Below are 230686 nucleotides of genomic sequence, written 5' to 3' on the forward strand. Positions count from 1 at the left end.
CCCGGGTCAGGCGATGACCGAAGGCGTACGCCAGGAAGGGATCGTCGCCCGGTCGAGGTCGTGGCGGACCGAGGCGATGCGGCGGACGGCCTCGGTGAGCTGGTCGGACGGCAGGGCGAAGGGCAGGCGCAGGTAGCGCTCGAGGGTGCCGTCCAGACCGAAGCGGGGGCCGGGAGCCAGCCGTACGCCCACGTCCTCGGCCGCCCTCGCCAGCGCGCTCGAGATGGGGCCGTCGAGTTCGGCCCAGATCGTCGCCCCGCCCGGCGGCAGCACGAAACGCCACTCGGGCAGCAGTTCGATCACCGCCGCGGCCAGCACATCGCGTTGCTGCCGGAGTTCGGCCCGGCGGTCGCTGAGGATCTTGGGCGCGTGTTCCAGCAGCCGCACGGCGACGAGCTGCTCGAGCACCGGGCTGGCCATGTCGACCCCGACCCGGATGGCCGCCAGGCGCTGCACCAGCGGGGCCGAGGCGCGCACCCAGCCGATCCGCAGGCCGCCCCAGTAGCCCTTGCTCAGGCCGCCGATCGACACCACCCGCGAGTGCCGGTCGAACACGGCCACCGGCGGCGGCATCCCGTCCCCGTCCAGCTGCAGGTCGACCCAGGACTCGTCGACGACCAGGTCGGTGCCGGTGCTGTGAGCCGTGGCGACCATGCGCTCGCGCAGTTCGGCCGGCATCAGGTGCCCGGTCGGGTTGTGGAACTCGGGGATCACGTACGACAGCCGCGGCCGGGTCTGCCGCAGCGCCCCCAGCAGCATCTCGCCGTCCCAGCCGGTCGCCGTGTCCAGCCCGTGCGTGCTTATCCGGGCCCGGCGCGCGGACAGGGCGGCCAGCGCGTTCGGATAGGTCGGGGCTTCCACCAGTACGGGTGATCCGGGCGGCGCCAGCAGCCGGAGCACGAGGTCGAGGGCCTGCTGAGTGCCGCCGGTGATCAGGATCTGCTCGGCCGAGGTGGCCACCCCGCGCGCCTGGTAGCCGGCCGCGACCGCCTCGCGCAGCTCGATCAGGCCGGTCGGGTGGTAGCCGGCGCTGCCCAGGTAGCGGGGCAGGTCGTCGGCGGCGGCGCGGGCGGCCGGCACCAGCTCGGGCGGGGCGGCGGAGGCGGCCACCCCGAGGTCGATCACGTTGCGGTCGTCGTCGGGCGTCCACAGGCCGGAGGTGGCGACGCGGTGGCCGTTGGGCAGCGTGGTCCAGCTGCCGGCGCCGCGGCGGCTGGTCAGGTGGCCGGTCTCGCGCAGGGTGCGGTACGCCGCGCTGACGGTCGTGCGGCTCACGGCGAGGGCCTCGGCCAGCTCCCGCTCGGCCGGAAGACGTACGCCCAAAGGAAGCCGGCCGTCAGACAGCAGGCCCCGTACGGCGGCCGCGAGCGCGGCGTAGTCGGGGCTGCGGTGACGACCCGGAAGCGAATGCCACTGACCGAGCAGCCGGGCCAATTGGCCCCCGCGTATCGTCGTCGTCACATCCACCTCCGGCGAATTGGCTCTTCAGCTTCGCACAATTGGCCTTCAGAGTGGCATTCATGGACCCCAGTGACAACAGAGATCGTCGTCTCGTCCGGCGCACCGTCCAGCTCTTCGCCGGGCTGGTGCTGTACGGCGTGAGCATGGCGTTCATGGTCGAGTCGGCGCTGGGCCTCAACCCGTGGGACGTGTTCCACCAGGGTCTGTCCAAGGTCACCGGGATCAGCTTCGGCCTGGTGGTGATCCTGCTCGGCATCCCGATCCTGCTGCTGTGGATCCCGCTGCGCCAGCGCCCGGGCTTCGGGACGCTGGCCAACATCGTCGTGGTCGGCTTCGCGGTCGACGCCGCCCTGAGCGTGCTGCCGGCGGGCGGGACGATCCCGGCCCGGATCGGCTATCTGGTCGGCGGCATTCTGCTGAACGGACTGGCCACGGGCCTGTACATCGGCAGCCGGTTCGGTCCCGGCCCGCGCGACGGGCTGATGACCGGGATCGTCGGGCGCTTCCCCCGGCTGTCCATCCGGCTGGTCCGCACCACGATCGAGGTGCTGGTCCTGGGAGTGGGATTCCTGCTCGGCGGCACGGTCGGCATCGGCACCGTCGCGTACGCTCTGGCCATCGGCCCGCTCGTGCATCTGTTCCTGCCCTGGTGCACCGTGGGCGGCGCCGCGCGGCCCGGGCTCACGTTCACTCACGCCGCGCCCGCGTCCACAAAGGACTGAGGGATTCGCCCGGCGATCCGCCTACTGATTCGGTTTAGCACACAAGATCCTCGGTCACAGCTTTGTGATCATCACGACACATTCGCTTCCCGGGACCCCGGCGGCACGGCATCATTGCCGCATGGGGGCTGGTGACTGGCAGTGGAACGACGCTTGGATCTTCGTGTCCGCGGTCATCGCCGAGCGCCTCGAGCGGGACAGGGCCCAGCACGCCGCCCTGCCCATGGTCGGGGCCAGCCTGGCCGACCTGCTCGCCGCGGCCGACTTCCTGCACCACAGCGTGCCCAGCCGGGCCGAACTCGAAGAGTCGGTGCGCCGCCTGGCCGGCGCGGGCCTGCTCCTCGTCGAGGACGACCTGGTCGAGGTGGCGCCGGCCGGTGAGCAGCTGTGGCGGGGGCGCCCGTTCAGCGGCCTCTCCTCGGCCGTCATGACGCTGCAGACCCAGCTCAACCGCGGCGCCGGCGAACCGGGCGACGCCGACTGGACCCTCGACGAGCAGACGTACGCCCTGGCCATGCGCGAGTACCGCCACCGGCTGGCCGACGACCGTTGAGCCGTCCCCGGCGGCATGCCGGTCAGGGGGTGATCGACTCGATGGGCTTCATGTCACGGATCGCCGGGGCGACGGAAGCGGTCAGCGCCGACACCGAGACGGTCGCCGCGAAGAGCGCGATGCTGATCGGTGCGCCCCAGGCCGTGACGAAGACGCCGGCCAGCAGCGGCGCCACGGTGGCGGCCGACATGGCGGCCAGGAAGATGACGCTCAGCACCCGGCCCTGCAGGTGGTCCGGAGTGATGGCGGCCTGATACCCGAAGAGCGCGGCGTTGCAGGCCGGCCCCACGAAGATGGCGAGCGCGATCGGGGCGGCCGCGGCCACGCTGGAGGTGAGGAAGGCGCTGACCGCCAGGAACAGCGTCGCCGCCCAGCACAAGCCGCGGATCAGCACGGCGAACGACAACCAGCGTTGCAGCGTGGGCGCGACCAGGGCGCCCATCAGCCCGCCCGCCCCGACGATGGTCTCGGTCAGGCCGATCACCCCCGGCTGCACCTCATGCCGTTGCAACGTGACGATGATCGTGAACATCGAGCCGTACAGCGCGAGGTTCAGGGGTGCGGCGACGACCAGGACGGTCCGCAGGAACGGGTTGCGGAAGACGAAGCTCAACCCCTGCAGCAGGGCCGCGCGGTGCCCCGCGTGCTCGCGCGGCCGGTCCGCCTGCAACGGCTTGCGGATCAGGGCGATGCCGATGAGCGAGGCCAGATAGGACAGCGCGTTCCCCACGAAAGGCAGCGCCGGCGTGAGACCGAACAGGACACCGCCGAGCGGCGGCCCGGCCAGCGAGGTGCCGTAACTGCGGGCCTCGTTACGGGCCACGGCGGCGGGCAGTTGAGTGGCCGGCACGATGCTGCGCAGGGCCGCATGCTCCGTCGTATTGAAAAGTGACCCGCAGACGGCGTCGATCAGGGCCACCACGACGATCTCGGTCAGCCCCGCCCGCCCGGTGGCGACGGCCAGGGCCAGGGCCGCGAACGCCACCAGCCGGATGACGTCGCAGGTGAGCATGGCCCGGCGCCGGTTCAGCTGATCGGCCAGCACCCCCGACGGCAGCCGGCAGACAAGCTTGGCCACCTGCGCCGCCGTACCGACCGCGCCCGCCTTGACGGCCGAATCGGTCACGTCGAGAACCAAAAGCGGTATCGCCAGCGTGGCGATCGCCCCGCCCAGATCCGACAAACTCTGACTCGTCCACAGCAGAGTGAATTCACGATTGCGCCACAACGTGCTCACGGCGCCACCCCGGACCAGAACACGTTCCGCAATCTCATGGTCACGCCATGGAGGATATGTACTGCATCCGATGTCCGCCGACTTCAGGCATCAACGAACCTCGCTTCCCGCCCTGTTCCCCCACACTTCGGGCCAGCATCGATGCCCTCCGGCCGGGCCTTGGCGAGGTTCACTGACTTTGTCCACAGGTCTGGCCGGCCGCTCGATGCGGGACGCCCTCGCCTGTGGACAACGCGGCCCTCGTTCTTCGATAGCGGCGTACCCTCAACGCCATCGCTCCAAGAAGGCTGCCGACGGTTTTTCGAGAGGCCGCCCACTAGTGCGGCGTTGCCGGTTCGGCTCACGCCAGTGCCGTCAGGCGGTGGCCCGGGCTTGGGCTCGGCGGGCGGCGCGTCGGCCTGCCGGTCGCTGCCACGGTTGAGCTTGCGACTTCGAGCGGGGCGGTGTTGCCGGTTGCGGGGCGACGCCTCAGAGCATGGCGAACGCCGTTTCGGAGGCGAGCCGCTGGTGATCTCCGCCGGTCGTGACCAGCGGTTGCCCGGCGACGTCGTCGCGTTCGTCGGGACGCTGGGCCGTTTGTGGCTCGCCGGGCGGGGGCGATAGCGGTGACCGAGGGTCCGAGCAGGTCGGCGAGGTGGCTGATGTCGGTGCTGAGCTGCTGGCGGCGGCGGACCACTTAGCGCGCGGTCGCGGTCGCGGTGGCCGGGCCGCTCGCAAATTGCCGTGCGTCATTGCTCACTCGGGTGTGCGGTCGACGCTTTGGCGGCGTCAACGCGTTCGGCCCTGCTGCACGCGGAACGGGATCCGCGCCTCCCGGATCTCCTCGACACCCGGACAATCCGCTTCGGCACCGCCAGCCGTGGTGGTTGCGTCGGGCTGCGCTGCGATCTGCCGGGTCGGATGAGCGGAGGGCTGGTTGAGGGCCGTGCTGCATCGTGCCGGGTCGGGCTGGTTGAGGCTGCGCGCGACTTGGGTGTTGGGCTTGGGCGCAACCACTCACGCACGTCGCCGTGGTGGGGTGAGCGTTTTGGACGCGCCAGCGGCCAGCTCGGCCCGCCGCGGTCCTCGGCGGGAGCGACGGTCTGTACCCACCACCCCGCTACGACATCCTGAATTTGACCTTGTGGTTCTGCTGGCGAAGCTCGGGAAGTCAGCCCGGGTGGAAGCCGCGATGCGAGGGGAAGATCGGCGTCCAGCTTTGCGTGCGCGGAACCATGCGCGAAGAGTGCGAGGCCAGGGGAAAGACGATGCCCGGCCCCGGGAAGAAGCCGGAGCCGGGCATCGAAGCGCTACTGGACTACGAAGAGCAGGCGGTTGGGGGAGTTGGTTCCCGGGTTTGTGACTACGCCGGTGGTGGCGTTGTTGACCAGGCTGTCGCGGACCTGGGTGGGGGTGTAGCTGGGGTCGCGCGAAAGGACCAGGGCGGCCGCGCCGGCTACGTGGGGGCTGGCCATTGAGGTGCCGCTGATGGAGTTGGTGGCGGTGTTCGAGTTGTACCAGGCCGAGGTGATGGAGCTGCCGGGGGCGAAGATGTCCAGGCAGGTGCCGTAGTTCGAGTAGCTGGCCCGGGCGTCGGTGCTGGTGGTGGCGCCGACGGTGATGGCTGCGGCCACGCGGGACGGGGAGGAGTTGCAGGCGTTGGCCGACGAGTTGCCGGCGGCCAGGGCGAACGTGATGCCGCGGGAGATCGCGTTGTTGACCGCGTTGTCCAAGGTGGTGCTGACGCCGCCGCCGAGGCTCATGTTGGCTACCGCGGGGCGGGCCGTCTGCTGGCCGACCCAGTTGACGCCGGCGATGACGCCCGCCGTGGTGCCGCTGCCGGAGCAGTTCAGGACGCGCACGCCGACCAGGCGGACCTGCTTGGCCACGCCGTACGTCGTGCCGCCGACCGTGCCCGCCACGTGGGTGCCGTGGCCGTTGCAGTCGACGGCGCCCGTGCCGACCGCGTCGTAGCCGGCCGTGGCCCGGCCGCCGCTGAACTCGTTGTGCGTGTAGCGGATGCCGGTGTCGATGATGTACGCGGTGACGTTCGACGCCGTCGTCGGGTACGTGTACGTGGTGCTCAGCGGCCGGTTGCGCTGGTCGATGCGGTCGATGCCCCACGTCGCGTTGTTCTGCGTCGCGTTCAGGGAGATCGTCTGGTTCTGCTCGACGTAGGCGACGCCGGGGCTGGCCGCGAGCCGCTTGGCCTGGGCCTGGCTCATCTTCGCCTCGTAGCCGTTGATGATGCCCAGCTGCTGCCGTACCTGCCCGCCCACGCTCGCGGCCTGGGTCTTGGCGCCGGGCTGGAGAACGACGATGTAGCTGTCGGGAATCGCCGTAGCGGCGCCTGCCAGTCGCAGGTCGCCCGTGGGGGCGGCCGCGGCGGGGGTGCCCACCGCGACGGCCGCGGTGACCGCGGCGAGCAGGCCGGCGGCCAGGGTGCGTCGAGTCGCCATACTGATCCTCTCCCGGAGCTCTTGAATTGACGTTTGTCACTTCAATACGGAGAGCCTAGGCGCGCCGGTCCTCGATCGCCGCCATACCGGTTGGGCCATAGTGCGGAGAATGACCTGGTGGACCTGATCATTCGGCTGGACGGGACGGACGGCAAGACCGCCGCCGTCTACCGGGCCCTGCGCGCGGCGATCGTCGACGGGCGGCTGCCGCCGGGCGAGCGGCTGCCCGCGACCCGCGCCCTGGCCACCGATCTGGGCGTGGCCCGGGGGAGTGTCGCCGCCGCCTACGAGCGGTTGACCGCCGAGGGCTATCTGTCGTCGCGTGTCGGCGCCGGCACCTTTGTGGCCGCGGTTCCGCAGAAAAAGTCGCGCCGCCGGACGCCGACCGATCCGCTGCGGCCGCGCGCCGACTGGGCCTGGCAGCCTCTGGAGACGAGCGGCGCCGTACGCCGTCCGCGCTTCGACTTCCGGACCGGCATCCCCGACGCCGGGCTTTTCCCGTTCGACTCGTGGCGGCGCCTGGTGACCGCCGAGTTGCGGTTGAGGGCCAACAATCCCGGTACGTACGGTGATCCGGCGGGCCACCCGGGCCTGCGTGAGGCGATAGCGCGTTACCTCGGCGTCTCCCGGGGTGTGCGGACGACCCCGGCCGACGTGGTGGTGACCAACGGCGCCCAGCACGCGTTCGACCTGATCGCCCGGGTGCTCGTGAAACCCGGTGACATCGTGGCGGTCGAGGAGCCGGGCTATCCGCCGGCCCGCCGGATCCTGGCCGCGCTCGGCGCCCGCGTGACCTACGTGCCGGTCGACGACCAGGGGCTCGTGGTGGCCGGCCTGCCCGCGAACTGCCGTTTGGTCTACACGACCCCGTCGCATCAGTTCCCGCTCGGCCGCGCGATGAGCCTGGCCCGCCGCCGCGAGTTGCTGGAGTGGGCCCGCTGCCGGCCGGCCGCGATCGTGGAGGACGACTACGACAGCGAGTTCCGCTTCTCGGCGCGCCCGCTCGAGCCGCTGCACAGCCTGGACACGGCCGGGCGGGTGCTTTATGTGGGCACGTTCTCGAAGAGCATGCTGCCGGCCGTGCGTACGGGGTTCGTGCTGGCGCCGCCCGGTCTGCGCGACGCCCTGATCGCGGCCCGCCAGCTCGGCGACGGCTACGGGCAGCCGGCCGTGCAGGCGGCACTGGCCCGTTTTCTCGACGAGGGGCTGCTCGCCCGGCATGTGCGGCGGGCCGGGAAGGCGTACGGGGAAAGGCACGCGGCGATTCTGAGATCTTTGGCGGAAATGTCCGAACTGGACGTTGTCCCGTCCGCGGCCGGCCTGCATGTCGCCGCGACGACCGGGGTCAACTCGACCGCGGTCGTCGCGGCGGCGGCGAAGCAGGGGCTGGCGCTCGACGATCTGCGGGCCTATTCCGACTCACCGACCAGGCAGGGCTTCGTGTTCGGGTTCGGCGCCACCGACCCGGCGTTGATCGACGAGGGGATGGCGCTCTTCGCCACCCTTCTGGCCCGCCACGCCTGATACGCCAGCGAGGCCGCGACAATCACGAGGCTGAGCAGTGCCGGCGCCCCGTTGAGCCAGAGCAGCCCGACCACCGACACCAGCCCGACCATGGCCACGACCCGCGAGCCGCCGCGCGGCAGCAGCCGCAGCGCCGCCGCCGTGCCGATCACGTAGACGAGCGTGAAGCACCCGGTGACCAGCAGCAGCATGGTGTGCAGGTCGATCGGCAGGGCGGCCGAGACCACGCTGCCCCCGAAGATCACGAGCAGGGCCTTGCGAGGTGTGCCGGCCAGCCGGGCCGGCAGCGCGCCGTCGCGGGCCAGTGCCGCCCCGAGCTGCGAGGCTCCGGCCAGGTACGCGTTGACCGCCCCGACGGTGAGCAGCACCGCCACCACGGCGGTGATCACCCGGACCGGGCCGCCGAAGCCGGACGCCAGCAGGTCGGCCAGCGGCGCCTTGCTGCCGCCGAGCGCCGGGCCCAGCACGAGCACGCTGACGGCGGCGACTGCGAGATAGAGGGCGCCGACCACCACGACGGCGATCGCGGTGGCCCGGGGCACGTCCCGGCGCGGGTTGCGGTAGGAGCCGGCCAGCGACGAGACCGCTTCCCACCCGGCGAACCCCCAGACCAGCACGGCCGACGCCGGACCGACGGCCGACCAGCCGTGCGGCGCGAACGGGGTCAGGTTGTCCCACCGGACGTGCGGCAGCGCGGCCACGACGGTGACCAGCAGCAGCGCGGCCAGCACGCCGGTCAGCACGAGCTGGACGCGCCCCGTGACGCGCAGCCCGAACCAGTTCATGACGAAAACCGTGCCGACGATGGCCAGGAAGACCAGGAGCACCGTGGTGCGGCCCCCACCCACCACGTCGGCCACGTACCCGCCGGCGAAGGCGGTCGCGGCCGGCGCCCCGAGCGGCACCGCGAAGAAGAAGCACCAGCCCACGGCCGCGCCCAGGCGCGGGCCGAAGGCCAGCCGGACGTACGTGGACACGCCGCCGCCGTCCGGGTGCCGGGCCCCGAGCGCCGCGAACGTCCAGGCCAGCGGGGCCGACAGCACGATCAGGGCGATCCAGGCGACCAGCGAGGCCGGGCCGGCGACCTCGGCCGCCAGCGCCGGCATCGAGATCACGCCGGTGCCGAGGACGGCGCCCACGCAGAGTGCGGCGCCCTGGGCGAGGGACAGTCCGGAGGTCTGAGCCATGGGGCCAAGATTAGGGGCCTATTGGCTCGCCGTTTGGTCCAATCAAGGCGCGATCAATTGGGCCAATCACAGACCCAGCTTAGCCTCGCGCAAGGCGTCGCCGACCACTGTCACACGGGCGTGAGCCTGGCGGCCGGTGAGGAACAACGCCAGTTCGCCCGGTGGGCCCTCGAGGGTGTTGTCCGGCTCGTCGCCGACGGTGAACGACCCGTACCCGGGGGAACTGACCGTGACCGCCAAGCCGGACCGGCGCAGGACCAGCTTGCCGGTGAGCCTGACGTTGCGCCACAGCGCCGCCTCGAAGGCCGGATCGAGCGGACGCGGCTCCCAGTCCGGCTGGCCGCGCCGCGCGTCCTCGTGGTGCACGAAGAATTCGATGGTGTTGGCCATCTCGTCCAGCAGAGGATTGCTCACGGGGCTCCACCAGGGCGGGGTCCGGACCTCGTGCACGATCTCGGCGTACGGGCGGGAAGCAGTTCGCGACCGCACGCGTTCCCCATGGTCGTGCAGCCGCGGGATCATCGCCCCGGCCGCCGCGTCGGGCCGGCGGTCCCGGACGACCAGATGAGCGGCGAGATCGCGAGTGGTCCATCCCTCGCACAGCGTCGGCTGGTCCGGGCCGAGGCGAAGCAGCAGGTCGGCGAGCAGGCGGCGTTCGCGCTGAGCATAGGCGGTCACAAACGTGATCGTAGACACATGTTACGAAGGTGAACGAGGCCGACCGGTTCGGCAGGATGGGTATGTAAGGCCGGAACCGCCGGCGAACACTTACCAGTCAGGTAGGAATTTTGAGCACCAGGTCCAGCCGCGACGTGCTGGTACGGGGACTGCGGGTGCTGGGCCAGGCGATTCGCACCGAACCACGCCTGTTCACCATCGGTGTGGCCGGCAGCAGCCTCTTCGGCCTGCTCGTGATCGCGAACTCGTACGTCGTGGGCGCCGTCATCGGCCGCGTCGTGGTGCCCGCGTTCGGCTCCGGCGACACCAGTTCCGGCACGCTCGCCCTGATCGCCGCCGTCTTCCTCGGCCTCAGCGCGCTGCGCGTCCTGACCATCTTCGGCCGCCGCCTCGGCGCGGGTTACATGCAGTTCCGCCTGCAGGCCCGCTACCGCCGCGCGGTCACCCGGCGCTACCTGTCGCTGCCGCCGTCCTGGCATCAGCAGCACGCCACCGGCAGCCTGCTGTCCAACGCGAACTCCGACGTCGAGGCGTCCTTCGTGCCGATCGCGCCGCTGCCGTTCGCAGTCGGCACGATCGTGATGATCCTGGCCGCGGTGGTGGCGCTGTTCCTCACCGACTGGGTGCTCGCGATGGTCGGCGTGGTGCTGTTCCCGGCCCTGTTCGCGCTGAACACCTTCTACGCGAGGCGCATGTCCCCGCGCCAGATCAAGGCGCAGCAGATGCGGGCCAAGGTCAGCGCGGTCGCCCACGAGAGCTTCGACGGCGCGCTGGTGGTCAAGACCATGGGCCGCGAGGAGGACGAGTCCCGCCGGTTCAAGGTGTTCGTCGACGAGCTGCGCGACTCGCTGATCTCGGTCGGTCGTCTGCGCGGGCTGTTCGACCCGGTCATGGACGCGCTGCCCAGTGTCGGCACGCTCGCGGTGCTGCTGCTCGGCGCGTGGCGGCTGCAGAACGGCGCGATCACCGTGGCCGAGCTGGTCACCGTCGCTTTCCTGTTCACCGTGCTGGCCTTCCCGGTCCGCGCGATCGGCTGGGTGCTCGGCGAGCTGCCGCGCAGCGTCGCCGGGTGGGATCGCGTGCAGGCGGTGCTGGCGGCGGAGGGTGATCTCGTCTACGGCTCGGGCACGGCGGGTGGCAGCGGTCCGGCCACGCTCCGTTTCGACAAGGTCGATTTCGCGTACGGCGACGGGCCCCTGGTTCTGCGGGACGTCAGCTTCGAGGTGCCCCCGGGCAGGACGGTGGCCCTCGTGGGTGCGACCGGCTCCGGCAAGTCGACCATCGCGTCGCTCGCCGTGCGGCTGGTCGACCCCGGGGCCGGTACGGTGCGGCTCGACGGCACGCCCCTGCCGGAGCTCAGTGAGGCCGGCCTGACCAGCGCGTCTGCTCTCGTACCGCAATTGCCGTTCGTCTTCGACGACACCGTGCGGGGCAACATCACGCTCGAACGGGACGGCGTCGACGACGAGGCCGTCTGGGCGGCGTTGCGCCTGGCCGAGGCCGACGGGTTCGTGGCCAAGCTGCCCGACGCCCTCGACACCGCGGTCGGCGAGCGCGGCACCTCGCTCTCCGGCGGGCAGCGGCAGCGCCTCACGCTGGCCCGCGCACTGGCCGGCCGCCCGCGCCTGCTGGTGCTGGACGACGCCACCAGCGCCGTCGACCCCCGGGTGGAGGCGGCCATCCTGGCCTCCCTGCGTGGCAACGACGCGGGCGCGTCCATCCTGGTCGTCGCCTACCGGCGGGCCACTATCGCGCTGGCCGACGAGGTCGTCTACCTCGAGCAGGGCAAGGTCGTCGCCACCGGCACCCACACCGAGCTGCTGGCCGCCCACGAGGGCTACGCCGAGCTCGTCACCGCCTACGAGAAGGCGGAGGCCGAGAAGGCCGAGGCCGAAAGGGTCGAGGCATGAGCGTCGGCACGTACGCCACCATCAAGCGCGGGCTGGCGCTCTCGCCCGAGCTGCGGCCCGGGCTGGGCGGCACGATCGCCCTGGCCGTGGTGCAGATGTCGGGCCGGGTGGCCGTGCCGATCGCCGTGCAGCAGGGCATCGACCACGGCATCCGCGGCGCCGGCGGCCCCGACCTGACTTTCGTGATCGAGGTCGTGGCGTTCACGTTCGTGGCGCTGATGATCTCGACGCTGGCCGGCTACCTGATGACCCGGCGCCTGTTCACGGTCAGTGAGACGGCGCTCGGTGCGCTGCGTTCGCGCACGTTCCGGCACATCCACGACCTGTCGATGCTGCACCAGCAGTCCGAGCGGCGGGGCACGATGGTGTCCCGGGTGACCAGCGACGTCGACCAGATCTCGCTGTTCCTGCAGACCGGCGGCGTGCAGTTGCTGCTGGCCAGCGGGCAGCTGCTGGTCTCGACGATCGTGATGTTCATCTACTCGTGGCAGCTCACGATCGTCGTGCTGCTGGCCTTCGGCCCGGCCGTGGCGGTGATCCGGCTCTTCCAGAAGCGGCTGGCCGCCGTCTACGGCGCGGTCCGCGAGCGGACCGGCGTCATGCTGGGTGCGATCGCCGAGAGCGTCGTCGGGGCCATGGTCATTCGCGCGTACGGCGTGGCCGGGCGCACCGAGAAGCGGCTCGACACGTCGATCGGGCGGCTCGAGGTGGCCCAGAAGAAGGCCCTGCGCACAAGCGTGACCAGCTTCTCGAGCGGCGAGATCGGGGCCGGCCTGGCGCTGGCCGGTGTCGTCGTCGTGGGCGTGCTGATCGGGGTCGACGGCGGGCTGACTGTGGGCCGGCTGACCGCGTTCCTGTTCCTGGTAACGCTGTTCATCCAGCCGGTACAGATCGCCACCGACATGCTCAACGAGGCGCAGAACGCGGTGGCCGGGTGGCGGCGCGTGCTCGACGTGCTCGACCTGGAACCCGACGTGAAGGACCCGGACGAGGTGGGCGTCGACCTGCCCGCCGGCCCGCTGTCGGTGCGCTTCGACGACGTGTCGTTCCGCTATCCGGGCGGCCCGATCGTGCTGGCCGACGTCGACCTCTCCTTGCGGGCGCGTACGAAGGTGGCCGTGGTCGGCGAGACCGGCTCCGGCAAGACCACGTTCGCGAAGCTGCTCACCCGTCTGATGGACCCCGTGGAGGGTGAAGTTCTGCTTTCCGGTACGCCCCTGCGGAACGTGAAGTTCGCCGCCCTGCGCTCGCGGGTGGTCATGGTGCCGCAGGACGGCTTCCTGTTCGACGCCACGATCGCCGAGAACATCCGCTTCGCTAAGCCGACCCTCACGGACGAGCAGCTGACCACGGCCTTCACCGAACTGGGCCTCTCGGACTGGCTGACCGGCCTGCCCAACGGCCTGGAAACCCCGGTCGGCGAACGCGGCGAGGCCCTGAGTGTAGGCGAGCGGCAGCTGGTAGCCCTGGTCCGAGCCTACGTAGCCGACCCCGACTTGCTCGTCCTCGACGAAGCCACCAGCGCAGTCGACCCCGCCACCGAGGTCCGCCTGCAACGAGCCCTGGACACGGTGACCCGAGGCCGCACCACGGTAGCCATCGCCCACCGCCTATCGACCGCCCAGTCCGCCGACGAGGTCATAGTCGTAGACGCCGGCCGAGTAGTACAACGAGGCCCCCACGCCGAGTTGGTCACCCAGGAGGACTCGATCTACGCCAAGCTCTACGCCTCCTGGCTGGAACAAACCCGCTAGCAACCTAGTGCGCCCCAGCCCCGTGAGCCTCCCGCACTTATTTATATGAGTGCGCCCCAGGTCTGTGGGCCACCGGCGATCGCCCCGCTGATGAGGAGGCAGTCGGTTTTCCGACGTCGCGGGGTTTGCGACGGCGGAAAACCGACTGCCTCCTCATCAGCTACCCAGGGGCGATCGCCCGCGAAGCGAAGCGGAGCCAGAAATTCAGCTCCGGCGCGTGCCCCCTACCCAGTCGACCTATCGGGCGTAGAACTCAACAACAAGCTGCTCGTCGCACATCACGCGGATCTCGGAGCGCTGCGGGAGGCGGATGACCGTAGTGCGCAGCTCTTCGAGCACCGTGGACAGATAAGGAGCCGTCGGCCCATCAATGTGCGCCCCGGTCGCCGCGATCTGGAACGGCGGCTTCTGCCGGCTGCTCTCGCGCACCTCGACGACCTGTCCCGGCTTGAGCCGGTAGGCCGGCCGGTCCACCTTCTTGCCGTCGACGGTGAAGTGGCCGTGCACGACGAGCTGGCGGGCCTGGTAGATCGTGCGGGCCAGCCCGGCCCGCATCACGGTGGCGTCGAGGCGGCGCTCGAGCAGGCTGACCATCGTCTCGCCGGTCTTGCCTTCGGCGCGGTGGGCGTCGTCGTACGCCTTGCGCATCTGGGCTTCGCTGATGTTGTACTGGTGCCGCAGCCGCTGCTTCTCGAGCAGCCGGACCTGGTAGTCGGAGGCCTTGCGGCGGGAGCGCCCGTGCACGCCCGGGGGGAACGGCCGCTTCTCGAAATACTTCACGCACTTCGGCGTCAGGGGGATGCCGAGCGCCCGCGAGAGCTTGGCCTTGGGTCGGGAGTTGTTCATCAGGTCTCCGAGTCACTTGCGCTTGAGGCTGGTGTTACGGTTAGCCTCACCTTACTAAGGCAAGCCTAACGTGTGCCCGGAGGTCCTGACCATGCAGCCCACCCACGCCGAGATCGCGCGTACGCTCGCCGCCGGCCACCTCCCCGGCGTCGCGCACGTCGCTTGCCGTCCGGGGCCCTTGCCCGTACGGCATGTCACCGACGCGAACGGCCGGGTGCTCCTGCTCTCGCCCACCGACGGCGCCTTCGCCGCTGCCCTCCGCCCGCAGGAGGGCACCGACGACACCGCGATGGTGCTCGACATCTCGGACGTGCCGCCGATGGCCGGCTCGCCCGCGCTGGGCCGGGTGTGGATCTCGGGCTGGGCCACCGCGCTGGAGGGCGACGAGGCCCGGGCCGCGGCGATCGACTACGCCGAGGTGGACGCCTCGGGCGACCTGCTCGACGTCGGCCAGGGCCAGGTGCTGCACCGCATGGACGTGGCCGAGGTGCGCTACGAACGCAACGAGAACCTGCACGACGTCGACGTCGACGAGTTCGCCGAGGCCACCCCGGACCCGCTCTGCCGGATCGAGTTCGACCTGATCGCTGACCTGGCCGACCACCACGAGGCGGAGATGAGCGCGTACGTCCGCCGCCAGCTCGGCAGGACGTTCCAGCCGGTCGCCGATCCCCGCGTGGTGCGCATGGACCGTTACGGTTTCATGGTCCGGCTCGACGACAAGCTGGCCCGCCTGGCCTTCCCCCGCCCGGTGACCGACCGCCACGACCTGGCCCATCTGCTGCACCCGGTGCTCTGCCACCGCTGCACCGACTGACCCCGGCCGGATTCAGAGCGCGGTGCCGCCCGAGGCGTCGATGACCTGGCCCGTCACCCAGCCTCCCTCGTCCGAGGCGAGGAAGGCGATGATGCCGGCCACGTCGTCGGCCTCGCCGAGCCGGCCGAGGGCGACCCGGGCCACCTGCTGCTCCGCGAGTTCCGGATTGTCCCTCAGGTATTGGCTGTTCCGGGTCATGACGATGCCGGGGGCCACCGAGTTGACGGTGATCCGGCGCCGGCCCAGATCGGCCGCCAGGTCGAGGGTGAACGTGTTCAGCGCCGCCTTGCTGATGCCGTAGGCCAGCAGGTCGGGGCTGGCCACGGTCGCCGCCAGGCTGGCCAGGTTGATGATCCGGCCGCCGTCGCGCAGGCGCGGCAGCGCGAGCTTCGTGATGAACAGCGGCGCCTTCACGTTCACGGCCATGACCTTGTCGAACTCGTCCTCGCCGAGGTCGGCCAGCCGGGCGAAGCTGCCCTTGGCCGCGTTGTGGACCAGAATGTCGATCTTCCCGTCGGGCACGAGATCCCGGCCGGCCTCGTCGAACGCCGCCCAGAAGCGGGCCGCGTCGCCCGGTGTGCCGAGTTCGGTGTGTACGGCGAAGGCCCGTCCGCCGTCCTTGCGGATGCGTTCGACCGTGTCGCCGGCCGCCGCCTCGTCGTGGCCGTAGCCGACGGCAACGACGGCCCCTTCGCGGGCGAACCGTTCGACGGTGGCCCGGCCGATCCCGTGACTGCCACCGGTGACGACTGCCACTTTGTCCTGCAGTGCTGCTGACATGTCCCGCTCCTTTGTTGAATGATCGCTCACGAACACCGTAACGCCTTCTTGAGTGATCGTCCAACAAATCTTTTGAGCGATCGTTCTAAAATGACGGAGTGACCACACCGGAAGTGCGGCGAGGACGGCCGCCGACCTTCGACCGGGCGGCCGCGCTGGCCGCCGCCACCCGCCTGTTCTGGCAGAACGGGTACGAGGCGACCTCGATCCACGACCTGACCGACGCCATGGGCATCCGGCCGGGCAGCCTCTACGCGGCCTTCGGCGACAAGAAGGCCCTGTTCAACGAGGTCATCGAGGCGTACGGGCGCTCCCCGGCGGGCGAGTTCGTCTGGGCCGCCATGAAGCGCGAGCCCACGGCTCACGACGCCTTCCACCGCATCCTGCTCGACGCGGCGGCGATGTACACCGACCCCGAGACCCCGGCCGGCAACCTGCTCTGCAGCGCCGCCGCGGCCGACGTCGAAGTCGCCGTCTACATGCGTGACCTGCGCAACGCCAGCGTCGACACGTTCGAGAAGCGCCTGACGACCGCCCGGGACGAGGGGGAGATCCCGGCCACGGCCGACCCCCGGAAGCTGGCCGCCTACTTCACCGCCGTCATGCACGGCATGTCCCAGCGGGCCCGCGACGGCGCCACGGCGGCCGAGCTCACCGACACCGCGGAGCTGGCCATGGCCGCCTGGCCTAAGGCTGCTTGAACACCTCGGGCAGGGGTTCGGTCAGGAAGCGCTGGATGTTGGGGCCGATCGCGGCGACCAGCACCTCCGGCTCGGCGCTGGCCAGCGGCTCGACCCGCAGGACGTAGCGAGCCACCATCGTGCCCGCGATCTGGGTGGCGACCAGGGCGGTGCGCATCGGGGCCTCGGCCGGGTCGTCGATGATCTCGCCGGCCGCGCGTCGCAGGATCTGGGTGACCACGAACTCGCGGAGCAGCCGCGCCGTCCACTCGTTGCTCAGCGCGGAGCGGAAGACGGCCAGCGCGGCCGCGCCGGCGGGGGAGTCCCACACGGTGAGGGCCAGCCTGATCAGGCGCTCACCGGCCTGGTCGCGGGGACCGGACAGGGCCTGCGGGATCAGCTCGCCCGGGTTGATCGGGGCGTTCATGACGGCCAGGAACAGCTTCTCTTTGTTGCCGAAGTAGTGATGCACCAGGGCCGGATCGACGCCGGCGTCGCCCGCGATGCCCCGGATCGACGCCTTGTCGTAGCCCTTCTCGGCGAAGCTCGCCCGGGCGGCCTCCAGGATGGACGTACGAGTGTCCTGGTTGCCGGGACGCCGCCCGCTGCGCCTAACCAATCCACTGCTCCTCAGGGGGTCCGGCGTCGCAGGGTCGCGGCGGCGAGCACCAACGCTATGACGGCCGCGCCGGCCACGACCACCAGGTCGCGCCACATCGTGCTGGTCGGGTCGGCCGAGATGCCCACCTGCGCCAGCGCCTCGACCGCGTACGTGAGCGGCAGCGCGTTGCTGATGCCCTCGAGCCAGCCGACCATCTGCTCGCGCGGCACGAACAAACCGCAGAGCAGGATCTGCGGCACGACGACCACCGGGAGAAACTGTACGGCCTGGAATTCCGTACGCGCGAAAGCGCTGCAGAACAGGCCGAGCGCAACCCCGAGGACGGCATTGACGACCGCGATGAGCACGACCAAGCCGGCGCTCCCGGTCGTCTGCAGACCCAGCAGCCAGTACGCGGCACCGGTGGCCAGAGCTCCTTGCAGGGCCGCCGCCAGACCGAACGCGAGGCCGTAGCCGAACAGCAGGTCGAGCTTGCCGAGCGGCGTGGTGAGCAGCCGTTCCAGGGTGCCGGTGGTGCGCTCGCGCAGCATGGCGATGCTGGTCACCAGGAACATGATCACGAACGGGAAGATGCCGAGCATGATCAGGGCGACCCGGTCGAATGTCGCGCCCGACCCGTCGTACATGAAATAGAGCAACGCCAGCAGCAGCGCCGGAACAACCAGCAGCAGAGCAACTGTGCGCCGGTCATGGCGCAGCTGCCGCAGAATGCGCCCCGCGGTGGCAAGGGTGATGTGCAGGCTCATGCGGCCACCTCATCGAGTTGACGGATCAACCTCAGGAAGGCCTCCTCGAGGTCGTCGGTGCCGGATCGCGCGCGGATCGCGGCCGGTGTGTCGTCGCCGATCAAACGCCCTTCCCGTACGAGCAACAGGCGGTCGCAGCGGCCGGCCTCATCCATCACGTGGCTCGAGACGAGCAGCGTGGTTCCGCCGGCGGCCAGCTCATGGAAGCGGGCCCACAGGTCGGCCCGCAGCACCGGGTCCTGCCCGACGGTCGGCTCGTCGAGCACCAGCAGCTTCGGGTGGCCGATCAAGGCGCAGGCCAGCGACGCCCGGCTGCGCTGACCCCCGGAGAGATTTCCCACCAGTTGGTTGCATGCCTGGGCCAGGCCCACATCGGTGATCGCGCGGTCGGCTTCGGTGGCGCCGAGGCCGCGCAAGGCAGCGAAGTAGCGGGCGTTCTCGCGTACCGACAAATCGGCGTACACGCTGGGGGCTTGGGTGACATAGCCCAGCTCACGCCGCAGCGGGGCGCTGCCGGCCGGGCGACCCAGCACCATGACCGTGCCCGACCGGACGATCTGGACGCCCACTACGGCCCGGATCAGGGTGGTCTTCCCGCTGCCGCTGGGGCCGAGCAGGCCGGTCACCTGGCCGGCCGGGATGTCGCACGAGATGCCGTGCAGCACTGTTCGCTTGCCGCGTTCCACGACGAGGTCTCGCACCTCGACCGCGTTGTCCATCTTGGCCTCCGCACAACTCATCAGAACTCATCAGACGATGAATTCAACGGTAGATGAATTCTGAGATCGAAAAAAGACCCCGGTCGCACGGACCGGGGTCTTATCTCAGAGGGCCAGGATGCGATCCAGGAACTCGCGGTAACCGCGCATCGCCATCCGCATGCTCTCGGTGTCCGGGCTGCCGCTACCGCGCAACGGGTCGAGCTCGTCGCGCTCGGCCAGCAGCGCCTCGGTCAGCTCGTTGACCGCGTCCGTGAGCAGGTCGTGGGCGCGGGTCAGGGCCGTCTCGGGGTCGTCGACGAACTCGGCCTTCACCTCGTGCCAGGCGGCCCGGAAGTGACGGACGGCGTCGTCGTCCCAGAACGCGATGTGCCCGGCCGCAACGTCACCCGGACGCAGCGGCGCCTCGTCCGGGGCGGGCGCCTGCTCCGGCTCCTCCGGCGCGGCACGACGACCGCGGCGGGCCGGCTCGGCGTCTTCCAGGCTGGCCGACCGGCGCGGGGTCTGGTCCTCGGTCGGTTGCTCGCCGAAGCCCGCGGCCTGCGGCTTCTCGGCGGCCGCCGCCGGCTTCGGCTGCGGCTTGGCCACCGGCACCGGGATGCTGGCGGCGGCCCGCGGCGCCGGGACGCCGGAGACGGGACCGGCGGTCGGGTCGGGCAGGGCCGGAGTGTACGCCGGAGGCTGACCGTAGGCGGGGCCCGAAGCCGAAGCCGGGGCCGGCGTGACCGGCGGCTTCGAGGTCGGTGGCGTGCTCGACGTGTCCGACGTGTCCACCTTGGGCGGTGTGCTCGACGTGGGTGGCGCGGACACCGGCGACGCCGAGCTGGGCGGCGCGGAGACCGGCGGGGCCGAGGTCGGGCTGACGATCGGATGCGTCGAGGTCGGCACGGACGCCCAGCCGGCCGCGGCCCGGCGAGGGTCGTCCTCCGGGGCGCCGCGGCGGCCCGACGGGTCGTCGAACTCGGGGAAGGCGCGGCGGCTCGGGGTGTCGTCGTCACCCGGGAAAGCGCGGCGGCTCGGGCTGTCGTCGTCGCCCGGGAAGGCGCGGCGGCCGGTCGCGTCGCCGGCGTCCGGGGCGGCCCGGCGGCCGGTCGGCTCGTCGAGCTCCCGGTCCAGAGTCAGGTCCAAGTCCCGGTCCCGGTCGTGGGCGGCACGGCGGCCGGGCGTGTCGTCGTCCAGCCCGGCGCCCGGCCCGGAGATCGGCGCGGCCGGCCCGGCGCCGGAGGTCGGAACACCGGGGAAACCGGCCCGTCCGTTCATGTCATCACGCCCGTTCTCGTCTCGCGGCTCCCGCAGATCGGAAGCCTCCCCGTGCCCGATGCCCGGCCGGTCCGCGGACCGGCCGTTGGTCTCGCCCGGCCCGTGCCCATGGCCGTTGAGCCCCGGCCGGCGTTCGCTGGTGTTGCGCCCGCCGAACAGGAAGCGGCTGCTGCGCCCGCCCAGCCCGAAGCCCCCGAACTCGCGTTCCCAAGGATTGCCCCGCCCGGACTCTACGACCGCCCCACCGCCCCCGCCGTTCGCCGAAGCGGGCGAGTGATCAGGATCGCGTCCCTCAGCCTCCCGCTGCGCAGGCGGCCCACTGACCTGCCCCGGAGTGCCACTCACCGACGCCGGCGGCCCGCTCACAGAACCCGAAGGTCCACCAACCGAGCCGACAGGCCCGCCGACCGAGCCAGGAGGCCCGCTGACCGAGCCGGCGGGCCCGCCGAGCGAGCCGGCGGTTCCCCTGAGCGAGCTGGCGGGTTCGCTGGCCGTGCTGGAAGGCCCGCTGACCGAGCTGGTAGGTCCGCCGAGCGAACTGGCGGTTTCCCCGAGCGAGCTGGTGGGTTCGCTGGCCGCGCTGGGTGGGCCGCTGACCGAGCCGGCGGGTCCGCCGAGCGAGCTGGTGGGTTCGCTGGCCGCGCTGGGTGGGCCGCTGACCGAGTTGGTGGGTCCGCCGAACGAGTTGGCGGTTCCGCCGAGCGAGCTGGTGGGTTCGCTGGCCGCGCTGGGTGGGCCGCTGACCGAGCCGGCGGGTCCGCCGAGCGAGCTGGTGGGTCGGCTGACCGTGCTGGGAGGGCCGCTGACCGAGTTGGTGGGTCCGCTCAGCGAGCTGGGTGCACCGCTGACCGAGTTGGTCGGTCCGCTGAGCGAGCTTGGTGGCCCGCCGAACGAGCTGGGAGGGCCGCTGACCGAGCGGGAGGGGCCGCTGACGGAATCGGCAGGGCCGCTTATGGGCCGGGCAGGGCCGCCGGCCGATGCGGGCGGGCCGCTCATCGGCTTCGTCGGGCGCAGGGCGCCGTGCGCCCCGGAGGCCTCGGAGCGGGTGCCACCGCTGCTCACATTGTTGGCGGCGCCGGGTCCACCAGGGGCAGAGGCCGGCCGGTCACCGTCGAAGGTGCGGTTTCCGCCGGCCGGGCCGTTGCTGCCGAACGGATCGTCGAGGCCGCGCGCAACGCTGGCACCGTTCGGTCCACTTCCGCCGCTGCGCTTCCCGCTCGCACCGAACCCGTCCCACGGACCCAGCCCACCCGAGCCGTCCGCACCGAGCGACTCCCTGCCATTGCGCAGGCCGTTGCCGCCAAGCGCGTTGTCGCTACGCGTAGAGCCGTTGCCGCCGAGCGGGTCGGCGTTCCGTGCCGGACCGTTGCTGCTGAGCGGGTCGCCGCTACGGGTCAGGCCGTCCCTGCCGAGCGGGTCGCCGCTACGGGTCGGGCCGTTGCTGCTGAGCGGGTCGCCGCCGTGGGTCGAGCGGTTGCCGCTGAGCGGGTCGCCGCTACGGGTCGGGCGGTATTCATCGAGTGGGTCGCCGCTGCGGGCCGGGCGGTTGCCGTCGAGCGCGTCGGCGTTGCGGGCCGGGCTGTTGCTGCCGAGGGGGTCGCCGGCGTGGGCCGATCCGTTGCCGCCAAATCGGTCATCGCCGCGGGCCGGGCCGTTGCTGTTGGCTGGGTTCTGCTTCGAGTCCGCGCCGGGGACATCGAACGCGCTGCTGCGTCCGTGCGTTCCGCTGGCACCGGCTGATCCGGAGCCACCGGCCGAGTTGCTGTTGCCGAGTGGCCTCGGCCGACCGCCGACGCCGAACGCGTCGTCGTCGCCGGTGGATCCTTCGCCACCGAAGAGGCGGTCGAAGCCGGACGGTCCGCCGGCGCGAAGTGCGTCGTCACGCTCCGGATGGTTGCCGACCCCCCGGTTGGAGTCGTCGGCACGAAGGAGGTCGCCGCCGCGAGCCGGGTCGCTGTCACTGAGGTGGCCTTTCGGGCCGTTCGCTCCCGCCGAGTTGCCGTCGCGAGCCGGTTGGTCGCCGCCGAGCGAGCCGTCCGCGTCGAGAGGTGTGCGGCCGCGGGTCGGCTCGTTGCCGCTGGGCCAGCCGGTGCCGAGCAAGCTGTCGGGCCGGTGCTGGCGATCCTCGCCGATCCGGCCGTCGCCGCCGCGGGAGCCGGCAGTGCCCGGCGCGCCGCTGATTCCGAACGGGCCGTCACCGCTGCGGGAGCCGTCGGGGCCGGATGGGCCGTCCGAGTGGCGTGATTCGTTCGCGGCGAACGGGCCGCCGCTGACGGGGTCGTTCGGGCCGAGCGCGTCGTTGCCGCGGCGGGGGTCAGGGCCGCTCGCGCCACGTGGGCCGAGCGGGTCGCCCGTACGGGCCGGGTCGTTTCCGCCGGAGGGTCCGGCCGCACCGTTGCCGCCGAAAGGGCCGGAGCCAGTGCCGGCGAAGCCGCCGGTGGGTTGGCCGAGTGGCCCGGCGCCGGTCGGGTCGGAGGAGGCCGCCGGCTCGGGGTGACCGTGTGCGGCCGCTGGGCGGCCGAAGTCGTACGCAGGAGTGGGGCCGTGCGGGCCATAGGTTCCGGCCGCGAAAGGCAGTCTCGGCCCGACGGGCCCGTTGTCGCTCGACGGCGGCTGGCCGGTTCCGGGCGGTCCGCTGACCGATCCCTCCGCGCCGAGCCCTTCCGACGGGCGTCGCGAGCCCAGCGCCACCATCTCGGTTTCACCCGAAAGAGTCCCCGGCATCTCGGACGATTCGGACGTCGGCGCCTCGCCCTCGGTGTCGCGGTGCACGGGCCAGAATCGGGCCAGTCCCCGCGGCGGCCGAGCGTTGTCGGGGTTGGACGTCGGCTCCATCGGTTTGAGACTCCCGTCGCTACGGCTCCGCCACCCGCTCGTGTGAGCTGCGGTAACCCTCTCGGGAGGCGGCCTCGAGCACCCTTGACTGGGTGCAACGCACGACGACGGTACCTAAGACCCGGTCCGACGGCACTATCCGTGCCCGGATCGTGAGCCGGGCCTGCCTTCGTCGGGAACGAGGATCGGCCACCGTGCTTCTGACCTGCTGGCGGAGCCGACGCGGCGGGCCGGAAGGGTGAGGCGGCACCGGCCCGACCGGCGTCACTGTCGGGTTGTTGACCGCCCTGTGGACAACGCGATCCACCCGTCAGCGAAAAGTCGTAGAGTCCGGCACCCCGGGCGGGTGGGCTGGATAGGGGATGTGACCGGCGGCAAGGGTGCGGCCCGGATCCGGGAGCGCGTCGGGAGAACTCGGGCAGCGGCGGGCGAAGGCAGCGGCGGGCGAAGGCAGCGGCGGGCGAAGGCAGCGGCGGGCGAAGGCAGCGGCGGGCGATGGGGGAGAATCGTTCGCGTGGCAGTCAAGACCGAACTGGACCCGGCCGTCGCGGCCCGGCTCAAGCGCACGCCGGACGGGCTCGTCGCGGCGATCGTGCAGGAGCACGGCACCCGTGACGTGCTCATGCTGGCCTGGATGGACGACGAGGCGTTGCACCGCACCCTGACCACCGGCCGGGCGACGTACTGGTCGCGCAGCCGGCAGGAGTACTGGGTGAAGGGCGCGACCTCCGGCCACCACCAGCACGTGCGCGGCGTCGCCCTCGACTGTGACGGCGACGCCCTGCTGATCACGGTCGACCAGACGGGCGCGGCCTGCCACACCGGCGAGCACACCTGCTTCTTCGACGATCTGCCTCTGGCGTCGAACGGCGAAGGGGAGCAGTCGTGACGAGCGGTGCCGTTTTCCCCAGTGAGGCCGAGTTCCTGCGGCAGCAGCGGCGTGTCGTACCGGTCACGCGCAAGCTGCTGGCCGACGGCGAGACCCCGGTCGGCGTCTACACCAAGCTGGCCGGCGGCCCCGGCACCTTCCTGCTCGAGTCGGCCGAGCAGGGCGCGGGCCCGTCCGGCGCGGCCTGGTCGCGGTACTCGTTCGTGGGTGTACGCAGTGCTGCCACCCTGGTCGAGCGGGACGGCGAGGCGCACTGGCTCGGCGCGCCCCCGGCCGGCGTACCTCTCGATGGCGACCCTGTGGTGGCTCTCCGCGAAACCGTGGCCGCCCTGGCCGACGGTCCGGCGCCGGACGACCTGCCTCCGCTGACCGGCGGCATGGTCGGCTATCTGAGCTACGACCTCGTACGCCGTTTCGAGCGCCTGCCCGCGTCGGCGAGCGACGACCTGGCGCTGCCCGAGCTGGGCATGATGCTCGCCACCGATCTGGTTGTGCTCGACCACTACGACGGCTCGGCCATCCTGGTCGCCAACGCGGTGCTCGCGGCCGACGCCGACGACCGCGAGAAGCTGGCCGCGTACCACAACGCCGTCGGCCGGCTGGACGCCATGACCACGGCGTTGTCCCGTCCCACGCCGCCGATGATCTCCATGGTGGAGCGCCGGAAGGCCGGCGAGCCGGTCAGCCGTACGGCGCCCGGGGAATATCAGAAGGCGGTGGACGAGGCCAAGGAGGCGATCCGGGCCGGCGAGTGCTTCCAGATCGTCGTGGCCCAGCGTTTCGAGCGCCCCACCACGGCCGACCCGCTCGACGTCTACCGGGTGCTGCGCGCGACGAACCCCAGCCCGTACATGTATCTCCTGCGGTTCGACGACTTCGACATCGTCGGCTCGTCGCCCGAGGCGCATCTGAAGGTCAGCGCCGACGAGGAGGGCACCCGCCGCGCGCTGCTGCACCCGATCGCCGGCACCCGCTGGCGCGGCGCCACCCCGGAGCAGGACAACGCCCTGGCGGCCGAGCTGCTGGCCGACCCGAAGGAGCGTTCCGAGCACGTCATGCTGGTCGATCTGGGCCGCAACGACCTGGGCCGGGTGTGCCGGGCCGGCACGGTCGAGGTGCCCGAGTTCGCGCGCATCGAGCGCTACAGCCACGTCATGCACATCGTCTCGACGGTGACCGGCGAGCTGCGCGACGACCGGTCGGCGTTCGACGCGCTGGCGGCGACGTTCCCGGCGGGCACTTTGTCGGGCGCTCCCAAGGTACGGGCCATGGAGATCATCGAGGCTCTGGAGCCGACCCGGCGCGGCCTGTACGGCGGCACGGTGGGCTACTTCGGGTTCGCGGGCGACATGGACATGGCCATCGCGATCCGCACCGCCCTGCTCAAGGACGGCGTCGCCTATGTGGGCGCCGGCGCGGGCATCGTGGCCGATTCCGACCCGGCCGCCGAGGAGCAGGAGTCCCGGAACAAGGCGGCGGCGGTGCTGGCCGCGATCGCCTCCGCGGAGACCCTGCGCGCTGCCCGATGAAAAACCGCCCGATGAAGACCGCCCGAGAAACGACCGCCCGATGAACCGCCGCTCGTACCTCTTGTCTCTGCTGGCCTGCCTGGCCGGTGCGGGCTTGGCCGCGTACGGCGCCACCCGCACCTGGTCCGTGCAGGTGACCCAGCGCCCGGGCCTGTCCGATCTGCGGACGGCCGAGACCGGCACCGACGTCGCGCCCTGGCTGCTTGGCCTGGCCCTGGTCGGCCTGGCCGGCACGGGCGCGCTGCTGGCCACGCACGGCGGGCTCCGGCGGGGTCTGGGTGGCCTGCTGACTCTGGCCGGCCTCGGGGTGGCCGCGGCTGCGATCGCCGGCCGGGCCGGTCTGGACACCGGTGACGCCGGCGCGGGTGGCACGTTCTGGCCGGTGGCCTGCGCCTTGGGCGGCGCCGTCATCGCGCTGGGCGGGCTGACCGCGGCGCGTCACGGTCACCGGTGGCCGCGCATGTCGGCCCGGTACGACCGGAAACCCGCAGCCCCGTCCGGGGAGCCGGCGCCGGCCGGTCTCAACACCAAGCCGGTCGACAACCGCGCGGCCTGGGACTCCCTCGACCGCGGGGACGACCCGACCGACTAGCGGGCCGACACCAGCCGGCGGCGCGCGACCAGGGCCGCCACCTCGCGGGTGAGTTCGGCCTGGGCCTCGTGCTGGGCTCGGTTCTCGAGAGTGGCCGCCCAGGCGTTGTCCCGGGCGGTGCGCATGTTGGCGTCGCCCACCACCCGGCGCTGCACGCCGACGACGAGGTCGGCGGCGGCGGAGACGAGGGCGCGGGAGACGTTCGCGAATCCGACGGGCTCGGTCGGAGCGGTCCGGATGGCGGTCACGGCAAACTCCACATCGATCGCTCTGGGCTGGCCGGCGTGCGGGACGCCGGGACCAGTCTGCCTGGGACTCATCATGAACGGCCCCTATTTCCGGTGAGTGACGGTCGTGTCAACGCGCCGTGGGGATCCACCGATCAGATGAGGTGCCCCTGCACAACGCCCCGAAGGGCCCGTGACCGCTGTGACGGAGGAGACAGCGCGTGACGAGGCAGGCGGCATTATGCAACAGGCCCCCTGGTGAGGCGCGCCATACCCCGGGAGGTCTTGCGCGACCCCGACCTCCTAGCATCGGTCGGAGGACACCCGGAGAGGGGAGTCGTTTCGTGACATCCGAACAGCAGGCGGAAGCGGGTTCTGGCGGACCGCAGAACGTGCTGGAGGAGATCCTCGCCGGTGTGCGCGAGGACGTGGCGGCCCGGCAGGAGCAGGTGCCGTTGGAGCAGGTCCGGGAGCTGGCGGCGGCGGCGCCACCGGCGATCGACGCCTACGCGGCGTTGCGCAAGCCCGGTGTGGCGGTGATCGCCGAGGTGAAGCGGTCGTCGCCGTCCAAGGGCGCGCTGGCCGACATTCCCGACCCGGCCGAGCTGGCCGGGGAGTACGCGGCAGGCGGCGCCCGCTGCATCAGCGTGCTCACCGAGGGCCGATGGTTCGGCGGGTCGCTGGACGACCTGAAGGCCGTGCGCGCCTCGGTGCGGATCCCCGTGCTCCGCAAGGACTTCGTTGTCTCCAGCTATCAGGTGCACGAGGCCCGCGCCCACGGCGCCGACCTGGTGCTGCTGATCGTGGCCGCGCTCGAGCAGAACGTGCTCGTCGGCCTGCTCGAGCGGATCGAGTCGCTCGGCATGACGGCGCTGGTCGAGGTGCACAACGAGGAGGAGGCCGACCGCGCCCTCGAGGCGAACGCCAAGGTCATCGGGGTCAACGCCCGCGACCTGCGCACGCTCGAGGTCGACCGGTCGGTGTTCGAGCGGATCGCGCCCGGCCTGCCCGGCAACGTCGTGAAGATCGCCGAGTCGGGGGTGCGCGGGCCGCACGACCTGATCCGGTACGCGTCGGCCGGCGCCGACGCCGTGCTGGTCGGCGAGGGCCTGGTGACCCAGAAGTCGCCCCGCGACGCGGTGGCCGAACTGGTCAACGCCGGGAACCACCCCGCAACGCCGAGGCCGGTGCGATGAGCGCGCCTGCTCTGCCCGACCTGTCCGGGCATTTCGGTCGGTACGGCGGTCGATTCGTCCCGGAAGCGCTGGTCCGGGCGCTCGACGAGCTCGACGCGGCGTACCGGTCGGCCAAGACCGACCCGCAGTTCCAGGCGCAGTTCGCCGGGTTGTTGAAGAACTACGCCGGCACGCCGTCGCTGCTGTACCGGGCCGAGCGGCTGTCCGAGCGGCTCGGCGCCGAGATCCTGCTCAAGCGGGAGGACCTGAACCACACGGGCGCCCACAAGGTGCGCAACGTGCTGGGCCAGGCCCTGCTGGCCAAGCGGATGGGCAAGCCCCGGGTGATCGCCGAGACCGGCGCCGGCCAGCACGGGGTGGCCAGCGCGACCGCGGCCGCCCTGCTCGACCTCGAGTGCGTCGTCTACATGGGCGAGACCGACACCGAGCGCCAGGCGCTGAACGTGGCCCGCATGCGCATGCTCGGCGCCACGGTCGTGCCGGTCACCAACGGCTCCCGCACGCTGAAGGACGCGCTGAACGAGGCGCTGCGCGACTGGGTGGCCAGCGTCGACACCACGCACTACCTGCTCGGCACGGCGGCCGGCCCACACCCGTTCCCCGAGATCGTTCGGGACTTCGTTGGCGGCATCGGCGTCGAGGCCCGGGCCCAGTGCCTCGAGCAGCTGGGCCGCCTGCCCGACGCGGTCGCCGCGTGTGTCGGCGGCGGGTCCAACGCGATCGGCATCTTCCACGCGTTCGTTCCCGACGAGTCAGTCCAGCTGTACGGGTTCGAGGCGGGCGGCGACGGCGTGGCCACCGGGCGGCACGCGGCCTCGATCACCGGCGGCTCGTCCGGGGTGCTGCACGGCGCCCGCACGTACGTGCTTCAGGACGAGGACGGCCAGACCGTCGAGTCGCACTCGATCTCGGCCGGCCTGGACTACCCGGGTGTCGGGCCCGAGCACGCCTGGCTGCACGACACCGGCCGGGCCGAGTACGAGCCGGTGACCGACGACGAGGCGATGGCCGCGTTCCACCTGCTCTGCCGCACCGAGGGCATCATCCCGGCCATCGAGAGCGCGCACGCCCTGGCCGGCGCCGCCCGGATCGCGCCTTTGCTGAAAGCGGAGCTCGGCCGCACGCCGACGATCGTGGTCAACCTGTCCGGCCGCGGTGACAAGGACGTCCACACCGCCGGCGCCTACTTCGGCATCCTCGACCAGGTCGAGGCGCTTGTCCCGGGGGAGAACGCGTGAGCATCGCCGAGGTCTTCCACAAGGCGAGGACCGAGGATCGGGCGCTGCTGGTCGGCTGCATGCCGGCCGGCTTCCCGACCGTCGACGACAGCATCGCCTCGATGATCGCGATGCACGAGGCCGGCTGTGACGTCATCGAGGTCGAGCTGCCCTACTCCGACCCGGTGATGGACGGCCCGGTCATCCAGAAGGCCAGCGACATCGCGCTCAGCCGGGGCGTGCGCAGCCGGGACACGCTGCGGATCATCGAGGCGGTCGCGGGCGCCGGGGCCACGGTCGTGCTCATGACCTACTGGAACCCGATCGAGAAGTACGGCGTCAACGCTTTCGCCCGTGACCTGGCCGCGGCCGGCGCCACCGGCATGATCACGCCCGACCTGATCCCGGACGAGGCGGCCGAGTGGATCGCCGCCGCCGACGAGCACCGGCTCGACCGTACGTTCCTGGTCTCGCCGTCCTCGACCGACGAGCGCATCGCGATGACCGTCGCCCAGTGCCGCGGTTTCGTCTACGCCACCGCGCTGATGGGTGTCACCGGCGCCCGCACGTCGGTCTCGTCGCAGGCGCCCGAGCTGGTCGACCGGGTGCGCCACGCCAACCCGGACATGCCGGTGGGCGTCGGTCTCGGCGTGGGCACCGGGGCGCAGGCGGCCGAGGTGGCCGGCTTCGCCGACGGGGTGATCGTGGGCAGCGCGCTCATCCGGTGCGTGCTGGAGGCGCCCGACCGCGCGACCGGCCTGTCCCGGCTGCGGACGTTGAGTGCCGAACTGGCCGAGGGCGTGCGCAACCCGGCGAAGTAAAACCGGTAGCCTGCACCCGTGGACCTCGCCGCAATCCCCAGCCCGACCACGTCGGTCTGGCACCTGCTCGGCCTGCCCGTGCGGGCGTATGCGATCTGCATCGTCCTGGGCATCGTCGCCGCCTGCCTGATCATGGAGTATCGGCTGCGCAGCCGGGGTGTGGCCCGCTGGGCCTCGCTCGACATCGCGGTGTGGGCGGTGCCGTTCGGCATCGTCGGCGCCCGGCTCTACCACCTGGCCACCTCGCCGCAGGACTACTTCGGCGCCGGCGGTGACCCGATCCGCGCCTTCTACATCTGGGAGGGCGGCCTCGGCATCTGGGGCGCGGTGCTCGGCGGCGCGGTCGGCGCCTGGCTGGGCGCCCGCCAGCTGGGCCTGCCGCTGGGTGTGGTGGCCGATTCGCTCGCCCCCGGCCTCGCGGTGGGTCAGGCTCTGGGCCGGATCGGCAACTGGTTCAACAACGAGCTGTACGGCAAGGTCACCACGCTGCCGTGGGGCCTCGAGGTGCACGACATGGACAGGTCGAACCCGGGCCACGCCACCCGCATCGACGGCCAGGCGGTGACGCTGCCCGACCTCTACCACCCCACGTTCCTGTACGAGCTGCTGTGGAACCTCGGCGTCGCGCTGCTGGTGTGGCTGGCCGACCGCAAGTACAAGTTCGGCCGGGGCCGGGCGTTCGCGCTCTACGTGATGGCCTACACCCTGGGCCGGGTGTGGATCGAGATGCTGCGCGTCGACGAGGCGAACCACCTGTTCGGCATCCGGCTCAACGTGTTCACCTCGATCGTCGTATTCATCGGCGCGCTGATCTACTTCCTGGTCGTCCGGGGCCCACGGGCGTACGTGGTGCCCGACGACGCCCCCGAGACCGCGCCCGAGCCGTCCGCCGCGAGCGACGTCTCGCAGGTCGACGTCACCGCGCCCGAGCCGTCGCCGAACGCCACCCCCAAGGGCTATCAGGTGGTCAGCGAGGCCAGGTTCCAGGCCTATCGGCGTACGGGGATCCTGCCCCCCGACACCCCGGCCGACATGGCCGAGGAGATCGCGGCCGGCGGTCACCCGGCCGAGCGTGACCCGGCCGGTCCCGCCGGCAACGGCGCCGCCCTGCTCGCCACGGGCAAGGCCGCCGGCGCGGGCAAGGAAGGCGGCGACGCCGAGCCGGAGTCCCGCAGCGACGAACGCTGACCGGGGTGCGCACCGCGGTCGTCGTCGGAGCGGGACTGGCCGGGCTGGCCACCGCGGGCGCCCTGTCGCGCTGCGGCTGGCACGTCGTACTGCTGGAAAGCGGCGAACGGGTGGCCGCCCCGCCCACGGCTCTGGTGTTGTGGCCCAACGGCCGCCGCGCGCTCGAGACGCTGGACCCGGACGGCGGCTGGTCGGCCATCGCGTCGCCGCTGCCCGACGGCGGGGTGCGCCGCCCGGACGGCCAGTGGCTGGTCACTCCGCGCGCCGGCGGCGCCGGGCCCGCCCCGGGCGCCGTTCACCTGGAAGATCTTTACGACGCGCTGGTGGCCGGCCTCGGCGACCTGGTCGAGATCCGTACGGGCTTCTCCGTCACGACCATCCGCACCGGCCCCGGCCTGCGCCCGGTGGTCGGCGACGGCCGCACCGAGATCGAGGCCGACCTGGTGGTGGCGGCCGACGGCATCGACAGCACGATCCGCCGCGTCCTGGCTCCCGAGTCGGCCGCGGTCGGTTCCGGCTTCGCCGCCTGGCAGGCCGTCATCCCCGGCTACCGCGTGCCCGCCCTGCCCCGCGAGCAGGTGGCCGGCGGCGAGACGCTGGGCGCCGGCTACCGGTTCGTCTCCATCCCGCTGGGTGAGCGGGCGGCCGGCCAGGGCGGCGTCTACTGGGTCGCCACGGCGGCCGGCGCACCCCGCCCCGAGCCGCCGGCCACCCAGCTCGAGTTGTTGCGGCGCTGGTTCGCCGGCTGGCATCCGCCGGTGGGAGAGCTGCTGGCCGCGACCCACGCCGACGAGCTGGTTCCGCAAGAGGTCCGCGAGCTGCGGCCGTTGCCCCGGGCGTACGGCTTCCCGTCCGGCCCGGGCGGGGTGGTGCTGCTCGGCGACGCCGCCCACGCCATGCCGCATCACCTCGGCCAGGGCGCCTGCCTCGCGTTCGAGGACGCGGCCACCCTGCGCGCGCTGGCCGGCGAGGCCGCTCCGGGCGCCGCGCTGACCGCCGCCATCGAGGCCTACAGCCGCCTGCGGCAGCCCCGCGCCACCACTGTCGTCCGCCAGACCCGCCGCATGTCGGCCGTGGTGCAGGCCCGCGGCCGCCTGGCCCTGCGCGCCCGCGACGCCGCCCTGAACCACATGCGCCCCCGCATCCTCAGCGCCCCGTTTGCGGAGTGGCAGCCACCAGATTGATTGAGGGGGTCGCGACGGAGCCGTGACGTCGTTACGATCCGGCCGTGCTCGCCAATCTCGCGGCCGTGCTGGCCATGATTCCGGCGCCGGTGGCTCTCGCCCCCACCGAGCCCGCGCCCACCGACGTGACCCTCGCCTGGACCTCCGCCGCTCGGACCGAGGCCGTCATCACCTGGAACGAGACGGGCGACGTACGGAACAAGCTCGTGCTCGTCGGCGCCAACGGGCCGGCCGCCGTCGAGCCCAAGTTCGTCGAGGCCGGGCAGCCCAACCGGACCCCGATGTGGGGCGGCCTGCTCGACGAGAGCTTCCACGTCGAGGTGACAGTGGTCGACGCGGACGGCAACGAGCTGAGCGAGCCGGCCGAGTCGCCCGAGTTCGACACCAACCGCGACCCGGCCGCGGTGATCACCTCGGTGGTGCCGCGCCCCGACGGCACGATCCGGATGACCTGGAAGCCGGGCGTGCAGACCGACCCGAACCCGGGCGACCCGCTGGACACCCCCGACATTCCGTTCCGCTACATCCCGGTCGCTTCGCAGGCCACCTTCCCCGAGTACGACGAACTGGCCCCGGCCACGACGGCCACCTCGTTCGTCGTCCCCAAGCGCGAGACCCCGGTGCAGGTCGGCCTGAAGACCGCCGAGAACGGCTGGTACGGCTGGACCGGCGTGACGGTGCAGGTGCTCGCGGGCAGCCTGACCGCGTCGGTCAAGACCGGCGACAAGCTCACGGTCAGTGGCAAGGCCACCAAGTACACCCGGGTCTGTGACCTGGCCGCGTGCGAGCGGTTCACCTGGGACGACGAGTTCCGCAAGCTCCAGCTGCAGAAGCGTGACGGCGCGGACTGGAAGACCGTGGCCAACACCACCGCCCGCAAGGACGGCGCCTACACATTCTCGGCCGCGTTCACCGGCGCCGGCGCCTACCGGGTGGTCGCGCCGGCCACGAACGGCAAGCAGGGCCAGGACGCCCGCGAGTACGTCTTCTCCAAGGTCCTGTCCGTGGCCGGCGGCGGCAACAACGCCGGCGGCGGCAACAACAGCGGAGGTGGCGACAACAGCGGCGGCGGCGAGGGTGGCGGCGGGGGCCTTCCCATCACCGGCACGCCGGTGATGTGGATCGCTCTGGCCGGTGGCCTGCTGGTGGTGCTGGGTGTTGCGTTCGCCACCCTCGGACGGGTCCGCCGGCGCAAGTCCTAGCGGCGCCGCCGGCGCAAGTCCTAGCGGCGCCGCCGGCGCAGGTCATAGCGGCGCCGCGGCCGGCTCCCCGATGCAGGCGGTGCCGATCCGCCGGAACCCCACCTTGGTGTAGAGCCGGGCGACGTCGTCGTCCCCGGCCGACAGGAACACCAGGCTCACGCCGTCGGCCAGCGAGCGCCGGGCCAGCGCCGCCGTCAGCTGGGAGGCGTAGCCGCGCCGCCGGGCCGAGGGCAGGGTCGCCACGCCGGCCACCTCGGCCACGTCGTCCGAGCGCATCACGGCGCCGGTGGCCAGGATGCCCTCGGGGGAGTCGACCACGGCCGTGTAGTAGTCGCCGGACGCGCTGCGTTCCTGCTGGCTGCGGACCAGGGCCTCGCTGAGCGCCCCGGTCGCGGCGTCGCGCTCGGCCGGCCCGGCGGGCAGGGTGAGCAACGCCCCTTCCAGCGGCGACACGGGCGCGGCGGGCGCCCCGAAGCCCAGCTGGGCGACCGCGCGCGAGGCGGCCAGGTCGGCGGCGAACTCCGGGGCGGACGGGTCGAGGAACCGGATGGCGCCGCCCTGCACCGGAAGGTCGGGCACCAGCGCGGCCGGGTCGAGCGTCAGCAGCGGCGCGAGCAGCACGTCGAGCCCGGCCGAGCGGGCCACGGCGAGCAGGTCGGGGGTGGTCTCGTGCACCCATTCGAACGCCTCGGGCAGGCCCAGCTCTCGTTGCCGCTGCCGCACGGCAGTAATATCGGCGGCAGAGGGAGTGTCTGCCCCGATGCGGGGGCGGGCGTAATACGGCCAGCCTTCGCCCTCGCGGACGAAGAGCACCAGCCCGCCGAAATCCTCGGCCCGTGCGTAGGGCCGGGGCAAGGCGTCGTAAAACCGCTCGAGCCTGACGAAGACGTCGGTATCCTGTTGCGCCACCGCGCGAGACTACCCAACCTGTACGGTCGGTCGGCTACCCCATTATGCCGTGAAGGTCGATGAGCGCCCGATTCAAGTGTGATCCATCTGAACTGGCGGAGATCGGCATCTACTAACGTAGACTTCAGAGACTTTGCAGGGCCGACGTCGTCCCGACCTTGAAGTGAAACACCAGTGACGACAGGAGGCCCGGTGGCTTTTCCGCACCCCCAGGGGCTTTACGACCCCACTCAGGAGCGCGACGCCTGCGGTGTGGCTTTCGTAGCCGACCTCCACGGCCGCCGTTCCCACGATGTGGTCGCCAAGGGTCTTTCGGCGCTCATCCGCCTCGACCACCGGGGCGCGCGTGGCGCCGAGTACAACACCGGCGACGGCGCCGGCATCATGATCCAGGTTCCGGACGAGTTCTACCGCGAGGTGGCCGGCTTCGAGCTGCCGCCCGCCGGTCACTACGCCACCGGCCTGGTCTTCCTGCCGCTCGACGCCGACGAGCGCGCCCGCGCCATCAAGATCGTCGAGAAGTACGCCCTCGTCGAGGGGGGCGACGTGCTCGGCTGGCGCGAGATGCCCGTACGCCCGGAGGGCCTCGGCCAGACCGCCGAGGACGCCCGTCCCGCGATCATGCAGGTCTTCCTGGCCGCGCACCGGCTCACCGGCACCGCCGCCGGCCCGGCCGGCGAGCAGCTGAGCGGCCTCGAGCTCGACCGGGTGGCATTCACCATCCGCAAGCAGGCCGAGCGCGAGACGTCCCAGCGCGACGTGGCGGCGTACTTCCCGTCGCTGTCGTCGCGGACGGTCACCTACAAGGGCATGCTCACCCCCGACCAGCTGCCCGCGTTCTTCCCCGACCTGGTCGACGAGCGCGTGTCGAGCGCCATCGCCCTGGTCCACTCGCGGTTCGCGACGAACACGTTCCCGGCCTGGAAGCTGGCCCACCCGTACCGTTTCATCGCGCACAACGGCGAGATCAACACGATCCGCGGCAACAAGAACTGGATGGCCGCCCGCGAGGCGCTGCTGCAGTCGAAGAACCTGCCCGGCAGCATCAAGCGGCTGTTCCCGATCAACACGCCGGACGCGTCCGACTCGGCCGGCTTCGACGAGGTGCTCGAGCTGCTGCACCTGGCCGGGCGCAGCCTGCCCCACGCCATGCTGATGATGATCCCCGAGGCGTGGGAGAACGACCCCGGCATGGAGCCGAAGCGGCGCGCGTTCTACCGCTTCCACGCCAGTCTGATGGAGCCGTGGGACGGCCCGGCCAGCGTGGCGTTCACCGACGGCTCGATGATCGGCGCCGTGCTCGACCGCAACGGCCTGCGCCCCGGCCGCTGGTGGCACACCTCCGACGGCCTGGTCGTGCTGGGCTCCGAGGCGGGCGTGCTCGACCTCGACCCGGCCAAGGTGGTCGCCAAGGGCCGCCTCCAGCCCGGCAAGATGTTCCTGGTCGACACCGCGGCCGGCCGGATCGTGCACGACGACGAGATCAAGGCCGAGCTGGCCGCGGCCGAGCCGTACGACGAGTGGCTGCACGCCGGGCTGATCCAGCTCGACGACCTGCCGCCGCGTGAGCACACCGTCTACACGCACGACTCGGTCACCCGCCGTCAGCAGGTCTTCGGCTACACCGAGGAAGAGCTGAAGATCCTCATCGGGCCGATGGCGCGCACCGGCGCCGAGCCGCTGGGCTCGATGGGCACCGACACGCCCATCTCGCCGCTGTCGAAGCGCCCGCGGCTGCTGTTCGACTACTTCCACCAGCTGTTCGCCCAGGTCACCAACCCGCCGCTGGACGCGATCCGGGAAGAGCTGGTGACCAGCCTGTCCGGCACCATCGGCCCCGAGGGCAACCTGCTCGACCCGGGCCCGGCCTCCTGCCGGCAGGTCGTGCTGCCGTACCCGGTGATCGACAACGACGAGCTGGCCAAGCTGCTGTCGATCGACGAGGACGGCGACCTGCCCGGCTTCAAGGCGGTCCGCGTCTCCGGGCTGTACCCGCTGCGCGACGGGGCGGCCGGCATCAAGGCCCGGCTCACCCAGATCTGCCGGCACGTGTCCGAGGCGATCGAGGACGGCGTGCGCATCCTCGTGCTCAGCGACCGGGACTCCAATGCCGACCTGGCGCCCATCCCGTCGCTGCTGCTCACCGCGGCGGTACACCAGCATCTGGTCCGCGAGCAGACCCGTACGCAGGTCGCGCTCGTCGTCGAGTCGGGCGACTGCCGTGAGGTGCACCACGCCGCCGTGCTCATCGGCTACGGCGCCGCGGCGGTGAACCCGTACCTGGCCTTCGAATCGGTCGACGACCTGATCGCCACCGGACCCCTCGCGGGGCTCGACCCGAAGACGGCGGTGCGCAACTACGTCAAGGCGCTCGGCAAGGGCGTCCTGAAGATCATGTCCAAGATGGGCATCTCGACGGTGTCGTCGTACTGCGGGGCCCAGGTGTTCGAGGCGGTCGGCCTCGACAACCGGCTGCTGCAGCGCTACTTCGCCGGCACGAACGGGCGCATCGGCGGCTCGGGCCTGGCCGACATCCACGCCGAGGTGAAGGCGCGCCACGAGAAGGCGTACCCGGCGAACCCGGCCGAACGCACCCACCGCCGCCTCGAGGTCGGCGGCGAGTACCAGTGGCGCCGCGAGGGCGAGATCCACCTGTTCAACCCCGAGACGGTGTTCCTGCTGCAGCACGCCACCCGCTCCAAGCAGTACGACGTCTTCCGCAAGTACACCGAGAAGGTGGACGGTCTGGCCGCCGAGGCCGGTTCGCTGCGCGGGCTGTTCTCGTTCAAGTCGACCCGCGAGCCGATCGACATCAGTGAGGTCGAGCCCGCGTCGGAAATCGTGAAGCGCTTCGCCACGGGCGCCATGTCGTACGGGTCCATCTCGGCCGAGTCGCACGAGACCCTGGCCATCGCCATGAACAACCTCGGCGGCAAGTCGAACACGGGCGAGGGCGGCGAGGACGTCGACCGCCTGTACGACCCGCGGCGCCGCTCGGCGGTCAAGCAGATCGCCTCCGGCCGCTTCGGCGTCACCAGTGAATACCTGGTCAACGCGGACGACCTGCAGATCAAAATGGCGCAGGGGGCCAAGCCCGGCGAGGGCGGCCAGCTGCCCGGCAACAAGGTGTGGCCGTGGATCGCCAAGACCCGGCACGCCACTCCGGGCGTCGGCCTGATCTCGCCGCCGCCGCACCACGACATCTACTCGATCGAAGACCTGGCCCAGCTGGTCCACGACCTGAAGAACGTCAACCCGATGTCGCGGGTGCACGTGAAGCTGGTCAGCGAGATCGGCGTGGGCACGGTCGCGGCCGGCGTGGCCAAGCTCAAGGCCGACGTCATCCTGATCTCCGGTCACGACGGCGGCACCGGCGCGTCCCCGCTCAACTCGCTCAAGCACGCCGGCTCCCCGTGGGAGCTGGGCCTGGCCGAGGCGCAGCAGACGCTGCTGCTCAACAAGCTCCGCGACCGGGTCACCGTGCAGGTCGACGGCCAGCTCAAGACCGGCCGCGACGTGGTCGTGGCGGCCCTGCTGGGCGCCGAGGAGTTCGGCTTCGCCACCGCGCCGCTGATCGTCAGCGGCTGCATCATGATGCGCGTCTGCCACCTCGACACCTGCCCGGTCGGCATCGCCACCCAGAACCCGGTGCTGCGCGAGCGGTACACGGGCAAGCCCGAGTTCGTCGAGAACTTCTTCCTGTTCCTGGCCGAAGAGGTCCGCGAATACCTGGCCGAGCTGGGCTTCCGCAGCATCGACGAGGCCATCGGGCACGCCGAGGTGCTCGACGTGCGGCCCGCGGTCGACCACTGGAAGGCCCACGGCCTCGACCTTTCGCCGATCCTCTACGTGCCCGAGCTGGCCGAGGGCACGGCCCGCCGCGGCATCGTGGCCCAGGACCACGAGCTGCACAAGGCGCTCGACAACAAGCTGATCGAGCTGGCCGCGCCCGCCCTGACCGAGGGCAGCCCGGTGCACGCCGAGGTGGCGATCCGCAACGACAACCGCAGTGTGGGCGCCATGCTGGGCGGCGAGGTGACCCGTCGCTACGGCGGCGCCGGCCTGCCCGACGACACCATCTCGTTCACGCTGCGCGGCACCGGCGGGCAGTCGTTCGGCGCCTTCCTGCCGCACGGCGTCACGCTGCGGCTGATCGGCGACACGAACGACTACGTGGCCAAGGGTCTGTCCGGTGGCCGGGTGGTCGTGCGGCCCGACGACGAGGCGCCGTTCGTGGCCGAGGACAACATCATCGCCGGCAACACCATCCTGTACGGGGCGACCGCGGGCGAGCTGTTCCTGCGCGGCCGGGCCGGCGAGCGGTTCGCCGTACGCAACTCGGGCGGCCAGGCCGTCGTCGAGGGCGTCGGCGACCACGGCTGCGAGTACATGACCGGCGGCACCGTGGTCGTGCTCGGCCCGACCGGCCGCAACTTCGCCGCGGGCATGAGCGGCGGCACCGCCTTCGTTCTCGACCTGTCGCCGACCCGGGTCAACCCCGAACTGGTCGACCTGACCCCGCTGACCGACGAGGAGCAGGACAAGCTGCGCGGCCTCGTCGAGAAGCACGTCACCGAGACCGGCTCGGCGGTGGCCGAGCGGCTGCTCAAGGACTGGCCCGCGGCCGTGGAACGGTTCACCGCCGTCGTGCCGCGCGACTACAAGCGCGTGATGGAACTGATCAGGACCGCCGAAGCCGCCGGTCGCAACGTCGACGAGGCGGTCATGGGGGTTCAAAGTGCCTGACCCTAACGGTTTCCTGCGGTACGAGCGGCAGCTGCCCAAGCGGCGCCCGGTGCCCGTCCGCATCCAGGACTGGCGCGAGGTCTACCCGCCGGCCGGCGAGGAACTGATCCGCGACCAGGCCACCCGCTGCATGGACTGCGGCATCCCGTTCTGTCACGAGGGCTGCCCGCTGGGCAACCGCATCCCCGACTGGAACGACCTGGTGCGCACCGGGGCGTGGGAGGCGGCGGCCGAGGCGCTGCACGCCACCAACAACTTCCCGGAGTTCACCGGCCGGCTGTGCCCCGCCCCGTGCGAGGCGGCCTGCGTGCTCGGCATCGCCGACGACCCGGTGACCATCAAGCAGGTCGAGGTCGAGATCGCCAACCACGCGTTCGACCTGGGTTACGTGCGCCCGCAGCCGGCCCCGGTCGCGACCGGCAAGAAGGTCGCGGTCGTCGGGTCGGGCCCGGCCGGCCTGGCCGCGGCCCAGCAGCTGGCCCGGGCCGGGCACGCGGTGACGGTGTACGAGCGCGACGATCGCATCGGCGGCCTGCTGCGCTACGGCATCCCCGACTTCAAGATCGAGAAGGACGTGGTGGACGCCCGACTGGCCCAGATGGCTGCCGAGGGCGTCGTGTTCGAGACGGGGGTGGAGGTCGGAGCCGACGTCACCGCCGACGACCTGCGCGACCGGTTCGACGCCGTCCTGCTGGCGGCCGGCGCCCTGGCCGGCCGCGACGCCACCGACACTCCGGGCCGCCACCTGAACGGCGTCCACCTGGCCATGGAGCACCTGGTGCCGGCCAACCGGGTCGTGGCCGGCCTGCAGGAGGGCACCCCGATCGACGCCGCCGGCAAGAACGTGGTCATCATCGGCGGCGGCGACACCGGCGCCGACTGCCTGGGCGTGGCCCACCGCCAGGGCGCGGCCAACGTCATCCAGCTCGACCAGTACCCGCTGCCGCCTTCGGCCCGCGCGGCCGAGCAGCACCCGTGGCCCACCTGGCCGGTCATCCTGCGCAACTACCCGGCCCACGAGGAGGGCGGCGAGCGCGTCTTCGGCGTGGCCGTGCAGGAGTTCGTCGACAACGGCGAAGGACAGGTCAAGGCCGTCCGGGTGGCCGACGTGACGGTCGAGCGGATCAACGGCGTCCGCACGGTCACCGTGGCTCCCGGTTCGGAGCGCGACCTCCCCGCCGACCTGGTGCTGCTGGCCATCGGCTTCGAGGGCACCGAGAAGCAGCCGCTGCTCGAGCAGTTCGGCATCGAGCGCAACCGCCGGGGCGTCCTGGACGCCGACCACACCTGGCAGACGTCGGCCCCCGGCGTCTTCGTGGCCGGCGACATGCACCGGGGAGCGTCCCTGATCGTCTGGGCGATCGCCGAGGGCCGTTCCGCGGCGTCAGCCATCCACGACTACCTGGGCGCGTCGGGCGAACTGCCGTCGCCCGTCGAGTCGTCGGCCCAGCCGATCGGCGTCTGAGCCACACCAGTCGAAAGGGCCTGCCCGCCGGGGCGGGCCCTTTCGTCATGACGCGGGCGCCGGGCCGATAGGCTGTTCGTCGCGGTCGTCGAAGCCCGCGGGTCGCAGTGCAGCGCACCGGTCGTACAGATCGGAAGACGTCGCCCGACAGACGCAGTTCATCCCCACGACGGGGGTCGGCCGCCAGGCCGATGAAGAAGAGAGACTAGCCTGATGGCCGTGACACGCCGCGTAAAGATCGTCTGCACGATGGGGCCCGCGACCGCCTCCCCCGAGCGCATGCTCGGGCTTGTCGAGGCCGGCATGGACGTGGCCCGCATGAACTTCAGCCACGGCAGCCACGAGGACCACGAGAAGATGTACCACCTCGTGCGGTCCACCAGTGAGCAGGCCGATCGGGCCGTCGCCATCCTGGCCGACCTGCAGGGCCCGAAGATCCGGCTCGGCAAGTTCGCCGACGGGCCGCACATCTGGAACACCGGCGACCTGGTCACCATCACCAGCGAGGACATTCTCGGCACGGCCGACCGGGTGTCCTGCACCTACACCAAGTTGCCGCAAGAGGTGAAGCCGGGCGACCGCCTGCTCATCGACGACGGCAAGGTCGCCGTCGAGGTCACCGCGGTCGACAACCACACCGACATCCGCTGCCTGGTCGTCGAGGGCGGGCCGGTCAGCAACAACAAGGGCGTCTCGCTGCCCAACGTCGCCGTCAGCGTTCCCGCGCTCAGCGACAAGGACGCCGAAGACCTGCGGTTCGCGCTCGGCCTCGGCGTCGACGTGGTGGCCCTGTCGTTCGTGCGCTCGCCCGACGACATCAAGCTCGTCCACGAGATCATGGCCGAAGAGGGCCGCATCGTCCCGGTCATCGCCAAGGTCGAGAAGCCCGAGGCGGTCGAGCACCTCGAGGCCATCGTCCTCGCCTTCGACGGCGTCATGGTGGCCCGCGGCGACCTCGGCGTCGAGCTCCCGCTCGACCAGGTGCCGCTGGTGCAGAAGCGTGCCGTCCAGCTGTGCCGCGAGAACGCCAAGCCGGTCATCGTGGCCACCCAGATGCTCGACTCGATGATCGAGAACTCCCGCCCGACCCGCGCCGAGGCGTCCGACGTCGCCAACGCCGTCCTCGACGGCACCGACGCGGTGATGCTCTCCGGCGAGACCTCGGTCGGCAAGTACCCGGTCCTCACGGTCAGCACCATGGCCAAGATCGTCAGCACCACCGAGGGCGGCTCGATCCCGGTCCCGCGCCTGCAGCACGACCCGCGCACCCACGGCGGCGCGCTCACCGTGGCCGCTTCGCAGATCGCCCGCAACATCGGGGCCAAGGCGCTCGTCGCGTTCTCCCAGACCGGCGACACCGTGCGGCGGCTGTCCCGCCTGCACTGCGAGCTCCCGCTCTACGCGTTCACCCCGGTCGCCGAGGTGCGCAACCAGCTGGCCGTTGCCTGGGGCGTCGAGACGTTCCTGACCGACTTCGTGCAGCACACCGACGACATGTTCCGCCAGGTCGACGCGAAGATGCTGGGCCTCGGCCTGGCCAAGCCGGGCGACTACGTCGTCGTCGTGGCCGGCTCCCCGCCGAACGCGCCCGGCTCCACCAACACCCTGCGCGTGCACCGCCTCGGCGACCTCGTCGACCCCGCCACGCTGTGACCGAACCGCTGAGCGGGCAGGCCGCCGTCGACCAGCTGCTCGAGGTCCTCGACCTCAAGCAGCTGGACGCGGCCACCTTCGTCGGGGAGAGCCCGCAGACCGGCGCCCAGCGCGTGTTCGGCGGCCAGGTCGCCGGGCAGGCGCTCGTCGCCGCCGGCCGCACCGTCGACCCGGAACGGTTCGTCCACTCCCTGCACGGCTACTTCGTGCGCCCCGGCGACCCGACCGAGCCGATCCAGTTCGGCGTCGAGACCATCCGCGACGGCCGGTCGTTCTCGGTGCGGCGCTCCACCGCTCAGCAGCACGGCAAGACCATCTTCTTCATGTCGGCCTCCTTCCAGGTCCGCGAGGAAGGCCTCGACCACCACACCCCGGCCCCCGACGGCGTCCCCGGGCCGGCCGACGTGCAGACCATGGCCGACTGGGTGCGCAAATACCCCAGCCGGCGGGCCGCCTTCAACGCCGCGCCCCGCGCCGTCGACGTCCGCTACGTCAACGACCCCGGCTGGGTGCCGCCCGGCGACCGCAACGCCAGCGACCAGCAACGCGTCTGGATGCGCATCAACGGCAAACTGCCCGACGACCCGCTCATCCACGCCTGCGCCCTCACCTACGCGAGCGACCTGTCCCTGCTCGACTCGGTGCTCTCCGTCCACGGCGAGAGCTGGGGGCCCGGCGGCGTCATCGGGGCCAGCCTCGACCACGCCCTCTGGTTCCACCGGCCGTTCCGCGCCGACGACTGGTTCCTCTACGACTGCACCAGCCCGTCCGCCAGCGGCAGCCGCGGCCTGGCCAGCGGCCGCATGTACACCGAGGACGGCGTGCACATCGCCAGCGCCGTACAGGAAGGCCTGCTGCGCCGGGTCGGCGAACGCAAATAACAGGGCGCCCCGCCCGGCGGGATCCCGGCCCGGCGACTGACCGACGCGGATCCCGGCCCGGCGGGGCAGGGGAGACCAAAGCCCTAATGGCGCTGCTCGGCGCCCTCCTCCACCATCTGGTCGGCGCGGTGCCGCGGATGCGCCTCGAAATCCGAGATCCCGGCCGCGTAGCCGGTCATCCCCGCCTCCCGCTCCGGTGACAACCGCAACACGTCCGGCCGGGCCGTGGCCACCTCCCGCAACCGCAGACCGGTCACCAGATCGGCCACCGCGCGCAACAACCCCAGCGCGCCCAACGTCAAGATCACCGGGTCGGCCGCCCGGGCCAGCGGACCAGCGGCATAAAAGCCCAGCCCGGCCTGCAGAACGCCCAAGGTCACCACCAGGCCCCACGTACGGTCGGTGCCCCGGTTCATCGTCGAGACCGCGATGTCGACGGCTCCCCGCACCATCAGGAACCACCCCACCAGCGCGGCCGTCGTCGCGTACGTCGAATCCCGATCCACCACGATCACGACCCCGGTCGCCACGAACAGGGCTGCCATCGACGCGTTCACCCACCACGTCCGCATCCCGGCCAGCGCCCGCACCGCCTCACACAACGCGGCGAAGAAAATCATCGGCCCCGCCACCGCCACCACGTCGGCCGGCTCCAGCCGCAGCACACTCCACCCGATCGCCAGCCACGCCACCCCGGCGAACAGCAGAAACCCCCACATGCTCCGCCGCATCACCGACAGGGGAGAAGAACCCGACCACAACATGAGGCCTCCAGGAAACTGTCCCTGCCATGACAACATCCAGCCGACCGGCGAAACCGAGGTTCACGCAGATTCACAGCCGGGTACCAGCAGACCGCCCCCACCCCCGGAGCGGACGTGCCCGAAGACGAACTGACCGACGCCCTGCGCGCCGCCCAGCGAGGCGACGCCGCCGGCTTCGCCACGCTCTGGCGCAGCCACCACCCCGGCGTCCTGCGCTACCTGCGCGTCATCGCGGGCGACCACGCCGAGGACGCCGCCAGCGAAACCTGGCTGCACGTCATCCGCGACCTGCAGAACTTCCAAGGCGACCACAACGGCTTCCGGGGCTGGCTGTTCCGCATCGCCCGCAACCGCGGCCTCGACGAACAAAGACGCCGGGCCCGTACGCGCGAAACCCCCGCCCCGCCCGACCGGACAGCACCCGACGCGGCCACCGAAGCCGCCGAAGGCGCCGCCACCACCTGGGCCCTGAACGTCATCGCCGGCCTCCCCGCCGACCAGGCCGAAGCCGTCATGCTGCGCGTCGTCCTCGGCCTCGACGTCGCCACCACCGCCGGCATCCTCGGCAAGAAACCCGGCGCCGTCCGCATCGCCACCATGCGCGGGCTCCGCCGCCTCGCCGGCCACCCCCAGATCCGCACCCGGCAGGGGGTGTAACAGAATGCGCTCCCTCCACGCTCTCCTCCGTGCGCTGCGCACGCGACGGAACAGGCACCACGAGACCGACCCGATCGCCACCACCGATCACCCCGGCCTCGCCGACCTGCTCGACGCCGCCCGAGCCCCCGCCACCCAGGCGGAACTGGCCGGCGAGAAAGAAACGGTCGCCGCCTTCGTCGCCCACCGCAGACGTGCTGCCCGAAGCAGCCGGCGACACCGCACGAAGGCGAGAATCCGGGCTGTGCTCGTGCCCGTCACGGCCGGTCTGGCTCTCCTTATTCTCACCGCCACCGGCGTCGCCGCCCGCACCGGCAACCTCCCCCAGGGAGCCCAGCAGCACGCGCACCGCCTGTTCTCGGCGCTGGGCGTACCTGCGCCGAGAACAGGCAACCCCGTCACACCGTCCCCGGCGCCCAGCCGGTCCGGCCCCCGCCCCACGCTCGACGTCGCCGCCCTCGGCTGGTGCCAGGCATGGAGCGGGGGACCGAGCCGCACCCTCAGCCGCGAGGACAAACGCAAGCTCAGCGCGGCCGCCGGGGGAGAGAAGGGCATCGAGAAGTACTGCCGCGACCTGCACCGGTCCGCGTCGGCCCAGCCGTCGGCGCCCACCACGCCGCCATCGACGTCGCCGGCGCCGTCACCCTCGACCTCGGTCGAGCCGCTGCCGTCGGTGTCAGCCGAACCGACCGGCACGCCGCAGCCGGGACGGCCGGCCCAACCCGGGCGGCCGGACCAACCCGGGCGCGCGCCCACCGCGCCGCCCTCGACGAAACCCCCCAAGCCCACCCACACCGGCAAACCCAGCACCAAGCCCTCGAAGGCCGCCTCACCCAGCAAAAGCCGTGGACAAGGAACGAGCACGAAGCAGAACAGCTCGCCCTCACCAGCCGTGACCACACCGCAGAACGCAGCGCGCAGCGTGCCCGCCGAAGATGACTGAGAAGCCCAACGGAACCCGGGCGGTCACCGCCCGTGCCCGATCATCACCCCGGCGAGTGGGCGAACGGTCACCACTTCGGCCCGACGAACTCATCCAGCCGAGCCACCGCCTCCCGCCGCGCCACCGACAACACGTTGCGGCGGGCCATGCGCCAGTCGATTTCCACCCGGTCCAGGTAGTGAGCGCAGAGCCGCATGATGTCGGCCGACTCATTTACGAAGTTGTAACGCGGATAGCTGTAGGTGCGACCATTCCGCACGACACGATTCGTGAAGCGACTGCCGTCTGAGTGGAAAAGCCCGCGCAGAAATCTTTCCGGACAGCGGTCGACCACTTCACGCTGCCAATTCGACAATTCGATAGCGCGCAGGTGCTTCGGGCCGGCGCCGTGCTGCGGTATGAGGCACGGCCAGTGCGTCCAATGCGCACGGACGCTCACACAGCCGACCCGCTCCTGGAAGCCCACCGTCCTCGCTCCGCACGCCTCCATCGCGTAGGACACCTCGTGCATGAGGCCGGGGTAACGCGCGTCACAGGCGACAGTCAGGAGGGGAACGCGTTGGGTCATCAGCAAGTGGCCGTCCCCGAGGTATTGCCCCAGCAGGTAGGCATACGACCGCGGGTCGTCGATCGCACGCGCCGGCCGCTCGCAAAGAGGACATCGATCGTCGATCTTGATGGCGAGCCGACGGCGGTTGTAGAGCCAGGAGGCGACGGTGTTGCGCGGCAGGCCGAGCCGCTGCCAGATATCGCTGAATGGCACACCGGCGGCGTGCATGCTGAGCGCTTCTTTGCGCAGTCGCGGTGGATGCACGCGGGAATTATCGCGGCCGGGTATGACAGTTTTGGTGCCCCCGGTGGGATTCGAACCCACACTGTATGGTGTTTGAGACCATCTTCTCTGCCGGTTGGAATACAGGGGCCGGCTCGCCCGTCCGCCGCGAGTTCGTCCCGCCAAGATGAGCTGGGGACAGCGTACCCACTACGCTTAGGGCGGCGACACCCGCATACCGGGGTGTCGCGACTTCGGGAACGTTGGGGGTAGGGGTTCCGTGGCCGACTCGCAGGCTGGTGCCGAGCGCAAGCGGGTGTTGATCGCCGAGGACGAGGCGCTCATCCGTCTGGACCTGGCCGAAATGCTCGTCGAGGAGGGCTACGACGTCGTCGGTGAGGCGGGCGACGGGGAGACCGCCGTGCGCCTGGCCGAGGAGCTGCGCCCCGACCTCGTCATTCTGGACATCAAGATGCCGATCATGGATGGTCTGGCCGCGGCCGAGCGGATCGCCGGGGGGCGGATCGCGCCGGTCGTCATTCTGACCGCGTTCAGCCAGCGCGACCTCGTCGAGCGCGCGCGGGCTGCCGGCGCCATGGCTTATCTGGTGAAGCCGTTCCAGAAGTCGGATCTGGTGCCCGCGGTCGAGATCGCCTTGTCGCGTTATTCCGAGATCGCCGTGCTGGAGTCCGAGGTCGCCGGTCTGACCGACCGTCTGGAGACGCGGAAGTCGGTCGAGCGGGCCAAGGGCGAGCTGATGACCAAGTATCAGATGACCGAGCCGCAGGCGTTCAAGTGGATTCAGCGGACGGCGATGGATCACCGGATGACGATGCGTGAGGTGGCGGACCGGATCCTGGCTGAGGGTCAGGAGGCGGACGGCACGCAACCCGCCTCTAGTTGATCTTGGGGTAGTCCTCTTGTAACACCGAACCTGGCCATCAGGTCACCGGACGTAACGGTTCGGTGAAAGCCGAGGTGAAGTCTTTTGGCAGGCCGGGAACCTGGGATAACGTCCCGCCCCATAACGGGGCGCTTGTGGTCGCCGGCACAGCAAGTGCCAATCGGCCAGCAGTGGCTCGGTGGGTTCGGTATGGAGGAGGGTTCCAACCTTGAGGCAGGTTCTCGCACGAGCCATCGGCGGAGTGGCCATCATCGGGCTCATCGCCGGTGCCGCTGCTTGTAATAGCGGTTCGAGCAGCGACGACACCGCGAGCGAGGGGAACTGCGGCTACAAGCTGGCGTTCTTCGGCGCTCTGACCGGCTCGGCCGCCAACCTCGGTGTGAACATCGAGCAGGGCTTCGAGCTGGCTATCGACCAGTACAACAAGGCCAAGGGTTCCACGTGTATCGAGGTGGCGAAGTTCGACTCGCAGGGTGAGGCTTCGGTCGCCCCCGGTGTCGCGCGCAGCCTCGTGGCGGACAAGAAGATCCTCGGCATCGTCGGCCCGCCGTTCTCCGGTGAGTCCGAGGCCGCCGACCCGATCTTCGAGTCGGCCGGCATCCCGACGATCACGCCGTCGGCGACCCGTGTGTCGCTGTCGTCGAAGGGCTGGAAGGTCTTCCACCGCGCGGTCGCCAACGACGACGCGCAGGGCCCGGCGGCCGCCGCGTACATCAAGGACAACCTGAAGGCGACGAAGGTCTTCGTGGCCGACGACCAGTCGGCGTACGGCGCCGGTCTGGCCGAGGTGGTCAAGAGCAAGCTGGGTTCGCTGGTCGTGTCGACCGACAAGACCGAGGGTGACGGCAAGCAGGCCGACTTCTCGGCTCTGGTGCAGAAGGTGCAGTCGAGCGGCGCCACGGCGCTGTTCTACGGCGGCTACTACACGAACGCCGGCATCATCCGCAAGCAGCTGACGGCGGCCGGTTGGAAGGGCACGCTGCTGGGCGGCGACGGCATGAAGGACCCGGGCCTGTCGAAGGCGTCGGGTGTCCAGGCCGCGGTCGGCACGGTCGTGACCTGCCCCTGTTCTCCGCCGGAGGCCGCGGGTGGCACCTTCGTCAACGACTACAAGGCGAAGTGGAACCAGGACGCGGGTACGTACTCGGACGTCGCCTACGACGCCGCGAACGTCTTCCTTCAGGGCATCGACGCGGGCAACAACACCACGGCGAAGCTGAACGACTACCTGAAGACCGTCAACTACAAGGGCATCGCGAACACCTACAAGTTCACCGAGACCGGTGAGCTGGACCCGAACTTCATCAAGGTCTGGGCGTTCAAGTTCGACAGCTCTGGCGACGCGAAGGCCGACGTGGAGATCAAGACCTCCTGATCGCCTGAGCACTATCTTTCTGGTGGGCGGTGCGGCCGGATGATCTCCGGCCGCACCGGCCTCGTCGTTTTGGAGCCCCTCTGTGGATTTTTCCGGTCTGATCGATAATTTCGGGCCGCTCACCGTCACGGGTCTGGCTCAGGGCGCGATCATCGCGTTGTTCGCCCTGGGCTACACGCTGGTCTACGGTGTGCTGCGGCTCATCAACTTCGCGCACTCCGAGGTGTTCCTCCTCGGCACGTACGCCTGTCTGTTCGCCTGGGGCCTGTTCGGCCTGGACCAGAACTCGGCCGCCCCCGCGGTCGGCCCGATGCTGCTGTACATGCTGGTCGGTCTGATCGCCGCGATCATCGTTTCCGGTGCCGCCGCGCTGACGGTCGAGTTCGTGGCCTACCGGCCGCTGCGCCGGCGCAACGCGCCGCCGCTGGCCTTCCTGATCACCGCGATCGGCGCGTCGCTGTTCATCTCCGAGGTCGTGGGTGTGGCGACGCACCGCAACCAGACGGGTGTGCCGCCGATCATCCAGGCGCGGCCGGTCTTCACGATCGGCGACACCACGGTGACGAACCTGCAGATCCTCATCATCCTGCTGGCGCTGGTGATGATGTTCGCGCTGGATCGTTTCATCAACGGGTCGCGGCTGGGCCGGGGTGTCCGCGCGGTGGCGCAGAACCCGGATTCGGCGGCGCTTATGGGTGTCAACAAGTCGCGCGTGATCGCGCTGGTGTTCCTGCTGGGCGGTCTGATGGCCGGCATCGCCGCGGTGATGTACGACCTGAAGATCGGCGTGACGCGGTACGACGCGGGCTTCCTGCTCGGCATCGACGCGTTCACGGCGGCCGTGCTGGGTGGTATCGGCAACCTGCGCGGCGCCCTGCTGGGTGGTCTGCTGCTGGGTGTGCTGCAGAACTACGCGGCGGGCGTGTTCGGTTCGCAGTGGCTGCACGCGGCTTCGTTCGTGCTGCTGGTGGTCATTCTGCTGTTCCGGCCGACGGGTCTGCTGGGTGAGTCGCTGGGAAGGGCTCGAGCATGAGCGAGAAGGCGTCTTTCCGTTCGAGTGGTGGTGTGCGCGGCTGGTTCGGCCGGCAGCCCTGGTACATCCGGGGCGTGGTGGTCCTGCTGGCCGCCGTGGCGGCTTACCTGCTGCCGTACGTGGGTGATGTGCCGCTGATCGGGCCGCAGATCGTCACCGAGGGCATCGACTGGCCGAGCGCGCTGTTCAACATGTCCTACTACGTGTTGCTGGCGCTGGGCCTGAACGTGGTGGTCGGGTACGCGGGTCTGCTCGACCTGGGTTATGTCGGCTTCTTCGCGGTCGGCGCGTACGGCACGGCCCTACTGACCTCGCCGGACTCGATCCTGTACGAGGACACGGGCTGGAAGTGGCTGATGGCGGTGCCGGCGGCGCTGGTGCTGACCATGATCGCCGGTGTGATCCTGGGCTGGCCGACGCTGCGGCTGCGCGGTGACTACCTGGCCATCGTGACGCTGGGCTTCGCCGAGATCATCCGGATCGTGGCCACGTCGACGACGACGCTGCGCGGTGACCGCGGTTTCGCGAGCATCCCGCACCCGCCGGGCAGCTGGGGCGGGGAGCCGATCTTCGGAGTGACCGACGCTATCCCGTACTTCTGGCTCGGCCTGACCGTCATCATCCTGGTCATCCTGGGTGTGCGGAACCTGGACCGCAGCCGGGTCGGCCGGTCGTGGCTGGCGATCCGTGAGGACGAGGAAGCCGCCGAGGTCATGGGCGTGCGCACGTTCAAGTACAAGCTGTGGGCGTTCGCGATCGGCGCGTTCATCGGTGGTCTGGGCGGTGTGCTGTTCGCCGGTGAGCAGAGCTTCATCAACTCGCAGACGTTCGTGCTGCAGTTCTCGATCCTGGTGCTGGCCGGTGTGGTCATGGGTGGTTCCGGCAACATGGCCGGGGCGATCCTGGGTGGTGTGCTCATCTCGTACATCCCGGACCGGCTGCGGGGTCTGTCGTTCGGCGACACCGACCTGTACGAGTACCGGTTCGCGATCTTCGGCGCCGCGATCATCCTGATCATGGTGCTGCGGCCGCAGGGTCTGATCCCGAGCCGGCGTCGCGCGATGGAGCTGAAGGACCGCGAGAAGGAGGTGGCTCCCCAGTGACTGAGCGAAGCGAAGGCACCATCGGGCTCAGTGTCACGCGAATGCTCGCCCGGAGCGAAGCGGAGGGCCGGTCATGACTGAGCCGCATCAGGAGACTCCGGAGGAATGGGACCGGGAGAACGCGCGTCCGGTCGATGAGGCCGCTCCCACGGGCAAGCCGGCGTCGGCGCCCGCGCGGAACGACGTACGCGGGGACGTTCTTCTCGAAGTTGACCACGTGACCCTGCGCTTCGGCGGTGTGGTGGCGCTCAACGACGTCAGCTTCTCGCTGCGCAAGGGTGAGATCTTCGGGCTCATCGGGCCCAACGGCGCCGGCAAGACCACCTGCTTCAACGCGATGACGGGGGTCTACCGGCCGACCGAGGGCGCGATCCGCTTCCAGGGCGAGTCGATCGTCGGGAAGAAGAAGCACCAGATCACCCGGGGCGGCATCGCCCGCACGTTCCAGAACGTGCGGTTGTTCCCCGAGATGACGGCGCTGGAGAACGTCATGGTGGGCGCGGACGCGCACCACAAGACGAGCGTGATCAGCGCGCTGTTCCGCCTGCCGCGGTTCTGGCGGGAGGAGAAGTCGGGCCGTCAGCGTTCGCTGGAGCTGCTGCGTTTCGTCGGGATCGCGCACCGGGCGGGCGATGTGAGCCGTAATCTCTCGTACGGCGAGCAGCGCCGGCTGGAGATCGCCCGCGCGCTGGCCACGAACCCGACCCTGCTCTGCCTGGACGAGCCGGCCGCCGGCTTCAACCCGGCCGAGAAGGAGGATCTGCTGCAGCTGATCCGCCGGATCCGTGACACCGGGGTGACCGTGCTGCTCATCGAGCACGACATGCGCCTGGTCATGGGGGTCACCGACCGGATCGTGGTGCTGGAGTTCGGCAAGAAGATCGCCGAGGGCACGCCGGCCGAGGTGCGGGACAATCCGGCGGTCATCGCCGCGTATCTGGGGGTGCCCACCGATGCTGCTTGAGATCGACAACGTGACGCTGGCCTACGGGCGCATCCAGGCCCTGCACGGCATCAGCCTGACCGTCGGCCAGGGTGAGGTGGTGGCTCTGATCGGCGCCAACGGCGCCGGCAAGTCGACCACGATGCGGGCCATCTCGGGTCTGCGGCCGGTGTCGCAGGGCACGATCCGCTTCGACGGCGACGACATCACCAAGATGCGGGCCGACCTGCGGGTGGTCCGCGGGGTGTCGCAGTCGCCCGAGGGCCGGGGCATCTTCCCGGGCATGACGGTGCGCGAGAACCTGGAGATGGGCGCCTACACCCGCAAGGTGCGCGCCGAGATCGACGAGGACCTGCAGCGCGCCTTCACCCTGTTCCCGCGGCTCAAGGAGCGCGAGAAGCAGGCCGGCGGCACGCTCTCCGGCGGTGAGCAGCAGATGCTGGCGGTGGGCCGGGCGCTGATGAGCCGGCCCAAGCTGCTGCTGCTCGACGAGCCGTCGATGGGTCTGGCCCCGATGCTGATCCAGCAGATCTTCGACATCATCGTGGAGATCAACCAGCAGGGCACGACAGTGCTGCTCGTGGAACAGAACGCCCAACAGGCCCTGTCCCGGGCACATCGCGCGTACGTTCTGGAGACGGGCCGGATCGTGAAGGAAGGCACCGGCGCCGAGCTCCTGAACGACCCGGCCGTCAAGGACGCCTACCTCGGCGTCGCGTAACACGCTTCACGACTACTAGGAGTCATCATGTTCCGCACCACCCCCGGCCGCCGGGCGATCCTCGGCCTGGCCGCCGCGGCGGCGCTGACGCTGTCGCTGGGCGCCTGCGGCTCGGAGTCGGACGACTCGGGCTCGAGCGGCGCCCCGGCGCCGAGCGCGTCCGCCGACACCGCTCTGGCCGACAAGGTGCCCGCCGACATCAAGAGCGCGGGCAAGCTCACCATCGGCACCGACTCGTCGTACGCGCCGAACGAGTACCTCGACAGCGACGGCAAGACGGTCATCGGTTTCGACGTCGACCTGTTCAACGCGGTCGCGCAGAAGCTCAACCTGACCACCGAGTGGACCTCGGCCACGTTCGACAGCATCATCCCGGGCGTGACCACCAAGAAGTACTCGGTCGGGGTCTCCTCCTTCACGATCAACCCGGACCGGCTGAAGGAGGTCAACATGGTCTCCTACTTCTCGGCGGGCACCCAGTGGGCCGCCAAGACCGGCGTGACGATCAACCCGGACGACGTGTGCGGCAAGAAGGTCGCCGTGCAGACCGCGACCGTACAGGTGGACGACCTGAAGGCCCGGTCGAAGAAGTGCACCGACGGCGGCAAGGCCGCGATCACGATCGACCAGTACCAGAAGCAGTCGGACGCCACCAACGCCGTGGTGACCGGCAAGGACGAGGCCATGCTGGCCGACTCGCCGATCGTGGCGTACGCGGTGAAGCAGACCAACGGGCAGTTGGCCCTGGTCGGCGACATCTACGACGCGGCGCCGTACGGCTACGCGATCGCCAAGGACCAGAAGGAGTTCGCCGACGTGATCGGCGAGGCGGTGCAGACCCTGATCGCCGACGGCACGTACAAGCAGATCCTCGACAAGTGGGGTGTGGCCGCGGGTGCCATCACCACCCCCGAAGTGAACCCGTCGGTCTGACCCTCGCATGAGCGACGAATCCACATCCGTACGGGCACGGCCTGAAGCGATCAAGGCTGTGCCCGTCCGGCACCCCGCCCGCTGGGTGGGGCTCGGTGTCATCGCGATCCTGGTCGCGATGTTCGTGCACCTGCTGGTGACCAACGACCGGTTCCGCTGGTCGTTCATCTTCCTGGAGTACCAGGACGGCAAGCGCGGTGTGATGTTCACCGAGCCCGTCCTGGAGGGTCTGCGCGGCACGATCCTGCTGACGATCTCGTCGATGGCGATCGGCATCCTGCTCGGCATCGTCATCGCGATCATGCGGCTGTCCGAGAACAAGATCCTGTCGTCGGTGGCCTTCGTCTACACCTGGTTCTTCCGGGCGGTGCCGCGGCTCGTGCTGGCGGTGCTGTTCGGCAACCTGAACATCCTGTGGGAGCGGATCGGCTTCGGCCTGCCGTTCGGCACGCAGATCGGCCAGCTGTTCGGGCTGGACAACTTCGACGGGCAGTTCTACAGCATCAAGGCCAGCGACCTGCTCGCCGGTTTCGTGGCCGGCATGCTGGCGCTGGGCCTGTCCGAGGCGGCCTACATGGCCGAGATCGTGCGGGCCGGCATCCAGTCGATCGACGAGGGGCAGTCCGAGGCGGCGGTGGCGCTGGGCATGTCCCGCGGCCAGGTGCTGCGCCGGGTCGTCCTGCCGCAGGCGATGCGGGTGATCGTGCCGCCCACCGGCAACGAGATCATCGCCATGGTCAAGGACACGTCGCTGGTCGCGTTCGTGCCGGTGACCTTCGAGTTGTGGTTCCAGCTGCAGCAGGTCTCGGCGCGTACGTTTGTCGTGCTGCCCGTGATCGTCGCGGCGCTCATCTGGTACCTGATCCTGTGCACCGTGCTGATGGTCGCCCAGTTCTTCGTGGAGCGGCACTTCAGCAAGGGGTACGGAGCGGCCGCCAAGGCGAAGCAGCGGTTGCGCGACATCCAGGTCGAGCAGGGCGGCCGGATCACCGGGGAGGCGCCATGACCAACGCTTCATCGTCAGACGCGATGGTGCGGGCCGACAACGTGCACAAGTCGTTCGGTTCGCTCGAAGTGCTCAAGGGCGTCGACCTCGTGGTGAGGCCGGGCGAGGTGTGCTGTGTGCTGGGCCCGTCCGGCTCCGGCAAGTCGACGTTCCTGCGCTGCATCAACCACCTCGAGAAGGTCAACGCCGGCCGGATCTTCGTCGACGGCGACCTGATGGGCTACCGCGAGCGCGGCGGCAAGCTGCACGAGCTGGGCGAGAAGGACGTGGCGAAGCAGCGCCGCGAGATCGGCATGGTCTTCCAGCGGTTCAACCTGTTCCCGCACATGACGGTGCTGCAGAACGTCATGGAAGCGCCGTGCCGGGTCAAGCGGGAGAGCAAGGCCGAGGTGCGCGACCGCGCGGCCGGCCTGCTCGAACGGGTCGGCCTGGGCGCGAAGATGGACAACTATCCGGGGCAGCTCTCCGGCGGCCAGCAGCAGCGGGTGGCGATCGCCCGGGCCCTGGCCATGCGGCCCAAGCTGATGCTGTTCGACGAGCCGACCAGCGCGCTCGACCCCGAGCTGGTGGGCGAGGTCCTCGACGTCATGAAGGGCCTGGCCTCCGACGGCATGACCATGATCGTGGTGACCCACGAGATCGGCTTCGCCCGTGAGGTGGGCGACAACCTGATCTTCATGGACGGCGGCGTCGTGGTCGAGCAGGGGCCGCCGCGCGACGTCATCGGCAACCCGCAGCATGAGCGAACCAGGGCATTCCTGAGCAAGGTGCTTTAAGCAGGCGGGGTGGTCCCGTTTTTTGTCGGACCTCACGACTAGAGTTCCTGGACGTGAGCGACGACGCCGAGACCCCCCGTTTGCTGCTGCTCGACGGCCACTCCCTGGCCTACCGCGCGTTCCACGCGCTGCCCAAGGAGAACTTCAGCACGCAGACCGGTCAGCACACGAACGCCGTGTTCGGCTTCACCTCGATGCTGATCAACATGCTGCGCGACGAGAAGCCCACGCACATCGTGGTCGCGTTCGACGTCTCCCGCGTCTCCTTCCGCACCGAGAAATACCCGGAGTACAAGGCCGGCCGGTCGGCCACCCCGCCGGAATTCCAGGGTCAGGTCAGCCTGGTCAAAGAAATCCTGGACGCGCTGCGCATCCCGTACGTCGAGAAGCCCGGCTTCGAGGCCGACGACGTCATCGCCACCCTGGCCACCCAGGCCCGCGCGGCCGGCATGGAGGTGCTGATCTCCTCCGGCGACCGGGACGCCCTGCAGCTGGTCGACGAGCACACCACCGTGCTCTACCCCAGCCGCGGCGTCTCCGAGGTCTGGCGGATGACCCCCGCCCTGGTCGAGGAGAAGCAGCTCGTCCCGCCCCACCTCTACCGCGACAAGGCGGCCCTGGTCGGCGAGACCAGCGACAACCTGATCGGCGTGCCCGGCGTCGGCCCCAAGACGGCGGCCAAGTGGATCACCGAGTACGGCGGCATCGAGGGCGTCGTCGCCAACGCCGACAAGGTCAAGGGCAAGGCGGGCGACAACCTGCGGGCCCACCTGTCCTCGGTGATGCTCAACTACGAGCTCAACGCCCTGCGCACCGACCTCGAGCTGCCGCTGCGCCCCGAGGACGTGCGCTGGCACGGCTGGGACCGCGAGGCCGTGCACCAGGTGTTCGACGCGCTCGAGTTCCGGGTGCTGCGCGAGCGGCTCTACTCCTACCTCGAGGCGGTCGAGCCCGAGGCCGAGTCCGGGTTCGACCTCGAGGGCCGGGTGCTGGCCGCGGGCGAGGTGGCCGGCTGGCTGACCGCCCACGCCGCCCAGGCGCCGGTCGGGGTGGCCGTCACCGGCACGTTCGGCCGCGGCACGGGCACCCTCACCGGCGTCGCGGTGGCCACCGGCGACGGCCCGGCCGCCTGGTTCGACCCGGCCGCCCTCGACGAGGCCGACGAGCAGGCCGTGGCCTCCTGGCTGCTCGACCCCGACCGGCCCAAGGTGCTGCACGACGCCAAGCCGGCCTCGCTGGCCATGCGCGCCCACGGCTGGCACCTCGGCGGCCTGCGCGTCGACACGGCGCTCGCGGCCTACCTGGCCAAGCCCGACCAGCGCGCCTACGACCTGACCGACCTCGCCCTGCGCTACCTCAAGCGCGAGCTGCGGGTCGAGGAACCGGCCGGCGGCCAGCTCGACCTGCTGCAGGGCCTCGACGGCAACGACGGCGCGGCCGAGCAGAACGTCATGCTGCGGGCCCGGGCCACCCTCGACCTGGCCGACGTGCTCACCGAGGAGCTGTCGCGCGACGGCGGCGAGTCCCAGACCCTGCTGGTCGAGGTCGAGCAGCCGCTGTCCGAGGTGCTGGGCGAGATGGAACACCTCGGCATCGCGGCCGACACGGTCTACCTCTCCGAGCTCGAGGCGCACTTCGCGGCCGAGGTCAAGGCGGCCCAGCAGGCCGCGCACGCCGAGGTGGGCCGCGAGTTCAACCTCGGCTCGCCCAAGCAGCTGCAAGAGATCCTGTTCGTCGAGAAGAACCTGCCCAAGACCAAGAAGATCAAGTCGGGCTACACCACCGACGCCGACGCGCTGCAGAGCCTGTTCGCGCAGACCGGCGACCCGCTGCTCGAGCACCTGCTGCGCCACCGCGACGTGGCCAAGCTCAAGTCGACGGTCGACGGTCTGCTCAAGTCGGTCTCCGACGACGGGCGCATCCACACCACGTTCAACCAGACCGTCGCCGCCACCGGCCGGCTCTCCTCGACCGACCCCAACCTGCAGAACATCCCGATCCGCACCGAAGAGGGCCGCCGCATCCGCCGGGCGTTCGTCGTCGGCGAGGGCTTCGAGCAGCTCATGACGGCCGACTACAGCCAGATCGAGATGCGCATCATGGCCCACCTCTCCGAGGACGTGGCCCTGATCGAGGCGTTCAACTCGGACTTCGACTTCCACGCGGCCACCGCCTCCTCGGTCTTCCACGTGCCCGTCGAAGAGGTCGTGCCCGACCAGCGCCGCAAGATCAAGGCCATGAACTACGGCCTGGCCTACGGTCTGAGCGCCTTCGGCCTGTCCAACCAGCTCACCATCTCGGTCGACGAGGCCAAGGAGCTCATGGACGAGTACTTCAAGCGCTTCGGCGGCGTCCGGGCCTACCTGGAAGAGGTCGTGCGGCAGGCCGGCCGGGACGGCTACACGGCCACGATCCTGGGCCGCCGGCGGTACCTGCCCGACCTGTCCAGCGACAACCGCCAGCGGCGCGAGATGGCCGGCCGCATGGCGCTGAACGCGCCCATCCAGGGCTCGGCGGCCGACATCATCAAGGTCGCGATGCTGCGGGTCGACCGGGCGCTCAAAGAGACCGGGCTCAACTCCCGCATGCTGCTGCAGGTCCACGACGAACTGGTCTTCGACGTGGCCCCCGGCGAACGCGAGCCGCTGGAAGAGCTCGTCCGCCGCGAGATGAGCGCCGCCTACCCGCTCTCGGTGCCCCTGGACGTCTCGGTCGGTCACGGCAGCGACTGGAACGGCGCCGACCACTGAGCTAGCGGCGCGGCGAGACCGCTCCGAAGAAGGTGGCGGCCGCCAGTGCACCGGCCGACAGGGCGCTGAACCACGCCCAGAAGCCGGTGCCGGGCACCATCGTCAGCACGGCGACGATGACCAGTCCGCCCGCCGGCACGGCCGCGGCCAGCGTCCACAGGCTGGCCGCCGGGCGCCGGGCCACGGCGATCGCCAGCGGCACGAAGAGCGGCAGATAAGGGGCGGGCCAGTCGACCGGCACCGGCTGGTCCTTGACGAGGGCGTAGACGAGGGCCGCCGTCGCGCCCAGCGCCACCGCGGCCGCCGTCTGCACGAACATGTAGGCCGCGCGTTGCTCGGGCGGGGTCCGCCTGCCGTCCGTCCCCGGCTCGCCCAGGCCGAACCACATCGCCGTGACCTGCAGCAGCTCGCGCACCGCCGATCGCACTCCGTTGCCCGCCATGCCTCCACCCTAGAACTGGCGCCGGCGGCGTAGGCTCTGCGCGGTTGCGTCCTCGCGGGCGCGCAGAGCCAGCGTGTCGTGACCGGTCGGGGTTGCGGTGCTTTGCAAAGGTGACGCCATGGGGAGCCAGACGATGGAAAACGCCACCGGGGGACCGCTCACCCGCGAGCCGCTCGACCCGGCCCGGGCCGACGCGTTCGCGCCGATGTTCAAGGCGCTCGGCGATCCGGTGCGCCTGCGCCTGCTGTCGATGATCGCCTCGGCCCGCGGCGGCGAGGTCTGCGTGTGCGACCTGACCGGCGAGTTCCACCTGACCGGTCCGACCATCTCGCACCACCTGAAGGTGCTGCGCGAGGCCGGCCTGGTCGACAGCGACCGCCGCGGCACCTGGGTCTACTACCGCATGATCCCGGCGGCGCTGGCCGTCATGGGCACCCTGCTCGAGACGGGGCTGCCGCTCTGACGCTCACTTCTTGAGCGGGTCGTGGCCCCAGTTCATCAGCGAGTAGCGCCACTTGGTGTCCTCGACGTCGCCCTTCGGGTGCTGGGCGAGGTGGCGGTGCACGTAGCCGACGACCTTGCGCATGTGCGCCTCGTCGTCGTCGGTCAGGTCGGCCTTCTTCTTGCCGAGGATCTTGATGATCTTGCGGCCGGAGTCGTGGCCGACCGACTCGGCGCCCGACGACGACTTCTGGCCGACGTCCTTCGACTCGTCGGTCTTGAGCCACTTCTCCAGTTCGGTCGCGGTCATGTTGACCGCGTCCTTGAACTCGGCGTACGTGTCGGTGTCAGCCATTCTTCTTCAGCGCTCCCGGCTTGTGGACCGCCTCGCGCCCGGTCTTGTCGCTCTTGACCTTGTACTGCGGGTCGTCCTTGGACGCGTCGACCGTGCGGCCGGCCGCCTCGGTCCGCTTCGTGATCTTCTGCTCGACCTCGCCGTGGACGTTCTGCCCGTGGCTCTTCCAGGTCACGTCGTCGCCCTTTTTCAGGTTCTCGTCACTCGCCATGACAGCCGGGTACCCCCGGGCGGCCTGCGGAAACGGTCAGCCGGGCAGATCGGACACGAAGATCGCCGTACCGGGGAACAGCCGCCCCCGCAGCGGGCTCCACTGACCCCAGATCTGCTCGTGCCCGTCGGGCCACTCCGGTTCGACCAGGTCGCGCAACACGAACCCGGCGGCCACCAGCTCGCGCACCCGGTCGCCCAGCGTGCGGTGCTGCTCGACGTAGACCGGCACCCCGCCCTCGTCCGTCTCGACGTACGGGGTGCGGTCGAAGTACGAGTTGCGGGCGATCAACCCGGACTCGTCCGGCTCGTCCCAGAAGATCCAGCGCATCGGGTGGGTGACCGAGAAGACCCAGGACCCGCCCGTACGCAGCACCCGCGCCACCTCGCGCATGGCCGCGCCCGAATCGGCCACGAACGGGATCGCCCCGAAGGCCGTGCACACGATGTCGAATACGCTGTCCGCGAACGGCAGGGCCAGCGCGTCGGCTTGTACGAGCGGAACCCGTACGCCCGTACGGGCCTCGGCCGCCCGCGCGTGCCGCAGCATGCCCGCCGAGAGATCGAGCGCAGTCACCTCGGCCCCTTGCCCGTCGAGCCACCGCGCGCCCGCCGCGGCGCCCGCCCCGAGCTCCAGTACCCGCTTCCCGCGCACGTCGCCGAGCAGGTGCGCGTCGGCCTCGCGCAGCCCCTCGGGGCACCAGACAAAATCGAGATCGCCCAGGAAGGCGCCGTGTTCGGCCTGATACTCGTCGGCGTCGGCGTCCCACCAGCCGCGGCTGGCGACCCGGCTCTCGGCGTCGGTGATCGGCGAGCGCGGGTCCGGCGGGTTGATCTCGGTCACGCCGACACGGTACGGCAGCGCGTGGCGGCGTCCCGATTCCGTACATTACGGGCATGCTGCGGGGTTTCGGCCGAACATTGTGCCTGGGTCGTCAGGAGGGCTTGCAACCTGTGGTAATGCGCACGGTAAGCTAGTCGATGCGCTCGCGGATCGTGTGCCTCGGCAGGGAGCAGGTTCCGTGGTCGTCGGTCTCGACATGATCGACTGCAAGGATTCTGGTCCGTTTCGGTCGCCCGATCCTGATTTGCTCGTTCGTGCCGTGCCCGCCGGCAGTTCCGCGGGGCGCGAGAGACACCACGAATCCATCCGTTCGGAGCAACAGTCCACATGACGAGCAGCATCGAGGCCACCTCGAGCGCCAACAAGGTCACCGTCGACGATCTCGGATCCGAGGAAGCATTCCTCGCCGCCATCGACGAGACCATCAAGTACTTCAACGACGGCGACATTGTCGAAGGCACCGTCGTCAAGGTCGATCGGGACGAGGTCCTGCTCGACATCGGCTACAAGACCGAGGGTGTCATCCCCTCGCGCGAGTTGTCGATCAAGCATGACGTGGACCCCGCGGAAGTGGTGTCGGTCGGTGACCACATCGAAGCCCTCGTCCTCACCAAGGAGGACAAGGAAGGCCGTCTGATCCTCTCGAAGAAGCGTGCGCAGTACGAGCGCGCGTGGGGCACCATCGAGAAGATCAAGGAGGACGACGGCGTCGTTCGCGGCTCCGTCATCGAGGTCGTCAAGGGTGGTCTCATCCTCGACATCGGCCTCCGCGGCTTCCTGCCGGCCTCCCTGGTCGAGATGCGCCGGGTCCGCGACCTCCAGCCCTACGTGGGCCGCGAGCTCGAGGCCAAGATCATCGAGCTGGACAAGAACCGCAACAACGTGGTCCTGTCCCGCCGCGCCTGGCTCGAGCAGACGCAGTCCGAGGTTCGCACCGAGTTCCTCAACAAGCTGCAGAAGGGCCAGGTCCGCAAGGGCGTCGTGTCCTCGATCGTCAACTTCGGCGCGTTCGTCGACCTCGGCGGCGTCGACGGTCTGGTGCACGTCTCCGAGCTCTCCTGGAAGCACATCGACCACCCGTCCGAGGTTGTCGAGGTCGGCCAGGAGGTCGAGGTTGAGGTGCTCGACGTCGACCTGGACCGCGAGCGCGTCTCGCTGTCGCTGAAGGCGACCCAGGAAGACCCGTGGCGCCAGTTCGCCCGCACCCACGCGATCAACCAGATCGTCCCGGGCAAGGTCACCAAGCTGGTCCCGTTCGGCGCCTTCGTCCGCGTGGACGACGGCATCGAGGGTCTGGTGCACATTTCCGAGCTGGCCGAGCGGCACGTCGAGCTGCCCGAGCAGGTCGTCCAGGTGGGCTCCGACGTCCTGGTCAAGGTCATCGACATCGACCTCGAGCGGCGCCGGATCAGCCTGTCGCTCAAGCAGGCCAACGAGGGCTTCGTCGAGGGCGAGGAGCACTTCGACCCGACCCTCTACGGCATGGCCGCGACGTACGACAACGAGGGCAACTACATCTACCCCGAGGGCTTCGACCCCGAGACGGGTGAGTGGCTCGAGGGCTTCGACAAGCAGCGCGAGGCGTGGGAGAAGCAGTACGCCGACGCCCGCGAGCGCTGGGAGGCCCACACCAAGCAGGTGCAGGCGTCCCGCGACGCCGACGCCGAGGCTGCGCTCAACCCGGCCCCGGCCGGCGCGGCGACCAGCTCGTCGTCGTCCACCTCGTCCTCGACCTCGTCGAGCTCGCCGGCCCCGGCGCGCGCCAACGAGGAGCCGTCCGGCACCCTGGCCACCGACGAGGCTCTCGCCGCTCTGCGCGAGAAGCTGGCCGGCGGCAAGAACTGACCCAGCCTGTGCGCTGAGCGTTCTTCGAAAGGCCGCTCCGACTTCGGTCGGGGCGGCCTTTCGCCTTTCCCGCCGGCCGGTCCTCCTCGGCCTGGCGCCTTTTGTTCCGCTGAGGCGGGCTGTCCTGTTGGTCGCGAGCCGGGAATACTGGGCGAGTGCTGATGGTGGGTCTGACCGGCGGGATCGGTGCGGGGAAGAGCGCGGTGGCGCGGCGGCTGGCCCGCAACGGCGCGGTGATCATCGATGCTGACGTGCTGGCCCGCGAGGTTGTCGCCCCCGGCACCGACGGCCTGGCCGAGGTCGTGGCCGCCTTCGGCCCCGGCGTGCTCACGGCCGGCGGCGAACTCGACCGTCCGGCGCTGGGCGCCCGGGTCTTCGGCGACGACGACGCCCGCCGCACGCTGGAGAAGATCCTGCACCCCCGCATCCGGGCCCGGACGGCCGAGCTGGCCGCCGCCGCGCCCGGCGAGGCGGTGGTCGTCAACGACGTGCCGCTGCTGGTCGAGACCGGGCTGGCCCCCAGCTACCACCTGGTGATCGTGGTCGAGGCCGACCGGGCCCAGCGGATCCGGCGGCTCATCGAGACCCGGGGCATGACCGCCGAGCAGGCCGAGGCCCGCATCGCCGCCCAGGCCGGCGACGCCGACCGCCGTCGTGCCGCCGACGTGCTGCTGGTCAACGACGGCAGCCTCGACGAGCTCAACGAGCGGGTCGACCGGCTGTTCAAGACCAGGCTCAAGCCGTACGAGGAAAATCTGCGCCTGCGTGTGTCGGCCCGGCCCGACCGCCGGCTGCACATCGCCGAGCCCGACCCCACCTGGCCCGACCAGGCCGGGCGGCTGATCGCCCGGATCCGGCACGCCCTGCCCGGCCGCCCGGCGGTGTCGCACATCGGCTCGACAGCGGTTCCCGGGCTGCCCGCCAAAGACATCATCGACCTGATGCTGGCCGTGCGCACCCTCGACGAGGCCGACGCGCTGGCCGACCGGCTGGGCGGCGCGGGCTTCCCGCGGCGGCCGGGGGAGTGGGTCGACAACGCGCGCGGCCTGCCCGGGCAGACGTGGCCGAAGCGCCTGCACGGCGGCACCGACCCCGGCCGTACGGTGAATCTGCACGTCCGGGTGACGGGCTCGCCCGGCTGGCGGTTCGCCCTGCTCATGCGCGACCACCTGCGCACCGTCCCCGAGGCGCGCGACGGCTACGCCGAGGCCAAGGTGCGGTGGTCGGCCGAGCACCAGGACCGCTACGCGTACGCCGACGCCAAGGAACCCTGGTTCGACGAGGAGGCCCGGGCCGCCGACGACTGGGCCGAGGCGACCGGCTGGTGCCCGTCGGACTGACGGGCGGGCGTGAGGCGTACGGAAGAAAGCAGTTGACCCCGAGGTTGAGATAAGGGCGCTCGCGGCGGCCGGTCTGCGCTGGGCGCGACCACCTGCGGGTGCGCTCGCCGTCAACCGGGGCGCAACAACCACGGGCCGGCTGAGGGGACCGTTTTGGTGGCCCCGCTCAGTGCCGGGCGGCCGCCGCGAGCGGCCTACCCGAACAGGTTAGGCGTGCCGCGCAACAAGCATCAATGCCGCCGGGCAGGGCCGAATGTGCACCCTGCGCACGCCGGTCCCGCACGGGTGAACGCCCGGCCCCGGCGACACCGAAAACTTGTCATACCCCCGACGTACGGTAGGTCCCATGGCGCTCGACTTTCCACGACTCGACGGCCGCTTCGAGGTCGTCAGCGAATTCCAGCCGGCCGGTGACCAGCCGACGGCCATCGCCGAGCTCGATCGGCGGGTCCGGCGCGGCGACCGCAACACGGTGCTGCTCGGCGCCACCGGCACGGGCAAGAGTGCCACCACCGCCTGGCTGATCGAGAAGCTGCAGCGGCCGGCCCTCGTGCTGGCCCCCAACAAGACGCTGTGCGCCCAGCTCGCCAAAGAGTTCCGCGAGCTGCTGCCCAACAACGCCGTCGAATACTTCGTCAGCTACTACGACTACTACCAGCCCGAGGCCTACATCGCGCAGACCGACACGTACATCGAGAAGGACTCGTCGGTCAACGAAGAGGTCGAACGGCTGCGCCACTCCGCCACCATGTCGCTGCTCACCCGGCGCGACACGATCGTGGTGGCCACCGTCAGCGCCATCTACGGCCTGGGCACCCCGCAGGAATACCTCGACCGCTCGGTCGCCCTCAAGGTGGGCGAAGAGGTCGACCGTGACAACCTGCTGCGCCGCCTGGTCGACATCCAGTACTCGCGCAACGACATGGCCTTCCAGCGCGGCACGTTCCGCGTGCGGGGTGACACGCTCGAGATCATCCCCGCCTACGAAGAGCTGGCCGTCCGCATCGAGCTGTTCGGCGACGAGATCGAGAAGCTGTACTACCTGCACCCGCTGACCGGCGAGGTCGTGCGCGAGGTCGACCACCTGGTGATCTTCCCGGCGTCGCACTACGTGGCCGGCCCCGAGCGCATGGAACGCGCGATCAACCAGATCGAGGCCGAGCTGGAGGAGCGACTGGCCGAGCTCGAGCGCCAGGGCAAGCTGCTCGAGGCCCAGCGGCTGCGCATGCGCACGACGTACGACGTCGAGATGATGCGCCAGGTCGGCTTCTGCAACGGCATCGAGAACTACTCGATGCACATGGACGGGCGCTCGCCCGGCGAGCCGTCGTACACCCTGCTCGACTACTTCCCCGACGACTACATCACCGTCATCGACGAGTCGCACGTGACGATCCCGCAGATCGGCGGCATGTACGAGGGCGACGCCTCCCGCAAGCGCATCCTCATCGAGCACGGCTTCCGCCTGCCCAGCGCGGCCGACAACCGCCCGCTGCGCTTCGACGAGTTCCTCGAGCGGGTCGGCCAGATGGTGTTCCTGTCGGCCACCCCCGGCCCGTGGGAGATGCAGGAGGCCCAGGGCGAGTACGTCGAGCAGGTGATCCGCCCGACCGGCCTGGTCGACCCCCAAGTGGTCGTGAAGCCCACCAAGGGCCAGATCGACGACCTCATGCACGAGATCAAGCTCCGCACCGAACGCGACGAGCGGGTCCTGGTCACCACGCTGACCAAGAAGATGGCCGAAGACCTCACCGACTACCTGCTCGAGAACGGCATCCGGGTGCGCTACCTGCACTCCGAGGTGGACACTTTGCGCCGCGTCGAGCTGCTGAAAGAGCTGCGCAAGGGCGACTACGACGTGCTCGTCGGCATCAACCTGCTGCGCGAGGGTCTCGACCTGCCCGAGGTGTCGCTGGTGGCCATCCTCGACGCCGACAAGGAGGGCTTCCTGCGTTCCGGCCGGTCGCTGATCCAGACCATCGGCCGGGCCGCCCGTAACGTGTCGGGCGAGGTCCACATGTACGCCGACAAGATGACCCCGTCGATGCGCGACGCCATCGACGAGACGAACCGCCGGCGCGACAAGCAGATCGCCCACAACGAGGCCAACGGCATCGTGCCGCAGGCGCTCCGCAAGAAGATCCACGACATCCTGGACGACATCTACCGCGAGGCCGAGGACACCGAGGCCCAGGTCAACCCGATGGTCGGCGGGGGCGGCCGGCAGATCTCGCGCGGCAAGGCCCCCGTGCCCGAGACCAGGTCGAAGGGCCGCAGCCCGGCCCCGGCCGGTCCCGCCCGCGAGGGCATGGCCCGCACCGAGCTGGCCCAGCTCATCCAGGACCTCAACGAGCAGATGCTGGGGGCGGCCCGCGAGCTCCAGTTCGAGCTGGCGGCCCGCATCCGCGACGAGATGGGCGAGCTCAAGAAAGAGCTGCGGGGCATGGACGCCGCCGGGGTGAAGTAGGTCGGGGGCCCTGACTAGTCTGGCCGGATGACTGCCCCCGGCCAGACTGTGTGGACCGAGCTGACCGGCTTGCCGGACGAGCTTCTCGCGCTCGCCGAGCGGTGCCTCGCGGCCGACGGCGGCATGCCGCTGGCGACCGATCCCGGCTTTCTGGGGCGGCGCTGGGCGGCGCCGGGCGTGTCGGCTTTCGGGCTGGTCGCGGCTGACGGCAGTCTCGCCGCGGCCGGGGCGGCCCGGCTCACCCCGAGCGGGCCGTTCTTCACCGGCCTGGTCGATCCGGCGGCCCGCGGTCACGGGCTGGGCGCCGCCCTGCTCGACCATGGCCTGTCGCTGGCGGCCGGTGCCCGCGCCGTCGCTGGGCCGGGGAAGCATGCGGCCGTCGACGACTCCGCTGCCGCCGGCGGGTCGTCCGCTGAGGACGGCCCGCTGAGTGCGCCGGGCGTCACGGTCGAGACCGAGTCGTTGACGGAGGACGCGGCGGCGCTGTTCGAGTCCCGCGGGCTGCGGCAGGTGTTCGCCGAGGACGTCATGCGGATCGAGCTCGGCGACTCGCTGCCGGCCCCGGTGGAATGGCCGCCGGACGTGACCGTCGTCAGCTGGGACGGGGCGGTCGTCCAGCGGTTCCATGCCACCTACCACGCGTCGTTCCGGGATCGGCCGGGCTTCCCCGGCGACCCGGCCGACGAGTGGATCGCCGAGAACGAGGACGACGACGACTTCCGGCCGGACAGCTCGCTGTTGGTCACGGTGCCCGGGCTGGGCGACGCCGGCTTCATCACCACCGCCCGCGACTGGGTGGTCCAGGTCGGCGTGGTGCCCGCCGCCCGCCGGCACGGCCTGGCCGCGGCCCTGCTCCTCGAGGCGCTGTCCCGCCTGCGAGCGGCCGGCAGCACCCACGCCTGGCTGACCGTCAACGTCAACAACCCGGGCGCGGCCACCCTCTACCGCCGTCTCGGCTTCACCGACCGCGGCCGCCGAGCCCGCTACCAACCCTGACCCAGCTCACGGCCACCAGAGCGGCAGCCGGCGGCTCGCCGGCCGGGCGATCGGCATGGCGGGCGGTTGGCGGCGGCTCGCTGGCCGGGCGATCGGCGTGGCGGGCGGCTGGCGGCGGTTCGCTGGGCTGGGCGATCGGCGTGGCGGGCGGCTCGGCGGCGGTTCGCTGGGCTGGGCGACCGGCGTGACGGGTTGCGCGACCGGCGATCGGCGGGGCGGGTTGGCGGTGGTGCGGCTGGGCAGGCATCAGGCGCGGGTGGTGGGGTAAACGGACTTCTCCGGCGATCGGCTGACGGGTGGAGTGGCGATGATTCGGTGGGTGGACGCGTTCCTTGATCGGCCGATGGACCGGCTCGACGCGGCCGTCGCGTTCTGGGCCACGGTCACGGGGTCGGATCCGGAGCCGCAGAAGGATCCGGGGTTCGTGCGGCTGCGCACCGCCGCGGGGGACGAGTGGATCGAGATTCAGGGCGTCCGGGAGGGGCCGGGCGGCCACCACCCCGACATCTGGGTCGACGACCTGGCCGGCTTCAACGGCCGCGCCCTCACCGCCGGCGCCACGGTGGTCAGCGACCACGGGAGCTGGCAGACCCTGCGGTCGCCCGCGGGGCTGGAGTTCTGCACGGCCGAGTGGCGGGGTCAACGCGTACGCCCCCGGCCGGCCAACGGCCCGGACGGGGTGACCCTGCGGCCGCATCAGCTCTGCTTCGACCTGGCGCCTTCGGTGTACGACGACGAGGTGCGCTTCTGGCAGACACTCACCGAGTGGCGCCTCGACGAGGGCGTGCGGGCCGACGAGTTCGTCCGGCTGCAGCCCGAGCCGCCCGTCCCCGTCCGCTTCCTGCTGCAACGCCTGGGCGAGGAGCGCGCCGCCTCGGTGCACCTGGATGTCTCGTGCTCGGACATCCCGGCCGCCCGCCCGTGGCACGAATCCCTGGGCGCGACCTTCGTCGGCGAGTGGCCCAACTGGACCACCTTCCGCGACCCGGCCGGCGGCCTCTACTGCCTCACCAAGGGCGACCCCGCCACGGACTGATCCAAGACCCGCAGCAGCCTCGGCGGCCTCACCTGGTGCGACCCGGGCGCGGACTGAGCGAGGGCCTAGCCGGCGGCCGGCACGTCGAGGAAGTGCTCGACCAGCGGCGGGTTGGCGAAGTAGGGGCCGATGAGGCCGCGCCACTGGGTGAAGCGCTCGCTGTCCCGGAAGTTCTGCAGGTGGGCCTCGACGCTGTCCCACTCGACCAGCAGCACGAAGCGGGACGGCGACTCCACGCCACGGGTCATGCGCACCGAGCGGCAGCCCGGGGTGGTGGCCAGGATCGGGTGGGCGGTCTTGTACGCGGCGGCGAAAGCCTCTTCCGAGCCGGGGGTGATGTCGATCAGCGCGACCTCGAGAACCATGGCCGCAGCCTGCCACATGGGCCGACGAGCTAGGTTCCTAGGACGCCCTGAGCAGGAGTGAACTGGAGTGGCCGGGGAGGAATCGGTTAGGGACAGGTAACGTGAAGGTGGCCTTCCCGAGGCTTACCGTCGGATGAGACTCGACACGGTTTGCCGGGGGGCCCTGCCGTTGTGCCGTTCGATGAGACACAATGGCTGCCGTAGGAGGGGAGTATTCCCCCGTGCCGGTCTCGTCAACACGGAGCGTCCGACCCCCAACAGGGCGCGCCCGGGGCCGGCGGTCGCCGATGAGGCGGCGGAAGAGACCTCCGACAGTCGCACGACGCTGTTCCCGCCGCTCCCGGTGCGGGCGCAGCGCCGGACCGTGTCTGCCGGAGGCCTCAGTTGAACATCTCCGCCTGGGTTTGGATCGTCACCCTGGTTGCCGTGCTCGCCGTCCTAGCCGTCGATCTGCTGATCATCGGGCGCCGGCCGCACGAGCCCTCGATGAAAGAGTCGAGCGCCTGGGTCGCCTTCTACGTCGCCCTCGCCCTGGTCTTCGGCGGTGGCATCTGGTTCTTCGCCGGCGGCCAGTACGCCGGCGAGTTCTACACCGGATGGCTCACCGAATACTCGCTCAGCGTCGACAACCTCTTCATCTTCATGATCATCATGGCGCGGTTCGCCGTGCCGCGCCGGCTGCAGCAGAAGGTGCTGCTCATCGGCATCGTGCTGGCCCTGATCATGCGCGGCGCGTTCATCGCCGCCGGCGCCGCTCTGATCTCGCAGTTCTCGTGGGTCTTCTACATCTTCGGCGCGTTCCTCGTCTACACCGCGATCACCCTGCTCAAAGAGGGTGAGAACGACGAGGACGACTTCAAAGAGAACGTGCTGATCCGCTGGGCCAAGCGCGCCCTGCCGGTCTCGTCGTCGTTCGGCGACGGCAAGATGATGGTGCTGACCGAGACGGGCAAGCGCCTGTTCACGCCCATGCTCATCGTGATGATCGCGATCGGCACGACCGACCTGCTGTTCGCGCTCGACTCGATCCCCGCCATCTTCGGCATCACCAAAGAGCCGTACCTGGTCTTCACGGCCAACGTGTTCGCGCTGATGGGCCTGCGCCAGCTGTTCTTCCTGCTCGGTGGCCTGCTCGAGCGGCTGGTCTACCTCAACTACGGCCTGGCCGCGGTGCTCGCCTTCATCGGCGTGAAGCTCTTCCTCGAGGCCCTGCACACCAACAACCTGTCGTTCATCAATGGCGGCCACGGCGTCCACTGGGCCCCCGAGATCCCGATCTGGCTGAGCCTGCTGGTGATCATCGGCACCCTGGGCATAGCCACAGCCGCGAGCCTCATCAAGTCCTCGCGTGACGCCAAGAAAGAGCTGGTCGACACAAAGTCATAGGAATCAAGGTCAAGATCTTGATGTCGTAGCGGGGTGGTGGGTGGCAGACCGTCGCTCCCGCCGGGACCGCGGCGCGGTGAGCTGGCCGCTGGCGCGTCCAGGACGCTCACCGCACCACGGCGACGTGCGTGAGTGGTCGCGCCCAACGGCAAAGACAACGGCAAACAGCAACCCCCTCGGGCTGAGCGGCCCAAGGGGGTTGTTTGTTGTCTGCTTTTCGAGCGCAACCACTCACGCACGCGTCTGGGTGGGGTGAGCGCTCTGGACGCGCCAGCGGCCAGCTCAGCCCGCCCAGACACCTCGGCGGGAGCGACGGTCTGTACCCACCACCCCGCTACGACAGCGGTCTTATGCCTTTGAAGTTGTGGTTTCGCCAGGGGCAGTTGCTGACGGTTACTGCTGGTGCTTGCGGCGGGCGGCGGCGCGGCCACGCGTCTGCTGGTCCAGGACCACCTTGCGGATGCGGACGGCGGCCGGGGTCACCTCGACGCACTCGTCCTCGCGGCAGAACTCGAGGGCCTGCTCCAGCGAGAGCTTGCGCGGCGGGATCACCTTTTCGGTGTTGTCGGCGCTGGCCGCGCGCATGTTGGTGAGCTTCTTCTCCTTGGTGATGTTGACGTCCATGTCGTCCTCGCGGGAGTTCTCACCGATGATCATGCCTTCGTAGACCTCGGTGGTCGGCTCGACGAACAGCGAGCCGCGCTCCTGGATGTTGATCATGGCGAACGGGGTGACCACGCCGGCCCGGTCGGCCACCAGCGAGCCGTTGTTGCGGGTGCGCAGCTCGCCGAACCAGGGCTCGTAGTCCTCGAACAGGTGGTGCATGATGCCGGTGCCGCGGGTCTCGGTGAGGAATTCCGTACGGAAACCGATGAGGCCACGCGCCGGGACCAGCCACTCCATGCGGAGCCAGCCGGTGCCGTGGTTGATCAGCTCTTCCATCCGGCCCTTGCGGGTGGACAGCAGCGTGGTGATGGCGCCCATGTACTCGTCGGGGGCGTCGATGGTCAGGCGCTCGACCGGCTCGTGCAGCTTGCCGTCGATGGTCCGGGTGACCACCTGGGGCTTGCCCACGGTGAGCTCGTAGTTCTCGCGGCGCATCTGCTCGACCAGGATGGCCAGCGCGAGCTCGCCACGACCCTGGACCTCCCACGCGTCGGGCCGCTCGGTGTTGAGCACCCGCAGCGAGACGTTACCGATCAGCTCGCGGTCGAGGCGGTCCTTGACCATGCGGGCCGTGACCTTGGCCCCCTTGACCTTGCCGACCAGCGGCGACGTGTTGGTGCCGAGGACCATCGAGATGGCCGGCTCGTCGACCGTGATCAGGGGGAGCGGCTTCGGGTTCTCGGCGTCGGCCAGGGTCTCGCCGATCATGATCTCGGGGATGCCCGCGACGGCCATGATGTCGCCCGGGCCCGCGCTCTCGGCCGGCTTGCGGTCGAGGCCCTCGGTGATCAGCAGCTCGGAGATGCGGACGTTGCTGATCGTGCCGTCGGTCTTGCACCAGGCGACGGTCTGACCCTTGCGGATCGTGCCCTCGTGCACCCGGCACAGCGCGAGGCGGCCGAGGAAGTTCGAGGCGTCGAGGTTGACGACGTGGGCCTGGAGCGGCGCGCCCTCGGTGTAGGTGGGAGCGGGGATGGTCTCGAGGATCGTGTTGAACAGGACCTCGAGGTCGGTGCTGTCTTCCGGGACGGTGCCGTCCTTGGGCTGGGTCAGCGAGGCGATGCCGTCGCGCGCGCACGCGTAGACGATCGGGAACTCGATCTGGTGCTCGTCGGCGTCGAGGTCGAGGAAGAGCTCGTACGTCTCGTCGACGACCTCTTTGATGCGGGCGTCGGGCCGGTCGACCTTGTTGATGATCAGGATGATGGGCAGCTTGGCCGCCAGAGCCTTGCGGAGCACGAAGCGCGTCTGCGGCAGCGGGCCCTCGGAGGCGTCGACGAGCAGGGCGACGCCGTCGACCATGGTGAGGCCGCGCTCGACCTCACCGCCGAAGTCGGCGTGGCCGGGGGTGTCGATGATGTTGATGGTGACCGGGTCACCTTCGGCGGGCTGGTAGCTGATCGCCGTGTTCTTGGCGAGAATGGTGATGCCCTTTTCCCGCTCCAGGTCCATGGAGTCCATGACGCGGTCGGCCATCTCGCCCCGCGCGTGGGACTGGCTCCCCTGGCGCAGCATGGCGTCGACCAGTGTGGTTTTGCCATGGTCGACGTGGGCGATGATGGCGACGTTGCGTAGGTCGGTGCGGGTCTGCATACACCCATTGTCCCCGGAGAAAGTTGCGGTCGCGGTCCGGGGTCGATCGACGTTTCAGTCCTCGTTTAAGGGTGCTGCGCGGAATCGGGACGAAGGGCTAGCGTCCGCCAGCGACATGGTGCCCACGGGGAGGAACGAGATGGCGCGAGGAGTCAAGATAGGCGCGGCGCTGGCCGCTCTGGTCATCGCCGGCGGGTGCGGGCTGGTCCGCGGGGGCGACGACGACGTGGCCGCCCCGGCCCCGGCGACGACCGAGGCCAGCGTGGCGCCGACGGAGGAGCCGGAGCCGATCGCCGAGGTGACCGAGTCGCCGACGCCCGCGCCGACCACGAAGAAGCCGTCGAAGAAGCCCACGACCAAGGCGGCCGAACCCACGCAGCCCGCCTTCTGGAGCGAGCTGCCCGCCTGCGCCCGGCGCGACAAGACCAAGGCGGTGCCGAAGAAGACGGTCAAGAAGGCGCTCAAGGCCGCCTCGACGCGCATCTACTGGCGTACCGAGGCGCCGACCCTGAAGCTGAACTACCCGCTGGTCAAGGCCATCGCCTGGCAGGAGAGCGGGTGGCAGACCAACATCCACAACTGCGACGGCGGCACTGGCGTCATGCAGGTGATGCCGGACACCGTGTCAATGATCAACAATCGGTTCGGGCTGAACTACGACGCCAAGAACTACAAGGACAACGCTTTCGTCGGCGCCAACTACATCGCGTGGTTCACGCGGTGGGCCGGGCAGAACTACTTCGGCGAGAACTACAACCTGAGCCCGAGCAAGTGCAAGTCGCACACGTCATGGTGCCTGCTCAACGTCGTCATCTCGGGCTACAACGCCGGTCAGGGCAGCATCGAGGCCGCGGCGGAGAGCAAGACCCTGCCCAATCCCGAGTACGTGGCGGCGGTCCGTTCCCTGATGAACCGGTGCGAGTGCGACCAGTTCTGAGCGCCGAGATACACTAGGTGACAGTACCCGAGACCTGTTTTGACCCGCTTCCAGCGGCGAGTGTAAGGTCTCGGGGTTGTCGTGTGTCGAAGAAGCTGGCGAGCTGCGTTTAAACAAGACGGCCCGTGCAGCTCACCTTAAGGAGCCCTACGCAATGCCGCCCAAGAAAAAGACCCATGAGGTAACCCTCGCGCTTGAGGCGGGTAACGCCGCGATGGTCGACCTCGGCAAGATGCTTGGTCCGACCGGGGCCAACATGCGTGCGGTCAAGGTCGAGTACGACGAGGCGACGGCGAAGAACCGCGGCGAGATCATCCCGGTCATCGTCAGCGTCTACGAGGACCGCAGCCACACGCTGGCCTACAAGACGCCGCCGACCAGCTTCCTGATCCGCAAGGCTCTGGGCATCCAGTCGGGCGCTTCCAACCCGCTGACCCAGACCGTGGGCACGCTGAGCCAGGCCCAGATCAAAGAGATCGCCGAGCGCAAGATCGTCGACCTCAACGCGAACGACCTCGACGCCGCGATCAAGGTTGTCGCCGGCACCGCCCGTTCCATGGGCGTGAAGGTCGCTTCCTGATCTGACGTACTAGAAACCGGCCCCGGGAATCCCGGGGCCGGTTTTTTCATGCCTTGCCGATGATCTCGTCGATCAGCCCGTACTCCAGAGCTTCCTGAGCGGTGAGGCTGCGCCCGGCCGACAAGTCGTCCTCGATCCGGCTGCGGGACTGGCCGGTCACCTCGACCAGCTTCAGGGTGATTTCCTCGAGTTCGCGCAGGTGCTGCCCGGCGGCCCGGGCGACCTCGTCGGCGGTGCCGGTGACACCGGTCGAGCGGGGCTCGTTGAGCTTGAACCGGGCGTGCCGGTAGGCGGCCCGCCGTTCGGCCGCGGCGAGCAGGGCGACCACGGCCCCGCCGGCCTGCGAGGTGACCACCGCGTGCACGGGCGAGGCCATGGCGTCGATGACGTCGATGACCGACAGCACGGCCCCGAGCTCCCCACCCTGGCTGGCCAGGTGCAGCTGCACGGGCGCCGGGCCGGCCGAGTCGAGGGTGAGCAGCGCGGCCGCGATGCCGGTGGCCGCCTCGGACGTGAGCTGACCGCGGACCAGGACGATGCGCTGGTCGAACAGCTTCTCCTCCAGCCAGCCGGGCATGGCCGGCTGCGGCCAGGGTTCCGGCTGCTGAGGCTGGCCCCAGCGCCCCGGATCGTGTCGCATCTGCATCGCGCACCTCCCGCCACTCGTGCTTCAGCCTATCCACCCCCGCTGATCCCGACGCCCCCTTCCGCTGAGGGCAGAGGGGTGCTTGCGTGGAGGGGGTGACCCGAACCACGACGAGGAGGACGGGATGACGGAGACGCTGCGGCTGGACCCTGCCAAGACGGCGGTGGTGCTGATCGAGTACCAGAACGAGTTCACATCCGAGGGCGGCGTGCTGCATCCGGCGGTCTCAGCGGTGATGGACAAGACCGGGATGCTGGGCAAGACGGTGGCGTTCGTCGAGGCCGCGCGGGCCGCCGGCGTGACGATCATGCACGCGCCGATCACCTTCGCGGCCGGGTACGGCGAGCTGTCGCGACACCCGTACGGGATTCTGAAAGGGGTTGTCGACGGGAACGCCTTCGTGAAGGGCACCTGGGGCGCGGCGATCGTCGACGAGCTGACCCCGGCCGACGGTGACATCGTCATCGAGGGCAAGCGTGGCCTCGACACCTTCGCGAGCACCAACCTCGACTTCATCCTGCGCAGCAAGGGGATCGAGACGGTGGTCCTGGCCGGGTTCCTGACCAACTGCTGTGTCGAGTCGACCATGCGCAGCGCGTACGAGAACGGCTACCGGGTCATCACGCTGACCGACTGCACGGCGGCCACCTCGCCCGAGGAGCACGACAACGCCATCGCCTACGACTTCCCGATGTTCTCGCTGCCGATGGAGTCGGGCGAGGTCGTCAAGGGGTTCTGATCACGCCCGCCACCGCCAGTTGACCTCGGCCTCGGCCGGCGGTGGGCCGGGCAGCTCGCCGCCGGCGCGCAGGCCGTCGAGCAGGAAGGTCACGTAGCGGCGGCGCAGCTCGGTCGTGCGGGCCGGGTCGCCGGGCACGCGGACGGCCGCGCACATCTCGAGCAGCATCGTCACATCGGCCGGCACGACGCCGGCCCGCATGCGTCCCCGGGCCCGGTCGAACAGTGCGTCCCCGAGCTCCGAGGCCCGTACGGCGTCGGTGTTCATCTCGGCCGTCGGGGTGAACGTGCCGGCCAGATGCACGGTCAGCGAGTGCACGTCGGCCTCGACCACGCCGCGCAGGAAAGCCTCGAACGCCGCCCAGTCGTCGGGTTCGGCCGCGGCCTGCTCGGCCTCGGCGATGAACCGGCGCAGCCCGTCGTGGCACAGCGTGCGCAGCAGATCTTCCTTGCCCGGGTAGCGGCGGTAGAGCGCGCTGATGCCGACGCCGGCCCGTTCGGCCACGGCGGAGATCGGCGCCCGGGCGTCGGCCAGGAACACCTCGCGCGCCGCGGCCAGGATCGCCTCGCTGTTGCGGGCCGCCTCACGTGTCCTCATCGGCACAGATTACCCCTGGAACGGAACGTTCCCCTCTGGTACGTTGAAACGGAACGAAGTGTTCCGTTCCGTAACACCAAAGGGGAGCCGAGATGACCGAGATCCGCCCCTTCCGCATCGCCATCGACCAGAAGGACGTCGACGATCTCCGCGACCGCCTGGCCCGCACCCGCTGGGGCGGCGAGATCCCCGGCCAGGGCTGGCAGCGCGGCGTCCCGGTCGACTACCTGCGCGACCTCGCCCGCTACTGGCAGGAGGAATTCGATTGGCGCGCCGCCGAGGCCTGGCTCAACGAGATGCCCCAGTTCGTCACCGAGGTCGACGGTCAGACGCTGCACTTCGCGCACATCCGCTCGGCCAACCCCGCGGCCACCCCGCTGCTGATCAGCCATGACTGGCCCGGCTCGTTCGCCCTGTACCAGCCGGTCGTCGAGGATCTGACCGCCGACTTCCACCTGGTGCTGGCCAGCAACCCCGGCGTCGGCTTCTCGGGTCCGTTGACGAGTGCGGGCTGGAACACGTCCCGCAGCGCGGCCGCGCTCAACGAGGTCATGCACCGGCTCGGCTACGAGCGGTACGGCGTACAGGGCAACGGCGGCGGAGCCGCGATCGCGGTCGAGATGGGCCGGCAGCAGCCCGGACGGGTGATCGGCGTGCACGTCAACGGCCACATCACGTTCCCGTCGGGTGACCCGGCCGAGTTCGAGGGGCTGACCGAGGCCGAGCAGGGCCGGCTGGGCCGCCTGCAGGAGTTCCGGGACGACAAGATGGGCTTCAACGCCATCCAGTCGACCCGGCCCCAGACGCTCGCTTTCGGCCTGCACGACTCGCCAGTCGGTCAGCTGGCCTGGATCGTCGAGAAGTTCCAGGAGTGGACCGACCCGGCGGCGAACCTGCCCGAGGACGCGGTCGATCGCGATCTGCTGCTGACCAATGTGAGCCTGTACTGGTTCACCGGCACGGCGGGTTCGTCGGCCAATCTGTACTGGGAGATGGCGCACGACCCGTCGGCGTGGGCGCCGAAAGAGAAGTCGACCGTGCCGTTGGGCGTGGCGCTGGGAGTCACCGACATCACGGTGCGCCGGTTCGCCGAACGCGACACCCCGGTCGTCCACTGGACCGAGCTGCCGGCCGGCGGCAACTTCCTCTCGGCCGAGCAGCCCAAGATGTTCGCCGACGACGTGCGAGCGTTCTTCCACACACTTGCGGGATGAGCTCCTACTCTCCTCTCACGGAAGAGTAGGGTTCCGCCTCGTGCCCATGAGATTCACCGTGCTCCGCACCGAAGTCCTGGCCGGCCTGGTGGTCGCGCTCGCGCTGATCCCCGAGGCGATCTCGTTCTCGATCCTCGCGGGCGTCGACCCCAAGGTGGGCTTGTTCGCCTCGTTCACCATGGCCGTCACGATCGCTTTCACCGGCGGCCGCCCGGCCATGATCTCGGCCGCGACCGGCGCCATCGCCCTGGTGGTGGCGCCGCTGGCCAAGGAGCACGGGCTCAACTACCTGATCGCCGCGGTGATCCTGGGCGGGCTGCTGCAGATCGTGCTGGCCCTGGCCGGGGTGGCCAAGCTGATGCGGTTCATCCCGCGCAGCGTCATGGTCGGGTTCGTCAACGCGCTGGCCATCCTGATCTTCAGCGCCCAGGTGCCGCACCTGATCGGCGTCCCGTGGCTGGTCTATCCGCTGGTGGCGGTCGCGCTGGCCGTCATCGTGCTGCTGCCCCGGCTGACCACGGCCGTGCCCGCCCCGCTGGTGGCGATCGTGCTGCTCACCGGGTTCACGCTGATCGCGCACGTCGTGGTGCCCACTGTGGGCGACGAGGGTGAGCTGCCCAGCAGCCTGCCCGCGTTCGGGCTCCCGGACGTGCCGTTCAGCCTGGAAACCCTGAAGGTCATTGCGCCGTACGCGTTGGGAATCGCACTGGTCGGGCTGATGGAATCGCTGATGACGGCCAAGCTGGTCGACGACGTCACCGACACGCGCTCCGACAAGACCCGAGAGTCGTGGGGCCAGGGCGTGGCCAACATCGTCACCGGGCTCTTCGGCGGCATGGGCGGCTGCGCCATGATCGGCCAGACGATGATCAACGTGAAGGTCTCGGGCGCCCGCACCCGGCTGTCGACCTTCCTAGCCGGCACGTTCCTGCTGATCCTGGTGGTGGTGCTGGGCGACGTGGTCGCGCTGATCCCGATGGCCGCGCTGGTGGCCGTGATGATCATCGTTTCCGTGGGTACGTTCGACTGGCACAGCATCGCGCCGGCCACACTCAAGCGGATGCCCGCCGGCGAGATCATCGTGATGGTGGTGACCGTGGCGGGCACGCTGGCCACGCACAACCTGGCCGTCGGCGTGGTGCTGGGCGTGCTGGCGGCGATGGTCGTCTTCGCGCGCCGGGTCGCCCACTTCACCGAGGTCAGCAAGAACGGGAACACCTACTCCGTACGCGGGGAACTGTTCTTCGCCTCGAGCAACGACCTCGTGCACCAGTTCGACTATGCGGGCGACCCCGACCACGTCGTCATCGACATGAGCGGCGCGCACATCTGGGACGCGTCGTCGGTGGCCGCCCTCGACGCCATCAACACCAAGTACGCCGCGCACGGCAAGAACGTCGAGATCGTCGGGCTCAACGAGGCCAGCGCGAACTTCCACGGGAACCTCGCGGGCAGACTGAACGCATGACCGGACGGCACATGCAGATCGGCGAGGCGGCGGAACGGGTCGGCCTGAGCATCCGCACGATCCGCCACTACGAGGAGGCCGGCCTGATCGTGCCGTCCGCCCGCAGCGACGGCGGCTTCCGGCTCTACACCGAGCCCGACCTCGACCGGCTGCGCGTGGTCAAGCGGATGAAACCGCTCGGCTTCACCCTCGACGAGATGCGCGACCTGCTGCAGATACTCGACGAGCTGACCGCGGGCACGGGCGACCGCGCGGCCCTGCTCGACCGGCTGGCCGCCTTCCACCACGCGGCCGAGGCCCGCGTGCAGGCGCTGCGTGACCAGCTGGCCTTCGCCGAGGGCTTCGCCCAGCAGATGCGCGACCACCTCGACCAGCACGGAAAAGGCTCTGTAACGCCGGCGGTCTAGAGTCCGGGCATGCCAGGTCCCCGCCGCCGGTCGATCCTGGTCTCGCGGCTGACCGACCGGCCCCTCGGCAGCCCGCAGGACGAGCTTCGCAGCATCATCCTGGACGGGCAGGTGCCGCCCGGCTCGGCCATCCCCGTCGACGCGGTGGCGGCCGCGTTCGGGGTGAGCCGGATCCCCGTGCGGGAAGCTCTGATGACGTTGATCGGGGAGGGGCTGGTGGATCACCGGCCCAACGGCGGCTACCGCGTGGCCATGATGACCGCGCGCGAGTTCGCCGAGATCTACCTGGTGCGCGAGGCGCTCGAGACGGCGGGACTGCGCGTGGCGGTCGAGCTGGCCTGTGCGGACGACGACGAGCAGGCCCGGGCTGCGCACGCGGCCCTCGACGGGGCGATCCGGGCGTACGACGGAAGGCTCTACCACCGCGAGAGCCGGCGCTTCCATCTCGCCCTCATCCGGCCCTGCCGCATGCGGCGGCTGCTGCACATGCTCGACCTGGCCTGGAACCAGACCGAACCGCTGCAGCCCATGTCGCATCTGGACAGTGCCGAGCGCGAGCTGCTGCACGCCGACCACGCGGGCATGCTGGCCGCGTTCCGCGCCCGGGACGCCGACGCGCTGATCGCGGTGTTCGAGACCCACCACCACCGGTTGCAGGCCGCGATCGAGGCCCTGCCGCGGGACACCGGGCTGTTCGAGCCGGAAGATATACAGTTCCGCTCATCCAGGTGAAACAGCCGATACTTAGCGTCACGGCATGGCCGACATCACAACGAGCAAGCCCCAGGACGTGGTCGAAGCCGCCGGCATGCCGGTCGGCAGCGGCGTCATCAAACCCACCTACGACCCGCGACTGACCAACGAGGACCTGGCGCCGCTGAAAAAGCAGCACTGGGGCTCGTACAACATCTTCGCCTTCTGGATGTCCGACGTGCACAGCGTCGGCGGCTACGTGACCGCGGGCAGCCTGTTCGCGCTGGGCCTGTCCAGCTGGCAGGTGCTGGTGTCGCTGGTCGCCGGCATCACGATCGTCTACTTCTTCTGCAACCTGGTGGCCAAGCCGAGCCAGGTCACCGGCGTGCCCTATCCGGTGATCAACCGGGTCGCGTTCGGGGTGCTCGGCGCGAACGTGCCGGCCATCATCCGGGGTGCGATCGCTGTCGCCTGGTACGGCATCCAGACGTACCTGGCCTCGGCCGCCCTCGACGTCGTGGTGCTCAAGTTCTGGCCCGGGCTGGCCCCGTACGCCGATGTGGATCAGTACGGGTTCCTCGGCCTCCCGCTGCTCGGGTGGTGCACGTACGCGGTCCTCTGGGTCCTGCAGGCGGCGGTCTTCTGGCGGGGCATGGAGACGATCCGCAAGTTCATCGACTTCTGCGGCCCGGCCGTCTACGTCGTCATGATCCTGCTCTGCGGCTACCTGATCTCCCGGGCGGGCTGGAGCGAGATCGACCTCAACCTGGGCGACGTGCGGTACCACGGCTGGGACGCGGTGCCGGTGATGCTGGGCGCCATCGCGCTCGTGGTCTCGTACTTCTCGGGCCCGATGCTCAACTTCGGTGACTTCTCCCGCTACGGCAAGTCGTTCGGCGCGGTGAAGCGGGGCAACCTGCTCGGCCTGCCGCTGAACTTCCTGTTCTTCGCGATCCTGGTCGTCGTCACCGCCTCGCTGACCCTGCCGGTGTTCGGCGAGCTGATCACCGACCCGGTCGAGACGGTGTCGCGCATCGACAGCACGTTCGCGATCGCCCTGGGCGCGCTGACCTTCACGATCGCCACCATCGGCATCAACATCGTCGCCAACTTCATCTCGCCCGCGTTCGACTTCTCCAACGTCAGCCCGCAGAAGATCAGCTGGCGGATGGGCGGCATGATCGCCGCGGTCGGCTCGGTGCTGCTCACGCCGTGGAACCTCTACAACAACCCGGACGTCATCCACTACACGCTCGAGACGCTGGGCGCCTTCATCGGCCCGCTGTTCGGCGTGCTGATCGCCGACTACTACCTGATCCGCCGGCAGAAGGTGGACGTCGACGCGATGTTCACGATGTCGCCCGAGGGTCGCTACCACTACAAGAAGGGCTACAACCCGCCGGCGATCATCGCCACCGCCGTCGGCGCGGTCGTCGCCATGATCCCGGTGCTGTGGACCGGCGGACCGGGCATGCACACCACCGCCCAGTACAGCTGGTTCATCGGCATGGGCCTCGGCTTCCTCGTCCACCTGGCGCTGACCCGCCGGAGTTCGCCGGTCAGGGAGCTGAAGGGGGTATGAGGATCCGGGTCATCAACCCCAACACCACGGAGTCGATGACCGCGCTGATCGAGGCGAGCGCCCGGGCCGTGGCCGGTCCGGGCGTCGTCGTCGAGGCGGTCACGTCGAGCATGGGACCGGCCTCGATCGAGAGCCACTACGACGAGGCCCTCGCGGTGCCCGGCATCCTGGCCGTCCTGCGCGACGCCGACGGCTATGTGCTGGCCTGCTTCGGCGATCCCGGGCTCGACGCCGCCCGCGAGGTGGCGAACGGTCCGGTGGTCGGCATCGCGGAGGCCGCGATGCACGCGGCGACGCTGGTCGGTCGCGGTTTCAGCGTGGTCACCACCCTTTCCCGTACGCGGGGGAGAGCGCACGACCTGGCCGGGCGTTACGCCGCCGCGGGCGCCTGCCGGGGCGTGCACGCCTGCGACATCCCCGTCCTGGAGCTGGAGTCCGACCCGGCCGCGCGCAAGGAGGTCGTCGCGCTGGCCCGGCACGCCCTGGAGCACGACGACTCGGACGCGATCGTGCTGGGGTGCGCGGGGATGGCCGGCTTCGCCGCGGTCGCCTCGGCCGAGCTCGGGGTGCCGGTGATCGACGGGGTCGCCGCGGCCACGCTGCTGGTGCAATCGCTGATCACGCTCGGCGTGCGCACCTCGGCCCGCGGCGAGTACGCCCCGCCCCCGCCCAAGCCCTACACCGGAATGCTGGGGGACTTCGCTCGCGAGTGAGAGGTCTTCTCGGCGTACATCCGGCCGTCGGCCGCGGCGAGCAGCGTGTCGGCGTCGGGGTGGGGGACGTGGGCGGCGGCGGCCACGCCGATGCTGACACCGACCTCGTAGGCCTCGTCACCCCGGCGTACGGGCTCGGCGGCCAGTTCGCGCAGGCGGAGGGCCAGGGCCGCGGCCGCCTCCTCGCCGTCCACGTCCTCGGCCAGCACCACGAACTCGTCGCCGCCGAGGCGGGCCGCCATGTCGCCCGGGCGGACCTCGGCGACCAGGCGGCGGGCGAACTCGACCAGCACGAAGTCGCCTGCCGCGTGCCCGTACCGGTCGTTGACCTGCTTGAAGCCGTTGAGGTCGAGGTAGAACAGCACCGGGCCGAAGCCGTCGCCGCGCGGACCGGCCAGCACCGCCTCCAGCCGGGAACGCAGCGCCGGCCGGTTGGCCAGCCCGGTCAGCTGGTCGTGCTCGGCCTGATAGGCCAGCGCGGCCCGGATGCGTTCCTGCTCCCGCACCACGAAGACGAAGCGGACCAGGATCAGCGTCGTCATCAGCACCACCGAGACGACCAGCGATACGCGGCTGAGCGCGCCCTCGAAGCTGTGCAGGCCGGCCATCGTCGGCAGCACCAGCAGGGCGATGCCCAGGAAGACCACCCGGGCCGGGTGCAGCCGCTGCTCGCGGGGCGCCCGGTCGGCGATCCGCTCGGCGTCGCGGTGCACGATGGCCGCCACGAGCAGGCTGTTGGCCAGCAGCAGCACGCCGTCCAGACGCTCGGCCTGCACGGCCCGGGAGAGGCTGGGCAACAGCTCCGGCAGCGTCGAGATGCCGATGTCGCCGACCAGGGTGAGGGCGAGCGCCCCGGCCAGGTACGGCGTCGGGCCGCGCCGGGTGCCCGGCACCAGCACGAGCACCGCGATGGCGGCGAACAGCAGCACGTCGCCGAACGGGTAGAAGGCGGCCACCGCCACCTGCAGCGACAGGCGCTGGTTCTCCGCGGCCGGCAGGATGATGAACTGCCAGCACAGCCAGGCCACCACGGTCGCCATGACCAGGCCGTCGAGCAGGCCCTCACGCAGCCGGCCGGGCGCGCGCAACTGGGTCAGGCGGATCAGCCCGGCCGCCAGCAGCGGATAGCCGGCGATCCAGAGCGCGTCGGACGGGGTCACCTCGCCCATGCCGCCGGTGATCCCGGTCAGCGCGTCGTAGAGCAGGTCACCCGCGAGCCAGACCGACAGCGCGGCCACGATCAGGACGTACCCGGACCTGGTCGGGCCCCGCAGGCTGCGCAACCGCACCCAGGCCAGGGCGACCATGCCGGCGAAGGCGATCAGGTACGACCAGTGAGCCGCCGCCGTGCCCGGCGCGACCGCCGAGACCGAACCGGCCAGCAGGGCGAACGTCGGCACCAGGAGAGCCGGCACACGTCTCATACCCACTACATCGGCATCAACGAGCCCCGCTCAAGATAACTACCAGCCGCGGTCGCGCCATTCGGCCAGGTGCGGACGCTCCTTGCCCAGGGTGGAGTCGTTGCCGTGGCCCGGGTAGAACCAGGTCTCGTCGGGCAGCCGGTTGAACAGCTTGAGCTCGACGTCATTCAGCAGCGACTCGAAGTTCTCTTTGTTGCCGCGGGTGTTGCCCACGCCGCCCGGGAACAGGCTGTCGCCGGTGAACAAGTGGCCGATGCCTTCCGGGTCGTGGAAGAGCAGGGCGATCGAGCCGGGCGTGTGGCCGACCAGGTGGATCACCTCGAGGGCGTGCTCGCCCACCGCGATCAGGTCGCCCTCGCGGACCGTGCCGGTGACGACCGGAATGCCGTCGGCGTCGGCCGCGTGGGCCAGCGACGCGGCCCCGGTGGCCTCGACCACCTCGGCCAGGGCCTGCCAGTGGTCGCCGTGGCGGTGGGTGGTGACCACCGTCTCGAGCCCGGCCTCGCCGACCAGGTCGAGCAGCGTACGGGCGTCGTCGGCGGCGTCGATCAGGATCTGCTCGTCGCCGCTGCGCAGCAGGTAGGCGTTGTTGTCCATCTCGCCCACCGAGACCTTGGTGATGGTCAGGCGGCCCAGGTCGCGGACGGCCGGCCGCCCGCCGCGCTTGACTTCTCCGGTGTACGCCATCACTTCCACCTCGCTGGTTTCGGGAGCTCACCGTCGGGCGAGACGGTCAGGTCGGCGCCGTCCCCGCGGCCGGTGAGCCAGGCCGCTATCGACTTGGTCGGACCGCCCACGACCGGCGGGTCGGGCTGATCGCCGATGGTCAGCACGTGCTCGATGCCGTACGGCCGCAGCTGCAGGGCCGGCCAGTCCTCACCGGCGCCGGCCACGATCTCGCGCAGCAGCCGCAGCGCGAACGCGTCCGACCAGTCGGCCGGCGTGTAGCCCAGCCCGAGGTCGACGTGGTGCACCGTCACCTCGCGCAGCCGGGCCCACGGCACCGCCGCCGCCGACTGCCCCAGCCAGGGCAGGAAGAACGCCCACCCCTCGATCGGCAGGGCCGCCCCGGCGTCGGCGAACCGCTCGTGCGAGGCGCGGATGTCCTCCAGCTGGTCGCGCAGCGGCCGCCCGGCCCCCTCGGCGATGCCGGCGTCGCGGGCCTCGGCCGACGCGTACGGCGGTGTCTCGACCCCGGTGCGGGCGGTGGTCAGCAGGTTGGTCATGGCGTCGGCGTTGCGGGCCACGTGGGTCAGCACGTGGCCGACCGTCCAGCCCGGCAGCCGCGAGGGCGAGCCCACCGCGGCCGGGTCGAGGTCGGCCGCGGTGCGCAGGAGGTCGTCGGTGGCTCGGTCTACGTCCGTGAGCAGGACGAGCGGATCCATAGTCACCTTGAGAACCCTAGTGGGTCGGAAATCGCTTTCGCTGAAGTAGTGGCGACCGTACCGTCGGTGCAGACGCGTCGATCAGATCCCGCGGAGGAGGTGGGGAGCGTGCTGTTCGTCCTGGCGTCCCTTCACCCGGAGGCCCTCGCCTGACCCGAGCGGTCAGGCCTGCCTCCCGTCTGCGAAACGGGTTCCCATGTCGCACGTTCTGTCCCAGCTGGGCTGGGACGAGTTCCTCGCATCCGCGTACCGTCCCTTCGACCGTTCCGACGCCACCGCCGGCCGCGTGCTGCGGGCCGACCGGGGTGTCTGCACCGTTCTCGACGAGAGCGGCGTCACCCGGGCCAGCCTGGGCGGCAACGTGCTGCTCAAAGCGGCCAAAGACCCGGCTCTGCTGCCCTGCGCCGGCGACTGGGTGGTGCTGCGGCACTGGCCCGACCGGCGGACCACGGCCGAGGCTGTTCTTCCCCGGCGTACCTGTCTGATCCGCCGCACCTCCGACAAGGACAGCACCGGCCAGGTGCTCGCCGCGAACATGGACACCGTGGCGGTTGTCGAGCCGATCCATCCCGAACCGGACGACGCCCGCATCGAGCGCCTGCTCGCCCTGGCCTGGGAGTCCGGCGCCCGGCCGCTGCTGGTGCTGACCAAGGCCGACACGACCGCCGATCCCGAGGCGATCACCCGTCAGGTCGCCGAGATCGCGCCGGGTGTGCCGGTGGTCGCGGTCAGCGCGCGGCTGGCGCTGGGCGTCGAGCAAATTCGGTCGTACGCGGGGGAGGGGCACACGTTGGCCTTGCTCGGACGTTCCGGGGCCGGCAAGTCGACGCTGGTCAACGCGCTCGCCGGCACGGCGGTCATGCCGGTGCAGCAGATCCGCGACGTCGACGGCAAGGGCCGGCACACCACGGCGTACCGGAATCTGGTGCTGCTGGCCGGGGGCGGTGCCGTGCTGGACACGCCGGGCATCCGAGGCGTCGGCCTGCTCGACACGGCCGAGGGCCTGAGCCGCGCCTTCGCCGACCTCACCGGCCTGGCTCAGGACTGCCGCTTCGACGACTGCCGGCACGAATCCGAACCTGGTTGCGCGGTGACGGCGGCGGTGGCCGACGGCACGCTCGCGGCCCGGCGGCTGGCCAGCTGGCGCAAGTTGCGGCACGAGATCGAGGTGGAGTCGGCGCGGCAGTCGGCCCGTCTGGCCGGGGCGGCCGGACACCGCCGCAGGCGTTCCTGACGTACCCCTCTGTCACAATGCACCGGTGCGTGCGGTGGAGGAAGTCGTCGAGGACAAGGCCGATCCCCGGCCCGTGACGCCTGCTCCCCGGCGCAACCGGGCCGATCTCTGGGCCGGCCTGAACTACCTGGCGCTGGCCCTTCTCGTCATGATCCAGTTGTGGCGCGACCCGAACGGCCGGGTGCTGGCCAGCAACGACGACGACCACGGCGTCTTCCTGTTCTTCCTGGCCCACGGCGAGCGGGTGCTGTTCCACGGCGACAACCCGTTCTTCAGCGACCGCATCAACGTGCCCGACGGCGTGAACATGATGGCCAACACCTCGGTGCTGGCCCTGAGCCTGCCGCTGGCCCCGGTCACCCACTGGTTCGGCGCCGGCGTCTCGGTGGCTCTGCTGCTCACGCTGGGCCTGGCCGGCACGGCCTTCGCCTGGTACTGGGTGCTGTCGCGGCATTTGGTGACCAGCCGGGTCGCGGCCTGGATCGGCGGGCTGTGGTGCGGCTTCGCGCCGACGATGGTGTCGCACGCCAACGGCCACGTGAACTTCGTCAGCCAGTGGGTGCTGCCGTTCATCGTCTGGCAGGTGCTACGGCTGCGCGAGCCGGGGCGGCACTGGCGCGGTGGGGTGATCCTCGCGCTGCTGGTCGTCGTCCAAGTGTTCATCAACGAGGAAAGCCTGCTGTTCACCGCGCTCGCCCTGGGCGTCTTCGTCCTTGCGTACGCGGTGATGGCCCCGGCCCGGGCCAGGCGCGACGCCCGGCCCCTGCTGGCCGGTCTCGGCGTCGCGATCGCGGTCGCCGGCGCCCTGCTGGCCTACCCGCTGTGGCTGCAGTTCCTGGGCAAGGGCAACTACCACGGTCAGCCCTTCGCGCCGGACATGTACGCGACCGACCTGGCTTCGCTGGCCGGGTTCGCGCGGCAGTCGCTGGCCGGCAACGCCGAACTGACCCGGCGGATGAGCGTCAGCGGCACGGAGGACAACATGTTCTTCGGCCCGGTCGGCCTGATCATGATCGTCGCTTCGGTGGTGGTGCTGTGGCGCTCGGTGGCCGCCCGGGCCGCCGCGATCTCCGCCCTCGTGCTGCTCATCGCCTCGATGGGCCCCACGCTGGTCGTCTTCGGCCACCGCACGTCGGTCCCGCTGCCGTTCGGCCTGATCAGCCACGTGCCGGTCATCGACCTGGTCAGCGTGACCCGGTTCGCCATGGTGCCGGCGACGATCGCCGGGGTGCTGCTCGCGCTGGCCACCGACCGCCTGCGCACCTTCACCCCGCGCGGGCGCCGGCTGTGGCAGGTGGGCCTGGTGCTCGCGCTCGTGCCGCTGTTCCCGAAGCCGTTGCCGGTCGTCGAGGCCGACCCGCTGCCGCCGTTCCTGACCCAGGGCGCCTGGCGGCAGTACGTGCCGGCCGACCGCAGCCTGGTGACCGTGCCGCTGCCCGAGGTCACCACCGGGCGTACGGGGGTGCGCTGGTCGGCGTTGTCGGGGCTCGAATACCGCTCGCCCCGGGGCTACTTCATGGGCCCGGTCAACCCGCCGTCCGACCGCACCGGCTCGTGGAACGCGCCCCGCCGGTTCACCTCCGACCTGCTGTGGTCCGTCCGCGAGTACGGCCGGCGGCCCGCGCTTTCCGCGGGCGACAAGGCGCGCATCACGGAGGACCTGATCTTCTGGCGGGCCGCGGTGGTGGTGCTGATCCCCGGCAGCCGCAACGAGGGCCCGCTGCTCGACACGCTCACGTCGGCGTTGGGCGAGCCGCAGCAGGTGGGCGGCGTACGGCTCTGGGACGTACGATCGTTGCCGGTTCCTCCGAACGAGTGAGCCCCATCCAACCACCCCGGCCGCCACCCCTTAGAAGGACTAGAAGGCCGATTACCTGGCCTGGAGTGCGGGAATTAGCGCGATGTGACAAGCGCTGCACTCTCCTGGTGCCGGCGGCGGCAAAACTTGTCGTACCCCATGGCTAGAGTGGCCGCGGCTCTGCTCTTTTCAAACACCTGTACGGAGAGGCTGGCTGGTGGCCGACCGTTTGACTATTAGAGGCGCGCGCGAGCACAACCTGCGCGACGTCAACCTGGACCTGCCGCGCGACGCCATGATCGTGTTCACCGGTCTGTCCGGTTCCGGCAAGTCCAGCCTCGCGTTCGACACGATCTTCGCCGAGGGGCAGCGGCGCTACGTCGAGTCCCTGTCGTCGTACGCGCGGCAGTTCCTCGGGCAGATGGACAAGCCCGACGTCGACTTCATCGAGGGTCTGAGCCCGGCGGTGTCGATCGACCAGAAGTCGACCTCGCGCAACCCGCGCTCGACGGTCGGCACCATCACCGAGGTCTACGACTACCTGCGTCTGCTGTTCGCGCGTACCGGCATCCCGCACTGCCCGGTCTGCGGCGAGCGGATCAGCAAGCAGACCCCGCAGCAGATCGTCGACCGCGTGCTCGCCATGGAGGAAGGCACCCGTTTCATGGTGCTGGCCCCGGTCATCCGCGGCCGCAAGGGCGAGTACGTCGACCTGTTCGCCGAGCTGCAGGCCAAGGGCTACGCGCGGGCGCGGGTCGATGGCGTCGTCTATCCGCTGACCGAGCCGCCGAAGCTGAAGAAGCAGGAGAAGCACACCATCGAGGTGGTGGTCGACCGGCTCAGCGTCAAGGCGGGCAGCAAGCAGCGACTCACCGACTCGATCGAGTCCGCGCTCGGCCTGGCCGGCGGCATCGTCCTGCTCGACTTCGTCGACCTGCCGGAGGACGACCCGCAGCGCGAGCGCCGCTTCAGCGAGCACCTGGCCTGCCCGAACGACCACCCGCTGGCCATCGAGGACCTCGAGCCCCGGGTCTTCTCGTTCAACGCCCCGTACGGCGCCTGTCCCGAGTGCACCGGCCTGGGCACCAAGAAAGAGGTCGACCCCGAGCTGATCATCCCGGACGAGGAGCGCAGCATCCGCGAGGGCGCGATCCAGCCCTGGTCCGGCGGCCAGACCCAGGAATACTTCCTGCGCCTGCTCGAGGCCCTGGCCAAGTCCGAGAAGTTCAGCATCGACACCCCGTGGCGCTCGCTCTCCAGCCGGGTCCAGAAGATGGTGCTGCACGGCGCGGAGGACCAGGTCCACGTCCGCTACCGCAACAAGTACGGCCGTGAGCGCTCCTACTACACCGGCTTCGAGGGCGTGGTGCAGTGGATCGAGCGCCGGCACAACGACACCGAGAGCGACTGGTCGCGCGACAAGTACGAGGGCTACATGCGCGACGTGCCCTGCCCGGTCTGCGGCGGCACCCGGCTCAAGCCCGAGGTGCTGGCGGTGACGATCGCCGGCAAGAGCATCGCCGAGGTCTGCAACCTGTCCATCGGTGACTGCGCCGAGCTGCTGGCGAGCATCGAGCTCGACGACCGGCAGAAGATGATCGCCGAGCGGGTCCTCAAAGAGATCAACGCCCGGCTGCAGTTCCTGGTCGACGTCGGCCTCGACTACCTGTCGCTCGACCGCGGCGCCGGCACCCTGTCGGGCGGCGAGGCGCAGCGCATCCGGCTCGCCACCCAGATCGGCTCCGGCCTGGTCGGCGTGCTCTACGTGCTCGACGAGCCGTCGATCGGCCTGCACCAGCGCGACAACCACCGGCTCATCGAGACCCTGGTGCGGTTGAAGAACCTGGGCAACACGCTGATCGTGGTCGAGCACGACGAGGACACGATCCGCACCGCCGACTGGATCGTCGACATCGGCCCCGGCGCCGGTGAGCACGGCGGTCACATCGTGCACAGCGGCTCGGTCGAGGGCCTGCTCAAGAACCAGAAGTCGCCCACCGGCGCCTACCTGTCGGGCCGCAAGTCGATCCCGACCCCGGCCGGCCGGCGCCCGCAGATGCCGGGCCGCGAACTGGTGGTGCAGGGCGCCCGCGAGCACAACCTGCGCGGCCTCACCGTCGGGTTCCCGCTGGGGCAGTTCATCGCGGTCACCGGGGTGAGCGGTTCCGGCAAGTCGACGCTGGTCAACGACATCCTGTACACCGTGCTGGCCAACCAGATCAACGGCGCCCGCATGGTGCCGGGCCGGCACACCCGCATCACCGGGCTCGAGAACGTCGACAAGGTGGTCGGCGTCGACCAGTCGCCGATCGGCCGCACGCCGCGGTCCAACCCGGCCACGTACACGGGTGTCTTCGACAACATCCGCAAGCTGTTCGCCGAGACGACCGAGGCCAAGGTGCGCGGCTACGGCCCGGGCCGGTTCTCGTTCAACGTCAAGGGCGGCCGCTGCGAGAACTGCGCGGGCGACGGCACGATCAAGATCGAGATGAACTTCCTGCCCGACGTCTACGTCCCGTGCGAGGTCTGCAAGGGCGCCCGGTACAACCGCGAGACGCTCGAGGTGCACTACAAGGGCAAGACCATCTCCGAGGTTCTCGAGATGCCGATCGAGGAGGCGGCCGGCTTCTTCGAGCCGATCACCTCGATCCACCGGCACCTCAAGACCCTGGTCGACGTGGGCCTGGGCTACGTCCGGCTGGGCCAGCCCGCGCCGACGCTGTCCGGCGGCGAGGCGCAGCGCGTCAAGCTGGCCTCCGAGCTGCAGAAGCGGTCGACCGGCAAGACGGTCTACGTGCTCGACGAGCCGACCACCGGCCTGCACTTCGAGGACATCCGCAAGCTGCTGCTGGTGCTCAACGGCCTGGTCGACAAGGGCAACACCGTGATCACCATCGAGCACAACCTCGATGTGATCAAGAACGCCGACTGGCTGATCGACATGGGCCCCGAGGGCGGCAGCAAGGGCGGGCTGGTGCTGGCCACCGGCACGCCGGAAGAGCTGGCCGAGGTGCCCGAGAGCCACACCGGTCAGTTCCTGCGGCACATGCTGGGCCTCAAGGGCACCGGCAAGGGATCAGCCGCGGCGACGGCTCGCGCCGCCAAGGCGAACGGGGCCGCGGGCAAGACCGCCGCGGCCAAGGCGGCACCGGTCAAGGCGGCGCCCGCGAAGGCAGCCGGCGCCGCTGTCAAGCCTCGCACCACGCGGTCGCGCGCCAAGGCCGCGTCTCAGGCCTGACTCTTCAGCAAGGTCACAGGTGACACATAGCTACGACGCCCGGTCGGGGACATAGCCTCGACCGGGCATCGCTTTGTGCGGGGCAAAAGCTGTCGAACCCCATCAGAAAGCCGCACCCGGCGGCGGATAATTTCGCGGTACGCCTGAACTCGGCGAGCCGCGGCAGCGTATGTAGAGGCGACGCCGCGTGACGACTCACGCGGACCAGGCACTGGAGGACAAACCGATGACTGACGTGCAGACCACGACCGACGCCGAGCTCCACGAGGAGCAGCCCGCGACCCCGCGTCCGGGCAACACGCGCCGTGTGGTCCTGCTCGGCGCCGGTGCGGCGGGCGCCACCGCCGTCCTGGCCGCTTGTGGCACGGGCTCCTCGACCACCAACTCGAACGGCACCGACTTCAGCGACAACCCCGGCCCGGCCGGCAGCGCGGGCCCCGGCGGCGGCAACAACGGCGGCTCGGGCAACAACGGCGGCTCCGGCGGCGCCACGCTCGCGGCCACGGCCGACGTGCCCGAGGGCGGCGGCATCATCGCCGGCGACTACGTGATCACCCAGCCCGTGGCCGGCCAGTTCAAGGCGTTCAGCAAGGTCTGCACGCACGCCGGCTGCGACGTCAACAAGATCGACGGCGGCCAGATCTCGTGCCCCTGCCACAACAGCAAGTTCTCGATCGAGACGGGCGAGCCGACCTCCGGCCCGGCCACCAAGGCGCTGCCCGCGACCGAGGTCAAGGTGGACGGCGACAACATCGTCGCCGCTTAGTAGATGCCTGCCTTACCGGCCGGAGGTCCGCCCCGTGGCGGCGGGAACGGACCTCCGGTCGGGTAATCATGTCAGTCCCCCGCACTAGTGTTGAGTCTGTGCCAGACTCCTCCAGCTATCGCCCCGCGCCGGGCACCATTCCCGAGTCGCCCGGCGTCTACCGTTTCCGCGACCCGGGCGGCCGCGTCATCTACGTGGGCAAGGCCAAGAATCTGCGGAACCGGCTGAATTCCTACTTCGCCGACACGTGGTCGCTGCACGCGCGCACGCAGCAGATGGTCACCACGGCGGCCAGTGTGGACTGGGTGACCGTCGGCACCGAGGTCGAGGCGCTGCAGCTCGAGTTCTCCTGGATCAAAGAGTTCGACCCGCGCTTCAACGTCAAATACCGCGACGACAAGTCGTATCCGTTCCTCGCGGTGACGCTGAACGAAGAGTTCCCCCGGCTGCAGGTCATGCGGGGCGCCAAGCGCAAGGGCGTCCGCTATTTCGGGCCCTACTCACACGCCTGGGCCATCCGCGAGACGCTCGACCTGCTGCTTCGCGTGTTCCCGGCCCGCACCTGCTCGGCCGGCGTGTTCAAACGCTCCGGCCAGATCGGCCGGCCCTGCCTGCTCGGCTACATCGGCAAGTGCTCGGCCCCGTGCGTCGGCACGGTGACGGCCGAACAGCACCGCGCGATCGTCGACGACTTCTGCGACTTCATGGCGGGCAAGACCGACACGTTCGTCAAGCGGCTCGAGCGCGACATGATGCAGGCCTCCGAAGAGCTCAACTTCGAGCACGCGGCCCGCCTGCGCGACGACATCGCCGCCCTGCGCCGGGCGATGGAGAAGCAGACCGTCGTGCTCGGCGACGGCACCGACGCCGACGTGGTCGCCTTCGCCGAAGACCCGCTCGAGGCGGCCGTCCAGGTGTTCCACGTGCGTGACGGGCGGGTCCGCGGTCAGCGCGGCTGGGTCGTCGAAAAGGTGGAAGACCTGACCACGGGCGACCTCGTCCACCACTTCTGCAGCCAGGTCTACGGCGGGGAAGAGGGCGAGGGCGACGTGCCACGCGAGGTGCTGGTGCCCGCCCTGCCCGACGACGCCGCGGCCCTGGCCGACTGGCTCTCCGGGCGCCGCGGCAGCCAGGTCTCGCTGCGGGTGCCCCAGCGCGGTGACAAGCGCGCGCTGATGGAGACGGTGTCCCGCAACGCCGGCGAGGTGCTGCAGCGGCACAAGCTGCGCCGCGCGGGCGACCTGACCACCCGCAGCAAGGCGCTGGACGAGATCGCCGAGGCGCTCGGGCTCGACTCGGCGCCCCTGCGCATCGAGTGTTTCGACGTCTCCCAGATCCAGGGCACCGACGTGGTCGCCTCGATGGTCGTCTTCGAGGACGGTCTGGCCCGCAAGAGCGAATACCGCCGGTTCGCCATCCGCGGCAACCCCGACGGCAGCGGCACCGACGACCTGGCCGCGATGAGCGAGGTGATGCGGCGGCGGTTCGCCCGCTTCCGCGCCCAGCCCGGCGCCGACGCCCCGCAGGACAAGCCCGACCCCGACGAGCTCGGCTTGGCCGTCTTCGCCGACGACGATGCTTCTCCCTCGGGCGCGGCTCCCGGCGCGGTCGGCCCGCGGGCAGCCGGCGTGGGCTGGGCCGAGGCGGCCGCGGCGGCCGAGTCGGCCGAGGAAGCCGGTGAACCGGCGGCTGACGTGGCCGCCGCCGGGGGAACCGTGCCGGCCGCCGGCACGGAGGTCGCCACCAACGACCTGCCCGGCATCGATCCCCTGACCGGCCGCCCACGCCGTTTCGCGTACCCGCCGCAGCTGGTCGTCGTCGACGGCGGCCAGCCCCAGGTCAACGCGGTGGCCGCCGTCCTGTCCGACCTGGGCATCACCGACGTGGCCCTGTGCGGCCTGGCCAAGCGCCTGGAAGAGGTGTGGCTGCCGGGCGAGGACTTCCCGGTGATCCTGCCCCGCACCTCAGAGGCCCTGTACCTGCTGCAACGCGTCCGCGACGAGGCCCACCGCTTCGCCATCACGTTCCACCGCCAGCGCCGCTCCAAGCGAATGACCACCTCGGCCCTCGACAACGTGCCCGGCCTGGGCGAAACCCGGCGCAAGGCCCTGCTACGCCACTTCGGCTCCCTCAAACGCGTGGCCGCCGCCACCCCCGAAGAGATCACCGAAATCCCCGGCATCGGCCGCCGAACCGCCGAGGCTCTGCTGGCGGCCCTCAACCCGCCCGACGCCACCAAACAGTCCGGCAACGACCCAGCCCTTTCCGACGCGCCGGCCGATCCCGACGCCGTCGAGCCGGGCGTGGTGCCGACCGGGGGAGCGGGCCGCACCAAGGCCGGCGCAAACCGCTCCAAGGCCCCGCGCCCCAGCGCGCCGACCCACCAATAGCGTTCGCGCTCGTACGGGCCGGCACCGCCCTCTTGTGGAAACGCAGTGGCTCGGCGCCGGCCCGCAGACAAACGCGGCGAGATGGTTTGGCTGGTGATGGACGGGCGGTGCCTCCGCAGAAGTACTGGCGTTTCGTTGCTGCCGCGCTGCCAAAGGTGAGTGGGGGCGCAGAAGTAGGCCGGCATGCCGGTGATGAGGTGATGCGATGGTGATGGGTCGTGGCCGGTGTTGCTCGATCCGCTCCCGGCCTGCCTACGTCTGGTAGCCGCCGCTGGGCTGGCTTGGCGGTGGATCTGGCGGCTGCCCGTGCACCCGGGCCGGCTCAGCTCGACGGCGACAGCGTTCTGGGCGGCCCTTCGCGGAGCCGGTCAGCGACCACGGCCCGCTCGGCCGGACTCAGATACCGGGTCGAGGTCGGCCGGGGCGGCCGGGCTGACTGGGCCTATTTCCAGCGGTGCGCCACGTCCAGCGGTGCACGGTCGATCCCGACGCCGCCGACCCGGGCGTAGTGCCGGCCGGAGGGGCGGGCCGCTCCAAGGCCCCCGCTCCAGCGCGCCGGCCCCCCAATAGCGTTTCGCGTTCTTAACGGCGGCTCCGTCCCTGGAAGCCCAGTGGCTCGACGCCGGCCCGCGGACAAACGCGGCGAGATGTTTTTGGCTGTTGATGGACTGGCTGCCAAAGGTCAGCGCAGCGCGCAGAAGTGGACCGGTATGCCGGTGGCGAGGTGAACTGGTGGTGCAACGCCAATTCCGGCTCCGCTGCACATCCAGCGGTTTCAGGCCAAACCGCCGCGCATATTGCAACGGCTGCTGGACCTCGGGTGGGAGGGGGGTTCGGGATGGCGCGGGATGAGCGGGCAAGATCAAAAGGGGTGGGCTGCGGAACGCGGAGCGGTGCGCTGGTGTTGTGAGAGTGGAAGTCGGTGCACCGATCGGATGGACGACACCGTCCGAGCGGAAGTCGGCGCCGGCTTCGGCCTAGGATGTTGTGTCCGCCGGGGGCGCGGGCGAAGCGACGCTGGGAGGCGTACGTGACGGAGTCGATGCCGGAGTTCGTGTCCGACGCGACCGATCCGGATGAGGTGGCCACCGACCTGGTGGTCGTGACCGGGGTCTCCGGCGGTGGGCGCAGCACGGTCGCCCGCGCGCTCGAGAACGTCGGTTTCTACGTGGTCGACAACCTGCCCCAGGCGCTCATGCTCGACATGGCCCAGCTCGCCTTCCAGGCGGGCGGCGCGGCCCGGCGTACGGCCATGGTCCTCGACGTCCGTAGCCGGGCCTTCTCGACCGACCTGGCCGGCGCCATCCACGCCTTGCGCGAGCGGGGCTTCTCGCCGCGGGTCGTCTTCGTCGACGCCGAGGACGACGTGCTGATCCGCCGGTTCGAGTCGGTGCGCCGCTCGCACCCGCTGCAGGGCGACGGGCGGCTGGCCGACGGCATCGCGGCCGAGCGCAAGCTGCTGGCCGAGGCGCGGGAGCAGTCCGATGTGATCATCGACACCAGCCACCTCAACGTCAACCAGCTGCGCCGCCGCGTCGAGGAGCTGTTCGGCGGCGAGGACGTGCGGCGGCTGCGCATCACCGTGCTCTCGTTCGGCTTCAAGTACGGCCTGCCGCCCGACGCCGACTACGTGATGGACGCCCGGTTCCTGCCCAACCCGTTCTGGGTGCCCGACCTGCGTGATCACACGGGTCTGGAGGAGGCGGTCAGCACGTACGTGCTCGATCAGGAAGGCGCGAGCGACTTCGTGAAGACGTACGCCGGTCTGATCGCCGCCACCGCGGCCGGCTTCGAACGCGAGGGCAAGCGCTACCTGACCGTCGCGGTCGGCTGCACCGGCGGCAAGCACCGCAGCGTGGCCATCACCGAAGAGCTCACCGCCCAGCTGCGCGACATGCGGCTGTCGGCCCACTCCTCCCACCGCGACCTGGGGCGGGAGTGACCACGCGGCCCGTACGGGTGGTGGCCTTCGGCGGCGGCCACGGGCTGAGCGCCTCGCTGCGCGCCCTGCGCCGCAGCGCCGCCCAGCTCAAACTGGACATCACCGCCGTGGTCACGGTCGGCGACGACGGCGGCTCCAGCGGCCGGCTGCTGGCCGAGCGGGACGCGTTGCTGCCGCCGGGTGATCTGCGCCAGGCCCTGGCCGCGCTGGCCGACGACCAGCCGACCACCCAGCGCACCGCTCAGCTGCTGCAATACCGCTTCGCGGAAATTCCCGCCGTACGCGGTGAGGGCCCGGACCCGCTCGTCGGGCACGCCGTGGGCAACCTGCTGCTGCTCGGGCTCATGGAGATGCTGGGCGACCCGGTGCAGGCGCTCGACCAGGCGGCCGCCATGGTGGGCGCCCGCGGCCGGGTGCTGCCGATGGCCCGGCACGCGATCGGCATCGAGGCCGACGTGCGCGGCGCCGATCCCGACCGTCCGCACGAGGTGGTCACCGTACGGGGTCAGCACGCGGTCGCGGTTGCGCACGGTCACGTCGAAGCGGTCCGCATCGAGCCCGCCGATCCGCCGGTGTGCGCCCAGGCCATCGCCGCGATCGACGAGGCCGACTGGCTCATCTTCGGGCCGGGCAGCTGGTTCACCAGCGTCCTGCCGCACCTGATGGTGCCCGGCCTGGCCGAGGCGATCATGAAGAGCCCGGCCCGGCGGCTGGTGACGCTCAACCTGGCCACCGAGAACGAGACGCTGGGCCTCTCGGCGGCCGACCACCTGGCCGCCCTGCACTGGTATCTGCCCGGTCTGCGGGTCGACGTGGTGCTGGCCGACGGAAAATGGGTCGGCGAGCCCGAACCGGTGCGGCGGGCCGCCGAAGCTTTGGGCGCCCGCCTGGTGTTGGCACCTGTGGCCGTTGCGGACGGCAGCCCGAGGCATGATCCTGGATCGTTGGGCGTTGCCCTGGTGCCTGTCCTCGGTGCCGATCGTTAAAGCAAAAGCGTAATGCGGCACTCACTGTTCAAGATCCGGCGCATGAGGTGACAACACGATGGCTATGACGGCAGCGGTCAAGGATGAGCTGAGCCGGGTCGACGTGCCCAAGCCGTGCTGCCGGCGGGCCGAGATGGCGGCCCTGCTCCGGTTCGCGGGCGGACTGCACATCGTCTCGGGGCGGGTGGTGGTCGAGGCGGAACTCGACACCGGCGCGGTGGCCCGGCGGCTGCGGCGTGAGATCGCCGACGTCTATGGCTACCCCAGCGAGGTGCACGTGCTCGCCTCGGGCGGGCTGCGCAAGGGCAGCCACTACATCGTGCGCATCGTCAAGGACGGCGAGGCGCTGGCCCGGCAGACCGGGCTTCTGGACGTGCGGGGCCGGCCCGTCCGGGGCCTGCCGCCGCACGTGGTCTCGGCCAACGTGTGCTGCGCGGTCGCGGCGTGGCGGGGCGCGTTCATGGCGCACGGCTCGCTGACCGAGCCCGGCCGCTCGAGCGCTCTCGAGATCACCTGCCCGGGGCCGGAGGCGGCGCTGGCGCTGCGCGGGGCGGCCCGGCGTATCGGCATCACCGCCAAGGACCGCGAGGTGCGCGGCGTCGACCGGGTCGTCATCAAGGACGGCGACGCGATCGCCGCGCTGCTGACCCGGATCGGGGCGCATTCCAGCGTGCTGGCTTGGGAAGAGCGCCGCGTACGCCGTGAGGTGCGCGCCACGGCCAACCGGCTGGCCAACTTCGACGACGCCAACCTGCGCCGCTCGGCCCGCGCCGCCGTGGCCGCGGCGGCCCGGGTCACCCGCGCCCTCGAGATCCTGGCCGACGAGGCCCCCAACCACCTCACCTCTGCCGGGCAGCTGCGGCTGGAGCACCGCCAGGCGTCGCTCGAGGAACTGGGCGCGCTGGCCGACCCGCCGCTGACGAAGGATGCGATCGCCGGCCGTATAAGGCGTCTGCTCGCCCTCGCCGACAAGCGCGCCCGTGACCTGGGCATCCCCGACACCGAGGCCGCCGTCACCCCGGAGATGATGGCCTGCTGAGGGTTGCTGCCCGACAAGGCGACGCGTGCCAAGATGTCCCTTGTTCAGTTAGTGCCGATTCGACCGGGCAAAAGCCTCTTACCGCTCCGCTCAAAAACCCGGAAGACTCCTCGCCATGTCCAGCATGAAGGAACTCGAGAAGCGGGTCGCGGCGACGGAGGATGAGCTGGTGAGGTTGCGGCGAGAGGTCGGGGAGGTGCGGACCTTGGCAGCAGGAGCAAGTGAGGATGCCGGCGACTATCAGGCGGCTCTGCGGGGGCACAAGATGTCGCTGGAAGCGTTGCGGAAGACGCAGCTTCAGCAGTCGGAGGTGCTCGAACGTCTGGCGGAGACGCTCGACGCGCGTTTCGCAGAGTTGGGCGTCACGCAGCTTGAGCAGTGGACGCAGATGCAAGCGCTGGTCGGGAGTGTCACAACCTCGCTGGACGCGATGCGCGTGACGCAGCTCGAACAACAGGCCGACATCGAGAAGGTCCGAGAATCGAACATGCAGCACTGGACCGAACTGCAAGACGTCCGGCGGACTCAGCTCAAGCACCACGCCGAGGTGAAGGCGGGCTTGACGGGCATCGTGCAGTTGCTGGAGGCGCGGGGCGGGGACGCCGGGAAGGGCAAGTCCTGACCCCGGGTCGGTGAGCAACACTTCCGGCCCCGGCGGGTGACCTCCGGGGCCGGGCCGGAAGCTGATCCCGTTGCGGTTCGTGATGGGTGTGTTGCGTACGGGGAAGGGTCTTTCTCTGAGAAGAAGCGCAGGTTAACGGCTGGGCTGAGTAACGCTCAGGTTGCGACCCCGCGCAAAAGCAGCGTGAGCTCTCGGATAGGGTCGGTCTCGACGGCGACGGTGCCGGCACCACGACCGACCGCGCTGTGCGCCGCCAGTCTGACGCGGCGCCTCCTCAGCTCGGGCGCGGCGGCCGGACACCCCTGTGCCGGCCCTCGAACGGTCGGCAACGCAGACCCTCCGCCGGTCGCATAATCCGGCGGACCGAAACGAGGAGATCCACCTGTGACCATCCGGGTTGGCATCAACGGCTTCGGCCGTATCGGCCGCAACTTCTTCCGGGCGGCTCTCGCCTCGGGTGCGGACATCGAGATCGTCGGCGTGAACGACCTCACCGACAACGCCACGCTGGCTCACCTGCTCAAGTACGACTCGATCCTGGGCCGCCTGCCGCACGAGGTGAAGGCGACCGCCGACGAGATCACCGTCGGTGGCAAGACCTTCAAGGCGTTCGCCGAGCGTGACCCGAACAACCTGCCCTGGGGCGACCTGGGCGCCGACGTCGTCATCGAGTCGACCGGCTTCTTCACCGACGCCTCGAAGGCCAAGGCGCACGTCGACAAGGGCGCCAAGAAGGTCATCATCTCGGCCCCGGCCAAGAACGAGGACATCACCGTCGTCATGGGTGTCAACGACAACCTGTACGACGGCGCGAAGCACACGATCATCTCGAACGCTTCCTGCACCACCAACTGCCTCGCCCCGATGGCGAAGGTCCTGAACGACACGATCGGCATCGAGCGTGGCCTCATGACCACGATCCACGCCTACACCCAGGACCAGAACCTGCAGGACGGCCCGCACAAGGACCTGCGCCGCGCCCGCGCCGCCGCCCTCAACGTGGTGCCGACCTCGACCGGCGCCGCCAAGGCCGTCAGCCTGGTGCTGCCCGAGCTCAAGGGCAAGCTCGACGGCTTCGCGATGCGCGTGCCGATCCCGACCGGCTCCGCCACCGACCTGACCTTCCAGGCCGCCAAGGAGACGTCGGTCGAAGAGGTCAACGCCGCGATCAAGGCCGCCGCCGAGGGCGCGCTGCGGGGCATCCTCACCTACACCGAGGACGAGATCGTCTCGTCGGACATCGTCACCGACCCGGCGTCCTGCATCTTCGACGCCGGCCTGACCAAGGTGATCGGCAACCAGGTCAAGGTCGTCGGCTGGTACGACAACGAGTGGGGCTACTCGAACCGCCTCGTCGACCTGGTCAAGCTCGTCGGAGCCTGATCTTGAAGACTCTCGACGACCTGCTCGGCGAGGGTGTCTCGGGTCGGCGCGTGCTCGTGCGCGCCGACCTGAACGTCCCGTTCGACAAGAGCAACCCCGGCGTCATCAGCGACGACGGCCGCGCCCGGGCGGTGCTGCCGACGCTGATCGCGCTGCGTGACGCGGGCGCCCGCGTCATCGTCATGTCGCACCTGGGCCGCCCCAAGGGCGCGCCCGACCCCAAGTACACCCTCGAGCCCGTCGCCACCCGCCTGGGTGAGCTGCTGGGTTCGCCGGTGGTCTTCGCGACCGACACCGTCGGTTCGGATGCGACGGCCAAGGCCGGTGCTCTCGAGGACGGCCAGGTGCTGCTGCTCGAGAACCTGCGGTTCAACGAGGGCGAGACCTCGAAGGACGACGCGGCCCGGTCCGCCTTCGCGGGCGAGCTGGCCGCGCTGGCCGACTTCTATGTGGACGACGCGTTCGGCGCCGTGCACCGCAAGCACGCCTCGGTGTACGACGTGCCGGCGATCCTGCCGCACTACGCGGGCGGCCTGGTCATCAAAGAGGTCGACGTCCTGAAGAAGGTCACCGAGAACCCCGATCAGCCGTACGTGGTCGTGCTCGGCGGCTCGAAGGTGTCCGACAAGCTCGCGGTGATCAAGGCCCTGCTGCCCAAGGTCGACAAGCTTCTCGTCGGCGGCGGCATGTGCTTCACCTTCCTCAAGGCCCAGGGGCACGAGGTCGGCAAGTCCCTGCTCGAGGACGAGATGGTCGGCACCTGCCGCGACCTGCTGTCCGAGGCGCAGGGCCGGATCGTGCTGCCGGTCGACGTGGTCGCGGCGACCGAGTTCTCGGCCGACGCCGACTCGGTGACCGTGCCGGCGTCCGGGATCCCGGCCGACCGGCTGGGGCTCGACATCGGCCCGGAGTCGGTCGCGCTGTTCGCCGAGGCCGTCGGCGGCGCCAAGACCGTGTTCTGGAACGGCCCGATGGGCGTGTTCGAGCTGGCCCCGTTCGCGGCCGGCACCCGGGGCGTGGCCGAGGCGATCACCAAGATCGACGGCTTCTCCGTGGTCGGCGGGGGCGACTCGGCCGCGGCCGTGCGCACGCTCGGCCTCGACGAGAGCGCCTTCGGGCACATCTCGACCGGTGGCGGCGCCTCCCTGGAATACCTCGAGGGCAAGACCCTCCCCGGCATCGAAGCTCTGGAGAAGTAAATGGCTGAAGCTCGCCGGCCCCTCATGGCTGGCAACTGGAAGATGAACCTCAACCACTTCGAGGCCAACCTTCTGGTGCAGAAGCTCGCGGCCGGTCTCACCGAGCAGCAGCTGACCGACGTCGAGGTGGCCGTCCTGCCGCCGTTCACCGACCTGCGCACCGTGCAGACCGCGGTCGACGGCGACAAGCTCCAGATCGTGTACGGGGCGCAGGACGTCTCGCAGCACAAGTCGGGCGCGTACACCGGTGAGATCGCGGGCTCCATGCTCGAGAAGCTGGGCTGCACCTACGTGCTGGCCGGCCACTCGGAGCGGCGCGAGTACCACCACGAGGGCGACGACGTGGTCAACGCGAAGGTGAAGGCGGCCTTCGCGAGCAACCTGACGCCGATCCTGTGCGTGGGCGAGGGCCTGTCCATCCGCGAGGAGAACGGCCACTGCGCGCACTGCACCTCGCAGCTCGAGGCCGGCCTGGCCGGGCTGAAGCCCGAGCAGGTCAAGCAGGTCGTGGTCGCGTACGAGCCGGTCTGGGCGATCGGCACCGGCAAGACCGCCACGCCGGAGGACGCGCAGGAGGTCTGCGGCGAGCTGCGGGCCCGGCTGACCGAGAAGTACGGCGAAGAGGTCGGCAACGCGGTCCGCATCCTCTACGGCGGCTCGGTCAAGGCGGCCAACATCGCGGCCATCATGGCCAAGCCCGATGTGGACGGCGCCCTGATCGGCGGGGCCAGCCTGGACGCCGAGGAGTTCGCCTCGATCGTCCGGTTCCGCGAGCACGTGGCGCGCTGACACCGTACGTGTGCCCGGGCGTACCGTTCGCCCGGGCACACGCTATTGTTGGACCGCTTGCAGTGCCCTTCGAGAGGAATCGTCCGACCATGCCGATGTGGTTCGCGTACACGTTGATCGTGTTGCTGGTGCTCACCAGCATTTTGCTGACCCTGCTCATCCTGCTGCACCGCGGCAAGGGCGGCGGCATGTCGAGCATGTTCGGTGGCGGCGTCACGTCCAGCCTGGCCGGCTCCTCCGTCGCCGAGAAGAACCTCGACCGCTACACCGTGCTGGTGGGCATCGTCTGGTTCGCCTGCATCGTGGGCCTCGGCCTGTGGCTGCGGCTCGCCATCCCCAGCACCTGAGTTTCCTACGCCCCGTGCTTCCTGACGGAGCGTAATAGTCGTAGAATCTGCCGCGCGTCCGGTTCCGCCGGGCGCGCGGCATTTTTATTGCTCTGTTTCGGCCTCATTTCCGGCCGGTCAATCAACGCCCTCGAGACAGGAGTGACATCCGTGTCCAGTGGCAGTGCGATCCGCGGCAGCCGGGTCGGCTCCTCCCCGGTCCGTCCCGACGAACGCAGCGAGCCCGCTCCGCGGCGTGAGGTCACCTATTTCTGCGCGGCGGGTCACGCCAGCCAGATCTGGTTCTCCGCCGAAGCGCCGTCGCCCGACTCGTGGGACTGCCCGCGCTGCGGTCAGCCCGCCGGTCTCGACCGGCAGAACCCGCCGGGGCGGTCGCGGGCCGAGCCGTACAAGTCGCATCTGGCGTACGTCAAGGAGCGCCGCTCCGACGAGGACGGCGCCAAGATCCTGGAAGAGGCGCTGGCCAAGCTGCGGCAGCGACGCGGCGAGTAGGGCCCCTCAGACGGCCGTGTCGCGGCCGAGGTACAGCGCCTCGGGCTGGGACGGGACGGGGATCGGTTCGAAGCCCAGCCGGTCGTAGAAGGCGCGCGCGGCGGTGTTGGCCGGGGCCACGCCCAGGTGCACCCGCTGCGCGCCGGCCTTCCGCAGCCCGTCCAGGAAAGACCACATCAGCCCGCGCCCCATGCCCCGGCCCTGCCATTCCGGCAGCAGGTCGATGTGCAGGTGGGCGGGATAGCCGGCCAGCTCGGGCACGAGCATGCGCTCGGGGTGGTGGTGAAGTTCGAGCCAGCTGTCGTCGCGCGGGTCGCTGCCGTAGCGGCCGGCGGTGGCGGGCAGCCACTCCGCGCGGTAGCGCCGGACGAATTCCGCGGTGTCGGTGGTGCCGACGATGTAGCCGACCGCGTTGCCCTGACCGTCGTCGAGGATCCGGGCCGTGGCCGGTTCCAGGACGACGTACGGCGCGGCGAAGATGTCGCCGATCAGCCGGTCCGAGCTGTTCTGGCCGCGAGCGTCGCCGCCGGCATCGGCGGTACGCACGCAGATGTCGTAGACGGCGTCGAGGTCGGTGGGCCGGTAGGCGCGGATCTCTGGCTGCACCGATGCATTCTAAGATCCGCGCCCGGGTGGGCCGCGATCAGCCCATCTTGGCCGCGGCGGCCTTGTCGAGCAGCCAGTAGGTCTTCGTGCGGCCGGTCGCGTGGGCCGCGGGCAGCAGCTTGTCGCCGTTCAGGGCCCGCCCGACCGAGTCGGTCTTGTCCGGTCCGGCGGCGATGAGCCACACCTCTTCGGCCGACTGGATGGTCGGCATGGTCAGGGTGATCCGGGTCGGCGGCGGCTTCGGGCTGTCGTGGACGGCCGCGGTGGTGGTGGCGGTCTCGTTCAGCACCGGGTGTTCGGGGAAGAGCGAGGCCACGTGCCCGTCCTCGCCGACGCCCAGCATCAGCACGTCGAACGGCGGCCGGTCGGCCCCGCCGATCCGCAGCTCGTCGGCGTAGCGGGCGGCGGCCGCCTCGGCGTCGTCGCCGTCGGGGCCGTCCGAGGCGGGCATGGGGTGCACCCGGGCCGGGTCGAGCGGCAGCGCGTCGAGCAGCGCCTCGCGGGCCTGGGTCTCGTTGCGCTCGGGGTCGCCGGCCGGCAGGAAGCGCTCGTCGCCCCACCACAGGTCGATCCGGGCCCAGTCGATCGCCTTGGCCTCGGGCAGCTCCTTGAGGGCGGCCAGCACCCGCTTGGCGATCCGGCCGCCGGTCAGCACGACACCGGCCGAGCCGCGCTCGGCCTGCGCGTCCACGATCTTGGCGATCAGCCGGGACGCCACGGTCGCGGCCAGCGTGTCGGCGTCCGGAACGACCACCACCAGGGTCTTGCTCACAGTGCTACTCCTCGGCGTCAAAGGGTTGGGGCCGCCCACCGAGAATGGTGGACGGCCCCCGTACGTCTTCAGTTCTAAGCGGCCGTGCCGCCGGGGCCGGCCATCGCCGACTCGTCGCCCGCCTTGGCGGCCAGCGCCGGGTCTTTCCACACGTGCACGCGCATCGGCGGCTTGTGGTCGAGCCCGGTCACGCCGGCCATCGAGCCGAGCGCGTCGGCGTAGATCTGGTCGGCGTCCAGGCGGCGCAGCTCCTCGGCCAGTTCGTCGCCCACCGGCCGCTTGGGCAGCGGCATGTAGCGGTCTTCCTGGCCGGTACGGCTGAACAGCGCCGTGTTCTCTTCGCGGGTCACGGTCACCGTGTCCCCGTTCTCGCACGTCAGCATCACCGAGTGCATGCGCGGAGCCCGGTCGGAGGCCTGCAGCTCCGGCACGATGCCCAGGCGGGACTGCAGCCAGCCCTTCATCAGCCAAGCGGTCGGGTCTTTGGCCGGCGCCACGATGGTCGCGCCGGTCACCCGGGCCTCGGTGGTGTCGAACGCGCCGGCCACCAGGGTGCGCCACAGGGTGATGCGCGTCCAGGTGAGGTCGGTGTCGCCCGGCGCGTAGTCGATCGCCCGCTGGCGCAGCGCGGCCACCGGGTCGTGCGCCTGCGCGCAGTCGGTGATGCGGCGGTCGGCGACCACCCCGAGGAAGTCGTTCGCGATCATGTCCGGCGGCTCCTGGTGCCACCACGAGACGACCGGCACGTCCGGGGCCAGCAGCGGCATGACCACCGACTCGGCGTGCAGCGCGAGCCGGCCGTACATGCGCATGACGACCGCCTCGGCCGGGCCGAGACGACCGCCGACCACGATCTCGGCGTCCAGCCGGCTGCGGCCCTCGAGGTCGGAACGCACCACGATGAGCAGCCGGCAGGGGTGCGCGGCGGCCGCGATGGTCGCCGCCGCCTCGGCCTCACGGACCTTCTTCTCCTCCACCACGGCGACCAGGGTCAGGGCGAGGCCGGAGGCCACACCGCCGGCGCTGCGCCGCTCGGCGGCGAGCGCCTTGACCACCTCGTTGCCGGTGGTGTCCCACAAGCCGATCATGCTCGCCTCCAGGCACGGCCCTCACGGGCCAGCATCTCGTCCGAAGCGCGCGGGCCCCACTCGCCGGCCCGGTAGGGCTCGGGCTTGGTGCCCGCCCACGCGGCCTCCAGCGGGTCGATGACCTGCCAGCTCTGCTCGATCTCGGCCGCGTCCGGGAACAGGGTCCGGTCGCCGACCAGCACGTCCAGGACCAGGCGCTCGTACGCCTCGGGGCTGGACTCGGTGAACGCCTCGCCGTACTGGAAGTCCATCGCGATGTCGCGGACCTCCATCGTGGTGCCCGGCACCTTGGAGCCGAACTTGAGCACCACGCCCTCGTCCGGCTGCACGCGGATGACGAGCTGGTTGTTGCCCAGCATCTCGACGTCGGCCGGGTCGAACGGCAGGTGCGGGGCACGCTTGAAGAGGATGGCGATCTCGGTCACCCGACGTGGCATGCGCTTGCCCACGCGTACGTAGAAAGGAACTTCGGCCCAGCGCCGGTTCTGAATGCCGAGGCGGACCGCGGCGTACGTCTCCGTCGTGGAGTCGGCCGGGATGTTCTTCTCTTCCAGGTAGCCCACCGCGCGCTCGCCGGCGACCCAGCCCGGAAGGTACTGACCGCGGACCGAGCCCTTGGAGATGTCCTTCGGGATGGCGATCGCCTTGAGCACCTTCAGCTTCTCGGCCCGGACGTCGTCGTGGTCGAAGCTCGTCGGCTCCTCCATGGCGACCAGGGCCAGCAGCTGCAGCAGGTGGTTCTGCAGCACGTCGCGGGCGGCGCCGGACGCGTCGTAGAACGCGGCCCGGGTGCCGATGCCGACGTCCTCGGCCATGGTGATCTGCACCGAGTCGACGTACTTGGAGTTCCACACCGGCTCGAACAGGCTGTTGGCGAAGCGCAGGGCCAGAATGTTCTGGACCGTCTCTTTGCCCAGGTAGTGGTCGATGCGGTAGACGTCGACCGGCGTGAAGACCTCGTCCACCAGCTGGTTCAGCGAGATCGCGGACTGCAGGTCGTTGCCGAACGGCTTCTCGACCACCACGCGGCGCCAGCCACCGGACTTGGCGTTGTCGGCCATGCCCGTACGGGCGAGCTGGTTGAGCACCAGCGGGAACGCGGCCGGCGGGATGGAGAAGTAGAAGGCGGCGTTGCCCGGGATGCCGTTGCGCTCGCGCAGGTCGTCGAGCGTCTCGGCCAGGTGGTCGAACGCCGCGTCGTCGTCGAACGAGCCCGGCACGAACTGGAACTGGCTGGCCAGACGCTGCCAGACGTCCTCGCGCCACGGGGTGCGGGCGCCCTTCTTCGCCGCTTCGTACGCCAGCGACTCGAAGTCGCCGTCGCCCCAGTCGCGGCGGGCGAAGCCCAGAACCACGAAACCGGGCGGCAGCAGACCGCGGTTGGCCAGGTCGTAGACGGCCGGGATGAGCTTCTTTCGGGACAGGTCACCGGTGACTCCGAAGATCACCAGAGCGCAAGGCTCGGGGATCCGGGGAAGCCTGCGGTCCTGTGCGGTACGCAGCGGATTGCCCACGTGGTCCATCCTGCCAGTTTTCGGTGTCGTGCAAGTGTCTAAGCAGGGACAGAGGAGGGGACCCGCGTCGAGCGAGTCCCCTCATCGCATGTGTCAGGCCGCGTCGCTCGGGCTGTCCGAGCCCTTGGCCGCCGCCTTGAGCGACTTGTCGACGCCCTCGAGCAGCTCTTTCCAGCTGGCCTCGAACTTGTCGACGCCCTCGTCCTCGAGCACCTTGAAGACGTCGGGGAGGTCGACGCCGACCCGCTCGAGGTCCGAGAAGACCTGGCGGGCGGAGTCGTACGAGCCGGTCACCGCGTCCTTGCGGGTCTCGCCGTGGTCGGCGAACGCGTGGATCACGGCCTCGGGCATGGTGTTCACCGTGCCCGGCGCCACCAGCTCCTCGACGTAGATGGTGTCCTTGTACTCCGGGTTCTTGGTGGAGGTGGACGCCCACAGCGGACGCTGCGGCTGAGCGCCGGCCTTCTCGAGGGCCTTCCAGCGGTCGGCGCCGAAGACCTCCTGGTACGCCTCGTACGCCAGCTGGGCGTTGGCGATGGCCGCCTTGCCCTTGAGCGCCTTGGCCTCGTCGCTGCCGATCTTGTCGAGGCGCTTGTCGATCTCGGTGTCCACGCGGGAGACGAAGAACGACGCCACCGAGCCGATCTTGGACAGGTCGTGGCCGTTGGCCTTGGCCTGCTCGATGCCGTCGAGGAACGCGTCCATGACCTGGCGGTAGCGCTCGTTCGAAAAGATCAGGGTCACGTTGACGCTGATGCCCTCGGCCAGCACCTGGGTGATCGCGGGCAGGCCGGCCAGGGTGGCCGGGATCTTGATGTACAGGTTCTCGCGGTCGACGAGCCACCAGAGCGTCTTGGCCTCGGCCACGGTGCTGTGGGTGTCGTGCGCCTTGCGCGGGTCGACCTCGATGGACACGCGGCCGTCGACACCGTTGGAGGCGTCGTAGGCCGGGCGCTCGACGTCACACGCGTCCCGCACGTCACGGCCGGTCATCAGGCGTACGGCCTCTTCGACCGTCACGCCCTGGGCGGCCAGGTCGCGCAGCTGCTCGTCGTAGGCGTCGGCGTCGGACAGCGCCTTCTGGAAGATGCTGGGGTTCGTGGTCACGCCGACCACGTGCTGCTCGTCGAGCAGCTTCTTGAGCCCGCCGGTGGTCAGGCGGGGACGGGAGAGGTCGTCGAGCCAGACCGCTACACCAGCGGCCGAAAGCTCAGCAAGCCTGTCGGTCATCACTATCTCCCTCAGTTACCGGTCGTGTGACCGGTGATCTCGCCGACCTTGGCCAGGGCGGCGTTGGCCTTGGCCACCACGTTGTCCGCGGTGAACCCGAACTGCTCGAAGAGGATCTTGGCGGGGGCGCTCGCGCCGTAGTGCTCGATGCTCACGGGCTCGCCCGCCTCGCCCAGGATCCTGTCCCAGCTCTGCCGGATGCCGGCCTCGACCGTCACCCGGGCCTTGACGCCGCGGGGCAGAACCTGCTGCTGGTACGCGGTGTCCTGCTCGTAGAACCATTCGAGGCACGGCATCGATACCACGCGGGTGGGCGTGCCCTCGGCCTCGAGCCGCTCCTGCGCGGTGAGGCAGTACTGCACCTCGGAGCCGGTGCCGATGAGGATCACCTTGGGCTCGCCGCCGGTCGCCTCGGAGAGGATGTAGCCGCCGCGCAGGGTGCCCTCGGCCGACGCGTACTTCGTGCGGTCGATGGTGGGCAGGTTCTGCCGCGACAGGGCCAGGCCGGTCGGGCGGTCCTTGTGCTCGATCGCGCCGCGCCAGGCGTAGGCGGTCTCGTTGGCGTCGGCCGGGCGCACGATGTCGAGGCCGACGATGGCCCGCAGGGCGGACAGCGTCTCGATCGGCTGGTGCGTCGGGCCGTCCTCGCCGAGGCCGATCGAGTCGTGCGTCCACACGTAGATGACCGGCAGCTTCATGAGCGCGGACAGGCGTACGGCGCCGCGCATGTAGTCGCTGAAGACCAGGAACGTGCCGCCGTAGGGGCGGGTCTTGCCGTTGGCCGTGATGCCGTTGAGGACCGAGCCCATGCCGTGCTCACGGATGCCGAAGTGCAGCGTGCGGCCGTACTCGTTGCCGGGGAAGGCCTTGGTCGCGTACTCGGCCGGGATGAAGGACGGCTCGCCCTTCATCGTGGTGTTGTTGCTCTCGGCCAGGTCGGCCGAACCGCCCCACAGCTCGGGCAGCACCGGGGCGAGGGCGTTCAGCACCTGCTGCGACGCGGCCCGGGTGGCCAGGCCCTTGGGGTCGGCCGGGAACTCGGGCAGCGACTTCTCCCAGCCCTCGGGCAGGGTGTGCGCCGACAGCCGCTCGAACAGCGCCTTGCGCTCCGGGTTGGCCTTGGCCCAGGTCTCGAACTTGGCGTCCCACTCGGCGTGGGCGGCCTGGCCGCGCTCGACCACCTGGCGGGTGTGCGCGAGGACGTCCTCGGCGACCGCGAACGTCTCGTTCGGGTCGAAGCCCAGGATCTGCTTGGTCGCGGCGACCTCGTCGGCGCCCAGGGCCGAGCCGTGGATCTTGCCGGTGTTCTGCTTGTTCGGGGCGGGCCAGCCGATGATCGTACGCAGGACGATGAACGACGGCTTGTCGGTGACCTTCTTGGCGGCCAGGATCGCGGCGTACAGCGCCTCGACGTCCTCGTGGTACTCGCCGCCCTTGGACGGGTCGCCCTTGCGCCAGTCCACGTGCTGCACGTGCCAGCCGTAGGCGGCGTAGCGCGCGCCGACGTCCTCGTTCTTGGCGATACGGGTGTCGTCCTCGATGGAGATCTCGTTGTCGTCGTAGATCAGCGTGAGGTTGCCGAGCTTCTGCACGCCGGCGATGGCGCTCGACTCGTGGCTGACGCCCTCTTCGATGTCGCCGTCCGAGCACAGCGCGTACACGTTGTGGTCGAACAGAGAGTCACCGGTGTCGGGCTCGGGGTCGAACAGACCGCGCTCGCGGCGGGCGGCCATGGCCATGCCCACCGCGTTGCCGATGCCCTGGCCCAGCGGGCCGGTGGTGACCTCGACGCCGGGGGTGTGCCCGTACTCGGGGTGGCCGGGGGTCAGCGAGTCCCACTGCCGCAGCGAGGCCAAGTCGTCCAGGGCCAGGCCGAAGCCGTTCAGGTAGAGCTGAATGTAGAGGGTGAGGCTGGAGTGACCACAGGAGAGCACGAAGCGGTCCCGGCCGGCCCACAGCGGATCGGACGGGTCATGCCGCATGACCCGGTTGAACAGCAGGTAGGCGGCGGGCGCGAGGCTCATCGCCGTTCCGGGATGGCCGTTGCCGGATTTCTCCACGGCGTCCATGGCCAGGACCCGGACTGTGTCCACCGCTTTGCGGTCTAGGTCGGACCAATTGAGAGCAGGATCTGTGGCAGCCACGTCGGTTGTGCTCCTCGGGGCATGGATTCGTTGAACCTCTTTTGAGGTTGACCCTATCCACTTGGGTTAAACCCGCGCCCGGGGAACGCCCGAGGCCCATACGCTGAGAGCGGACACGCGACGTGTGACGCCGTGCACCCGGCAAGGGTCGCCGGAGCAGCGGAGATGGCTGAGCGTAGGCTGTCCGGGCGTGCCGCCGGCTGGCGCCGGAACGGTCGTGGAATGCCTAGTGCCGAAGCCGGAAGGTGGCAGTCCGTGAGCATGATCACCGAGCGTCCCGTTCCCGAACGGGCGGTCGGCGTTACGGAGCGCACCGCGGACGCGGTTCCTCCCAAGACGCGTCGCGATCTCGTAGGCCTGTTGCGCGCCTACCTGGCGCTGACCAAGCCGCAGATCGTCGAACTGCTCCTGGTGACCACCGTCCCGACCATGATGGTCGCGGCCGGCGGGTGGCCTGACCTGCGCACTCTCGCCGTCGTGCTGATCGGCGGGGCGATGGCGGGCGGCGCCGCGAGCGCGCTCAACTGCTACATCGACCGCGACATCGACCAGGTCATGCGGCGCACCAAGCGGCGGCCGCTGCCGGCCAACGCCGTCACCCCGCGCTCCGTGCTGATCTTCGGGCTGAGCATGGCCGTGATCTCGGTCGCGCTGATGGCCGTCTTCACCAACTGGCTGGCCACCGCGCTCACCGCGGGCGCCATCTTCTACTACGACGTCGTCTACACGCTGTGGCTGAAGCGGCGCACCCCGGCCAACACGTTCTGGGGCGGCATCTGCGGCTCGGCGCCCGTGATCATCGGCTGGGCCGCCGTGACCGGCTCGGTGTCGGCGCTGGGATGGGCGCTATTTGCGGTTGTCTTCTTTTGGCAGATGCCGCACTTCTACGCGCTCGCCATCAAGTACAAGGACGACTACGCCCGCGCCGGCGTCCCGATGCTGCCGGTCGTCCGCTCGGCCGGGCGGGTCAACTTCGAGATCGTCCTCTACACCGTGCTCACCGTGGCCGCCTCGCTCGTGGCCTGGCCGCTGGGTCTGGGGCTGATCTACGGCATCACCGCTATCGCCACCGGCGTGGCCTTCCTGGCCGAGGCGGTGCTGCTCGTGAGGCGGTCGCGGGCCGGGCAGGCGCTCAAGCCGATGCGGCTGTTCCACTGGTCCATCACCTACCTGACGATCCTGTTCATCGCCGTGGCGGTGGACGCGCTCGTCTGAGTCCTCGCTGACGCGCTCGTCCGAGCCTTTGCTGACGCGCTCGTCCGAGCCTTTGCTGACGCGCTCGTCCGAGCTTTTGCTGACGCGCCGCGCGCGCCCGCCCGCTGACCGCGGACCGGGCGCGCGTTGCCGTTTCCGGGCTCGCGGGCTCGAGCGGGCGCCGGCGGCCGAGTGCGACGTTTCGGCGGGCTTGATTGTTGCGTCACGGCGCGTGCCACTTTTCGGGACGCGGCACAAGGGTGCGGCTGCGTGCCGGTCTCCTCGGCGGGCGTACGGGACGGTGCGGGAGGGGGCCGGACGTCAGCCCAGGGTCACCGGCGTCGCACAACGCGACCGAATTCGCCGCATTCGCGGTTACGGAAGGTCACTCAATAGATGGAAACCTGTGGATGCGGGTAAATCGGGCAAACCAATTTAATTGGGAAGTGTCCAGAGGTTAAACCCGCAGGTAATTCCCCTCACAAAAGGCAGGTGGAGGTACTTGCCTCTGCACGTGCAGTGCTTACTCTTCCGTTCATGGCTCAAGGTTCCGATACGACACTGACCGCGGGGATCAAGTCCTTCGCCGCCGGCCACGGTGGTGCCAAGGCGGTCATCGAGTACGTCGGCAAGCGTGGTGCCCGCATTGTTCTCGTCGGTGAGGACGGCGAGTGGTCCGACCAGTTCGCCGACGACACCAGCACCGCCCGCAAGGCTTGTGAGATCGCCGGCGTCGAGGTGGAGAACGAGTGGGAGCGCGAGCTCATGGAGCAGATGCGCCCCAGCAACGACCTGTGGCGCTCGATGTCGCGCCGGAGCATGGCCCGCTGAGTTGACCGCTGCTTTCCCTACTCCAGCGACCCGGGAGCGATCCCGGGTCGCTCTCGTTACGTGCGAGATCTTCCCGGACCTGTGGGAGGGTGACTTCCCGCTGCGCGACGCTCTGCGCTCGCGCGGCGTCGAGGTGGACGCCGTCGGCTGGGCCGACGCCGGGGCCGACTGGGACTCGTACGACCTGGCGGTGATCCGCTCGCCCTGGGACTACGTGGCCCGGCGCGACCAGTTCGTGGCCTGGGCGCACAGCGTGCCCCGCCTGCTCAACCCGGCCGGCGTGCTCGAGTGGAACACCGACAAGCGCTACCTGGCCGAGCTGGCCAACGCGGGCCTGCCGGTCACCCCGACCGAGTTCGTCGGCCCCGGCGAGCAGTGGGAGCCGCCGGCCGACGGCGAGTGGGTTGTGAAGCCCACGGTCAGCGCGGGCAGCCAGGACACGGGCCGCTACCGGCTTCCCGCCCAGCAAGCGCTGGCCGAGGCCCACGTGACCCGCCTGACCGCCGCGGGCCGCACGGCGATGATCCAGCCGTACCTGGCCGCGGTCGACGAGACCGGCGAGACCGCGCTCATCTACCTGCCGGACGCCGGCGGCGCGCTGACCTACAGCCACGCCATCCGCAAGGGCGCGATGCTGACCGGCCCCGACGAGGGCGCGATCGCCCCCGGCAGCGAGCGGATCGACCCCCGCACCGCGACCGCCGCCGAGCGTGCGGTGGCCGAGCGGGTGCTCGAGGCCGTTCCGGGCGGCGCCGGGCGCCTGCTCTACGCCCGGATCGACCTGATTCCCGGCTCCGACGGCAGCCCGCTGCTGGTCGAGCTCGAGCTGACCGAGCCCACCCTGTTCCTGAAAGAGGGCGGCGACGCGGCCGACCGCCTGGCCGAAGCCGTCATCGCCCGCCTCTGACCGCCCGATTAAACAGCCGGCGGTCCGGGGGGCCGCTCGCGTCGACAGTCGGCGGCCGGAAGACCGCTCGCGGACAGCCGTGGGCAGGGGACGGCTCGCGTCGACGGCCGGCGGCCGGGGGGACCGCTCGCGCGGACGGGTGGTGGCCGGAGAGAGAAGAAGAAGACCACCACCCGCGCGCTGATGGGTCCGGTGTGACGGCCGCGCAGAGACACCGGGGAACGACCGCCGCACTTTGTGGGTGCCGCGTATAGAACCAGCTCCTTCCTGCTGAGGCGTGCGAACAGAACGCCGGCAGCGCCGCGCGACCGGACGACAACGGTCGCGGCAGGCGGGCACGGCGCGGAGTGACGAGTGGGACGGGTGGCGTCCGGCGAGCCGTTCTCGGTGGGGATTCCGGGCCGCCGGCTCGCGGCGGACGCCACCCCTTCGGCAGGGCTCGCGGGAGCCGCTTCGCTTGACGAATGCGAGCGACAACCCTGCCGGGTCTGGGGCGGCCGGGCGGGATCAGGCGGGCGGCGCCGGATGGGCGGGCTCAGGCGGCGTGGCGCCGGTGGTAACCGTGCGGCGTGGGGGAGTGGTGGGGCTCGTGTGTGGCATGGGGACAGCGTGCCGAACCGGGCCGATCAAAGGTGGACCGATGTTTTTTCTGTGGACGACACGCCGGTTGTCCACAGGCCCAGTGCCCGCAAGCCCAGGTCAGAGCGTTTCGTTCGTGGCCGTGCGGGGGCGGAAAGCTTGGCTCGGCGACGAAACGGGGCCGCCTCCGATATGGCCGTCCGGGGGCGGAAAGGCTTGGCTCGGCGACGAAACGGGGCCGCCTCCGATATGGCCGTCCGGGGGCGGAAAGGCTTGGCTCGGCGGCGAAAGCGGGCGGCTCGAGCGGCCGCGTCCGGCATGGCCGTCCGAGGGGGAGCCTGGCGCAGCGGCGAAAGTCGGCGGCGTCAGTTGGGCGTGGAGCGGGTCAGCGGGCTGTGGCGACCGGCTGCTCGGCGGCTGAGCCGAGGGTCGGCTCGCCGGCGGGGGCGGCGGCTGCGGGCACGTCGGGGCGGGCGCGCAGCGACCACACGACGGCCAGCGTGGACGTCCAGACCAGGGCCGCGCCGAGCATGTGGGCGCCGACCAGCAGGACCGGCAGGTGGGTGAAGTACTGCACGAAGCCGATCAGCCCCTGGCCCAGCTCGACCGCCAGCAGCACCACGGCCGCGCGGACGGTGGCCGCGGGCGCCTTCACCGCACGCAGCGCGAAGATCAGCGCCACGGTCAGGCCGATCAGCAGGAACACCACGTCGGCGTGGGCCTGCGAGACCGTGGCCGGGTCGAGGCCGTTGCGCTTGGCGTCCTCGTCGCCGGCGTGGGGGCCGCTGCCGGTCACCACCACGCCCAGGGCGATCACCGCCGCGCTGACCGCCGACAGGATCCACACCAGGTGGTTGATCGGGCGCGGGACCAGCGGCACCGGCTTTCCGTCGCCCTCGGCGGCGCGCTTCCACAACGCGTACGCGAAAGCGATGATCACGATCGAGATGAGGAAGTGGATGCCGACCACCCACGGGTTCAGGTCGGTCAGCACCGTGATGCCGCCCACCACCGCCTGCAGCGGGATGTAGAGCAGCACCGCGATCGCCAGCAGCACCCGAGCCCGGCGGCGCGGCTTCTCCAGCAGCGCGGCGATCACGCAGGCGACGGCGATGATGCCGAGGGCGAACGTGAGCATCCGGTTGCCGAACTCGATCACGCCGTGCACGCCCATCTCGGCGGTCGTCGTGTACGAGCTGTCGGTGCACCGGGGCCAGGTGGGGCAGCCGAGACCCGAACCGGTGAGACGAACCGCCGCACCGGTGACGACAAGCGCGACGTTGGCGATCAGGGACGCCAAGGCCAGGGGGCGCAGCGGCAGGAATCTCACCTCTGGCATCGTACGCAGGCAATTGATCTTGTTTGGAAGGGCCCGCGAGCAGCGGTGGCATGGATCACCGGGGGGTCGGTTTGCAGGGCTCCGCCGAAATACGTAACGTTGTCGTAGTGAAAAACGAGGTGCAGATCCGGAGCGGAGTGGTGGCGTCGCCCACCGCTTCCGACGGACGTACCCGTGACCGGGTCGCCCAGCTCTTGCTCGAGCGGGGTTCGGCCACCGCGGCCGAGCTCGGCGCCGAGCTGAGCCTGAGCCCGGCGGCGATCCGCAAGCACCTCGACGCGATGCTGGCCGACCAGCTGGTCGAGACCCGCGAGGTCCGCAACACCGGCCCGCGCGGCCGGGGTCGCCCGGCCAAGGCGTTCGCGCTCACCGTGGCCGCCCGGGAAGATCTCAACCCGCACTTCTACGACGGTATCGCGACCGCCGCGCTGCGCTGGATCCAGCAGCACCACGGGTCCGAGGCCGTCACCGCCTTCGCGTCGTCCCAGGTCGTCGCGCTCGAGGAACGCTGCCGGGCCGCTCTGCTCGAGGCCGGCGACGACCCCATCGCGCGGGCGGAGGCGCTCGCCGAGGCGCTCACCGCCGAGGGCTACGCTGCCAACGCGACCGTGATCGCGTCGGGCGGCCAGCTGTGCCAGCATTCCTGCCCGGTGGCGCACGTGGCCGCCGAGTTCCCTCAGCTGTGCGACGCCGAGACCGAGGTTATTTCCCGCCTCATCGGCACCCACGTGCAGCGTCTCGCCACCATCGCGCACGGAGACAGGGTGTGCACCACGCATATTCCTGCCCCCACACGTGTAACGCCAGCAACCACGGTTAGGACAGATACATGACCGACCAGATCGTCAGCCAGGAAGAGCACCTCGCCGCCCTGGGCAAGTACGAGTACGGCTGGGCCGACGCCGACGTCGCGGGGGCCGCGGCGCAGCGTGGCCTGTCCGAGGCCGTGGTGCGCGACATCTCCGCGAAGAAGAACGAGCCCGAGTGGATGCTCAACCTGCGGCTCAAGGGTCTTCGCCTGTTCGACCGCAAGCCCATGCCGAACTGGGGCGCCGACCTCACCGGCATCGACTTCCAGAACATCAAGTACTTCGTGCGCTCGACCGAGAAACAGGCCACGAGCTGGGAAGAGCTGCCCGAGGACATCAAGGCCACGTACGACAAGCTGGGCATCCCCGAGGCCGAGAAGCAGCGCCTCGTGGCCGGCGTCGCGGCTCAGTACGAGTCCGAGGTCGTCTACCACGCCATCCGTGAGGACCTGGAGGAGCAGGGCGTCCTGTTCCTGGACACCGACACGGCGCTCAAGGAGCACCCGGAGATCTTCCAGGAGTACTTCGGCACCGTGATCCCGGTCGGCGACAACAAGTTCGCCGCGCTCAACACCTCGGTGTGGTCGGGTGGCTCCTTCATCTACGTGCCGAAGGGCGTGCACGTCGACATCCCGCTGCAGGCCTACTTCCGGATCAACACCGAGAACATGGGCCAGTTCGAGCGGACGCTGATCATCGCCGACGAGGGCAGCTACGTGCACTACGTCGAGGGCTGCACGGCGCCGATCTACTCGTCCGACTCGCTGCACTCCGCGGTCGTCGAGATCGTCGTCAAGAAGAACGCCCGGGTGCGGTACACGACCATCCAGAACTGGTCGAACAACGTCTACAACCTGGTCACCAAGCGCGCCACCTGCGAAGAGGGCGCGACCATGGAGTGGATCGACGGCAACATCGGCTCCAAGGTGACCATGAAGTACCCGGCCGTCTACATGACCGGCCCGCACGCCAAGGGCGAGGTGCTGTCGATCGCCATGGCCGGCGAGGGCCAGCACCAGGACTCGGGCGCCAAGATGGTGCACGCCGCGCCGCACACCTCCTCGACCATCGTGTCGAAGTCGATCGCCCGGGGCGGCGGCCGCACCTCGTACCGCGGCCTCGTACAGGTGCTGGAGGGCTCGTCGTCCTCCAAGAGCACGGTCAAGTGCGACGCACTCCTGGTCGACACCATCAGCCGCTCGGACACCTACCCTTACGTCGACATCCGCGAGGACGACGTGGCGATGGGGCACGAGGCGACCGTCTCCAAGGTCTCCGAGGACCAGCTCTTCTACCTGATGAGCCGCGGTCTGACCGAGGACGAGGCGATGGCGATGATCGTGCGTGGCTTCATCGAGCCGATCGCCAAGGAACTGCCGATGGAGTACGCCCTCGAACTGAACCGTCTCATTGAGCTCCAGATGGAAGGCGCGGTCGGCTAACCGATGACCACCGAAACAACGATTGCTCCGGCCAGCACCAAGACCCAGGTGCTGCGCTCGTTCGACGTCACCGACTTCCCGGCCCTCACCGGGCTCGAGGAGGAATGGCGTTTCACCCCGCTCAAGCGCCTGCGCGAGCTGGTCACGGCCACGTCGCTGACCGGTACCGCGCCGCAGCTCGAGTTCGGTGACCTGCCGGCCGGCGTCAGCGTGCGGAGCGTCGAGAAGGCCGAGCCCGTGCTCACCCCGTTCGACCGCGTGAGCGCGCTGGCCTTCGGCGCGGCCTCGGGCGTGAACCTGATCGAGGTCGCGCCCGAGACCGAGCCCGAGCAGGCCGTGGTGGTCCGCGTCGTGGGCAAGGGCGGCGAGGCCGCGGCCGCGCGCACCTTTGTCAAGGTGGGCGCGTTCGCCAAGGTCACCCTGGTGCTCGAGCAGACCGGCACGACCACGCTGGCCGACAACGTCGAGGTCCTGGTGGGCGACAGCGCCCAGCTGACCCTCGTGACCGTGGCCGACTGGGACGCCGGCGCGGTGCAGGCCCAGCACGTGAAGCTCAAGGTCGGCCGGGACGCCCGCGCCGTCCACGCGCAGGTGGCGCTGGGCGGCGACCTGGTCCGCCAGTTCACCAGCGTGGAGTACACGGGCCGTGGCGGCGACGCCGAGCTGTGGGGCCTCTACTTCGCCGACGCCGGCCAGCACTTCGAGCACCGCCAGCTGGTCGACCACTCAGTTCCGGACTGCCGCAGCTACGTGGGTTACCGCGGCGCGCTGCAGGGCGCCTCCGCGCACACGGTCTGGGTGGGTGACGTGCTGATCCGGGCCGCGGCGACCGGCACCGACACGTACGAAATCAATCGGAACTTGATTCTGACCGACGGGGCCCGGGCCGACTCGGTGCCCAACCTCGAGATCGAGACCGGCGAGATCGTCGGCGCCGGGCACGCCAGCGCGACCGGCCGCTTCGACGAGGAGCAGCTGTTCTACCTGATGGCGCGGGGCATCCCCGAGGGTGAGGCGCGCAAGCTGGTGGTCCGCGGGTTCTTCGCCGAGCTGCTGAACAAGATCCCGGTCGAGGAGCTGCGCGAGCGCCTCGGCGACGCGATCGAGACCCGGCTGGCGGAGAGCGGCGCGTGAGCTTCGAGCTGGTCGGTCCGGTGACCGACGTCGCCAAGGGCGCCGCGATCTCGATCGAGCTCGACGGCGTCGACATCGCGGTGGTCCACGCCGACGACGACAACTTCTACGCCGTACGCGATGAGTGCTCCCACGCGGCCGTGCCCCTGTCCGAGGGTGAGGTCGAAGGCTGCACGCTCGAGTGCTGGCTGCACGGTTCCCGGTTCGACCTGCGCACCGGCGAGCCGAGCGGCCCGCCCGCGTTCACCCCGGTGGCGACCTTCCCCGTCGAGATCCGCGACGGCGACATCTACGTATCGACAACCCCGAGTAATGGAGTAAACCCGTGAGCACCCTGGAGATCCGCGACCTGCAGGTGTCGGTCAAGCTGCCCGAGGGCGACCTGAAGCCGATCCTGGCCGGGGTCGACCTCACCGTGAAGTCGGGCGAGACCCACGCCATCATGGGTCCGAACGGCTCGGGCAAGTCGACGCTGGCGTACTCCATCGCGGGCCACCCCAAGTACGAGATCACCGGCGGCACCGTCACGCTGGACGGCGACAACGTCCTCGACATGACCGTCGACGAGCGCGCCCGGGCCGGCCTGTTCCTGGCCATGCAGTACCCGGTCGAGGTGCCCGGCGTCTCCGTGGCGAACTTCCTGCGTACGGCGAAGACCGCCGTCGACGGCCAGGCGCCCAAGCTGCGCACCTGGGCCGGCGAGCTGCGCGGCGCCATGGAGAAGCTGCAGATGGACCCGGCGTTCGCCCAGCGCAACGTCAACGAGGGCTTCTCCGGCGGTGAGAAGAAGCGGCACGAGATCATGCAGCTCGAGCTGCTCAAGCCGAAGATGGCGATCCTCGACGAGACCGACTCGGGCCTCGACATCGACGCGCTGCGCATCGTCAGCGAGGGCGTCAACCGGGTCCGCGAGACGGGCGAGACCGGCCTGCTGCTGATCACCCACTACACCCGCATCCTGCGCTACATCCAGCCCGACTTCGTGCACGTCTTCGTGGCCGGCAAGATCGTTCAGGAGGGTGGCCCGGAGCTCGCCGAGCAGCTCGAGGCCGAGGGCTACGAGCGCTACGTCGGCACGCGCGTCTGACATTCCTGACGGGAGAACCTGAACGATGACGTTCGACGTGGTCCGGGTCCGAGCCGACTTCCCGATCCTCAGCCGGGAGGTCAACGGCCACCCGCTGGTCTATCTGGACAGTGCGAACACCTCGCAGAAACCGGCGCAGGTGATCAAGGCGATGCGTCTGCACAACGAGCGGCACAACGGCAACGTGTCCCGCTCGGTGCACACGCTCGGCACCGAGGCCACGTCGGCGTACGAGGACGCCCGCGGCAAGGTCGCGGCGTTCGTCGGCGCGGCGACGCCCGACGAGATCGTCTTCACCAAGAACTCGACCGAGGCGATCAACCTGGTCGCGCACTCGCTCGGGCAGCACCTGGCGCTCAAGCCGGGCGACGAGATCGTGATCTCCGAGATGGAGCATCACTCGAACATCGTCCCGTGGCAGCTGCTGTGCGAGCGGACGGGCGCCACGCTGCGCTGGTTCGGTGTGACCGACGAGGGCCGCCTTCTCTTCGAAGAGGGCTTGATCAACGAGCGCACGAAGATCGTCTCGGTCGTGCACATGTCGAATGTGCTCGGCACGATCAACGATGTGTCGCAGATTGTCGAGCAGGCGCACTCTTTCGGTGCTCTGGTGATGCTCGACTGCTCGCAGTCGGTGCCGCACCTGCCGGTCGACGTCCAGGCGCTCGGGGCCGACTTCATCGCGTTCACCGGCCACAAGATGCTCGGCCCGACCGGCATCGGCGTGCTCTGGGGCCGCTACGACCTGCTGGCCGCCATGCCGCCGTTCCTGGCCGGCGGTTCGATGATCGAGACGGTGACGATGGGCGGCACCACCTACGCCCCGCCGCCGGCCCGGTTCGAGGCCGGCACGCCGCCGATCGCCGAGGCGGTCGGTCTCGGCGTGGCCGTCGACTACCTGAACGAGCTGGGCATGGAGGCCATCCACCAGCACGAGCAGGACATCACCGCGTACGCGTTGAAGACCCTCAGTGACGTGCCGGGAGTTCGCATCTTCGGCCCGGCCACCCCCGAGGGGCGCGGCGGCACGCTGTCGTTCGGCGTCGACGGGGTGCACCCGCACGACGTGGGCCAGATCCTGGACGCGCTCGGCGTCGAGGTGCGGGTCGGGCACCACTGCGCGAAGCCGACCTGCGCCCGGTTCGGGGTGCCGGCGATGACCCGCGCGTCGTTCTATCTCTACACGACCACGGACGAGATCGACGCCCTCGCCCGCGGCCTCGATCACGTCAAGAAGGTGTTCGGCTGATGATGCTCGACGGGCTGTACCAAGAGATCATCTTGGATCACTACAAGCACCCGCACGGCCGTGGCCTGCGCGATCCCTTCAACGGCGAGGCGCACCACGTCAACCCGACCTGCGGCGATGAGATCACGGTGCGCGTCTCCGCCCTCGAGGCCGGGGAGCTTTCCGACATTTCGTACGACGGTCTGGGGTGCTCGATCAGTCAGGCCTCAGCCTCGGTGCTGTACGAACTGCTGCGTGGGCGCACGCCGCAGGACGCCGCGGGAATCCACGAGGCGTTCGTGGCGCTGATGCAGGGGCGCGGCCAGGTCGAACCGGACGAGGACGTGCTCGGCGACGGCATCGCGTTCGCCGGGGTCGCGAAGTTCCCGGCCCGGGTGAAGTGCGCGCTGCTGCCGTGGATGGCTTTCAAGGATGCGGCCGCCCGTGCCGGCATCGACGTTTCTTCAGAGGTGACAGCATGACCGACATCAGCCCCGAGGCCGCTCCGGCCACGACTGCCCCGGCCGAGTCCGCTCCGGCCGCGGCTGCCGCGACCGCTCCGGCCGAGGTTTCCAAGGCGTCGATCGCCGACATCGAAGAGGCCATGAAGGACGTCGTCGACCCCGAGCTCGGGATCAACGTCGTCGACCTCGGCCTCGTCTACGACACGTACGTCGACGACGAGAACATCGCCACCCTCGACATGACGCTGACCTCGGCGGCCTGCCCGCTGACCGACGTGATCGAGGACCAGACACGCACGGCGCTGACCGCCGGCCCCGGCGGCGGCCTGGTCAAGGACTTCCGCATCAACTGGGTGTGGCTGCCGCCGTGGGGCCCCGACAAGATCACCGACGACGGCCGCGAGCAGCTGCGCGCGCTCGGCTTCAACGTCTGAGTTCTGTCGTACCCCACTGCTAGAAAAAGGGCATGGAGTTCCCGGCCCTCATAACCCTGATCGATGAGCGGTCGGCGGCGCTGCGTGACGCAGTCGCCGCCGCTGCTGTTTCCGACGCCCGTGTGCCGGGCTGTCCCGAGTGGACGCTGAGCGATCTCGTGGCCCATCTGGGCGCGGTCCAGCGCTTCTGGGCCGTGGTGGTCGCCGCCGCCGATCCCACTGGGCCGCCCTCGCGGGAGGCGCTGGGCGACCGCGAACCGCACGGCGATCTCGTGGAGTGGTCGGCCGAGTCGACCGATCGGCTGCTCGCGGCGCTGCGGGGGTCGTCGGCCGAGGCGCCGGCCTGGGCCTGGTGGGGCGAGTCGCCGGCGCCGCTCACGGTCGGGGCGATCGCCCGCCACCAGGTGCAAGAGGCGGCCGTCCACGCCTTCGACGCGCAAGAGACCGTGGGTAAGGCCGAGCCGTTGCCGAACGCCGTCGCGGTCGACGGGGTGGCCGAGTTTCTGCAGGTGGGGGTGGGGTCGCTCGGGGCGTGGCCGCATCGCCCGGCCCGGGTCTTGTTCGACGCGGTCGACGGGCCGGCCCACCTGGTCGATCTATCCGCTTCCGGTGGCCGGCTCGATCCGGCAGCCGGCGGTGATCCGGTCGTCACCGTGCGCGGGTCGGCGAGTGATCTGGTGCTGGCCCTGTACGGCCGGATGCCGTTCGAGCACCTGACCGTCGAGGGCGATCGTGACGTGCTGGCCCAGCTGCGGGCTTGGTCGAACCCGGACTAGGCAGGTGGCAGGTGGTCGACCTGGTTGTAGTAAGCCAGCTCGAGGCGGCCGTCGACTTCGACGAAGCGGCTCAGCGAGGCGTTGCGGACGCTGCCGGCGGCCCGCTCCGCCTCGAGCACCTTCTCCCAGCTGAGCTGTTCGATGACGGCGCGCATCATGAGGACGACCGCGTCGTGGGCGACGACGATGACCCGTTGGCCGGCGTGGTCGCGGTGCAGGTCGTCGAGGAAAGAGCCGAGCCGCACCTCGATGTCCGCGAACGACTCGCCGCCGGGCGGTGCGTAGCGGTACTCGCCGGCGTCGGAGCGTCGCTGCGCCTCGTCGGGGAAGCGCTGGGCCACGGCGGCCCGGGTCAGCATCTCGAGGTCGCCGAGCAGCCGGTCGACCAGGCGGTCGTCGGTCGTCGGCTCGGGCAGCTCGACCCCCGACTTCTCGGCCGCGATCCGCCACGTCTCGCGGGCCCGCAGGTACGGCGAGGTGATCACCACCTGGGGCCGCTCGTTCTCGGGGCGGTCCCCGATCCACTCGCCGAGCGCGGCGGCCTGCTGCTCGCCGTACTCGGTCAACGGCACCTCGGCATCACGCCCGCTGACCTCGGCCTCGAGCAGTCCGTCTTTGTCGGCGGCCGGGAAAGCGACATTGGCCAGGCTCTGCCCGTGCCGGACGAGAAGAAGTTCGGCGACTACACCCATGATCCGACCCTATCCGGCCGCGAACGCCGCCCGGTACGTCTGCGGCGGGACACCCACGATGCGGCGGAAATGCGGGCGCAGGGCCACACCGTCGGTGAAGCCGCAGGTGCGGGCCACCGTGTCGATCGGCAGGGCGGTGGTGGCGAGAACGTGCTGAGCCCGCAGGACGCGCTGGTGCAGCAGCCACTGCAAGGGGGAGCAGCCGGCCGCCTCGCGGAAATGGCGGTCGAAGCTGCGGCGGCTCAGACGGGCCACCTCGGCCAGCCGGGCGACGTCCAGCCCGGGGTCGTCGAGGTGTTCCAGGGCGTGCCGCATGGCGTCGGTGACCGGGTCGGCGTTGTCGAGCGGCGGCACCGGCTGCTCGACGTACTGGGCCTGGCCGCCGGCCCGCTGCGGGGCCACGACCAGGGCCCGGGCGGTCGCGTTGGCCACCTCGGGGCCGTGGTCGCGGCGCAGCAGATGCAGGCAGGCGTCGAGGCCGGCGGCGCTGCCGGCACTGGTGACGACGGAACCCTCGTCGACGAAGAGGGCGTCGTGCTGCACCTCGACACCGGGGAAGCGGGCCGCGAACTCGTTCAGCACGAGCCAGTGGGTGGTGGCCCGGCGGCCCTCGAGCAGACCGGCCTCGGCCAGCACGAACGCGCCCAGGCAGAGGCCGGCCACGGTGGCGCCCCCGTCGTGGGCGCGGCGGACGGCGTCGAGCACCCGCGGATCGGTCGGCGGACCGCCCGGGAGACGCCAGCCCGGGACGATCACGACACCGGCCTGATCGAGCGCCTCGAGCGGGTGCGGCGCGCTGATCGCGATGCCGGCCGTGGTGGCCAGCGGGCCGGGGTGCTCGCCGGTCACGCGTACGTCGAAACGGGGTCCGCCCCGGCCGGAGTGATCGATGCCGAAGACCCGGGGCGCGACGGCGACCTCCAGGATCGGCGCGTCGTCGCCCACGACGATGCCCACGGTGGCCGGATCACGGGTCATGGCTTGAACATATCGCACGATGGCTTTCAAGCCACTGCTGCCCGACGCCGGCGGAGGCGAGACTCCGTCCATGACGCTTTCGATCCGCGGTTTCGGCGGCCCCACGGTGACCTTCCGCTACGGCGGCCACACCTTCCTGACCGACCCGACGTTCGACCCGCCCGGCCGCTACCCGATCGGCGACCGCGAGCTGACCAAAACCGCGCCCGCCTCGGGTCACGCCGACGCGGCCGACGTCGTGCTGCTGTCGCACGACCAGCACCCGGACAACCTCGACCACGCCGGACGAGAATTCGCGGCCAAGGCGCCGCTGGTGCTCACCACCGTCGCCGCCGCGTCGCGCCTGGGTGCGCCCGCCCGAGGCCTGGCCAACTGGGAATCGGTCACGCTGGCCGACGTCACCGTGACCGGCGTGCCCGCCCAGCACGGCCCCGACGGCGTCGAGCATCTGACCGGCCCGGTCACCGGGTTCGTTGTCGAGGGTCAAAACCTTCCCACTGTGTACGTGAGTGGGGACAACGCGTCGCTCGACGTCGTCCGCGAGATCGCCGCCCGCTTCCCCGCCATCGACGTGGCGATCCTGTTCGGCGGGGCCGCCCGCACCCCACTGGTCGGCGACGCGAACCTGACGCTCTCCGCCGCCGACATGGCCGAGGCCACCCGCATCCTGGACGCCTCGACGGTGGTTCCGGCTCATGTGGACAGCTGGGCCCACTTCACCGAGGGCATCGACGACGTACGGGCCGCCTTCGCCGCCGCCGGCCTGACCGACCGCCTGCAAGAACCCCACCCGGCAACGCAGTAGGTGGATGCGGCCGGGCGCGGGGCTCTATCTGGTCGATCGCACGAGGAGTTCAGCGCCGCGGGTGAGGCAGGGCGCAGGCTGTGCATGGTTGATGGAGTAAGGGGTCAGCGGGCCACCTGGTGCCGGTCAGGCGGGGTCAGCACGATCCGGCCGGTCAGCGCGCCGCCGGGGCAGGTTTGCGTTGGCGTCGCCAGGCATCTGCGAAGAGACCGAGCCGGCCGGCGGGGTTTCTCGCTGCGACCGGCAATCGTCGGGCGGCTTTGTTCGGTGTTCGGTGGTCAATCGTTTCTGCACCGCTTTGGGGGAGCTTCGGTGCGCTTCGGCATGGCATCGGCGTGCTTCGGTGCCGCTTCGGCACCGCTTTTGGGGAGCTTCGGTGCGCTTCGGCATCGCATCGGCGTGCTTCGGTGCGCTTCGGTGAGCGAGGGGGCCGCAACGTCGCCGGGGGAGCCGACGACCAAGCCGGGCGACGCGTTGGTAAATCGGTCGCGGCGGCGTAGGGAGGGCGGCACCATGGTCGCGTGACCAAGCCGATGCTGTATCCCGCTGTCTCTGTCGCTGCGGCCGTTCGGGCCGGGCGACAGCAGCGGGCCGGCCTGCGCGAAACGGCGGTCCGTCAGCCGCGGTCATGAGCGCGGCATTTCTGGCCGGCGTGGTCGCCGGCTACGGAGTCGCGCTGCCCATGGGTGCCATCGGGGTGCTCATCGCCGGTCTCAGCGCACGTACGTCGTTGCGCGTCGGCGCGGCCGCCGGCCTGGGCGCGGCTACGGCGGACGGCGTGTTCGCCGCCATAGCGGTGGCCGGCGGAGCAGCCGTCGCGGGCGTCATCGCGCCCGTCGCCGAGCCACTGCGCTGGGCCGCGGCGGTGGTCCTGCTGGTGATCGCCGTACTGACCGCACGCGCCGCCTTCCGCCCGCCGGGCACGGCCGCCGTCGACCGCCGCCCGGCGACGCCGTGGCGCGCCTACGCCGGGGTGCTCGGCCTGACCCTGCTCAACCCGGCCACGGTCGTCTACTTCGCCGCCCTGGTCCTAGGCCGCGCCGGCGAGGGCGGCGGCGTCCTCTTCGTCCTCGGCGTGCTGCTCGCCTCGGCCAGCTGGCAGCTGGTGATCGCCGCCGGCGGCTCCCTCGTCGGCCGCTTCCTGACCGGCCTACGCGGCCGAGCGGCGACCGCGCTGGTCTCCAGCCTCGTCATAGCCATCCTAGCCGTCCGCCTCCTGCTCCCCAGCTGATCCGCCGAGGGAGCCAGGGCGGTCCGTGCGGGTGGGCCAGGGCGGTTCGCCCGGGTGAGTCGGGGCGATCCGCCCGAGACGACCAGGGTGATCCGCCCGGGAGGGCTAGGGCGGTCCGCGCGGGTGGGCCAGGGTTGTCTGCCCGGGTGAGTCGGGGCGATCCGCCCGAGACGGCCAGGGTGATCCGCCCGGGAGGGCTAGGGCGGTCCGCGCGGGAGGGCCAGGGCGATTCGCCCGGGTGAGTCGGGGCGATCCGCCCGAGACAGCCAGGGTGATCCGCCCGGGAGGGCCAGGCGGTCCGCGGGAGAGCGGGGCGGTCCGCGCGAAGAGCCGGGGCGATCCGCCCGAGACAGCCATAGTGATCGGCCGGGGAGAGCCACGGCGATCCGCCCAGGAGAGTCAGGGCGGTCCGCCCGGCAGAGTCGGGGCGGTCTGCGCGGGAAAGTCAGGGTAATTCGCGCGGGTGAGCCTGGGCGGTCCGTCCGGCAGGGTCGGGGCGGTCCGCCCAGGAAAGCCAGGGCGATCCGCCTGCGGGGGTCAAGGCACTTCTGGAGTGGACGGTCAGCGGGGGAGGCGGATGACTGCGCCGGTTTCGAGGGCTGCGTAGACGGCGTTGTCGGGGCCGATGGTGATGCCGTGGGGCTCGGACGCGGGGGTGGGGAGGTCGTGTTCCTCGATCTTGCCGGTTGGGTCGATGTGGGCTACTCGGTTGGCGGCCCACTCGGTGAACCAGCAGCCGCCGGTCGGGTCGGCGGTGATGGCGTGGGGGCGGGCGGCCCGGTCGGGCAGGGGGAACTCGGTGATGTTGCCGTCGGGGGTGATGCGGCCGACCTGGCCGGCGCCGATCTCGACGAACCAGGCCGCTCCGTCGGGGCCGAGCGTGATGCCGACGGGAGCCGCGCCCTCGGTGGGTAGCTGGTGCATCCGCACCTGGCCGTCGAGGGTGATGCGGCCAATTGCGTTGGCCTGGTTGGGGGTGAACCACAGGGCCTCGTCGGCGCCCGGGGTGATCATCGAGGGGAAGCCGCCGGTCGCGGGCAGGGGGTATTCGGTTAGCTCGCCGTCCGGGGTGAGGCGGCCGATCGCGTCGGCGTTCATCTCGGTGAACCACAGCGCGCCGTCGGCGCCGGTGGCGATGCCGAAGGGGGCGCCGCGGACGGTGAAGGCGCTCTGCTTGCCGTCGGTGGTGATGCGGCCGATCTTGTCGTCGCGGTTGCGGGTGAACCACAGCGCGCCGTCGGGGCCCGAGGTGATGATCGACGGGCCGCTCGCGGGGGAGTCGAGCTGATGCTCCTCGACCGTGTCGTCGCCGGCCAGGCGGGCGATGCGTCCGCCGTGCACCAGCGTGATCCACAGGTTGCCGTCGGGGCCGGCGACGATGCTGTAGGGGCCGGCGGCCGAATCGGTAACGGTGATCTCTTGCACGAGAAACTCCCATCGGAAGGGGTCAGAGGTGCTTCGTCGCTTCCCGTACGGACAGGCCGGACAGCGTCGACCGGTGCGCCTCGACGAAGGCGCGCACGGCCGCCGGATCGGTGCGGGCGTAGTGCCGCAGCGCCCACCCGATCGCCTTGCGGACGAAGAAGTCGCGATGACCGGCCTGCGCCTCGCAATAGCCGAAGAGCCGGTCGGTGTCGGTCGCCTCGCCGTAGTGCAGCTGATGCAGGATCGCCGTCCGCACCAGCCACATGTTCTCGTCGGCCGACCACTCGTCCATGACCGCCACCAGCGACGGATGGCGCGACACGAGCCCGCCCGTGAACCGGGTGGCCAGCGCGTCCACCGTGTCCCACCACGACTTCGTCGTGATCAGCGTGCGCAGCGTGGGCACGAACCCGGCACCGGGGACGGCCACCTGGCGTACGAGATAGGAACAGGCCACGTACTGGAACTCGCGCTGATCCCGCCCCCACAGCGCCAGCACGATCGACCGCAGATCATCTTCGGACGGCGCGGGCAGGCCCTTCAGCGCCGCGCGTTCCAGCTTCTGCAGGGCCGGGGCGGGCAGGCCGAGGAACGGGAAGTGGTTCTTCATGTACGCCGCCTGCGCCTCGGCCCGCACCGGGTCGGCCGCCGGGAGCAGGTGCTCGTCGAGCCTTTCGAGCAGCGTCGCGGTCAGGTCGGTCATGGCCCGCATCCTGCCACCGTAGTCTGACAAGAATGGGCGAACGGGCGGCCGCAGGCGGCGGGAAATGGGTGGATGTCGCGCCGGAGCGGCTGGGGCGGTGGATCGAGAACTTCGCGCGCCGCCATGGCCCGTACCGGGAAACGGGGTTGACCTTGATTGCGGAGGACGGCGCCTCGGCGACCTGGCAGTCGCCGCCCGGCGCCGGTGACGTCGCGACGGTGGCCGAGCTGATCGAGACGGCGCAACGGCCGCGCAAGCTGGGTCTGCTGCTGGCGCGCAAGGGCGCGGTCGCGGTCGGGATCGCCGACGGTCCGGAACTGATCACGTCCAAGGTGGACACGCACTATGTGCAGGGGCGGACGGCGGCCGGTGGCTGGTCGCAGCAGCGCTTCGCCCGCCGCCGCGACAACCAGGCAAAAGCGGCTGCGTCCGACGGCGCCGGCATCGTCGGGCGCATTCTCCTTCCTTCCGTACGGGACCTGGCCGCACTCGTGACGGGCGGGGATCACGCCGCCGTCGAAGCGATCCTGGCCGCTCCCCAGCTGGCTCCCGTAGCCGCCGCCCGGGCCGAACGGTTCCTGGACGTGCCCGAGCCCCGGCATGCGGTGCTGGTGTCCGCGATCGCCGGGGCCCGGGCGGTGTCCGTACTGGTGAAGGAGCCTTAGAACGACGTGGCGCAGCTTTCCGGGTTGCCCGAGTCGTAGCCCTTCTGGAAGTTCTGCTGCCGCTGGGCGGCCGTGCCGTGGGTGAACTCGGCCGGGTTGACCGGGTTGCCGCTCTTCTTCTGCAGGACGTCGTCGCCGATCTGGCCGGCCGTCTGGATGCCTTCCTCGATGTCCTGCTGGGTCAGACTCTTGAAGATTTTCTGGCCCTTGGTGTCGGTGGTTTCGGTGGCCGCTTTCGACCACACGCCGGCGTAGCAGTCGGCCTGCAGCTCGAGCTTCACCGACAGCGCGTTCTGGTCGCTCTCGCTCGCGCCCTGTTGGGCCCGGCGCATCTTGGCCTCCTGGCCGGTGATGTCCTGAATGTGGTGGCCGTACTCGTGGGCCAGCACGTAGGGCTGGGCGAACTCGCCGGGCGCGCCCAGCTGCTGGGCCAGCACGTCGTAGAAGGTGAGGTCGATGTACACCTTGTTGTCGCCGGGGCAGTAGAACGGCCCGACGCCGGAGTCGGCGGCGCCGCAGGCCGTGTTGACCCGCTGCGAGAAGATCACGGTCGTGGCCGGCTCGTACTGCTTGTTGAAGTACTGCGGCGTCGCCTTGGTCCAGTACGCCTGGATCGAGTTGATGTAGAGCACGTTGCGGCACTCGAGCTGGTCGGTCGCGTTGTCCTGCTCACAGGCTTGGGTGATGTTGGTGTTGTCACCTGTGTCACTGCCGCCGCCGATCTGGTTGATGCCGAAGTAGCCTCCGACCACCGCCACGACGATCGTGATGATGATGCCGACCAGGCCGCCGCCGCCGATGGGCAGCCCACCCAGCCCGCCGCCACCACCACCGGAACCACGCCTGTCCTCGACCTGACTGGTATCGATGTCGGCGTTCTCGTTGAGTTCCATCTCATCCTCACAGAGCCGGGGCGGCGGGGGTGTCCGATGCGTACCCGTTGATCTTGGTCGGTAATCGGGTGGGAGGCACACGGGGGTGCCCGGTACTATTGAGCCGTGCTGCTCTGCGAAGGCTGACCTGCCCCGCGCCGGACCTGTCTCATCGTCCGGCGTTTTCGTGTGTCCGGAGTCAGCCCTTTTCTTCCTCGAGAGCGAGAGTCAGCAACCATGATCACCGCCACCGGACTGGAACTGCGCGCCGGCGCCCGCATCCTGCTGTCCCCGGTCACCCTTCGGGTGCAGCCGGGCGACCGGATCGGCCTGGTCGGCCGCAACGGCGCGGGCAAGACCACCACGCTCAAGGTGCTGGCCGGCGAGGGGCAGCCCTACACGGGCGCCATCGAGCGGACCAGCGAGGTCGGCTACCTGCCGCAGGACCCGCGTACGGGTGACCTGAACGTCACCGGCCGCGACCGGGTGCTCAGCGCCCGCGGCCTCGACTCGATCATCGCCGAGATGCAGAAGCTCGAGATTGAGCTCGAGGAAAGCGCCGACGACAAGCTCGTACGCCGTTACGGCGCCCTGGAGGACCAGTTCTCCGCCCTGGGTGGTTACGCCGCCGAGGCCGAGGCCGCCCGCATCTGCTCCAACCTCGGCCTGCCCGACCGCGCGCTGGCCCAGACGATCGGAACCCTCTCCGGCGGTCAGCGCCGCCGCATCGAGCTGGCCCGCATCCTGTTCGCCGACTCCGGCCAGAACGGCAAGGGCATCCTGCTGCTCGACGAGCCCACCAACCACCTCGACCAGGACTCGATCTCGTGGCTGCGCGGCTACATGGCGCAGCACAAGGGCGGCCTGGTGGTCATCAGCCACGACGTCGAACTGCTCGAGGCCGCGGTCAACAAGGTGTGGTACCTCGACGCCAACCGCTCGGTCGTCGACATCTACAACGTGGGCTGGAAGAAGTACCTGGAATCGCGGGAGACCGACGAGCGCCGCCGCCGCCGGGAGAGGGCCAACGCCGAGAAGAAGGCCGGCGCCCTGATGGCCCAGGCCGACAAGATGCGGGCCAAGGCCACCAAGACGGTCGCCGCGCAGAACATGGCCCGGCGGGCCGAGAAGCTGCTGGGCGGCCTGGAGGACGCGCGCGTCGCCGACAAGGTGGCCAAGGTGCGTTTCCCCACGCCCGTCCCCTGCGGCAAGACCCCGCTGACGGCTAGCGGCCTGTCGAAGTCGTACGGCTCGCTCGAGATCTTCACCGACGTCGACGTGGCGGTCGACCGCGGCTCCCGGGTGGCCATCCTCGGCCTCAACGGCGCCGGCAAGACGACGCTGCTGCGCATGCTCGGCGGCCTGCTCCAGCCCGACACCGGCGAGGTGCGGCCGGGCCACGGCCTGCGGCTGGGCTACTACGCCCAGGAGCACGAGACGCTCGACGTCGACCGTACGATCCTGGAGCACATGCGCAGCGCCGGCGGCGAGCTGAACGACACCGAGCTGCGCAAGATCCTGGGCGCGTTCCTCTTCTCGGGTGACGACGTCGACAAGCCGGCCGGCGTCCTGTCCGGTGGCGAGAAGACCCGTCTGGCCCTGGCCACGCTGGTCTGCTCGGGGGCCAACGTGCTGCTGCTCGACGAGCCCACCAACAACCTCGACCCGGTCAGCCGCGAGCAGGTGCTGGACGCCATCGCGAACTACCCGGGCGCGATCGTGCTGGTCACCCACGACGCCGGCGCCGTGCAGGCACTCAAGCCGGATCGCGCGATTCTGCTGCCGGACGGCGACGAGGACGCGTGGAGCGACGACCTGCTGGAGCTCGTCGAATTGGCGTGATCCGCGGATCATCGCCATCGTCTCTTGTCAACCAGTGCCCACACAGACAGTGCGACGTTCGGGCGTTTGCGGTCAGGTCGGGCATCGATCCGGGCAGCCCGAAGTTGGCACAACCGGTTCGGCAGCGGTGGGTAGGCGATGCATCGACGCTCCGTCATGTCCGGCGGCCGATGCTCCTCGATCGTGAGTTTCCGCAGGTGATCGATGGTCTTGGGGAAAAGCTCACGGATCGGCGCTCGCGCGGTGAAAGCTTTCACGGCAATGGACTGTTAACTGTCTGACATTGATGGCCGCCGTCATCGTCAAGTTCCTGACAGTGATAAATGGGCACGTTGGCTACGCCTGGATACCTAGCGCATGATCGTTGGAGGCGGTCTAATAGGTGAGACCGTATGAACCGCACAGTCTGGGACGTGAGGATTCAAGATGCCAGCCACGGGCACTGCCACCAGCACTGAGAAGGGTCGCCGAATCGTCGGCAGCGAGCGCCAGTCATTGGCGAAGGATCTGGTCAAGCGTTACACGTCGGGCGAGAGCATTCGTGCCCTTGCCGCATCGACCGGCCGATCCTACGGATTCGTGCACCGGGTTTTGACCGAGTCCGGTGTGCAGCTCCGCCAGCGTGGCGGCGCTCGTCGCCGCAAGAAGGCGTGACGACCGGCGACGCCGCACCCGGCCTCCCCGCCGACGAGTCGGGCGTTCGCTACGACCTGGACGGGCCGGTGGCAACGGTGACGTTGTCCCGGCCCGAGGTGCTCAATGCGCAGACGCCGGCCATGTGGGCCGAGCTCTCGAACATTTCCCGGAAATTACCGGGCGACGTGCGAGTAGTCATTGTCCGAGGCGCCGGCCGTTCCTTTTCCGCCGGCCTGGATCTGTCGGCCGCGCGCGGTGAAGGCGATTCTTCACTCGCGAAGCTCGCGCAGTTGTCACCCGAGGAGTGCGCGGATCGGATTGCCGGCTTCCAGTCGGCGTTCACCTGGCTGCGTAACCCCTCCATCGTGACGATCGCGGCTGTTCAGGGCCACGCGATCGGCGCCGGTTTTCAGCTGGCGCTCAACTGTGACATGCGCGTCCTGGCCGACGATGCGCGTTTTTCCATGGCTGAGGTCACGTTGGGGCTCGTGCCCGATCTGGGCGGGACCAAGCGGCTCACCGAGCTGGTCGGGCCTTCCCGAGCGCTCGAGATCTGTGTGACCGGCCGCCGCATCGACGCCGCGGAGTCCCTTTCCCTCGGGCTCGCCACCGCCGTCGTGCCGGGCGCCGACCTCGAAGCCGCCGTCTCCGACCTGGCCGCCGCCGTGCTCGCGGCCGACCGGGGCGCCGTGGCCGAGATCAAGGCCCTGCTCGCCGGGGCCGTCCAGCGCACGTACGCCGAGCAGGACCGCGCCGAACGCGAGGCGCAGACCCGCCGCCTGCGCGACCTGACGGAATAGGGGTTCCGCCTCCCGAAGTTGTCATACCCGCCGGGCACACTCTGATTGCCCGCCAGTCATGACACCCGGGAGGTGACGAGATGAGCATGCCCTCGTGGACCATGCTGCGCTCGATCCAGAACTCGGACCGGGTGGCCGAACATAGCCTTCGCCGCGGCACAACCCGGCGGATCCTGCGTTACGCCCGGCCCTACCGCCGGGACATCCTGGTCTTCCTCATCACTGTGGTGCTCGCGGCCGGCATCGGCGTCGCGACACCCCTGCTCGCCGGTCACGTGGTCAACGCCATCACCGGCGGCGGCCCCGACGCGGCTTCCACCGTCGTCCGGCTCGCCGTCATGATCGCGGTGCTGGCCGTGGCCGACGCCTTCCTGTCCCTCGCCCAGCGGTGGTATTCGGCCCGCATCGGCGAGGGCATCATCCTCGACCTGCGCACCCGGGTCTACGACCACGTCCAGCGCATGCCGCTGCAGTTCTTCACCCGCACCCAGACGGGCGCCCTGGTCAGCCGGCTCAACAACGACGTCACCGGCGCCCAGCGGGCCTTCACGTCCACCCTGTCCGGTGTGGTCAGCAACGTGATCCAGCTCGTGCTCACGGCGGCCGTCATGTTCAGCCTGTCGTGGCAGATCACCACGCTCTCGCTGCTGCTCCTGCCGCTGTTCATCATTCCGGCGCGCCGGGTCGGCAAGCGGCTGGCCGAGATCACCCGCGAGTCGTACAACCTCGACGCCAAGATGAACGCGACGATGACCGAGCGGTTCAACGTGGCCGGGGCCATGCTGGTCAAGCTGTTCGGCCGCCCGGGGGCCGAGGCCGACCGCTTCGGCGAGCGGGCCGCCCGCGTCCGTGACATCGGCATCCAGCAGGCCATGTTCTCGCGCACGTTCTTCGTGGCCATGCTGCTGGTCGCCTCGCTGGCCCAGGCTCTCACGTACGGGCTCGGCGGCTGGCTCGCGGTCACCGGCAGCGTCACAGCGGGCACGGTGGTCACCCTGGCGCTGCTGCTGACCCGGCTGTACGGGCCGCTGACGGCACTGAGCAACGTCCGGGTCGACGTGATGAGCGCGCTCGTCTCGTTCGACCGGGTCTTCGAGGTGCTCGACCTCAAGCCCGGCATCGAGGAGAAGCCGGACGCGGTCACCCTGCCCGAGGGCGCGGGCCGGGTCGAGTTCCGTGACGTGCACTTCCGCTACCCCAGCGCCAGCGAGGTCTCGCTGGCCACCCTGGAAGACGTGGCCACCCTCGACCGGACGGAGAACGCGCCGGTCCTGCGCGGGGTCGACTTCACCGTCGAGCCCGGGCAGATGGTCGCACTGGTCGGCCCGTCCGGCGCCGGCAAGTCGACGACGTCGATGCTGGTCTCCCGCATCTACGACGTCACCTCGGGCGCCGTCCTGATCGACGGGGTCGACGTGCGCGACGCGACCCTCGACTCGCTGCGCGACACCATCGGCGTCGTCACGCAGGACGCTCATCTCTTCCACGAGACGATCGCCGAGAATCTGCGGTACGCGCGACCCGAGGCGACCGACGACGAGATGTGGGCGGCCCTGCGCGGCGCCCAGGTGGCCGATCTGGTGGCGTCGCTGCCCGAGGGGCTCGAGACGGTCGTGGGCGAGCGCGGCTACCGATTCTCGGGCGGCGAGAAGCAGCGTCTGGCCATCGCCCGGCTGCTGCTCAAGCGCCCGTCGATCGTCGTGCTCGACGAGGCCACGGCCCACCTCGACAGCGAGTCCGAGGCGGCGGTGCAGCGGGCGCTGGCCGTGGCCCTGCAGGGTCGCACGGCGCTGGTTATCGCGCACCGGCTCTCCACGGTCCGCGACGCCGACCAGATCCTGGTGCTCGACGAGGGCCGCATCGTGGAACGCGGCCGGCATGAGGAACTGGTGGCGGCCGGGGGTCTGTACGCCGAGCTCTACCGCACACAGTTCGCGGCCGCCTCGCCGCCGCCGGCCTTCACCGGCGACGTCGAGATCGTCACGGTCCCGGCCGGCCAGATCGAGCCCTGACCGAGCGGTGCGCCCGGGCGTCGCTCGGGCCGCGTCGCCGGTGATGGCGGGTTGGTCGGGCGGTGGGTGTCGCTCGGGCCGCGCCGCTGGTGGCGGCGGGTTGGTCAGGCGGCGGGTGTCGCTCGCGCTGCGCCGCCGGTGGCGGCAGGTGGTCAGGCGGCGGGTGTCGCTCGGGCCGCGCCGCTGGTGACGGCGGGGTGGTCAGGCGGCGGGTGTCGCTCGGGCCGCGTCGCCGGCGGCGGCGGGGTGGTCAGGCGGCGCGGCCGCTGAGGGCGAGCAGGCGTTCGAACGTTCCGGCGTCCTCGGGGGCCTGCACCTCGGCGCCGAAGGCGCCCATCTGACGGCCGGTGGGCGCCATCTCCTGCACGAACGGCAGCAGGTGGTCGACTGCGGCGCCGGCCGGCTGGTAGGGCTGGTGGGTCGCGGTGGCCAGGTCCCACCCGTGCACGGTGAGGTCGGCCAGGGCCAGGTTGCCGACGATCGGCTGGGGCAGACCCATGCCGGGCGACATGCCGTCCAGCGCCGCCGGGTCGGACCAGGCGTCGATCATGCGCTCGGTCTCGGTGGCGAACCTGTCCCGCCAGCCCTCGGTGAGCGAGTCGGGCGTACTCGAGAAGTCGAGCGCCTCCTTGCGGGCGGCCCCCTGGAAGCTGACGACCACCTGGAAGAGGTGGTTGAGCAGGTCGCGCACCTGGAACTTCTCGCACGGGGTGGGATCGCCGAGCTGATCGTCGCGGATGCCCTGGACGATCGGGACGGTCCGCTCAGCCGCCGCCGCCATCAACGTGCTGATCTCGGTAGTCATGGCCCGACCGTAGCGAAGACGCACCCTCGGCGGGACCCTGCCACCCTTCGGTGGCCTCGCGCAGCCGGGCATAGGCCGCGGCCAGGGTGTCCACCGTGTAGTGCGCGTTGAGACCGCTCGGGTTGGGCAGCACCCAGACCGGGACGCCGCCGATCCGGTCGGCCTGGAGCCCCATCGCGGCCTTGGGCTTGCCGAAGGCCGCGCGATAGGCGGTGACGCCGAGGACGGCCAGGTAGCGCGGCTGCCATCGGGCGACGAGCGCGGCCAGGATCTCGCCGCCGGCGACCAGCTCGGCCGGGGCGAGTTCGTCGGCGCGGGCGGTGGCCCGGGCGACCACATTAGTGATGCCCAGGCCGAGCGCGGGCAGTTCGAACTGCTCGGACGGGTGAAGTCGGCGCCCGGTGAAGCCGGACCGGTGCAGCGCCGGCCAGAAGCGGTTGCCGGGGCGGGCGAAGTGGTGACCGGTCGCCGCCGAGTACAGGCTCGGGTTGATGCCGGAGAACAGCACCCGCAGGTCCGGGCCGATCAGGTCGGGGATGGTGCGGCCGGCGGCCGCCGCCACCTCCGCCGCGGTGGGCGCTGACACCGTACGAGCGTATCCAGTGGCCGATCGGCGCTCTGGTCAGAGGGTGCGCAGGGTGCCGCCGTCGACGGGAATGGCGCAGCCGGTGAGGTAGCTGGCGGCGGGGGAGAGGACGAAGGCGGCGACCCGGCCGAACTCGGCGGGCTCGCCCAGGCGGCGCAGGGGGATCTTGGCGGACGCCGCGGCCACGGCGGCCGAGGCGTCGCCGGTGGCCTCGTGGATCTGGCGGCTGCGGTCGGTCAGGAAGCTGCCGGGGAGCAGGCTGACGATGCGGACGCCGCGCGGGGCGTACTCGTCGGCCAGGTCTTTCGCGGCCATGGCGAGGCCGGGGCGCAGCCCGTTGGAGAGGCCGAGACCGGCCAGCGGCGTCTTGACCGAGGTCGACAGCACCAGCCCGATCGCCCCGCTCTCGGGCAGCGCCGCCGCGAACTCGCGCGCGGCCCGGATCGAGCCCAGGAACACCGTCTCGAACGCCTCGCGCCAATGCTCGTCGGTCATCGCGGCCGCGCCGCCCGTCGTCGGGCCACCGACCGAGATCAGGGCGCCGTCGAACCGGCCGAAGCGGTCGCTGGCCGTGTCGATCAGCAGGCGCGGGGTCTCGGGAGCGGTCAGGTCGGCGATCACGCCGGCCGCGTTGTCGTCGCCGCCGAGTGCGTCCACCGCCTCGGCCACCCGGGCCTCGTCGCGCGACGAGATCACCACCTTGGCGCCGTCGGCGACCAGTGCCTCGGCCGTGGCGAACCCCAGCCCGCGCGAGGCTCCGGTGAGGACGTAGACGCGATCAGCCAGCCCGAGATCCATGCCGTCGATCCTGCCATCGCGCTGCCGCCCGGCGCATCACGCCGGCGACAAGCGCAGGGCGCCGGCCGTGGCGGCGTCGGCGGGCAGGAACGACTCGATGGCCAGCTCGGAGAGGGTCACGTCCAACGGCGTACCCAGGACCGAAGTGATGCTGAAGAAGGAGAGGTCGTCGAAGCGCAACGGCACGACCAGGCCGTTCGGCGGTGAGCCGGCAGCGGCCGTTTCGCCGGGATAGGACGCCAGCTCGTCCCGCAGCTCCCGCAGCACCGGGTCGTTGGTTGCCCGCGCCTGCTGGTCGAGGCGGTGCAGCAGGTGGGCCCGCCACTCGGGCAGGTTGCGGATGCGCGGGGCCATGCCGTCGGGATGCAGCGACAGGCGCAGCACGTTCACCGGCGGTTCGAGGAGCCACGCCGCGCAGCCGTCGGTGAAGCGCCCGACGGCTTCGTTGGCGTCGACCATCGTCCAGTGCCGGTCGATCAGCACGGCCGGATAGGGCGCGTGCCCGGCAAGCACGTCCCGCAGCGACGACAAGACCGTGGCCAGCGGCGGCCCGTCCAAACCCGATTCCGCGTACGCCGGTGCGAAACCGCCGGCCAGCAGGAGCTCATTGCGAGACCGCAGCGGCACCCCCAGTTCCTCGGCCAGGCGCAGGATCATGTCGCGGGTCGGCCGCGACCGCCCCGTCTCGAGGAACGACAGATGCCGGGCCGACACCCCGGCCCGCACCGACAACTCCAGCTGGCTCAGCCGCCGGTCCGCCCGCCACTCCCGCAGAAGCTCGCCCACCCCGCTCATGGCCGCAGCGTAGGCGGCGCCCGGGAAGCGCGGCCATTACCTCGCACGTAATCGACGGCCCTCCCGCCGGCGGGCGATGGTTCTGCCACACCCACAGGGAGGACAGAACGATGACCGACTTCGACGCCCTTGTCGACCGCTACCTGGCCGTCTGGAACGAGCCGGACGACGCCACCCGCCGCAAGGCCGTGGACGACCTGTTCGCCGACGACATCCGCTACGTCGACCCGCTGGCCGCCGTCGAGGGCCGGGAAGCCCTCAACGGCCTGATCGGGGCCGTCCGGCAGCAGTTCCCCGGCCACACCTTCACCCCGGGCGGCCCGGTCGACGGCCACCACGACCAGGTGCGCTTCACCTGGACCCTGGCCGCCGGCCCGGGCGACCCGCCGGTGATCGGCTTCGACGTGGCCGAACTGGACGCCGGCGGCCGCATCCGCCGAGTGCTCGGTTTCCTCGACAAAGCACCGGCCTAAGGCCGGCGCGGGAGCCAGACCCGGCCGGCCACCTGCACGGCCACGGCGCCGGCGGCGATGCGTACGGCGGGGAAACGGCGGGAGCGGGGGGACGAGGCGCCGTCGTAGTGCCAGGCGGCCTCTCGTTCGGCCAGTTCGGCGGCCGCCGCCGGGGGCAGGGCGCCGCGCCGGGTGAGGTCGCGGGCCAGGTCCCAGCCGTCTCGCAGGGAACCTTGCGTCGGGCGGGTGACGGCCCAGCCGGAGAACTCACGCTTCCAGCGGTCGCCGAAGCCGGCGGCCAGCATCGGCCATTGGCGGGCGACCTCGCCGGCCCGCTTGCGCAGCAGGGCCAGCCGGGCCGCCTCGAACCGGAAGCTGTCGAAGCCCTCCGGTACGGGGCGGCCGGCCGTCAGTGCTTCGACCAGGGCCGCCTGCTGGTCGGCCAGGCTGCGGCCGGTCATGTGACCGCGGGGAAGCCGGAGGCCTTGGCGATGGCGTCCAGTTCGGCCGCCAGGACCGTGGCCGGTGGGTAGTCGCCGTCCCGTTCGAGCATCAAGGCCGGCGGCCGGCGACGGGCGCACAGCTCGGCCACCAGGTCGAGCACCGGCTGCGGCACCGCGTCGGTGTGAGTGTCGTGGTACAGACCCTGGTGCTCGGCCCCGCCGGCCACGTGGACGTAGGCCACTCGCTCCAGCGGCAGCTCGTCCAGCAGGTCGAGCGGGTCGGTGCCCCGGTTGCGGGCGTTGGCGTAGACATTGGCCACGTCGAGCAGCAGCCGGGCGCCCGACCGGTCGAGGATCTCGGTGAGGAACTGGGCCTCGGTCAGCTCGTCGTCGGGCCAGTCGAACAGGGCGGCGATCGGTTCCAGGGCGATCGGGACCGGCAGCGAGGACTGCACGCGGCGGACGTTCGACACGACGGCGTCAACTGCTTCCCTCGTACGCGGAAGGGGCAGCAGATGCCCGGCCTCGATGCCCCCGGCCCGGACGAACGCGATGTGCTCACTGACCAGCGGAGCCCCCAGCCGCGAGGCCACGGCCGCGAAGTGCTCCACCCGGTCGGCGTCCACCAGCTCGGCCCCGCCCAGCGACAGCCGCACGCCGTGCGGGATCACCGTGACCCCGCGGTCGAGCAGCACCTGCAACCCGGGCGGCAGCTCGCCGTGTGCGTGCACCGACTCGGCCACCACCTCGGCGAACCGCAGGCCCGGCAGCTCCTCGACGAAGCCGGCGATCTCGGGCCGCCACCCGATCCCGACCCCGTACGTCGTCTCAGCCACCGCAACCGCCCCCGCCGCCGCAGCCACCGCCCCCGCCGCACGAGGACCCGCCGCTGCAGGAGCTGCCGCCGCTGTCGCCGCCGCCACCGCCGCTGCTGCCCGCCGCCCCGCCCGTGGCCGCGATGCGCTGCACCTCGGCCTCGGCCGCGAACGCCGGGTCCATCGAGTAGAGCGCCGCACCGCCGTACAGCGCGACGCCCATGGCCGCCCCGGTCGCGCCGTAGGTCGCGTACGACGGGGAGTTGCTGGGCGCCAGGTAGTTGTGCTTGTAGCGCAGGTCGCGCATCCCCTTGTGGGCCGCGTCGGTGGCCCAGCGCCGCGACCGCAGCAGGGTCAGCGTCAGGATGAAGGCCGCGATCGTGGCGATCACCAGGAACCCGACCGGCTTGTCGTTGCCGATCCCGGCCAGGATGCGGGCGATGCCGACGACGACCAGCGCCAGACCGCCGAGCACCCAGAGCCGGGCCTCGCGCATCTTGCCCGCGCTGACCGCCAGGCCGTTGCGCTCGAGGGTGTCGCGCAGCTGCTCGATGGCGGAGGCGACCCACTGGTCGTTCGGCAGGTCCCGGGTGCGCACGCCGTGGCCGGCCGCGTTGTAGATCGCGCTGTCCAGCGGGGTCACGCCGGCCGGCAGCGGGCCGGTGCGGACCAGGGTGCGGCCGGGGCCGGTGCCCAGCGCGTTGGCCGCCCGCAGGCCGCCCATCGACGCGTAGATGGCCAGGCGGTCGCCGCCGTTGAGGTAGGCCACCTGCTGCGGGCCGAGGTTGTCGACGCGGGCCCCGCGGTCGCCCCGGAACAGCGCCTTGCGGTGGACGGCGGCGATGACGGCGATCGCGATCATCGCCCCGATGAAGTAGGTGAGAAAGGTCGGACCGGAGATACCCCAGGTGTCGTTCATGGACCGGACCTCCGTTGCTCGTCGCAGCGTCTGACCCTGATTGTGCAGGCGCGCGCAACCTTTGTGATCAGGCCCTTCGGACGGCTTCCTCGACCAGGTCGAGGACCCGGCTGAGCTCGCCCGGCGGGCGGCCCGTGGCCAGGTGGAGCACGAGACCGTCGTAGGCCAGCTCGAGGAACTGGGTCAGCACCTCGACCGGGACGTCGTCGCGCAGCACGCCGGCCTCCCGCTGGCGCTGCAGCCGCTCGCGGGTGGCATCGGCGATGGCCGCGGCGCGCTCGGTCCAGCGCTTGGCGAACGCCGGGTCGGTGCGCAGCCGGCGGGACACCTCGAGCTGGGTGCCGAGCCAGCCGGCCGTGTCGCCCTCGCTGCCGCCGGCCCGGGCCAGCAGGTCACGCATCACCTGGACGAGGCCGTTGCGGGCCACCGTCTCGACCATCGCGGCCGCGTCGTCCTCGGCGACGGCCAGGAACAGCGATTCCTTGTCGCGGAAATGGTGGAAAATCGCACCGCGGGACAGCCCGGTTGCGTCCTCGAGCCGCCGGACTGTCGCACCCTCGTAACCGAACCGCGCGAAACAGTCGCGCGCCGCGGCGAGAATCTCGGAGCGACGCGCGTCCAGCTGGTCCTGACTCACTCTGGGCACGCTCTGGATCGTGTCACGTGCCCCCTTTGCCATGCAATCCGTACGTACGTCTTGGCAAGGCGCCCGGACGGCCCGGCCTGATGACAGCAATAACGCGGCTCCGGACTGTTCGCTGCCCTATCCGCTCACGTAAAGTGCCCGGGTGCCTCTTGTCCTGATCGCCCTCGACGACACCCTGCTCGACCGCAGCGGTGCGTTCCGGCTGTGGGCCAAGGGATTCCTCGATGAGATCGGGGCGCCACAGGACGACCTCGACTGGTTACTCTCCGTCGACGCGGACGGCCTGACCTCGCGTTGGGACCTGGCCGACCTGATCCTCGAGCGCTATCAGTTGTCCATTCCGTCGATCGACATCGTCGAGGAACTGCACGAGGGCCCGCTCGCTCACGAGAAGCTCGACCCGCTCGTGGGCTGCGCGCTGCAGATCGCCAAGGACGCCGGCCTCGTCCCCGTGGTCGTCACCAACGGGCACGCCGAGATCCAGGACGTGCGCATACGGCGTACGGGCCTGGACCGTTATGTCGCCGACTGGGTGATCTCGGAGCAGGCCGGGGTGAGCAAACCCAACCCGCGCATCTTCGCGCTGGCCGCCCAGCGGGTGCGGATGCGGCTGGGCGGGGCCTGGGTGGTGGGTGACAGTCCCGAGGCCGACATCGGCGGCGCCGCGGCCATGGGTCTGCCCAGCGTGTGGCTGCACCGCGGCCGCGAATGGGTGGACAACCGGTTCGCCCCGACCGAGATCGTCGGCAACGTGATCCAGGGGATCTCGGCCATCATGGCCGCCGCCCGTTAAATAGGTTGCGGCCCTCCGGCGATGTCCGGGAGAGTGTGCGCAGTTGCCCGCAGAAGGGCCTGAGAGAGGGAGGTGTGAACGCATGGCTGTCGTTGCGATGACCCGCGTCCGGATTCACCTTCTTCCTTCCTCTCTCAAGGAGACCCTCCAGTGCGTGAGCACGACTCTTTCGGCCCGGCCACCATGCGCCGCGGCCGTCGCAAGTTCGACGACGACGATCTGACCTTCGAGAAGCGCAGCGGTCCCGGGCCGCAGCTTCAGGAGGACCCCGACCTGCCCGACACCGGTGACGGCTGGTCCACCTGGGACGGCGCGCTGCACGGTCCCGTGCCCAGACCCGATTGGGTACGCACGGAGCACGCCGCGGTCGACACGGAGCTCGGCATGCTGAAGACCGGCAAAGAGGCCGACGTGTTCCTCGTACGCCGGGAAGTGCCCGACACCGACAAGGTGAGCATGCTGGCCGCCAAGCGCTACCGCGACGGCGACCACCGGCTCTTCCACCGCGACGCCGGCTACCTCGAGGGCCGCCGGGTCCGCCGCTCCCGGGAGATGCGGGCCATGACCAACCGCACCTCGTTCGGTAAAGAGATGATCGCCGGGCAGTGGGCGATGGCCGAGTTCGGCGCGCTCACCCATCTGTGGCAGGTCGGCCAGGAGAGCGGCCTGGTGCGCGTGCCCTACCCGGTGCAGCTGATCGGCACCGAGCTGATGATGGAGTTCATCGGCGACTGGGAGACCGGCGAGGCGGCGCCCCGGCTGGCGCAGGTGCGGGCCGACCCCGACCAGCTGGCCGACCTGTGGCGGCAGATGACCGACGCGCTGTCGGTGCTGGCCCGGGCGCAGGTGGCGCACGGCGACCTCTCGCCCTACAACACGATGGTGCACGAGGGGCGGCTGGTGCTCATCGACCTGCCGCAGATCGTGGACGTGGTGGCCAACCCGCAGGGTGGCGACTTCATCGCCCGCGACGTGCGCAACGTGGCGGCCTGGTTCACCCAGCGCGGGCTGAAGGTGGACGCGGACGAGCTGCTCGAAAGGCTGCTCTACGAGGCGGGCCTCAAATGAGATGCCGGACGTTCCGGCCGCGGCCGCCTGCGACGAGGCGGCCGCGGCCGGTGCGTCGTCACTGCAGGTAGCCCTCGACCTCGCCGACGCTGTGGGCCTGCTCGGCGTCCGGGTTGTTGCCCACCTCGCGGGCGGCCCGGCGCCGGCGCAGCAGGTCCCAGCACTGGTCCAGGGCCTCCTCCAGATCCTTGAGCCGGGCGTGCTCCTCACTCGAGGAGATCTCGCCCTTGCCCAGCTGCTCGCGCAGCTTGTGCTCCTCATCGACCAGGCCGTGGATCCGGCTCAGCACAGTCTTGTCATCCATGCGGGGAAGCCTATGCGCTGACCTCTCAGGGTGGGACGTCACCGTGGTCACTACTGGTCGCGGCGCTGGAAGGCCAGCCCGGCCAGGGCGAGCACGAGGGCGACCCAGAGGAGCGCCCAGAGCAGGTACACGACGGTCAGCGGGGCCGAGCTGAGGAACGGATGGCCCTCGAACGCCTCGCTGAACTGCGACAACAGGGACGGGTCCTGGAACGCGCGCATCGCGCCGCGCCACAAACCGTCAGTGGGCAGCAGCATCTGCGAGACGGTGCCGATGCGCTCGACGCTCTCGTTGCCCAGCGCCTTGCCGAGGCCGCCGACCACACCGGCGATCCAGGTGGCGCCGAACAGGCCGACCGCCACCACGCCCGAGGCCATCGGCGAGATCACCGTGGACAGCAGCAGCCCCAGGGTCAGCAGTGTGACGGCCTGGGCCGCCAGCAGGGCGAGTCCGGTCACCGGATCGGGTGGCCAGTAGCCGGTCGTAATCTTCACGATGACGAGCTGGGCCGCGCCGGCCACGGCCACGAAACCGGCGCCGAAGCCGACCAGGCCGAGCCACTTGCCCAGCAGCACCTGCACCCGGCGTACGGGCCGGGCCAGCACGGCCAGCGCGATGCCCGACTCCGACTCGCCGGCCACGGTCGGTCCGGCCAGGAAAGCCGTGCCGAGCGCGGCGATCAGGCTGAGGCCGAACATCACCAGGTTGAGCACGAGGGCGGCCGCCAGCTTCGACTCGCCGCTGGTCAGACCGCCGTACTCGGCGTTGATCCGCGAAAAGCCCCAGGCACTGAGCGAGAGCAAAAGAATTGTCAGTACGGCCAACGAGCGCAGCACCCGTCGGCGAGCAGCCTCGCGCAGCGTCAGACCGGCCACGGTGAGCACGATCCTCATGAGTCCTCCCCGCCGCGGATGATGTCGAGCAGGCGCTCCTCGAGGGTGATCCGCCCGGGTTCCACGGCGTGCACCCGGACGCCGAGTTTCACCAGCTCCGCCACCAGGTCGGGCACCTCGTCCAGGTCGCCGATCGGCACCACGAACATGTCGCCCTCACGTCGGTGCTCACCCAGCCGGGCCTCGGCCTCGGGCGTCACCCCGTCCAACCGGAGCCGCAGCTCCCGTTGCCCCAGCAGCTCGGCCAGGGTGCCCGAGGTGGCGACCCGGCCGCGGTCGAGGATGACCACCCGGTCGCAGACCCGCTCCACCTCGCCGATCAGGTGCGAGTTGAGCAGCACGGCGACCTCCCGCTCCCGCAGACTCAGAAGCAGGTCCCGCACGTCGGCCCGGCCGATCGGGTCGAGTGCGCTGGTCGGCTCGTCGAGAACCACCAGCCGGGGCCGGGCGACCAGCGCGACCGCCAGGCCGAGGCGTTGCTGCATGCCCTTCGAGAAACCGCCTACCCGGTCGCCGGCCCGATCGGCCAGCCCGACCAGGCCGAGACATTCGTGCTGCTCGGCCTCGGGCACGGCCGTGCTCGCCAGCCGCGTGTGCAGCCGCAGCACCTCGGCCGCGGTCAGCCAGGGCTGGTAGCGGAACAGCTCGGGCAGATAGCCGACCTGAGCCCGCGACTGCGGATCGGTGCCGGGGCGGCCGAGCAGCATGACCTCGCCCGCGTCCGGGCGGACGAGACCGAGCAGCATCTTGATGACCGTCGTCTTGCCGGCGCCGTTCGGGCCGAGCAGGCCGACCACCTCGCCCCGGCCGACCGTGAACGTCACGCCGTCCACGGCCTGCCGCCGCCCGTACCGTTTGCGCAGGCCCGACGCCCACACCGCGGGGGAGCTCACCGCAACCCCCGGGCCACCGTCAGCACCTCGTCCGCGCTGAGCGAACCGGCCACCGCGGTGACCACGCCGTCGCGCACCCAGAGGACCGCGCTCAGCACCCCGTCGCTCGAGGTGAGCAGGGTGGCCGGGGCGCCGCCGACGTCGACCGGTTTGCTGGTCATCTCCTCCGGCATCACATGCAGCGGCAAGGTCGTGCCGTCGGCGGTGAAGGTGCGCAACTGCTTGGCGACGTCGGCGGGCAGCCCCGACAGCGACAGCAGATAGTCGCGGGCTGTCGCGAAGGGCACGCCCGTCGAGTACGCGGTGGGAGCGACCGCCCGGGCCACGATCAGCGACGGCACGTCCTGCTTGCTCGACCACACGGCGGCGGCGCCCGGGCCGGCGGTCAGCCGGAAGCTGCTGCCGTCGAGACCGGTCGGCATCGGTGGCGGGGTCTCGCCCTGTTTCTTCGCGAAGGCAGTGACTTTGGCCGCCCGGAACGTGAAGCTCGCGCTGATCCGCTGGCCGGCCTGATACGACGGGTCGCCGGTCACGCCACGAGGGAGTGCGGCGACCCCGGGCAGATCGAGGCCGCTCTCTTTCTCGGCGGCGGCCGCGTTCCCCACGGGGTGGATTTTCGGGCGCGAGGTGATCTCGACGTCGCCCCACGAGGAGAGGTCGGGCATCGCCATCAGGTCGGCCTGATGCACGGTGACGGGGGCGATGCGTTCGGTCTTGAAGATCTGGAACCAGTCGCCCGCGGCGGCGGCGCCCGCTCCGGCGAGGAGGACGGCCGCGGCGGCGCCGGCGATGATCGGGCTCCGCCAAGGGCGAGGCGATTTTCGGGGCGATTTGCCGGGTTTTGCGGAGGCAAGCCGGTGCCAGGCGGCGTCGACGTCCGGGTCGGCGTCGATGTGCAGGGCGCCGGCGGCGAAGGCGGCGTCGCTCCGGGCGGTGGCCAGTCCTTCGGCGCAGACCGGGCAGGTCGCGACGTGCTCACGGTCGGTGTCGGCCACGCCGAGCGGCTCGTCCACGAGCCGGCGCAGCACGCCGTCGTCCGGGTGGCGCTTCATGCGGTCAACTCCTTGCGCAGGGCGAGTTCGGCGCGCCGCACGGTCGTGCCGACGCTGCCGGGGGAGAGGTCGAGGGCGGCGGCCACCTCGGCGTAGCTGAGGCCGCTGTGCCGCAGAACGAGGGCGACCGCCTGTTTGCGGGGCAGCCGCGCGAGGGCCGCCCGCACCCGGCGGCGCTCCTCCGAGGCCACCACCGCGTCGGCGACATCCGGCACCACCGCGTCGTGCGGCCGTGCGGCCTGCTCACGGCCGGCGCGCCGTTTTCCCGTACGAATGTGATTGAGCGCGGTGTGGGCGGCCGCCACGGATAGCCAGGGCAGCGCCTCACCCGCCGGCACGTCGGAGCGGCCGAAGGTCAGGAACACCTCCTGCGCGACGTCCTCCGCCTCGTCGCGCGACCCCAGCACGCGGGCCGCCACCGCCACCACGCGCGGGTAGGCGGCCCGGAACACCTGCTCCAGGTCGCCCCGGGCTTTTGACAGGGTCACGCTGTCCTTCCCGCCGTAGGCCAGTGCTAAGTCCATGCCAGGTAAGCACCGCCGGCCCCGCGGATGTGACAGCCCGCTCAGAACACGACGTTCACCAGCACCGTCAGCACGACCGAGGCCACCACCGACAGCAGAATCATGCCGAGGCAGCCCAGCGGCCCACCCAGAAACCGGACTTCCGTGTTCCCGATACGCATGGCCCCGGCTTACCCGTTCCGCCCGCCCCGAAGCCTGCCGACCAGCTCGCGCGCGACCAGCCCGATTCCGGCGTCGATCCGGGCCGGATCGGCGGCCGCACCCGGCGGCCGGCGCGTGAAGACGGCCACGGCGAACTGCCCGCCGTCCGGGTAGGTGACCACGCCGGCCTCATTGCGCACGAGCCCCATCAGCCCGCCGCTCTTGGCCGCCACCCGCACCTCCGCCCCGAATCCGGAAGCGATGCGGTTCCGGGTCAGCTGGTTGCCCATCGCCTCACGCACTGGTGCGCCGGCCGGATCCCACCACACCGCGCGCAACAGTTCCACCGTGTCGCGGGCAGTGGTGCGCGAGCCGCGCCGCGGGTCGAGCGCCGCCGTCCCCGCCAGCGTCTCGCTGAGCCCCGGTGGCGCCGGTTCGAGCCGGGCCATCGCCGCGTAGTCCGCGAACCCGGCCTCGGCGGCCATGCGGTCCAGCGTCGTTCGCAGGTCACTGTCGATGTGCGTACGCGCGAGGCCTAGCCCGCCGGTGAGGGCGTTCACCCGGTCGATCCCGACCAGCCCGAGCAGTTCATCGGTCGCCACGTTGTCGCTGATCGTCAGCATCAGGGTCAGGAGGTCGCGCACGGACATCCACACTTCATCCCGCATCAGCGCGATGCCCGTAGGTCCCGGCGTACGCCCCTCCGAGCGCAGAACGACCCGCCGCGTCCCCTCGATGTCGCGCGCAACGGCCAAAGCAACCTGAATCTTCATGACCGACGCCGGAGTCACCAACTCGTCCGCCGCGAACCCGGCCCCCGCACCCTCGGGCAATGGCGCCGCCCAAGCTGTGGCCGTCACGCCCAGCTCGTCGAGCAACGTCATGCCGGAAACGCCCGCGCGGCAGTCGACGAGACCGTGGCCAGCGCCGGCCGGGTGGGGATGAGCAGGGTAGGGATGCCGAGCGACTGATTCATGGCCGCCAGCTCCTGCTCGTGGCGGACGTCGCCCGGGTTGCGCACGCCCCGGACGATGACGTCCACGTTGTGCCGATGACAGAAGTCGGCGGTCAGCCCCCGCCACGCGCTGACGGAGACGTTCCCCCAGCCGGCGGGCAGGGCGGCGCGCACAGCCGCGGCCCGAGCCTCACCCTCACGCGCCGGATTCTTGGCCGCGTTCACAGCCACCAGCACGACCAGGTCATCAAACAGATGACGGGCCCGCTCCACGACATCAAGGTGGCCGGCCGTCAGCGGATCAAAGGTGCCGGGAAACACGGCGCGCGACATGCCTTGAGCGTAGGGCGTCGCCTCGGCCGGTCGTGCGCCACGGCCGTGAGGGGACGCTCAGATCGCAGCGCCAGCCGCCGAAGGCGGTGATCACGTCGATGCTTTTGTCTTGCCCCAGATGGCGTACGGGACAGGAAAGCAAAACCCCCGCCCTTCGAAAGCGAAAGACGGGGGTTTCGAAAACGCGAACGGTCAGCTGTTCAGCATCTTGCGGAGGACGTACTGCAGGATGCCGCCGTGGCGGTAGTAGTCCGCCTCGCCGGGGGTGTCGATGCGGACGTCGGCGTCGAATTCGACTCCGGTGTCGGTGCGGACCTTGACCGTGGAGGGGGTGTCGCCGTCGTTGAGGGCGGTCACTCCGGTGATGGTGAAGGTTTCGGCGCCGGTCAGGCCGAGCGATTCGGCGTTGGTCTTCGGCGGGAACTGCAGGGGCAGCACGCCCATGCCGATCAGGTTGGAGCGGTGGATGCGCTCGTAGCTTTCGGCGATGACGGCGCGGACGCCCAGCAGCATGGTGCCCTTGGCCGCCCAGTCGCGGGACGAGCCGGAGCCGTACTCCTTGCCGGCCAGGATGACCAGCGGGACGCCGGCTTCCTGGTAGGCCACCGACGCGTCGTAGATCGTGGTCTGGTCGCCGGTGAGGTGGTTGACCGTGAAGCCACCCTCGACGCCCGGCACCAGCTGGTTACGGAGCCGGATGTTGGCGAACGTGCCGCGGATCATGACCTCGTGGTTGCCGCGGCGGGAGCCGTACGAGTTGAACTCGTGCCGGGGCACGCCGTGCTCGGCCAGGTACTTGCCGGCGGGCGAGTCGGGCTTGATCGACGACGCCGGTGAGATGTGGTCGGTGGTCACCGAGTCGCCCAGCTTCGCCAGCACGCGCGCGCCCGAGATGTCCGACACCGGCTGCGGCGACGGCTGCATGCCCTCGAAGTATGGGGGCTTCCGCACGTACGTCGATTCGTCGGCCCACTCGAACGTCTTGCCCTCGGGGGTGGGCAGCGACTGCCACTGCTCGTCGCCCGCGAAGACGTCGGAGTACGCCGTGCTGAAGCCCTCGGCGCCGATCGCCGACGCGATGACGTCGTCGATCTCTTTCGCGCTGGGCCAGATGTCGTTGAGGTAGACCGGCTGGCCGTCGGAGCCCGTGCCCAGCGGCTCGGTGGTGATGTCGATGTCCATGGAGCCGGCCAGCGCGTACGCCACGACCAGGGGCGGGGACGCCAGGTAGTTCATCTTGACGTCGGGGTTGATCCGGCCCTCGAAGTTGCGGTTGCCGCTCAGCACGCTGACCGCGGTCAGGTCGGCCTCGTTCACGGCGGCTGAGACCTCTTCGGGCAGCGGGCCCGAGTTGCCGATGCAGGTGGTGCAGCCGTAGCCGACCAGGTTGAACCCGATCTTGTCGAGGTAGGGCGTGAGGCCGGCCCGCTCGTAGTAGTCGGAGACGACCTTGGAGCCGGGCGCCAGCGTGGTCTTGACCCACGGCTTGCGGGTCAGGCCGCGCTCGACGGCGTTCTTGGCCAGCAGCGCCGCACCGATCATGACCTGCGGGTTCGAGGTGTTGGTGCACGAGGTGATGGCGGCGATGCCGACGAAGCCGTGGTCGAGTTCGTACTCGACGCCGTCCTCGCCGACCACGCGGGTCGGCTTGGAGGGACGCCCGGTGGCGCCGGCGGCCGCGCTGAACACGTGCGGCTTGTCGGCCTCGGAGTCCGAGTGGTTGGCCGGCGGGTCGCTGGCCGGGAACGACTCCTCGGAGGCCTCGTCGGCCGGGCCTTGGTCGGACACGTAGTTGGTGAGCGCGTCGCGGAACATCGACTTGGCCGCGTTCAGGGGCACCCTGTCCTGCGGGCGCTTGGGGCCGGCCAGCGAGGGCACGATCGTCGACAGGTCGAGCTCGAGCTTCTCGGAGTAGTCGGGCTCCGCCTGCGGGTCGAGCCAGAGGCCCTGCCGCTTCGCGTACGCCTCGACCAGCGCCACCTGCTCCTCGGAGCGCCCGGTCAGCTTGAGGTACTTGATGGTCTCGTCGTCGATCGGGAAGATCGCCACGGTCGAGCCGTACTCGGGCGACATGTTGCCGATGGTGGCCCGGTTGGCCAGCGGCACGGCGCTCACGCCGGGGCCGTAGAACTCGACGAACTTGCTGACCACGCCGTGCTCTCGGAGCATCTCGGTGATCGTCAGCACGAGGTCGGTGGCGGTGGTGCCGGCCGGCATCTCGCCGCTCAGCTTGAAGCCGACGACCCGCGGGATCAGCATGCTGACCGGCTGGCCCAGCATGGCCGCCTCGGCCTCGATGCCGCCGACGCCCCAGCCCAGCACGCCCAGGCCGTTGACCATCGTGGTGTGCGAGTCGGTGCCCACAACCGTGTCGGGGTAGGCCTGACCGTTCCGCTCCATGATCGTACGGGCCAGGTATTCGATGTTGACCTGGTGCACGATGCCGGTGCCGGGCGGCACGACCTTGAACTCGTTGAACGCGGTCTGGCCCCAGCGCAGGAACTGGTAGCGCTCGCGGTTGCGCTGGTACTCGAGCTCGACGTTGCGGGCGAACGCGTCCTCGCGGCCGAACAGGTCGGCGATGACCGAGTGGTCGATGACCAGCTCGGCCGGGGCGAGGGGGTTGACCTTGGTCGGGTCGCCGCCCAGGTCCTTCACGGCCTCACGCATGGTGGCCAGGTCGACCACGCAGGGGACGCCGGTGAAGTCCTGCATCAGCACCCGGGCCGGGGTGAACTGGATCTCGACGCTGGGGTCGGCCGTCTGGTCCCAGCCACCCAGCGCGCGGATGTGGTCGGCCGTGATGTTGGCGCCGTCCTCCGTCCGCAGCAGGTTCTCCAGCAGGATCTTCAAGGAGTAGGGCAGGCGGTCGTGCCCCTCGACCTTGTCGATCGTGAAAATCTCGTAGCTCGCGTCACCGACGCGCAGCTCGCTCTTCGCACCAAAGGTGTCGAGGCTGGCCACCGTCATCTCCTTCACACCCAGCGACTGTCGTTCAAGTCTTTCGCACCGAAAGGGCGGCCTTCGGGTTAGGCATACCTAACTCTCGGTTCACGTTCGTTCGTAAACCGTACGTCCGTCTTGTAAGCCCGCGCAAGGCGGGGTCGCCCTCTCTCACGTTTACCCCGGTCTGCGCCCGGGCACATCTTTCAACCGTGAAGGCGCCCACCGATCTGGTCCGGCTGACCGAGTTCTTCGACCGCTACGGAACCGCACTGACCAGCGGAGACGTGGCGGCCATCGCGAATTGCTACGCGCTGCCGGGCATGGTGGTCTCCGATGCCTACAGCTTCACCTTCGCCACGCCGGCCGCCGTCGCGCTGTCGTTCCTGGGCGCCGCCCCGAGCTACGACGAGCGTCAGATCGTGGCCGCGCACGCGCAGATGCTCGACGTGCAGCGACTGTCGCCGGCGCTGAGCCTCGTCGCTGTCGAGTGGGAATATCTCGATTCGCGGGGAAATGCCGTACCCGGGGAGCGTTACAGCTATCTGCTCCGGGTTGGCGCCGATGGGCCAAGAATCACCACGGTCATTGCCACTGACTGAAACTGTCGGGCCCTGGTGCGAGTATGGCCAGGTGATCAGCTCTCCCGACGTCGCGGTGATCCATTACCAGCGGCCCCACGGCGACTACGCCGGCTGGGGTCTGCACGCCTGGGAAGGCGCCATCGCCAAGCCCGACTGGCACCGGCCGCTCGCCCCGTCGGGGTTCGACGATTTCGGGGCCGTGTTCACGGTTCCGGTCCGCGACGACGCCATCGGCCTGCGCTTCGTGCTCCATCGCGGCGACGAGAAAGACCTCCCCGACGACCAGCGGCTCGATCTCACCGCGGCCCGTGAGGTGTGGCTCCGTGCGGGCGAAGCGGTCCCGGTCCGTCCCGATCTCGGCTCGCTCGGTCCCGAGGTCGACCGGGCCCGGGCGTACGCGGTGTTCGTCGACCGCACGACCATCGCGCTGCCCGGCTGGCTGGCCGATCGCGCCGTCACGTTCTCGCTGCTGGGTGACGCTGCCGTTCCGCTCACCGCGCGTCCGGGCGGGCTCTTCCAAGCCCAGAGCCGCCGGTTCCCCCACCTGCGGGCCTACCGTGCTTTTTCCGTACGCGAGATGGGTGACGCCCCGCTCGGTGAACTGCTGCGCGGGCCGGTGCTGGTCGAGGGGCGCGACGCGGAGGGCCAGGTCACCGCGCTGACCGGCGTCCAGATCCCGGGCGTGCTCGACGATGTGTACGCCGATGCCGCCGACGCCGAACTCGGCCTGATCCTGGGCGACGAGCGTCCCCGCCTGGCGGTGTGGGCCCCCACCGCCCGCGCGGTCGAGCTCGAGCTGTTCAAGAGCCCGGCCGACGAGCCGCGGCTGGTCCCCATGGAACGCGACGCGCTCACCGGCGTCTGGACGGCCGCGCTCAAGCCGAAGTGGCTGGGCCGCTACTACCGCTACCGGGTCGAGGTGTGGCACCCGTCGGCCCAGCGCGTGATCACCACCAGCGTCACCGACCCGTACTCGCTGGCCCTGGCCACCGACTCCACCCACAGCCTGCTGGTCGACCTGGCCGATCCCGCGCTCAAGCCGTTCGGGTGGGAATCGCTGGCCAAGCCGCCCGCCGTCGCCCCGGCCCGCATGCAGATCGGCGAGGTGTCGATCCGCGACTTCTCGATCTTCGACCACTCGCTGCCGCCGGTCGAGCGGGGCACGTACGCGGCCTTCACCCGGCCCGATTCGGCGTCGATGAGCCACCTGCGGTCCCTGGCCGAGGCCGGGCTGACCCACCTGCACCTGCTGCCCGCCTTCGACTTCGGCAGCGTGCCCGACCGCCGGTTCGACCAGGCCACCCCCGCCTGCGACCTGGCCGCCCTGCCGCCCGATTCACCCGAGCAGCAGGCCGCCGTCATGGCCGTCGCCGAGTCGGACGGCTTCAACTGGGGTTACGACCCGTGGCACTACACGGCGCCCGAGGGCAGCTTCGCCGTCGACCCGGCCGGCCCGGCCCGCGTGCTCGAGTTCCGCCGCATGGTGGCCGCGCTCAACGCGGCCGGGCTGCGCGTGGTGCTCGACGTCGTCTACAACCACACGATGGGCGACGGGCTCGACCGGTTCAGCGTGCTCGACCGGCTCGTGCCCGGCTACTACCACCGGCTGCTGGCCGACGGCTCGACCGCCGAGTCGACCTGCTGCCCCAACACCGCGCCCGAGCACATGATGATGAGCCGCGTGGTGGTCGACTCGGTGGTCACCTGGGCCCGCGAATACAAGATCGACGGGTTCCGCTTCGACCTCATGGGCCACCACCCGCGGGCCAACATCCTCGAGGTGCGGGTCAACCTCGACCACCTCGACGACGGCAAAGACATCGTTCTGTACGGCGAGGGCTGGAACTTCGGCGAGGTCGCCAACGACGCCCGGTTCGCCCAGGCCACCCAGGTCAACATGGCCGGCACCGGCATCGGCACGTTCAACGACCGCCTGCGGGACGCGGCCCGCGGCGGCGGCTCGTTCGGCGACCCCCGCGTGCCCGGCTTCGCCACCGGGCTGGGCTCGGCGACCCCGCCGCACGTGCACGACCAGATCAAGGTGGGCTTGGCCGGCGGCCTGGCGACCTACCGCTTCACCACGCACACCGGAGCCGAGCTGAGCGGCGCCCAGATCGACTACAACGGCTCGCCCAGCGGCTACGCGATGTCCCCGGGCGAGGTGATCAACTACGTCGACGCCCACGACAACGAGATCCTGTACGACGCGATGGCGTTCAAGCTGCCGCAGTCGACCGGCCCGGTCGACCGCGCGCGCATGCAGGTGCTCGCGCTGGCGCTGGTGGTGCTCGGCCAGGGCGCCGGCTTCGTCGCGCTGGGCAGCGAGCGGCTGCGTTCCAAGTCGCTCGACCGCAACAGCCACAACTCCGGCGACTGGTTCAACCAGATCCGGTGGGACCCGGCCCTGGGCAACGGCTTCGGCCTCGGCCTGCCGCCCGCGAAAGAGAACGAGGGCGTGTGGCCGCTGGCCGCCCCGCTGCTCGCCGATCCCGCGCTGGTGCCGCCGCCCGACGTGATCGAGATGACCGCCGAGCGCTACCGCGAACTGCTGCGCATCCGGCGCTCGTCCCCGGTGTTCGGCCTGCCCACGGCGGACGAGGTGCAGCGCCGGGTGACGTTCCCGCTCGGCGGCCCGGCCGAGACGCCCGGCGTGATCGTCATGTGCCTGGACGGCACCGGCCTCGACCCGCGCTGGAGCCAGACCGTGGTCGTCCTCAACGCGACCGAGGAGTCCACGGTCCAGTTCGTGCCGGGCGTCTCCGAGGGCCTGCGCCTGCACCCCGACCTGGTGGAATCGGCCGATCCGCTGCTGCGGACGGCCAAGGCCGCCGCGGGCAACCTGACCGTCCCGGCCCGCTCGGTCGCCGTGTTCGTGGCCGAGGCTGCCTGAGGTTCAGCTGTGAGTCCCCTCCCGGATGGGTTTATGGGGTCGCGCGGAACCGCCCGCTGGGAAAAGATGGGCGGGGGAGGGGTGTGCTGTTGCGCGAGGTGAACTACGACGATCGGCAACATCTGGTCTACGCGCGGGCTCGCGCGTTGACCCCCGACAGGCTGACCGAGTGGCTGCACGTGTTCGCCCGGCACGCTCCGGAAAGGCGGCCGCTGGCGGTGCTCGACCTGGGCTCCGGCACGGGCCGTTTCACGCCCGCGCTGGCCGCCGAGTTCGGCGGCCCGGTCTGGGGCGTCGAGCCCTCCGACCACATGCGAGCGGTGGCCGAACAGCACGGCGACCACCCCGGCGTGACGTACCTGGCCGGCTCGGCCACCGAGATCCCGCTGCCCGACGACAGCTGCGACCTGGTGCTGCTCTTCCTGGTTCTGCACCACGTCCGCGACCACCACGCGGCGGCGGCCGAGGTCGCCCGCGTGCTGCGCCCCGGCGGCCGGGTGCTGATCCGCAGCCTGTTCCCCGACCGCATGCCCGAACTGCCCTGGTACAGCTACTTCCCGGGCGCCCGCCTGATCGACGAGCAGGTCTTCCCGCGGCTCGATCCGCTGCTGGTCACGTTCGCCGGCGCCGGCCTGCGGTTCGTGACGGTGGAACGCGTGCAGGAACGCATCGCCGACAGCCTCGCCGACTATGAGAACAGGCTGAAGCTGCGCGGATCGTCCACGTTCGAACGGCTCACCGAGCTCGAGATCATCGAGGGCTTCGACGCGATCGAGGCGGCGGTGCGGGCCGAGCGGCAACCCCGGCAGGTCGAGGAAGAGAGCGACCTGCTCGTCCTCGAAAAGGGCTAACTCAGGGCGGCTGCTTTCCGCAACAGCACCGCCCGCTCGCGAACGTTGCCGCACAGCCGGGCCGCCAGCTCGAGCTCGGCGCGGGCCTCGCCGGTCCGGCCCAGCCGGGTCAGCAGCTCGCCCCGCACGCTGGGCAGCAGGTACGAGCCGGGCAGTCGATCCGTCGCCACCATCTCGTCGACCAGCAACAGGCCCGCGGCCGGCCCTTCCGCCATCGCCACCGCCACGGCTCGGTTGAGCGCGACGATCGGGGACGGCGCGACCCGGCCCAGGGCCTCGTAGAGCAGCACGATGCGGTCCCAGTCGGTGGCGGCGACCGACGGGGCGGCGGCATGGCAGGCGGCGATCGCGGCCTGCAACCCGTACGGGCCGAGCCCGCGACCCGCCGCCGAAGCCTGACCCAGCGCGGCCAGCCCCCGGCGGATCGCCGACCGGTCCCAGCGCCGGCGGTCCTGGTCCTCGAGCAGGATCGCCGACCCGTCGGCAGCGGTGCGGGCCGGGAAACGCGAGGCGGTCAGCTCGCACAGGGCGATCAGCCCGAACACCTCCGGCTCGCCGGGCAGCAGGGCGGCCAGCGTCCGGGTCAGGCGCACCGCCTCGTACGCCAAGTCCGTTCGTAGCAGGCTGTCACCGGCCGTCGCCGTCGAGCCCTCGGTGAAGATCACGTAGAGGACGCTCAGCACGCCGCCCAGGCGTTCCTTGCGGTCGGCCTGGTCCGGCACCTCGAACGGGACCTGAGCGGCCGCGATGGTCTTCTTGGCCCGGGTGATGCGGGCCTGGACGGTGGGCACGGGGACCAGGAACGCCCGGGCGATCTCGTCGGTGGACAGACCGCCGACCGTACGCAGGGTGAGCGCGACCCGGGCCTCGGGCGACAGGACCGGATGGCAGGCGACGAACATCAGCGCCAGCACGTCGTCGTCGATCCGGTCCGGGTCCCACAGATGCCCGTCGCCGCCGTCCGAGTCGGCCTGGGCGAGCAGGGCGTACTTCTCGTCCCGGGCGGCCCGGCGGCGGAACATGTCGATGGCCCGCCGCCGAGCCGTGTTGAGGAGCCAGCCGACCGGGTTGTCCGGTTCGCCGTCGCGGGGCCAGGCGACGATCGCCTCGGCGACCGCCTCCTGGGCCACGTCCTCGGCCAGGTCGAGGTCACCGCCGGTGAACCGGGTCAGCGCGCCGACGATGCGGGCCGACTCGATCCGCCAGACGGCCTCGAGCGAGGTCACAGCTGGCCGGTCTGCTCACGCCAGACGCGCTCGCGCTGGACCCACTCGTTGTCCTGCGGGAACTCGTCGATGCCGGGGACGCGGCGGATCTCCGACTTGGAGCCGGGGATGGCGGGCATGCGCTTGGCCCACTCGATCGCCTCCTCCTTCGACTTCACGTCGAGGATGTAGAAGCCGCCGAACAGCTCCTTGGTCTCGCCGTACGGGCCGTCGGTGACCACCGGCGTCTCGCCGCTGTAGTCGACGACCACGCCGTCCGACGGGTCCTCGAGACCCTCGGCCGCGACCAGCACGCCCGCCTTGATCAGCTCGTCGTTGAAGCGGCCGACCTGCTCGAGCATCTGGTCCATCGACGCGTTCATCATCGTGGCCAGGCTCTCGTCGGTGTTCCGCATGATCAGCATGTACTTCGCCATGGTGCCGTTCTCCTCGGTGTCCGGTCCGGTCGCGAGTCGACCTTCTCACCCTCAGGTCGAACGGGCATGCCACCGATCGACACCGCCCGCGACAAATTTCCGGGGTGCTTCGTTGCGCTAGATTGCGACACGGTTTTCGGACGAGGGGAGACGGTTGTGCGGCAGCGATGGGTCTGGGGTGGGATCGCCCTGGTGGCGCTGGTCGGCGGGTGCACCTCCGGTTCGGACGACGAGCCGGCCACGCCGAAGTCGCCGCCGGCCTGGACCGAACCGGCGGCGTACTCCTATGTGCTGGCCCGGGGCTGCGACGCGGCCAAGCCCGTCGGCCGCTACCAGGTGGACGTCAAGTCGGGCGCGGTCGCCGACTCCAAGCGCCTGGACACCACCTCGGTCGAGCCGTCGGCCGGATCCGAGGAGGACCTGGGCCCGGCCACCGGCGACACCGGCGAGGAGATCGAGGCCTTCACGCTGAACGAACTGCTCGAGATGGCGCAGAACGCGACCGACGACGGCGGCGCGGTGACCAAGGCCTTCGACAACACCGACGGCCACCCGGTGAAGGTGACCATCGATGTCGGCTCCGGCCCGGAGTGCTGGAACGTCAGCGACTACAAGACGGCTTAGCCGGGCAGGCGCGGGCCGGCCTCGCGCTGGGCGGCCATCCACGTCTCGACGTCGGCCGACGAGCGGGGCAGGCCGGCCGACAGGTTCGTGCAGCCGTCGGCCGTGACCAGCACGTCGTCCTCGATGCGGACGCCCATGCCCTGCAGCTCGGCCGGCACCAGGTCGTCCTCGGGCTGGAAGTAGAGGCCGGGCTCGACCGTCAGCACGTAGCCCTCCTGCAGGGGGCCGTCGCGGTAGGCCTCGTTGCGGGCGTTGTTGCAGTCGTGCACGTCGATGCCGAGCATGTGGCCGAAACCGTGCAGCGTCCAGCGGCGGTAGACGGTGCTCTTCTCGTCCATCGCCTCGTCGACGCTCACCGGCAGCAGGCCCAGGTCGCTCAGGCCCTCGGCCAGCACCCGCATGCAGACCTGGTGGATGTCCTTGAACAGCACGCCGGGCCGGATCGCGTCCATGCCGGCCTGCTGCGAGGCGTGCACGATGTCGTACACCTGGCGCTGCAGCGGCGTGAAGCGGCCGTTGACCGGCACCGTGCGGGTCACGTCGGCGGTGTAGAAGTTGTCGCCCTCGACGCCCATGTCCATGAGCAGCAGCTCGCCCGGCGTGGTGACGCCGGTGTTGCGCACCCAGTGCAGGATCGTCGCGTGCGCGCCGGCGCCGACGATCGAGCCGTAGCCGACGTCGTTGCCGTCGTGCCGGGCGCGCAGGCCGAAGACGCCCTCGAGCAGGCGCTCCTTGACCCCGCGGTCGGCCGGCAGCACCCGGGCGACGTCCTCGAAGCCGCGCACGGTGGCGTCGATGGCCGCCTGGAGCTGGGCGATCTCCCACTCGTCCTTGATCAGCTTGAGCTCGCTGAGCACCCAGGCCAGCTCGCGGTCGCGGGGCTTCTCGCGGTCGGGCTCGTAGGCCAGCACCGTACGGTCGACGTTCGGGTCGAGGCCGCGCAGCACCCGCGTACGCCCGGGAGCGGAACCGGCCAGGGCCGCGCCCAGCTCGCCCAGCGAGGCCGTCTCGACGCCGAGCTCGGTCGACTTCTCGGCCAGCGTGTGCGTGCGGCCCACCCACAGCTCGCCGTTGCGGCTGCGGAAGAACGCGTCGGTGTCCTTGGAGTTGCGCTGGTGGGTGTAGAGCACGGCGTCGTGGCCGGAGCCGCTGGGCCGCAGCACGAGCACGCTGTCGGGGTCGCGGTCGCCGGTCAGGTAGACGAAGTCGCTGCCCGGGCGGAACGGGTAGTCGGTGTCGTTGGCCCGCACCTTCTCGTTGCCGGACGGGATGATCAGGGTCTCGCCCGGGAAGGCCTCGGAGAGCGCGTTGCGCCGCTTGGCGTAGTTGGGCACCTCGGGCAGCGGGCTGACGGCCAGCGGATCCTCTCGCCAGCCGGACCGCATGAACTGCAGGAAGGCCTCGGGGAAGGCGGGGTCGTGGGATTCCGTCTTGGCCGCGGGTTGCGCGGCCTTCTGCTCGGCCATGGTGGCGCCTCCGATCGTCGCTGACCCGACGTTACCGCCTTCCCCGAGCCCTCAGCGCTGGGGCAGGGTGAGACAGGCGACCCGCGGACCGGCCGTGCCGGCGACACCGGCGGCAATCTTGGTCTGCTCGGCGTGCAGGATCAGCGAGCGGGCCGCCTGGCCGGCCGGGAAGATCCAGGACTGCGTGGCCGCCGCGGTGGCCGTGCCGTAGCCGTCGACGGTGAAGTCGAGCCACACCTCGTTGCGCGGGTTCGCGTACGACGGGTCGACCGACGGGGTCTTCGGGTCCTTCTGGTGCTGGTAGTGCGGGCCGGCCTGGTCGGGGAGGGCGGTGCAGGGCTCGGTGTGCAGGTGGGCCCCGTACGTGCGGCGCGGAATCAGTCCCTCCACCGCCAGCCGCACCTCGGTGCCCTTGGCGGCGTGCGCGACCGCGACCGTGGCCGTCGCACCGGGCGGAACCGCCTTCGGCTCGTACGTGATCGCCGTCGAGCCCGGCTTGAACGGCAGGAACGTGCCGCTGGCGACCAGGTCCGGAGCCCACGCCGACGACGAGGACGGGGCCGGGCTGGGCGAGCCCTGGTAGAGCGTCCAGGACGAGGCCGAGGTGAGCATCGAGGCCCGATCCGTCGGCCCGACCTGCACCGAGTTCGTGCAACCGGTGATCATGAACAGCGGAACGGTGAGGGCGAGTACGCGTTTGATCATCGTACGACCCTCCCAAACTTGGACATTTCGTGCGAGCACTGGCGTGGCGCGTCCCGGACCGCGAGGCTGGTCCCACCACGACACAGGAGGAACTTCCATGGGCTACGCGGTGGTGCTCGGCGAGGCGCTGATCGATCTGCAGGAGGCCGAGCGCGACGGTGAAGTGGTCTACCGCCAGGCGATCGGCGGCGCGCCGCTCAACGTCGCCGTCGGCGCCACCCGGCTCGGCGGCCAGGTGCAGTACGTGGGCTCGCTGAGCGACGACGTGCTGGGCAACCGCCTCGCCGTGTTCCTCACCGAGCGCGGCGTCGGCACGGCCGGCGTCAAGCGCGTCTCCGTGCCGACCACGCTGGCCGTCACCACCTTCGTGGGGGCCGAGCCGACCTTCACCTTCTACGGCGAGCCGCCCTCGTACTCGCTGCTCGGCCCGGCCGACCTCGACACGGCCACCATCGCCGGCGCCGACGTGGTCTACACGGGCTCGATCTGCCTGCTGCGTGAGCCGTTCCGGGCCGCCGCCCGGGCCGCGTGGGCGACGCCCGGCCCGCTGCGCGTCTTCGACCCCAACGCCCGGCCCACCCTGCTGCCCGACGGCGCCGCCGTGACCCACCTGCGCGAGCTCTCCGAAGAGTTCTTCGCCACGGCCGACCTGGTCAAGCTCAGCTCGGCCGACGCCGAGGTGCTGTACGACGGCGCGACGCCCGAGCAGGCGGCCGAGCGCATCCGCGGCCTCGGGGCCAAGGCCGTCGTCGTCACGTGGGGTTCCAAGGGGGCGTTCGTCTCGGCCGGCGAGGGCGCGGTCATGCTGCCGGCGCCCAAGGTCGACGCGATCGACGCCACCGGCGCCGGCGACTCGGTGATGGGCGCCCTGGTGCGCCGCCTGCTCGCCGACGGCCTGCCCAAGGACCTGGACGGCTGGCAGCGCAACGTGCGCTTCGCCCTGGCCGTGGCCGCCCTGGTGTGCGAACGCCGGGGCGGCGCCGTGGCCATGCCGACCAACGAGGAAGTGGTGGCCCGCTGGGGCACCCTCAGCTGATCGCCTTCTCGATGAAGCGCTGCCGGTCGAGCATCATCCGCTCGACCAGCACCTCGGCCACCAGCGTCTCGCCCTGGCGGACGACGACCTCGAAGTGCAGCTTGCGGCCCTCGGCCTTGCCCAGCGTGGCCAGCGCGTGCACCTGGCGCCCGACCGGCGTCGGCGCCAGGTGCGAGATCTCGGCCCGCACCCCGACCGTGGTGAGCCCGCCCGGCAGGTGGCGGGCGGTGGCGGCGACGGTGGCCGCCTCGGCCAGCGCCAGCACCCGCGGCGTGGCCAGCACGGGCACGTCGCCCGAGCCGAGCGCCTGCGCCGTGTCGGCATCGGTGACGGTCAACTCGACCCGGGCGCTGAGACCGGGCGGGAATTCCGGAAGCTCCATGACAAGAGCTTAGGACTGTGAGGGCTGCGGCGTTCGTGCGCGCCGCGCCCGTACGGCCAGTTCGGCCGCCAGCGCGTAGGCCTCGGCCAGGTCGCGGTCCTTGGCCTGACCCGACCGGCCGCGCGCGGTGTCCGCATAGACGGTGGCCAGCCCCAGCATCCGCTGCAGCGGACCCTGCACCACCCGGACGCTCTGCAGGCGGGCGTACGGCACCAGCTGCATCTCGCGCGTCAGCAGCCCCCACCGCGTGACCAGCACCTCGGGTGTCAGCCCGACCCCGATCGACCGCAGCGCGATCGGGTTGAGCCAGCGCGCCCGCTTCGGTGGCGGCGAGGTGGCCAGCGCGGCCAGGTCGACGCCGGGCAGCACGTCCCACACCAGCGACCGGGCGGTGTCGAACTCGCCCACCGGCAGCAGACGGTCGGACCGCTTGGAGTCGCCGCCGCCCTCGCCCGCGTAACCGGCCACGGCCAGCCGCAGGTGCAGCCAGCCCTGGCCGCGCCAGAGCAGCGGCCACGTCGCGCCGACCGCCTGCACCCGGTTGAGCGGCACGATCTGGCTGCGCGTCTCGACCAGGCCGTACCGCACGACCAGCCGATCCTCCGGGTCGCGGGCCAGGCGGAAGTCCCAGTCCTGCAGGACGCGGCGCACCGGCTGCAGCAGCACGCCGGCCATCGCCGTCACCGTGCTGGCGATGCCGACGAAGGTCCACGACCCCTCCATCACGAACTGCAGCACCACGAACGCCACGCCGACCGGCAGGAAGAACGCCTGCGGGGTGAGCAGCTGGCTGACCACCAGATCGCGGTTCCTGACCCGCAGCAGCGGGCGTTCGAGGGTGGGCGCGGTGGCGGCCGCGTCGGCCGGCTGGTCGGTCGGTTGCGCTACTGATTGCGTACGACCGGCGAGCGCGAGAAGCCGCTGCCGGAGCGCAGCCGCCTCGCGCACCGTCAGGTAGGCCAGCGGCGCCTCGGTCTTGCCGCCGCCGATCACCTCGAGACGCAGCTCGGCCAGCCCGGTGAGCTGGGCCAGCAGCGGCCGCCGGAGCTCCACCGCCTGCAGCCGCTCGAGCGGGATGGCCCGGTTCCGCCGCCAGATCACCCCGTCCGAGATGCGCAGCTCGCGCCCGACCACCTGGTAGCCCGTGGTGAGCCAGCCGAAGATCGAGAAGATCACCACGGCTACCGCGATGACGGCCACGACCAGCGCGAACCGCTCGAGCCCGACCTGCGACAGCGTCTGCCACGAGAGGGCGGCCACCACCACCGCGATGCTCTTGGCGCCGTGCAGCACCGGGCTCAGCGGGTGCAGGCGGCGGCGGGGCTCCACGACGGCGGCCTCGGGCGGGGCCGTCGGTTGCGGGGGGCCGGCGGCGGTCACAGGCCCTCGGCCCGGTCCTCGCCGAGCGCGGTGAGCCTGTCCCGCAGGCGCGAGGCCTCGGCCGGCTCGAGCCCGGGGATCTGCGCGTCGCTGGCCGCCGCGGCCGTGTGCAGCTGCACCGTGGCCAGCCCGAACGCGCGTTCCAGGGGCCCGGCCGTGACGTCGACGAACTGCATTCGCGCGTACGGGACGATGGACAGCCGCCGGACCAGGAGCCCGTGCCGGACCAGCAGGTCCTGATCGCGTTCCGCGTAGCCCCACGCCCGTACGGCCCGGAAGGTGACGAACGAGCGCCAGATCGAGTTCAGCACGACCACCGCGATGCCGAGTTTCCACAGCCAGTGGCCCTGCAGCACCAGGCCGACGCACAGGCCGGCGACCAGGATCACCGTCCAGCTCCAGCGGACGATCAGCTCCACTGTGATCAGCTTCGGCGAGACCGAGCGCCATTCCACGGTGTCGGGCCAGGGGGTCAGGGCGTCGACGCTCACCCCTTGAGCCTAGGAGATGGGCGCATCGGTTGCCGCACCGAAGGGCGTCACTTCGCGCAGGAATCCGCGTACTTCCAGGAACTGGCCCAGCGTGACCCGGTGCTCGTCGCAGGCCAGCCAGGTTTTGCGGTAGTCAGGGGTGTGCAGCTTGGGGTTGTTCCACCGGAGCTGCCACTTCGCATCAGCGCGACATCCCTTGGAGGAGCACTGAGGCTCAGCGGGACCATTCATGCGCTCAAGAGTATTGAGCGCCGGGCGACCACGGGGGAAGCCGCCCGGCGACGGGGACGATGTTACACGCTTCGGGACACGGCGCATCCTCCCCGCGGAGGTGCCCGTTCCGGCGCATCGCGCATAAAGATCGACTCGCGCGGACCATGGCGGAGCGCATCGGCGGCGCGTAATGCGACACCACGAGCACGCTCTCAGGTCGGTCGTGTAAGTCTTGAGCGTCGGCAGACGATTTTCGACCGCTGTGGAGGACCGGTGGCTCAGCCGCTCACGCCCGAGACCGAGACGAATTCCGGTAGCGGCGCGCCCGTGCCGCCCGCCCAGGACGCGTCCCAGCTCGAGCGCGCGATGTTCGAGGTCAAGCGGGTGATCGTCGGCCAGGACAGGATGGTCGAGCGCATGTTCGTGGCGCTGCTGGCGCGCGGGCACTGCCTGCTCGAGGGCGTGCCCGGCGTGGCCAAGACGCTCGCCGTCGAGACGCTGGCCCGGGTGGTCGGCGGCTCGTTCTCGCGCGTGCAGTTCACGCCCGACCTGGTGCCGGCCGACATCGTCGGCACCCGCATCTACCGCCAGAGCAGCGAGAAGTTCGACGTCGAGCTGGGCCCGGTGTTCGTCAACTTCCTGCTCGCCGACGAGATCAACCGGGCCCCGGCCAAGGTGCAGTCGGCCCTGCTCGAGGTGATGGCTGAGCACCAGGTGTCGATCGGCGGGCAGACCCACGAGGTGCCCACCCCGTTCCTGGTCATGGCCACCCAGAACCCGATCGAGCAGGAGGGCGTCTACCCCCTGCCCGAGGCGCAGCGCGACCGCTTCCTCATGAAGATCCTGGTCGGCTACCCGACCGACGCCGAGGAGCGCGAGATCGTCTACCGCATGGGCGTGAGCGCGCCCGAGCCCAAGACGGTCTTCACCACCGAAGACCTGCTCGGCCTGCAGCGCCGGGCCGACCAGGTGTTCGTGCACAACGCCCTGGTCGACTACACGGTCCGGCTGGTGCTGGCCACCCGCGCCCCGGCCCAGCACGGCATGCCCGACGTGGCCCAGCTGATCCAGTACGGCGCCAGCCCGCGCGCCTCGCTCGGCATCGTCCGCGCCACCCGCGCGCTGGCCCTGCTGCGCGGCCGCGACTACGCGCTGCCCCAGGACGTGCAGGACATCGCGCCCGACATCCTGCGCCACCGCCTGGTGCTCAGCTACGACGCGCTGGCCGACGACATCCCGGCCGACCACATCGTGGCCCGCATCATGCAGAGCGTCCCGCTGCCCTCGGTCGCGGCCCGCCAGGGCACCTCGCCCAACGGCGCCCACCCGGCCGCCCCGGTCAGCGGCGGGCCGCAGCCGCACAACCAGGCGGGTGCGGTGTGGCCGGCACAACACTAGGCGGCGACACGGGCACCGGCACCGCGCGGGCCGAGGCCGTCCTTTCGCGCCTGCAACTGCTGGTCACCCGCAAACTCGACGGGCTGCTGCAGGGCGACTACGCCGGCCTGCTGCCGGGGCCGGGCAGCGAAGCCGGGGAGTCGCGCGAATACCGCCCGGGCGACGACGTGCGCCGCATGGACTGGCCGGTCACGGCCCGCACCACGCTGCCGCACGTGCGCCGGACGGTGGCCGACCGTGAGCTCGAGACGTGGATGGCGATCGACCTCAGCGCCAGCCTCGACTTCGGCACGGCGCTGCACCTCAAACGCGATCTGGTGCTCGCCGCGGCGACGGCGATGGCCCATTTGACCGTACGGGGTGGCAACCGCATCGGCGCTGTCGTGGGCACGGGCGCGGGGTCGGTGCCGAAAAGTCGTTTCCGCCGCCGTGCGCCCGAGGCCCCGGCGGCCGCGCCGGTCATCCGCCTGCCGGCCCGCCCCGGCCGCAAAGAGGCCCAGGGCCTGCTGCGCGCGATCGCCCACACCGAGATCCGCCCCGGCCGGGCCGACCTGGGCGCGCTGATCGACATGCTCAACCGGCCGCCCCGCCGCCGCGGGGTGGCCGTCGTGATCTCCGACTTCATGGCCCCGGTCGACGGCTGGGCCCGGCCCGTCCGCAAACTGGGCGTACGCCACGACGTGCTCGCCATCGAGGTCGTCGACCCGCGCGAGCTCGAACTGCCCGACGTCGGCGTGCTCACCCTGGCCGACCCCGAGACGGGCGAACTGCACGAGGTGCAGACGGCCGACCCCAAGCTGCGCCACCGCTACGCCGAGGCGGCGGCCGAGCAGCGCGGCGCCATCGCCACCGCCCTGCGCGCGGCCGGCGCCGCCCACCTGCGCCTGCGCACCGACACCGACTGGCTGCTGGACATCGTCCGCTTCGTGGCCGCCCAACGACACGCACGCACCCGGGGGACCACCCGATGATCCGATTCCTCGAGCCGTGGTGGCTCCTCGCGCTGCTCCCGGTGCTGGCCGTGGCCGGCATCTACACGTGGCGGCAGTTCCGCAAACGCACGTACGCGATGCGCTTCACCAACGTCGACCTGCTGCGCACCCTCGCCCCCAAGGGCCTGGGCTGGCGCAAGCACATCTCGGCGGCGGCGTTCCTGCTCTCGCTGCTGACCCTGGGCGCGGCGCTGGCCCGCCCGTCGGTCGACAAAGAGGAACCGCTCGAACGGGCCACAGTGATGCTGGCCATCGACGTGTCCCTGTCGATGGAGGCCGACGACGTGGCCCCCAACCGCATCGAGGCGGCCCAGGAGGCGGCCAAGGCGTTCGTCAACGAGCTCCCACCCACGTACAACCTGGGTCTGGTGTCGTTCGCGAAAGCGGCCAACGTGCTCGTCTCGCCGACCAAGGACCGCTCCGAGGTGATCTCGGCCATCGACGGCCTGACCCTGGCCGAGGCGACCGCCACCGGCGAGGCCGTGTTCACCTCGCTCGACGCCATCCGCTCGGTGCCGGCCGACGGGGCCGACGGCGCGCCACCGGCCCGGATCGTGCTGCTCTCCGACGGCTACCGCACGTCGGGCCGCTCGGTCGAGGACGCGGCCACGGCGGCGTCCCAGGCCAACGTGCCCGTGTCGACCATCGCGTTCGGCACGGACACCGGCGTGGTCGACATCCGCGGCGCGCTCCAGCGGGTGCCGGTCGACCGGTTGTCGCTGCAGCAGCTGGCCGAGAAGACCAAGGGCTACTTCTACGAGGCGGCGTCGGTCAGCGAGCTCAAGCAGGTGTACGAGGACATGGGCAGCTCGATCGGCCACCGCGTCGAGCCGCGCGAGGTCACCCAGTGGTACGCGGGTCTGGCCCTGCTGCTCGGCCTGGCGGCGGCCGGTCTGTCGCTGATCTGGACGTCCCGCCTGCCTTAGGGGGTGCTGTGGGCCAGCACGAAAAGGACGACCACGTAGACGGCGGCGACCGTGAAGGTCAGGGGTGCGATGAGGTTCTTCATCTGACGGCTTCTTCCGCTGGTGACTGGCAACTTTTCAGCGCACGTCACGTCGCGGCCGGCGCCCACGCATCCTTCGTCGCGGCGCACACGACTGGGGGCCCGGAGGGCCTGGTGGATGCGGGGCTCAGTGAATATCGGCCCGGCCACGACTAGGAGGATCGCTATCTCGCACAGCGATCACCTCCAGCAAGTCGTTCGGCGTCAGGACCGACCGGAACAATACCCCTTAAGACCAACTTAAGAAACGTCGCCCGCCCCGTCGTGGCCGAGACCACCCGAGAGGACGACGTCGCCCACCGCCTTCAGTGTCGAACTGCCCGGCACAAGGTAGAAATCGTGCCCGGCGACACCTTCGGTGGGCAGGGCCGACGCCCCGAATCCGGCCGAGGTCGGTCGCTTGCCGAGCCCCAGCCCGAGCACCCGCACCTGAGGCACCCGCCGAATCCAGTCGGTCGGCGCGAGAGCCGACCAGACCCGCGCCCCACCCAACTCGGCGGCCCGATCGACACCGATGCCCGGCGCACCCAGCGTGACGACGTCACCCACCTCGGGCAGATCCTTGGCGGCCAGCCCGGCCACGATCGAGCCGTAGCTGTGGCCGATCAGCGTGACGTGCTTCGAGGGCAACAACTCACGCACAAAGCCGGTCAGCGCGACGGCGCCCGCCCGGGCCCGCCCCTCGGTGGCCGCCGCCAACCCGATCCCCTCCGGCGGGTCATACCCGAGCCAGGCGATGACGGCGGTGTGCGGGTCCAGCTTGGCGAGCATGTCGTACAGAGCTCGGGCTTGGACGCCGGGCGCCCGGCGCGGAACACCACCAAGCCCACGATCAAAGTCAGCGAGCGTGGTGTCCACCCCGGGAATGAGCACAGCGACCCGGGTGGCGGTGGAGAGGTCGCCGAGCACTTCCGCGGTGCGGCCGTCACCCGCCGGATCGAAGAACAGAAAGTGGCGGCCCTGAGCGGCCCAATTGGCGTAGGGGCAGCCGGTGGCAAGCATCCGGGTGGCGGTCGCGCGGTAGAGGCCGACGAGCGCTTGGCTGCCTGTGGACAACGGCGGCGCGAAGCCGGCGTCCACCGACGTGCCTGTGGACAACGCGACGCGTGCTTGGTCCGATTCCCCTAGGCTGCCCACCCTGGGTGGGGCGGCGGCGTGGGCTTGGCTCGATCGCGCGGGGACGGGCAGCGTGAGGGCGAGGAAGCTGGTCAGAACAAGGGCGAGCGGCAGGATTCGCATGGGCCGCAGCGTCCGGCCGAAGTACCCCCGCGATCGTCACACCAGAGACCGCAATCGATGGTGCTACCCAGGTATGACGAGGCCTGTTTCGTAGGCGAAAACGACTGCTTGGGCTCGGTCTCGCAGGTTGAGCTTGGCCAGGATGCGGCCGATGTGGGTCTTGACGGTTTGTTCGGCCACGACGAGGTCTTCGGCTATCTCCTGGTTGGACTGTCCTCGCGCGATGAGGCGTAGGACGTCGGTTTCGCGGGGGGTCAGGGCGTTGAGGGCGGCCGGTTTCGGGCGGGCGGCTCCGGGGCGGGCGGCGAATTCGGCTATCAGGCGGCGGGTCACCGACGGGGCCAGCAGGGCTTCGCCGGCGGCGACTATGCGCACGGCGTTGATGAGGTCGGCGGCGGGGGCGTCTTTCAGCAGGAAGCCGCTCGCTCCGGCGCGCAGTGCCGCGTACACGTAATCGTCCAGGTCGAATGTGGTCAGGATTAGAACCTTGGGGCCGTCGGGCTGGTTGAGGCGGCGGGTTGCTTCCAGGCCGTCCATTATTGGCATGCGTACGTCCATCAGGACCACGTCCGGGCGGAGTTCGCGGGACTGGGCCACCGCGGCGGCTCCGTCGGCGGCGTCGCCCACCACGAGCATGTCGGGCTGGGCGGCCAGCAGGGCGCCGAAGCCCTGGCGGACCATGGCCTGGTCGTCGGCGATCAGGATCTTGATCACTGGTCTCCCCATGGCAATCTCGCGCGTACGACGAAATGGTCGTTCTCGGGGGCGGCGGTGAGCGTGCCGCCCAGCAGTTCGGCCCGTTCCCGCATGCCGTCCAGGCCGTGGCCCTTGCCTTGGGTGACCGCGGTCGTCAGCGGGTTGCGCACGGTGAGTTCGAGCCGGTCGTCGAAGCCGTGGGCGTCGACGGTGACCGGGCGGCCCGGGGCGTGGCGGGCGGCGTTGGCCAGGGCTTCCTGCACGATGCGGTAGGCGGCCAGGCTCACCGTCTCGGGCAGCTCGGGCACGTCGTGCTGGTCGTAGCTGACCTTGATGCCGGCCGCCCGCGCCGTCTCGACCAGGTCTTTCACCTCGGCGAAGCCGGGTTGGGGAGCACGCGGCGCCTCGTCCTGTTCGGCTCGCAGCACGCCCAGCAGACGCCTCATGTCGGTCAGGGCCTCGCGGGCGGCGTCGGCGATGGTGGCCAGCTCCTCCTTGGCCGGGTCGGACAGGTCGCCCACCCGGTACGGCGCCGTCTCGGCCCGGACGGCGATCATCGACATGTGGTGGGCGACCACGTCGTGCATCTCGCGGGCGATCCGGGTGCGTTCCTCGAGGACGGCCCGTTTGGCCCGCTCCTGCTCGGTGAGCTCGACGCTCTCGGCGAGCAGGGCCTTCGTACGGCGCCGGCGCGCGACGATGTCGCCCAGCGCGGCGATCGTCACCATCAGGATCGCCGCGCCCCACGCGTTCGCGTACGGGGCGTACACGAAGACCGGGATCAGGTTGAAGGCGGTGGCCCAGATGGTCAGGCCGGCGTCCTCGACCACCGCGAGGCGGCCCATGACCAGCAAAAAGCCGAGGATCTGGACCGAGTTCCAGGGCCACGACTCCTTCGGGCCGGCCTGCAGCGCGCCGAGGAACAGCATCAGGAACCCCAGCCGCCAGGCCAGCACGGGGCGACGGAGAGTGAGCACGACCGGCAGCACCGAGCCGACCGCGACGACGGCCACCCAGAACGGGTCGAGCGACCGGTTCTCGGTCAGGTAGACGCCGGTGACGAGGCCCAGGCCGGCCAGGGCGAGCAGGCCCAGGGGCAGCACATAGATCCAGATGCGCGCCGTCGGGGCCGGGCGCGGAACCTCGCGGGACCAGAACAGGCGGCGTAGCGGCCCCGTGGCATTGCGCCGGGTCACCGGGCCGATAGTCTCCACTCCGGCAGGTTACGGCGCTGCGCACCGCGCCGTCGTGCCCCCGCGGTGCCATCCGGCACCCCCTACCTGGGTATGAGGAGCGAAGGTCGTGGCTCGCACGGTATTGGTGACAGGCGGCAACCGGGGCATCGGCCTCGCCATCGCGCAGGCTTTCGCCAAGCAGGGTGACCGGGTCGCGGTCACGCACCGGGGCAGCGGCGCTCCCGAGGGCCTGTACGGGGTGCAGTGCGACATCACCGACCCGGCTCAGGTCGACGCCGCGTTCACCCAGATCGAGAAGGAGCTCGGCCCGGTCGAGGTGCTGGTGGCCAACGCCGGCATCACCGACGACACGCTGCTGCTGCGCATGAGCGAGGAGCAGTTCGAACGGGTCATCGACACGAACCTCAAGGGCTCGTTCCGGGTCGCCAAGCGGGCCAGCTCGAAGATGCTGCGCGCCAAGTGGGGCCGGATCATCTTCATCTCGTCCGTGGTCGGGTTGTACGGCGGTCCGGGCCAGGTGAACTACGCGGCCAGCAAGGCCGGTCTGGTCGGCATGGCCCGCAGCATCACCCGCGAGCTGGGCAGCCGCAACATCACGGCCAACGTGGTGGCCCCGGGCTTCATCGACACCGAGATGACCCAGGTGCTGTCGGACGACCGGCGGGCCGAGATCATCAAGGCGGTGCCGGCGGGCCGGCTGGCCACGGTCGACGAGGTCGCGGCGGCCGTCACCTTCCTGGCCGGTGACACGGCCGGCTACATCAACGGCGCCGTCATCCCGGTCGACGGCGGCCTCGGCATGGGCCACTGAATCCCTATAGAAGGAGCGATTACCACTGTGTCTGGATTGCTGGCCGGCAAACGGCTGCTCATCACCGGCGTGATCACGGACGCTTCCATCGCGTTCTCGGCGGCCAAGATCGCTCAGGAGAACGGCGCGAAGGTCGTGCTGACCGGGTTCGGCCGCATGTCGCTGGTCGAGCGGATCGCCAAGCGTCTGCCCGAGCCGCCGCCGGTGATCGAGCTCGACGTCACCGACGCGGAGCACCTGGCCGCGCTGCCGGACAAGGTGCGCGAGCACGTGGACGGGCTCGACGGGGTGCTGCACTCGATCGCGTTCGGGCCGCAGAGCGTGCTGGGCGGCGAGTTCCTGAACGCCCAGTGGGAGGACGTGTCGAAGGCGCTGCACGTCTCGACGTACTCGTACCAGTCTCTGGCCGTTGCCTGCCTGCCGCTCATGCAGGCCGGCGGCAGCGTCGTGGGCCTGACGTTCGACGCCACCAAGGCGTGGCCGGTCTACGACTGGATGGGCGTGGCCAAGGCGGGCCTCGAGTCGGCCAACCGCTACCTGGCCCTGCACCTGGGCGGTAAAGGCATCCGCAGCAACCTGGTCTCGGCCGGCCCGCTGCGCACGATGGCGGCCAAGTCGATCCCCGGCTTCGAGCAGTTCGAGGACGCGTGGGCCGACCGGGCGCCGCTGGGCTGGGACCTGCACGACACGTCCGCCGCCGGCAAGGCGATCTGCGCGCTGCTGTCGGACTGGTTCCCGGCCACCACGGGTGAGGTTGTGCACGTCGACGGGGGCTACCACGCGCTCGGCGCCTAGTCCGGTGGAATAGTGGACGAGTGGTCTATGACGCGTTCGTCCTGCTGTCCTTCGGCGGGCCCGAGAAGCCCGATGACGTGATGCCGTTCCTGCGCAACGTGGTGCGCGGGCGCGGCGTCCCGGATGAGCGCCTGGCCGAGGTGGCCGAGCACTACTACCACTTCGGCGGCGTCTCGCCGATCAACCAGCAGAACCGCGATCTGCTGGCCGCGGTGGGCAAGGACTTCGCCGCGAACGGAGTCGACCTGCCCACGTACTGGGGCAACCGCAACTGGCACCCGATGCTCGCCGACACCGTGGCCCGGATGCGCGACGACGGTGTCACCCACGCCCTCGGGTTCGCCACCAGCGCGTACGGCGGGTATTCGTCGTGCAAGCAGTACTGGGAAGACATCGCCAACGCCCGGGCCAAGGTCGGCCCGGGTGCGCCGGTCATCTCGAAGCTGCGCCAGTTCTGGGATCACCCCGGCTTCGTCGGGCCGCACAAGAACGCCGTACGGGCCGCTCTGGCCACCCTCGACGAGAGCCGCCGCGAGACGACGCGCCTGGTCTTCACCGCCCACTCGATCCCGCTGAGCATGGCCAAGACCGCGGGGCCGACCGGTGGGCGCTACGAGGCGCAACTGCACGAGACGGCGCGGCTGGTCGCCGGTCACGACGACTGGGACCTGGTGTGGCAGAGCCGTTCCGGCCCGCCGCAGGTGCCCTGGCTCGAACCGGACATCAACGATCACCTCGAGGCCCTGAAGGAGCGGGGCGTGACCGATGTCGTCGTCAGCCCGATCGGGTTCGTCTCCGACCACCTCGAGGTGATCTGGGACCTCGACAACGAGGCCGCCGAGACGGCCAAGCGGCTCGGCCTGGGGTACGCGCGGGCGGCCACCCCCGGCATCGATCCGCAGTTCGTCACGATGGTGCGGGAACTGGTTCAGGAGCGCACCGACGGGGCGCCGCTCAAGAGGCTCGGTACGCTGCCGGTCTGGGACGACTGCCCGGTCCCGTGCTGTCCACCCCCACAGCGACGAGGAGCATGATGACTGAGCGCAAGGCCGTCGAGAGCTGGCTCACCGACATGGACGGGGTCCTCGTCCACGAGGGTGTGCCGGTGCCGGGCGCCCCCGAGTTCGTGCACAAGATGAAGACCTCCGGCAAGCCGTTCCTGATCCTGACCAACAACTCGATCTACACGCCGCGTGACCTGCAGGCCCGGCTGGCCCGCATGGGCATCGAGGTGCCCGAGCAGTCGATCTGGACGGCCGCCCTGGCCACCGCCCAGTTCCTGGCCGATCAGCGGCCGGGCGGCACGGCGTACGTCATCGGCGAGGCCGGCCTGACCACGGCCATGCACGCGACCGGGTACGTGCTGACCGAGTTCGACCCCGACTACGTGGTGCTCGGCGAGACCCGCACCTACAGCTTCGAGGCGATAACCAAGGCGATCCGGCTCATCGACGGCGGCGCGCGCTTCATCTGCACCAACCCGGATGCGACCGGCCCCTCCAACGAGGGCGCGCTGCCCGCGGCCGGCTCGGTGGCCGCCATGATCAGCAAGGCCACCGGCGTCGACCCGTACTTCGTGGGCAAGCCCAACCCGATGATGATGCGCTCGGCGCTCAACGTCATCGGCGGCCACAGCGAGAGCACGGCCATGATCGGCGACCGGATGGACACCGACGTGCTGTGCGGCCTCGAAGCCGGCCTCGAGACGATCCTGGTCCTCACCGGCATCAGCACCCGGGAAGAGGCCGAGCGCTACCCGTTCCGGCCGTCCCGCATCATCAACTCGGTGGCCGACCTGATCGACGAGATCTGACCGCGATGGGCCATCCGGTGATGTTCGACAACGAAGATCAACTGCTTTCCCGCGTACGGGAAATGGCCCTCGAATTTCCCGATGCGGCAGAGAAGGTGTCGCACGGGATCCCGGCTTTCTACACCACCAAAGTGTTCGCGTATTACGGCGGCTCGGTGAAGGTCAACGGCGAATATCGGCGGCATCATCAGTCGGTATTGGTGTTGCTGGAACCGGACGAGCGCGAGGCGCTGGTGGACGACTCGCGCTGTTACGTGCCGGCCTATCTGGGGCCCAGCGGGTGGATCGGGATCGATCTGGACGACGACACCGACTGGGCCGAGATCGGCGAACTGCTCGACGCCAGCTATCGCCGCACGGCCGGGCCACGAAGGGTGGCCCGGCTCGACGCCGCTAGGGGATGAGCCGGTCGACCAGCGGGAACTCGTCGTAGACCTGGTTGTAGTCGCCGAAGTGGCCGTCGTCGCGGACGATCTGCGTGCCGCCCAAATTGTCGAACATGGCGCGGCCCTGGCGGTCGTCGCAGCCGTACGGGTCGTTGCGGGAATTGATGAAATAGAGCTCGCCGCCGTTGGCCCGAATGGTGTCCCAGTCGTAGCTGTCCTGCAGCACGGGCTCCTCGGAATCGTTGGGCCGGGTGCAATAGCCGGCGACGAGGATCGCCTGGCTCACGCGCACGTGCTCGAGCAGCGCCAGCAGCAGCGCGGCCCCGCCGGAATGGCCGACGAGCACCGTCTGCTCGTCGAAGCGGTGCGATTCGAGGATGCGGGGCAGTAACCCGGCGACCGGGTCGGCGTTGATTCCGGGGTAATGCGGAACTTCGACGTCGTACACCCGCTCGGCCAGCCGTGCCGCGAGCCAGGGGTACCAAGCCACGCCCGGGTGGGCGCCCGTCCCGTGAAAGATGATCGCGTTTCGCATCGTCGCATTCTCGCAGGCGGTCGAATTGTCATAGTGTGGTGCGATGTACACCCGTAGGGCGGTCGCGGCCGGGCTGCTCGCGGTAGCCCTGGGCGCCACGGCGGCCGCGGCGGCCACGCGGGAGCAGAGCGCGGGGACGCTGGCCGTGCGCCAGGTGCCGGCCGTGGTGCGCACGCCGGTGGCCCAGGTGGTGGTGCCCAAGGCCGCGCCGGCGCCGGCCGGGCTGCCGAAGATCTCCTACTGGAGTGCGGCTTCCGGCCTGCCGAGGGATCCGGCCACCCACTCGGGCTCGGCTTTGGTTGAAGGGCTCCGGCCGTACGGGAAAACGGCGATCTACGACGCGCCCGGCGGCGAGCCGAGGGCCTTCCTTCCCCGGTCGATCAGCGGGCTGCCGGTGACCGCACCCGTCGTCGACAAGCGGCCGGGCTGGCTGGCCGTGCTGATCCCGTCGATCAACCGGCGCATCGGGTGGGTTCCCACGTCCGCGGGCGCCGTGCATCGCCTGCGGGACCAGCTCGTCGTCGACCGCAGCCGGCGCGAGCTGACCTGGCTGCGCGACGGCCGGCAGCGCGGGCACTGGAAGGTCGCGGTGGGCTCGTCGCGCACGCCGACGCCGCTGGGACGCACCTTCGTGATGGGCCGCACGATCACGCAGGGTTCGGTCTACGGCGGGCTCGACGCGCTCGTGCTGGGGGCCGTGCCCGACGATCGGGAGGCGCTGTCGGCCTCGCTGCGCAACGGTCACACCGCGATCCACGCCTGGACCGACGAGTCGGCGTTCGGGCGCAGCATCTCCAACGGCTGTGTGCGCGTGCCGCCCGACGTTCAACGCCTGCTGCTCGAGCACCTGCCCGAGGGCGTGCCGGTCAACGTGGTGGAGTGACCGGCGAGGTACGCAGCCAGGCCGCCTTGGCCGCCGCCCGCTCCTCGTCGGCGCCCGCCGAACGCAGCAGTTCGAGCACCGGCCAGAGCGAAATGGTCTCGGCCTGACCGCCCGCCATCACCCGGTGCAGATAGTCGCCGAGCACGTCGCCCAGCACCAGCCGGTCGCGGGTGAGCTCGCGCAGCGCGGGCCGGGCGTCCGAATGGTCGTCGGCCGGCCCCAGCCCCTCGATCATCGCGGTGACGCGGGCGGCCAGCACCCGCTGCCCGTCGTCCAGTTCCGGCTTCTGCATGCCGCCCAACGTAGGCCGCGACGCCAAGCGCTGCTCAGGATTCCGGCAAGCCCACGATTTAGGCTCGTCCGGTGACAAGCGAAGTGATCGCCGCCGCCTGGGTCCACGTCCGCGACCGCCGGGTGCTGGTGGTGCGGCCACGGGGCCTGGACGCCTTCTATCTGCCCGGCGGCAAACCCGAGCCCTTCGAGACGTACGCCGAAGCGGCCGCCCGCGAGACGCGGGAAGAGGTAGGCCTCGTCGTCGACCCGGCCGACCTGACGCTGTTCACCGAGATCGTGGCGCCCGCCCACAACCGCCCACCCGGCACGACCGTACGGCTGATCTGCTTCACCGGCGGCAAACCCGAGGACGAGCCGGTCGCCGCCAACGAGATAGCCGAGCTGGCCTGGTTCACCTCAGCCGACTCGGCCCGCTGCGCCCCGGCGATTCAACTGCTGGTCGCCGAACTCGTGACCGCCGGGCTGATCAGCTGAAGAAGCGCGCCGCCACGGCGGTGTGCAGGCTGAAGCCGAGTTCGGCGGGCTCTTTCAGGACTTCCCAGCCGTACGTCTCGTCGTTCGGTTCCGCCGGGGGCATGTCGTCCGTGGAGGCGAGCGGCGGGAACAAGGCGAAGACGAGCAGCGTGCTGTCGGGTGCGCTGATCGTGTCGTACAACGTGGCCGTGGCCGGGTCAGCCCTCAGGCCCGTTTCCTCGAAGAGTTCGCGGGCCGCCGCGTCCTGCCAGGACTCGCCGTAGTCGATGAAGCCGCCGGGCAGGGCCAGTTTGTCCAGGGCGGGCGGGATGGCGCGACGGATCACCAGCAGGCCGGCGGCTATGGGCTGGAGGGCGACCGCCACGGGGGTCGGGTTTCGGTACGTCGTCTCGGCGCAGGCTGTGCAGCGGCGCGGCCACGGTTGGCCCGGCACGAAGCGGGCGCCGCAGAAGGTGCAGTGCTTGAAGCGGTCAGGCATGCAACGGCGAGTTGCACGCGGCGACCAGGGCCTGGCGGCACGCGTCGGTCAGCGGGCGCAGGGCGGCGTCGCGTTGCTGGGCCTCGTAGCCGTTGATGGCCCCGCCCGGCGCATTGGACGACGCCAGGGCGAGCACCTGGTCGAGGACGGAGGCGCGGGCGAACAGGCGGCGGGCGCGCGGGTCGAAGCCGGGCGGCAGGGTGGCCGTGCTCTCGGGGCGGCGCAACGCCTGCAGGGCGCCGGCCAGTTCGGGCTTCCACTGGGCCACGTCGAGCTTGGTCAGCTGGGTGGTCGCCTCGCTCAGGGCCAGGGTCAGCTCGCCCTCGGCCTCGGCCGCGCCCAGCTGGAAGACCGGGCGGTAGTTCTCGACCGGGAACCAGCGCCACAGCACCGTCTCGAACTCGACGCCGGAGCCGGAGACGTGCCGGCGTACTTCGGGCACGACACCGAAGGTGGGTGTCATCACGGCCTCGCCGGCCAGCATGGCCGCGCCGGTCAGCGGGCCGGGGCCGGGCAGGCCGCGCGGGTCGCCGGGGGCGGGCAGCACGAGCCGGATGTCGTCGGGGTGCACCTTGGCGAAGGCCGGCAGGCCCTGCGGCAGCGGCACGTCGGTCCACGTGCCGGGCACGTCGGCGACGAGGTGTTCCTCGTCGCGGGCGATCTCGTCGGCCAGCTCGTCGAAGGGGGCGAGCCCGGCGCGCCAGGCGCGCACCCAGGCCACGAACCGGGTGGAGCGCCGCGCGACGCGGGTGGCCGCATCTGCTGCGGGGGACATGCGAGCAAGGGTACGTGGCCTTCGGGAACTCTGTCTCGGCCGGAGAGTCAGAAACGCCGTGTCCCTACGCACGGGTTACGGTGCGGAGCATGTATGGGGAGGACGTGCTCAAAGGGGAGTGGCGGCGGCGGAAGGTCGCGCCCGAGGTGGACGCCGAACGCGACCTGGTCGTCGAGGACGCGGAATCCGGGTTCTGCGGCGCGGTCATCGGTTTCGAGCTGGGCGCCGTGGTGCTCGAGGACAGGTTCGGCAAGCGCCGCAACTTCCCGCTGGCGCCGGCCGCCTTCCTGTTGGACGGCAAGCCGGTCACGCTTCGCCGTCCTGCGGCGGCGCCGGCCCAGGCCCAGCGGCGGGTGACGGCTTCGGGCTCGATCGCTGTGGACGGCGTGAAGGCCCAGGTGGCCAAGGCGAGCCGGATCTGGGTCGAGGGCATCCACGACGCCGCGCTGGTCGAGCGGATCTGGGGCGACGACCTGCGGATCGAGGGCATCGTGGTCGAGCCGCTGGACGGCATCGACGACCTGGCCGGCGCGGTGCGCGAGTTCCGCCCGGGACCGGAGCGACGGCTGGGGGTGCTCGTCGACCATCTGGTGGCCGGCAGCAAGGAGAGCCGGATCGTGGCCGCCGTGACGGACCCGAACGTCATGGTCACCGGTCATCCGTACGTCGACATCTGGCAGGCCGTCAAGCCGCAGCGGGTCGGGCTGTCGAAGTGGCCGGTGATTCCGCCCGGCCAGCCGTGGAAAGAGGGCATCTGCAAGGCGGTGGGCGTGCGGGAGCCGTACGACATGTGGCGGCGCATCTTGTCCTCGGTGAGCAGCTACAAGGACGTCGAGACGCCGCTCATCAACTCGATGGAGCGGCTGATCGACTTCGTCACCGTCCCATGAGCCGGCCCAGCCGCCGGGCCGCCTCGGCCAGCATGTCGGGCGGGTTGGCGGCGTAGCCGAGCACCAGGCCGGGCGGGCCGGGCGTCATGCGGTGCCACGACAACGGATGGACGAGCACACCGTCCTCGGCCGCCCTTTCCGCCGTACGCGTGTCGGGCTCGTCGCCGTCCAGCATGAGCAGGAAGTGCAGGCCGGCCGCCACACCCGTGACCCGGGCCTGCGGCAGGTGTTCACGCAGGGCGGCCAGCAGGGCGTCGCGGCGGCGGCGCTGCCGGTTGCGGACGTTGCGCAGGTGCCGCTCGTAGTCGCCGGTCGCCAGCAGCCGGGCCAGCACCAGTTGCGGCAGTGCGGGGTTGCCGAGGTCGCTGTCGTGCTTGGCCGTCAGCAGCGCGGGCTGCAGCCGCCGGGGCGCGATCAGCCAGCCCAGACGCATCCCGGGCGCGAGCGATTTCGAGACACTTCCCGCGTACGCCACCTGGTCCGGCGCCGAGCCCTGGAGCGCAGCCACGGGGGCTCGGTCGTAGCGGTGCTCGGCGTCGTAGTCGTCCTCGATGACCAGGCCGCCGCCGGCCGCCCACTGCAGCAGGGCGCGCCGCCGGGACGGGCTGAGGACGACTCCGGTGGGGAACTGGTGGGCCGGGGTGAGCAGGGCTGCCGGCTGGGTCAGCGCGCCGACGACCAGGCCCTCGCCGTCGACCGGGACGGGCTCCGGGCGTACGCCCCAATGCGCGAGCTGGTCGCGGGCCCCACGCGACCCCGGGTCCTCGACGGCGATCCGCTTCACTTCGAGAGTTTGAGCCAGCAGGGCCAGCGCCTGGGCGACGCCGTTGACCACGATCACGTCGTCGGGCTCGGCGTGCACGCCGCGGGTGCGGGCCAGCCAGCCGGCCAGCTCGCCGCGCAGGGCCGGGGTGCCGCCGGGATCGCCGTAGCCCAGGTCGGCCGCGGTCATCTCGCTGAGCACCGCCCGTTCGGCGCGCAGCCACGCCGTACGGGGAAACGCCGCCAGATCGGGAACGCCGGGGGACAGGTCGATGTCTATGCCGTCGGCCGGGGGCAGCGGCAGGCGCAGCGTGTCGAGCGAGCGGCGGCGGTCCGAGGGCGCGTCCCGGACGTGCGGATGCGCGACGATCGTCGTGCCCGCCCCGGTGCGGGCCGAGGCCAGGCCCTCGTCGATGAGCCGCTGGTAGGCGTCGACCACCACGCCGCGCGAAATACCCAGGTCGGCCGCGAGCACCCGGGTCGGTGGCAGCTTCTCGCCCGGCGCCAGGCGCTTGTGCGTCACGGCGGCCCGCAACCCGTCGGCCAGCCAGGTCGTGAGCCCCTTGGCGGGAGCGTCCTCGGCGCGCAGCTGCAGGAAGTCCGACCCGGAAATTGGTCCCCCTCGGTGGCGATGGATTGGTCCTTCAAACCGGACCATATCGCGGCCAGCATCGGTGGTGTGAAGACAAATCTCGCGCCCGCTCTGGCCGGGGCCACCGGCATGGCCTTCGTCGGGGGCAGCGTGGCCGTCTCCGGTTTCCTGGCCGGCGCGCCCTCGCTGACCGTTCAATCCCTCCGGTACGCGGTGGCGTGCCTGCTGCTCGTGCTGTTCGCCCGGGTCACCCGTCAACGCCTCGTCCGTCCCCGGCGCACCGAGTGGCTGTGGCTGGCCGGCGTCGTGGTGACCGGCATGGTGGTGTTCAACGTGGCGCTGGTGCAGGGCTCCCGCCACGCCGAACCGGCCGTGCTCGGGGTGGCCGTGGCTTGCGTGCCCTTGCTGCTGGCGGTGGCCGGTCCGCTGCTCGAGGGGCAGGCCCCGGCCCGCCGGCTGATCGTGGCCGCGCTGGTGGTCACGGCCGGGGCCGCGCTGGTGCAGGGCTTCGGCCGCACCGACGGCACCGGGCTGGTGTGGGCGCTGGTCACGTTCGCCTGCGAGGCCGGGTTCACACTGCTGGCGGTGCCGGTGCTGGGGCGGCACGGTCCGCTCGGCGTGTCGGCCCACTCGACGTGGATGGCCGCGGTGGCCTTCGGAATCGGGGGCCTGGTCGGCGAAGGCCCGGCCGCGGTGCTGCGGCTGCGGCCGGACGACGTGCTGGCCGGGATCTATCTGGCGGTCGCGGTAACGGCGGTGGCGTTCGTCCTCTGGTACACGTGCGTCCAGCGCCTGGGCTCGGCCCGGGCCGGCCTGCTGACCGGCATAGCCCCGGTCTCGGCCGCCGTCGTGGGCGTGGCCGCGGGCGGCCCGATGCCCGGTCCGGCGGTCTGGCTCGGCGTGGCGGTGGTGGCGGCCGGCCTGGCCATGGGGATTAGTCCGTCCGGCCGTCATCCTTCGGATGATCCGTCACTGTGGACAGTGCGGATCGAGGACGCCGCGGAACCCGCGATCCGATAACTCTTCTTGCATGACAACGGTTCCTCGTGCCGGCGCCTCCGCCCGGGTGCCGCACCCGCGGGGACTGCGCCGGTTCGTCGGCCGGGCCCCGGTGCCGTCCGCGCCCGAGGTGGACCCGGTCGAGCGCCGCTGGGAGCGGACCATCGCCATCGCGATCGCGCTCATCACGGTGTCCAGCGCGCTGGTCACCTACCTCGCCCTCAGCCAGGAGTCGAAGGCCGCCGCGGCCGACCAGCGCGCGGTGGCCGAGACGGTGATGCAGCAACAACAAGAGACCGACGCGACCGCGCGGACCCAGGCGAGCGGCGGGCTCGCGGCCCGCTACCGCCGGATGGCGGCCGAGGCCGAGGCCCAGGCCGCCGTGGATCCCGAGCGGGCCCGGATGACGTGGGCGGTCGCGAACAGCTTCCTGCTGCAGTCGAACATCGGTGGCTTCGTCGGCGAGGGAACCGCGTCCGACCGGTTCGACTACGACAACTACCGCCTGATGGCGCTGCACAGCTTCGACGGCTTCGGGCTGGCGGCCGGGAAGGCCGAGCAGACCGCCGCGCTGGCCGACCGGCATCGGGCTCACGGCCAGCGGCTGACGCTGTGCGCGGTCGCCATGCTGGCCATCGTGCTGGTGCTGACCGTGGCCCGTCAGGCGCGGCGGCGGTTGCGCATCCTGCTTTTCTCGGGCGCCGCGGCCGGTTTCGGCGGTGCTCTTCTGGCTGCCGCGTGGAGCTTCGCGTGAACGAATCCGACGCGCCCTTCAACCGCCGGGTCTCCGTGCTGCTGGCGTTCCTGGCGCTCCTCGGCGGCCTGGCCGGCTATGCCGCGGCCGACGCCAGCGCCCGTCGCTCCACGACGGCGCGCGAGGCCCAGCGGGCGTCCGTGACCGCCCTGGCCGAGCAGCGCGAGGTCTCCGACCGGGTCAACGAGCAGTTCGGCAACTTCGTCGAGACGTCGACCGTGCGGCGCACCCGGGACATCGCCAAGACCTCGTCCGAACTGCTCGGCCGCACCTCGGCCGGCACCATGTCGTGGCAGCAGTCCGCATCCAAGCTCAACGACGTGTCGCGGCTGCTCCAGCCCGGTCCGGTCGAGGGCCGGGCCGACCTGTTGTGGTCCGAGATGTTCGTGCCGGCCGACGAGGCGACCCTGCGGCAGGAGGCGCTGCAGGCCACCGCGAGCGACTGGGACGACAAGGCCGACCAGCACGCCGGGGTGGCCACGCTGCTGGCCATCTCGCTCACCCTGCTCGGCCTGTCGCTCACCGTCGGCGCCGGCACCCGGCTCTTCCTGCTCTGGCCGGCCCTGGCCATCGCGCTGGCCGGGGTGCTGGGCGGGCTGGCCATCGTGGTCCGGCCGGTGGCCGCCACCCCCGAGGCGGCGATCCGGGCCATCGCCGAGGGCAACCGGCGCCACGGCAGCCGCGACTTCACCGGCGCGGTGGCCTCGTTCAGCGAGGCGATCTCGCTGGACCCGGACAACGCGACGGCGTTCCGCCAGCGGGCCACGGCGACGATGCTGGCCGACAGCCCGGAGCGCGACGTCTCCACGTTCGTCTTCTCGAGCAGCTCGGTGAAGGCGCGCAAGGCCGCCACGGCCGACCTGCTGCACTCGCTCGAACTCGGCGACGAGAACTACTTCGCCCTGGCCAACCTGGGGGCGAACTACTTCCACCTGGGCGAGTACGACAAGTCCGAGCAGTACTCGCGGCGGGCCATCGCGATGAACAAGGTGCTGCCGACGCCCTGGGTCAACCTGATGCTGGCCCAGGTCGCGCGCGGTCAGGAGAAGCCGGCGCGGGCCACCGTCGAGCACGTGCTGGCCCTGATCGCCCAGCGGCCGCTGCTGCAGGAACGCCGCGAGAACTACGGCAGCGTACGGGCCACGCTGGCCACACTCGTGCAGCTCGAACCCGGGAGGCGGGCGCTCGCCGAGAAGGTGCAGGACGTCGCCGTACGGGCCCAGGCGCGCAACGAGGTTCCGGAGGCGCCGGCCGAACCCGACGGAACCGTCACCGGCCTCACCCTGGCCTCGAACGGCTCGGACCTGGGCATGCAGTTCACCCCGCACAAGGTGGCCGAGGGCAGCCGGGTGGCCCTGGTCGCGTACTACCGGGCTGAGGGCGAACAGGAATGGTCCGAGATCCCGGCCACCACCACCGTGATGGCCTGGAGCAACAAGATCTCGCCGCAGGATCGGCTCTACTGGCACCGGCTCTACGTCACCGGCTGCCGGGTCGACGGCGAGCACCGCGTCGACGTCTACGTCGACGACCGCAAGGTGGCCTCGAAGACCGTCCTGCAGCAGCGGTCCGCCCTCGAACTGGTGCAGTACAACGACGTCGCGACCGGCCTGGCGCTGTGCCGGCCCAAGACGTGGACGCTGGAGCGCGAGACGACCGGCAGCGCCGACCTGGTCTCGGCCGACGACCGGTACCGCGTGTCGCTGCGGATGCTGCCGCTCGGCCAGGTGCCGGGCACCCCGGCCGCCAGGACCAAGCTGGTCGGCCAGGTGCTGGGCCGGTTGAGCCGGCAGCTCACGGCGGCGCCGCCGAGCGCGGCCGTCAAGCCCGGTGTCTACTACGGCCGGGTGCCCGGCACGGGGCGGCCGGTGGAGATCTCGGACCTCGAGCGCGGGTACGTCTGGGCGGCCATCACCACGGACGGGGAGCTGTGCACCGTGACCGCTCGCTTCCCCAACGGGGACTCCGCCGTGCTGGACGAGCTGATGCGGTACACGTTCTTCAAGTGGTACTGAGCCTCAGGCCAGATGGCTGGGGTCGCGTTTGAAGAGGAACGTGGCGATGTCGATCGCGGTGACCCGGCCCTCGTCGTCGCGGCGGATCTGCAGGATCTCGCCCTCGTTGTCGCCCTCGACGCCGCGCCAGCGGTCCGGGGCCTCGCGGGTGAACCGGGAGCGGTGGTGCGGGCCGGTCATGACCACGGCGTCGCCGTCCGGGGTGACCTCGAACTCGCGGCCCATCCACCACCAGCGGCCGACCAGGGTGGCCGCCTCGCCGGTGGGCGCGGCCGGCGGCTGCCAGTGCGGCAGGACGACCGGCTCGCCGTCGACGGCCGCGGTCAGCGCGGACAGGGCCACGTCCTTGATGGTGGTGCCGGTCAGGCCGTACGAGTTGGCGAAGGCGACCACACCGAGGCGGCTGCGCCGGTGGACGGCGAAGTGGGCCACGTAGCCGGGCATCGAGCCGCCGTGCCCCACGAACACCCGCTCGCCGACCCGGTACAGCTGCGGGCCCAGACCGTGGCCGCCGGTCCACGACTCGAGGTCGCTGATGACCACCGGGGCGCACATTTCGTCGACCGTCTCGCGGGCCAGAACGGCCGGGGCCGGATCGGTCCAGAAAGCGGCCCACTTGGCCATGTCGGTCAGCGTCGACCACAGCTGGCCGGCCGGGGCCATCGCGCCCGAGTCCAGGCGGGGTTCCTCGTGCAGCGACCGGTCCAGCTCGTGCACCACGTAACCCCGGGCGAACGGCTCCACCGGCGCGTACGTCGTGCGTTTCATGCCCAGCGGGTCGAGCACACGCTTGCCGGCCAGCTGCTGCCAGCTCTCGCCGGTCACCTTCTCGAGCACTGCGCCCAGTAGCCCGTACGCCAAATTCGAATAGCGATAGCGACGGAACGGCGGCCCGGCGACCTTGTCGTAGCCCAGCTCGGCCAGCAGCGTGTCGACGTCGCCGCCGGCGTGCCGCTCCCACCAGACGCCGTCCGGCTCGCGCTGCAGACCGGACACGTGCCCGAGCAGCTGACGCAGCGTGACGCCGCCGATCGGAGTGCCCGGCAGGTGGCGGTAGAGCAGGTCGTCGAGCGCGAAGAAGCCCTCGTCGCGCAGCTGCATGACCAGCGTGGCGGTGATCGTCTTGGTGATCGACCCCAGGCGGTATTGCGTCTTCGCGTCCGGCCGGGGATGCTCGCCCGCGAAGACCTGGTGCAGCACGGCGCGATCACGCACGACGGCCAGGACGAGCGACGGCGTACGCCCCTCGGCCTGGGCGCGTACGGCGATCTGCTCGACCCGTCGGCCGGTCTCCGGCAGCAGTGACACGGTGGACCCTCTCGATGTATGACTCGTGGGTATAACTGTGCCCGGCCGATATGGCTACGCCGCGCGAGGGCCGGGTTCGGCTTTGGATGGCAGTTCGATGACATTTTCCGCGAGGACGCACGCAGCGTCGCCGGACGTGCGCGGACGTGTCACGATCGATGCGTGGAAGCGGTTGTCTGGATCGTGCTCGGCATCGCGTTGGCGATCGCCGAGGCTTTCACGGCCACGTTGCTGATCATCTTCTTCGGGGTCGGGGCCTTCGCCGCGGCCGGTGCGGCGGCTCTCGGCGCGCCTTTCCTCGTGCAGATCATCGTCTTCGCGGTCGTGTCCGGCCTGTCGGTGGCCACCCTGCGCCCGATCGTCAAGCGCCACGCCATGCCGGCCATCGAGACGGGCGACACCCCGTTCGGCGTCGAGGCGATCGAGGGCACGCAGGCCACCGTGCTCGAAGAGATCGACGGCGCGCACGGCATGGTCAAGATCGACGGCGAGCACTGGCAGGCCCGCTCGTTCGACGGCCACGAGAAGTACCTTCCCGGCGAACGCGTCCGGGTCATCAAGGTCGACGGCGGCACGGTCATCGTGTGGCGCGACGATCTGCCCAACATATAGAAAAGGGGAGCCATGGAAGCTGTGATCGGCGTCCTCATCATCGTGATCGTGGTGTTCGCCATCGTCACGCTGCTCCGGTCCGTCCGCATCGTCCCGCAGCAGCGCATGGACGTGGTCGAGCGCCTCGGCAAGTACAAGCGGACCCTGTCGCCGGGCCTGAACCTGCTGGTGCCGTTCGTCGACTCGGTGCGCAGCAAGGTGGACATGCGCGAGCAGGTGGTCTCGTTCCCGCCTCAGCCCGTGATCACCTCCGACAACCTGGTCGTGTCGATCGACACGGTGCTCTACTTCAAGGTCGTCGACCCGGTGCGGGCGACCTACGAGATCTCCAACTTCCTGCAGGCCATCGAGCAGCTGACGGTGACCACCCTGCGTAACGTCATCGGCTCGCTCGACCTCGAGCGCGCCCTGACCAGCCGCGAAGAGATCAACCGCCACCTGTCGACGGTGCTCGACGAGACCACCGGCCGGTGGGGCATCAAGGTCACCCGGGTCGAGATCAAGGCGATCGAGCCGCCGCCGAGCATCCGCGACTCCATGGAGAAGCAGATGCGCGCCGAGCGGGAACGTCGCGCCACGATCCTCAACGCCGAGGGCCATAAGCAGGCCCAGATCCTGACGGCCGAGGGCGAGAAGCAGGCCGCGGTGCTGCGGGCCGACGGTGACCGGCAGTCCCGCATCCTGCAGGCCGAGGGCCAGGCCAAGGCCATCCGCACGGTGTTCGACGCCATCCACACGGCCAACCCGTCCCAGAAGGTGCTGGCCTACCAATACCTGCAAGCCCTGCCGCAGATCGCCAACGGCACGGCCAACAAGGTGTGGATCGTGCCGACCGAGCTGACCAAGGCCCTCGAGGGCATGGGCGGCGCGCTGGGCGGCCTGGCCAACATGGCCGGCGACATCCCGAAGGCCTCGGTCAACTCGGCCGCGGTCGAGCAGGAAGCCGTGGAGGCAGCCGAGGCGGCCGCCGCCGAGGCCCAGAAGGTCAACGACCAGGTACGTCTGGCCGAGGAGCAGGTAAGCGGCGACCCGGACAAGACGGCGGCCCTCCCGGCCCCCGAGCCGATCCCGCCGTCGGCCGCCCTGGGCGGCGCCGACTACAACGGCGTCGTCGACCGCGAACGCGCCTGACGCACTCCCTTGTAAACGGCCGGCTCCCCGCTACGGGGTGCCGGCCGTTTCATGTCCGCCACCGGCCGATTCGCTGCCCGGCGGGGTGTCGCTTTGCTCCCCGCTCGAGGCCGGCTGCCCGGCACCCTGACCGGCACGTGCTGGCCTGACGCCCGCCTGGCGTTCGCCTGCCTGACGCTCGCCCGCGCCGCCCCTCGCTCGCGCCGCCCCTCGCTCGCGCCGCTCCTCGCTCGCGCCGCCCCTCGTCCGCGCCGCTCCTCGCTCGCGCCGCCCCTCGTCCGCGCCGCTCCTCGCTCGCGCCGCTCCTCGCTCGCGCTGCCCCTCGCTCGCGCTGCCCCTCGCCCGCGCCGCTCCGTGCTGCCTCGGGCCCCGCTGCCTCGAGCCCGCTGCCTCGCGCTGGCGCTCGCGTCTTTGCGCTGGCTCGGTCCCTGCGCTGGTTCGCGTCCGCACGTTGCCTCGCGTCCGCACGTTGCCTCGCGTCCGCACGTTGCCTCGTGCCCGCGCGTTGCCACGTGTCCCCGTGCTGCTGCGCGTTGCCTTGTGCCCGCGCGTTGCCTCGTGCCCCTGCGCTGCCGCGTGCTGCGTCGCGCCCGCGGCGCGCGTCGCGTCCGCGCGCTGCGTCGCGTCCCGTGCCCCTGGGGCCGGGCGGGTGGGGTCGGTCAGGTGTCGGGGTCGTCGCGGCCCAGTTCCCAGAAGGCGACGGCGGCCGCGGCGGCGATGTTGAGCGAGTCGACGTTGCGGCGCATCGGGATCTTGACCGGGACGTCGCTGGCCGCCAGGGCGTGTTTCGAGAGGCCGGGGCCCTCGGCGCCCAGCAGCAGGGCCGTCTTCGCGCGCTGGTCGTCGGTGAGGCGTTGCAGCGGCACGGCTGTGGCGTCGGGCGTCAGCGCGAGCACGGTGAACCCGGCTTGGCGAAGCAGGTCGAGGCCGGCGGGCCAGGGTTCCAGACGCGCGTACGGGACCGCGAACACCTCGCCCATGCTGACCCGCACGCTGCGGCGGTACAGCGGGTCGGCGCAGGTCGGCGAGAGCAGCACGGCGTCGATGCCGAGCGCGGCCGCGCCCCGGAACACGGCGCCGATGTTGGTGTGGTTGTTCACGTCCTCCAGTACGGCGACGCGCCGGGCCGTGGCGATGACGTCGCCCGCCGACAGCAAGGGAGACCGGTGGAACGAGGCGAGCACGCCGCGGTGCACGTGGAAGCCGGTGGCCTCTTCGAGCACGGCCGGCGTGGCCGCGTAGATCGGGGCGTCGCCGGGCAGGTCGGCGATCTGGTCGGTGCGCTTCTCGTCGATCAGATAGGACCGTGGCCGGTAGCCGGCCCGCAGCGCGCGGCGCAGCACCAGCTCGCCCTCGGCGATGAACAGGCCGTTGGGCGGTTCCCACTTCGTGCGCAGCTCGAGATCGGTCAGGGCGCGATAGTCGCCGAGCCGGTCGTCGCCGGGATCGGTGATGAGGTGGACCTCGGGCACGGCGCTCAGTCGACCCGGTAGGTGAGGTGGGTGGCGTGACCGGACGCCTGCACGTGGATCTGGCGCAGATTGCGCGGCACGGCGCCGTCGAACAGCTTGACGCCGCCGCCCAGCAGCACGGGCGCGAGGTGGAGCCGCAATTCGTCGACCAGGCCGGCGTCGATCGCGCCGCGAATGACCGCGCCGCCGCCCATGATGACGACCTCACGGTCGTCGGCCAGGGCCAGCCCCTTCTCGACGGCGCTGCCGATGCCGTCGACCACGAAGGTGAACCGGTCGGCCAGCCGGACGTGGGCCGGCGGGGTGCGCGTGACGACCAGGCAGGGTGGCTGGGCGGCCAGGCCCGCGCCGTACCCCATCTCGTCGCTCCAGCCGTCGGGGGCGTCGACGATGTCGAACAGGTGGCGGCCCATGACGACGGCGCCGGTGGCGACGGTGGCCTCTTCGAGCACGCGCCGGTCGATCGCGTCGCCGTCGAGCGCCCACGTGTGCAGCGCCTCGCCGCCGCGGCCGAGCCCCTGACCGGGGCCGGGCTCGGGACCGGTCACGAAACCGTCGAGCGACACCGAGATGTCGGCGACCACCTTGGCCATGGCAGCTCCTTCCACCAGCCCCCGGAGGCTTCCGGGACTGACTGCGAGCATGCCACCGGGGTACGACGTTTCCTCGCCCGGGGTTTTCAGTGCCGGGGGACCAGCCGGCCACCCGTCCAGGCCAGGCCGGTGCCCGCGGCCAGCAGCAGCAGCGCGCCGATGGTGGGCAGCGGCCGCTGCGCGTGGGCCCCGGCGCCGATCGCGGCGGCGGCCAGCATGAGCAGCACGCCGTCGGCCGGGTTGACCAGCCGCGAGCGGAAGACGGCCCAGCCCAGCAGCACCCAGCCCAGACCGGCGGCGGCGGTGGCGCCCAGCTCGACCAGACGCAGCTGCTCGACGCTGAGGGCTGAGCCGGCGGCCACCGTACCGGCGGGAAGCGCGGCCAACGGCAGCGTGACCGCCATTCCGGCCAGGCCCAGAAGCAGGCCGGCCAGCGCGGACCGGCGGGTGCGGGAACCGGCCAGCAGCCCGGCCAGGGCGATCATGGCGATGGCGGCCAGCCACCCCGCGGCCACGGTGACCAGCAGCGGGCCGGGTGGGGTGTCGATGCCCAATGTCGTCCAGCCGTGCAGCAAGGCGGCGGCCGGCAAGGCCCACAGAGCCAGCCGGGCGTAACGCCTGACGCTCCAGACCCACACTGCCTCGCGTACGGGCATAAGGTGTTCGTTCTTGGCCGTGCCGGCGCCCCCGACCCACGCAGGCGAGACCCGCAGCGGTCGGCCGCTGGCCGTCTGATGGTGGCTGATGCTCATGGCTCCGCCTCGCGTGGGCTCAAGCCGAGCGGCCCGGGGGCAACCGTCGGGATCCTGGGTGCAGCCTTCCAGAGGGCGGTGAAGCTCGCAGCGAATTCACAGAAATCCGCGGCCGGAAAACTGTCGGAGGGTCGGGGAAAGATGTCGGCATGACCGCAGAACTGACCGTCCCCGCCCTCGCCGACCTCCGCCTGCGGCAAAGCGTCAAGTGGCGCACGTTCCCGGCCGACGTGCTGCCGCTCTTCGTGGCCGAGATGGATTACCTGCTCGCGTCGCCGATCGCCGCCGTGCTGACCGAGGCGGTGGCCCGGGGCGACGTCGGCTACTCCACGCCCGGGCGCGAGCTGGGGAAGGCGTTCGCCGGGTTCGCCGGGCGGCAGTGGGGCTGGTCGGTCGACCCGGCCCACGTCACCCAGGTCACCGACGTCGGCGTCGGCGTGGTCGAGCTGCTGCGCCGCCTGGTCCGCCCGGGCGATCCGGTGGTGATCAGCCCGCCGGTCTATCCGCCGTTCTTCGACTGGGTGCCCGAGGCGGGCGGCCGGGTGGTCGAGGTGCCGCTGGCCGGCACGAAGCTCGACCTGCCCGCGCTCGAGGCCGCGTTTGCCGCGCATCCCGCCGCCTACATCCTGTGCAACCCGCACAATCCGGTCGGCCGCGTGCATACGCGAGACGAACTGCTTGAGCTCGTACGGTTGTCGAGGCTCTACCACGTGCCGATCATCAGCGACGAAATCCACGGCGCCTTGGTGCTGCCCGGGGCAACCTTCACGCCGCTGCTCTCCGTGCCCGGCGCGGCCGAGGTCGCTCTGGCCGTGGTCGCCGCGAGCAAGGCGTTCAACCTGGCCGGCCTCAAGTGCGCGGCCGTCGTCAGCGCTTCGCCACGCATGGCCCGCGTCGTCGACGGCCTGGTCGCCGAGGTCACCGAACGCACCGGCCACCTCGGCGTGCTCGCGTCCGTCGCCGCGTTCACCGAGGGCGACGCCTGGCTGAGCACGCTGCTCACCACGCTGGCTGCCCGCCGCGACCAGCTGGCGTCGCTGCTGGCCGCCCAGCTGCCGGGCTTGAGCTGGGTGCCGCCCGAGGCCACGTACCTGGCCTGGCTCGACGCCTCAGCCCTGGGGCGCGACGCCGAACCGCGCGACCGCTTCCTGACCGAGGGCCGGGTGGCGCTGGAGCCGGGCACCCGATTCGGGGCGGCTGGTTCGGGCTATGTCCGCCTCAACTTCGCCACCAGCCCCGAGATCCTGGCCGAGGCGGTGGCGCGCATGGCGCGTGTGCTCGGCTGAGGCTGCGGTTGCTCGCTGCTATGCGGGGCGTCATGGCGGTCTCGCCTGTCGCGACCTGCCCGGCTGGCGTCACGAATGCGGTGGCCGATGGTGAGTGTGCTCGACCGCTGGCGTGGAAGCTCGCCGCGATGTGGTGATCATCGCTGCCGGGGCCGGGGCCGGGGCCGGGGCCGGGGCCGGGGCCGGGGCCGGGGCCGGGGCCGGGGACCGGGGACCGGGGTGCCAGTGCCGGGGAGACGCCGCGTGCCGGCCATAGCGTCGGCGAGAGCCGTACCGGCGGGGCGGGGCGAGGGCAGGCCAGCGCGAGCTAGGTCTGGGCCGCGGCCCGGCTAAAGCGGCGGCCGAGGCGGGGTCGGGCAGCGGCAGGTGTTCGGCGATCCGGTGACCGAGCTGCCGCCTGTCACGGTCGGATAGTGGGCTGGGCGCTCAGCAGGGTGAGCGGATTCGGGTGGTGGCTTGGACGGAGTAGTTCGCTGCGCCGGAGACCGGAGACCGGAGACCGGAGACCGGAGACCGGAGACCGGAGACTGGAAACTGGAAACTGGGAGCTAAGGGCAGCGCGGGGCCAACGCGGGGTCGGGGCGGAGGTGGCGGTCGAGGCGGGGCCGGGTTGTTCGATGATCCGGTGGCCGAGTTGCCGCACCATCACGATCGGACGGCGGGCTGCGGCGGCGACGGAGCGGTTGCTGCGTTGAATCGACCGGCAGCGATGACCGGCGCGAGGGTCGTTGGGATCAGCCGGTGGGGACTGCGTCGGGTGTCTGCGGTAGTCCGTGGCGAGTGGGCGGCGGGGCAGCGGTGTCCGGGCGGTCGGCATTGCCGGGGATGGTGGCTCGCGTTAGTTGCCAGGACAGGGCCTGTCTGGCGGTAGCGCGGCGCGGGGCTGCCTGCGGAAGTACGGTTGAAGTGGCCGGTGTGATCCGCGAAGCGGGGGTGTTTCCAGTGTCGTCCGGATCGGGCTCGGAGTCGTCAGCCGACCAGCATCTGCTGGCCCTGCTGCGGGCCATTCGGCTGCGCCAGGCCGCGCCGGACGCGGTGGCTGCGGGCATTGCCGACACGGTGGAAGCCCTCCGCCAGCAGCGGGAAGAGGCTCCGCCGTTGCCGCCGGGGGAGCATCACGAGGCGCTGCCGCCGGGCGCGTCGCGGCCCGGACTTCCGGCTGCCCCGCCCCACTATGACGATCCTGAGCAGCCCTTGCGGCCGCGGTGGGCCATGCCCGCCAGCCTCCGGCCCGGAGCCGGAGACGTCAGTGCGCCAGGCACCGGTCGAGGGGTAGCGGGCGCATCCGGCGACCCTGGTGTGCTCGGCCCCGGCCGCGGGTCGACCGGCGCTCCGGGTGGCGGTGACGCGAGTGGCGGGGGCCGCGGGACGGGCGGCGCCCCCGCTGGCGCCGGCGCGCCTGGCGGTTACGGAACGACCGGCGCTCCCGGTGAGGCGGACGCGCCTGGCGGCCGTGGGAGTGCGGGCGCGCGTGGTTACGCCGGCCCACCTGGCGCTGATCAGGACGGTGCGGCCGCGGTTGGTGGCGCCGGCGTGGCAAGTGTTGGTCGCTGGGCTGTGGACGCGGCTGGCGGTGGCGGCGTGGCGAGCGGTGGTCGAGGGGCTGCAGGCGCGGTTGGCGGTGGTGGCCTGGCGGGTGCTGGTCAAGGGGCTGGGGACACCTCGGACTACGCGGATGTGTCTGGGACGGAACGCGACGGTGGAGGAACGGTCGGCGGCCGGGGTGGGTCGGGAGGCGGCCGACCTGGCGGTTCGACCGGGGAAGCTGCGGAGGCGGCTGCTAGCGGGGCTGTAGCGCCGGCGCCGGGGCGGTCGTTTTGGGATCGGCGGTCGGTGCGGGGGGTGCCGCCGGGGGGCAAGCGGGAATCGTCTGGGGCTGAACCTGATCCCTATGTCGGTGGGGGTGCTGGTCCGGCGGTGGGGCGGCGATGGATGCCTGCCATCGACCCGACTCGGAGGCGGGCGGCTGAGCTGACGCAGCGCGCGGCCGACGCTGACTTCGACGCGGAATTGCTGGCCTCGTTCGAGGTGGGGGAGATTTCCGAGGCGGAGCTGCGGTCCGCGCTTTCGGCGATCACGCCGGGGGAGGCTGAGCGGTATCTGGAGGCGGCTCGTCGGGCCGGTTTGTCGGGTCGGGCCGTTCGGTTGGTTGAGGAGGCTGCCGGTGGGGCTCGCCAGCCGGGTGAGGGGTATCTGACGGCGGCGGAAGCTCGTCGCCAGGCTGAGGCCGTTCGGGGTGTGGGCCGGGAGCTCACGACGGACGCTGCCGAAGCGGGTGGTGGGGGATCTGAGGAAGTTGCACGTTCGGGGGACCCGCGGCCGGGTATGGGGCTGGTGACACCCGAGGAGGCGGGGCGGTTCGCGGACGTGGAGGCTGTGGGCAAGCCCAGCCGCAATCAGTTCGCTGGGCTGCCGGTTCGGCGGGTGGAGCGTGAGGAACGGCCGGTGGTCGCTCCTTGGGTGGTGGAAGGGCCGGAGGTCGAGGCGGGGCCACGGCCTGAGTGGGCCGGCGGGGGCCGGGTGCGGGGTGACCGCGTACGGGACGAAGGTGGGTTTTTGCGGGGAGAAGGTCAGCGGGAGAGCACTCGCGCGACGGGGGCGCCGGCGCCTCGGTTGCCGGGGTTCGATCTTCCGCACGTCACGCCGCCGATGGTGTCGCGGGATCGGGGCGCCGCGGACGGGATGGATCCGGCCGACGATGCGCTGTTGCGGCAGACGCAGCGATTGCTGAGCACGAGCCTGACGTTCGCGGGTGGGCCGGCCGAGGTGGCCGAGCGGTTGCGGGCCGCGCTGCTGCAGGCGCACCCGGGGCTGATGGCGGCGTTGCCGGGCGGGCCGCGAACCCACGCCGATCAGCTCGGCCGGGCCCTGACCTGGCTGGTGCACCACCTCGACCGGCCGCCGGTGCTCGTCGAAGGCACGGGACGGCTGGGGGCGGCCCTGGCCGCGTGCGGGATCGATCCGGGGCAGATGCGACTGGTCGGAGCGGCGCTGGCCGAGGCCATGCGGGCGGGCATGGCGCCGGGGCAATGGCGGCAGGACTTCGACCTGGCCTGGCGGTCGACCTGGCAGCACGTGTACGAGTGGATAGCGCACGGCGCGGTTCGGGCCGCGTACGACCCGCCTGTATGGGACGCGACTGTGGTCGCGCACGAGCTTCGGCGGCCCGACCTGGCCGTGGTGCGGTTGCGGCCCGACCTGCCGATGCCGTTCCGGCCGGGGCAGTTCGCGCGCTTCCAGGTGCCGGGGCAGCCGGCCATCTGGCGGCCGTACTCGCTGGCCGGGGCGCCGCGCCGGGACGACCTGATCGAGTTGCACGTACGGGCCAAGACGACGACCGGGGTGAGCGGCACGCTCGTCCACGGCACCCGCGCCGGCGACCGGATCCGGATCAGCCGGGCCGAGGGCGGCATGACCCTGCCCGAGCAGTCCACCCGCGACCTGCTGATGATCGCCGGCGACACGGGAGTGGCGCCGCTGAAGGCGCTGCTGACGGAGCTGGCCGACACCGGTGACTCCCGGTCGGCGGTGCTGTTCTGGGGCGTACGCGATCTGAACGAGCTCTACGACATCGACGAGATCGCCGCCGTGGCCCGCGCCGCCCGCCGCGCGACGGTGGTGCCCGTGGTCTCGGAAGGCGACCCCGGTCCGTACGCGTCAGGGCTGGTCACCGATGCGGTCGCGGCATACGGCGAGTGGTCCGACCACGAGGTCTACCTGGCCGGTCCGCCGTTGATGCTGGCCGCCACCAGCCTCGCCCTGCAGCAGCTCGGCGTCTCCCCGGACCGCATCCACCACGACGCCCCGGAGTAACCGCGCTCAACCTGGGCCGTCGCGCACTCGTCGGCTTGTCGCCGCAGAGTGTGGGGATTGCTATTCGGGCGGCGGGACCTTGTAGCCGGCGATCGAGGGCCAGCGGACCGTGAGGACGACCGTGTCCTCCTCCTCGGCGAGCCAGGAGTGGTCGACGCCGCGGCCCCAGACGACGTAGTCGCCCGGGGTGGTGAGGACGACTGTGCGGTCGGGGAACTCCATGTGGAAGCGGCCCTGGATCAGGACCAGCAACGCTGTGCGCTCCTCGCCGGTCACCCACTTCGCGCGGCGGTCGCCCTTGGGGTGGCGGCCCCACTTGATCTCGACGTCGGCGCTGTGGCGGGGGTCGCCGGCCGGGCGGAAGTGACCCAGCAGCCAACCTTGCTCGCCGGGCGCGTCGAGGTCCGCCTGGCCGACGTAGATGCCGCCGGCTCCGGGCTCGGGCGGCAGGCCAGCCTGCGGGCCGGCGGCGGGGTCGGGCTCGGTCACAGGGCTTCGGTCAGGATCTTGGCGTAGGCGGGCGGGACGTAGGTGGGGCCGCCGGGGGTGAGGACGTCCTCGCGGTTGGCAGTGGCCCAGGCCTCGGCCGGGACGGCGGCGCGCAGGGCGACCAGCACGGGGGCGTCGTCGTCGAGCATGGACAGGGCCACCACTGACTCCTCCACCTCGCCGACGCACTCGAAGGGCTTGTGGGCGTCGATGCCCAGCAGCTCGAGGAAGCCGGGAACCTGCGCCTCGTCGGCGAACAGGTCGTGGCCGAAGATGTGGTTGAGGCGGTCGCGGGGCATCGCGGGGGCCATCGCCAGGTAGACGAAGCGGCACTTGGGGCAGTCGCCGCACCAGCGGGCCGTCGGGTCGTGCAGCTTGAACGCCTTGTTGCAGCTGGTCACCACATCGTCGTACTGGGTGTGACGGGCGAACAGCTGCGCGATGTGCAGCTCGGACAGCGAGCGCAACAGTGAGAAGTACGGCTCGGTCAGGCCAGCGTGCGTGGTCACCGCGGCCCGCAGCAGGCCCTCGGCCTCGACGCCCTTGGACCACTGGTGGTTGACCTCGTGACCGTTCCAGATCAGGTTCGGGTCGGAGGCCGAGCGCTCGTTGGACATCACGACCGGGCCCAGGCCGTGCCAGACGGCGGTGGCGATCGCGATCAGCGAGTTGATCGCCGTGACCGGGATGTGGCCGTTGAGCGCGCCCGCCTTGTTCAGCTCGAACAGGCGCGGGTCGAGTTTGCGACGGGCGGCCAGCGCGTCCAGGCCGGAGGCGGCGTTCACGTTCTGGATCACCGGGTTCGGATTCACCGAGAACGGCACCGGGTCGAGCCCGGCCGCGCGCAGAATCTCCAGGGTGACGATCGAGTCCTTGCCGCCGCCGACCGCCGACAGCGGCCGCCCCTGGCTGTTGTCGACCGGCTCGGCCGGCTCGGCGTCACCCTCGGGCACCTCGACGACCAGGTCGAGGACGTGAGCGAGCTGGTTGCGGTAGGCGTACTCGGCCAGGCCCTTGGTGTAGACGGCCGTGAAGTACGCGGCGACCTCGCGCGCCACCGGCTTGGGCGCGACGACCCGGGGCGGCGCGCCGACCTTGTAGTAGCTCACCCCGGCCACCACGTGCAGCAGGTCGAGCACCCGGCCCAGCGCGGGCGGCGCCGGGCGGTCGCCGGCCGGAACCGGCAGCGTGATCGTCTCGGTGAAGTGCAGCGGGTCGGGGCCGTCGAGCACGTAGTCGAACGTCGCCACCCCGGTTGTGGGGTCGAAGGCGTACGAGGGGAACCGCATGACGTCGAACTGCACCCGGGAACTCCTGTCTGAGGGCCGACCGGCCATACTAGTCCGACTCGTCGAAGGGGAGAGAAACGTGCGCCTGGCAGACCTGAAGGGCCGGTCCGTGGCGGTCTGGGGCACGGGCCGCGAGGGGCGGGCCGCGGTGACGGCGATCGCCCCGCACGGGCCGTCGCGGCTGATCGCGGTCGATGACAGCGCGAACTTCCTGTCGGTCGCGTGGGACGGGCCGCTGGCCGAGCTGGCGCCGCTGGCCGGGGGTGACCACGCCTTCCCGGCGCTGGTGACGGCCGACGTGGTCGTGCGCTCCCCGGGCGTACCGCAAACCCACCCGTGGATGGCGGAGCTGCGCCGTCGCGGGGTCACGATCACTGGCGGTAGCGCGCTCTGGATGGCCGATCACGCGGCGCGAACGATCGGGGTGACGGGCAGCAAGGGCAAGAGCACCACCTCGAGCCTGATCAGTCACCTGCTGGCGGCGGTCGACCGGCCCAACATCTTCGGTGGGAACATCGGGGTGCCGCTGCTCGACCTGCCGGACGCCGAGCAGTACGTGCTCGAGCTGTCGAGCTATCAGTGCGCCGACCTGACCGACTCGCCGCGGGTGGCCGTCGTGACGTCGCTCTTCCCGGAGCACCTCGATGCGCACGGCGGCGAGGCGGAGTACTACCGCGACAAGCTCAACCTGCTGCGCCACAGTCCGGAAATGATCGTCGTGAACGGGTCGGACGAGCGGCTGCGGAACGAGATCCGCGGAGTGACCGACGCCAACGGCTTCCCGCCGATCCCGGCCGCCGCCGACGACTCGCGCTTCCGGGTCGAGGACGACATCGTCTACTGCTCCGACGAGCCGCTTTTCCAGCGCTCGGCTCTACGGCTGAAGGGTGGGCACAACGGCCGCAACCTGTGTGTGGCGCTGGCCGTGCTCGACGGCATCGGCATCGACGTGCCGGGCGAGAAAGAGCGGCTGGCCGCGGCGGTCGCGTCGTTCGAGGGGCTGCCGCACCGGCTGACCGAGATCAGCGACCCGTCCGGGCTGACGTTCGTCGACGACACGCTCTCCACGAGTCCGTATTCGGCCATGCACGCCATCGACGCCTACTCGGACCGCCCGCTCACCGTGCTGCTGGGCGGCACCGACCGTGGTCTCGACTACTCGCCGCTGCGTCACTTTCTGGCCGGCAAGGAACTCACCGTGATCGGCATTCCCGACAGCGGTCCGCGCATCCTGGCCGAGCTCGCCGGGCTCGACAAGATCAAGAGCGTGGCTGCGCAAGACCTTCCCGACGCCGTACGCCTGTCGCGCGAGCTGACGCCGGCGGGTGGCGTGGTGCTGTTGTCGCCGGCCGCGCCCAGCTACGGCCAGTACCGCAACTTCGAGCACCGCTCGCAGGCCTTCACCGACGCGATCGCGGCCACCGCCTGAGTCTCAGTCCCACCAGCAGCGCCAGACGGGGGCCTCGAGCAGGCTGGCGGCCAGGTCGGTGAGGTTGTCGGCGAAGTAGAAGTCGAAGTAGCCGTCGTTGTAGGCGCGGTACTCCCAGGACAGGCGCAGGGCGTCGGGGTGGGTGCGGGGCGGGCGGGCCACGGCGAACTCGGTGGTCGTGCCGGTCATGGAGACCAGGTCGGCGCCGTAGCGGTCGTGCCAGTAGCGGAGGATCGCGGCGTGCTCGGCGGGGTCGGGGTAGTCGTTCCAGCCGCCGTAGTGCAGCACCACCGGAACCATCCAGCCCGCGGGGGCCGGCACCAGCGCGACGGTCACCGTGTCGTCGGAGCCAGAGCCGGCGATCGCCTCGGTGCTGGTGTTCGCGTCGTGAGCGTCTGATGGAAGAGCTTCTGGGCCGGCGCTGTAGTCGGAGTCGGCGAACTCGGAGCCGCGCCGCTCGGGGGCGGTGGGCCAGGGGCGTTCCTGGTTGAGGTCGGTGTTGATCTCGGCGGTCAGCTCGGGACCGTAGATCGCGAGCTTGGCGGCCCAGCGGTCGGCCAGCAGCGTCGCGCCGTCGAGTGTCTTGAGGCGAGCATGGGCGTCGGCCGGGCTCTCGTACTCGTACGCGTCGGCGAAGTACTCCGGGGCGTCGGCGTCCAGCAGCACGGGCCAGTAGCCGGTGGTGGGGTGGGCGTCGCGCAGGCGGCGCCACCAGGTGAGGGCTTGGGCGGCCGGCGCTTCGAAGGCCAGGACCTGCGCCCCGGTCGCGGTGGTCAGCAGGGGAGTGTGCGGCGGCAGGGCGGCGTCTTCGGCTGGCACCCAGTGATGATCGTCTACGTCGTGATGCCGGTGGCGGTCGGGGTTCGCATCGAGCGGCGTAACAGCGGCGGTGGCGTCGACCGACCCGGGCGAGGGGCGAACGGCGGCCACGGGTGGAGTGTGTGCTCCGACTTGTCGGGCAGGCGCGATGCCCGTACGGGAAACGATGTTGACCTTGTTTCCCGAGTAAAAATCACGTTTCAGGATCGCCCGGAGATGGCCCCATCGGACGTCCGGAGCCAGCCGATCATCGGCCGCCGCACCGCCGAAAGGCCCATGTCAAACCCGGACATAGCCCCGCATGTGATGGCTGTCACGTCGTAAAGAGCATTTCCGGATTGATGACCGTCAAGCGGTGCCGGCGTAACACGCGTTCATCGGCGCAGGTCAGGTAACGGTTTGAAAACTTCGCCCAACTCCTTGACACGGAGGGGCGGTTAGTAAGAACTTTTACCGCGACAGTAAACACTGTTTCCTGAAAGGGTGGCCAATGAGCGAGCCGGAGATGGACGGCGCCGCGTCGACCGCGGTCGTCGACTCCCTGGTTCTTGGTACCGGGGTCACCACCAGCCACAACTCCGACGGCGTGCTCGCCCGGGTGCGGTCGTTGCAGTCGGAGTTCACGGGGGCGCTGCGACGCGTCGCTGAGCACGTCCTGACCGACCCGGCCGCCGCTTCCCGGGCGACCATCGTCGAGCTGGCCGAGCGCAGTGGCACCTCGCCGGCGACCATCACCCGGTTCTGCCGCGCACTCGGTTTCGACGGGTACGCGGATCTGCGACTGGGCATCGCGGCGGAGACGGGGCGAGCCCGTTCCGCCGGGTGGACGGTCGACATCGGGCGCGAGATCCAGCCGAACGACCCGCTCGAGCGGGTTCTGGGCCAGATCATGGCGGCCGACACCCAGGCCATGCACGACACGGCCGCGCTGCTCGACCTGGCTGAGGTCGAGCGGGCCGCGGTGGCGATCGCCGCGTCGACCCGGGTCAACATCTTCGGCGCCAGCGGAAGCGCGCTGGTCGGCGAGGAGATGCAGTTCAGCCTGCACCGCATCGGGGTGCCGGTCTGGGCCTGGACCGATGTGCACAACGGTCTGGCCAGCGCCGCGCTCTCGCGGCCCGGTGACGTCGCGCTCGGCATCTCGCACAGCGGAGAGACCGGCGAGACGATCGAGATGCTCGCCGAGGCGAGCAGCCGGGGCGCCACCACCATCGCCCTCACCAGCTTCCCGCGCTCGCCGCTGGCCGAGCTGGCCGACATCACCCTTCTCACCGCGACTCAAGCGACCACGTTCCGGCCCGACGCGCTCAGCGCCCGGCACCCGCAGCTGGTCGTCCTCGATCTTCTCTACGTAGCCGTCGCGCAGCGGACCCACGAACGTTCGCACGCCGCCTTCCAGCGCACCGCCCAGGCTGTACATGGCCACAAGGCGGCCAAGGACGGCAGTACCACCTGAAATCGCATCATCCCCAGTAGATAAATCTCCCCAGGAGGAAGCGTGAAGCGCAAGATCGCTGCCGCCGCGGCCATCGCTGCGACGCTGCTCGGGGCCGCGGCCTGCGGCTCCAACGACGAAGACGCCCCCACCACCTCGGCCTCGGGCAAGGTCGACGGCACCGGCAAGACCCTCAAGGTCTGGCTGATGGTCGACGCGCAGACCGCCTGGAAGGGCGTGGTCGACGACGCCAGCAAGCGTTTCACCGCGGCCACCGGCGCTCAGGTGAACGTCGAGTACCAGCAGTGGGCCAACCACCTGACCAAGCTGGACGCGACCCTCGCCGGCAGCGACGTGCCCGACGTGGTCGAGCTGGGCAACACCGAGTTCCCCAAGTACGTGTTCAGCGGCGCCTTCGGTGCGGTCAACCCGGCCGACTACGAGAACTCGGGCTCCTGGCTGGCCGGCCTCAAGGGCGCCTGTGACTTCGAGGGCCAGACCTACTGCGTGCCCTACTACGCCGGTGCGCGCGTGCTGATCTACCGCACCGACCTGCTCAAGAAGGTCGGCGCCGAGGCCCCCAAGACGTACGACGAGTTCCTGCAGACCGCCGAGAAGGTGCAGGCCTCCGAGAAGGCGAACAGCAAGTTCGGCGCCGTCTACATGCCCGGCCAGTACTGGTACGCCGCGATGAGCTGGGTCAAGTCGACCGGTGGCGAGATCGCCAAGCAGGACGGCGACAAGTGGGCCGGCCAGCTCTCGACGCCGCAGTCGATCGAGGGTCTGCAGCGCTGGGTCGACCTGGTCAAGAAGTACTCGAAGGCCGACCCCACCAAGAACGAGAACGACCAGGCCAACACGTTCGCCCAGGGCACCGCCGCGATGTTCTACGGCAACGCGTGGGAGCAGGGCTCGGCCGAGGAGACCAAGAAGGACCCCAACGACCCGAACTCGCCGCTGGTGGCGACCAAGGTCAAGGGCAAGCTGGCCGCCGCGCCGATGCCGGAGATCCCGTCGTTCCTCGGTGGCTCGAACCTGGGCATCACCGAGAAGAGCCAGAACAAGGAACTGGCCGCTCAGTGGATCAAGGCGTTCACCGACAGCACCTCGATGGCCGGGCTGGTGAAGGCCAACGCGCTGCCGAACGCGACCGCGCTGCTCGACCAGGCCGCCGCGGACAACCCGAAGATCGCCCCGGCCGCGCTGGCCGCGAAGAACAGCTGGTTCCCGCCGAACGCCGAGAAGTGGGCCGACGTCGAGAAGGGCGCGGTGCTGCAGACCATGCTGACCGACATCCTGACCGGCAAGAAGTCGGTGGCTGACGGCGCCAAGTGGGCCGACGACCAGATCAACTCGACGCTCAACGAGAGCTGACATCCGCCGAGCTGCCCGCCTCCCCGTGAGGCGGGCAGCTTGCCAGCCCCTTCAGAAAGGGAAAGCCGATGTCCGTCGTCGACTCCCCGGCGACCCGGCGGCCGAACGACCCCGGCCGGTCGCAGCAGCACCGGGCGCCCGGCCACGCCAAGCCGAAGCGCCGCTCGCGCGAGAGCGGCCGCACCCCGTGGCTGCTCGCCCTGCCCGCTCTCGTGCTGATCGCCGGCCTGCTGGGTTACCCGCTGGTCCGGATGGTCGTCCTGTCCTTCCAGAACATGCGCTTGCGCGAGCTGCTGAGCGGGCGCACACCCCCGTGGGTGGGCTTCGACCAGTACACCAAGGTGCTCGGCGACGGGGTCTTCTGGTCGGTGGTCGGGCGCACGGTCGCCTTCACCTTCGTCTCCGTCCTCATCTCGGTGCTGTTCGGCCTGGGCATCGCGCTGCTGATGCGCCGGGTCAGCCGCGGCGTCCGGCTGTTCATGGTCGTCGCCATGATGTTCGTCTGGGCGCTGCCGCAGCTGGTCGCGGCCCAGATCTTCCGGTGGATGACCGACTCCGACTTCGGCGTCGTGAACTATCTGATCGACAAGCTGCCCGGGGTCGACTACCAGAACCACAGCTGGTTCGTGAACCCGTGGCAGGGCTGGAGCGTCATCACCACGCTGGTGGTCTGGGCGGGCATCCCGTTCCTGGCCATCACGCTCAACGCCGGCCTGACCCAGGTGCCCAAGGAGCTGCTCGAGGCGGCCACGGTGGACGGGGCGACGCCCTGGCAGGCGCTGCGCAACATCATCCTGCCGATCCTGAAGCCGCTGATCATGATCGTCACGACGCTCTCCGTGATCTGGAACTTCGGGCTGTTCACCCAGGCCTGGGTGCTGCGCGACGGCCACCCGGAACCCCAGTTCCAGACGCTCGCGACCTACTCGTACACGCAAGCCTTCGGTCAGTCCCGGTACAGCCTGGGCTCGGCCATCGCAGTGATCACGGTGCTGCTCATGCTCGGCGTGATGATCTTCTATATCCGGCAGATGTTCAGGATCGGAGAGGTGGACTGATGGTCGCCCCCGCAGCGAGTCCCGCCGCGCCCGCGCCGGCCTCCACCGTCCCGCTCAAGCGCCGCCGGGCCAAGGGCGACGACGGTGTGATCACCGTCGGGCGCAGCCGGGCCGGCACGATCCTGGCCAACACGGCCGGGGTCGTCTTCTCGGTGCTCATGCTGTTCCCCGTCTACTGGGTGCTGAACACCGCGTTCAAGCCGGCCGACGAGGTGCTGGCCCTGGAGCCGACGTTCTGGCCGACCAGCCCGACGTTCGACAACTTCATCTCCGCCTTCAAGGCCCCGCTGTTCATGAAGGACATGCTCAACGGCGTCATCGTCACCCTGCTGGCGGTGGCCGGCGCCCTGGTCGTGGGCTTCCTCGGGGCGCTGTCGATCGCGCGGTTCTCGTTCTACGGCCGCAAGGCGATCATCCTGGTCGTCCTGGTGGTGCAGCTGATCCCGTTCCTGTCGTTGCTCATCCCGCTCTTCCTCATGCTGCAGAGCGCGGACTTGACCAACAGTTTGATCGGTGTGAGCATCACCTACCTCGTGCTGATCCTGCCCTACACCGTGTGGACTCTGCGCGGCTTCATCTCCGGCATTCCCCGGGAGCTCGACGAGGCCGCGCTGATCGATGGTTGCACGCGGGGGCAGGTGTTCTGGCGCATCATCCTGCCGCTGACCGGCCCCGGACTGGTGGCCACCAGCGTCTACGGGTTCATCCAGGCCTGGAACGAGTTCATCATCATCAACACGCTCAACAGCCCGGACAAGCAGAACCTGATGGCCTGGCTGCTGCAGAACCAGACAACGCGCGGTACCGCCTGGGGGCCCCTCATGGCCGGTGCGATCATCACCTCGATCCCTGTGGTGATCTTCTTCCTCATCATCCAGCGCAATATCGCGACCGGCCTCACGGCTGGCGCGGTCAAGGGATGATCGGGACTCAACACCCGTACGGCAGCAAAACAGCAAGCACTGAGGAGATGCTGTGACCGACATATTCCCGAAGCCCGAACTGGACCGCCGTACGCTGCTGCGTCGCGCGGCTGCCGTCGGTCTCCTGGCCACCCCCGCCGTGGGCATGCTCAGCGCCTGTGTCGGCAGCTCCGACGAGGACACGCCGGAGCAGGCCACCGGCACGAAGTCGGCGGACAACCCGCTCGGCATCGACCCCAAGTCGGGCGTCGAGATCGTGATCTTCAACGGCGGTCTGGGCACGGACTACGCCACCAAGGTGGACACGCCGCTGTTCAACAAGAAGTGGCCGGACGCCAAGATCACGTACTCGCAGACCGAAGAGATCTCGACGGTCATCCAGCCCCGGATCAACGCCGGCAACCCGCCGGACATGATCAACAACTCGGGCTCGAAGCTGATGGACTTCGGCGCGATCGTGAAGGCGGGCCAGGCGGCCGACCTGACCGACCTGTTCGCCGCGCCGTCGCTCGACATCCAGGGCAAGACCGTGGCCGACACCCTGGTGCCGGGCGCGATCGAGCAGGGCAGCTACGACGGCAAGCCGTTCGCGGTGAACTACTCGTACACCGTGTTCGGCCTCTGGTACAACGCCGCGCTGTTCAAGAAGAACAGCTGGACCCCGCCCACCACCTGGGCCGAGTTCACCGCGCTGTGCGACAAGATGAAGGCCGCGGGCGTCGTGCCGTTCGGCTACGCGGGCGCCAACGCGTCGTACTACATGGTGCGGGCCATCATGACCAGCGCGGCCAAGATCGGCACCGAGCAGGTCCTGAAGGACATCGACAACCTGAAGGAAGGCGCCTGGACCAACGACGCCATCAAGCAGGCGGCCGAGGCCTGGGCCGGCATCGGCAAGAACTACATCAACAAGACGTTCCTCGGCCTGCGCCACACCGAGGTCCAGCTGCAGCAGAACCAGGACAAGGTCGGGTTCTACCCGTGCGGCTCCTGGCTCGAGAACGAGCAGGCCAAGGACACCCCGAAGGGCTTCGAGTACGCGATCGCGGCGTACCCGAGCGTGACGGCGTCCGACAAGCTGCCGGCCACGGCGATCAACGCGGCCGCCGGTGAGATCTACTTCGCCGCCGCCAAGGGCAAGAACCCGCAGGGCGGCAAGGAGTACCTGCGCACCATGCTCTCCAAGGAGGCGGCGCTGGAGTTCACGAAGCTCACGAAGTCGCTTACGGTGGTGGCGGGCGCTGCCGACGGCCAGACGATCTCGCCCGGTCTGACCAGCGCGAACGACGCGGTGACCAAGGCCGGCAAGGACATCTTCATGGGCTACCTGTTCGACACCTGGTACAAGAAGCTCGACGACGAGTCCCGCGCGGCCGCCAACGACCTGATGTTCAAGGACTACGACGCGGCCAAGTTCTGCGAGCGCATGGAGAAGGCGTCCCAGGCCGTGGCCAAGGACAGCTCCGTCACCAAGTTCACCCGCAGCTGATCAACTCGTAACTGGTCCACAGCACGAAGGCAGGACGGTAGACGCCATGCGGCACGGCAAGTATCCCTTCATCATCGGCTTCCTTGTCGTGCCGGTGGCGCTCTACGTGACCTTCGTGGTCTGGGCCTACATCCAGGCCTTCTATCTGTCGGTGTACGAGTGGTCGGGCCTGGGACCGGTCGAGAACTTCGTCGGCCTGGGCAACTTCCGCAAGATGTGGGACGACACCACCTTCTGGCAGTCGATCAAGCACAACATCTTCCTGCTGGTCTTCCTGCCGATCATCACCGTCGTCCTCGCCCTGATCTTCGCCTTCCTGCTCAACGTGGGCGGCGGGCACAAGGGCGGGGTGACCCGGGGCGTGTGGGGCTCCAAGGTCTACCGGATCATCTTCTTCTTCCCGCAGCTGCTGGCCCTCGCGATCGTGGCCGTCATCTTCGGCCGGGTGTTCGGGCCGGACAAGAGCGGCATGATCAACGGCCTGTTCCCCGACTCGTGGCAGCCCTGGCTGTTCCTGGCCGACGAGCGGTACGCGATGGGCTGCATCCTGGTCGTGCTGGTCTGGCAGGCGGTCGGCTTCTACGTCGTGCTGTTCTCGGCCGGCATGGGCAACATCCCGACCGAGGTGTACGAGGCGGCCGCGATCGACGGCGCCAGCCGCATGACCCTGTTCTTCCGGATCACCATCCCGCTGCTGTGGAACACGGTGCAGGTCGCCTGGGTCTACCTCGGCATCGCCGCCTTCGACGCCTTCGCCCTGGTCAACATCATGACCGTGGACCGCGGCGGCCCGGACGGCGCGACCTCGGTGCTCAGCCTCATGATCTATCGCAACGCCTTCGAGTTCTCGCAGGCCGGCTACGCCTCCGCGCTGGGCGTGGTCCTCTTCTTCCTGACCCTCACGTTCGCCTGGGTGACCCTCTCGGCCACCCGGCGTGAATCCGTCGAAGCCTGAGCGGCGAGAGGCGAGACGATGACCACCATTGCCAAGACCCCCAGCACCACCGCCCGCTCGGCGGGCCGCCCGCCGGAGCCCAAGCGCGACCTCAAGATCGCCACCGGCCTGTCGCACGTCGCCCTGGTCGCGTGGGCCCTGATCACGGCCGGCCCGCTGCTGTGGGTGCTGCTCGCGTCGTTCAAGAGCAACACCGAGATCTTCCTGGGCAAGCCGTTCGCGCTGCCCAACGAGTTCTCGTTCAGCACGTACGCCAACGCGTGGAGCGACGCCCACATCGGCCGCTACTTCATCAACAGCGTCTTCGTGGTGGTGATCAGCACCGCCGGCACGATGCTGCTGGGCGCGATGGCCGCCTACGTGCTGGCCCGCTACAAGTTCCCGGGCAACCGCGCGATCTACTACCTGTTCGTCTCGGGCCTGGCGTTCCCGACCTTCATGGCGCTGGCGCCGCTGTTCTACATCCTGAAGGGGATCGGGCTGCTCGGCTCGTTCACCGGCCTCATCCTGGTCTACATCGCGTACTCGCTGCCCTTCACGATCTTCTTCCTGGCCGCGTTCTTCAAGAGCCTGCCGTACGAGATCGAGGAGGCGGCCACCGTCGACGGGGCCTCCCACGTCCGCAAGTTCTTCCAGATCATGATGCCGATGGCCCGCTCCGGCCTGGTCAGCATCACGATCTTCAACATCGTCGGCCAGTGGAACCAGTACCTGCTGCCGGTGGTCATCATGAGCGGCCCCGGCGCCGACCAGAAGCTGCTGCTGACCCAGGGCATCGCCCAGATCAGCGTGTCGGCCGGCTATCAGGCCGAATGGTCGACCCTGTTCGCGGCGCTGGTGCTCACGATTCTGCCGATGATTATCGTGTACGCCATTTTCCAGCGGCAGATCCAGGCGGGCCTCACCGCCGGCGCCGTCAAGTAGAAGCACGGCTGATCCCCCCGGCAATCCCTGCTGCCGGGGGGATCAGTCTGTTCTCAGCGCCGTTGCACGCCGGCGCTGTTCGCGTAGAAGGTCGACCGCAGGTCACCCTGCACGTCGTGGACCTTGTTCCCGGCGAGATACACGGTGTCCCGCCCCACGAAGCGGATCGTGCAGTTGTTCCCGGTCGTGCGGGCGCACCATGACCAGACGATGGTCGCGCCGTTGTGCGAGATCGAGGTGACGCTGCTGGTCGGCGAGGACCGCCAGCCGACCGTGGGGTTGAGGCCGGTCCGGCTGCGGACCAGGCCGTTGCGGAGGCCGTAATAGACCGTCGCATTCCGTACGTGCATCGCGGTCACCGTGTCGGTCGTGCGCGGGATCAGCTTGATCCGGCCGCCTCCGTTCAGATCCGTGCGGAAGATCTGCTTCCCCTGCGAGAAGTAGAGGTAGTTGCCGCCGACGCCGACGTGCCGCAGACCGGCGCCGGCGAAGATCGTCCTCCTCGTGCCGCCGGCCGCGGGCACGCGGCGGATGCCGCCGGTGTCCGCCCAGAACAGATAGCGGCCGTTGGTGGCCAGGTCGCGGTCGCCGATCGGCCGCGGCGAGATGATGGTTCTCTGACCCGGACCGGCGAACTGCCGGATCCAGGAGCGGTTGGTCCGCCGGTCGGTGACGGCCACCCAGAAGCGGAACGAGGTGCCGGCCCGGGCGTAGGTGACGGCGCCGAGCCGGTACCTGGCCGCGCTGACGGAATAGATCGCCCGTTCCTGGCCGGGCAAGCCATCCTTCGAGGTGCGGAACACGACGGCCCGGCCGCCGCGAACGGCCGTCCAGTACAGGTTGCCGGTGGACTGGACCAGCCGGACCGGGGCGCCGTGGGCCACGGTGGCCCGGTCCGGCGCCACCGGACGCGGGTTGTCCCACGCCGGCTGAACGGGAGAAGCGGCGGCAACGGCGGTCAGGGCCAGGGCGATGGGTGCGGTGCGAATGGACATGGAGTCCTCCTTGTCGGGATGACTCCACGCTGGCGTCCCGGCCACCCGCCCCACATCGGGAACGACTCCTCAGAAAGGGCCTCAGTCCTCCTCAGATTTGCGAGCGCCGTGCCTACGAGCGAGCTCGGCCAGCTGGACGCGGTTGGTGGTCCCGGTCTTCCGGAGCATGTTCGAGATGTGCACGCTGATCGTCTTCTCGCTGAGCACGAGCGTCTTCGCGATCTCGGCATTCGTGCCGCCGGCCATGAGATGGGCAAGCACTTCCCGCTCGCGCGCGGTCAGGCCGGGCAAGGCGGGCGGCGTCGGCTCGGGCCGGTCCGTGCGGGTCAGGTCGATGCGGGCGGTGCGGGCCAGCCGCTCCACCTCGGTGCGTAGCTTCTCCATCCCGAGTTCGACGGTCTGGCGGTGGGCGGCCCGGAGCGCCTCGGGGGCTTCGCGATGGGTGGTTCGGTTCCGCAGGGCGGCCTGGGCCTGCCGCCAGCGTGCGTAGGCCTCGTCCCACGGCTGGTCGGCGGCTGCGCAACCTTCGGCGGCGGAACGCCACCGCTCCGGCTCGTCCGGGTCACGCAGGGCGCGGGCGATCTCTGCCTCGGCCAGCGCCTCGAATGCACGCCTTTCGGCGTCCGGCAGCACTGCCCCCGGATCGACCACGACCCTGGGATAACGAAGCCGGAACGCGGCCAGTCGTTCCAGAGCCGGGCCTGGATCCCGGCCGGCGTCCCGGCAAGCCTCCGCCTGATCGGCGAGCGCCCGCAGGGCGAGAGGCAGCATGTCCTCGGCGTTCCCGGTCAGCTCCAGGCCGCCGACGGCGATGTCGAAGGCGCGCTCCGGCTCGTCCGCCCCCAGCGCCACCTGCACCCGCACCTCGTCGAAGCCCAGAAACGACCGGCCGAGGTGGGCGGACGGGAAGATCTCCTCGGCTCGCGCCAGGTGGGCGCCGGCCTCGTCAGGGCGGCCCTGCAGGCAGGCCAGCTTGGCCGCGGTCAGCCGGGCGAGGGCGTCACCGCGAGCGCCGGGCCGGGCGCCGAGCGCCACCCGGAGCCGTTGCCGGCACGTCCGCCAATCGCCGGTCCACAGCAGGCAGGCCGCCTCCCACGCGCACATCTCGGCGACGTGGCTGTGCGCGGCTCCGATCGCTGCCAAGTCCTCGGCGGCTCGCCGGTAGACGCCCGCGACGTCCCGGAACGGCCCTTCGTGCTGGTTGGCCGTCGCGTAGGCGGCCCCTTTGAGCACGTCGGGCAGCCGGTGGCGGAAGGCGATCCGCCAAGCCCGCGCTGTCGCCTCGTGGTGGCCGGAACGAGCCGTGAGAAAACAGGCCGACGCCACGGACAGGAGCGCTTCTGCCTTCGCCTGTTCGTCGCCATTCGCCTCGGCCAGCTCGAGAGCGTTCCCGGCGACCGACGGGCCCTCAGGATCGTGCGCCCACAGCAGCCACTGAGCCAGCACGGCGGTCGCGAAGGCATGCTCCGCGCTGTCCGGGCACGTCGCCGTGACTGCGGTCGCGGCCCTCATCAGACCCGGGTCCGGCCCGGCGAGACCCATCGAGATTCGCAGCACCGCCTGACGCGTCATCAGGCGGCCCAGCCCGCGTGGCTCCCGAGCCGCCGACGTCAGTCCGATCAGGACGGCCAGCGCCTCCAGCTCCTCGTGTTCCAGGCCGGCCCGCTGGGCGGCGACTTGAATGCGTTCCCAGAGGCCGGCCTGGCTCACGCCGGGATCGCCGACGCCGGCCCACAGCGACAGTGCCCGCCGGAGGAGGCTCAGTTGCTCGGCGGGCCGGGAAGCGGTTCCGGCCGCACGCAACGCCCACCGGAAGGCCGGCTCCGTCATTCCGGCCCGCGCGTAGTGGTCGGCCAGGTCCACCGCCTCGGTCTCGTCCAGGGCCGACGCGTACGCGGCGTGCATGCGCCGCCTTTCCTCGGGCAGCAGATCGTCGTCCAGGACCTCGGCCAGCAGCGGGTGCGTGAACCAGTGCCGGCCGTCCGGATCCACGAACAGCACGCCGGCGTCGACCGCCTCGCGGAGGGCCGGGAGCACCGGATCGGCGAATCCGAGCGCCGGCGCCAGGCGGGCCAGCCGGTCGTACGTCTGGGGACGCCCGCCCACGGCGACCAGCCGCGTCAACTGCCGGGCCGGCGCGGGCAGGGCCTGCCACGGCCGGATCACGGCGTCCCGCAGCTGGGCCGGGCGCGACGGCGGCAGCGCGGTGGCGTGCGGGTCGAGGTCCCGCACCAGCAGGCGGGTGAGATACGGATTGCCGTGGGTGCGGGTGTGCACCTCGTCGACCAGGGCTTCGTCGGGTGGGCGGCCGAAGAGTCCGGTCAGCTGCTCGCCCGTGCCGGCCCGGTCGAGCCGTTCGAGGGCCACCTCCCGTACCCGGGGGAGCCGTCGCACGTCGGACAGCCAGCCGGCCAGCCAGTCGCCTTCGGTGCCGGCTCGGATGGTGGCGATCAGGCCGAGACCGCGGTCGGGCCGGCCGGCGATCGTGTAGAGCAGGACGTCGAGCGAGCTGCGGTCGGCCCACTGCAGGTCGTCGACGACCAGCACCAGCGGCCGGTCGGCGGTGGCCCGGTCGAGCCACGTGTCGAACGCCGTCAGCGAGACGTCCTCGGCCAGGCCGGCCCGCCGCAGCACGTCGCGCAGGGGGAGCAGCGGCGTGGTCATCGAGGTCAGCGGCAGGCAGCGGGCCCACAGGGCCTCGACGCCGTCGCCGGTTGTGCGGCAGGCCTCGGTGACCAGGGAGGTCTTGCCCACGCCCGGCTCGCCCCGCACCAGCAGCGTCGAGGCCTGTCCAGCCGCGGCGTCGCTGACGCAGTCCAGCACCGCCGCGAGCTCCTCGGCCCGCCCGGCCAGCGCCACGTCCCGAGTCTCCCGCCGTCAGCGCGGGCTGTCGAGGCTGCGGCGCCACTCGGCCGGGGGAACGCCGAACACGCGGCGGAAGGCGGCGGCGAAGGCCACGTCCGAGGTGTAGCCGACCCGCGTTGCCACCGCGGCCACCGTGAGGCGTTCTTCGGCGAGCAGGCGGCGGGCCTGATGCAACCGCAGCGATTGCAGGTAGCGCATGGGCGGCTCGCCGACGGTCCGCGCGAAGCGGGCGGTGAAGGCCGTCCGGGACAGGCCGGCCTCGGCGGACAGGGAAGCCAGCGTCCACGGGTGGGCCGGCTCGGCGTGCAGGGCAGCCAGCGCGGCGGCCAGATGCGGATCGCGCAGGCCGGCGAGCCACCCGGGGTGGTCGGCCACCGGGCCGGGCTCGCGCAGCACCCGGGCGATCAGCGCGTCCGACAGACGGGCCATCACCACGTCGCTGCCGGGGCCGGCGTCGAACGCCTCCTGGCGCAGCACCTCGACGTAGGGCGCCAGCCAGGACGGCGGGTGACCGTCCACGCCGGGCACGAACAGCACCGGGGGCAGGCCGCGCAACGCCGGGTGGCCGGGGTCGCCCGCGATGAAGGCGCCGCACACGATCGTCGCCGTCACCCGGGGGCCGCAGCCGCGCAGGCGGGCGCCGGGGGTGCGGGCGGCCAGTTCGAAGCCCGAGGTGGCGGTGGCGGCGGCGCCGCTGCGCAGCTCGTGGTGGTCGCCGCGGGGCAGGATCACCGTGTCGCCGGCGGCCAGGGGCGTCACCGTGCCGCCGGCCAGGGCCAGTTCGCACGCGCCGGACGCGATCAGGTGGACGCCGCGCAGGCCGGGACGGTCGAAGACCAGGCGGAACGGCGCGCCCATCTCGACCCACCGGTAGGCGGCACTGGCGAAGCTGACCTCGCGCAGCACCGAGCCCAGGACGTCCGATGTGCTTCGCGGGACGGACACACATGGAGTGTCCCGCCGTTCGTTTCTAGCGTCGAGGCATGAGGGATGTGCTGGTCACGGGATCAACGGGAATCGGCGGCGCGGTCGCGGCCGCGTTGGGGGAGCGGGCGCTGACCGTCGGGCGGAACGGCGCCGTCCGGGCCGATCTGAGTCTGCTGAGTGAAACGGCGCGGGCGGCCGACGAGGTGGGAAGCGGGCGCCTCGCGGCGATCGTGTGCTGCGCGGGCATCTTCACGCTGCGCGCCGAGCACACCGAGGAGGGGCTGGAACGGGCCTTCGTGCTCAACTATCTGTCCCGCTATCTGCTGGTCCGCCGGCTGCTGCCGCGGCTCGTGCCGGGCGGCCGGGTGGTGCTGGTGGCGAACGCGGGCCGTTATGGCGACACGCTGGGACCGATGGACGATCTGAACCTGCGGCGCGGCGGCCGGGGTCTGCGGATCGCCGGGCGCACCCAGCACGCCTGCGACCTGTTCGCCCTGGAACTGGCGCGGCGGGAACCGGGCCTCGCGGTGAGCTGCGTCGACCCCGGGCTGGTGGCGACGCGTGTGTTCCGCGACGCGCCGGGCGTCCCCGCAACGCTGCGGTTCCTGCTGAACGCCGTGCAGCAGCGTTTCGGCGCCGACCCCGCACGGGCGGCCCGTACGCCGGTCGGGCTGGCCGTGAACGGCCACGAGCCGGGCTTCTACGGCCCCGGCGGCGCCCGGCTGAAGCCGCCGGAAGCGGAGCGGCGCCGGGAGCTGTGGGCGGCCAGCGAGGACCTGGTGCGGGAGTTCTTGCCTTAGCCCCACACCTCCTCGGCGGTCTCGACGATCAGGGCCAGCTTGGCCACCTCTTCGTCGTACGTGAGCACGTTGCCCTCGACGGTGGAGGAGAAGCCGCACTGGGGTGACAGGCACAGCTGCTCGAGCGGGACGTAGCGGGCGGCCTCGTCGATGCGGCGCTTCAGCTGGTCCTTCGACTCGAGCCGGCCGCGCTTGGTGGTGACCAGGCCCAGCACCACCTGCTTGCCGGGCGGGACGAAGCGCAGCGGGGCGAAGTCGCCGGACCGGTCGTCGTCGTACTCGAGGAAGAAGCCGTCGACGGCCAGCTCGTTGAACAGGGCCTCGGCCACGAAGTCGTAGCCGCCCTCGGCCGTCCACGACGAGCGGAAGTTGCCCCGGCACATGTGGGTGGTGACGGCCAGGCCCTCGGGGCGGCCGGCGATCGCCGCATTGATCTGGCGGATGTAGCGCAGGTGCTGGTGTTCGGCGTCGTCGCCACGCTCGGTGAGCAGGCGGCGCTGGGCCGGGTCGTTCAGGTAGGCCAGGCTGGTGTCGTCGAGCTGCAGATAGCGGCAGCCCAGATCGGCGACGCGGCGCACCTGCTCGGCGTAGGCGGCGCTGAGGTCGGCCCAGAACTGATCCTGGTCGGGGTAGACGGCGGGATCGATGGCGGCCCGGCCGCCGCGGTAGTGCACCATGCTGGGCGACGGGATGGTCAGCTTGGCCGTGACGCCGGGCTCCACGACGGACTGCAGGAACGAGAAGTCGTCCCCGAAGATCGTCTCGGTCAGCCGGATCGGGCCGTCGACGGCCAGCGCGGCCGACTCGAAGTCGATCTCGCCCTCGGCGTTGCGGAAGTGGACCTGGATCTTCTCGTCGGTGGGGTGGATGCCGCCGAGGCGGTAGATGTAATCCATGTGCCACGACGTGCGGCGGAACTCGCCGTCGGTGGCCGAGCGCAGGCCCACGTCGCGCTGCATGCGCACCACGTCGCGGATCGCCTCGTCCTCGGCGGCGCGCAGCTCGTCGGCGTCGATCTCGCCGGTGGCCCGTCGCTCGCGGGCCTCGAGCAGCTGGGCCGGGCGGAGCAGGCTGCCGACGTGGTCGGCCCGGAACGGTGGCGTCTCGCGCAGCGTCATGGCCTCACCGTAACTCCGGAGGAAACGGTTCGCCCCGGTTGAGGGCATCGATCAGTTCCAGGGCGGCCGGTGGGCCGCCGTTCGCGTCGAGCCACCGGCTCACCTTGCAGCCGGCCCGGGAGTAGACCTGCTGGTCGGTGCTCGCGGCCCGCAGCCAGGCGGACAGGGTCCCGGGCAGCGGGTTGTCGCCGGCCGGGCCGTCGCAGTGTGCGCCCAGGTAGCGCGGGTCGGCCGAGACGACCACGGCCAGGCCCTCGTCGAACCACTGCGGCACCTCGCCGTCGAGCCGGTGGTGCAGCTCGACGTGCGACATCTCGTGCGAGGCGATGACCGCGTCGAGCCCGCGCGGCGAGAGCATGAAGGCCCGGTTGAGGATGGCGATGCCCTTCTCGCCCCCGCCGCCGATACGGTCGTAGCAGTCGTCGGTGAAGCAGGCGACCAGCCGCGGGTCGGTTTCGCGGCCGCCGTAGAACTCGGCGACCCGGCGGCGGGCCTCGGCCACCAGGGTTTTCAGCTGTTCCCGCTGCGCCGGGGTGAGACCGCGTTCGCTCCACAAGCCGTCCTGCACCCGGGCCAGCCCGTAGCAACCGGGGCAGGTTGTCGCGGCGGCCGACGGGTAGGCGAGGGCCAGGACGCCGGCGGCCGTCGCGAGCAGAACGACGACGGCGGCGGCGATCCAGCGAAATCTCACCCGGCCAGTGTTCCGGGGCGGCTGCCGGAACGCATCGGACTACGGTCGGAGATTCGCCCCGGCGGCCGCCCTGACCGCCTCGAGCGCCGCGGCCTGCTCGATCGCGTCGGCCCGGCCGAAGGCGGGCGGCGTGCCGGTGGCGATCGCGCGGGACGCGAGAACGAATTCCAGCCGGTACGGGTCCTCGCCGGCAACCGGCAGCCGCTTGACGGCGCCGCCGCGTTCCAGCTCGACGTGGTCCACCCGGCAGATCCACGGGTCGGGGACGCGGATGATCCCCTCGCTGCCGATCAGCTCCAGCTCGTCGCGGCGCGGGTAGTCCAGCGCCACGTCGAACTGCCCCAGCACGTCGCCGGGCAGCGCCAGTGTGGCCGCCAGGCGCAGGTCGGAGCCGTCGGCCCCTTCGGCGGCGTCGACGACCTGCTCGGCCCGCACCCGCAGCGGCTGCCCGCCGAACAGCCGTATCGCGCTGACGCAGTAGCAGCCCAGGTCGAGCAGGGCGCCGCCGCCGAGCCGCCCGGTGCGCCGGATGTCACCCGGCGGCACGTCCACGGAGAGCGCGGCCCGGATGAACAACAGCCGCCCGATCGCCCCGTCGGCCAGCAGCTGCCGGACCAGCGCGGTGTGCGGATGGTGCCGCCACATCAGGCCCTCGACGCACAGTTTGCCGGCCGCCTCGGCCGCGTCGAAGCAGGCGGCCGCGTCGGCGGCGGTCATCGCGAACGGCTTCTCGCACAGCACGTGCTTGCCGGCCCGCAGCGCCCGGATCGTCCACTCGGTGTGCAGCGCGACCGGCAGCGGGATGTAGACCGCGTCCACCTCGTCGTCGGCCAGCAGCTCGTCGTACGAAGCGGCACTGCGGGGCAGACCCAGTTCATTTGCGTACGCGGCGGCGCGCTGCCGGTCGCGGCCGGCCACGGTGACGAACTGCGCCTCGGCCGAGCCGCGAAGCGCCTCGGCGACGACCCGGCCGATCGAGGCGGTGGACAGCATTCCCCATCGGACGGTCATGGCTGCCGAGCCGTTCGTTCGTCGCGGCCGAGGGACAGGTGACGGGCGAATGCCGCGTACGCGCAAGGGTTGTGCAACGCGGCGGCGGCGGGACTGCGGTCGTAGCGGGCGGGCCACCGCGGGTCGTCATGGGTGTGCGGCAGGTGCAGCCGGTCGGCCTCGGGATCGGAGACGTACCACTGAGGAGTCTGGGCCGCGACCGGGTCGACCGCACGGACCGACTCGCGGAGCAGCAGCTCGGCGCGGTCGGCCGGGCCGCGTACGGCGTAATGGGGGGTGAAGTTGAAATTGGTGTCCCAGAAGTAGGCCGGGGGCGCCTCGACTCGGTGATCGAGGCGCATCGACTCGGCGGCGGTGCGGAACCGGAAGCGGAGCGAGCTCTCGCCCAGCGCGGCCAGCACCCGGGCGAACTGGGCCTGCACCAGGCCGATGGCCCGCGCCTTCTCGGCCGCGCCGGCCGTCGGCGCCACGTGGAAGTGGGTGGCCAGGGCGGTGGCGAACAGCGGGTCGAACGGCACGGTCAGGTGCCGCACGGCATCGGCGATCCAGACCAGCACCTGCGCCTTGGCCCGGCCGGCCAGCAGCAGCTCGACCAGGCCGGGCCAGTCGTCCTGGACGGTGCGGACCGGCCCGTCCACGTGGGGCTCGCCGTCGGGCCCGAACCCGATCCGCAGATAGTGCCCGCCCTTGAACAGAAAGCCGTCGAGGGCCGCGTCGACACCGGCCGCGAACGGCGTCACCATGCCCGCGATCGCGGCGATCGGACGGGGATAGCCGGGATCGGGCTTCTCGCTGACCCAGTCCCAGCGCGTGTACTGGTCGCCGCGGAAGAAGAACGCCTTGCCGTCGCCGTTGCCGGCCGCGTCCACCCCGGTGGCCGAGACGCCGGTCAGCGCCCACTCGGAGAGCGGGCTGACCCCCGAATCGCCGAGCCCGCTGATCAGGTCGATGCGCGAGTATTTGACCCCGCGGAACTGGAAGCCCAGCCGGGCGTGCCGGCCCTGGCCCTTGAGCGCGGCGTCGAGCCCCTGGTGCGGGCCGACGGGCGAGAACGGCCGGCCGAAGCCGAGCCCGGCGACGTCGTGGACCCCGTCGGCGACCCGCTGCCGGGCCAGGTCGTAGAGCACGTAGTGGTCGGCGAGGAAGAACGTCGCCTCGTGCGAGCCGTCCGCGTTGCCGCGCGCGGCGTCGATGTAACGCTCGTTCGGGTCAGCCACCCTGCGCAGCGTAGTTGTGTCACTCCGTGATGGCGCTCGGCCGAACTGCCGATTACGGCTGGCCGATCATCGTTTCGGCTCCCCCGGCGCGGGTTAGGTTGGTGATGTTCCATCCCATCCCTGCGGAGGCTTGCCGTGCCCGAGATCTACACCGCCGACGCGGACCGTTACGCATCCATGGAATACCGCCGCACCGGCCGTTCGGGCCTGAAGCTGCCGGTGGTGTCGCTGGGGCTGTGGCACAACTTCGGCGACGACCGGCCGCTCGAGACCCAGCGGGCCATCCTGCGCCGCGCCTTCGACCTCGGCATCACGCACTTCGACCTGGCCAACAACTACGGGCCGCCGTACGGGTCGGCCGAGAGCAACTTCGGGCGGGTGCTCGCCACTGACTTCGCCCAGTACCGCGACGAGCTCGTCATTTCGACGAAGGCCGGCTACGACATGTGGCCCGGCCCGTACGGCGAATGGGGCTCGCGCAAATACCTGACCGCGTCGCTTGACCAGTCGCTGAAGCGGATGGGCCTCGATTACGTCGACATCTTCTACTCGCACCGGCACGACCCCGAGACGCCGCTGGAAGAGACGATGGGCGCGGTGGCCGACGCCGTCAAGGCGGGCAAGGCCCTGTACGCGGGCATCTCCTCGTACTCGCCGGAGAAGACGGCCGAGGCAGCGGCCCTGCTGCGCGGGCACGGCGTGCCGCTGCTGATCAGCCAGCCCTCGTACTCGATGCTCAACCGCTGGATCGAGGGCGGCCTGCTCGACCAGCTGGAGCGCGACGGCGCCGGCTGCATCGCGTTCTCGCCGCTGGCCCAGGGCATGCTCACCGACCGCTACCTGAACGGCCTGCCCGAGGGCTCGCGGGCGACCGAGCACAAGTCGCTGACCGCGGACTGGATCAACGACGAGAACCTGGGCAAGATCCGGGCGCTGAACGACATCGCCCAGCGCCGCGGGCAGTCGCTGGCGCAGATGGCGATCGCCTGGGCCCTGCGCGACCCGCGGATGACCTCGGTCGTGCTGGGGGCCAGCAGCGTGGCCCAGCTCGAGAACAACGTGGCCGCCCTGGGCAACCTGGCCTTCACGGCCGACGAGCTGGCCGAGATCGACAAGTACGCCACCGAGTCCGGCATCAACCTCTGGGCCCGATCCAGCGACTCCTAGGCGCTAGGCGAGCAGGGCCTCGCGCATCTCTTTACCGGGGTTGAAGCCGCCGACGACCTGCGGGGACTCGGGGTCGTAGATGTCGACGACGTGGTTGCGGCGCATGAGCTCACGGACCGGCCGGGGCAACGGCGGTTCGTCGCTCATCGCGCCGCGCAGGTCGCGGGCCGCGGCGATCAGGCGGTGGGCCAGGATGGCGCCGTCGGTGTCGGGGCGGACCCGGGCGAACTCCCAGCCGTCGATCGTCAGGTCGAGCACCTCGAGGACGTGGGCCAGCAGCGGGCCCGGCTCGGTCTGGCGCACGGCCCGCTTGGCCTCGGTGCTGAGCACCCCGGCGGCCGCGCTGACCTGGATGTACGGGTGGAGGCGGCACGGCAGCGTGAACAGCTGCCAGCGCAGCCGGCCCCGCCCGTCACGCCACAGAGACCGGTAGTCGGTGCGGTCGATCGGGAAGCCGGTCTGGGCCACCAGGTCGGCGTACGCGCCGTCGGCGAACTCGCGCAGGATGGCGGCCGCCGCGGCCACCCCCTCGTCGCCGCTCAGCAGCGGGACGACCGCCTCGGCCTGCTCGCGGAACGAGCCGGGCAGGTGGGCGCCGAACCTTTCCCGCACGTCGTCGACGATCGCCTGACCGGCGCCGGGATCACTCTGCCGCCCGGAACCGCGCCGGAACCACCGCATGCCGCCTCGCTCCACCGTCGCCGGAAACGCGGCAATGCTAGTCGTTTTCTGATCTCGGCGGGGTATCAGGTTCGGTGGGACGCTCGGTCCCCGTACGGGAAAGAAGGTTTTGATCATGCAGAGTCGCCGCATCGGTGACGTGACGGTCGGCGCGATCGGGCTCGGCGGCATGCCGATGTCGATCGAGGGACGGCCCGACGAGGAGCGGTCGATCCGCACGATCCACGCCGCCCTCGACGCCGGCATCACCCTGATCGACACCGCCGACGCCTACCACATCGGCGCCGACGAGGTCGGTCACAACGAGACGCTGATCGCCCGCGCGCTCGGCTCCTACAGCGGGGACACCTCGGACGTGCTGGTCGCCACGAAGGGCGGGCACCTGCGCCCGGGCGACGGCAGCTGGACGGTGAACGGCTCCCCGGACTACCTGCGGCAGGCCTGCGACGCCTCGCTCAAGCGGCTGGGCGTCGAGGCGATCGGGCTGTACCAGTACCACCGGCCCGACCCGAAGGTCGACTACGCCGACGCGATCGGCGCCATCCGCGACCTGCTCGACGCCGGCAAGATCCGGATGGCCGGCATCTCGAACGCGAACCCGGACCAGATCCGCCAGGCGCAGGAGATCCTGGGCGGCCGGCTGGCCTCGGTGCAGAACCAGTTCTCGCCGGCCTTCCTCTCGTCCGAGCCCGAGCTGCGGCTCTGCGACGAGCTCGGCATCGCCTTCCTGCCGTGGTCGCCGCTCGGCGGCATCAGCAAGGCGTCCGAGCTGGGCGGGCAGTCCGACCGGTTCGCCGCGGTGGCCGAGCGTCACGGGGTGAGCCCGCAGCGGGTCTGCCTGGCCTGGCACCTGGCCAAGTCGCCCGTGGTGGTGCCTATCCCGGGCGCCAGCCGGCCCGAGACGATCCAGGACTCGGCCCAGGCCCCGGAGCTGAAGCTGACGGCCGACGACCTGGCCGAACTCGGCATCTGACGGTTGTATTTCGGTTCGCGCCGCCCGAGTTCTCCGATCTCGGGCGGCCACCGACGAACTGACTCCTCGAACGCGGCCCGCACTCCCGGGGCGCCTGTGCGAGGAGAGAGCGATGGGGCTGATCGGGCGGTTCTCCGATCTTCGGGTCAGTACGAAGATCCTGACGTCGGTGATGGTGGTGGCCGCGCTGGGAACGGGTGTCTCCTCGTTCGCGGCGGTCAAGATGTCGCAGATCAACCAGAACACCGATGAGGTCTACAGCGGCACCCTGCAGCTCGAGACCATCGCCGAGATGCGCAACGCGTTCAACCGCGTCCGCATCGACTCGCTCAACCACTTCCTCACCGGTGACGACGCCGTCGAGGCGGAGGCCGAGAAGGCCATCGCGAAGGACAGGAAGACCCTGGCCGACACCGAGGCCCGCTTCAAGGCGTTCCCGCTCGGGCCGGCCCGCACCGCGGCGCTGGCCGAGTTCGACCGGGCCTGGACCAGGTACGTGGACGTGCTGGACAAGAAGCTGCTGCCGGCGAGCCGGGTCGACAACGACGCCCTGGTCGCGTCCGTCCGCAAGAACGAGGTCGAGCCGCTGGTGGCGCAGGCCCGCGAGGCCATGGACACCCTGTCGGCGCAGACGATCGCCAACTCGAAGACGGAGCAGGCCGAGGCTCAGGCCGCGTACGAGAATGCCCGCACCCTGATCATCGCTCTGATCATCGCCGGGCTGGCCTTCGGCGTCGCCCTGGCCGTCGGCGTGGCCCGGCTGATCACCAAGCCGCTGGCCCGGGCCGTCGAGGTGCTGACGGCCATCCGCGACGGCGACCTGACCGCCCGCACCGGCCTGCACGGCAAGGACGAGGTGGGCCGGCTGGCCGAGGCGCTCGACACCTCGACCGAGTCGATGGCGGCCATGGTCCGCCAGGTGGCCGACAACGCGCACCACGTCGCGGCCGCGTCCGAGGAGCTGTCGTCCGTCTCGGTGGAGATGTCCTCGGCCGCCGAGGAGACGTCGGCCCAGGCCGGCACCGTCTCGTCCGCCGCCGGCCTGGTGTCGCAGAACGTGCAGACCGTGGCGGCCGGCGCCGACGAGATGGGCGTGGCGATCCGCGAGATCGCGACCAGCGCCACCCAGGCCGCGTCGGTCTCGGCCCAGGCCGCGCAGACCGCCGACAAGACCAACGAGATCGTGGCCCAGCTCGGCCGTTCCTCGGCCGAGATCAGCAGCGTCGTGCAGCTGATCACGGCGATCGCCGGGCAGACCAACCTGCTCGCGCTGAACGCGACCATCGAGGCGGCCCGGGCCGGCGAGATGGGCAAGGGCTTCGCCGTCGTCGCCTCCGAGGTCAAGGACCTGGCGCAGGAGACGGCCCGGGCCACCGACGACATCTCCCGCCGGATCGGCACCATCCAGAACGAGACCGAGCAGGCCGTGGTGGCCATCGGCGAGATCACCGAGGTGACCGCGCGGATCAGCGACCACGCCGCCACCATCGCGGCCGCGGTCGAGGAGCAGACGGCCACCACCAACGAGATGGCCCGCAGCGTCGCCGAGGCGTCGACCAGCGCCCACGACATCGCCGGCACCATCGCGGGCGTGGCCCAGGCGGCCGACGCCACCGCCGCCGGGGCCACCGAGACCCAGGCGACCGCCCAGGAGCTGGCCCGGATGGCCGAGGACCTGCGCCGGACGATCGCGGTCTACCGCGTCTGAGCCGCTGTTCCCTCATCTTTTTCGAAGCTCGCGTAGTAGCTGGCCGCCATGTCCTTGTCGCCGTGGCCCTGCTCGGCAGCCCGACGGAAGCGCTCGGCCCCGGCCTCGGCCAGGTCGAGGCGGACGCCGTGCTGCCGGCCGGCCTCGGCGATGAGGCGGGCGTCCTTCTCGGCCGTGGTCACGGCGAACGCGGCCGGGGAAAGTTTGTCGCCCCGGACCAGGCCGACCTTGGTCCGCAGGTACGCGTTGTCGAGCGGGCCGCCCTCGATGACCTGCAGGAACTTGTCGGGATCGACGCCCAGCGCCTCGGCCAGCGAAAGCGTCTCGGCGCCGGCGTGGGTGAGGGCCAGGACCCAGCTGTTGGCGACCAGCTTGAGGCGGGTGGCCGCGCCGGGCTGGTCGAGCCAAACCGTACGGGCACCGACCGCATCGAAAATCGGGGTGACCTCGTCGCGGCGCTCGGCCGGGCCGGCGGCGAGCACGGTGAGCTGACCGGCCTCGGCGGGCTGGCGCGTTCCCAGTACGGGCGTGTCGAAGAAGGCGAAGCCGTGGTCGGCGGCGTCGGCGGCCAGGCGGTCGACGTCCTCCAGGCTCACCGTCGTCGACTGGACCCAGATCGCGCCGTTCCTCGCCGCGGGGAAGGCGTCCCGCATGACGTCCCGGACGGCGTCGCCGTCGTACAGCATGGTGATCACCACGTCGGCGTCGCGGACGGCCTCGGCCGGGGTGGGTGCGACCACGGCGCCGTCGCCGGCCAGCGGTTCGGCCTTGCCGGGGCTGCGGTTCCAGACGCGTACGGTGTGTCCGGCCTTGATCAGATTACGGGCCATCGCGGCGCCCATGATGCCGGTGCCCAGCACGCCAACAGTCAGTGTCTCGCTCATGCCGTTATCTTTCCGCCCTTCTCGGCCGGACGCAGACTCCACGTCTCGTACGTAGCGCCGCGCGGACCTGCTGCGTGCCGGAACAACTGCGGGATCTTGCGACAGGCGGCAGCGAGAGTCCGCTTCAACCGACCATCTCGGACTGGCTGGTAATCACAAGATAAAATAGGTGTTTCCGATTCCCCGCTCACCCGAGCCGGCCAGTGCTTTCGACAGGCTGAGCAATTGCGCGTCAGTCAGCGAAGCTACATAGTCCAAAACTGCGCGGCGTTGATCGGCGGAGGAGCCGGCGAGATCCTTCGTGTATTCGCGCAGAGTCATCGGCAGTCGATCGGGATCGTTGTCCGACCACTCGACCAGTCGAGTCACGGTGTCCCGCAAGACGCGAGTCTGGCCCAACTGGCTGAGCGCCAACTCTGCTCTGTCTATGACGAACTTACGGGTCAGCCATTTGAGAACCTGTACTTCATGCCAGTGATCGTCTTGAAGCCGTGCGATGACAGCCTTGTGTGAGCCGCGTGGTCCGGCCGTTATGCCACGGACGTAGGAGTCGGTGCGGCTGGCGAAAGCCGAGCGAATCATGGTGAATGCGGTCCGCGATCCGTTGAAATGTCGGAGCATGGTGTAGTCGATAAGCACCAGGACTTTCTCTGCGGCAGCCGCCAAGGAGTCAGAGCTGTAGACATCGGGATACTCCTCCGCCAATTTTCTGCCATGTTGCTCCAGCGTCTGAAAGTCCATGGTGATGGGTACGTAGCCGCGATGCCGGCGGGAGCCGATGAAGTCACGCAGCAGAGCAACGATCTGGTTGCGTGGGAACATTCCCGCACAGTAGAAATCTTCAAGATCATGCAGCGCGTACGTGATGTCGTCGGCAGTGTCCATTATCGACGCCTCAAGCGTCTGCGCGAATAGGGGGACCGGCACGTCGGCTCGAACCCGGTCGAATGCTTCCGCATCAGTTCGGTACGCGTTGAACTTGCGCCATTTAAGGCTGTTCGGCTGGTCGTCGCGCAGCCACGGGTACTTGATTAGAGCGGCGAGCGTGGCGGCGGTAAGATTGAGGCCTCGTTGATGTTGAAATCGGTATTCGATCTGAGTCAACATCCGGAAGCTTTGTGCGTTTCCCTCGAATCCGTCCGTTAAGTCCAATTGTTCGCGGGCGCACTTGTCGAGAGCTTGTTCGCCCGCATGGCCGAAGGGAGGATGTCCCACATCGTGTGCCAAGCAGGCTGCCTCGACGGTATCCGGGTCAAGCCCGCCGCCCGCCTCGATGTCTTCGGACTCCGTTGATAGAGAGAGAAGGTCGGCAATCCTTCGGCCCACCTGTCCGACCTTTATCGAGTGAGTTAGTCTGCTGTGCATCAAATAGCCGGAGTAGTCCGGACTGACGATCTGAGTAACCCCCGCTAGCCGGTGCAAAGCATAAGAATGGAGTACTCGATCCCGATCCAGTCGCCCCTCGGACCGGCTCTCGTTCCTTCGTTTTTCTTTGGACGCGCGAGAGTTGCGCCCCACCATAGGCAAGGTGGTGTGCCTTCTTTTCTCCTTGGTTGCTGCAGTTAGGCAACCGTTGGAGGTCAATCGAATCTGGCCCCAATGTATGCGGTCCCACAATTCCGCCGCCGCATCCAACTTGCTGGTTCGAGCCTCCGATGCGACATCCTTTAGGAGCTCCTCGATCTCGATCTCGCCGGCGGCGCGAACCTTCTTGAGCAGCAGTGCAGCCAGCTCTCTAGGTCGTCCGGCTGGCGGATTATTTCCGGCGGGTCGACCGACGTCAGTCTCCATCATAATCCTCTAATTAGACGGTAATCATGGTTGGCGGTCAGTTCGGCGAGCACCGTCATGGTTCTTGCCTTCGGCATTTTCAGGGTTTGCCGGTCCGCTGTCGGCAACCTCGTTCGCCTGGGTGCCGGAGGTCGAGGAACTAGAAGGTTCTGGGGGTCCCTCGGCGGCTCTGACCGGTGGTTGCGCTGGCTTGGCTTGTGGATCTTTGCTCGGCAGGTGATCAAGAATTTGCTGCGCGCGAGAGTCGGCCACTCTGGTGACCAATTGCTGAGCGATCCCGAACACGAGTGCATAAGCAAGAATCTGTCGTTGGTTGTCAAGGTTGGTAAGACCAGGAACAAATCCTCCGGATAGGAGCAGCATACCGATAATTGCGCTCAGTGCCCCGGCCGGGACCTTGAGGACAGCCAGCGCGGTGGACACTGAGTACGGTGTCGAGGTGCCCCGCAGATTGCGTATGGCAACGATGGCCCCTAGGGCTCCGCCGACCGCACCGAGCCCGGCAACAATCAGGATGTCCCCACCGGTGGGTCGTTGGCGATCACCGCTAGGGCACACGGTCTGTACCTGCTGCGTGATCTGCGGATCGGTGACGGCACTGGTTACGCTCGGTTCAAAGCACAGCGGGATGGCGGCCGGCGACAGCGCGACCGCGACCACCAATATCCCGGTGAACAGGGCGATAGCGGCAGCAGTTAGCAGAATGATGTTTCGGAAGTTGCGGAGGCGGACGTATTCCTGATCCGATGCGTCGTATGCGGTCTCCATGGCTTGTTTCAGCGCGGCTCGGCGCAGCTCCGGGTTGACGCTTCTCAGTAGTCCCTCTATTTCGATGCGACGTGGGTCATTCCGGTCAAGGACCATGGCTAAACGAGTTGTCACCTCGGGGAGTGTCGCCTCGAACTCCGGATCGGGCAGGAGGTCGGACAAGAAGGTTTTGGCCGCATGCAGATTCATGTAAGCCCGTTCGACAGACGTTCCACGCCACTTGTCTCGAAGCCCTCGACGTTTGACGCGAGAGGTGCATCGGCAGGCCTCACGTGCTTCGGCAAGGTGGTACTCGATCGCTGTCCTGTTCGCTGAGAGGGCAGCCGCACGGCTGTCGGACATCGCGTTTTGCATGCGATGGTCGATTCGCGCGGCCTCGACCGAGGCCTGCACGGCCCATGATTCCGGCCATATGTCATGCGACGTCGGCGCGTTCATCAAACCTCCCCGCCTAGGCGGTGGACCAGCTATTTAGCCAGACTCAACTATTTACAACGGGAAACTTTCTGCATCGAGCTTCGCGTTGCTCTTCAATTACAGAACGGCGTGACGCTTGGCAAAGCCGTACTGTCGTTGATCTGCCCTCCGTATCGCATGAGATCGCTTGGACGCTGCACAGCGGTTTCTGGGGCGAAGCTCTAGAACAACCATCCTCAACTGCCCTTCCGCATTCAGCTGGCGAACTCTTTCGTCTTTCGGCCGAACCAAAGTCAGACGCAGACGGCCCGGGCGGCGAAGGCGGAAGATGTCGTACCCCTGGGACAGAATGACTGGGTGCTGACAGCGGTGGAGGCGGAGGCGGGCGGTCGAGGGGGCCGCCTGCAAGAGCTGCGCGTTGACGGCACCGCGGCCGGGCCGGTGCAGATGGTCGGTGACCTGGCGGGGGCGATCGGCGAACGGGAAGCCGCCGATCACCCCCGTTGGGTCTGGGCGGCCACCGTCGACATCTATCCGGGCCTGCTGCGGGCCGGGGTGCGAGTCGCCCGCTGTCACGATCTCGAGCTGACCGAGGCGCTGCTCTCCGGTCACGCCGGGCGCTGGGGTGAGCCACGATCACCGGCGGCGGCCTTGGCCCGGTTGCGGGGTCTGCCCGTTCCGGCCGACCCGCCGCCCCGCGTGGCCGAGCCGCCCGGGTTCGCCCAGGCCGCGCTGTTCGAGTCGGCGGGCTCCTCGGCCGCCGCCGTGGGCATCGACGTGGTCCGCGAGGTCTACGCCGACCAGCTGCGGCGTCAGGCGCAGACTGAGCATCCGGGGCGGTTCCGGCTGCTGGTCGCGGCCGAGTCGGCGGGCGCGCTGGTGGGGGCCGAGATGGGCCACGCCGGCCTGCCGTGGCGGGCCGATCTGCACGACGAGCTGCTGCGCGGGCTGCTGGGCCCGCCGCAACCGGTCGGCCCACCCCGGCGGCTGGCCGAGCTGACGGCCGAGATCAACGCCGCCTTCGGGGCCTGGGGGCTGCACCCCGACTCGCCGGCCGAGGTCGTGCGGGCCTTCGCCCGGGCCGGCATCGACATCCCGAACACGCGGGCCTGGGTGCTCAAGAACGTCGACCATCCGGCCGTGCGCCCGCTGCTGGAATACAAAGAGCTCTACCGCATCTGGACGGCGCACGGCTGGGCCTGGTGCGACTCGTGGGTGATCAACGGGCGCTTCCGGCCGGAATACGTGCCGGGCGGTGTGGTCAGCGGCCGCTGGGCCACCCGCGGCGGCGGCGCGCTGCAGGTGCCCAAGGCGGTGCGGCGGGCCGTGGTGGCCGACCCGGGCTGGCGGTTCGTGGTGGCCGACGCCGGGCAGCTCGAGCCGCGGGTGCTGGCCGCCATCTCGGGCGATCAGCGGCTGGCGGCGGCCGCGGCGGCCGGTGATCTCTACGCCGCGCTGGCCGCCGACTCGTTCGAGGGCGACCGGGCCAAGGCCAAGATCGCGCTGCTCGGGGCCATGTACGGGCAGACCGGCGGGGCGGCCATCCCCGCGCTGGCCGTGCTGCGTCAGCGCTATCCGACGGCGTTCGAGTTCGTCGAGCACGCGGCCCGGGTCGGGGAGGCGGGCGGGCTGGTCCGGTCGTGGCTGGGCCGCACGTGCCCGCCGTCGTCGGCTTCGTGGCGCGATGCCGGTCTGGATCCGCCGGAAGAGGCGGGGGAGCCGGTGGGCGCCTCGGGCCGCGCGCGGGGTCGCTTCACCCGCAACTTCGTCGTGCAGGCGACGGCGGCCGAGTGGGCGTTGGTGCTGCTGGCGACGCTGCGCACGGCGTTGGAGGGCAGCAAGGCGGAAATGGTGCTTTTCGTGCATGACGAGGTGGTGGTGCACTGCCCGGCCGAGGACGCCGAGCGGATCGTGGCGGCCGTGCAAGAGAGCGCGGTGACGGCGGGCCGGCTTCTCTTCGGCGACACCGCTGTGCGCTTCCCGCTCGATGTGGCGGTCGTCGACGCTTATGCGGACGCGAAGTAGGAAGGCGTGGCCGCCTTCCCCGCGGCCGGCTCGGGCGTTGCGCGCTGGTGCTGGTGGGCGCTGCGCTCCTGCGGTGCGGGCGTTGCGCGCTGGTGCTCGTGAGCGCTGCGCTCCTGCCTGGGAAGTCTCACCCAGTGACCGCGTACGGGGAAGGGAAAGGAAAATCGGGTAAGTTTGTTGGTCCGAGACGAGAGGCGCTGCAACGGGGTGACACCCGCCACGCTCGCTCGGTGGAAACCGACCAAGGGCGCCTCCGTTGTACCGGAGGTGGTCGGTGTGGAAACAGCCAGCACGTCACGTATCGATGAGCTCAAGCGCCTACTCGGTGAGCGGATCGTGGTGCTCGACGGCGCCTGGGGCACGATGCTGCAGGGCGCGAAGCTGCGGCCCGAGGACTATCGCGGCGACCTGATCGGCCCCGACCACCCGCAGGACGTCACGGGCGACCCCGACCTGCTGATCCTCACCCGGCCCGACGTGATCCTCGACGTCCACCGGCAATATCTGGCCGCCGGGGCCGACATCACCACCACCAACACCTTCACCGCCACGAGCATCGCCCAGGCCGACTACGGCCTCGAGTCGTACGTGAAAGAGATGAACCTGCGCGGCGCGCAACTGGCCCGGCAGGCGGCCGACGAGGCGGGCGGCAAGTTCGTGGCGGGCTCGATCGGCCCGCTCAACGTGACGCTGTCGCTGTCGCCCAAGGTCGACGACCCGGCCTATCGCGCGGTCACGTTCGACCAGGTCAAGGCCGCGTACGCCGAGCAGATCGCGGCGCTGGCCGAGGGCGGCGTCGACCTGCTGCTGATCGAGACGATCTTCGACACGCTCAACGCCAAGGCTGCCATCGCCGCCGCCCGCGAGGTGGCGCCGCACCTGCCGCTGTGGATCTCGGTGACGATCGTCGACCTGTCCGGCCGCACGCTCAGCGGCCAGACTGTCGAGGCGTTCTGGCGCTCCATCGAGCGGGCCGAGCCGCTGATCGTCGGGGTCAACTGCGCGCTCGGCGCGACCGAGGCCCGGCCGCACGTGGCCGAACTGGCCCGCCTCTCCAACACGTATGTCGCCGCCCACCCGAACGCCGGCCTGCCCAACGCGTTCGGCGGCTACGACGAGACCCCATCACAGACGGGTGCGCTCCTCGAGGAGTTCGCGAGCGCGGGCCTGGTCAACATCGTCGGCGGCTGTTGCGGCACCTCGCCCGCACATATCGGACAAATCGCCTCCAAGGTCAAAGATAAGACACCGCGGGTGATCAACCCGCCGGCCGAGACGACCCGGTTCAGCGGCCTCGAGCCGTTCGCGATCGGCCCCGACACCGGCTTCGTCATGATCGGCGAGCGCACCAACGTCACCGGCTCGGCCAAGTTCCGCCGGCTCATCGAGGCCGACGACTACCAGGGCGCCGTCGACGTCGCGCTCGACCAGGTGCGCGGCGGGGCCAACCTGCTCGACGTCAACATGGACGCCGACCTGCTCGACAGCGAGCAGGCCATGACCACGTTCCTCAACCTGATCGCCACCGAGCCCGAGGTCGCCCGCATCCCGGTGATGATCGACAGCTCGAAGTGGACCGTGCTCGAGGCCGGCCTCAAGTGCGTGCAGGGCAAGGGCGTGGTCAACTCGATCAGCCTCAAGGAGGGGGAGGGGCCGTTCCTGGCCCAGGCCCGCCGCATCCGCGACTTCGGCGCCGGCGTGGTGGTGATGGCCTTCGACGAGCAGGGCCAGGCCGACACCCGCGACCGCAAGGTCGAGATCTGCGGCCGCGCCTACGATCTGCTGGTCAACGAGGCCGGGTTCGCCCCCGACGACATCATCTTCGACCCCAACGTGCTGGCCGTGGCCACCGGCATCGCCGAGCACAACGGTTACGCCAAGGCGTTCATCGAGGCCCTGCCGCTGATCAAGGAGCGCTGCCCGGGCGCGCGCACCAGCGGCGGCATCTCCAACCTGTCGTTCTCGTTCCGCGGCAACGACGTGGTGCGCGAGGCCATGCACTCGGCGTTCCTGTTCCACGCGGTCAAGGCCGGTCTCGACATGGGCATCGTCAACGCCGGCCAGCTCGCCGTCTATCAGGACATCCCGGCCGACCTGCTCGAGCTGGTCGAGGACGTGCTGTTCGACCGCCGCCCCGACGCCACCGACCGGCTCGTGACCTTCGCGTCCACGGTCACCGGCAAGGGCAAGCAACGCGAGGTCGACCTGTCGTGGCGCGAGGCCCCGGTGCGCGAGCGCCTGTCGTACGCGCTGGTGCACGGCATCGTCGACTACATCGAGGACGACACCGAGGAAGCCCGGCAGCAGATGAACCGGCCGCTCGAGGTGATCGAGGGCCCGCTCATGGACGGCATGAAGGTGGTCGGCGACCTCTTCGGCTCGGGCAAGATGTTCCTGCCGCAGGTGGTCAAGAGCGCCCGCGTGATGAAGCGCTCGGTGGCCTACCTCGAGCCGTTCATGGAGGCCGAGAAGGAGCAGGCCCGTCTCGAAGGCCGGATCGAGACCGGGCGGGGCCAGGGCAAGGTCGTGCTGGCCACGGTCAAGGGCGACGTCCACGACATCGGCAAGAACATCGTCGGCGTGGTGCTGGGCTGCAACAACTACGAGGTGATCGACCTCGGCGTGATGGTGCCGGCCGGCAAGATCCTGGACACCGCGATCAGCGAGGGGGCCGACGTCATCGGGCTGTCCGGCCTGATCACCCCGTCGCTCGACGAGATGGTCGCGGTGGGCGCCGAGATGCAGCGCCGCGGGCTCAAGCTGCCGCTGCTGATCGGCGGGGCCACCACGTCCAAGCAGCACACGGCCGTGCGCATCGCCCCCGCGTACGACGCCTCGACCGTCCACGTGCTCGACGCCTCCCGGGTGGTGGGCGTGGTCAGCGACCTGCTCGAACCCGAGCGGGCCGAGCGCCTGGACACGGCCAACCGGGCCGAGCAGGAGCGCCTCCGTGAGCAGCACGCCAACCGGCACGCCCAGGCGCTGCTCACCGTCGAGCAGGCCCGGGCCAACCGCGAGAAGGTCGACTTCACCGACCTGCCCACGCCCGCCTTCACCGGTGTCCGCGACGTCCGCCCCACCATCGCCGAGCTGCGCGAGATGATCGACTGGCAGTTCCTGTTCCTGGCCTGGGAGCTCAAGGGCAAATACCCGGCCATCCTGGAGCAGCCGGTGGCCCGCGAACTGTTCGACGACGCCAACGAGCTGCTCGACCAGATCATCAAGGACGGGTCGTTCGAGGCCCGCGGCCGTTACGCGTTCTGGCCCGCGCACAGCGAGGGCGACGACATCGTCCTGGAGAACGGCGTCACGTTCCCGATGCTGCGCCAGCAGACCCAGAAGCCGGCCGGCCGGGCCAACCGCTGCCTGGCCGACTACATCGCTCCCGAGGGCGACCACCTCGGCGGCTTCGCCGTGGCCATCCACGGCGCGGACGAGCTGGCCGCCAAGTACGAGGCCGACAACGACGACTACCGGGCGATCATGGTCAAGGCGCTGGCCGACCGCCTGGCCGAGGCGTTCGCGGAGTTCCTGCACCTGCAGGTCCGGCGCGAGTGGTTCGAGCCCGGCTCGCAGCCCGACCTGGCCGACCTGCACGCCGAGCGGTTCCGGGGCATCCGGCCGGCGCTGGGCTACCCGGCCAGCCCCGACCACAGCGAGAAGAAAGACCTGTTCGAGCTGCTGGGCACGGCCGAGATCGGCGTCGGGCTGACCGAGTCGTACGCGATGACGCCCGCTGCCGCCGTCAGCGGCCTGATCTTCGCCCACCCCGAGTCCCGCTACTTCACCGTCGGGCGCCTCGGGAAAGACCAGGTGGCCGACTACGCCCACCGCCGCGGGATGCCGCAGGACGAGGTCGAGCGCTGGCTGCGCCCCAACCTGGCGTACGAGATCGACTGATCGGGCATGATCGTCGGGTGACTTCCGTCGATCTGCAGGGCGTCGATGCCCTCTTGACCCAGGCGCGCGCCGGCGTGCGACGGCTCGACCCGCACGAGACGCGGGCTGCCGCCGCGGCCGGCGCGCTGCTCATCGACACCCGCACCGACGTGCAGCGGGCCCAGCAGGGCTCGCTGCCCGGCGCCATCGTCATCGACCGCACGGTGATGGAGTGGCGGCTCGACCCACGGTCGCCCAACCGCATCCCCGAGGCCACCGACGCCGACCGGGTGATCGTGGTGGTGTGCCGGCAGGGCTACAGCTCGAGCCTGGCCGCCGCCTCGCTGCGCGCCTGCGGTCTGCCCAACGCGACCGACCTGGCCGGCGGCTTCGAGGCGTGGGTGGCCGCGGGCCTGCCCACGACCACCGACCCCGAGGACGTGCGCTACTGAGGGCGTCCGTCCCTCATGGATGTCGATTACCCGGAGGGACGCGGTTTCAGTACCGGGATCGGTAGCGGCGTCGCCGGCGGCGGGGGTCGTTGAGGACGCTGCGGCCGACGAAGAAGGCCAGACCGACGATCACCGCCAGCAGACCGCCGACCAGCGGAAGGCTGACCGCCGGGCCTCCGGTGCTCGAGCCGGACGAGGCGAGCGCCTGGCTTCCGCCGCCGCTGTTGCTGACCGGGGTGGTGGCCGGCGGCGGGGCGGTCGGCAGCGCCTCGAAGTCGACCAGGGTGCTGCTCTCGAGCAGGGTCAGGTGGGTCATCACGAACTGGTTGGCCCGCTGGGCCAGCTTGCGGATCGTGTCGTTGCGGGTGCTCGTGCGGATCGTCGCGATGGCCGGGAAGATCTTGCCGTGGGCGGCCCGCAGCCGGTCGATGTAGATCTGGTCGAACTCCTCGCCCTGGGCCTCGCGCATCTCGGCCAGCCAGCCCTGCTGGTCCTCGTTGGGCTTGTCGGGCAGGTCGATGGAGAGCTTGCGGGCCGCGTCGCGGACCATCTTGTCCAGCACCACGTGCTGGGCGGCGATGTCCTTCCCAATCTTCTTGATCTTCGGGTTGTCCGACCTCTCCTGGGCCATCTCGCCGGCCGGGATCTCCCACAGGCCGGCCAGCCGCACCTTGACCGCGAAGTCCTTGTCGGCCGCGGCGACCCGGCCCTCGCCGGTGTCGGTGATGAGCCCGTTGGGCGGCAGCGGTACGCCGGGTTCCGCCTGCGCCGCGCTCGGTGCGAGCAGGAGGAGGGCCGTCGCGGCGACCACCACCCCCAGCAGGTGCCTGCGGCGGAACAAGCGATCGACGGCGAACACGTCAACCTCCTTCAACTGCACTCGGCGGGGCCCCTGTTGGGCGGATATACGCACCGGGACCCCGCGCGGATCAAAGGAAGTTCACAGATTCCGTCCCGGTCACGCGGCGTTTGCTCGCG

Annotated in this window: 211 protein-coding genes and 1 tRNA gene; 122 read left to right on the forward strand and 90 right to left on the reverse strand. The window is 70.6% G+C overall.

What is annotated here, in order from left to right; genetic code table 11:
- Nucleotides 1–6: 6 nt before the first annotated feature.
- Nucleotides 7–1461 carry a MocR-like transcription factor YczR gene (gene yczR, locus OWR29_RS11970; RefSeq protein ID WP_267562763.1) on the reverse strand — a complete coding sequence of 485 codons (1455 nt, stop codon included), beginning with the start codon at nt 1459–1461 and terminating at the stop codon, nt 7–9.
- A 59-nt stretch (nt 1462–1520) separates the two neighbouring features.
- Between yczR and yczE the strand changes: the two genes are divergently transcribed.
- The gene (gene yczE, locus OWR29_RS11975) at nt 1521–2183 is read left to right on the forward strand and encodes a membrane protein YczE (protein ID WP_267562764.1); all 663 of its coding nucleotides are present in this window, start codon (nt 1521–1523) and stop codon (nt 2181–2183) included.
- Between the two features lie 121 nt (nt 2184–2304).
- Nucleotides 2305–2736: a hypothetical protein gene (locus OWR29_RS11980; protein WP_267562765.1), complete on the forward strand. Its 432-nt coding sequence runs from the start codon at nt 2305–2307 to the stop codon at nt 2734–2736.
- A 22-nt stretch (nt 2737–2758) separates the two neighbouring features.
- On the opposite strand, the gene OWR29_RS11985 is transcribed toward OWR29_RS11980, so the two are convergent.
- Together OWR29_RS11985 and OWR29_RS11990 are read right to left on the reverse strand one after the other, a co-directional pair.
- A complete protein-coding gene (locus tag OWR29_RS11985; RefSeq protein WP_267562766.1) occupies nt 2759–3973 on the reverse strand; it encodes an MFS transporter in 1215 nt (404 codons plus the stop codon).
- 1289 nt (nt 3974–5262) lie between these two features.
- Nucleotides 5263–6411, reverse strand: a complete 1149-nt coding sequence (locus OWR29_RS11990; RefSeq protein ID WP_267562767.1) for a S8 family peptidase — start codon at nt 6409–6411, stop codon at nt 5263–5265.
- A gap of 117 nt (nt 6412–6528) precedes the next feature.
- Here OWR29_RS11990 and pdxR (OWR29_RS11995) point away from each other — a divergent pair, with 117 nt between their 5' ends.
- On the forward strand, nt 6529–7935 hold the full coding sequence (pdxR, locus tag OWR29_RS11995; RefSeq protein ID WP_267562768.1) for a MocR-like pyridoxine biosynthesis transcription factor PdxR: 1407 nt from the start codon (nt 6529–6531) through the stop codon (nt 7933–7935).
- On the opposite strand, the gene OWR29_RS12000 is transcribed toward pdxR (OWR29_RS11995), so the two are convergent.
- Nucleotides 7821–9122 carry an amino acid permease gene (locus OWR29_RS12000; RefSeq protein WP_267562769.1) on the reverse strand — a complete coding sequence of 434 codons (1302 nt, stop codon included), beginning with the start codon at nt 9120–9122 and terminating at the stop codon, nt 7821–7823. The genes pdxR (OWR29_RS11995) and OWR29_RS12000 overlap by 115 nt on opposite strands.
- Nucleotides 9123–9188: 66 nt before the next feature.
- Nucleotides 9189–9800 (reverse strand): TIGR03085 family metal-binding protein, encoded by a 612-nt coding sequence (locus OWR29_RS12005; RefSeq protein ID WP_267562770.1) that lies wholly within the window; start codon nt 9798–9800, stop codon nt 9189–9191.
- 110 nt (nt 9801–9910) lie between these two features.
- Between OWR29_RS12005 and OWR29_RS12010 the strand changes: the two genes are divergently transcribed.
- Together OWR29_RS12010 and OWR29_RS12015 are read left to right on the forward strand one after the other, a co-directional pair.
- Complete coding sequence (locus tag OWR29_RS12010) at nt 9911–11710, forward strand: ABC transporter ATP-binding protein (RefSeq protein ID WP_267562771.1); 1800 nt, start codon at nt 9911–9913, stop codon at nt 11708–11710.
- Nucleotides 11707–13464 carry an ABC transporter ATP-binding protein gene (locus OWR29_RS12015; RefSeq protein ID WP_267562772.1) on the forward strand — a complete coding sequence of 586 codons (1758 nt, stop codon included), beginning with the start codon at nt 11707–11709 and terminating at the stop codon, nt 13462–13464. The genes OWR29_RS12010 and OWR29_RS12015 overlap by 4 nt, the downstream gene beginning before the upstream one ends.
- 237 nt (nt 13465–13701) lie before the next feature.
- Here the strand turns inward: OWR29_RS12015 and rpsD are convergent, their stop codons facing one another.
- The gene (rpsD, locus tag OWR29_RS12020) at nt 13702–14310 is read right to left on the reverse strand and encodes a 30S ribosomal protein S4 (protein WP_267562773.1); all 609 of its coding nucleotides are present in this window, start codon (nt 14308–14310) and stop codon (nt 13702–13704) included.
- Nucleotides 14311–14401: 91 nt separating this feature from the next.
- Between rpsD and OWR29_RS12025 the strand changes: the two genes are divergently transcribed.
- On the forward strand, nt 14402–15127 hold the full coding sequence (locus OWR29_RS12025; RefSeq protein ID WP_267562774.1) for a DUF2470 domain-containing protein: 726 nt from the start codon (nt 14402–14404) through the stop codon (nt 15125–15127).
- 12 nt (nt 15128–15139) lie between these two features.
- Here the strand turns inward: OWR29_RS12025 and OWR29_RS12030 are convergent, their stop codons facing one another.
- Nucleotides 15140–15907 carry an SDR family NAD(P)-dependent oxidoreductase gene (locus tag OWR29_RS12030; RefSeq protein ID WP_267562775.1) on the reverse strand — a complete coding sequence of 256 codons (768 nt, stop codon included), beginning with the start codon at nt 15905–15907 and terminating at the stop codon, nt 15140–15142.
- 98 nt (nt 15908–16005) lie between these two features.
- On the opposite strand from OWR29_RS12030, the gene OWR29_RS12035 reads away from it, so the two are divergent.
- Nucleotides 16006–16608, forward strand: a complete 603-nt coding sequence (locus tag OWR29_RS12035) for a TetR/AcrR family transcriptional regulator (protein ID WP_267562776.1) — start codon at nt 16006–16008, stop codon at nt 16606–16608.
- Here the strand turns inward: OWR29_RS12035 and OWR29_RS12040 are convergent.
- The 4 genes from OWR29_RS12040 to OWR29_RS12055 all read right to left on the reverse strand — a co-directional run bounded on the left by OWR29_RS12040 (nt 16595) and on the right by OWR29_RS12055 (nt 22769).
- A complete protein-coding gene (locus OWR29_RS12040; RefSeq protein WP_267562777.1) occupies nt 16595–17206 on the reverse strand; it encodes a TetR/AcrR family transcriptional regulator in 612 nt (203 codons plus the stop codon). The two genes, OWR29_RS12035 and OWR29_RS12040, sit on opposite strands and share 14 nt — an antisense overlap.
- A gap of 11 nt (nt 17207–17217) precedes the next feature.
- On the reverse strand, nt 17218–17955 hold the full coding sequence (locus OWR29_RS12045) for an ABC transporter permease (protein WP_267562778.1): 738 nt from the start codon (nt 17953–17955) through the stop codon (nt 17218–17220).
- Nucleotides 17952–18674 (reverse strand): ABC transporter ATP-binding protein, encoded by a 723-nt coding sequence (locus OWR29_RS12050; protein WP_267563254.1) that lies wholly within the window; start codon nt 18672–18674, stop codon nt 17952–17954. The genes OWR29_RS12045 and OWR29_RS12050 overlap by 4 nt, the downstream gene beginning before the upstream one ends.
- Before the next feature lie 105 nt (nt 18675–18779).
- Nucleotides 18780–22769, reverse strand: coding sequence for a hypothetical protein (locus OWR29_RS12055; RefSeq protein ID WP_267562779.1), 3990 nt, complete (start codon nt 22767–22769; stop codon nt 18780–18782).
- A gap of 514 nt (nt 22770–23283) precedes the next feature.
- On the opposite strand from OWR29_RS12055, the gene hisI reads away from it, so the two are divergent.
- Genes hisI through OWR29_RS12070 form a run of 3 tightly spaced genes read left to right on the forward strand, consistent with a single transcriptional unit; the run spans nt 23284 to nt 25779 of the window.
- A complete protein-coding gene (gene hisI / locus OWR29_RS12060) occupies nt 23284–23658 on the forward strand; it encodes a phosphoribosyl-AMP cyclohydrolase (protein ID WP_267562780.1) in 375 nt (124 codons plus the stop codon).
- A complete protein-coding gene (locus tag OWR29_RS12065) occupies nt 23655–25187 on the forward strand; it encodes an anthranilate synthase component I (RefSeq protein WP_267562781.1) in 1533 nt (510 codons plus the stop codon). Before hisI ends, OWR29_RS12065 begins: the two co-directional genes overlap by 4 nt.
- A gap of 40 nt (nt 25188–25227) precedes the next feature.
- A complete protein-coding gene (locus OWR29_RS12070; RefSeq protein ID WP_267562782.1) occupies nt 25228–25779 on the forward strand; it encodes a Trp biosynthesis-associated membrane protein in 552 nt (183 codons plus the stop codon).
- Here OWR29_RS12070 and OWR29_RS12075 read toward each other — a convergent pair.
- Nucleotides 25776–26027: a hypothetical protein gene (locus OWR29_RS12075; RefSeq protein WP_267562783.1), complete on the reverse strand. Its 252-nt coding sequence runs from the start codon at nt 26025–26027 to the stop codon at nt 25776–25778. The two genes, OWR29_RS12070 and OWR29_RS12075, sit on opposite strands and share 4 nt — an antisense overlap.
- 371 nt (nt 26028–26398) lie before the next feature.
- Between OWR29_RS12075 and trpC the strand changes: the two genes are divergently transcribed.
- From trpC to OWR29_RS12105, 6 genes are read left to right on the forward strand one after another with little or no spacing between them, the layout of a single operon-like run.
- Nucleotides 26399–27202, forward strand: a complete 804-nt coding sequence (gene trpC / locus OWR29_RS12080) for an indole-3-glycerol phosphate synthase TrpC (RefSeq protein WP_267563255.1) — start codon at nt 26399–26401, stop codon at nt 27200–27202.
- Nucleotides 27199–28440 carry a tryptophan synthase subunit beta gene (gene trpB, locus OWR29_RS12085; RefSeq protein WP_267562784.1) on the forward strand — a complete coding sequence of 414 codons (1242 nt, stop codon included), beginning with the start codon at nt 27199–27201 and terminating at the stop codon, nt 28438–28440. Before trpC ends, trpB begins: the two co-directional genes overlap by 4 nt.
- Nucleotides 28437–29240, forward strand: a complete 804-nt coding sequence (gene trpA, locus OWR29_RS12090) for a tryptophan synthase subunit alpha (protein WP_267562785.1) — start codon at nt 28437–28439, stop codon at nt 29238–29240. Before trpB ends, trpA begins: the two co-directional genes overlap by 4 nt.
- 18 nt (nt 29241–29258) lie before the next feature.
- Nucleotides 29259–30428: a prolipoprotein diacylglyceryl transferase gene (gene lgt / locus OWR29_RS12095; RefSeq protein ID WP_267562786.1), complete on the forward strand. Its 1170-nt coding sequence runs from the start codon at nt 29259–29261 to the stop codon at nt 30426–30428.
- A 5-nt stretch (nt 30429–30433) separates the two neighbouring features.
- Nucleotides 30434–31612, forward strand: a complete 1179-nt coding sequence (locus OWR29_RS12100; protein ID WP_267562787.1) for an FAD-dependent oxidoreductase — start codon at nt 30434–30436, stop codon at nt 31610–31612.
- Between the two features lie 44 nt (nt 31613–31656).
- The gene (locus OWR29_RS12105) at nt 31657–32814 is read left to right on the forward strand and encodes a hypothetical protein (protein WP_267562788.1); all 1158 of its coding nucleotides are present in this window, start codon (nt 31657–31659) and stop codon (nt 32812–32814) included.
- Nucleotides 32815–32856: 42 nt separating this feature from the next.
- Here the strand turns inward: OWR29_RS12105 and OWR29_RS12110 are convergent, their stop codons facing one another.
- On the reverse strand, nt 32857–33723 hold the full coding sequence (locus tag OWR29_RS12110) for a GNAT family N-acetyltransferase (RefSeq protein ID WP_267562789.1): 867 nt from the start codon (nt 33721–33723) through the stop codon (nt 32857–32859).
- Nucleotides 33724–33915: 192 nt separating this feature from the next.
- Between OWR29_RS12110 and gltB the strand changes: the two genes are divergently transcribed.
- From gltB to OWR29_RS12130, 4 genes are all read left to right on the forward strand, one after another.
- Nucleotides 33916–38469 (forward strand): glutamate synthase large subunit, encoded by a 4554-nt coding sequence (gene gltB, locus OWR29_RS12115; RefSeq protein WP_267562790.1) that lies wholly within the window; start codon nt 33916–33918, stop codon nt 38467–38469.
- Nucleotides 38462–39934, forward strand: a complete 1473-nt coding sequence (locus tag OWR29_RS12120) for a glutamate synthase subunit beta (RefSeq protein WP_267562791.1) — start codon at nt 38462–38464, stop codon at nt 39932–39934. The genes gltB and OWR29_RS12120 overlap by 8 nt, the downstream gene beginning before the upstream one ends.
- 213 nt (nt 39935–40147) lie before the next feature.
- Entirely contained in the window at nt 40148–41587 is a 1440-nt protein-coding gene (gene pyk / locus OWR29_RS12125) for a pyruvate kinase (RefSeq protein ID WP_267562792.1), read from the forward strand.
- Complete coding sequence (locus OWR29_RS12130; RefSeq protein ID WP_267562793.1) at nt 41584–42468, forward strand: acyl-CoA thioesterase; 885 nt, start codon at nt 41584–41586, stop codon at nt 42466–42468. Before pyk ends, OWR29_RS12130 begins: the two co-directional genes overlap by 4 nt.
- 83 nt (nt 42469–42551) lie before the next feature.
- Here the strand turns inward: OWR29_RS12130 and OWR29_RS12135 are convergent, their stop codons facing one another.
- A complete protein-coding gene (locus OWR29_RS12135) occupies nt 42552–43199 on the reverse strand; it encodes a DUF308 domain-containing protein (RefSeq protein ID WP_267562794.1) in 648 nt (215 codons plus the stop codon).
- 147 nt (nt 43200–43346) lie between these two features.
- Here OWR29_RS12135 and OWR29_RS12140 point away from each other — a divergent pair, with 147 nt between their 5' ends.
- The gene (locus OWR29_RS12140; protein ID WP_267562795.1) at nt 43347–43889 is read left to right on the forward strand and encodes an RNA polymerase sigma factor; all 543 of its coding nucleotides are present in this window, start codon (nt 43347–43349) and stop codon (nt 43887–43889) included.
- A gap of 4 nt (nt 43890–43893) precedes the next feature.
- Complete coding sequence (locus OWR29_RS12145; protein WP_267562796.1) at nt 43894–44832, forward strand: hypothetical protein; 939 nt, start codon at nt 43894–43896, stop codon at nt 44830–44832.
- 67 nt (nt 44833–44899) lie between these two features.
- On the opposite strand, the gene OWR29_RS12150 is transcribed toward OWR29_RS12145, so the two are convergent.
- Entirely contained in the window at nt 44900–45646 is a 747-nt protein-coding gene (locus tag OWR29_RS12150) for a transcriptional regulator (protein WP_267562797.1), read from the reverse strand.
- A gap of 32 nt (nt 45647–45678) precedes the next feature.
- Nucleotides 45679–45755, reverse strand: a tRNA-Leu gene (locus OWR29_RS12155).
- 129 nt (nt 45756–45884) lie between these two features.
- Here OWR29_RS12155 and OWR29_RS12160 point away from each other — a divergent pair.
- From OWR29_RS12160 to polA, 10 genes are all read left to right on the forward strand, one after another.
- On the forward strand, nt 45885–46508 hold the full coding sequence (locus OWR29_RS12160; protein ID WP_267562798.1) for an ANTAR domain-containing response regulator: 624 nt from the start codon (nt 45885–45887) through the stop codon (nt 46506–46508).
- 208 nt (nt 46509–46716) lie between these two features.
- Entirely contained in the window at nt 46717–47883 is a 1167-nt protein-coding gene (locus tag OWR29_RS12165) for a branched-chain amino acid ABC transporter substrate-binding protein (protein ID WP_267562799.1), read from the forward strand.
- A gap of 82 nt (nt 47884–47965) precedes the next feature.
- On the forward strand, nt 47966–48916 hold the full coding sequence (locus OWR29_RS12170; protein ID WP_267562800.1) for a branched-chain amino acid ABC transporter permease: 951 nt from the start codon (nt 47966–47968) through the stop codon (nt 48914–48916).
- Complete coding sequence (locus OWR29_RS12175; RefSeq protein WP_267562801.1) at nt 48913–50019, forward strand: branched-chain amino acid ABC transporter permease; 1107 nt, start codon at nt 48913–48915, stop codon at nt 50017–50019. Before OWR29_RS12170 ends, OWR29_RS12175 begins: the two co-directional genes overlap by 4 nt.
- 73 nt (nt 50020–50092) lie before the next feature.
- On the forward strand, nt 50093–50983 hold the full coding sequence (locus tag OWR29_RS12180; RefSeq protein ID WP_267562802.1) for an ABC transporter ATP-binding protein: 891 nt from the start codon (nt 50093–50095) through the stop codon (nt 50981–50983).
- Complete coding sequence (locus OWR29_RS12185; protein ID WP_267562803.1) at nt 50973–51683, forward strand: ABC transporter ATP-binding protein; 711 nt, start codon at nt 50973–50975, stop codon at nt 51681–51683. Before OWR29_RS12180 ends, OWR29_RS12185 begins: the two co-directional genes overlap by 11 nt.
- A gap of 27 nt (nt 51684–51710) precedes the next feature.
- Complete coding sequence (locus tag OWR29_RS12190) at nt 51711–52616, forward strand: ABC transporter substrate-binding protein (RefSeq protein ID WP_267562804.1); 906 nt, start codon at nt 51711–51713, stop codon at nt 52614–52616.
- A gap of 7 nt (nt 52617–52623) precedes the next feature.
- A complete protein-coding gene (locus OWR29_RS12195) occupies nt 52624–53622 on the forward strand; it encodes an amino acid ABC transporter permease (RefSeq protein WP_267562805.1) in 999 nt (332 codons plus the stop codon).
- Entirely contained in the window at nt 53619–54398 is a 780-nt protein-coding gene (locus OWR29_RS12200; RefSeq protein ID WP_324291237.1) for an amino acid ABC transporter ATP-binding protein, read from the forward strand. Before OWR29_RS12195 ends, OWR29_RS12200 begins: the two co-directional genes overlap by 4 nt.
- 53 nt (nt 54399–54451) lie before the next feature.
- On the forward strand, nt 54452–57148 hold the full coding sequence (polA, locus tag OWR29_RS12205) for a DNA polymerase I (protein WP_267562806.1): 2697 nt from the start codon (nt 54452–54454) through the stop codon (nt 57146–57148).
- A 1-nt stretch (nt 57149) separates the two neighbouring features.
- Here polA and OWR29_RS12210 read toward each other — a convergent pair whose 3' ends face one another.
- Nucleotides 57150–57590 carry a hypothetical protein gene (locus OWR29_RS12210; RefSeq protein WP_267562807.1) on the reverse strand — a complete coding sequence of 147 codons (441 nt, stop codon included), beginning with the start codon at nt 57588–57590 and terminating at the stop codon, nt 57150–57152.
- Between the two features lie 118 nt (nt 57591–57708).
- Here OWR29_RS12210 and OWR29_RS12215 point away from each other — a divergent pair, with 118 nt between their 5' ends.
- A complete protein-coding gene (locus OWR29_RS12215; protein ID WP_267562808.1) occupies nt 57709–58053 on the forward strand; it encodes an ArsR/SmtB family transcription factor in 345 nt (114 codons plus the stop codon).
- A gap of 3 nt (nt 58054–58056) precedes the next feature.
- On the opposite strand, the gene OWR29_RS12220 is transcribed toward OWR29_RS12215, so the two are convergent.
- Genes OWR29_RS12220 through OWR29_RS12230 form a run of 3 tightly spaced genes read right to left on the reverse strand, consistent with a single transcriptional unit; the run spans nt 58057 to nt 59440 of the window.
- Nucleotides 58057–58386: a DUF3140 domain-containing protein gene (locus OWR29_RS12220; RefSeq protein WP_267562809.1), complete on the reverse strand. Its 330-nt coding sequence runs from the start codon at nt 58384–58386 to the stop codon at nt 58057–58059.
- Nucleotides 58379–58597, reverse strand: a complete 219-nt coding sequence (locus tag OWR29_RS12225) for a hypervirulence associated TUDOR domain-containing protein (RefSeq protein WP_267562810.1) — start codon at nt 58595–58597, stop codon at nt 58379–58381. The genes OWR29_RS12220 and OWR29_RS12225 overlap by 8 nt, the downstream gene beginning before the upstream one ends.
- Before the next feature lie 36 nt (nt 58598–58633).
- On the reverse strand, nt 58634–59440 hold the full coding sequence (locus OWR29_RS12230) for a class I SAM-dependent methyltransferase (RefSeq protein WP_267562811.1): 807 nt from the start codon (nt 59438–59440) through the stop codon (nt 58634–58636).
- A gap of 327 nt (nt 59441–59767) precedes the next feature.
- Between OWR29_RS12230 and rpsA the strand changes: the two genes are divergently transcribed.
- The 5 genes from rpsA (at nt 59768) to OWR29_RS12255 (ending at nt 67124) form a co-directional block, all read left to right on the forward strand.
- Nucleotides 59768–61285, forward strand: a complete 1518-nt coding sequence (gene rpsA, locus OWR29_RS12235; protein ID WP_267562812.1) for a 30S ribosomal protein S1 — start codon at nt 59768–59770, stop codon at nt 61283–61285.
- Between the two features lie 155 nt (nt 61286–61440).
- The gene (gene coaE, locus OWR29_RS12240; RefSeq protein WP_267562813.1) at nt 61441–62625 is read left to right on the forward strand and encodes a dephospho-CoA kinase; all 1185 of its coding nucleotides are present in this window, start codon (nt 61441–61443) and stop codon (nt 62623–62625) included.
- Nucleotides 62626–62971: 346 nt separating this feature from the next.
- Nucleotides 62972–65092, forward strand: coding sequence for an excinuclease ABC subunit UvrB (uvrB, locus tag OWR29_RS12245; RefSeq protein WP_267562814.1), 2121 nt, complete (start codon nt 62972–62974; stop codon nt 65090–65092).
- A 27-nt stretch (nt 65093–65119) separates the two neighbouring features.
- Nucleotides 65120–66088, forward strand: coding sequence for a GNAT family N-acetyltransferase (locus tag OWR29_RS12250; protein ID WP_267562815.1), 969 nt, complete (start codon nt 65120–65122; stop codon nt 66086–66088).
- Nucleotides 66089–66395: 307 nt separating this feature from the next.
- The gene (locus OWR29_RS12255) at nt 66396–67124 is read left to right on the forward strand and encodes a VOC family protein (RefSeq protein ID WP_267562816.1); all 729 of its coding nucleotides are present in this window, start codon (nt 66396–66398) and stop codon (nt 67122–67124) included.
- 65 nt (nt 67125–67189) lie between these two features.
- Here OWR29_RS12255 and OWR29_RS12260 read toward each other — a convergent pair whose 3' ends face one another.
- Nucleotides 67190–67489: an antibiotic biosynthesis monooxygenase family protein gene (locus tag OWR29_RS12260; RefSeq protein ID WP_267562817.1), complete on the reverse strand. Its 300-nt coding sequence runs from the start codon at nt 67487–67489 to the stop codon at nt 67190–67192.
- Nucleotides 67490–67873: 384 nt separating this feature from the next.
- Here OWR29_RS12260 and OWR29_RS12265 point away from each other — a divergent pair, with 384 nt between their 5' ends.
- Entirely contained in the window at nt 67874–68875 is a 1002-nt protein-coding gene (locus OWR29_RS12265; protein WP_267562818.1) for a TerC family protein, read from the forward strand.
- Nucleotides 68876–69268: 393 nt separating this feature from the next.
- Here OWR29_RS12265 and typA read toward each other — a convergent pair whose 3' ends face one another.
- On the reverse strand, nt 69269–71134 hold the full coding sequence (gene typA, locus OWR29_RS12270; protein ID WP_267562819.1) for a translational GTPase TypA: 1866 nt from the start codon (nt 71132–71134) through the stop codon (nt 69269–69271).
- A 139-nt stretch (nt 71135–71273) separates the two neighbouring features.
- On the opposite strand from typA, the gene OWR29_RS12275 reads away from it, so the two are divergent.
- Entirely contained in the window at nt 71274–72071 is a 798-nt protein-coding gene (locus tag OWR29_RS12275) for a lytic transglycosylase domain-containing protein (protein WP_267562820.1), read from the forward strand.
- A gap of 154 nt (nt 72072–72225) precedes the next feature.
- On the forward strand, nt 72226–72651 hold the full coding sequence (locus tag OWR29_RS12280) for an uL11 family ribosomal protein (RefSeq protein ID WP_267562821.1): 426 nt from the start codon (nt 72226–72228) through the stop codon (nt 72649–72651).
- 46 nt (nt 72652–72697) lie between these two features.
- Here the strand turns inward: OWR29_RS12280 and OWR29_RS12285 are convergent, their stop codons facing one another.
- Nucleotides 72698–73297, reverse strand: a complete 600-nt coding sequence (locus tag OWR29_RS12285; RefSeq protein ID WP_267562822.1) for an ATP-dependent Clp protease proteolytic subunit — start codon at nt 73295–73297, stop codon at nt 72698–72700.
- A gap of 124 nt (nt 73298–73421) precedes the next feature.
- On the opposite strand from OWR29_RS12285, the gene OWR29_RS12290 reads away from it, so the two are divergent.
- Nucleotides 73422–74036 (forward strand): cysteine hydrolase family protein, encoded by a 615-nt coding sequence (locus OWR29_RS12290; RefSeq protein ID WP_267562823.1) that lies wholly within the window; start codon nt 73422–73424, stop codon nt 74034–74036.
- On the opposite strand, the gene OWR29_RS12295 is transcribed toward OWR29_RS12290, so the two are convergent.
- Nucleotides 74037–74633 carry a TetR/AcrR family transcriptional regulator gene (locus OWR29_RS12295; protein ID WP_267562824.1) on the reverse strand — a complete coding sequence of 199 codons (597 nt, stop codon included), beginning with the start codon at nt 74631–74633 and terminating at the stop codon, nt 74037–74039.
- 92 nt (nt 74634–74725) lie between these two features.
- On the opposite strand from OWR29_RS12295, the gene OWR29_RS12300 reads away from it, so the two are divergent.
- The 6 genes from OWR29_RS12300 to OWR29_RS12325 are packed head-to-tail and all read left to right on the forward strand — an operon-like array spanning nt 74726 to nt 80710.
- Nucleotides 74726–75847: an epoxide hydrolase family protein gene (locus tag OWR29_RS12300; RefSeq protein WP_267562825.1), complete on the forward strand. Its 1122-nt coding sequence runs from the start codon at nt 74726–74728 to the stop codon at nt 75845–75847.
- 46 nt (nt 75848–75893) lie between these two features.
- Complete coding sequence (locus OWR29_RS12305) at nt 75894–77315, forward strand: SulP family inorganic anion transporter (protein ID WP_267563257.1); 1422 nt, start codon at nt 75894–75896, stop codon at nt 77313–77315.
- On the forward strand, nt 77312–77722 hold the full coding sequence (locus OWR29_RS12310) for a MerR family transcriptional regulator (RefSeq protein WP_267562826.1): 411 nt from the start codon (nt 77312–77314) through the stop codon (nt 77720–77722). Before OWR29_RS12305 ends, OWR29_RS12310 begins: the two co-directional genes overlap by 4 nt.
- 9 nt (nt 77723–77731) lie before the next feature.
- Entirely contained in the window at nt 77732–78454 is a 723-nt protein-coding gene (locus OWR29_RS12315) for a GntR family transcriptional regulator (RefSeq protein ID WP_267562827.1), read from the forward strand.
- Nucleotides 78455–78479: 25 nt separating this feature from the next.
- Nucleotides 78480–79997: an NCS1 family nucleobase:cation symporter-1 gene (locus OWR29_RS12320; protein ID WP_267562828.1), complete on the forward strand. Its 1518-nt coding sequence runs from the start codon at nt 78480–78482 to the stop codon at nt 79995–79997.
- A complete protein-coding gene (locus OWR29_RS12325; protein WP_267562829.1) occupies nt 79994–80710 on the forward strand; it encodes an aspartate/glutamate racemase family protein in 717 nt (238 codons plus the stop codon). Before OWR29_RS12320 ends, OWR29_RS12325 begins: the two co-directional genes overlap by 4 nt.
- Here the strand turns inward: OWR29_RS12325 and OWR29_RS48030 are convergent.
- The 3 genes from OWR29_RS48030 to OWR29_RS12340 are packed head-to-tail and all read right to left on the reverse strand — an operon-like array spanning nt 80674 to nt 83525.
- Complete coding sequence (locus OWR29_RS48030; RefSeq protein WP_324291238.1) at nt 80674–82134, reverse strand: diguanylate cyclase domain-containing protein; 1461 nt, start codon at nt 82132–82134, stop codon at nt 80674–80676. The two genes, OWR29_RS12325 and OWR29_RS48030, sit on opposite strands and share 37 nt — an antisense overlap.
- A gap of 39 nt (nt 82135–82173) precedes the next feature.
- Nucleotides 82174–82821, reverse strand: a complete 648-nt coding sequence (locus tag OWR29_RS12335) for an MBL fold metallo-hydrolase (protein ID WP_267562830.1) — start codon at nt 82819–82821, stop codon at nt 82174–82176.
- Nucleotides 82821–83525, reverse strand: a complete 705-nt coding sequence (locus OWR29_RS12340) for a maleylpyruvate isomerase family mycothiol-dependent enzyme (RefSeq protein ID WP_267562831.1) — start codon at nt 83523–83525, stop codon at nt 82821–82823. Before OWR29_RS12340 ends, OWR29_RS12335 begins: the two co-directional genes overlap by 1 nt.
- Before the next feature lie 190 nt (nt 83526–83715).
- On the opposite strand from OWR29_RS12340, the gene rsgA reads away from it, so the two are divergent.
- The 14 genes from rsgA (at nt 83716) to OWR29_RS12410 (ending at nt 101744) form a co-directional block, all read left to right on the forward strand.
- Complete coding sequence (rsgA, locus tag OWR29_RS12345; RefSeq protein WP_267562832.1) at nt 83716–84753, forward strand: ribosome small subunit-dependent GTPase A; 1038 nt, start codon at nt 83716–83718, stop codon at nt 84751–84753.
- 25 nt (nt 84754–84778) lie between these two features.
- Nucleotides 84779–86572 (forward strand): DUF6311 domain-containing protein, encoded by a 1794-nt coding sequence (locus OWR29_RS12350; RefSeq protein ID WP_267562833.1) that lies wholly within the window; start codon nt 84779–84781, stop codon nt 86570–86572.
- A 196-nt stretch (nt 86573–86768) separates the two neighbouring features.
- Entirely contained in the window at nt 86769–89789 is a 3021-nt protein-coding gene (gene uvrA, locus OWR29_RS12355; RefSeq protein ID WP_267562834.1) for an excinuclease ABC subunit UvrA, read from the forward strand.
- Nucleotides 89790–90015: 226 nt separating this feature from the next.
- Nucleotides 90016–90555 carry a Rieske (2Fe-2S) protein gene (locus OWR29_RS12360; protein WP_267562835.1) on the forward strand — a complete coding sequence of 180 codons (540 nt, stop codon included), beginning with the start codon at nt 90016–90018 and terminating at the stop codon, nt 90553–90555.
- A gap of 98 nt (nt 90556–90653) precedes the next feature.
- Nucleotides 90654–92945: an excinuclease ABC subunit UvrC gene (gene uvrC / locus OWR29_RS12365; RefSeq protein ID WP_267562836.1), complete on the forward strand. Its 2292-nt coding sequence runs from the start codon at nt 90654–90656 to the stop codon at nt 92943–92945.
- Nucleotides 92946–93987: 1042 nt separating this feature from the next.
- Nucleotides 93988–94887 (forward strand): RNase adapter RapZ, encoded by a 900-nt coding sequence (gene rapZ, locus OWR29_RS12370; RefSeq protein ID WP_267563258.1) that lies wholly within the window; start codon nt 93988–93990, stop codon nt 94885–94887.
- Entirely contained in the window at nt 94884–95873 is a 990-nt protein-coding gene (locus tag OWR29_RS12375) for a gluconeogenesis factor YvcK family protein (protein WP_267562837.1), read from the forward strand. Before rapZ ends, OWR29_RS12375 begins: the two co-directional genes overlap by 4 nt.
- A 58-nt stretch (nt 95874–95931) precedes the next feature.
- Nucleotides 95932–96912, forward strand: coding sequence for a DNA-binding protein WhiA (gene whiA, locus OWR29_RS12380; protein ID WP_221381814.1), 981 nt, complete (start codon nt 95932–95934; stop codon nt 96910–96912).
- A gap of 115 nt (nt 96913–97027) precedes the next feature.
- Entirely contained in the window at nt 97028–97534 is a 507-nt protein-coding gene (locus tag OWR29_RS12385; RefSeq protein ID WP_267562838.1) for a hypothetical protein, read from the forward strand.
- A 384-nt stretch (nt 97535–97918) separates the two neighbouring features.
- Nucleotides 97919–98917 (forward strand): type I glyceraldehyde-3-phosphate dehydrogenase, encoded by a 999-nt coding sequence (gene gap, locus OWR29_RS12390; RefSeq protein WP_267562839.1) that lies wholly within the window; start codon nt 97919–97921, stop codon nt 98915–98917.
- Entirely contained in the window at nt 98914–100116 is a 1203-nt protein-coding gene (locus OWR29_RS12395; RefSeq protein ID WP_267563259.1) for a phosphoglycerate kinase, read from the forward strand. Before gap ends, OWR29_RS12395 begins: the two co-directional genes overlap by 4 nt.
- Entirely contained in the window at nt 100117–100905 is a 789-nt protein-coding gene (tpiA, locus tag OWR29_RS12400; protein ID WP_267562840.1) for a triose-phosphate isomerase, read from the forward strand.
- 89 nt (nt 100906–100994) lie between these two features.
- Complete coding sequence (gene secG / locus OWR29_RS12405; RefSeq protein ID WP_267562841.1) at nt 100995–101252, forward strand: preprotein translocase subunit SecG; 258 nt, start codon at nt 100995–100997, stop codon at nt 101250–101252.
- Between the two features lie 150 nt (nt 101253–101402).
- Nucleotides 101403–101744, forward strand: coding sequence for an RNA polymerase-binding protein RbpA (locus OWR29_RS12410; protein ID WP_267562842.1), 342 nt, complete (start codon nt 101403–101405; stop codon nt 101742–101744).
- Nucleotides 101745–101750: 6 nt separating this feature from the next.
- Here the strand turns inward: OWR29_RS12410 and OWR29_RS12415 are convergent, their stop codons facing one another.
- From OWR29_RS12415 to tkt, 6 genes are all read right to left on the reverse strand, one after another.
- Nucleotides 101751–102350 (reverse strand): GNAT family N-acetyltransferase, encoded by a 600-nt coding sequence (locus tag OWR29_RS12415; protein WP_267562843.1) that lies wholly within the window; start codon nt 102348–102350, stop codon nt 101751–101753.
- A gap of 37 nt (nt 102351–102387) precedes the next feature.
- On the reverse strand, nt 102388–103122 hold the full coding sequence (gene pgl / locus OWR29_RS12420) for a 6-phosphogluconolactonase (protein ID WP_267562844.1): 735 nt from the start codon (nt 103120–103122) through the stop codon (nt 102388–102390).
- 74 nt (nt 103123–103196) lie between these two features.
- The gene (locus tag OWR29_RS12425; RefSeq protein ID WP_267562845.1) at nt 103197–104210 is read right to left on the reverse strand and encodes a glucose-6-phosphate dehydrogenase assembly protein OpcA; all 1014 of its coding nucleotides are present in this window, start codon (nt 104208–104210) and stop codon (nt 103197–103199) included.
- Nucleotides 104207–105724, reverse strand: coding sequence for a glucose-6-phosphate dehydrogenase (gene zwf / locus OWR29_RS12430; RefSeq protein WP_324291239.1), 1518 nt, complete (start codon nt 105722–105724; stop codon nt 104207–104209). Before zwf ends, OWR29_RS12425 begins: the two co-directional genes overlap by 4 nt.
- Nucleotides 105725–105817: 93 nt before the next feature.
- The gene (gene tal, locus OWR29_RS12435; protein WP_267562847.1) at nt 105818–106954 is read right to left on the reverse strand and encodes a transaldolase; all 1137 of its coding nucleotides are present in this window, start codon (nt 106952–106954) and stop codon (nt 105818–105820) included.
- A gap of 11 nt (nt 106955–106965) precedes the next feature.
- Complete coding sequence (gene tkt / locus OWR29_RS12440) at nt 106966–109098, reverse strand: transketolase (protein ID WP_267562848.1); 2133 nt, start codon at nt 109096–109098, stop codon at nt 106966–106968.
- A gap of 255 nt (nt 109099–109353) precedes the next feature.
- Here tkt and OWR29_RS12445 point away from each other — a divergent pair, with 255 nt between their 5' ends.
- The 3 genes from OWR29_RS12445 to OWR29_RS12455 all read left to right on the forward strand — a co-directional run bounded on the left by OWR29_RS12445 (nt 109354) and on the right by OWR29_RS12455 (nt 112030).
- Nucleotides 109354–110313, forward strand: a complete 960-nt coding sequence (locus OWR29_RS12445) for a heme o synthase (protein WP_267562849.1) — start codon at nt 109354–109356, stop codon at nt 110311–110313.
- 516 nt (nt 110314–110829) lie between these two features.
- The gene (locus OWR29_RS12450; RefSeq protein WP_267562850.1) at nt 110830–111123 is read left to right on the forward strand and encodes a hypothetical protein; all 294 of its coding nucleotides are present in this window, start codon (nt 110830–110832) and stop codon (nt 111121–111123) included.
- A gap of 1 nt (nt 111124) precedes the next feature.
- On the forward strand, nt 111125–112030 hold the full coding sequence (locus OWR29_RS12455) for an ATP-grasp domain-containing protein (RefSeq protein ID WP_267562851.1): 906 nt from the start codon (nt 111125–111127) through the stop codon (nt 112028–112030).
- Between the two features lie 964 nt (nt 112031–112994).
- Here the strand turns inward: OWR29_RS12455 and OWR29_RS12460 are convergent.
- A complete protein-coding gene (locus OWR29_RS12460) occupies nt 112995–113939 on the reverse strand; it encodes a COX15/CtaA family protein (RefSeq protein ID WP_267562852.1) in 945 nt (314 codons plus the stop codon).
- Nucleotides 113940–114055: 116 nt separating this feature from the next.
- Between OWR29_RS12460 and OWR29_RS12465 the strand changes: the two genes are divergently transcribed.
- Genes OWR29_RS12465 through OWR29_RS12505 form a run of 9 tightly spaced genes read left to right on the forward strand, consistent with a single transcriptional unit; the run spans nt 114056 to nt 121322 of the window.
- Nucleotides 114056–114781 (forward strand): helix-turn-helix transcriptional regulator, encoded by a 726-nt coding sequence (locus OWR29_RS12465; RefSeq protein WP_267562853.1) that lies wholly within the window; start codon nt 114056–114058, stop codon nt 114779–114781.
- Nucleotides 114778–116199, forward strand: a complete 1422-nt coding sequence (gene sufB, locus OWR29_RS12470; RefSeq protein ID WP_267562854.1) for a Fe-S cluster assembly protein SufB — start codon at nt 114778–114780, stop codon at nt 116197–116199. The genes OWR29_RS12465 and sufB overlap by 4 nt, the downstream gene beginning before the upstream one ends.
- Nucleotides 116200–116202: 3 nt before the next feature.
- Entirely contained in the window at nt 116203–117333 is a 1131-nt protein-coding gene (gene sufD / locus OWR29_RS12475) for a Fe-S cluster assembly protein SufD (protein WP_267562855.1), read from the forward strand.
- Nucleotides 117330–117662 (forward strand): non-heme iron oxygenase ferredoxin subunit, encoded by a 333-nt coding sequence (locus OWR29_RS12480; protein WP_267562856.1) that lies wholly within the window; start codon nt 117330–117332, stop codon nt 117660–117662. The genes sufD and OWR29_RS12480 overlap by 4 nt, the downstream gene beginning before the upstream one ends.
- Complete coding sequence (sufC, locus tag OWR29_RS12485; protein ID WP_267562857.1) at nt 117659–118420, forward strand: Fe-S cluster assembly ATPase SufC; 762 nt, start codon at nt 117659–117661, stop codon at nt 118418–118420. Before OWR29_RS12480 ends, sufC begins: the two co-directional genes overlap by 4 nt.
- A gap of 25 nt (nt 118421–118445) precedes the next feature.
- Nucleotides 118446–119669: a cysteine desulfurase gene (locus OWR29_RS12490; RefSeq protein WP_267562858.1), complete on the forward strand. Its 1224-nt coding sequence runs from the start codon at nt 118446–118448 to the stop codon at nt 119667–119669.
- Nucleotides 119669–120130 carry a Fe-S cluster assembly sulfur transfer protein SufU gene (gene sufU / locus OWR29_RS12495; protein ID WP_267562859.1) on the forward strand — a complete coding sequence of 154 codons (462 nt, stop codon included), beginning with the start codon at nt 119669–119671 and terminating at the stop codon, nt 120128–120130. The genes OWR29_RS12490 and sufU overlap by 1 nt, the downstream gene beginning before the upstream one ends.
- A complete protein-coding gene (locus tag OWR29_RS12500) occupies nt 120127–120546 on the forward strand; it encodes a metal-sulfur cluster assembly factor (protein WP_267562860.1) in 420 nt (139 codons plus the stop codon). The genes sufU and OWR29_RS12500 overlap by 4 nt, the downstream gene beginning before the upstream one ends.
- Nucleotides 120547–120578: 32 nt before the next feature.
- Nucleotides 120579–121322: a maleylpyruvate isomerase family mycothiol-dependent enzyme gene (locus OWR29_RS12505; RefSeq protein ID WP_267562861.1), complete on the forward strand. Its 744-nt coding sequence runs from the start codon at nt 120579–120581 to the stop codon at nt 121320–121322.
- Here the strand turns inward: OWR29_RS12505 and OWR29_RS12510 are convergent.
- Both OWR29_RS12510 and OWR29_RS12515 read right to left on the reverse strand, forming a co-directional pair.
- On the reverse strand, nt 121319–122014 hold the full coding sequence (locus tag OWR29_RS12510) for a histidine phosphatase family protein (RefSeq protein WP_267562862.1): 696 nt from the start codon (nt 122012–122014) through the stop codon (nt 121319–121321). The genes OWR29_RS12505 and OWR29_RS12510 overlap by 4 nt on opposite strands.
- Before the next feature lie 9 nt (nt 122015–122023).
- Nucleotides 122024–122992, reverse strand: a complete 969-nt coding sequence (locus tag OWR29_RS12515) for a GlxA family transcriptional regulator (RefSeq protein WP_267562863.1) — start codon at nt 122990–122992, stop codon at nt 122024–122026.
- A gap of 70 nt (nt 122993–123062) precedes the next feature.
- Here OWR29_RS12515 and OWR29_RS12520 point away from each other — a divergent pair, with 70 nt between their 5' ends.
- Complete coding sequence (locus OWR29_RS12520; protein WP_267562864.1) at nt 123063–123797, forward strand: MBL fold metallo-hydrolase; 735 nt, start codon at nt 123063–123065, stop codon at nt 123795–123797.
- Between the two features lie 628 nt (nt 123798–124425).
- On the forward strand, nt 124426–125028 hold the full coding sequence (locus OWR29_RS12525; RefSeq protein ID WP_267562865.1) for a LysE family transporter: 603 nt from the start codon (nt 124426–124428) through the stop codon (nt 125026–125028).
- Nucleotides 125029–125589: 561 nt separating this feature from the next.
- On the opposite strand, the gene OWR29_RS12530 is transcribed toward OWR29_RS12525, so the two are convergent.
- Together OWR29_RS12530 and OWR29_RS12535 are read right to left on the reverse strand one after the other, a co-directional pair.
- On the reverse strand, nt 125590–126453 hold the full coding sequence (locus OWR29_RS12530) for a Vgb family protein (RefSeq protein ID WP_267562866.1): 864 nt from the start codon (nt 126451–126453) through the stop codon (nt 125590–125592).
- Between the two features lie 22 nt (nt 126454–126475).
- Nucleotides 126476–127156 (reverse strand): DNA alkylation repair protein, encoded by a 681-nt coding sequence (locus OWR29_RS12535; RefSeq protein WP_267562867.1) that lies wholly within the window; start codon nt 127154–127156, stop codon nt 126476–126478.
- 32 nt (nt 127157–127188) lie between these two features.
- On the opposite strand from OWR29_RS12535, the gene OWR29_RS12540 reads away from it, so the two are divergent.
- A complete protein-coding gene (locus tag OWR29_RS12540; protein WP_267562868.1) occupies nt 127189–127821 on the forward strand; it encodes an acVLRF1 family peptidyl-tRNA hydrolase in 633 nt (210 codons plus the stop codon).
- Here the strand turns inward: OWR29_RS12540 and ypfJ are convergent.
- Nucleotides 127818–128714, reverse strand: a complete 897-nt coding sequence (gene ypfJ, locus OWR29_RS12545) for a KPN_02809 family neutral zinc metallopeptidase (RefSeq protein WP_267562869.1) — start codon at nt 128712–128714, stop codon at nt 127818–127820. The two genes, OWR29_RS12540 and ypfJ, sit on opposite strands and share 4 nt — an antisense overlap.
- A gap of 216 nt (nt 128715–128930) precedes the next feature.
- Here ypfJ and OWR29_RS12550 point away from each other — a divergent pair, with 216 nt between their 5' ends.
- From OWR29_RS12550 to OWR29_RS12565, 4 genes are all read left to right on the forward strand, one after another.
- Nucleotides 128931–130535, forward strand: coding sequence for an ABC-F family ATP-binding cassette domain-containing protein (locus OWR29_RS12550; RefSeq protein ID WP_267562870.1), 1605 nt, complete (start codon nt 128931–128933; stop codon nt 130533–130535).
- A gap of 426 nt (nt 130536–130961) precedes the next feature.
- Nucleotides 130962–131189: a helix-turn-helix domain-containing protein gene (locus OWR29_RS12555; RefSeq protein WP_127501473.1), complete on the forward strand. Its 228-nt coding sequence runs from the start codon at nt 130962–130964 to the stop codon at nt 131187–131189.
- Entirely contained in the window at nt 131186–131971 is a 786-nt protein-coding gene (locus tag OWR29_RS12560) for an enoyl-CoA hydratase/isomerase family protein (protein WP_267562871.1), read from the forward strand. The genes OWR29_RS12555 and OWR29_RS12560 overlap by 4 nt, the downstream gene beginning before the upstream one ends.
- A gap of 80 nt (nt 131972–132051) precedes the next feature.
- Nucleotides 132052–133983: an ABC transporter ATP-binding protein gene (locus tag OWR29_RS12565; protein WP_267562872.1), complete on the forward strand. Its 1932-nt coding sequence runs from the start codon at nt 132052–132054 to the stop codon at nt 133981–133983.
- A gap of 250 nt (nt 133984–134233) precedes the next feature.
- Here the strand turns inward: OWR29_RS12565 and OWR29_RS12570 are convergent, their stop codons facing one another.
- Genes OWR29_RS12570 through OWR29_RS12585 form a run of 4 tightly spaced genes read right to left on the reverse strand, consistent with a single transcriptional unit; the run spans nt 134234 to nt 136967 of the window.
- The gene (locus OWR29_RS12570; RefSeq protein ID WP_267562873.1) at nt 134234–134788 is read right to left on the reverse strand and encodes a TIGR03086 family metal-binding protein; all 555 of its coding nucleotides are present in this window, start codon (nt 134786–134788) and stop codon (nt 134234–134236) included.
- Nucleotides 134748–135374: a G/U mismatch-specific DNA glycosylase gene (mug, locus tag OWR29_RS12575; protein WP_267562874.1), complete on the reverse strand. Its 627-nt coding sequence runs from the start codon at nt 135372–135374 to the stop codon at nt 134748–134750. Before mug ends, OWR29_RS12570 begins: the two co-directional genes overlap by 41 nt.
- A gap of 36 nt (nt 135375–135410) precedes the next feature.
- Complete coding sequence (locus OWR29_RS12580; protein ID WP_267562875.1) at nt 135411–136172, reverse strand: SDR family oxidoreductase; 762 nt, start codon at nt 136170–136172, stop codon at nt 135411–135413.
- Between the two features lie 36 nt (nt 136173–136208).
- Complete coding sequence (locus OWR29_RS12585) at nt 136209–136967, reverse strand: helix-turn-helix domain-containing protein (RefSeq protein WP_267562876.1); 759 nt, start codon at nt 136965–136967, stop codon at nt 136209–136211.
- A gap of 110 nt (nt 136968–137077) precedes the next feature.
- On the opposite strand from OWR29_RS12585, the gene OWR29_RS12590 reads away from it, so the two are divergent.
- Nucleotides 137078–137440, forward strand: coding sequence for a nuclear transport factor 2 family protein (locus tag OWR29_RS12590; protein ID WP_267562877.1), 363 nt, complete (start codon nt 137078–137080; stop codon nt 137438–137440).
- On the opposite strand, the gene OWR29_RS12595 is transcribed toward OWR29_RS12590, so the two are convergent.
- The 4 genes from OWR29_RS12595 to OWR29_RS12610 all read right to left on the reverse strand — a co-directional run bounded on the left by OWR29_RS12595 (nt 137437) and on the right by OWR29_RS12610 (nt 140242).
- The gene (locus OWR29_RS12595) at nt 137437–137880 is read right to left on the reverse strand and encodes an SCO6045 C-terminal-like domain-containing protein (protein ID WP_267562878.1); all 444 of its coding nucleotides are present in this window, start codon (nt 137878–137880) and stop codon (nt 137437–137439) included. The two genes, OWR29_RS12590 and OWR29_RS12595, sit on opposite strands and share 4 nt — an antisense overlap.
- Entirely contained in the window at nt 137877–138698 is an 822-nt protein-coding gene (locus OWR29_RS12600) for an MbnB/TglH/ChrH family RiPP precursor modification enzyme (protein WP_267562879.1), read from the reverse strand. The genes OWR29_RS12595 and OWR29_RS12600 overlap by 4 nt, the downstream gene beginning before the upstream one ends.
- Nucleotides 138691–139596 carry a TIGR04222 domain-containing membrane protein gene (locus OWR29_RS12605; RefSeq protein ID WP_267562880.1) on the reverse strand — a complete coding sequence of 302 codons (906 nt, stop codon included), beginning with the start codon at nt 139594–139596 and terminating at the stop codon, nt 138691–138693. The genes OWR29_RS12600 and OWR29_RS12605 overlap by 8 nt, the downstream gene beginning before the upstream one ends.
- A 67-nt stretch (nt 139597–139663) precedes the next feature.
- Nucleotides 139664–140242 carry a TetR/AcrR family transcriptional regulator gene (locus OWR29_RS12610; RefSeq protein ID WP_267562881.1) on the reverse strand — a complete coding sequence of 193 codons (579 nt, stop codon included), beginning with the start codon at nt 140240–140242 and terminating at the stop codon, nt 139664–139666.
- A 142-nt stretch (nt 140243–140384) separates the two neighbouring features.
- Here OWR29_RS12610 and OWR29_RS12615 point away from each other — a divergent pair, with 142 nt between their 5' ends.
- Nucleotides 140385–141035: an HAD family hydrolase gene (locus tag OWR29_RS12615; RefSeq protein WP_267562882.1), complete on the forward strand. Its 651-nt coding sequence runs from the start codon at nt 140385–140387 to the stop codon at nt 141033–141035.
- Nucleotides 141036–141185: 150 nt separating this feature from the next.
- A complete protein-coding gene (locus OWR29_RS12620) occupies nt 141186–142103 on the forward strand; it encodes a serine protein kinase RIO (RefSeq protein ID WP_438872583.1) in 918 nt (305 codons plus the stop codon).
- A 58-nt stretch (nt 142104–142161) separates the two neighbouring features.
- Here OWR29_RS12620 and OWR29_RS12625 read toward each other — a convergent pair whose 3' ends face one another.
- From OWR29_RS12625 to acnA, 8 genes are all read right to left on the reverse strand, one after another.
- Nucleotides 142162–142407 (reverse strand): DUF2630 family protein, encoded by a 246-nt coding sequence (locus OWR29_RS12625; RefSeq protein ID WP_267562883.1) that lies wholly within the window; start codon nt 142405–142407, stop codon nt 142162–142164.
- A 50-nt stretch (nt 142408–142457) separates the two neighbouring features.
- The gene (locus tag OWR29_RS12630) at nt 142458–143300 is read right to left on the reverse strand and encodes an ABC transporter permease (RefSeq protein WP_267562884.1); all 843 of its coding nucleotides are present in this window, start codon (nt 143298–143300) and stop codon (nt 142458–142460) included.
- The gene (locus OWR29_RS12635) at nt 143297–144193 is read right to left on the reverse strand and encodes an ABC transporter ATP-binding protein (protein ID WP_267562885.1); all 897 of its coding nucleotides are present in this window, start codon (nt 144191–144193) and stop codon (nt 143297–143299) included. Before OWR29_RS12635 ends, OWR29_RS12630 begins: the two co-directional genes overlap by 4 nt.
- Entirely contained in the window at nt 144190–145245 is a 1056-nt protein-coding gene (locus tag OWR29_RS12640) for a hypothetical protein (RefSeq protein ID WP_267562886.1), read from the reverse strand. The genes OWR29_RS12635 and OWR29_RS12640 overlap by 4 nt, the downstream gene beginning before the upstream one ends.
- Nucleotides 145242–145769 carry a sigma-70 family RNA polymerase sigma factor gene (locus tag OWR29_RS12645; protein ID WP_267562887.1) on the reverse strand — a complete coding sequence of 176 codons (528 nt, stop codon included), beginning with the start codon at nt 145767–145769 and terminating at the stop codon, nt 145242–145244. The genes OWR29_RS12640 and OWR29_RS12645 overlap by 4 nt, the downstream gene beginning before the upstream one ends.
- 170 nt (nt 145770–145939) lie before the next feature.
- A complete protein-coding gene (locus tag OWR29_RS12650) occupies nt 145940–146794 on the reverse strand; it encodes a serine hydrolase (protein ID WP_267562888.1) in 855 nt (284 codons plus the stop codon).
- Entirely contained in the window at nt 146791–147198 is a 408-nt protein-coding gene (coaD, locus tag OWR29_RS12655; protein WP_267562889.1) for a pantetheine-phosphate adenylyltransferase, read from the reverse strand. The genes OWR29_RS12650 and coaD overlap by 4 nt, the downstream gene beginning before the upstream one ends.
- Nucleotides 147199–147390: 192 nt before the next feature.
- A complete protein-coding gene (acnA, locus tag OWR29_RS12660; protein ID WP_324291240.1) occupies nt 147391–150177 on the reverse strand; it encodes an aconitate hydratase AcnA in 2787 nt (928 codons plus the stop codon).
- 176 nt (nt 150178–150353) lie between these two features.
- Between acnA and OWR29_RS12665 the strand changes: the two genes are divergently transcribed.
- The 3 genes from OWR29_RS12665 (at nt 150354) to OWR29_RS12675 (ending at nt 154466) form a co-directional block, all read left to right on the forward strand.
- Nucleotides 150354–150743 carry a DUF6841 family protein gene (locus tag OWR29_RS12665; protein WP_267562890.1) on the forward strand — a complete coding sequence of 130 codons (390 nt, stop codon included), beginning with the start codon at nt 150354–150356 and terminating at the stop codon, nt 150741–150743.
- A gap of 31 nt (nt 150744–150774) precedes the next feature.
- Nucleotides 150775–153615: a pullulanase-type alpha-1,6-glucosidase gene (gene pulA / locus OWR29_RS12670; RefSeq protein ID WP_267562891.1), complete on the forward strand. Its 2841-nt coding sequence runs from the start codon at nt 150775–150777 to the stop codon at nt 153613–153615.
- 98 nt (nt 153616–153713) lie between these two features.
- Entirely contained in the window at nt 153714–154466 is a 753-nt protein-coding gene (locus OWR29_RS12675; RefSeq protein ID WP_267563262.1) for a class I SAM-dependent methyltransferase, read from the forward strand.
- Here the strand turns inward: OWR29_RS12675 and OWR29_RS12680 are convergent.
- Nucleotides 154463–155692: an RNA polymerase sigma factor gene (locus OWR29_RS12680; RefSeq protein ID WP_267562892.1), complete on the reverse strand. Its 1230-nt coding sequence runs from the start codon at nt 155690–155692 to the stop codon at nt 154463–154465. The genes OWR29_RS12675 and OWR29_RS12680 overlap by 4 nt on opposite strands.
- Nucleotides 155689–156108, reverse strand: a complete 420-nt coding sequence (locus OWR29_RS12685; RefSeq protein WP_267562893.1) for a YciI family protein — start codon at nt 156106–156108, stop codon at nt 155689–155691. The genes OWR29_RS12680 and OWR29_RS12685 overlap by 4 nt, the downstream gene beginning before the upstream one ends.
- A 156-nt stretch (nt 156109–156264) precedes the next feature.
- Here OWR29_RS12685 and OWR29_RS12690 point away from each other — a divergent pair, with 156 nt between their 5' ends.
- Nucleotides 156265–156732, forward strand: coding sequence for a hypothetical protein (locus tag OWR29_RS12690; RefSeq protein WP_267562894.1), 468 nt, complete (start codon nt 156265–156267; stop codon nt 156730–156732).
- Here OWR29_RS12690 and OWR29_RS12695 read toward each other — a convergent pair.
- Both OWR29_RS12695 and OWR29_RS12700 read right to left on the reverse strand, forming a co-directional pair.
- Nucleotides 156729–158198, reverse strand: a complete 1470-nt coding sequence (locus OWR29_RS12695) for an aminopeptidase P family protein (RefSeq protein WP_267562895.1) — start codon at nt 158196–158198, stop codon at nt 156729–156731. The genes OWR29_RS12690 and OWR29_RS12695 overlap by 4 nt on opposite strands.
- 51 nt (nt 158199–158249) lie before the next feature.
- Nucleotides 158250–158903, reverse strand: a complete 654-nt coding sequence (locus tag OWR29_RS12700; RefSeq protein ID WP_267562896.1) for a superoxide dismutase family protein — start codon at nt 158901–158903, stop codon at nt 158250–158252.
- A gap of 97 nt (nt 158904–159000) precedes the next feature.
- Here OWR29_RS12700 and OWR29_RS12705 point away from each other — a divergent pair, with 97 nt between their 5' ends.
- On the forward strand, nt 159001–159939 hold the full coding sequence (locus tag OWR29_RS12705; protein WP_267562897.1) for a carbohydrate kinase family protein: 939 nt from the start codon (nt 159001–159003) through the stop codon (nt 159937–159939).
- Here the strand turns inward: OWR29_RS12705 and OWR29_RS12710 are convergent.
- From OWR29_RS12710 to OWR29_RS12725, 4 genes are read right to left on the reverse strand one after another with little or no spacing between them, the layout of a single operon-like run.
- Nucleotides 159932–160321 carry a thioesterase family protein gene (locus OWR29_RS12710; protein ID WP_267562898.1) on the reverse strand — a complete coding sequence of 130 codons (390 nt, stop codon included), beginning with the start codon at nt 160319–160321 and terminating at the stop codon, nt 159932–159934. The genes OWR29_RS12705 and OWR29_RS12710 overlap by 8 nt on opposite strands.
- 9 nt (nt 160322–160330) lie before the next feature.
- The gene (locus OWR29_RS12715; protein ID WP_267562899.1) at nt 160331–161701 is read right to left on the reverse strand and encodes a PH domain-containing protein; all 1371 of its coding nucleotides are present in this window, start codon (nt 161699–161701) and stop codon (nt 160331–160333) included.
- Nucleotides 161698–162192 carry a PH domain-containing protein gene (locus tag OWR29_RS12720; RefSeq protein WP_267562900.1) on the reverse strand — a complete coding sequence of 165 codons (495 nt, stop codon included), beginning with the start codon at nt 162190–162192 and terminating at the stop codon, nt 161698–161700. Before OWR29_RS12720 ends, OWR29_RS12715 begins: the two co-directional genes overlap by 4 nt.
- 9 nt (nt 162193–162201) lie before the next feature.
- Entirely contained in the window at nt 162202–162423 is a 222-nt protein-coding gene (locus OWR29_RS12725; protein WP_267562901.1) for a hypothetical protein, read from the reverse strand.
- Between the two features lie 255 nt (nt 162424–162678).
- Between OWR29_RS12725 and OWR29_RS12730 the strand changes: the two genes are divergently transcribed.
- From OWR29_RS12730 to OWR29_RS12740, 3 genes are read left to right on the forward strand one after another with little or no spacing between them, the layout of a single operon-like run.
- On the forward strand, nt 162679–163803 hold the full coding sequence (locus OWR29_RS12730) for an AAA family ATPase (protein ID WP_267562902.1): 1125 nt from the start codon (nt 162679–162681) through the stop codon (nt 163801–163803).
- Nucleotides 163785–164774, forward strand: a complete 990-nt coding sequence (locus OWR29_RS12735; protein WP_267562904.1) for a DUF58 domain-containing protein — start codon at nt 163785–163787, stop codon at nt 164772–164774. The genes OWR29_RS12730 and OWR29_RS12735 overlap by 19 nt, the downstream gene beginning before the upstream one ends.
- Nucleotides 164771–165721 (forward strand): 26S proteasome regulatory subunit RPN10, encoded by a 951-nt coding sequence (locus tag OWR29_RS12740; RefSeq protein WP_267562906.1) that lies wholly within the window; start codon nt 164771–164773, stop codon nt 165719–165721. The genes OWR29_RS12735 and OWR29_RS12740 overlap by 4 nt, the downstream gene beginning before the upstream one ends.
- 320 nt (nt 165722–166041) lie before the next feature.
- Here the strand turns inward: OWR29_RS12740 and OWR29_RS12745 are convergent, their stop codons facing one another.
- The 3 genes from OWR29_RS12745 to OWR29_RS12755 form a co-directional block, all read right to left on the reverse strand.
- Nucleotides 166042–167040, reverse strand: a complete 999-nt coding sequence (locus OWR29_RS12745) for an alpha/beta hydrolase (protein ID WP_267562907.1) — start codon at nt 167038–167040, stop codon at nt 166042–166044.
- A gap of 63 nt (nt 167041–167103) precedes the next feature.
- Nucleotides 167104–167754, reverse strand: a complete 651-nt coding sequence (locus OWR29_RS12750; RefSeq protein ID WP_267563263.1) for a response regulator — start codon at nt 167752–167754, stop codon at nt 167104–167106.
- Nucleotides 167751–168950 carry a sensor histidine kinase gene (locus OWR29_RS12755; protein WP_267562909.1) on the reverse strand — a complete coding sequence of 400 codons (1200 nt, stop codon included), beginning with the start codon at nt 168948–168950 and terminating at the stop codon, nt 167751–167753. The genes OWR29_RS12750 and OWR29_RS12755 overlap by 4 nt, the downstream gene beginning before the upstream one ends.
- An 88-nt stretch (nt 168951–169038) precedes the next feature.
- On the opposite strand from OWR29_RS12755, the gene OWR29_RS12760 reads away from it, so the two are divergent.
- From OWR29_RS12760 to OWR29_RS12780, 5 genes are read left to right on the forward strand one after another with little or no spacing between them, the layout of a single operon-like run.
- The gene (locus OWR29_RS12760) at nt 169039–169743 is read left to right on the forward strand and encodes a beta-ketoacyl-ACP reductase (RefSeq protein ID WP_267562910.1); all 705 of its coding nucleotides are present in this window, start codon (nt 169039–169041) and stop codon (nt 169741–169743) included.
- A 27-nt stretch (nt 169744–169770) separates the two neighbouring features.
- Nucleotides 169771–170538 carry an enoyl-ACP reductase FabI gene (fabI, locus tag OWR29_RS12765; RefSeq protein ID WP_267562911.1) on the forward strand — a complete coding sequence of 256 codons (768 nt, stop codon included), beginning with the start codon at nt 169771–169773 and terminating at the stop codon, nt 170536–170538.
- Nucleotides 170539–170558: 20 nt separating this feature from the next.
- Nucleotides 170559–171572, forward strand: coding sequence for a ferrochelatase (locus OWR29_RS12770; protein ID WP_267562912.1), 1014 nt, complete (start codon nt 170559–170561; stop codon nt 171570–171572).
- A complete protein-coding gene (locus OWR29_RS12775) occupies nt 171572–172351 on the forward strand; it encodes an HAD-IIA family hydrolase (RefSeq protein WP_267562914.1) in 780 nt (259 codons plus the stop codon). Before OWR29_RS12770 ends, OWR29_RS12775 begins: the two co-directional genes overlap by 1 nt.
- A gap of 5 nt (nt 172352–172356) precedes the next feature.
- Nucleotides 172357–172755, forward strand: coding sequence for an MmcQ/YjbR family DNA-binding protein (locus tag OWR29_RS12780; RefSeq protein ID WP_267562915.1), 399 nt, complete (start codon nt 172357–172359; stop codon nt 172753–172755).
- Here OWR29_RS12780 and OWR29_RS12785 read toward each other — a convergent pair.
- Nucleotides 172745–173272, reverse strand: coding sequence for an alpha/beta hydrolase (locus tag OWR29_RS12785; RefSeq protein WP_267562916.1), 528 nt, complete (start codon nt 173270–173272; stop codon nt 172745–172747). The two genes, OWR29_RS12780 and OWR29_RS12785, sit on opposite strands and share 11 nt — an antisense overlap.
- A 43-nt stretch (nt 173273–173315) precedes the next feature.
- Here OWR29_RS12785 and OWR29_RS12790 point away from each other — a divergent pair, with 43 nt between their 5' ends.
- A complete protein-coding gene (locus tag OWR29_RS12790; RefSeq protein ID WP_267562917.1) occupies nt 173316–174155 on the forward strand; it encodes a L,D-transpeptidase in 840 nt (279 codons plus the stop codon).
- Here the strand turns inward: OWR29_RS12790 and OWR29_RS12795 are convergent.
- Complete coding sequence (locus OWR29_RS12795) at nt 174139–174447, reverse strand: hypothetical protein (protein WP_267562918.1); 309 nt, start codon at nt 174445–174447, stop codon at nt 174139–174141. The genes OWR29_RS12790 and OWR29_RS12795 overlap by 17 nt on opposite strands.
- A gap of 71 nt (nt 174448–174518) precedes the next feature.
- Here OWR29_RS12795 and OWR29_RS12800 point away from each other — a divergent pair, with 71 nt between their 5' ends.
- Nucleotides 174519–174923 carry an NUDIX hydrolase gene (locus OWR29_RS12800; RefSeq protein ID WP_267562919.1) on the forward strand — a complete coding sequence of 135 codons (405 nt, stop codon included), beginning with the start codon at nt 174519–174521 and terminating at the stop codon, nt 174921–174923.
- Here the strand turns inward: OWR29_RS12800 and OWR29_RS12805 are convergent.
- Nucleotides 174916–175401, reverse strand: a complete 486-nt coding sequence (locus tag OWR29_RS12805) for an NUDIX domain-containing protein (RefSeq protein ID WP_267562920.1) — start codon at nt 175399–175401, stop codon at nt 174916–174918. The two genes, OWR29_RS12800 and OWR29_RS12805, sit on opposite strands and share 8 nt — an antisense overlap.
- On the reverse strand, nt 175394–176176 hold the full coding sequence (locus OWR29_RS12810) for an Rv1486c family protein (RefSeq protein WP_267562921.1): 783 nt from the start codon (nt 176174–176176) through the stop codon (nt 175394–175396). The genes OWR29_RS12805 and OWR29_RS12810 overlap by 8 nt, the downstream gene beginning before the upstream one ends.
- A gap of 89 nt (nt 176177–176265) precedes the next feature.
- Here OWR29_RS12810 and OWR29_RS12815 point away from each other — a divergent pair, with 89 nt between their 5' ends.
- A complete protein-coding gene (locus tag OWR29_RS12815; protein WP_267562923.1) occupies nt 176266–177066 on the forward strand; it encodes a DUF3097 domain-containing protein in 801 nt (266 codons plus the stop codon).
- On the opposite strand, the gene pdxR (OWR29_RS12820) is transcribed toward OWR29_RS12815, so the two are convergent.
- Nucleotides 177053–178486: a MocR-like pyridoxine biosynthesis transcription factor PdxR gene (gene pdxR / locus OWR29_RS12820; protein WP_267562924.1), complete on the reverse strand. Its 1434-nt coding sequence runs from the start codon at nt 178484–178486 to the stop codon at nt 177053–177055. The two genes, OWR29_RS12815 and pdxR (OWR29_RS12820), sit on opposite strands and share 14 nt — an antisense overlap.
- A 21-nt stretch (nt 178487–178507) precedes the next feature.
- Here pdxR (OWR29_RS12820) and OWR29_RS12825 point away from each other — a divergent pair, with 21 nt between their 5' ends.
- From OWR29_RS12825 to OWR29_RS12835, 3 genes are read left to right on the forward strand one after another with little or no spacing between them, the layout of a single operon-like run.
- A complete protein-coding gene (locus OWR29_RS12825) occupies nt 178508–179440 on the forward strand; it encodes a DMT family transporter (RefSeq protein ID WP_267562925.1) in 933 nt (310 codons plus the stop codon).
- Between the two features lie 10 nt (nt 179441–179450).
- Nucleotides 179451–180173, forward strand: coding sequence for a hypothetical protein (locus tag OWR29_RS12830; protein WP_267562926.1), 723 nt, complete (start codon nt 179451–179453; stop codon nt 180171–180173).
- A complete protein-coding gene (locus tag OWR29_RS12835; RefSeq protein WP_267562927.1) occupies nt 180170–182188 on the forward strand; it encodes a tetratricopeptide repeat protein in 2019 nt (672 codons plus the stop codon). Before OWR29_RS12830 ends, OWR29_RS12835 begins: the two co-directional genes overlap by 4 nt.
- 3 nt (nt 182189–182191) lie before the next feature.
- Here the strand turns inward: OWR29_RS12835 and OWR29_RS12840 are convergent, their stop codons facing one another.
- Nucleotides 182192–183496 (reverse strand): serine hydrolase domain-containing protein, encoded by a 1305-nt coding sequence (locus OWR29_RS12840; protein WP_267562929.1) that lies wholly within the window; start codon nt 183494–183496, stop codon nt 182192–182194.
- A gap of 162 nt (nt 183497–183658) precedes the next feature.
- On the opposite strand from OWR29_RS12840, the gene OWR29_RS12845 reads away from it, so the two are divergent.
- Nucleotides 183659–184108, forward strand: coding sequence for an NfeD family protein (locus OWR29_RS12845; protein ID WP_267562930.1), 450 nt, complete (start codon nt 183659–183661; stop codon nt 184106–184108).
- A gap of 12 nt (nt 184109–184120) precedes the next feature.
- Nucleotides 184121–185239: an SPFH domain-containing protein gene (locus tag OWR29_RS12850; RefSeq protein ID WP_267562931.1), complete on the forward strand. Its 1119-nt coding sequence runs from the start codon at nt 184121–184123 to the stop codon at nt 185237–185239.
- A 659-nt stretch (nt 185240–185898) separates the two neighbouring features.
- On the opposite strand, the gene OWR29_RS12855 is transcribed toward OWR29_RS12850, so the two are convergent.
- The 3 genes from OWR29_RS12855 to OWR29_RS12865 all read right to left on the reverse strand — a co-directional run bounded on the left by OWR29_RS12855 (nt 185899) and on the right by OWR29_RS12865 (nt 188056).
- Nucleotides 185899–186720, reverse strand: coding sequence for a TrmH family RNA methyltransferase (locus tag OWR29_RS12855; RefSeq protein ID WP_438872589.1), 822 nt, complete (start codon nt 186718–186720; stop codon nt 185899–185901).
- A complete protein-coding gene (locus OWR29_RS12860) occupies nt 186717–187304 on the reverse strand; it encodes a dihydrofolate reductase family protein (protein WP_267562934.1) in 588 nt (195 codons plus the stop codon). Before OWR29_RS12860 ends, OWR29_RS12855 begins: the two co-directional genes overlap by 4 nt.
- 86 nt (nt 187305–187390) lie before the next feature.
- Nucleotides 187391–188056, reverse strand: a complete 666-nt coding sequence (locus OWR29_RS12865; RefSeq protein WP_267562935.1) for a hypothetical protein — start codon at nt 188054–188056, stop codon at nt 187391–187393.
- A 149-nt stretch (nt 188057–188205) separates the two neighbouring features.
- Between OWR29_RS12865 and OWR29_RS12870 the strand changes: the two genes are divergently transcribed.
- Both OWR29_RS12870 and OWR29_RS12875 read left to right on the forward strand, forming a co-directional pair.
- Nucleotides 188206–189342, forward strand: a complete 1137-nt coding sequence (locus OWR29_RS12870; RefSeq protein WP_267562936.1) for a MalY/PatB family protein — start codon at nt 188206–188208, stop codon at nt 189340–189342.
- Nucleotides 189343–192048: 2706 nt separating this feature from the next.
- Nucleotides 192049–193155 (forward strand): globin, encoded by a 1107-nt coding sequence (locus OWR29_RS12875; RefSeq protein WP_267562937.1) that lies wholly within the window; start codon nt 192049–192051, stop codon nt 193153–193155.
- A gap of 60 nt (nt 193156–193215) precedes the next feature.
- Here the strand turns inward: OWR29_RS12875 and OWR29_RS12880 are convergent, their stop codons facing one another.
- The gene (locus OWR29_RS12880; protein ID WP_267563264.1) at nt 193216–193605 is read right to left on the reverse strand and encodes a cupin domain-containing protein; all 390 of its coding nucleotides are present in this window, start codon (nt 193603–193605) and stop codon (nt 193216–193218) included.
- A 35-nt stretch (nt 193606–193640) separates the two neighbouring features.
- Nucleotides 193641–194981: a MurL-like N-terminal domain-containing gene (locus OWR29_RS12885; RefSeq protein WP_267562938.1), complete on the reverse strand. Its 1341-nt coding sequence runs from the start codon at nt 194979–194981 to the stop codon at nt 193641–193643.
- 31 nt (nt 194982–195012) lie between these two features.
- Here OWR29_RS12885 and murD point away from each other — a divergent pair, with 31 nt between their 5' ends.
- Nucleotides 195013–196362 carry a UDP-N-acetylmuramoyl-L-alanine--D-glutamate ligase gene (murD, locus tag OWR29_RS12890; RefSeq protein ID WP_267562939.1) on the forward strand — a complete coding sequence of 450 codons (1350 nt, stop codon included), beginning with the start codon at nt 195013–195015 and terminating at the stop codon, nt 196360–196362.
- A gap of 3 nt (nt 196363–196365) precedes the next feature.
- Here the strand turns inward: murD and OWR29_RS12895 are convergent, their stop codons facing one another.
- On the reverse strand, nt 196366–197181 hold the full coding sequence (locus tag OWR29_RS12895; RefSeq protein ID WP_267562940.1) for a DUF4253 domain-containing protein: 816 nt from the start codon (nt 197179–197181) through the stop codon (nt 196366–196368).
- A gap of 490 nt (nt 197182–197671) precedes the next feature.
- Between OWR29_RS12895 and OWR29_RS12900 the strand changes: the two genes are divergently transcribed.
- The 7 genes from OWR29_RS12900 (at nt 197672) to OWR29_RS12930 (ending at nt 205339) form a co-directional block, all read left to right on the forward strand.
- A complete protein-coding gene (locus OWR29_RS12900) occupies nt 197672–198637 on the forward strand; it encodes a MurR/RpiR family transcriptional regulator (protein ID WP_267562941.1) in 966 nt (321 codons plus the stop codon).
- A gap of 42 nt (nt 198638–198679) precedes the next feature.
- Nucleotides 198680–199990 carry an extracellular solute-binding protein gene (locus tag OWR29_RS12905; RefSeq protein WP_267562942.1) on the forward strand — a complete coding sequence of 437 codons (1311 nt, stop codon included), beginning with the start codon at nt 198680–198682 and terminating at the stop codon, nt 199988–199990.
- 68 nt (nt 199991–200058) lie between these two features.
- Nucleotides 200059–201048, forward strand: a complete 990-nt coding sequence (locus tag OWR29_RS12910; RefSeq protein WP_267562944.1) for a carbohydrate ABC transporter permease — start codon at nt 200059–200061, stop codon at nt 201046–201048.
- Entirely contained in the window at nt 201048–201971 is a 924-nt protein-coding gene (locus OWR29_RS12915) for a carbohydrate ABC transporter permease (protein ID WP_267562945.1), read from the forward strand. The genes OWR29_RS12910 and OWR29_RS12915 overlap by 1 nt, the downstream gene beginning before the upstream one ends.
- 52 nt (nt 201972–202023) lie before the next feature.
- Entirely contained in the window at nt 202024–203460 is a 1437-nt protein-coding gene (ngcE, locus tag OWR29_RS12920) for an N-acetylglucosamine/diacetylchitobiose ABC transporter substrate-binding protein (RefSeq protein WP_267562946.1), read from the forward strand.
- A gap of 46 nt (nt 203461–203506) precedes the next feature.
- Complete coding sequence (locus tag OWR29_RS12925; protein WP_267562948.1) at nt 203507–204415, forward strand: carbohydrate ABC transporter permease; 909 nt, start codon at nt 203507–203509, stop codon at nt 204413–204415.
- 18 nt (nt 204416–204433) lie between these two features.
- A complete protein-coding gene (locus OWR29_RS12930) occupies nt 204434–205339 on the forward strand; it encodes a carbohydrate ABC transporter permease (RefSeq protein ID WP_267562949.1) in 906 nt (301 codons plus the stop codon).
- 53 nt (nt 205340–205392) lie between these two features.
- Here OWR29_RS12930 and OWR29_RS12935 read toward each other — a convergent pair whose 3' ends face one another.
- The 3 genes from OWR29_RS12935 to OWR29_RS12950 form a co-directional block, all read right to left on the reverse strand.
- Complete coding sequence (locus tag OWR29_RS12935; protein WP_267562950.1) at nt 205393–206334, reverse strand: hypothetical protein; 942 nt, start codon at nt 206332–206334, stop codon at nt 205393–205395.
- A gap of 81 nt (nt 206335–206415) precedes the next feature.
- Entirely contained in the window at nt 206416–209193 is a 2778-nt protein-coding gene (locus tag OWR29_RS48035) for a helix-turn-helix transcriptional regulator (protein ID WP_324291241.1), read from the reverse strand.
- Between the two features lie 18 nt (nt 209194–209211).
- Complete coding sequence (locus tag OWR29_RS12950) at nt 209212–210144, reverse strand: AraC family transcriptional regulator (RefSeq protein WP_267562951.1); 933 nt, start codon at nt 210142–210144, stop codon at nt 209212–209214.
- Between the two features lie 38 nt (nt 210145–210182).
- Between OWR29_RS12950 and OWR29_RS12955 the strand changes: the two genes are divergently transcribed.
- Nucleotides 210183–210926 (forward strand): Rossmann-fold NAD(P)-binding domain-containing protein, encoded by a 744-nt coding sequence (locus tag OWR29_RS12955; protein WP_267562952.1) that lies wholly within the window; start codon nt 210183–210185, stop codon nt 210924–210926.
- Here the strand turns inward: OWR29_RS12955 and OWR29_RS12960 are convergent.
- From OWR29_RS12960 to OWR29_RS12975, 4 genes are read right to left on the reverse strand one after another with little or no spacing between them, the layout of a single operon-like run.
- Entirely contained in the window at nt 210923–212044 is a 1122-nt protein-coding gene (locus tag OWR29_RS12960; protein WP_267562953.1) for a 5-methyltetrahydropteroyltriglutamate--homocysteine S-methyltransferase, read from the reverse strand. The two genes, OWR29_RS12955 and OWR29_RS12960, sit on opposite strands and share 4 nt — an antisense overlap.
- Nucleotides 212045–212048: 4 nt before the next feature.
- Nucleotides 212049–212735 carry a Spy/CpxP family protein refolding chaperone gene (locus OWR29_RS12965; RefSeq protein ID WP_267562954.1) on the reverse strand — a complete coding sequence of 229 codons (687 nt, stop codon included), beginning with the start codon at nt 212733–212735 and terminating at the stop codon, nt 212049–212051.
- Between the two features lie 39 nt (nt 212736–212774).
- Entirely contained in the window at nt 212775–213746 is a 972-nt protein-coding gene (locus tag OWR29_RS12970; RefSeq protein ID WP_267562956.1) for a Gfo/Idh/MocA family protein, read from the reverse strand.
- Entirely contained in the window at nt 213743–214963 is a 1221-nt protein-coding gene (locus OWR29_RS12975) for a hemopexin repeat-containing protein (protein WP_267562958.1), read from the reverse strand. The genes OWR29_RS12970 and OWR29_RS12975 overlap by 4 nt, the downstream gene beginning before the upstream one ends.
- 177 nt (nt 214964–215140) lie before the next feature.
- Here OWR29_RS12975 and mgrA point away from each other — a divergent pair, with 177 nt between their 5' ends.
- On the forward strand, nt 215141–216130 hold the full coding sequence (mgrA, locus tag OWR29_RS12980; protein ID WP_438872590.1) for an L-glyceraldehyde 3-phosphate reductase: 990 nt from the start codon (nt 215141–215143) through the stop codon (nt 216128–216130).
- Between the two features lie 3 nt (nt 216131–216133).
- On the opposite strand, the gene OWR29_RS12985 is transcribed toward mgrA, so the two are convergent.
- Complete coding sequence (locus OWR29_RS12985; protein WP_267562960.1) at nt 216134–216811, reverse strand: hypothetical protein; 678 nt, start codon at nt 216809–216811, stop codon at nt 216134–216136.
- Nucleotides 216812–216926: 115 nt separating this feature from the next.
- Here OWR29_RS12985 and OWR29_RS12990 point away from each other — a divergent pair, with 115 nt between their 5' ends.
- On the forward strand, nt 216927–217784 hold the full coding sequence (locus OWR29_RS12990; protein ID WP_267562961.1) for an aldo/keto reductase: 858 nt from the start codon (nt 216927–216929) through the stop codon (nt 217782–217784).
- Nucleotides 217785–217896: 112 nt separating this feature from the next.
- Complete coding sequence (locus tag OWR29_RS12995; protein WP_267562962.1) at nt 217897–219492, forward strand: methyl-accepting chemotaxis protein; 1596 nt, start codon at nt 217897–217899, stop codon at nt 219490–219492.
- Here OWR29_RS12995 and OWR29_RS13000 read toward each other — a convergent pair.
- From OWR29_RS13000 to OWR29_RS13010, 3 genes are read right to left on the reverse strand one after another with little or no spacing between them, the layout of a single operon-like run.
- Nucleotides 219480–220481, reverse strand: a complete 1002-nt coding sequence (locus tag OWR29_RS13000; RefSeq protein WP_267563266.1) for an NAD(P)-dependent oxidoreductase — start codon at nt 220479–220481, stop codon at nt 219480–219482. The genes OWR29_RS12995 and OWR29_RS13000 overlap by 13 nt on opposite strands.
- 48 nt (nt 220482–220529) lie before the next feature.
- Nucleotides 220530–222167 carry a deoxyguanosinetriphosphate triphosphohydrolase family protein gene (locus tag OWR29_RS13005; RefSeq protein WP_267562964.1) on the reverse strand — a complete coding sequence of 546 codons (1638 nt, stop codon included), beginning with the start codon at nt 222165–222167 and terminating at the stop codon, nt 220530–220532.
- Between the two features lie 24 nt (nt 222168–222191).
- A complete protein-coding gene (locus OWR29_RS13010) occupies nt 222192–223124 on the reverse strand; it encodes a hypothetical protein (protein ID WP_267562965.1) in 933 nt (310 codons plus the stop codon).
- A gap of 585 nt (nt 223125–223709) precedes the next feature.
- Between OWR29_RS13010 and OWR29_RS13015 the strand changes: the two genes are divergently transcribed.
- The 3 genes from OWR29_RS13015 (at nt 223710) to OWR29_RS13025 (ending at nt 229708) form a co-directional block, all read left to right on the forward strand.
- On the forward strand, nt 223710–225377 hold the full coding sequence (locus tag OWR29_RS13015; RefSeq protein WP_267562966.1) for a bifunctional 3'-5' exonuclease/DNA polymerase: 1668 nt from the start codon (nt 223710–223712) through the stop codon (nt 225375–225377).
- A 276-nt stretch (nt 225378–225653) separates the two neighbouring features.
- On the forward strand, nt 225654–229277 hold the full coding sequence (metH, locus tag OWR29_RS13020; RefSeq protein ID WP_267562967.1) for a methionine synthase: 3624 nt from the start codon (nt 225654–225656) through the stop codon (nt 229275–229277).
- 17 nt (nt 229278–229294) lie between these two features.
- Nucleotides 229295–229708, forward strand: a complete 414-nt coding sequence (locus tag OWR29_RS13025; RefSeq protein WP_267562969.1) for a rhodanese-like domain-containing protein — start codon at nt 229295–229297, stop codon at nt 229706–229708.
- Nucleotides 229709–229754: 46 nt separating this feature from the next.
- Here the strand turns inward: OWR29_RS13025 and OWR29_RS13030 are convergent, their stop codons facing one another.
- Nucleotides 229755–230567 (reverse strand): DUF4142 domain-containing protein, encoded by an 813-nt coding sequence (locus tag OWR29_RS13030; RefSeq protein WP_267562971.1) that lies wholly within the window; start codon nt 230565–230567, stop codon nt 229755–229757.
- Nucleotides 230568–230686 lie beyond the last annotated feature (119 nt).

This window comes from Paractinoplanes pyxinae, assembly GCF_026626335.1.
GTDB classification, from domain to species: Bacteria; Actinomycetota; Actinomycetes; order Mycobacteriales; family Micromonosporaceae; genus Actinoplanes; species Actinoplanes pyxinae.

Excerpts from the sequence above, each read along its gene's own strand:
- OWR29_RS12885 (WP_267562938.1), bottom strand. The coding sequence starts at position 194,981 with ATGGCCGGTCGGCCCTCAGACAGGAGTTCCCGGGTGCAGTTCGACGTC.
- OWR29_RS12595 (WP_267562878.1), bottom strand. The coding sequence starts at position 137,880 with ATGACCGGCCGCAGCCTGGCCGACCAGCAGGCGGCCCTGGTCGAAGCA.
- OWR29_RS12705 (WP_267562897.1), top strand. The coding sequence starts at position 159,001 with ATGGGCTACGCGGTGGTGCTCGGCGAGGCGCTGATCGATCTGCAGGAG.
- OWR29_RS12525 (WP_267562865.1), top strand. The coding sequence starts at position 124,426 with ATGAGCGCGGCATTTCTGGCCGGCGTGGTCGCCGGCTACGGAGTCGCG.
- ypfJ (WP_267562869.1), bottom strand. The coding sequence starts at position 128,714 with ATGGAACTCAACGAGAACGCCGACATCGATACCAGTCAGGTCGAGGAC.
- uvrB (WP_267562814.1), top strand. The coding sequence starts at position 62,972 with ATGGCGCTCGACTTTCCACGACTCGACGGCCGCTTCGAGGTCGTCAGC.
- OWR29_RS12685 (WP_267562893.1), bottom strand. The coding sequence starts at position 156,108 with ATGGCGAAGTACATGCTGATCATGCGGAACACCGACGAGAGCCTGGCC.
- coaD (WP_267562889.1), bottom strand. The coding sequence starts at position 147,198 with ATGTCGCGCGCCGTGTTTCCCGGCACCTTTGATCCGCTGACGGCCGGC.
- OWR29_RS12555 (WP_127501473.1), top strand. The coding sequence starts at position 130,962 with ATGCCAGCCACGGGCACTGCCACCAGCACTGAGAAGGGTCGCCGAATC.
- OWR29_RS12795 (WP_267562918.1), bottom strand. The coding sequence starts at position 174,447 with ATGCAGAAGCCGGAACTGGACGACGGGCAGCGGGTGCTGGCCGCCCGC.
- OWR29_RS12815 (WP_267562923.1), top strand. The coding sequence starts at position 176,266 with ATGTATGGGGAGGACGTGCTCAAAGGGGAGTGGCGGCGGCGGAAGGTC.
- OWR29_RS12930 (WP_267562949.1), top strand. The coding sequence starts at position 204,434 with ATGACCACCATTGCCAAGACCCCCAGCACCACCGCCCGCTCGGCGGGC.
- OWR29_RS12970 (WP_267562956.1), bottom strand. The coding sequence starts at position 213,746 with ATGACCGTCCGATGGGGAATGCTGTCCACCGCCTCGATCGGCCGGGTC.
- OWR29_RS12810 (WP_267562921.1), bottom strand. The coding sequence starts at position 176,176 with ATGTCCCCCGCAGCAGATGCGGCCACCCGCGTCGCGCGGCGCTCCACC.
- rapZ (WP_267563258.1), top strand. The coding sequence starts at position 93,988 with ATGCCGGAGTTCGTGTCCGACGCGACCGATCCGGATGAGGTGGCCACC.
- whiA (WP_221381814.1), top strand. The coding sequence starts at position 95,932 with ATGGCTATGACGGCAGCGGTCAAGGATGAGCTGAGCCGGGTCGACGTG.
- OWR29_RS12910 (WP_267562944.1), top strand. The coding sequence starts at position 200,059 with ATGTCCGTCGTCGACTCCCCGGCGACCCGGCGGCCGAACGACCCCGGC.
- OWR29_RS12625 (WP_267562883.1), bottom strand. The coding sequence starts at position 142,407 with ATGGATGACAAGACTGTGCTGAGCCGGATCCACGGCCTGGTCGATGAG.
- OWR29_RS12580 (WP_267562875.1), bottom strand. The coding sequence starts at position 136,172 with ATGGATCTCGGGCTGGCTGATCGCGTCTACGTCCTCACCGGAGCCTCG.
- trpB (WP_267562784.1), top strand. The coding sequence starts at position 27,199 with ATGAGCGCGCCTGCTCTGCCCGACCTGTCCGGGCATTTCGGTCGGTAC.
- sufD (WP_267562855.1), top strand. The coding sequence starts at position 116,203 with ATGACCACCGAAACAACGATTGCTCCGGCCAGCACCAAGACCCAGGTG.
- OWR29_RS12220 (WP_267562809.1), bottom strand. The coding sequence starts at position 58,386 with ATGGCTGACACCGACACGTACGCCGAGTTCAAGGACGCGGTCAACATG.
- OWR29_RS12535 (WP_267562867.1), bottom strand. The coding sequence starts at position 127,156 with ATGACCGACCTGACCGCGACGCTGCTCGAAAGGCTCGACGAGCACCTG.
- OWR29_RS12190 (WP_267562804.1), top strand. The coding sequence starts at position 51,711 with ATGTTCCGCACCACCCCCGGCCGCCGGGCGATCCTCGGCCTGGCCGCC.
- OWR29_RS12850 (WP_267562931.1), top strand. The coding sequence starts at position 184,121 with ATGGAAGCTGTGATCGGCGTCCTCATCATCGTGATCGTGGTGTTCGCC.
- OWR29_RS12215 (WP_267562808.1), top strand. The coding sequence starts at position 57,709 with ATGGGGAGCCAGACGATGGAAAACGCCACCGGGGGACCGCTCACCCGC.
- OWR29_RS12700 (WP_267562896.1), bottom strand. The coding sequence starts at position 158,903 with ATGATCAAACGCGTACTCGCCCTCACCGTTCCGCTGTTCATGATCACC.
- OWR29_RS12260 (WP_267562817.1), bottom strand. The coding sequence starts at position 67,489 with ATGGTTCTCGAGGTCGCGCTGATCGACATCACCCCCGGCTCGGAAGAG.
- OWR29_RS12295 (WP_267562824.1), bottom strand. The coding sequence starts at position 74,633 with ATGAGGACACGTGAGGCGGCCCGCAACAGCGAGGCGATCCTGGCCGCG.
- OWR29_RS12570 (WP_267562873.1), bottom strand. The coding sequence starts at position 134,788 with ATGACTACCGAGATCAGCACGTTGATGGCGGCGGCGGCTGAGCGGACC.
- OWR29_RS12780 (WP_267562915.1), top strand. The coding sequence starts at position 172,357 with ATGGGCCATCCGGTGATGTTCGACAACGAAGATCAACTGCTTTCCCGC.
- OWR29_RS11980 (WP_267562765.1), top strand. The coding sequence starts at position 2,305 with ATGGGGGCTGGTGACTGGCAGTGGAACGACGCTTGGATCTTCGTGTCC.
- tal (WP_267562847.1), bottom strand. The coding sequence starts at position 106,954 with ATGACCGACAGGCTTGCTGAGCTTTCGGCCGCTGGTGTAGCGGTCTGG.
- pyk (WP_267562792.1), top strand. The coding sequence starts at position 40,148 with ATGGCCGTGACACGCCGCGTAAAGATCGTCTGCACGATGGGGCCCGCG.
- OWR29_RS12955 (WP_267562952.1), top strand. The coding sequence starts at position 210,183 with ATGAGGGATGTGCTGGTCACGGGATCAACGGGAATCGGCGGCGCGGTC.
- OWR29_RS12695 (WP_267562895.1), bottom strand. The coding sequence starts at position 158,198 with ATGGCCGAGCAGAAGGCCGCGCAACCCGCGGCCAAGACGGAATCCCAC.
- OWR29_RS12960 (WP_267562953.1), bottom strand. The coding sequence starts at position 212,044 with ATGACGCTGCGCGAGACGCCACCGTTCCGGGCCGACCACGTCGGCAGC.
- mgrA (WP_438872590.1), top strand. The coding sequence starts at position 215,141 with ATGGAATACCGCCGCACCGGCCGTTCGGGCCTGAAGCTGCCGGTGGTG.
- OWR29_RS12250 (WP_267562815.1), top strand. The coding sequence starts at position 65,120 with ATGACTGCCCCCGGCCAGACTGTGTGGACCGAGCTGACCGGCTTGCCG.
- OWR29_RS12195 (WP_267562805.1), top strand. The coding sequence starts at position 52,624 with ATGAGCGACGAATCCACATCCGTACGGGCACGGCCTGAAGCGATCAAG.
- OWR29_RS12135 (WP_267562794.1), bottom strand. The coding sequence starts at position 43,199 with ATGCGGCGGAGCATGTGGGGGTTTCTGCTGTTCGCCGGGGTGGCGTGG.
- OWR29_RS12790 (WP_267562917.1), top strand. The coding sequence starts at position 173,316 with ATGTACACCCGTAGGGCGGTCGCGGCCGGGCTGCTCGCGGTAGCCCTG.
- OWR29_RS12830 (WP_267562926.1), top strand. The coding sequence starts at position 179,451 with ATGACAACGGTTCCTCGTGCCGGCGCCTCCGCCCGGGTGCCGCACCCG.
- OWR29_RS12870 (WP_267562936.1), top strand. The coding sequence starts at position 188,206 with ATGACCGCAGAACTGACCGTCCCCGCCCTCGCCGACCTCCGCCTGCGG.
- OWR29_RS12185 (WP_267562803.1), top strand. The coding sequence starts at position 50,973 with ATGCTGCTTGAGATCGACAACGTGACGCTGGCCTACGGGCGCATCCAG.
- OWR29_RS12725 (WP_267562901.1), bottom strand. The coding sequence starts at position 162,423 with ATGAATGGTCCCGCTGAGCCTCAGTGCTCCTCCAAGGGATGTCGCGCT.
- OWR29_RS12585 (WP_267562876.1), bottom strand. The coding sequence starts at position 136,967 with ATGAGCGGGGTGGGCGAGCTTCTGCGGGAGTGGCGGGCGGACCGGCGG.
- OWR29_RS12050 (WP_267563254.1), bottom strand. The coding sequence starts at position 18,674 with ATGGACAACGCGGTCGAGGTGCGAGACCTCGTCGTGGAACGCGGCAAG.
- pdxR (WP_267562924.1), bottom strand. The coding sequence starts at position 178,486 with ATGGTCCGGTTTGAAGGACCAATCCATCGCCACCGAGGGGGACCAATT.
- OWR29_RS12860 (WP_267562934.1), bottom strand. The coding sequence starts at position 187,304 with ATGGCCAAGGTGGTCGCCGACATCTCGGTGTCGCTCGACGGTTTCGTG.
- OWR29_RS12280 (WP_267562821.1), top strand. The coding sequence starts at position 72,226 with ATGCCGCCCAAGAAAAAGACCCATGAGGTAACCCTCGCGCTTGAGGCG.
- OWR29_RS12275 (WP_267562820.1), top strand. The coding sequence starts at position 71,274 with ATGGCGCGAGGAGTCAAGATAGGCGCGGCGCTGGCCGCTCTGGTCATC.
- OWR29_RS12865 (WP_267562935.1), bottom strand. The coding sequence starts at position 188,056 with ATGAGCATCAGCCACCATCAGACGGCCAGCGGCCGACCGCTGCGGGTC.
- OWR29_RS12590 (WP_267562877.1), top strand. The coding sequence starts at position 137,078 with ATGACCGACTTCGACGCCCTTGTCGACCGCTACCTGGCCGTCTGGAAC.
- secG (WP_267562841.1), top strand. The coding sequence starts at position 100,995 with ATGCCGATGTGGTTCGCGTACACGTTGATCGTGTTGCTGGTGCTCACC.
- OWR29_RS12255 (WP_267562816.1), top strand. The coding sequence starts at position 66,396 with ATGATTCGGTGGGTGGACGCGTTCCTTGATCGGCCGATGGACCGGCTC.
- OWR29_RS12210 (WP_267562807.1), bottom strand. The coding sequence starts at position 57,590 with ATGGCGGGCAACGGAGTGCGATCGGCGGTGCGCGAGCTGCTGCAGGTC.
- rpsD (WP_267562773.1), bottom strand. The coding sequence starts at position 14,310 with ATGAACAACTCCCGACCCAAGGCCAAGCTCTCGCGGGCGCTCGGCATC.
- rsgA (WP_267562832.1), top strand. The coding sequence starts at position 83,716 with ATGTCGCACGTTCTGTCCCAGCTGGGCTGGGACGAGTTCCTCGCATCC.
- OWR29_RS12775 (WP_267562914.1), top strand. The coding sequence starts at position 171,572 with ATGACTGAGCGCAAGGCCGTCGAGAGCTGGCTCACCGACATGGACGGG.
- OWR29_RS12925 (WP_267562948.1), top strand. The coding sequence starts at position 203,507 with ATGCGGCACGGCAAGTATCCCTTCATCATCGGCTTCCTTGTCGTGCCG.
- OWR29_RS12645 (WP_267562887.1), bottom strand. The coding sequence starts at position 145,769 with ATGGACTTAGCACTGGCCTACGGCGGGAAGGACAGCGTGACCCTGTCA.
- OWR29_RS11990 (WP_267562767.1), bottom strand. The coding sequence starts at position 6,411 with ATGGCGACTCGACGCACCCTGGCCGCCGGCCTGCTCGCCGCGGTCACC.
- OWR29_RS12500 (WP_267562860.1), top strand. The coding sequence starts at position 120,127 with ATGACCGACATCAGCCCCGAGGCCGCTCCGGCCACGACTGCCCCGGCC.
- OWR29_RS12640 (WP_267562886.1), bottom strand. The coding sequence starts at position 145,245 with ATGAAGCGCCACCCGGACGACGGCGTGCTGCGCCGGCTCGTGGACGAG.
- OWR29_RS12900 (WP_267562941.1), top strand. The coding sequence starts at position 197,672 with ATGAGCGAGCCGGAGATGGACGGCGCCGCGTCGACCGCGGTCGTCGAC.
- OWR29_RS12310 (WP_267562826.1), top strand. The coding sequence starts at position 77,312 with ATGACCGGACGGCACATGCAGATCGGCGAGGCGGCGGAACGGGTCGGC.
- sufU (WP_267562859.1), top strand. The coding sequence starts at position 119,669 with ATGATGCTCGACGGGCTGTACCAAGAGATCATCTTGGATCACTACAAG.
- OWR29_RS12450 (WP_267562850.1), top strand. The coding sequence starts at position 110,830 with ATGGCTCAAGGTTCCGATACGACACTGACCGCGGGGATCAAGTCCTTC.
- OWR29_RS12985 (WP_267562960.1), bottom strand. The coding sequence starts at position 216,811 with ATGCGGTGGTTCCGGCGCGGTTCCGGGCGGCAGAGTGATCCCGGCGCC.
- OWR29_RS12515 (WP_267562863.1), bottom strand. The coding sequence starts at position 122,992 with ATGACCCGTGATCCGGCCACCGTGGGCATCGTCGTGGGCGACGACGCG.
- OWR29_RS12505 (WP_267562861.1), top strand. The coding sequence starts at position 120,579 with ATGGAGTTCCCGGCCCTCATAACCCTGATCGATGAGCGGTCGGCGGCG.
- OWR29_RS12025 (WP_267562774.1), top strand. The coding sequence starts at position 14,402 with ATGCAGCCCACCCACGCCGAGATCGCGCGTACGCTCGCCGCCGGCCAC.
- OWR29_RS12015 (WP_267562772.1), top strand. The coding sequence starts at position 11,707 with ATGAGCGTCGGCACGTACGCCACCATCAAGCGCGGGCTGGCGCTCTCG.
- OWR29_RS12315 (WP_267562827.1), top strand. The coding sequence starts at position 77,732 with ATGCCAGGTCCCCGCCGCCGGTCGATCCTGGTCTCGCGGCTGACCGAC.
- OWR29_RS12045 (WP_267562778.1), bottom strand. The coding sequence starts at position 17,955 with ATGAGCCTGCACATCACCCTTGCCACCGCGGGGCGCATTCTGCGGCAG.
- OWR29_RS12805 (WP_267562920.1), bottom strand. The coding sequence starts at position 175,401 with ATGCCTGACCGCTTCAAGCACTGCACCTTCTGCGGCGCCCGCTTCGTG.
- OWR29_RS12990 (WP_267562961.1), top strand. The coding sequence starts at position 216,927 with ATGCAGAGTCGCCGCATCGGTGACGTGACGGTCGGCGCGATCGGGCTC.
- OWR29_RS12745 (WP_267562907.1), bottom strand. The coding sequence starts at position 167,040 with ATGCGAATCCTGCCGCTCGCCCTTGTTCTGACCAGCTTCCTCGCCCTC.
- OWR29_RS12320 (WP_267562828.1), top strand. The coding sequence starts at position 78,480 with ATGGCCGACATCACAACGAGCAAGCCCCAGGACGTGGTCGAAGCCGCC.
- OWR29_RS12175 (WP_267562801.1), top strand. The coding sequence starts at position 48,913 with ATGAGCGAGAAGGCGTCTTTCCGTTCGAGTGGTGGTGTGCGCGGCTGG.
- OWR29_RS12325 (WP_267562829.1), top strand. The coding sequence starts at position 79,994 with ATGAGGATCCGGGTCATCAACCCCAACACCACGGAGTCGATGACCGCG.
- tpiA (WP_267562840.1), top strand. The coding sequence starts at position 100,117 with ATGGCTGAAGCTCGCCGGCCCCTCATGGCTGGCAACTGGAAGATGAAC.
- OWR29_RS12070 (WP_267562782.1), top strand. The coding sequence starts at position 25,228 with ATGAACCGCCGCTCGTACCTCTTGTCTCTGCTGGCCTGCCTGGCCGGT.
- OWR29_RS12335 (WP_267562830.1), bottom strand. The coding sequence starts at position 82,821 with ATGGCGTACACCGGAGAAGTCAAGCGCGGCGGGCGGCCGGCCGTCCGC.
- OWR29_RS12510 (WP_267562862.1), bottom strand. The coding sequence starts at position 122,014 with ATGGGTGTAGTCGCCGAACTTCTTCTCGTCCGGCACGGGCAGAGCCTG.
- OWR29_RS12200 (WP_324291237.1), top strand. The coding sequence starts at position 53,619 with ATGACCAACGCTTCATCGTCAGACGCGATGGTGCGGGCCGACAACGTG.
- OWR29_RS12055 (WP_267562779.1), bottom strand. The coding sequence starts at position 22,769 with ATGGAGCCGACGTCCAACCCCGACAACGCTCGGCCGCCGCGGGGACTG.
- OWR29_RS12550 (WP_267562870.1), top strand. The coding sequence starts at position 128,931 with ATGATCACCGCCACCGGACTGGAACTGCGCGCCGGCGCCCGCATCCTG.
- OWR29_RS12225 (WP_267562810.1), bottom strand. The coding sequence starts at position 58,597 with ATGGCGAGTGACGAGAACCTGAAAAAGGGCGACGACGTGACCTGGAAG.
- OWR29_RS12740 (WP_267562906.1), top strand. The coding sequence starts at position 164,771 with ATGATCCGATTCCTCGAGCCGTGGTGGCTCCTCGCGCTGCTCCCGGTG.
- OWR29_RS12630 (WP_267562884.1), bottom strand. The coding sequence starts at position 143,300 with ATGAGGATCGTGCTCACCGTGGCCGGTCTGACGCTGCGCGAGGCTGCT.
- OWR29_RS12935 (WP_267562950.1), bottom strand. The coding sequence starts at position 206,334 with ATGTCCATTCGCACCGCACCCATCGCCCTGGCCCTGACCGCCGTTGCC.
- OWR29_RS12915 (WP_267562945.1), top strand. The coding sequence starts at position 201,048 with ATGGTCGCCCCCGCAGCGAGTCCCGCCGCGCCCGCGCCGGCCTCCACC.
- OWR29_RS13005 (WP_267562964.1), bottom strand. The coding sequence starts at position 222,167 with ATGGAGACTGACGTCGGTCGACCCGCCGGAAATAATCCGCCAGCCGGA.
- OWR29_RS12360 (WP_267562835.1), top strand. The coding sequence starts at position 90,016 with ATGACTGACGTGCAGACCACGACCGACGCCGAGCTCCACGAGGAGCAG.
- OWR29_RS12030 (WP_267562775.1), bottom strand. The coding sequence starts at position 15,907 with ATGTCAGCAGCACTGCAGGACAAAGTGGCAGTCGTCACCGGTGGCAGT.
- OWR29_RS12285 (WP_267562822.1), bottom strand. The coding sequence starts at position 73,297 with ATGCAGATGCGACACGATCCGGGGCGCTGGGGCCAGCCTCAGCAGCCG.
- OWR29_RS12520 (WP_267562864.1), top strand. The coding sequence starts at position 123,063 with ATGACGCTTTCGATCCGCGGTTTCGGCGGCCCCACGGTGACCTTCCGC.
- OWR29_RS12650 (WP_267562888.1), bottom strand. The coding sequence starts at position 146,794 with ATGACGTTGCTCGACGAGCTGGGCGTGACGGCCACAGCTTGGGCGGCG.
- OWR29_RS12290 (WP_267562823.1), top strand. The coding sequence starts at position 73,422 with ATGACGGAGACGCTGCGGCTGGACCCTGCCAAGACGGCGGTGGTGCTG.
- OWR29_RS12540 (WP_267562868.1), top strand. The coding sequence starts at position 127,189 with ATGGGCGAACGGGCGGCCGCAGGCGGCGGGAAATGGGTGGATGTCGCG.
- rpsA (WP_267562812.1), top strand. The coding sequence starts at position 59,768 with ATGACGAGCAGCATCGAGGCCACCTCGAGCGCCAACAAGGTCACCGTC.
- OWR29_RS48030 (WP_324291238.1), bottom strand. The coding sequence starts at position 82,134 with ATGAGACGTGTGCCGGCTCTCCTGGTGCCGACGTTCGCCCTGCTGGCC.
- sufB (WP_267562854.1), top strand. The coding sequence starts at position 114,778 with ATGACCGACCAGATCGTCAGCCAGGAAGAGCACCTCGCCGCCCTGGGC.
- OWR29_RS12305 (WP_267563257.1), top strand. The coding sequence starts at position 75,894 with ATGAGATTCACCGTGCTCCGCACCGAAGTCCTGGCCGGCCTGGTGGTC.
- OWR29_RS12385 (WP_267562838.1), top strand. The coding sequence starts at position 97,028 with ATGTCCAGCATGAAGGAACTCGAGAAGCGGGTCGCGGCGACGGAGGAT.
- OWR29_RS12180 (WP_267562802.1), top strand. The coding sequence starts at position 50,093 with ATGACTGAGCCGCATCAGGAGACTCCGGAGGAATGGGACCGGGAGAAC.
- OWR29_RS12785 (WP_267562916.1), bottom strand. The coding sequence starts at position 173,272 with ATGCGAAACGCGATCATCTTTCACGGGACGGGCGCCCACCCGGGCGTG.
- yczE (WP_267562764.1), top strand. The coding sequence starts at position 1,521 with ATGGACCCCAGTGACAACAGAGATCGTCGTCTCGTCCGGCGCACCGTC.
- OWR29_RS12300 (WP_267562825.1), top strand. The coding sequence starts at position 74,726 with ATGACCGAGATCCGCCCCTTCCGCATCGCCATCGACCAGAAGGACGTC.
- OWR29_RS12710 (WP_267562898.1), bottom strand. The coding sequence starts at position 160,321 with ATGGAGCTTCCGGAATTCCCGCCCGGTCTCAGCGCCCGGGTCGAGTTG.
- typA (WP_267562819.1), bottom strand. The coding sequence starts at position 71,134 with ATGCAGACCCGCACCGACCTACGCAACGTCGCCATCATCGCCCACGTC.
- OWR29_RS12145 (WP_267562796.1), top strand. The coding sequence starts at position 43,894 with ATGCGCTCCCTCCACGCTCTCCTCCGTGCGCTGCGCACGCGACGGAAC.
- OWR29_RS12565 (WP_267562872.1), top strand. The coding sequence starts at position 132,052 with ATGAGCATGCCCTCGTGGACCATGCTGCGCTCGATCCAGAACTCGGAC.
- OWR29_RS12490 (WP_267562858.1), top strand. The coding sequence starts at position 118,446 with ATGACGTTCGACGTGGTCCGGGTCCGAGCCGACTTCCCGATCCTCAGC.
- OWR29_RS12605 (WP_267562880.1), bottom strand. The coding sequence starts at position 139,596 with ATGAACGACACCTGGGGTATCTCCGGTCCGACCTTTCTCACCTACTTC.
- OWR29_RS12995 (WP_267562962.1), top strand. The coding sequence starts at position 217,897 with ATGGGGCTGATCGGGCGGTTCTCCGATCTTCGGGTCAGTACGAAGATC.
- OWR29_RS12000 (WP_267562769.1), bottom strand. The coding sequence starts at position 9,122 with ATGGCTCAGACCTCCGGACTGTCCCTCGCCCAGGGCGCCGCACTCTGC.
- OWR29_RS13010 (WP_267562965.1), bottom strand. The coding sequence starts at position 223,124 with ATGAATCTGCATGCGGCCAAAACCTTCTTGTCCGACCTCCTGCCCGAT.
- OWR29_RS12425 (WP_267562845.1), bottom strand. The coding sequence starts at position 104,210 with ATGATCGGCTTGTGGGACACCACCGGCAACGAGGTGGTCAAGGCGCTC.